Origin of the sequence: Rhizobium giardinii bv. giardinii H152, assembly GCF_000379605.1 — a bacterium.
Taxonomy (GTDB): Bacteria; Pseudomonadota; Alphaproteobacteria; order Rhizobiales; family Rhizobiaceae; genus Pararhizobium; species Pararhizobium giardinii.
The window spans coordinates 110,693-336,201 of the sequence record NZ_KB902578.1 but is presented as its reverse complement, the minus strand read 5'-3'; the positions used below and the strand labels follow the sequence as shown (position 1 = coordinate 336,201).

Genomic DNA, 225,509 nt, shown 5'->3' with positions numbered 1-225,509 from the left:
CGAGGCGGCCTGGACGCATGGCCCGTTCTCCGCCGATATTTCGGATGGCGAGATGTACGGCCGCGGCGCCGTCGACATGAAGGGCGGCATTGCCTGTTTCGCCGCCGCCGTCGCCCGCCACATCGAGAAGAATGGCAATCCGCAGGGATCGATCTCCTTCCTGATCACCGGCGACGAGGAAGGCCCGGCCATCAACGGCACCGTCAAGCTGCTCGAATGGGCGGCAGCAAGGGGCGAGCGCTGGGATGCCTGCCTCGTCGGCGAACCGACCAATCCCGACCGTCTCGGCGACATGATCAAGATCGGCCGGCGCGGTTCGCTGTCCGGCACCATCACCGTGCACGGCGTCCAGGGCCACGCCGCCTATCCGCATCTCGCCGACAGCCCGGTGCGCGGCATCCTTGCCTTGACGCAGGCGCTGATGGATCCGCCTTTCGATGCCGGCACCGACGATTTCCAGCCGTCTAATCTCGAGGTGACGACGATCGACGTCGCCAACAAGGCGGTCAACGTCATTCCGGCCAAGGCGTCGGCGCGCTTCAACATCCGCTTCAACGACACCTGGAGCGTCGATCGCCTGAAGGCCGAGATCATCGCCCGCCTTGACCGCGCCAGCGCCGAGAGCGTGCTTCGTCCCGGCCGGCCACCGGTCAGATACGATATCGTCTGGAGCGAGCGCCCGAGCCACGTATTCCTCACCCGCAACAACGCATTGATCGCTTCCCTGTCAGGCGCCGTCCAAGCCGTCACCGGCCGCGAGCCGACGCTGTCGACCACCGGCGGCACGTCGGATGCGCGCTTCATCAAGGACTACTGCCCGGTCGTCGAATTCGGCCTGGTCGGCCAGACCATGCACATGGTCGACGAACGTGTTGCCGTTGCCGACCTCGAAACGCTGACGCAGATCTACGAAACCTTCATCAGCCGCTGGTTTGGCCATGCCGCAGATTGAGGAGATCGGCAATTACATCAAGGGGGTGTGGCTGCTGATCCTCGGTGACAGGACCGGGTTCGACTGGCTCGACATCACCGCCCTCGGTGTCTGGCGCTCCTTTGCCGCCTTCCTCTGGTGCCTGCCGGCAATGGCCGTTGGCTGGGCCGCGTGGCGCCTCTATTATCTGGCGAACATGCCGCACGGCGCCGAGACGGGGCTGATCTTCATCCTTAAGCTGCTCTTCGTCGACATGGCCATGTGGATCGCGCCGCTGGTGCTCGTCGCTGCGCTCGCAAAGCCGCTCGGTTACGGCGAACTGCTGGCGCCGATCATCATCACCAGCAACTGGCTGGCCGTGCCCACGGTCTATGCGATGGCCGTTCCGCTGGCGATCAGCCTGATCGTCCCGAACAGCGAGGGCCTAACGAGCGTGCTGTCGCTGATCCTGCTCCTGGCGAATTTCGCCGCGATTTTCCGGCTGGTGAAAACCATCGCCAAGGGCCAGACGCTGCTCGCCTCCGCTTTGTCCGCCCTGCTGATACTGCCGTGGCTGATGCTCGGCCAAGGCCTTCCGCGAATGCTCGGCCTGATGCCGGCCTGACCCGCTGGCGCTCAGTAATCGACCTGCATGAAATAGAGCCCGTCCGGCGGCGCCACCGGCCCGCAGGCCTTGCGGTCCCTCGCCTCCAGTGCCGCGCGCACGTCGTCCGGCGTCCACTTGCCCTCGCCCACCAGCTTCAACGTGCCGGCGAAGGAGCGTATCTGGTTGTGCAGGAAGCTCTGCGCCGTGGCACGGATTTCGACAAGGTCGCCGTCCCGCGTCACGTCGAGCCGGTCGATCGTGCGCATCGGACTGTTGGCCTGGCAATGGGTCGAGCGGAAGGTGGTGAAGTCATGATGCCCGACCAGCATCTGCGCGGCGGCATGCATCGCCGCATGATCGAGCGTCTTCGGCACCCACCACGCCCGCTTCGCCTCCAGCGCCAGCGGCGCCGGACGCGAGATGATGCGGTAAAGATAATGCCTCCTCAACGCAGAAAACCGCGCGTCGAACGCGGGCGTCACTTCCGCGGCGTCAATGACCGCCACCTGTTCGCAAGCCTGGCCCAGATGGGCGTTCAGCGCATTGCGCAAGGTTGCAGGCTTCCAGGACCGGGTGAGATCGGCATGCGCCACCTGCCCCCTGGCATGCACGCCGGAATCGGTGCGCCCCGCGCCACGGATCGAAACGGTCTCGCCGGTGAGGCTGAGGATCGCCTTCTCCACGGCGCCCTGCACCGAGGGGCCGTTCTCCTGCCGCTGCCAGCCGACATAGGCCGAGCCGTCATATTCGATCGTCATGCGGAAACGCGGCATCACAACAGCCTTGTGCCGGCCGGAATGGGCGTGCCGCGGCGGAAATCGTCGGCATCGAGCACCTTGCCGCCTGCCCTCTGCAGGCGGGTCAGCCGCACCGAACCATTGTCGCAGGCAATCGTCAGGTCGTCGAACAGGGCGGTGCCTGTCTCGCCACCCACCTTTTCGACAACGGAGGAGAGAACCTTGACCCGCTCCATCTTGCCGCCGATTTCGACTTCGAACCAGGCGCCGGGGAAAGGCGAGAGGCCGCGAATATGATTGTGAACCTCGGCCGCCGTCCTGGAGAAATTGATCCGGGTTTCCGCCTTGCTGATCTTGGCCGCATAGATGACGCCGTGCTCCGCCTGCGGCGTAAGCGGCAGGTCGCCGCCGTCGAGCTTGTCCATGGCCTCCTTCATCAGGTCCGCTCCAACCAGCATCAGCTTGTCGTGCAGTTCGCCGGCCGTCATCTCGTTGCCGATCGCCACCACCTTGGTCAGCGCCACCGGCCCGGTGTCTAGCCCCTTGTCCATCTTCATCACCATCATGCCGGTCTCATGGTCGCCTGCCATGATCGCCCGCTGGATCGGCGCCGCCCCCCGCCAGCGCGGCAAGAGCGAGGCATGGCCGTTGTAGCAGCCAAGCCGGGTCCCGTTGAGGATGTCTTCCGGCAAAAGCAGGCCATAGGCGACGACGACCGCGACATCCGCATCAAAATCGCGAAAGGTCTGGCGGTCGGCGACATCTTTGAAATTGACGGGCGTCAACACGTCGATGCCGAGCAGTTCCGCCGCCTGGTGCACCGGCGATTTCTGCAGGTCGAGTCCCCGCCGGCCACCGGGGCGGGGCGGCTGGGTATAGACGGCAACGATCTTGTGACCGGCCTCGGCCAACGCCGCCAATGTCGGAACCGAAAATTCGGGCGTTCCCATGAAGATGATGCGAAGCGGCACGGCGCGCGGACTCCCGTTCTGATCAGGCCTCTTCAAACGGGTTTACGAGCTTCAAATCAAGCCCCTCGAAGTCTTTTGTGTTGCGGGTCGCAAGCGTCGCATCGTGAAAAAGACAGATCGCGGCGATCATGGCGTCCTGAACGGAAATCGGGCGCCCCACGCTTTCACGCTTGGCACGGATACGGCCTGAAAGGACCGGGGCTCCTTCTACAAACTCCAGGACGCGCCCTCGAAACTGGGTGGCCAACAGATTTTCCAGTGACCGAATATATCGGTCCGAACCTGTGCGCAGATAAAACCGCTCTGCGCCGAACGATTGCTCCATGACGACAACGGAATTCAAATACAAGTTGGACCGAGCCTCACGCCGAAACCACAGGACGGCATTTCGATCCGGGGACGATTTTATGAGCTCCGAAATGATGTTCGTATCGAGGACAATCATTCAAATTCCACCGGCGGCCGGCCAAAATCCTTCTTCCGCTCAGCTTCCACTTCATCCAGAATGGCGGCGAATTCGTCGCCCAATCCCTCGTCTGCACCAAAAGCCGCGCGCAGAACATCGTAAGCGGATTGTTCTTTCACCGGTTTGATACCCTTCTCGGCAATCAGGCCCTTTCGCAAGAGGTCCTTGGCTTCGTCGGAAAGACTGCGCCCCGCGCGATCGGCCGCGGCGGCGATGTCGCGCTTCAAAGCATCGGAAATATTTCGGATCAGCAGATCGCCCATGTGCAACCTCCACTATGATATCAGTGATATCATAGGCCCGAAGGTCATTTTTTTCAATGCAGGCGTCAGATCGCCTTGGCGCCGCGAACCTTGGCGGCCTTGGTGAATTTGCGGATCACCATTTCGCGCTTGAGCTTGGAGATATGATCGATGAACAGCACGCCGTTCAGGTGGTCGATCTCGTGCTGCAGGCAGGTTGCCAGCAGGCCATCCGCATCCACCGTCTGCTGCTTGCCGTCGCGATCGACATATTCGACGGTGATTGCAGCCGGGCGCTCGACCTCGGCATAGTAATCCGGGATCGACAGGCAGCCTTCCTCATAGACCGAGCGCTCGTCGGAAGACTTCAGGATTTGCGGGTTGATGAAGACCAGCGGCTGCTTTTCCTCGCCCTCCTTCGCAAGATCGATGACGAGGATGCGCTTGGCAATGCCGACCTGGATCGCCGCCAGGCCAATGCCGGGCGCGTCATACATGGTGTCCAGCATGTCGTCGGCAAGACGGCGGACGTCGGCATCGACTGTTTCTACCGGCTTGGAAAGCTGGCGCAGCACGGGATCGGGGAGAATGATGAGCGGCTTGATGGTCATGTGGCTCCCATAGCCGATCTTTCGCATCGATGGAATTCTCGTTTCACGATTTTTGCCGGGAATTTCGGCAGGTTGTGTCGATTGATTCACCAATGTTCCCGTTTTGATCTGGTCACTCGCGGCGAATCCGCTTAGGTTGCGGCCATGGAACCTGTGACACTCACCCTCGACCAGCCTGTTTTCATCCTCGGCGACCATCCCGTAACACTCGGCATGTGCCTGTTCGTTACCATTGCAGTGCTGCTTATCGCCGGTATTCCGACGGTGCTGCGGCGGCAGCGTGCCCGGCAGGCTGCGCTGGAGGCGGAAGAACGGATGACCGCGCTCATCGCCGCGCAGACGGAGATGCAAGGCCGCATCGCGGCGATGGCCGAGGTGTTCGGCGCCCGCCAATCCGAGCTCAACCAGTCGATCAGCCAGAGGATCGACGGCATGACGCACCGGCTCGGTGCCTCGATCAGCGAGCAGACCAAGGCGACGCACGAGAACCTGCGCCGGCTGCAGGAGCGCCTTGCGGTGATCGACACGGCGCAGACCAATATCCAGTCGCTGGCCAAGGACATGGCAGGGCTGCAGAGCATTCTTTCCAACAAGCAGACGCGCGGCGCCTTCGGCCAGTCGCGCATGGAAACGATCATCGCCGACGGCCTGCCGATGGGCTCCTATGCCTTCCAGGCGACGCTGTCGAACGGATCACGGCCGGACTGCACGGTCCGGATGCCGAACGGCCAGCCGGCGCTGGTGATCGACGCCAAGTTTCCGCTGGAGGGCTGGAATGCCATCCGCAACGCTGCTGATCCGGAAGCTTCCCGGCAGGCGGCGCAACAGTTCCGCCGCGACATGGAGGTGCATATCCGGGATATTTCGGGAAAATACCTGATCCCCGGCGAAACACAGGACACCGCGTTCCTGTTCGTGCCCTCCGAATCGATCTTTGCCGAAATCCACGAGAATTTCGAAGCGATCGTCCAGAAGGCGCACCGGGCGCGGATCATCATCGTTTCGCCATCGCTGCTGATGCTGTCGATCCAGGTCATCCAGGCAATCCTGCGCGATGCTCGGATGCGCGAACAGGCGCATCTGATCCAGGGCGAGGTGATCCGGCTGATGGAGGATCTGACCCGGCTCGATGACCGGGTGCGCAAGCTGCATGGACACTTCCTCACCACGCAGAAGGATGTCGATGACATCCTGACCTCGTCGGAGAAGCTCAAGCGGCGCGGCGCAAGTATCGAGGCGCTGGAGCTGGAAACCGCCGGCTCACCGCCCGACGCCAAACCGGAACCGAAATCCTTCGACAATCGCATGGGGCAATTGAAGCTGCGGGTGGTTGACGAGGACTGATCGTCTCGGGCACTGTCCGGCAAAATCGCCGGCGGGGGAGACGCATCAGATGATTACAGTTTTCGGTTCCATCAACATGGACCTGATCGCCACCACGGCGCGGCTGCCGAAGCCCGGCGAGACCGTTACCGGCACGGGCTTCTCGACGGCCGCCGGCGGCAAGGGGGCCAATCAGGCCTTGGCGGCGCGACGCGCCGGAGCCACCGTGCGCATGGCGGGGGCCGTCGGCTCGGACAGTTTTGCCGACGGCGCGCTGGCGCTGCTGAAACAGGCAGGAACCGACCTTTCCCTGACGAAGACGGTGAGCGAACCGACCGGCACGGCCCACATCCTCGTCGGCGGTGATGGCGAGAACGTCATCGTGGTGGTGGCAAGCGCCAACGGCACCGTCAGCACCGACGATGCAACGGCGACGCTTGAGAGGATGGCAGCCGGCGACACGCTGATGCTGCAACTGGAGATTCCGGCGGAATCGGTGGAACGGGCTCTGGTCATGGCGAAGGAAAAGGGCGTCACCTCGATCATCAACATCGCTCCGCTGACGAAGGATGCCGCGCGGCTCGGACGCATGGCCGATATCGTCATCGCCAACGAGACGGAATTCGAGCTGCTGGCCGGCCGTGAAGGATTGTCGTCCGAAGCGCGCATCGAGGCGATGCAAAGCCTTTCGCGCGAAACGGGGCAAACCGTAATCGTGACGCTCGGCGCCGAGGGTGTTGTCGCCGTGCGCAATGGCAATGTGCATCGCGCCAAGGGACTTAAGATCGAACCGGTCGACACCGTCGGCGCCGGCGACACCTTCTGCGGTTATCTCGCAGCCAGCCTCGATGCGGGTCTTGATTTCGACAAGGCGCTTCGGCGTGCCGCCGTCGCCGGCTCGCTCGCCTGTCTGAAAGCCGGTGCGCAGCCGGCCATCCCGGAAGCCGCCGAGGTCGATGCAAGAGCCTGATTGCATCGGCCCCGGTCGAACGTCTGCGCAATCAGGACACTGAACGTCGTCGCTGAGGCATAAGCGCTTGATTTATCCAAGAAACGCGCGATCCAGCCCGATTGCGTTGTGCCAATTTTAATAAATATCGCGCTATTCAAGCGACTATCAAGGCGCGTCTCCCGAGGATCAGGGGCGGCCTTCCGATGTCGGTCGGCATCTGGCGCTCCATGACGGGGCATCTCCCAAAATAGATCGCGTCACGCCGCGGCTCGAACCCGCGGACTTCACCATGCGGGGACATTCATGTTCAAGTTCCAAGCCAAATCGCTGGCGACCAAACTGATCGCGGTGACGGGCTGCATCATTGCGCTCGTTCTTCTTGCTTCCAACTACGTGCTGATTTCCCAGACCCAGGATCGTGTCGAAACGCTGGTGCTGGATCAGGCCCGCACCGAGGCGAAGGCGATCGCATCCGAAATCGCCAGCAACATTGCCGAGCTTGCGGGCGCCGCCCGCTCGACGGCAGGCGTGATCGGCCGCGGCCATGAAGGCGGTTATCTCGACCGCAAGGGCGTCGTCGACATGCTGAAGGCCAATGTCGAGAAGAATGCCTTCGCGTTCGGCAGCTGGTTTGCCGAGGAACCGAACGCCTTCGACGGCAAGGCCAAGGATTACGCCGGCAAGAAGGATTTTGGCGCCGCCAAGGATGGAATGCTCAATCCCTACTGGACGAAGGGCAAGACCGGCATCGACTTCTCGACCTTCGATTCCGACTACCTGGCCGAATGGTACGCGCTGGCGGCCAAGAGCCTGAAGGGCGCTATGACGTCGCCCTACACGGAGACGACGACGGGTGACAACAACTCGATGTCCTCGATCGCCTACCCGGTGATCTCGAACGGCAAGCTGCTCGGCGTCTCCGGCGTCGATGTGTCGCTGACGTCGCTTGCCAACAAGGTGAAGGACATCCACCCCTTCGGTTCGGGCCGCGTGACGTTGCTGTCGCAGAGCGGCAAGTGGCTTGTCGCCCCGATCCCGGACCTGCTGATGAAGGACTATGACGGCATCGGTGCCGATGTGGTGAAGAACGCGCTTTCCGCCTCCCAGCCCGGCATGATTCACGACCTGAGCTATGACGGCCATGAGACCTTCGACCGCGTCGTCTATCCTTTCGCGCTGCCCGACGTGAACACGACCTGGGTCGTCCTGGTCGACGTGCCGCAGACGGCGATCAATGCCCCCGTCGTCGACCAGACCTACATGATGATCGTGGGCGGTTTGATCGTGCTCGGCGCCGTGCTGCTCGGCCTCTATCTCGCCGTTCGCCGCTTCGTCCAGAAGCCGCTTGCCGGCCTGGTCAGCGACGTCGAAAACCTGAGCAAGGGCGTCTATACCGCGCCGGTATCCGGCCAGGATCGCGCCGACGAGACCGGTTCCGTTGCCAAGGCACTGGAAGGCTTCCGCCACCAGCTGGCCGACAGCAAGCGGCTGGAAGCGGAAGCACAGCACGAGCGCCTGCAATCGGAACAGCACCGCAGCCAGTCCGAGGCCGAACGCGCTGAGGCGAACGCCACCCAGCGCGACATCGTTGCCAAGCTGGCAAAGGGCCTCTCGCAGCTTTCCTCCGGCGATCTTGCCTACCGGATCACCGAGGATTTCCCCGGTGAATACGCCCAGCTGAAGAGTGACTTCAACTCCGCCATGGAAAGCCTCGAAGAGACGATCCAGACGGTCAACACCTCCGTCGTCAACATCGGCACCGGCACCAGCGAAATCAGCAACGCCGCCAACGACCTCTCGCATCGCACCGAACAGCAGGCCGCGAGCCTGGAGGAAACGGCAGCCGCGCTCGATCAGCTGACCTCGCAGGTCAATGCCAGCGCCGACAACGCCAAGGTCGCGGCGAAATCGGTCGAGACCGCCAGCAACGACGCCGAGCAGTCGGGTGAAGTCGTGCAGAAGGCGATCGCCGCGATGAAGGGCATCGAGCAGTCGTCCGGCGAAGTCAGCCGCATTATCGGCGTCATCGACGAAATCGCCTTCCAGACCAACCTGCTTGCGCTCAATGCCGGCGTCGAAGCCGCCCGCGCCGGCGACGCCGGCAAGGGCTTCGCGGTCGTCGCCCAGGAAGTGCGCGAGCTCGCCCAGCGCTCGGCCAACGCCGCCAAGGAGATCAAGACGCTGATCAACACCTCGGCCGGCCAGGTGCGCGAAGGCGTCGACCTTGTCGGCCGTGCCGGCGGCGCTCTCCAGAAGATCGCCGACCAGGTGGTGCAGATCAACGGCCTGATCCGCCAGATCTCCGGCTCGGCCTCCGAACAGGCCGTCGGCCTCAAGGAGATCAACACGGCTGTCAACCAGATGGACCAGGTGACGCAGCAGAACGCCGCGATGGTGGAGGAAACCACCGCCGCCAGCATGGCGCTGAACGAAGAGGCCCGCGCGCTCAGCACGCTCGTCGCCCGCTTCCACGTCGCGCGCCAGGGCCAGTCGTCTGCCGACATGCTGCGCAACACCGCCGACAGGATGCGGACGCCTGCCAAGACGAGCTACGGCGCGCCCGCCAAGCCGGCGCCGACACGCTATGTCGCCGCAGCGCCAAAGGCCGTGCCACAGGTGTCCGGCAACACGGCGCTTTCCCAGGATAACTGGGAAGAGTTCTGAGCCGCAGGGCTTGCCTGCAACGATCACCAATGCAAACGGCGCCCGGGTGGCGCCGTTTCTGTCTGGTCCGCGGGCATGTCATTGCCGGCAGTGGTCCATCGCCGGCAATTTGCTGCAAGGGAGACCACCGCCAACCTATGGGGGAACTTCCGCGCCACTTCTGCGTTCAAGCTGCACTAGCAACCCGGAGGAGCCGAGATGGCAGATCGTGAACCAACCGTTATCAACACAGGCGGTGGCGGAAATGCCGGATGGGCCGTGGCGGTCATTCTGGCGCTTGTCGTCATCGGCGCATTGCTGATATTTACCGGCATTATCGATATCGGCGGTAGCCAGACCGATGTGAATGTGAACGTGCCGGCTGTCGAAACCCCTTCGACGGAAAAGCCGGCAACCGACACACCGGCGACGGGCACCCCAGCGACGGGCACACCGGCAACCGGCACGACAACCCAGCAATAGGCTGAGCCCGCGACCGAGAGCCGAGCAAACGCAAGGATGGCGCCCCCGTGGCGCCTTCAGCGTATGCAGAAATAGGCGTCCGGGATTCAGAGCCGCGCCAAACGCTCCGTCAAAAGGTCGAAGAAGCCTTGATCATCGATCTCGCGCATGACCTTGGCATTGTGCTTGCGGCCGGTCACCTGCCACCAGTCGACCACCGTCATACCCACCGTCAGGTCCGATTTCGTCTCGATCTCGACATTGCAATCGCGCCCCTTGAACAGGTCCGGGCGCAGGAGATGGGCGATGACGGTCGGATCGTGCAGCGGGCCGCCGTCGGAGCCGTATTTCTCGACATCGAAGCGTTCGAAGAATTCCAGCATTTCCGCCATGGCGACCGCAGCCGGCGAGCCGATCGCCCTGATCCTTTCGACGCGGGCCTTGGTGGTCAGCACCCGGTGAGTGACATCGAGCGGCATCATGACGATCGGGATGCCGGACTTGAAGACGATCTCGGCGGCATCCGGATCGACGTAGATGTTGAATTCGGCTGCGGGCGTGATGTTGCCGCCCTCGAAGAAGCCGCCGCCCATCATCACCAGTTCGCGCACACGCGGCGCGATTTCGGGAGCCTTGTTCAGCGCCAGGGCGATGTTGGTGAGCGCCCCCAGGGTGCAGAGCGTGACGGTGCCAGGCTCCTCGGCAAGCAGCGTCTCGATGATGAAATCCACCGCATGCTGCGGCTGCAGCGGCATGGTCGGTTCGTCGACCACGGGTCCGTCGAGTCCGGTCTTGCCGTGTACGTGTTCGGCGGTGACGAGCTGGCGGACAAGCGGCCTGTCGGCGCCGGCGAACACCTTCACATCGCGACGGCCGCAGAGTTCGCAGACGACCCGGACGTTGCGGGACGTGAGCGCGACGGGAACATTGCCGGCCACGGCCGTTATGCCGAGCACGTCCAGTTCGTCCGGGCTGCCGAGCGCCAGCATGATCGCGGCGGCATCGTCCTGCCCCGGATCGGTATCGATGATGATCTTTCGCGGCGCGGTCATGCTCGTCTCCTTCAAATCAGCGAGCGGACTATGATTTGCCTGCTTGCCTCGCGCAAGCGTCTTGCGCTTGCTGCGCACAGCTACCATATTGAGCTTCGTGGATGCCGCCTCGCGGGTCCGCAAACGGTCGCTTGAGAGCCAAGGACTACTGTATGGCCCGGATTACGCCTTTTACGAGCCCGCTGCTGCTCGGGTTTGATGCCATGGAAAAGACCCTTGAGCGGATCGCCAAGGGCAATGACGGTTACCCTCCCTACAATATCGAGCGCATCCGCGGAGACGAATCGTCCGGCGAGCAGGAGCGTCTGCGGATCACGCTGGCGGTCGCCGGCTTCTCCGAGGACGATCTCGACGTGACGACCGAGGAAAACCAGCTGATCATCCGCGGCCGCCAGTCCGAAAGCGGCGAGCGCGACTACCTGCACCGCGGCATCGCGGCGCGCCAGTTCCAGCGGATGTTCGTGCTTGCCGACGGCATGCTGGTTTCCAAGGCGGAATTGACGAACGGCCTGCTGTCCGTCGACCTGATCCGGCCGGAACCGGTGCGCATGGTAAAGAAAATTAATATTTTAGTCCCAGAGTAGGATACCGGCATGCTTTGCCGGCTGCTTCGAGGCCTCCGGCAACCCAAGACTGCCGCGAACTTCGTGCAGAAAATCAATGAGTTGCGAGGCCCAACATGCCCTGTCGGGGCAGAAGGCGCCGCAAAGCCACGGAGTACGTCTCATGGGATTGAAACACGTCAGCACAGCCCTGTCGAAGAACGATCTGGCGCATCTCGGCGCCGGCGAAGTCGGCTATATCCGCAAGATGCGGTCGGATGAAGTGTCGCGCGTCTTCCCGGAAGCCCCCGACATGGACCCGGGTCTTGACCTGTGGGCCCTGTTCGGTGCCGACGGCACGCCGATCCTTTTGACCGACAACCGTTCCAGCACCTTCTTCAAAGCGGCCGAAGACGACCTGAAGACGGTCAGCCTTCACTGAGCCGCGAGTAGTTTCGGTTTCGGCGCCTCAAACCCGCCGGAACGTGAGATAGGCGGACTTGCGCCCTTCCCGACGCGCCTTGGCCTCGTAGCGCGTGCTCGGCCAACCGGGATAGGGCGTCAGCCAGTCGGCGGCATTCTCCGCCGTCCAGTCGAACGCCGCATGGTCGCGGCAGTGCAACAGCGTCCAGTTGACATAGGTATCGATATCCGAGGCGAAGCAGAACACGCCGCCGGGTTTCAGCACGCGGGCAAAGCGATCGAGATTGACCTTTGAGACGAAGCGGCGCTTCCAGTGCTTCCGCTTCGGCCAGGGATCCGGATAGAGCAGATCGATGTGGTCGATCGAATCCTCGGGCAGCCAATCCAGCACCTGCGTCGCGTCGTCGTCGTGAAGGCGGATGTTCTGAGCGCCCCGCTCCTCGATATGGCCGACCAGCTTTGCCATGGAATTGACGAAGGGCTCGACGCCGATGAAACCGGTGGACGGGCTTTCGACGGCCCGATGGATCAGATGTTCACCGCCGCCGAACCCGATCTCGAGCCTGACCGTGCCGACAGGATGGCTGAACAGCGACTTGAGGTTCGACGGCGCTGGCGCCGTCAGATCGAGCCGAAGAAGCGGCAGCACGGTTTCGAGGTGTGTTGCCTGCAGCGCGCGCAAGGGCTTGCCCTTGCGACGTCCGAAGAAGGCTTCGGTCGAGCGGCTGCGGTGCTGTTCGGTCATGGGTGCGGTCTTTCGGCGATAGAAAAGCGGGTGCTTCCCCGCAAGGAAACACCCGCTCTTTACTGTCTTCTTCCATCACTCGTCCAGAGGCCGGATCAGGCAGCCTTCAAAGTGTCCTCTTTCAAGGCGTCCCTGAGCGGCTTCACCAGATCGAGCTTCTCCCAGGAGAAGGAACCGTCGCGGCCTGCCTTGCGGCCGAAATGGCCGTAAGCCGAGGTTTTGGCGTAGATCGGCTTGTTGAGGTCGAGGTGGCGGCGGATGCCGGAAGGCGACAGGTCCATCGTCTTGCGGATGGCCTGTTCGACCTGATCCTCGGTCACCTTGCCGGTGCCGTGCAGATCGACATAGATCGACAGCGGCTGAGCAACGCCGATCGCGTAGGAAATCTGGATCGTGCAGCGATCGGAGAGGCCGGCGGCAACGACGTTCTTGGCCAGATAGCGGGCGGCGTAGGCGGCCGAACGGTCGACCTTGGTCGTGTCCTTGCCGGAGAAGGCGCCGCCGCCATGGGGAGCTGCGCCGCCATAGGTATCAACGATGATCTTGCGGCCGGTCAGGCCCGCATCGCCGTCAGGACCGCCAATGACGAATTTGCCCGTCGGGTTGATGTACCAGTTGCAATCCTTGGCGATCTCGATGTCGTGCAGTGCTTCGCGGATATAGGGCTCGACAACGGCGCGAACCTTGGCCGAGTCCCAGTTGCCGTCGAGATGCTGGGTCGACAGGACGATCGACGTCACTTCACGCGGCTTGCCGTCGACATAGCGGACGGTGACCTGGCTCTTTGCATCCGGACCAAGCAGGCCGGCGTCGCCCTGACCTGCCTTGCGGGCGGTTGCGAGCAGGGCGAGGATGCGGTGCGAGTAATAGATCGGCGCCGGCATGAGGTCGGCAGTTTCGCGGCAAGCATAGCCGAACATGATGCCCTGGTCGCCCGCACCTTCATCGCCCTGCTTGTCGGCAGCGTTGTCCACGCCTTGGGCGATGTCAGCGGACTGCGGATGCAGCAGCACATCGATCTTTGCGGTTTTCCAGTGGAAGCCAGCCTGTTCATAGCCGATTTCACGGATCGCCTTGCGGGCAGCAGCCTTGAACTTCGCAGGATTGATCAGCGGGTGTCCCGCCGCATCCTTTACGACGTTGCCGCCCTTGTCTTTCTTCAACAGGGTATCAGGCACCCGGACCTCGCCGGCGATAACCACCCGGTTGGTCGTTGCCAGCGTTTCGCAGGCGATGCGAACCGTCCAGGGGTCAACGCCCGTTTTTGCAGCTTCACGATACACAAGATCAACGATTTCATCCGAGATCCGGTCACAGACCTTGTCGGGATGGCCTTCTGCCACCGACTCACTCGTAAACAGGTAGTTTGCGCGCATGCGGGAAGTCCCCTCAAAGAAAAAAACGGCTCCGAACGTGTTAGTGATAATGCCACCAAAAAACAAGCACACAAGGACATAAATATATCTTTATATGTGCGTTAGGGAAACGTTTTTCCCGCTTTTTGGGGGGTTAAGCGGGATCTGAGGCAATCACCCCTCGGCCTAGCGCGCTGGTTGCCGGTCCTGCAAAGCACAAAAAAAAGCGGCGCTATCCGGCCGCTTTTTCAGTTTCGCCTCGCGGGTGCCTTATTCGGCTTCCGCTTCGACTGCCAGGGCCTTGACCAGGTCCACCAGTTTGCGCCGCACCTTGGGATCGCCGATCTTGACGAAGGCACGGTTGAGTTGAAGCCCTTCCGATGACGACAGGAAATCAACCACATAGTTCGAGCTGGAGGCTTCGGCCAGGCCTGACGAACCGGAGGACGAACTCTCGCCCGGTGCGTCTTCGAAAAAGAAGGATACCGGAACATTCAGAATGCTCGAAATGTTCTGAAGACGGCTTGCGCCGACCCGGTTGGTTCCTTTTTCGTACTTCTGAATCTGCTGGAAGGTGATCCCAAGGCTCTCACCGAGCTTTTCCTGGCTCATGCCCAGCATGGTGCGGCGAAGGCGAATCCGGCTGCCGACATGGATGTCGATCGGGTTCGGCTTCTTCTTGTTCTCTATCATAACGGTTTCCTAATAAGCGAGTTGCAGTTGCCCCATAACCTGGCCACTTACAGAGAGCTGACTACACACGCTACGTTGTGCTGCCGGGCGGAAACCCTCTGAAACATAGGTAAGGATCATTGGTAGAAGCTACTATGCAATTTTAGGGGTTTTTGGTCAATTCTCCCGGAAAATAAAACTAACGCGGGAAATAATCGCGAGGCCGAATATCAGGCCCGCGAGCAACAACCCGTTTCTGCCCTGTTCCTCGGGAGCCATCGGCAGGGCAATCTTTCCCGGCAAGATTGTGTCCACGAATCCGCGGGTGCCGAACGGAAAACCGGTGACGACCTCGCCGCGCGCATCGACGATCGCCGATACGCCGGAATTGGCATCGCGGATCAGCGGCAGGCCCGTCTCGACGCTGCGCAGCTGCGCCTGCTGGAAATGCTGGTAGGGGCCAGGCGTATTGCCGAACCAGGCATCATTGGTGATATTCAGCAGTGCATTCGCGGCCAGTGCATCACTGCCGATCTCCCGCGGGAAGATCGCCTCATAGCAAATCAGCGGGTAAAGCGTCTTGCCACCCGGCAAGGTGAGGAGCGAGCGCGTTGCTGCCGAAGAGAAGCCGCCGGGCATGTCGGCCGCAATGGCATTCAAGCCGGCCGAGACCAGCAGGCTTTCAAGCGGCAAGTACTCTCCGAAGGGCACGAGATGCATCTTGTCGGAAGCGCCGACGATCTGGCCGCGATCGTCGATCACATAGATCGAATTGTAATAACGCGGCGGCTGGCCGGCCCCTGCATCCTCGGCCCGGACCGCCCCCGCGATGAGGATCTGGCCCTCCTGCAGCACATCGGAAATCCGTATCAGCGCGTCTGGATTTTCGGTCAGGATGAAAGGCACGGCGGTTTCCGGCCAAATCACGACGTCCGGGCGCTTGCCGCCGTTTTCCGCCGGCGCTTCGGTAAGCTTGAGATGCTCCTCGAAGATCGCGCGCCGCTCGCTGTCATCGAACTTCTTGGACTGATCGATCAGCGGCTGTACGAGACGGATGGTGACGGCCGGATCCGCAGGCAAAGGCAGCGGCTGGTTCAGCCGGTAAAATCCGTAACCAAAATGGGCTGCAACGAGAAGTGCGCTAAGACAGAGGCCCGTCCGAAGCCCCTTGCGAGTACCGATCAGGGCCGGCGATGCGAAGACAAAAACGGCCAGCATGTTGACGCCGGCAAGACCGATCACCGCCGCCGACTGCATCATCAGCGGCACCGGCATGGCCGCATAGCCGATTGCGTTCCAGGGAAAGCCGGTAAGGATGAAGCTGCGCAGCCACTCGAACAGTCCGAAGGCAAAGGCGAGCGCGGCGATGCGACCCACGCCATCCGACCAGAGAAGGCGGGCGAGCGCCGCCGCGAAAGCATAGAAGATGGCAAGAAAGGCAGGCAGCCCGACGACGGCAAGCGGCACGGCCCAGGCGAATTCGTCGGCCTCGACGAGCAGCGCATTGCCCAGCCACCAGAGACCGCCGAGGAAGTAGCCGAAGCCAAAACACCAGCCGACGAAGAATGCGGGAAAGCTACGCCGCAACGCCCCATGATCCGGATTGCCTGAAGCGCCGTCGATGAGCCAGACGAGAACGGGGAAGGACAGAAACGGCGCGGCGAAGATACCGAAGGGCGGCAGGGCAAAGACGGCCACCAGCCCGGCGGTAAAGGCGACAAGCGCCCGGCGCGCGCCAGACAACAGCATGATCCTGCCCGCAAGCCACTCCATTCATTCCCCCAAACCGGCGTGAACCGCACATTGCCAAGCGAGGCGTGCGGTGGGCGCAAGCCGCCCATTCGAATCACGCCCGCAGTTTTCCAAAAAAGTGACTGCTTGTCGTGCCTCGATACGGCGCCGGGTTACGGAAAGCGAAGCTTTATCCCGTTTCGCGCAGGGATTTTTCGTCGCTGGTGAGCGAAGTTGCCTCGACCGGCGCATCCTCGTCGCCCTTGAAGGGCCGGCGGCGGGCCGGCGGACGTTTGCGGACGATCCGCACTCGTTTCACCCGGCGCGGATCGGCATCGAGCACCTGGAATTCGAAGCCCGGAATCGCCTGGACAACTTCACCGCGGGCCGGAATACGGCCGAGCGACGCAAAGACCAGACCACCCAGCGTATCGACATCCTCAAGCTGCTCGCGCACGTCGAAATCCGGCCCGATCGCTGCGGCGATCTCCTCCAGTTCGACGCGGGCGTCGGCGACGAACACGTCATCGGAGGTCTTGGCGAACATCACCTCTTCATCGTCATGCTCGTCCTCGATATCGCCGACGACCATCTCCACGATATCCTCGAGCGAGGCGAGACCATCGGTGCCGCCATATTCGTCGATGACCAGCGCCATCTGAATACGGGCGGCCTGCATGCGCTGCATCAGGTCGGATGCGTGCATCGACGGCGGCACGAACAGCACCTGGCGGATGATGCCGGCCTCTTCGACGGTCTTCGACAGATCGATGCGTCCCAAATCGAAGCTCGGCTTTGGCTGGCGCGCCGGCTTTTCTGTTTTTTCGGCGGAGTTTGCAACACTCGCGGGGGAGCGGCTGCCGTTGCGGCGCTTGTTGCGCGCCTGCTTGGTAACATAGGAAAGCAGATCGCGGATGTGCACCATGCCGCGCGGATCATCGAGGCTCTCGCTATAGACCGGCATGCGCGAACGGCCGGATTCCTCGAAGATGACCATCAGCTCACCGATGGTGATCGAGAGATCGACCGCTTCGATATCGGCACGCGGCACCATCACGTCCTCGACGCGCACCTCACGGAAGCGGAGAATATTGTTGAGCATGGCTCGCTCGGCAGGCGAGAAGGCGGTATCGGCGCCAGGATCGGTCATCAGCGCGTCAGCGAGATCTTCACGAATGCTGGAGCTGCTGCCGGCGCGCCAAATTCGGGCCGCACGGCTCCAGAAGGAGGAGCCGGATTTGCCGCTCTCAGGCTTCTGGACGGTGCTACTACTGCCCGCTTCGTCCTGACTGGAGGCTTCTGCCTCATCTCTTACAGCCGCGGCCGGCTGTGTTCTAAAATCGCTCATCGTTCCAAACTATCATACGGGATCACCGTCCCCATAGGGATCAGATAGCCCAAGACCGGCCAAAATGCGAGTCTCAAGGCTCTCCATTCTTTCGGCATCGTTCTCTTCCATGTGATCATAGCCGAAAAGATGCAGAAATCCATGCACAAGGAGATGGCTCAGATGCTCGTCAAACGGCTTGCCGAGCGCCTGAGCTTCCCGCACCAGCGTTTCCTGGGCAAGGATGATGTCGCCGAGCATCGGCCCCGGCATCTTGCCGGGCGTCAGCGGAAAAGCCGGGAATGAGAGGACATTGGTCGGCTTGTCCTGGTTGCGCCATTGCGCATTGATCTCGCGGATGGAAGCATCGTCGGTAAAAACCAGCGACACTTCCGGCGGCATTTTCGGAAACGGCTGTTTTTCCTCGCGACGGAGGAAATCGGCGGCCGCGCCGAGGACGCGCTCGCTGAGCGACTGGAGCGCAGCCTCGGAGGACCAGGGGCCCTCCTCGACGCTGATCTGGATATCAAGGCTAGTCATGACTGGCTGCGGCCGCCCTTAGCGGTCGCTCTGCTCGCTTTCGTCATGCACGGCGGTCGATGCCTCGTAGGCGCGGACAATACGGGCAACCATCGGATGGCGCACGACATCGGCATCCTTGAAGCGGACGACGGAGACACCTTCGACGCCGCGCAGGATCTGCAGCGCTTCGACAAGGCCGGACTTGACGCCGCGTGGCAGATCGACCTGGCTCGGATCCCCGGTGACGATCATGCGGCCGTTTTCACCGAGACGCGTCAGGAACATCTTCATCTGCATCGCAGTGGTGTTCTGCGCCTCGTCAAGAATGACGGCGGCATTGGCAAGTGTGCGGCCGCGCATGAAGGCGAGCGGGGCGATTTCGATGACGCCGGCGGTGATCGCCCGCTCGACCTTGTCGCCCGGCATCATGTCGTAGAGCGCGTCGTAGAGCGGCCGCAGATAGGGATCGACCTTGTCCTTCATGTCGCCCGGCAGGAAGCCGAGGCGTTCGCCTGCCTCCACGGCAGGACGCGACAGCACGATGCGATCGACGGCGCCGCGCTCCAGCAGCTGGGCCGCATGGGCCACCGCGAGATAGGTCTTGCCGGTGCCTGCCGGGCCGACGCCGAAAACCAGCTCGGACCGTTCCAGCGCGCGGATATAGGCATCCTGCGTCGGGGTGCGGGCGGCAATGGTCTTCTTGCGGGTGGAAATCTGGGCGAGGTTCAGCTTGGCCTTCTTTTCCAGCGTTGGAAGCTGCAGTTGATCATCGGCGGCAACGGCCATGCGGATCGCGCCTTCGACGTCGGAAACCTCGACCGTACTGCCGTTCTGCAGGCGCCCATAGAGATAGTCGAGCGCTCGGCGCGCCTGATTGGTGGCGACCATGTCGCCCGAGATCGCAACCGAATTGCCGCGCGGACGCGCATCGATGTGCAGGCGCTGCTCGATCAGCTTCAGGTTCTGATCGAACTGACCGAAAAGCTCACTGGCGAAGCGGTTGTTCTCAAATGTGAGCACGAAGTGATTGACGTCTGTCGCGGATGTTTTCGACTGGCGCGGCGATGATGAGACCAATTCGTGTCCGTTCAAGCGGTCAGGCTCCTTGAGTTAGCGGTCCCTCAGCTTACCACCTCGGCAAACAGACTGTTAGGGCCCGTACCTGTGATTCGTACAGAGATAATGTCACCGATTTGCGATGACTTTGCATCAACATTCACCGACTGCAGCCAGGGCGACCGGCCGATCAACTGGCCCGGCATGCGGCCGGGCTTCTCCAGAAGCAGGTCGATGGTCTTGCCAACACACTGCTCGGCAAAGGCATGCTGCTGCTTCAGCAGCAAAGCCTGCAATATTTCCAATCGGTTGGCCTTTACGTCCTCCGGCACCTGATCCTCAAGGTCGGCGCCAGGCGTGCCCGGGCGGGTGGAATATTTGAAGGAAAATGCCTGTGCATAACCAACCGTCTCGACAAGCCGGAGCGTATCGGCGAAGTCCTCGTCGGTCTCGCCGGGGAAGCCGACGATGAAATCGCCGGACAGTGCAAGATCGGGCCGCGCCGCCTTGATGCGGGCAATCAGCGCGATGTACTCGGCCGTCGTGTGGCGCCGGTTCATCGCTTTCAGGATACGGTTTGAGCCGGACTGGATCGGCAGGTGCAGATAGGGCATCAGCTGGGGCAGGTCGCGGTGCGCGGCAATCAGGCTGTCGTCCATGTCACGCGGGTGGCTGGTCGTATAGCGCAGGCGGGCAAGGCCGTCGATTTCGCTCAGGCGATGGAGAAGCTCGCCGAGCCCCCATTTTTCACCATTCGGGACACTGCCGTGCCAGGCATTGACGTTCTGGCCGAGCAACGTGATTTCGCGCACGCCGCCATCGACCAGTTTCTGCGCTTCGGAAACGATCTGGGCGACCGGGCGGGAGACTTCCGAGCCGCGCGTATAGGGCACGACGCAGAAGGTGCAGAACTTGTCGCAGCCTTCCTGGACGGTCAAAAAGGCGGTGACGCCACGCGCCCTGGTCTTTGCCTTGTCGGGCGCCGGAAGGTGCTCGAACTTGTCCTCGATGGCGTAGTCGGTTTCGAGCACCCGCTCGCCGCGCTTGACGCGCTTCAGGGCCTCCGGCAGGCGGTGATAGGTCTGCGGGCCGATGACCAGGTCGACGGCCGGCGCGCGGCGCAATATCTCGTCACCCTCGGCCTGGGCGACGCAGCCGGCGACGCCGATCATCATCTCGCGGCCCTCGCCGGCCTTTTTCTTCTTCAGCTCGCGCAGGCGGCCAAGCGCCGAATAGACCTTTTCGGCCGCCTTCTCGCGGATGTGACAGGTGTTCAGCAGCACCAGATCGGCATCTTCCATGACATCGGTCGCAACATAGCCGTCCTTGGCCAGCGCGTCGGTCATCCGGTCGGAATCATAGACGTTCATCTGGCAGCCGTAGGTCTTCACAAAAACCTTGCGGACTGCTGAGCTTTCGAGCGCCATTTCGGGCTTTGCGGACAAAACTGCTGTTTCCTGTGTCATGGGCGGTTCCATAGAGCAAAGAGGCGCAAAATTGAAGCCCTTTCGGCGTTCAGCGGCCGCGCAGCTTGAGCGCCAGCACGGAGCGGATGCTCTTCTCCACCTGCCGGCTGACGGCCTTGCGGTTGCTCTGCGGCGTATAGGTGATCTGCTCGCCAAAGATGACGTCGACGTCGACCGCGCCCTCGTAGAGGATGCCGAGCAGATGCGGCGCAAGCGCGATATCGCCGGGCCAGGCCGCGACCGACCGGTGGTAGCGCCCCATCGGCATGCCATGAATGCCGGTATAGGCGATGGCAACCGGCTGGACGTGCACGACACCCGTCGGCGACAACGGCACGGCAGCGGCAGCGGCGCCGAACAGCGACGTCTTGATTTCGAGCAGCCGGTTGCCGTCCGAGGTCGTGCCTTCGGGAAACAGAACGACGATCTCGCCGTCGGCCAGCCGCTTGCCGATCTCGTTGACCTGATTGCCGGTGGTGCGCTTCTGGTCGCGCTCGATGAAGATCGTCTTCTGCAGCCGGGCAAGCAGGCCGAAGACCGGCCAGGCCTTCACGTCTGACTTGGCAACGAACACCACATCGGCGATCGAGCCAAGCACGAGTATATCCTTCCAGCTCGCATGGTTTGACACCAGCATCAGCGGCCGCTGGCGATCCGGCATGCCATGCACACGCACTTGGATTCCGACCAGACGGCAGGCCATGCGATGCCAGAGACGCGGGACCCTGCGCCTTTGAGGCGCATCCAGCCAGAGAAAGACCAATTGCATCGGAAGCAAAACGAGCGTCGCGACAAACAACAGTGTCATGCAGAGCGTGACGCGCAGCCAATTGATCACGCGCACAAACTCCACGCCTGCAGCCGGACCGCAGCGCAGCGTCTAACTCGATCGGTGATCGTCTCGTCGGCGTGGCGGCGCAAGCGCGTCCCCCTTTCAGAGCCCGTAGGGCTAGCCAAGATCGAGGCGCATGACAAGGGCTGCGGTTCTGGTGCCGCCAGGACCCTGATAATAGGCCCGTCTTTTGCCGACATCGACAAAACCGAGCTTGCGATAGAGGCCAATGGCCGCACCATTGGTTTCATCGACTTCGAGGAAGACCGCTTCGGCCGCCTGATCGCGCGCCTCGCGCAGCGCTGCGCGCATCAGCCGCCAGCCGAGGCCCAGGCGCGCGAACCGTGGATCGACGCCGATCGTCAGGATTTCCGCCTCTCCGGCGGCGACGCGCGACAGCACGAAGCCGCCGGTCAAAGGCCGCCCATAGGCATTGCTCTGGCGCGCGACAAAACCGAAGACCGTGTCCTGAACCAGCAGGGAATGTAGTTCGCCATCGCTCCACGGCGATGCGAAGCGCAACTGGTGGATGGCAGCAGCCTGCGGCAGGTCGTCCGTTTCCAGCGGGACGATCTCGAACTCGGGCTTGCGGATGAAATAGTCCGTCAGCGACATCTTACGCTCTTACGCCCGCGCAACGGCAAAGCCGGCCTGCGGCCTCACATCCGGCCCGCGCAGATAAAGCGGGCTCGGCTTGCCCTGCGAGGGATCAGCGGCCGCGCCCAGCCGCGCCACGATGCCGATGTCGGCGGCGTCGACCTCAGCCACATCCGGCAAAGGAGCATCGGTCAGATGGCGGGTGGCGGAGCCGCAGACGACGCCGTCGAAACCGGTGAACATGCGCCGCGCATCGTCAAGCTGGACGATCTGCGCCTCGGTCCGCGGCGTGCCGCCCGCCTCGAATATCTGGCAATAGAGTTCGTCGCGTTTCGCATCCATTGCGGCCAGCACCGGCCGGCCCGGATGTTTTTCGGCCGCAGATTTGGCAAGCGCGGCGAGGATGGACACCCCGACCGACGGCACGCCGAGGGCGAGAGCGAAGCCGCGCGCTGCGGCAACACCGACCCGGATACCGGTAAACGAGCCGGGGCCGATGGTAACGGCAATGCGATCGATGGCGGACAAGACCTTGCCGCTTTCGGCAAGCGCCTGGTCGACGAAGGCCAAGAGCCGCTCGGCGTGACCGCGGCCGATATCGGCACCGGCAGATGCCAGTATTTTATCGGCGGTGCTGTCATAAACGGCGGCAAAACAACCTGTCCCAGCCGTATCGATGGCCAGGACGATCATAGGTGGAGAACTCTAACGCATAGTCGCGGCACTGGCTGTACGCTCGCTCAGACGGCTTCAACCGCCTGCACCTCGGGAATGAAATGGTGCAAAAGGTTCTGCACTCCGTGCTTCAGCGTCGCCGTCGAGGACGGGCAACCGGAGCAGGCACCCTTCATGTTGAGGAAGACGACCCCGTCGCGGAACCCCTTGAAGGTGATGTCGCCGCCATCCTGGGCAACGGCCGGGCGGACGCGGCTTTCCAGCAGTTCCTTGATCGTGGCGACGATCGTCTCGTCACCTTCGTCGAAGAACTCGCCGTCCAGATCGCTCTCTTCGGCGCGGGTCTGCACCGCCATGACCGGCTGGCCGGACATGAAGTGTTCCATGATCGAGCCGAGAATGGCGGGCTTCAGGTGCTGCCATTCCTGATCTTCCTTGGTCACGGTGATGAAATCGTAGCCGAAATAGACCCCGGTGACGCCAGGTATCATGAACAGCCGGGAGGCGAGCGCCGAACCGGCCGCCGCTTCTTCGGCATCACGGAATTCGGCCGTGCCGTTTTCCATGACCACCTTGCCGGGCAGGAATTTCAACGTCGCCGGGTTCGGCGTGGCTTCAGTCTGGATGAACATGTCTTTCTCCGCGTCGGCCGGGATGACGTTCAACCAGCCTGTTTAGAATTATTCAAAAATATAGGCCGTTTGAACAACGGCTTCAAGATGCGCCAGGGACCGATTCCGGCCGGGAAGGATGAAAACGACTGATGCTGCCTTCAGCTCAACGCGTCGATTTCCGCATCCGTCAGGGTGTCCGGTATGACCGTCACCGGGATCGGAAATGCCGCCGTCTTGCCGGCGATCGAGGATACCAGCGGCCCCGGGCCATCCTTGGCGGAACCGGCTGCGAGCACGAGGATCGCGATGTCCCGGTCTTCCTCGATCAGGCTGTAGATCTGCTCGGTGGCGCTGCCTTCGCGGATCACCATCTCCGGTTCGATGCCTATCGTCTCGCGCACCGTCTGGGCGATCTTGGCGAGCGTCGCCTCGGCCTCCTCGCGCGCTTCTGCCCGCATGATGCCTTCGACGCCAAGCCATTGCTGGAAATCGCCGTCGGCAATGACGTACAGAAGAACCAGGCCGCCGTTGGAATTCTTGGCCCTCATGCCGGCATAGTGAACGGCCCGGCCGCATTCCGGCGTATCGTCGATCACCGCCATAAATTTACGGCGGTGACCTTCCAGTCGTGAGAGTCGTGTTGAAACCATAGCGGGACTCTTACACCCGATATTTTTGGCTGCAAGGTTTCTTTTGCGTCGGTTTATTGCAGAAAGCCGACGATCTCCCGGACCTGGTTCATCGTCACTTCCGCCCTCGCCCGGGCCCGCTCGCCGCCATCGCGCAGGATGCCGTCGATGTGGGTCGTGTCATCCATCAGGCGGCGCATTTCGCCCGAAATCGGCGCAAGAACGTTGACCGCCAGATCCACCAGCGCCGGCTTGAAGACCGAGAACTGCTGGCCGCCGAACTCCTCCAGAACCTGGCCCTTAGTCTTGTCGGCAAGCGCCGCATAGATGCCAACGAGGTTGTCCGCTTCCGCGCGACCCTTGAGGCCATCGACCTCGCTCGGCAAGGCATCCGGGTCGGTCTTTGCCTTGCGGATCTTCTTGGAAATCGCATCGGCGTCGTCCGTCAGGTTGATGCGCGACAGATCGGACGCGTCCGACTTCGACATCTTCTTCGTCCCGTCCCGCAGGCTCATCACACGCGGCGCCGGGCCGTCGATCAACGGTTCGACCATCGGGAAAAAGGCGTGAACGGGCTCCTCGCCGACCTTGATATCGACGCCGTAACCGGTCTTGCGGATATGTTCCATGAAGTCGATGTTGAACTTCATGGCGATATCGCGGGCAAGCTCCAGATGCTGCTTCTGGTCATCGCCAACCGGCACATGCGTGCCGCGATAGACGAGAATGTCGGCGGCCATCAGGCTCGGATAGGCGAGCAGGCCAAGCGACATCTGCTCGGCGTTCTTGCCGCCGGACTTGTCCTTGAACTGCGTCATGCGTTCCATCCAGCCGATGCGGGCGACGCAATTGAAGATCCAGGCGAGCTCGGCATGCTGCGGCACAGCCGACTGGTTGAAAACGATGTGCCTCTTCGGGTCGATGCCGGCGGCGATGAAGGCGGCGGCGATCGAGCGGATCTGACTGCGCATGTCCGCATGCACGAGTTGCGCGGTGATCGCGTGCAGGTCGACGACGCAATAGATGCAATCGTTGTTTTCCTGCAGCGCCACGAACTTGCGGATCGCGCCGAGATAATTGCCGAGATGGAGATTGCCGGTGGGCTGGACGCCGGAAAAAACGAGCGGCTTGAAGTCTGACATCGTGTCCTCATTCGGGCTTGTGGAGGGCCCGGCCTCTGTTGCTGTTGGCGGGCTTATGCACACAGGCGCGGCAGCGATCAAGAGGCGTCCACGCAGTTTGCGGATCCTGATGTAGCGGCGAACGCGCACGGCCGATCGCCCTCGGCGCCGGTTCAAGCTGGCGCAACGGCCGCACCCCAAGTCAAACTAGAATTTTTTTCTCTAATTTAAATTTGTCTATAATACAAAACTCAATCAAACCATGATCTGCAATTTGCGTTGTAGACATTCGATTCCACAATTTTGCTTCATTTTGGATGAATTTACCATCTTGTCCGTAAGCCCCGTCGTTTAAGGGGGCCGTCCGACTGCCGTGCTCCAAAACGCGCGGCGGGTCGATGCCGTTTTGCATGCCGCATCCGAAACCAACGTGCCGTGAGGCATTTGCCTAGGGGGATTGCTATGCGTGACGTTTTCTCGATTGCTCTTTCCTGCCTGCTCGCCTTGTCCTTCTTCACCAGCAGCGAAGCCAGCGATGGCAAGCGGCGCAAGGTCAGCCTTCCCACCCGCAGCATAACCGTAGCCTATGCCGTCCAGACCGCCTCGGTCATGACCAACTGCTTCTCGCCCAGACTGCGAAGCATATTGGCGCATATTGCTGCCAGCACCGGGCAACGGCCGCTGGTAACATCAGGTCACCGCCCGCGCGCGCATCGCCGCGGCTCACTTCACCGACTGTGTCAGGCCGCGGATATCCGCGTGCCCGGCGTGTCGGAAAGCAGGATCATCGCCGCCGCAAGAACGGCACCCGGCATCGGCGGCATCGGCCGCTATTGCAACGGCATCATTCACGTCGATACGGGTCCCCGGCGCCAATGGGCCCATTGCGGCCGCAGGGGCGGCGGCCTCCTGGCCGCCAAGCGCCGGTCAGGCAGACGGACCTGACAGGCGCAACGCGCGATCATCTCTTTCACGGGCGCCGTGTCAGATATCGGCGGGCGGGGCCGGTTTGGCTCCGGCCTTGCGCTTCAAATTCCGCCGGATCATGCCGAGATCGGCACCGCCGATGAGGAAGGCGACGGCGAAATAGACGGTCATCGAGACGGCAATCAGCAGGCTGAGCGCCCCGATCTTTGTCAGGAGCGGCGAACCGGAGGCGAGCGATGCCGCAAAGACGCCACGGAGATAATAAAGCGCGCCGCCCATGACTGCCGCAGACACGATGAGAAGCGCTGTCCGCCGCATAAGCGCCCATTCCCACACGAGATGGCCGCGGCGCAGCAGCGTGACGAAGAGCAGGATGGTGCTGAGCCAACCAGCCGTCGCTTCGGCGATTGCGATGCCCGGCGCCCCGAGACGCGGGAACAGGGTCAGGGCTGCCGCGCAGTTGACGGCGACGGCGACGACGGAAAACCGCATCGGCGTCTTGGTGTCCTCGCGGGCGTAAAAGCCCGGCTGCAGCGCCTTGATCAGCACGAAGGCCGGCAGGCCGATGCCGTAAATGGCGAGGATCGACCCCACGATCTCGGTGTTCTGCGCGTGGAAGGCGCCGCGCTCGTAGAGCACGCGGATGATCTCGTCGGAGAGAATCCAGAGCGCGAAAGCCGCCGGGATCGTCAGGAACAGCACGAATTCGATCGAGCGGTTCTGCAGGTTTCCGGCTTCGCGCAGATTGCCGCCCTTGAGCGCGCGCGACAGTTCCGGAAGAAGCACCACGCCGACGGCAATCCCGACGACGCCGAGCGGCAGCTGATAGATGCGATCGGCATATTGCAGGGCGGAAATGGCGCCGTCCTGGGCAGACGCGATTGCCTGGCCGATCAGCTGGTTGATCTGGGTGATGCCGCCGGTGATCGCGGCAGGTACGGCAAGGATCAGCAGGCGCTTGACGTTGGGCGTGAAGCGGGGAAAGCGCAGGCCGATGCTCATGCCGGCATGGAGAACGCCGAGATAGACGACGGCAAGCTGCAGGATGCCGGCCGCCAGCACGCCCCAGGACAGATACCAGGCGGTCGCCAGCGGATCGGCGCCCGTATAGAGCGCATAGAACAGCGCGCCGATCATCACGACATTGAGGAAGATCGGCGCGACGGCGGCCGCGAAGAAATGATGCAGCGAATTCAGCATGCCGCTCATCATCGCGGTCAGCGACATACACATCAGGTAAGGAAACATCACCGCCGCCATGCTGACCGTGATGCCGAATTTCTGCGGATCGTCGGCAAAGCCCGGCGCGATGATGAAGCGCACCAGGAGCGGCATGGAAAGCTCCATCACGATGGTGAGGATGAGGAGCACCGAAAAGAGCACGCCGAAGACTTCTTCCGAAAAGCGCTTGGCGCCGTCCGTGCCGTTCGCCTCGATCTCCTTGGAAAACAGCGGCACGAAGGCGGCGTTGAAGGCACCCTCGGCAAACAGGCGTCGAAAGAGATTGGGGAAGCGGAAGGCGGCGTAGAAAACGTCGGCCATCGGCCCCGTGCCGAGGGCGGCCGCCATCAACGTTTCGCGGGCGAAGCCGAAGATGCGACTGCCGAGCGTGGCACCGCCGACCGTCATGAATTTCCCGACGAGGCTCATGAATCCGCCTTGGTTTTTCTGGGCGCCGCCGCCGGACGCTGGGTGTTCTGCGGCGCGATCATGCCCGACGGCATGCGGTCGCGCATCTCGTCGGCCTCATCCGACATGACCGCCTTCAGGCGCGCGACGATATTGCCGTGCCGGGCCTCATTGGTGATCTTCTGGCCGACGAGGTCGGTGACGTAGAAGGTATCGATGACCTTCTCGCCGAAGGTGGTGATGTGGGCGGAGGCGATATCGAGCGAAAGATCGGACAACACGGCCGTGATCTCCGACAGCAGGCCGGTGCGGTCGAGGCATTCCACCTCGATGACCGTGAACTTGTTGGAGAGGCCATTGCTGATGGTGACCGCCGGCGGCACCGTGAACGCCTTGTTGCGCTTGCGGTGCTTGGTCCGGCTGGCGATCACCTCCGGCAGCCGCTTCTTGCCCGACAGCACGTCCTCGATCATCTTGCCGATGCTGGCGGCACGGCGCGTCTCGTCGTCATCGTTCGGGAACTCGCGGTTGACGAGGATGGTGTCCAGTGCCCGCCCGTCCGAGGTCGTGAAGATCTGCGCGTCGACGATGTTGGCGCCGGCCGCGGCACAGGCGCCGGCGATCACAGCCAGCAGGCGCGGATGGTCGGGCGACAGCACGGTGATTTCGGTGATGGCGTGGAACTGGTGGGTCCTGACCATCGTTGCCAGCGCCCGGCCCGCCTTGTCGGCGTCGCGGATGAAGCGGGCGTGGCGCAGCTGGTCCTCCAGCGGCACGGAGAGCAGATAGGGCTGGTAGTGCAGCTTGGTATAGGTCTTGCGATCCTTCTGGCTCCAGTCTGACAGCGCGTTGTAGAGCACCTCGGCCGCATGTGCCGCACGCTCCTTGCGCGGCAGGTCGGAGAAGCCGCCGGAGAGAAGCAGTTCGGTCTCGTAGTAGAGCGTGCGCAGCAGCTGGCCCTTCCAGCCGTTCCACACACCCGGACCGACGGCGCGGATATCGGCGATCGTCAGCACGAGCAGCATCTTCAGGCGGTCGAGCGACTGCACCCGTTCGCTGAAATCGATGATCGTCTTGCGATCGTTGAGGTCGCGCGTCTGGGCGACCATCGACATGGTCAGATGTTCCTCGATCAGCCAGGCGACGGTCTCGGTCTGTTTCGGCGTCAGGCCGAAGCGCGGGCAAAGCTTGCGGGCAACCTTGGCACCGGCGATCGAATGGTCTTCGGGCCGCCCCTTGGCGACGTCATGCAGGAGCACGGCAACGAACAATGCGGTGCGATCCTCGATGCCCGGCATCAGCTTGGCGGCAAGCGGGTGCAGTTCCTCGTCGCGGCCCTGGTCGATCCGCGAAAGCACGTCGACGGCGCGCAGCAGATGTTCGTCCACCGTATAGTGGTGATACATGTTGAACTGCATCAACGAGACGATCTTGCCGAATTCCGGGATGAAGCGGCCGAGCACGCCGGCCTCGTTCATCCGCCGCAGGATCAGTTCCGGGTCGCGGCGCGAGGTCAGCATCGAGATGAAGAGCCGGTTGGCCTCCTCATTGTCGCGCACGGCCTGGGTGATCAGGCCGAGCGACCGGGTCACCTGCTTCAGGGCGGCCGGATGGAACTCCAGGCCATTGATATCGGCGACATGGAAGATGCGGATCAGGTTGATCGGATCGCGCTTGAAGATATCGGGGCTCGCAAGCGCGATGCGCCCGCCGTCATCGACGAATTCCAGCGTGCCGGCGATCTTGCGGACGCGGTGGGTGAAACGGCTGAGCGCCGCGGTAAATCCCGGAAGCTGCTTGGCTTGCTGGTCCTCGAGCGCGGCACAGAAGATGCGCGTGAGGTCGCCGACATTCTTCGCCACCAGGAAATAATGCTTCATGAAGCGTTCGACCGCGGTCAGGCCGGGGTGGTCATGGTAGCCGAGGGCTTCGGCGATCTCGCGCTGGATGTCGAAGGACAGCCGCTCCTCCGCCTTGCCGGTCAGGAAATGCATGTGGCAGCGCACGGCCCAGAGGAAATCGTCGGCCTTCTGGAACAGCTCGTATTCCTGGCGCGAGAGGACGCCGAGCTTGATCAGGTCGGCAGAATTTTTCACGCGGTAGAAGTATTTGGCGATCCAGAACAGCGTGTGGAGATCGCGCAGGCCACCCTTGCCTTCCTTGACGTTCGGCTCGACCAGATAGCGCGTGTCGCCGGCCTTGCGGTGGCGCTCGTCGCGCTCGGCGAGCTTGGCGGCGATGAAATCCGGGCCGGTGTTCTTGACGATCTCGCTGTCGAAGCGGGTTTCGAGCTCGTCTGCGAGATCGCGTGAGCCGCAGATATAGCGTGTTTCGAGGATCGCCGTGCGGATCGTCATGTCGCCGCGCGCCAGCCGGATGCACTCGTCGATCGTGCGCGTCGCGTGGCCGACCTTGAAGCCGAGATCCCAGAGGATATAGAGCATGAATTCGATTGCCGGCTCGGCCCAGACAGCCTTTTTCGCCGGCAGCAGGAAGAGAAGATCGATATCCGAGCCCGGCGCCAGCGTGCCGCGGCCATACCCCCCGACGGCGGTGACGGCGATGCGGGTCCAGGGCTGCGCATTGGCGGCGTCAAAGACCTCGTTAAGGACGAAGTCGTGCAGCACGGTGATCAGTTGGTCCTGCAGCCAGGAAATCCGCTCGGCGCATCTGAGGCCGCTGCCATCCTGCTTCAAAAGCTCGCGGGCGGCCTGGCGGCCGTCCAGATTGGCCTGCTTGAAGGCGGCAAGCAACGCCCGACGCATCATGTCGCGATGCTCCGCATGCGCCGAAGCAATGAAGCTGCACTTGGCTCTCAGCGCTGCGACATTCAGGATATCGGGAAATGAAGTGTCATGTATGGTCATCAAATGCCGACCGTCTTCCTGTCCGGCGGGTTCTGCGAGCCGCTGCTTTGGGAGCACATTTCGGACCTCTCTTTAGGCGGGCGCTGATACCACATCCGAATGCCCGGCGCCATGCGACACCGCGACCTATCTGGTATAGCGCGCAAGAATTGCCAAGATGTTTCCTGCGACAGCCAGCACGAATTAGCGATGCTCGCCAGCGCGATATCGGCGAATAACGGGTGCCGGTCAAGTCTTCGCTTTTGGGTCAGCCACCTGTTGCTTTCGCGCCTCTGCCCGATAGTGCGAAGGGCTGACCCCGGTCACGCGACGGAATTCCCGATTGAAATTGGACTTGGTGGAGAAGCCGGCCTCGAACATGATCTCGGTCAACGGCTTCCTTGTTTCCTCAAGCAGGCGGCAGACCTCGGCGACGCGACGGTTGTTGACGAACTGCGAGAGGTTGAAACCGGTCGCGCGGTTGATCACAGCCGAAGACCTCCCGTGGCGGAAGGCCCGCCCTGCGGGCGAGCCGCGACAGGCTGAGATTCTCGTCCTTGTAAAGAGAAGCCTCCTCAAGCGCGCTCTCGATGCTCGCCAACGTCGCCCTGTCGGATTCGCTCGGCGGGTCGCGCGGCTCGCCCAGCGGCCTGGTCCCGGTTTCGGGTAGCAGAAAGTAAGCGAGGACCGCGCCAATGGCGACGATGTTCATCAGCCCGACGGCGGCAGGCACGGAGGCATGGCCGTAGAAGGCCGTGTATACCGCGAGCGCCCCGTCGGAAAGTGCGAAGAACAGCATCAGACCGGCCGTCAACCGCGCGACGCGCAGCACCGGACGGGCACGCTGAAGGGCAGCTTCCGCGGCGGCCTCGTCGCCGGTCAGCGTCAGCCGATAGAGCGCCAGGCCATAACCGAAGAATATCGCGAGCAGCAGCGTGTCGACAAAACCGGGCAGGAAGACAAGAGAAAGGGCGACGGCGACCGGCGCAGCAGCATGCAGAATCGGCCTTTTCGGCAGCACCCCGGCCAATGACCGGAAGGCGAGAAAAGCGAGCGGCGGCATCATCGCGGCGGTGACCGGCTGGACAGGCGCCAGAGCATCGATGCCATAACCGAAGCGCAGCCCGACGATCATGCCCTGAAGCGCATAGAGGAGGATGAAAGCGAGGAATATGTGCCGCGGACCTACAGCCTCAACACCCTTCAGGCTTCGATGGGCGACCACCGCGAAGACGAAGCCGGAAAGGAAAGGTAGTGGAACTGAGAGCACGCGGATATCCCGGCGAGGTGGCCTCGATCATGTTTTCGTTGATCTCTATCATGTTCGAGGTCGAAAGCAATTGTGCGAGACGGCTTGCTGGCGGCGTCTTCAACGCTCGCAAGGACTGAGCTTATGCCACTTTCCGCTTCCCGTCATTTCACTGCCACGTCGCACCGCCGCTTCACCGCCCTGCTGGTGCTGCCGCTTCTGGCGCTGGCCGGCCCGACTTGCGCCTTTGAGGCGGGGACGCGCTGGATCACCATCACGCAGCCCGATAGCGGCAAATCTGAACGCGTGCTGATGACCTACCCCGCAAAAACCGATGGCGAGGTTTATAGGTTGGGAGCCAACGCACTATGGCAAGGCGTTCCGGCACGCCGGGAGGCAACACCGGCAAAAGGGAAATGGCCACTTGTGCTTTTGTCGCATGGCTCGGGCGGGAACGCTGCGGGTCTTGGGTGGGTTTCGACATTTCTTGCGAAGAACGGTTTCGTGGTCGCAAGCCCCAACCACGCCGGATGCACCTCGACGGATATGGCAATCTCGAACTGCATCAAGATATGGAACCGCCCCGAAGATTTGTCCGAACTTCTGGATGTCCTGCTGGCGGACGATCACTGGTCAAAGCAAATCGATGAAAAACGCATTGCGGCCATGGGTTTTTCGCTCGGCGGCAACAGCGTTCTTCTGATGGCGGGCGCACGCATGTCGCTTGAGGCCTACCAAGCGTATTGCCAGACTATGCTGTCACCACAATCCGATTGCACATGGCTGCGGCGCGGAGGCGTGGATCTGGCTACCGTCGACAAATCGAGGTTTGACAAGGAAAGCCGCGATCCGCGAATATCCGCCTTCGTCGCCATCGACCCGGGCTTTGCGCCTGGCTACAGAACCGACAGTTTGAGAACCATAATCATTCCCGGCTTGCTGCTCAATCTCGGCGTCGGCAGTGACGTACCTGTAACGCTCAAGGCGGATTCCCTTGCCGCCGCTATTCCTCAAGCCGAGTTCGCCAGCATAGCAGGTGCTGTCCATTTCAGCTTTCTGGGCCTCTGCAACCCAAACGGAGCCGAGCTGCTCAAGGCTGAGAATGACGACCCTGTCTGCGACGACGGCGGCAATCTTCCGCGTCAGGCGCTTCATCAGCAGATGCTGCAGAGAATAGGTCTCTTCCTGACAAAAACGCTACTTGAGCGATGATGACTGTGGCCTTCAGCCCGCAAGCTGCTTCTTCAGCGCATAGAGCGCATCCATCGCTTCGCGGGGAGTCATGTCATCCGGATTGAGGCTCTTCAAAGCTTCCTCCACCTTGGACGGACCGGGCTTGGCGTGCTCCTCGCGGCGGATGGCGACCTGGAACAGCGGCAGGTCGTCGATCAGCTGACTTGCCGGGTTCTTGCGGTCGGCATCCTCGAGCTTTGCCAGCACGTCCTTGGCGCGGGCGACGACGGACGCCGGCAGGCCCGCAAGGCGGGCGACCTGGATGCCGTAGGAGCGGTCGGCGGCGCCCGGTCCGACCTCGTGCAGGAAGATGACGTCGCCGTGCCATTCCTTGACCCGCATGGTGGCGTTGGAAAGCCGCGCCAGCTTTTCGGAAAGCACAGTCAACTCGTGGAAATGGGTGGCGAAGAGGCCGCGGCAGCGGTTGGCTTCATGCAGATGCTCGACGGCGGCCCAGGCGATCGACAGGCCGTCGAAGGTGGCGGTGCCGCGGCCGATCTCATCGAGGATGACCAGCGAGCGGTCGGTCGCCTGGTTGAGGATGGCGGCCGTCTCGACCATCTCGACCATGAAGGTGGAGCGGCCGCGCGCCAGGTCGTCGGACGCACCGACGCGGGAAAACAGGCGGTCGACAATGCCGATATGGGCGGAGGCGGCCGGCACGAAGCTGCCCATTTGCGCCATGATGGCGATCAGCGCGTTCTGGCGCAGGAAGGTCGATTTACCGCCCATATTGGGACCGGTGAGCAGCCAGATCGCCCCGTCGCCTTCGCCGTCATGCGGCGACAGATCGCAGGTGTTGGCGACGAACGCCATCCCCGACTGGCGGCGCAGCGCCTGCTCGACCACCGGATGGCGGCCGCCGTCGATCGAAAACATCTTCGACTGGTCGACGTGCGGACGGCAATAGGCCTGCTCTTCGGCAAGCGTCGCAAGAGCGGCGGAGACATCGACGACGGCAAGCGCCAACGCGGCCGCCTTGATTGCCTCTGCCTCCGCCACCACGGCGGCGGTCATCCTTTCGAAGGCTTCGAGCTCGATCGACAGCGCCCGGTCGGCGGCATTGGCGATTTTCGTTTCGAGATCGGACAGTTCAGTCGTGGTGAACCGCATGGCGTTGGCCATCGTCTGGCGATGGATGAAGCGGGCGCGGGCTTCTGTCCCCTCGGTCATCGGACCGGCATTGCCCTGCGTTACCTCGATGAAATAGCCAAGCACGTTGTTGTACTTGATCTTCAGCGACTTGATGCCGGTTTCCTCGGCATAATTGAGCTGCAGGCCGGCGATGACGCGGCGAGACTGGTCGCGCAACGCCCGCATCTCGTCAAGCTCGAGGCTGGCGCCGTCGCGCAGGAAGCCGCCATCGCGCTTCAGGAGCGGCAGCTCGTCGCCGAGAAGCGTTGCAAGTTTCTGCACGAGCTCGCCCGGCAGCGCGTTCAGCGCCCGCAGCGAGGCGGCCAGTTCCTCCGAAAGATTGCCGCTGCCGAGCAGCCCCGCGATTTCCGCCGCCGCCTGGCAGCCCGCAAGGATGGCGCCGAGATCGCGCGGGCCGCCACGGCCGAGCGAGAGGCGCGACAGAGCACGCGGCATGTCCGGCACGTGTTTCAGCGCGGAACGCAGATCGCTGCAGAAGGCGGGCTGGTCGGAGAGCGCGGTGATCGAATCGAGCCGGGCGTTGATCCGCTCCGGATCTGTCAGCGGCGACATCAGCCGCTCGGCGAGCAGCCGGGCGCCGCCGCCGGTCACCGTCCGGTCGAGCGCCTTCAGGAGCGTGCCGTTGCGGTCGCCGGACTGCGTCTTGACGAGTTCCAGATTGGCGCGGGTAGCCGGGTCGATGAACAGCGTCGAGGCCGCGCTTTCGCGCTCCGGCGTGCCGAGCGGCGGGCGCTCCGAGAACTGGGTCTTCTCCACGTAAGAAATCGCGGCCGAGGCGGCGGCAAGTTCGGCACGGGAAAAACTGCCGAAACCGTCGAGCGTCTTGACGCCGTAATAGCGGGTGACGCGGTTCTCCGCCGTGGCGCTGTCGAACAACACCGAAGGTTGCGGGACGGCGACGCGGCCGAGAATGTCGATGACGGGGCGCATCTGCGGATCATGGAAGACGGTATCGGCGAGAATGAGCTCACGCGGCTCGATACGGAGGATGTCGGCCAGCAGCCGCGTTTCGGTGGTTTCGGCGAGGCGGAAGACACCGGTGGAAATATCGATCCAGGCGAGCGCGATCGCCGGCTCCGAGCTGCCGCGAATGCGAGCGAGGGCCATCAGGTAGTTGGATTCGGACGGCGAGAGCAGCTTGTCTTCGGTGATGGTGCCGGGCGTGACGAGGCGCACGACGTCCCGCTTGACGACCGACTTGGAGCCGCGCTTCTTGGCTTCAGCCGGATCCTCGACCTGTTCGCAGACGGCGACGCGGAAACCGAGCCCGATCAGCTTCTGCAGATAGTCATCCGCCGCATGCACCGGCACGCCGCACATCGGGATTTCCTGGCCGAGATGCTGGCCGCGCTTGGTGAGCGTGATGCCGAGCGCGCGCGCGGCTTCGACGGCGTCCTGGAAGAACAATTCGTAGAAATCGCCCATCCGATAGAAAAGGAGCGAATCCGGATTGTTCGCCTTGATCTCGATGTACTGTTCCATCATCGGCGTGGCCGTGGCGCGGCTTTCCTCCGTCGCCAGTTGAACGGCGGTGAGAACCTCGGCGTTGCGGGTGATCGGCTCGGCTATAAAAGTCATGCTTGTCCCAAAAAAGTGGTGCCACACTATCCATGCGCGTTTATAGAAGACAACAACAAAGCGGCGCAGCAGTGCCGTCGCCCACAAAAGGTTGGAGGATCCATGTCGGCAAAGGACAAGAGTGGTCGCAGCGCCACCAGCGTAACGGACCAGGAAGCGCTCGATTTTCACTCGCAGGGCCGGCCCGGAAAGCTGGAAATTTCACCGACCAAGCCGATGGCGACGCAGCGCGACCTGTCGCTTGCCTATTCGCCCGGCGTCGCGGTGCCGGTGAAGGCGATCGCGGCCAATCCGGCAACCGCCTATGACTACACGACGCGCGGCAACATGGTGGCCGTCATTTCGAACGGCACCGCCATCCTCGGCCTTGGAAATCTCGGCGCACTGGCCTCCAAGCCGGTGATGGAAGGAAAGTCTGTCCTGTTCAAGCGCTTCGCCGACGTTGATTCGATCGACCTCGAGGTCGATACGGAAGACGCCGACGAATTCATCAATTGCGTGCGGTTCCTCGGCCCCTCCTTCGGGGGGATCAACCTGGAGGACATCAAGGCGCCGGAATGCTTCATCATCGAGCAGAAACTGCGCGAGATCATGGATATTCCCGTCTTCCATGACGACCAGCACGGCACGGCGATCATCGCAACCGCAGGCCTCATCAACGCGCTGCAGCTGACAGGCCGTGACCTGAAGACCACGCGGCTGGTGTGCAATGGCGCAGGCGCGGCGGCCATTGCCTGCGTCGAGCTCATCAAGTCGATGGGTTTTGCACCCGAAAACATCATCATGTGCGACACGAAGGGCGTCATCTACCAGGGCCGCACCGAAGGCATGAACCAATGGAAGTCGGCGCATGCGGTCAAGACCGACCGGCGTACCCTCGAAGACGCAATGGACGGCGCGGATGTGGTGCTCGGCCTGTCGCAAAAGGGTGCCTTCTCGGAGGCGATGATCCGTTCCATGGCGGAAAAGCCGATCATCTTCGCGATGGCCAATCCCGATCCGGAAATCACGCCGGAGGAGGTGTCCGCCATTCGCGACGACGCGATCATGGCCACCGGCCGATCCGACTATCCGAACCAAGTCAACAACGTGCTGTGCTTTCCCTACATGTTCCGCGGCGCGCTCGACGTCCATGCCTCGACCATCAACGAAGCCATGAAGATCGCCGCGGCCGAGGCCTTGGCAAACCTTGCCAAGGAAGACGTCCCGGATGACGTGGCGGCGGCCTATCAGGGCAACCGGCCGCGTTTCGGCCCGCAATACATCATTCCCGTGCCCTTCGATCCGCGCCTGATCTCGTCCATTCCGGTCGCGGTGGCGAAGGCGGCGATGGAGAGCGGGGTTGCCCGAAAGACTCTTCCGGATCTGGCCGCCTATGGCCGTCAGCTTTCGGCCCGGCGCGATCCGATCGCCTCGACGCTGCAGCGAATCTACGAGCGCGTCCGCCGCCAGCCGAAGCGGATCGTCTTTGCCGAAGGCGAAGAGGTTCAGATGATGCGCTCGGCACTTGCCTATGTGAACCAGGAACTCGGCACCGCCCTGCTTCTCGGCCGCGAGCAGCAGATGCGCGAGATGGCCGATCGGGAGGGTATCGACCTCGACCGGCCGGGCATCCAGATCGTCAATGCGCGCATTTCCAAACGCACCGGCGCCTATACGGACTATCTTTACGCCCGGCTGCAGCGGAAGGGCTATCTCTACCGCGATGCCCAGCGCCTGATCAATAACGACCGCAACCACTTCGCCGCCTGCATGGTGGCCTTGGGCGACGCCGACGGCATGGTGACGGGCATTACCCGCAACTATTCCACCGCGCTCGAGGACGTGCGCCGCTGTATCGATCCGAAACCGGGACACCGGGTGATCGGCGTGTCGCTGGCGCTGTGCCGCGGCCGCACCGTGTTGGTCGCCGACACGGCCGTGCACGACATGCCGTCGGCCGAGGAACTCGCCGACATCGCCGAGGAAGCGGCAGGCCTCGCCCGCCGGCTCGGCTATTTCCCGCGCGTGGCGATGCTTGCCTATTCGACGTTCGGCCACCCGTCCGGCGAGCGCTCGGAGCGGGTGCGCGAGGCCGTCAACATCCTCGACAGGCGCCGCGTCGATTTCGAATATGACGGCGAGATGGGTGCGGATGTGGCACTCAACGCCCGGGTGATGGAACAGTATCCCTTCTGCCGGCTTTCCGGCACCGCCAACGTGCTCGTCATGCCGGCATTCCACTCGGCCTCGATCTCGACGAAGATGCTGCAGGAACTGGGCGGATCGACCGTCATCGGCCCGCTGCTCGTCGGTCTCGACAAATCGGTCCAGATCGTTTCGATGGCGGCCAAGGATTCCGACATCGTCAATATGGCAGCCCTTGCGGCACACAATGCCGGCAGCTGATCAAGACAAGCAAGGCACGAAAAAAGCCCGCTCGGGGAACCGTTGCGGGCTTTTTCATGCGATATGCCGATCTTGATTTAAATATTCAGGCCAAGCCTGCTGAATACTTTTTATGCAGTAAGGGACGGGGCTTATGTTCACTCACAAGCCAACTGTATTCGACAATGCTGCGTAGCGTCAAGATGTTTTGCAACCTTGAATGGTTTTTCATCAGGTAGAGAATCTGCCGGCATCATTACCGTAGTAATTGAGATAGCGACCGGAAATATGCGTGATCGGCAGGACGATCAGCACATCCGTCGTGCGGAAGGCATGATCGACGACGGCGCCCTTGCCGACCATGGCGCCGAGGCGCATGTAGCCCTTGATCAGCGGCGGCAGCGCGGCGAGCGCCTTGCGCATGTTGATGGCTTCGGCGGGCATCAGATCCATCGTGCGGAACAGTTCCGGAAGGGCTGAGACGTCCCATTCCTCCCGCACCACCATGTTATGGTGGAGGAAGGAGAGTGCCAGTGCGTGTTCCTCCGGGATGACGCCGGGGAAGGAGCCGCAACCGAACATCGCATCGACGCCGTATTTGAGCGCATAGGCCCAGTTGCCCTGCCAGAGAAGCTCGACAGTGCGCTTGGTGCGATATTGCGGCAGGACGCAGGAGCGGCCAAGCTCCATGAACTTCTTCTCGGGATGGCGTTCCAGCAGGCAGCCAACGGAAAACTCGGAAGCCGAATAAAAGCCGCCGGTCCTGGCCGCAACGTCCTGGCGAAGCAGCCGGTAGGTGCCGACGATCTGGTCCTCCGGATCGCCCTCGATCGCCGTGTCCAGCACCAGCAGATGATCGCAGACAACATCCCAGGCATCCGCATCACGCTTGCGGCGTTCGGCATCCTGCGGGATCTGCGCCTTCATTTCTTCGACGAAGACCTTGTAGCGCACCGCCTGGGCGGCATCGATCTCCGATGCATTGCGGGCAAGACGGGTTTCCAGATTGCCAATACGGCCAAGCACATCCGACGCCGGGGCATTGACGCCCCGGACACGGGTCTGCGGCTGGTCAGCCACGATCACCAGATCCAAAGGTTCGACTGTCATTGCGCGTCATCCTGGTCACTATGATCCTGTCCGGCATAAACCACGTTTCTGCGACAGGATAGTGACATTGAGGCCGCCAGGCAAAGGCTGGCTGTCAGTGAGAAGGCAACAATCGGTCGATTTCCGTGGTCAACGCTTTCGGATCGGCAGGCTTGGAAAGGACCGCGCTCGCGCCGGCGGCCAGCAGTTTCTCACGGGTTTCGACCGCGGCATCGGAGGTGAGCACGATGACCGGAACAGCCTTTCTTTTCGACTGGCGCTCCTCCTCTCGAAGCCGTTTCAGCATCGAAAATCCGTCGCCGCCGGGCATGTTGAGGTCGGTGACGATCAGTTCCGGGTCGATGCGGACCGCCGCCGGTGCATCGAACAGGGCTACAGCAAGCGCCTCGAAATCCTCGACCACGCGGACCGGATGTCCGGCCCGCTCCAACACCGCGCGGACCATGAAGGCATTGACCGGATCGTCTTCCGCCAGCAGCAAGCCGCCCTCGACCGGCTTTTCGCGCAAGGCCGGGGCGTCCCGCAGCACCGGCCGGTTGTCGTTGATCGCGTCGCGCACTTCCATTCCCTTCATGCGGCCCCGCAGGACCTCGACCAGTGACTTTTCCCGCAACGGCCGAATGAGCCAGGCGTGATAGCCGTCCATCTGGTTGATCGGCCGGCCGTTGCGCTCCTCCGGATTGACGAGATAGGTCTTGCGCAGCTTCTGCTGATCAAGGCTCGGCATCTGAGCCAGGAGAGACTGGAACTGCGCGGAGTGCCGGTGATCGACGATGATGTCCGTCAGCGATGTTGCCGCCGCAAGCGCACGAACGGCGACGGCCGCTTCCAATACCGTTTCGGCGCATTCGCATAAGCCGCCAAGCGTCCTGATCGTCGACGACAACGCCTTGGAGGCCGGCCCCGCAGGCGCCATCACCAGCACACGCGAGCCATCGAGAACGCCCGTCCTGGCGAGCGCGGCGGCAGCGAGATCGCAGCCCAGAGCCGGAAAGCGGATTTCGAAGGTGCTGCCCTTGCCCGGAATGCTGGAAACCGCCAGCGAGCCGCCGAATTCCTCCATGATGCGCCGCGAGATCGCCAGGCCAAGACCGGAGCCGAGGGAGCGCTGGGCGTTGCCGCCCGCCTGCTCGAACTCGTCGAAGACCCGGGCCTGCTCCTGCGGCGTCATGCCCGGGCCGCTGTCGTCGATCCTGATGACGGCGGTCGCGCGCTCTATGCAGGCCCTGACGAGAACGCCGCCAGTATGCGTGAACTTGACGGCATTGCCGATGACGTTGAACAGAACCTGGCGCAGGCGGGCGGCGTCGAAATCCATCAGGCTTGGCACGTCGGCTGTGACGGTGGCGCCGATTTCGATGCCTTTGTCATGCGCGCGGTGTGACAGCATCTCGACGACGCTCTCGATCGTCTCGCGCAACGGCGCAGGTGCCGGGCGAAGCTGGAAACGACCGACCTCGATCGAGGAGAAATCGAGCAAATCATCGACCAGTTGCACCAGCGCATGACCGGACTGGCACATGCCGGAAAGATAGTTTTTCTGCTCGCTGGTGAGCCGCGTCTGGCCGATCAGATCGCTCATGCCGAGAATGCCGGACAGCGGCGTGCGGATTTCATGGCTGACCGTTGCCAGCAGCCGCGACTTCGCCTGGCTGGCGATTTCGGCCTTGCGGCGCGCTTCCTCGCGTTCGCGCGCGACCCGGCTTTCCTCGGTCACATCGCGGCCGATGCTGTGCAGCATGAAGATGCCACTCGCCGGTTCGCGGGCGATGACGTCGTGCCAATCGAACAGCTTCACCCCGGCATCGGTGACGATCCGCACGCTGTAGTGATTGAGGCCGCTCGCCGGCTCGAAGTCGATGCCGAGCGCCTCGCAGGTCATGCCCTCCGGCTTCGCCCACCCGGTCAGGCGGCGGAAGACGGTATTGGCCTGGACGATGCTGCCGCCCGGCTCGCGGATGATGGCGATGTCGCCGAGTGCGTCGTGGATAGTGGAGAGCAGTTGCGATGTTTCGCTGCGCTCCCAGCGTTTGTCGCTCGCCTTTTCTTCCTGGACGCGGCCGCGGACCGCGGCGGGTCGAGCCACGGAGCGATACCAATCCTTCAGCAGCAGAGCGGCCCCGGCGACACCGGCTATGGCAAGGCCTGCAGGCAGCAGATAAAAACCTGCGTCGATGCCGGCCGCGAGAACGGCGGCAGAGCAGAGCACAGCACCGCCCGCCAGCGCCGGTTTCAACGCCGGGTACTTTTCCCGAGAGGCATCAAATCCGTCGTGCGGCTGCAGGGAATGGAGATTGTCATCCGCCGCAGCTTGCGACGCGCTGTCCTGCCCCAGCGTGCGGCGGGGCACGCTGAACTCGGCTGCAATCCGCTTTTTCAGGTTTGGCAGGTCGCTCATGACGCTTGCCTAGCACGACAAGCGTTTGGAATGGCTTCAGCCGGTCTTTAAAATTTTAGGCGTCCTGCTTTTTCATGTGCAGTATCTCGTCGAGGATGATCGCACCGGCGCCAATCGTAATGAAACTGTCAGCGAGATTGAACACGGCAAACGACCAGGTTGCGGTGTGGAACAGCACGTAGTCGATCACATAGCCGAAGATCAATCGATCAACGAGATTGCCCAAGGCGCCCGCAATGATCATCGCATAACCAAGATGTGCGAAGAACCGGTCTTTTGACGTGCGCCGCCACAGCCAGAGGACGAAAGCGACGACGAGGAGGCGCATGGTGACGATGAACCAGCCTTCCATGCCGGACAGCATGGAAAACGCCACTCCGTAATTGTAGGTCCGGTACAGGGCAAGCATCGGGATGACCGGCACAGCCTGCTGAAATGGCAACCACATCTCGACCGCCGCCTTGATCGCCTGATCGAGCAGAACGGCGACGACGACAAGAATGAGGATTGGCAGGGGCCGCGAAAAAATAGCCGTCTTTTCCATTATGCCCTGGCATCCAAAGTCAACAAATGGCGGCGCGCTTCAAACAGCATGATGCCGGTGGCGATCGCCAGGTTGAGAGAATCGGCGCGGCCCTGCTGCGGAATACGCGCGAGCGCGGTCGCCTCCTTTGCCAACTCGTCCGGCAGGCCGGCCTGCTCGTTGCCCATCAGCAGGACGACCGGCTTCTTGCGGTAATCGATGGTGCGGTAGTCGACGGCCCCCGCAAGATGCGTGGCGACGACCTGAACGCCGGCGGCCTTCTGCCATTTGACGAAATCGGCGACGCTGGCGCGGATGACCGGCATGGCAAAGACCGAGCCCATGGTTGCGCGCACCGTTTCCAGCGAGAACGGATCCGTGGTTTCGCCGATCAGGATGACGCCGGAAGCGCCGGCCGCGTCGGCCGTGCGGATGATGGTACCGAGATTGCCGGGATCACGGACGCGGTCGAGGGCCACATAGGTCTGGCCGAGCTCGGGTCTGATGTCCTTCAGGTTCGCATAGCGCTGCTCGAAGACGCCGACGACCATCTGCGGGTTGTCGCGGCGGGTGATGGCCGACAGCACCTTTTCGCTGACTTCCAGCACCAGGCCGCCGGTCGATACCGTCTTCAGCGCCACCTGCTCGACCTGCGCCTTGCCCTTGGCCGCCTTGGCGTAGACTAGCGTCTTGATGGTCCAGCCGAGATCGAGCGCGTCGATGACAAGCTTCAGCCCCTCGGCGATGAAGGAATGGGTCTCGTCGCGCTCCTTCTTGTTGGCGAGCGCCTTGATGTCCTTGATGATCGGATTAGCAAGGCTGGTGACTTCCTTTACCTGGCCGACCCGGCGGGGGCCGTGATCCCTGTGGTCATAGTTCATTTCGGCACCCATCGGCTGAAAAGGGAGGTGGAAAGCGCCCGGCCCGGCTCGTTGCCGTCAAGGCCGCATTCCCTGAGGATAAGTTCGCCCGATTCCACCGCGCCACCCCTGCCGCGCATCGTCTCGCGCATCAGCTCGTGGATGGAGTAGAAGCTCGCGCGGATCGAATAGGCCGTCAGCACGAGGCCCCTCGCCTCCGGCGACAGGATCTCGCGGCAGATGTCGAGCATCAGGGCGAGATGGTCGAAAAGCTGCCAGACTTCGCCATTCGGGCCGCGGCCGAATTTCGGCGGGTCAGTGAGGATGATGTCGTAGCGGCTGCCCCGGCGCTCCTCGCGCTGGATGAACTTCATCGCATCTTCGCAGATCCAGCGGATCGGCAGATGCTCGGCACGGCCCAGCGCCTGGTTTTCCCGCGCCCAGCCGATCGCCTTCCTGGAGGCATCGACGTGCGTCACTTCGGCACCAGCTTTCGCCGCGATCAGCGAGGCAACACCGGTATAGCCGAAGAGATTGAGCACCTTCAGCGGCCGACCGGCCGTCTCTATCTCACCCTTCATCCAGCTCCAGTGCGCGAGTTGCTCGGGAAAGACGCCGACATGGCGGAATGCGGTGAAGCGACCGTAGAACTCGGCATCGAGGATCTGCATGGGCCAGGTCTCGCCCAGCACATCCTTGGGAAACCGCCACCGGCCCATGCCGTCTTCGTCGGTGTCGCCGGTGAAGATCGAATCCACATTGTCCCAGACATGCGCCGGCAGCGTTTTCGGCCACAGCGCCTGCGCTTCCGGCCGCACGATGCGGTAGGGGCCGTACTGCTCGAGCTTCAGGCCGTCGCCGCTGTCGATCAGGTGATAGTCCCGCGCGCCCTTCGTCTCGAGAATGACCGGCACGCGCTCCTGCGGCTTGGCTCCGCTGCGGATGCGAACTTCGGCGCGAGGTGGCTCGGCGGCAACCGTCTTCGTGGCGGCCTTTTGGTGAAGCGGTTTGTCTGCGCCCTTGCGAACGAAAGGCACGCTGTCGCTACGCACCGGATTGGCTTGCGCTGATTTCCTGGCCAACGGCTTTGCGCCACCAGCCGGCCTTGCACGCGCCGCCGTCTGCCCGGCTTTTCCCTTGGGCCGTCGATCTTTGTCTTTCACTTAGGGTCGTCCGTCATCTGCTACGGTTCAAGCGCTGCAAATAGCACCGCTCCTCCTGTTGGCAAAGCTGTTTCACGTCTTACATACGCAGTGCAACCGCAACGATGGAGAATCAGCATGGAAATGAAGGGGGAGGAGCGCATCGCCGCTCACCGGGACGCTGTCTGGGCAGCGCTCAACGACCCCGACATTCTTAAGCAGTGCATCCCCGGCTGTCACTCGATCACGCGAACGTCACCGACCGAGTTTTCGGCAGCGCTGAAGGTGAAGATCGGTCCTATCCCGGTGATGTTCACCGGTCAGATTACCTTGTCGAATGTCCAGGCGCCGAACAGCTATACGATTTCAGGTGAAAGTGTCGGCGGCATCGCCGGTCTTGCGAAAGGCCGCGCGGATGTGACGCTGACCGAATATGGCGACGAGACCATATTGGTCTATGACGCGAGCGCGGAAATCGGCGGAAGGCTTGCGCAGCTCGGATCGAGGCTGGTCGGCTCAAGCGCGAGCAGGCTGGCGGCAAAGTTCTTTTCCGATTTCAGTGCCGCCGCCAACGCCTTGTCGGAAGCCTGAGACCTTATTTCGACGAAGCCGGAAGCATCGTCTGCGATGCGATGGTTTCTGCGCGGGTGCGATGTTTTTCGGCTTCGGCATGCCACTTGACCGCCTGGCTGGCCTCGTTGCGCGCCCGCTTGCGATACTTGCCTTGGCTGAACCAGGTGGCGAGTGATCCGACGATCATGCCGAAGATCACCGCGAGAAACAGAAAGACGAAGAACGGCGCCGAGGCGGAGAGAACGCTGTCTGTCGGATCGAACGGATTGAGCGCCAAGGTGACCGTCTGCCTGTTGGCGACCGACAGCACGATCAGCACGATGGCGATCGGGACCAGCACTACGATATTCACCAGCTTCTTCATCATCATTCCGTCTCCGTCATTCCGGCAGCCCGATGCCGCGGCACTCCGACCTGCCGCATAATTTTGTCCATAAACTGGCAAGATCCAGGGAGTTCTGCAGGCGCATCAAGCGGATTGGCGCGGTTCATTCATCATCTTCATCGTCAGAACCGGGATTGAGCCGCTCACGCAGCTCCTTGCCGGTCTTGAAGAAGGGAACCCATTTTTCCTCGACGAACACGCTGTCGCCGGTGCGCGGGTTGCGTCCGGAGCGCGACGGCCGGTTCTTGACCGAAAACGCGCCAAAACCGCGCAGTTCTACCCGGTTTCCGCCAGCCAGAGCATCCGTGATTTCATCGAGAACTGCGTTGACGATATTTTCGACATCCCGGTGATAGAGGTGCGGATTGCGCGCCGCAACAATCTGCACCAGTTCTGACTTGATCACTGTCGCCCCCTCATTTTTTGAATTTGCGTTTGTTCTTAGAGTGTTATGCCCATCGGATGGCCATGTCCACCGGTTGCGCGGGATGCCAAGCCGTTTTCAAGCCTCCCAAAACGGCAGACAAGAGATCATCGGGTGTTTTTTCAATCGCTGCCAACCTGCCAAACGGAAACCAGACCGTCAAGAAACAACTTCTCCCGGCCTATTTTTTCGAGGTTCCCCAGGAGCGGAAAAGCTTCATATCCCAAGGATTTGAGCCATGCGGACGCGGTCGCCCCCAGCCCGAAGGGGAAGGACGAGCCGGGCGCCTTCCACTCGACGATGTCAAGTTCCTTGGCAACTTTGCGGCCGCTCAGAAAGGCACGAATTTCCACATCGCCACCGAGTTCGTCAACCAGCTTCAGCTTGAGCGCCTGACGGCCGGTGAAGATGCGCCCGTCGGCAAGCTGCCGGGCTTCGTCGCGCGGCATTTTCCGGCGGTCGGCGACAACGTCGACGAACCAGTTGAAGCTGTCATCAATCATTGCCTGGATCACCGCCTTGGCATCGTCGCTCGGCGGGTGGAAAGGCGAGGGCTCGGCCTTGAGCGGCGAGGATTTGATCTCCTCCAGCGAGACGCCGACCTTGTCCATCAGCGTCTTGATCTGCGGATATTGGAAGAGAACGCCGATCGAACCGGTAATCGAGGTCTCGCCGGCAATGATGCGATCACCGGCAAGCGCGATCATGTAGCCTGCCGATGCGGCCAGCGTGCGAATATCGGCGACCACCGGCTTCTTTTCCGCCACCTTGCGAATAGCCTTGAACAGCACTTCGCCGCCATAGGTCGTGCCGCCGGGCGAGGTAATGGTGACCACCAGCGCCTTGACGGCATTGTTTTCGGCGATGCGGTCGAGACGCTCCAGCAGTTCGCGGTCATCCTGGATGATCCCGGAAATATTGACCCGCGCAATATGCGGGCGGCTGAACGCGCCCGTCTCGCCGGCGCTCGCGTAGATGTAGGCGGCGATGCCCGCCAGGAGTATCAGAGCGATGGACACAAGCCGCCAGAACCCCAGTTTTCGCCGAAGCTGGCGCCGGTCGGCGATCGCAAGCTGATCCATGATCTTTCCTCCTTTTCAAGGGCGCCTGGATAAACCAGCCCTTTTCTGCCCAGCGATCCATAGCTGCAGCACCGCCACGTTGTAACCCGGTTTGAACAAAATTCGAGCCTCCATTGTAGCGGAACAAAAAAATCTCCATATTCGCCGTCACTCACATCGTCTGGCCAGCAGGTCCCCTGGGCATTTGCGCCGCGATGATTTCGAACGACGGGCTACTTCATGCTGAATGACGTGCAACTTTCCGGCGGCTTGCCGCATTCGGGGCCGATCCTCGCCGACGCCTATACGGTCGCGGCGCGCCATTCCCGGCTGGTCAGGCGGCTGAAGATCATCCTGCCGCTGGTGGCGGTCTTGATCGGCGCGATTTTCGTCGCCGTTTCAGTGGTGCGCGCCTTCCTGCCGGAAAACCTGCAGATCGAAAACGCGACGATCGAAAATGGCAAGATCGTCATGCAGAACCCGGCAATTTCCGGCCGCAACAAGCAAGACATCAGCTACTCGATGAAAGCGGTGCGCGCGCTGCAGGACATCGCCAATCCCGACATCATCACGCTCGAGACGATCCACGCGGAGATGCCCGTCAACGACAAGCTGATCGCCACCGTCGAAGCGACCAGCGGCATCTACGATCGCGGTGGCAACACCTTGAATATGAACGCACCTTTCAGCATCAGCATGAACAATGGCGTCGTTGCCGATTTCCAGAAGGCCTATCTCGACATCAATGCCGGCGAGATGAAAACCGAGAAGCCGATCGCCATCAGCATGAATGGCGGTTCCATTGTTGCACAGTCGTTGAGAATGACGGATAAGGGACGCATTGTTACATTTGAGGGCATGGTGAAGGTCGTCGTCGATCCTAAAACCATCCGCAAAACCGCCAACTAGAAAACCGGTGCACATATGTCGGCCATTTCCGCCTTTTCCTTTCGGCTTGCCGGAACTTTCATTCTCCTAAGCCTTTTTGCTAGCACTCCCCTTGCCGCCCAGGAAACGACGAGCAAGATGAAGGGTCTCCAGCTTTCCAACGATGAGCCGATCCAGATCGAAAGCGACAAGCTGGAAATCAAGGACCCCGAGAGCAAGGCCATATTCACCGGCAATGTGAAGGTCGTTCAGGGGACGACGACGCTGCAGGCCGGAAGCATGGTTGTCTATTACAAGAAAGGCGGCGGCGCGATTTCCAGCGGCAACGCCGATATCGATCGCATCGAGGTCGACAAGAAGGTGTTCCTGCAATCGGGCACGCAGCAGGCGACAGCCGACAGCGGCGAGTTCAACATGACGGCCCAGACGCTGGTGCTGAAGGGCAAGCAGGTGGTGCTGTCGGAAGGCAAGAACGTCTTTACCGGCTGCCAGTTGAACGTCCAGATGGACACCGGCGAAGCGCAGCTCGAAGCCTGTGGCGGCCGCGTCCAGATCCAGCTCGACCCGAAGTCCCAGAAAACGAACTGATGCAGACGCCCACGTGAACATCCCCTTCCTGAACAAACGCAAGCGGGCTGGCAAGCATGACGCGGCCGCCCCGGCCCGCGTCGTCGACAAGGCACGCTACGAGGGCACGCTGATTGCGCGCGGCCTGACGAAAGCCTATCGCGGACGCAGGGTCGTCAATGGCGTGTCGCTAGTCGTGCGTCGCGGCGAAGCCGTCGGCCTTCTTGGTCCCAACGGCGCCGGCAAGACGACCTGTTTCTACATGATTACCGGCCTGGTGCCGGTCGATGAGGGATCGATCGAGATCAACGGCAACGACGTGACGACGATGCCGATGTATCGCCGCGCCCGGCTCGGCGTCGGTTACCTGCCGCAGGAAGCCTCGATTTTTCGCGGCCTGACCGTCGAGGAGAATATCCGCGCCGTTCTCGAAGTGCACGACAAGAACCGCGACCGGCGCGAGAGCAAGCTCAATGAACTGCTCGGCGAGTTCAACATCTCCCACTTGCGCAAGTCTCCGGCCGTGGCGCTTTCGGGTGGAGAACGCCGCCGCCTGGAAATTGCCCGGGCACTGGCGACCGATCCGACCTTCATGCTGCTCGACGAACCCTTCGCAGGCGTCGATCCGATTTCGGTTGCCGATATCCAGGCGCTGGTGCGTCACCTCACCTCGCGCGGCATCGGCGTTTTGATCACCGATCACAATGTCCGCGAGACGCTGGGCCTGATCGATCGCGCCTACATCATCCATGCCGGCGAGGTGCTGACGCATGGACGGGCCAATGACATCGTCACCAATGCGGATGTCCGTCGCCTTTATCTCGGCGACAATTTCAGCCTTTGAGGCACATTCTTTTTGGTCGATGGTAACCAGGATTGCGGCGGCAGCGAAAATCTGCCGCTTCCGGGACATTTCTCTTGACCGACAGCCGGATTTTGAGCAAATTTCGCTCACCCGCTGATGCTGCAACGCAATATGGGCAGCAGGCATTTCGCACGTTCCGATGACATCACTCCGGAGCATCGCAGGCGGGGTTCTCGCCTTGCAGCTTTGCGCATTTTACATGCCTATTGCATAGAAAAATGCCCGACCGCCTGGATATTCATCTTATTTCCCGCGAACGCTTGACCAAACCCCGTTAATAAGCAATTTTTGGGCCAATTGAAGAATTGGCGAATTCACTCCCAAAAGTGAACGCCGGCTCGGAGAATTGAGGGGAGTTTCGCGTCCGCATGGCCCTGTCAGCCAGCCTCTTCCTGCGTCAAAGCCAGACCCTGGCGATGACCCCGCAACTGATGCAGTCCATCCAACTGCTGCAGATGACGCATTTCGAGCTGAACCAATTCATCGAACTGGAAGTCGAGAAGAACCCCCTGCTCGAATTCGCGACGAATGATGATGGCGCCGCCGGCGGCGATCGCTTCGGCAAGGACGAACTCCACATCACGCCGGATGAACGCACCGAGCGCGACAGCGGCGACACCGCAACCTTCGACCCGCTGGGAGACGTCTACGACAGCACGACGTCTGCGACCGGCGAGCGGATGAGCGAACAGCTCGATGCCAATTTCGAGAATGTCTTTCCCGACGACACGGCACCGCAGCGGGCCGATGCGCCGGAATTGCTCAGCCAGTGGAAATCGATGCCGGGTGGCGGCGAAGGCGAAAGCAGCGACGGCTACGACCTCGATGATTTCGTCGCCAACCGCGTAACGCTGCGCGATTTCCTCAACGAACAGGTTCCCTTCAGCGTCCATGGCGCGGCCGACCGGCTGATTGCCCAGCACCTGATCGACCAACTGGACGAGGCCGGCTACTTGCATGCCGATATCCGCGAGATCGGCGAGCGACTGGGCTGCGCGACGGCCGATGTGGCGCGGGTGCTCGACAGCCTGCAGCAGCTCGATCCGCCCGGTGTTTTCGCGCGAACGCTGAGCGAGTGCCTCGCCATCCAACTGCGCCTGCGCGACCGGCTCGACCCCGCCATGGCGGCGCTCCTCCAGAACCTGGAATTGCTTGCCCGGCGCGACTTTGCCAGCCTGAAACGCATTTGCGGCGTCGACGAAGAAGACCTCATCGACATGCTGGCGGAAATCCGCAAGCTCGATCCGAAGCCCGGCACGAGTTTCGAGACAAGCCCATCGGAGGCCATCGTCCCGGATATCGTCGTGCGCCCGGCGCAGGATGGCAGCTGGGCTGTGGAGCTCAATCCGGATACGCTTCCCCGGGTGCTGGTCAACCAAACCTACTACGCCACCGTTTCGCGCCACGCGCCGAAGAACAGCGCCGACCATGCTTTCCTGGCCGAATGCCTGCAGACGGCCAACTGGCTGACCCGCAGCCTCGACCAGCGCGCCAAGACGATCATGAAGGTGGCGACCGAGATCGTTCGGCAGCAGGACGCCTTCCTCGTCAACGGTGTCGACCACCTGCGGCCGCTCAACCTGAAGACCGTCGCCGACGCCATCAAGATGCATGAATCGACCGTCAGCCGCGTCACATCGAACAAATACATGCTGACGCCGCGCGGCCTGTTCGAGCTCAAATATTTCTTCACGGTGTCGATCGGATCAGCCGAGGGTGGAGACGGGCACTCGGCGGAATCGGTACGTCACCGCATCCGCAACATGATCCTCCTGGAAAGCCCGGACGCCGTGCTTTCGGACGACGATATCGTCGATATCCTGAAGAAGGGCGGCGTCGACATCGCCCGCCGGACGGTGGCGAAATACCGGGAGGCGATGAACATCCCCTCCTCTGTCCAGCGGCGCCGCGAAAAACGGGCAATGGCCAAGGTCTCGGCCTGAGACCAGGGGGTGCTTATCCCCGTTATCCCTGCGATCAACAGGTGTGAAACCCCGCGATCACGGTATTATTAACTCTTCGTTTGACTTTTAGAACAACCGGGAGTATTTGGCGGCCGCAATGGCATGAGGACCAAGCCTGCCTGAAGCATATCCCTCCAAATCCTGCCCCTTCTGACGCAAAATTCGTTTGCGTGCGTGAAATGCTTGGATGACGGATGCGGTTGGAATAGACTGGCTGCGCAAATCACGAAAAGAGAGGAAACTCCATGAGTGTGCGTGTATCCGGTAAACATATGGAAATCGGCGAAGCGTTCCGTCTGCGGATTGAAGACCAGATCGAACAGGCCGTAACCAAATATTTTGACGGAGGATATTCAAGCCAGGTCACCGTGGAAAAGTCTGGATCCCGTTTCAGCGCCGATTGCAAGATTCACCTGGATTCAGGTGCCGCCTTGCAGGCCAACGGCCAGGCGAACGACCCGCAAGCTGCGTTCGACGCGGCATCCGAGCGGATTGCCAAGCGCATCCGCCGGTACAAGCGCAAGCTCAAGGATCACCACAATGGCAATGGCCATACAGGATTTGCCGAAGTAGCCTACACCGTGATGGATTCAGTGCCCGACGAAGACGACGAGCTTCCGGACAACTATGCACCGACGATCGTCGCGGAGAGTTCAAAACAGCTGAAGACGATGTCTGTCGCAAACGCCGTGATGGCGCTCGACATGACAGACGAACCCGTCCTGATGTTCCGTAGCCCCGGCAATGAGCAGTTGAATATCGTCTATCGACGCAACGATGGAAACATTGGCTGGATCGATGCAGCCAATATCAAGGGCTGAGTGGACCCGATTGAGTGCCGGCTCGCCGGCGCTCAATCGACCGCTTTTTCCTGGTGGTGGACGCAGGCGGTACCGTTGACGATCCGTCAGAAACCACCGAGAAAGATGGATGGAGCCGCCGTCCGGCATTACTTGCCGAACGTCGTTTCCACCGGCGAACGAGGACAGAAAGAATGGCATTGGCAGGTTTGCTGCAGCAGAATGCGATACTTCCGGCCATGAAGGCCAATTCAAAGAAGCAATTGCTTCAGGAATTGGCGGCAAAAGCATCCAAAATCACTGGACTTCCCGAACGAGAAATTTTCGACGTCATTCTCCAGCGCGAGCGGCTCGGGTCCACCGGTGTCGGCAACGGCATCGCCATTCCGCACGGCAAGCTCGCCCACCTGTCGTCGATCGTCGGTATTTTCGCCCGGCTTGATTCTCCGGTCGATTTCGAAGCATTGGACGACCAGCCGGTCGATCTTGTCTTCCTGCTTCTGGCGCCCGAGGGTGCCGGCGCCGATCATCTGAAGGCGCTGTCGCGCATCGCCCGTGTTCTGCGCGATCCCGATATGGTCGCCAAGCTGCGGGCAACGGATTCCGCCTCCGGCATCTACGCTTTCTTAAGCGACGGCCACGCCTCCAACGCGGCCTGATCGCCCTCTGAAATCAGCTCCGGCCGGTTGACAGGGTCCATGAATAGGGTAAGGGCTCCGTCTGGCCGGGATGGCCCGCACGCCGGCAAATGCGCTTTCGGCGGCTGCGCTCCGTCTCTTCGAAAATAGTCGTCGTTTCCGGGGCGTTCGTTTCTATTTCTGAAGCCCTGATGGGCTATCGACAGCCGCCCTGCCGTCAACAATAATCCTCGCATCAACAAACGAGGAGAACGGGGCCATGGCGGGCAGACTTTGCGGAAAGACGGCGTTGATCAGCGGCGGCGCGGGGGGCTGCGGCCTTGCCGCATCCCAGCTTTTTGCCCGCGAGGGCGCCCGCGTCGGCATTGTCGACCTGCCGCGCAGCAAGGGCGAGGAGGTGGCAGCCGCAATCCGCGCCGAGGGCGGGCAGGCCGTTTTCGCGCCGGCGGACGTGTCCGTGTCCTCCGAGGTGAAGGCGGCGGTAAAAGCCGTCGAGGATGCTTTCGGCAATATTACCGTCCTCTTCAACCATGCGGGCATCCTCGCCGTCGGGCCGTTCCTCGAGACGGAGGAAGACGAGTGGGACCGGCTGATGGCCGTCAATGTGCGCTCGATGTTCCTTATGACCAAGGCCGTGCTGCCCGGCATGCTGGCCGCCGGCGGTGGCAGCATCGTCTCCACCTCTTCGATCTCGGCCGTCGCCGCGACGCCGATGGAGGTGCTCTACGACACGACCAAGGGCGCCTGCCATATGTTTGCCCGCGCCATCGCCGTCGAGTTCCGTGATCGCGGCATCCGCTCCAATGCCGTCTGCCCCGGCTTCATCGCCACCGACCACGGCAAGCGCGAGCTGGTGGGCCTGGCAAAATATGGCGTCGATGTTTCGGACGCTGCTATCGCCGCCCAGCAGGGCCGGATGTGCGACCCGATGGAAGTCGCGCAGGCAGCCCTGTTCCTGGCCAGCGACGAATCGAGCTTTGTCAACGGCACGCATCTGTTCGTCGACAACTGCTTCACGGCTGTCTGAACACCAATAGGGAGAACGGGACCATGATGGACGCAGGCGGACACTGGCGAAACTGGGTGGGAAATCAGTCGTGCATCGTCCGGCACAAGGGCGCGCCCGAGAGCGAGGCTGCCTTGTCGGAGATGGTGCGGGAGGCGACGTCGAACGGACTGAACGTGCGTTGCGCCGGCTCCGGCCATTCCTTCACCCCGGTGGCTCTGACCAGCGGCCTGCACCTGACGCTGTCGAAGCTGCAAGGCATCACCAATATCGACACGGCGCGCAAGCGGGTCTCGGTGCATGCCGGCACGACGATCAACACGCTCGGCAAGGCGCTCAAGGCAAACGGCCTGTCGATGATCAACCAGGGCGACATCGACAGCCAGGCTTTGGCCGGCGCACTGACGACCGGCACACACGGGACCGGGCTGAAGCTCGGCAACATGGCCTCGCAGATCGTCGGCATGCGGCTGGTGCAGCCGGACGGCCGCGTGCTTGTCATCGGCGACAACCAGCCGGACATGCTCGAAGCCGCCCGCGTCTCCATCGGCATGCTCGGCGTCATCTCGGAAATCACGCTGCAGGTGATGGACAGCTACAATCTGCATGAGAAGCTCTGGCGCTGCACGTTCGACGAATGCATGGAGCAACATGACGAGTTGGCAGCAACCCATCGGCATTTCGGCTTCTTCTGGTGCCCGGTGCCCGAAAGCCGCCATTGCTATTGCCTGCCGGATACGTCCTCCGTCTCGACCACGGCCAGCCTGTCCGACGTCTGCGAGATGAAGACGATCGACATCACCGATCGGCCGCCGATGGAAGGCCCCTTCGAGAAGATCGCCTATTCCTCGGAAATCTACCCGATCGAATATGTGCCGAACTTCCACGAGCTGGAATATGCGGTGCCGGTGAAATATGGCAAGCAGGCGTGCATGGAGGTGCGCAAGCTGATGCTGGAGAAGCATCCGACCTGCATCTATCCGATCGAATACCGCTTCACCGCCGGCGACGGCGGCTGGATCAGCCCGTTCTTCGAACAGGATTCGATCACGCTCTCCGTCTCCGGCCAGCCGGGTACCGATTACTGGAACTACCTGAAGGATGTCGACGACATCCTTCGCCAGTTCGGCTCACGCCCGCACTGGGGCAAGCTGCATTTCCTCGGCGCGGAGGACGTGGCAGCGCTCTATCCGCGTGCGCGTGACTTCAAGGCGCTGCGCAACAAGCTCGATCCGGAGGGGCGCTTCCTGAACGATCATCTGCGGCAGTTGTTCGGGTGATATTGTGCAGTTTGGTGGACAGAGGATGCCCTGCCACGCAAATTGTCGGGAGACGGTGCGCGTGGTAGAAACGGCTCGCGCTCAATGTTCTTGAGCGTTCACGCGGCAATGGGCGGAGGGGAGGCTGACCGTGAACGGTGCTGATGTTCTTTGCGATGTGCTTTTGGCCAATGACGTCAACATCTGCTTCGCCAACCCCGGCACCTCGGAGATGCATTTTGTCGCGGCTCTCGATCGCCGGCCTGAAATGCGCTGCGTGCTGGGGCTTTTCGAGGGCGTGGTGACCGGTGCTGCCGACGGCTATGCACGGATGACAAACCGGCCGGCTCTAACGCTGCTCCATACGGGACCGGGATTGGCAAACGGGCTCGCCAACCTGCACAATGCCCGGCGCGCGCGCGTTCCCATGATCAATGTCGTCGGCGATCATGCCTCGTATCATCTTCCTCTCGACGCGCCTCTGACAGCGGATATCGAGTGCCTGGCTGCGCCGATGTCCAACTGGGTAAGGCGGATAGAAGGGCCCGACGACGTTGCCCGGGCAACACAAGCCGCTATTCATGCCTCGCTGTCGCCTCCGGGCATCGCAACCCTGATCCTGCCTGCCGATGCGGCGTGGGGTGAGGCAAGGCCGCCCGCGTCGGCAGTCATCGATCGTCCCGCGCCTCCCGCCACCAAGGGTGAGGCAATACGCAGCGCAGCGGAAGCGATCCGCAAAGCCCGCGGCCGTGCCGCACTACTTGTCAGGGGAACAGCAGCATTGGCCGATTCCCTTAAGATCGCCGGGCAAATCTCGGCCGCGCTCAACGTACGCCTGTTCAGCGAAGTGCAGGTGGCGCATATGCAGCGCGGTGTCGGCCGTGTGGCGCCAACCCGCATCCCCTACCCGATCGACGCGGCATTGGAGGTGCTGGCCGATATTGACGTTCTCGTCCTCGTCGGCGCACCGGAGCCGGTTGCTTTCTTCGCATACCCGGGCAAGCCTGGACGGCTCGTTCACAAGGGCTGCCAGGTGCTGACTTTGGCAGCGCATGGCGAGGACCTGAAAAGGGCGCTGGAGGAGCTTCGGGATGAATTGGGGATAAAAGGCTCGCAGGCAGTGCCGCAGGCAAAGACCGTCCCGGATGAAGGGCGGCCCAGCGGCGCGCTCACGGAAGACGCAGTCGCCGTGATCGTGGCGCAAAAACTCCCGGACAACGCCATCGTTTGCGATGAAGGCATTACCTCGGCCCGAAGGTTCTTTTCATTGTCCGAACAGTCGGCTCCACACGACTTCATGATGAACACGGGCGGCGCCATCGGCATCGGTATACCCTTGTCCATCGGCGCTGCGATCGCCTGCCCCGACCGAAAGGTTTTGAACCTGCAAGCCGATGGGAGCGGGATGTATACCGTTCAGGGACTATGGACCCAGGCCCGGGAAAATCTCGACATCATCACGATCGTCTTTGCCAACCGCACCTATGCGGTATTGCATGGAGAGATGCGCAACGTCGGAGTTCAGACGATCGGGGAAAACGCCCGGCGAATGTTGGATCTCGACAATCCGTTGCTGGACTGGGTGTCGATGGCAAAGGGATTGGGGGTCGAAGCGGCCCGCGCCCACACGTGCGAGGAATTCACCGGACTTCTCGATCATGCCTTGTCGCGCCACGGCCCCTTTTTGATAGAAGCCGTTATCTGACGGCCAATCGCCTGCCATTCGGGAGATTGGCCGTCAGGTAAGCAGATTATTCGTTAGGCAGCCGGCGTCTCTTCCGCTGCAACCGCCTTCGGGCCGCCCTTGGCGACGCCGACCATGGCGGGGCGCAGCACGCGTTCGCCGATGGTGTAACCGGCCTGAACCACCTGCACGACGGTGTTGTTCGGCACTTCGGGGTTCGGCACCTCGAACATCGCCTGATGGAAATTCGGGTCGAACTTCTGGCCGACCGGCTCCAGCTTCTGGACGCCGTGGCGCTCAAGCGCCGAGAGCATGGCGCGTTCGGTCATCTCGACGCCTTCGACCAGCGCGGTGAAGCCGGCATCGCCGGCCGCACGTGCGTCAGCCGGGATGGCATCGAGCGCGCGGCGCAGATTGTCGGATACGGCGAGCATGTCGCGGGCAAAGCCGGCGACGGAATAGGATTTCGCATCCTTGACATCGCGCGCGGTGCGGCGGCGCAGATTGTCCATCTCGGCGGCAAGGCGCAGGTAACGGTCGCGATAATCGGCGGCCTCGGCCCTGGCGAGTTCCAGGGGATCGGGTTCGACAGCGGCGGCTTCGACCTTCTCAGCGGCAGCTCCAGCGTTCACCGCGGCTTCCTCGGCTGCGTTGGCATCTGCTGCATGTTTGCTCGTGTCGTCGGTCATGACGGTCTCCGGTATGTCGCTATGTTAGGATTTGTAGCCGATATCGAGCTTTGAGGGCGAAAAATCAAGGGTTCAATCGCCGACCTGCCGGAAAAACCAAGCTCTGCTGTGGGATCATCGAGACAACCGCGACATCAATTGTGCAGTGTAATCCACCATCGGTACGATGCGCGAATAGTTGAGCCGCGTCGGGCCGATGACGCCGACCGCACCGACGATCTTGTCGTCGCCATCCCTGTAGGGGGCGACGATCAGCGACGAGCCGGACAGCGAAAACAGCTTGTTTTCCGAGCCGATGAAGATGCGAACCCCCGGTCCGCTTTCGGCGAGATTGAGAATTTCGATCAGGCTGTCCTTCTTTTCCAGATCGTCGAACAGCATGCGCAGTCGGTCGATGTCCTCGGCACCGGCGAGCCCCTCGAGCAGATTGGCGCGGCCGCGCACGATCAGCTTCGTCGGATTCCCCTCCGTCTCGCTACCCGACCAGATTGCAAGACCCCGCTCGACCAAATCCTGGCTCAGCGTATCGAGTTCGCGCCGGACGGTTTCCTTGACCTTTTCGAGCTGGCCGCGCACTTCCGGCAGCGTCTGGCCGGCGAGATGCGCATTGAGGAAGTTGGCAGCCTCCGTCAGTTGTGAACTGGTGACGCCGGCCGGAAGCTCGATGATGCGGTTTTCGACCTGATCATGATCGCCGACCAGGACGGCCAACGCCTTCGTCGGCGCCAGGCGCATGAATTCGACATGCTTCAGCACCGGATCACTCTTGGCGGTGATGACAAGCCCTGCGCCGCGCGACATGCCGGAGAGCATCTGACTTGCTTCGGTCAGCAGAGTTTCCACGGACTGGTCGCGATCATTGCGGCGTACGTGCCGGTCGATCGAGGCTCGATCCTCGGCCGACAGGTCTCCCACCTGCATGAAGGCATCGACGAAGAAACGCAGGCCCACCTGCGTCGGCAGGCGACCGGCACTGATATGCGGGGAGTAAATGAGGCCGAGGTCCTCGAGATCACTCATGACATTGCGCACGGAAGCCGGCGACAGCGACATCGGCAACAGTCGCGACAGGCTGCGGGATCCCAGCGGCTCCCCGCTTTCCAGATAGCTCTCCACGATCCGGCGGAAAATTTCCCCCGAACGCTCGTCGAGCGCCGAAAGCCTCTCCCGCATCGCAGATTTCTCCACCATCATTCGAACGCAAAAACCCATTCTGTTTCGACCAACTGAAATATAGTGATCCCGGCCCCTGATAGCAAAAGGGAAATTGGCCCGGAAGCCTTCGCCCACAGCGCTTGCCCGGTCGCTGTTCTTTTCCGCGCAAATGATTTCCCTTCCTCCCAACATAGGCTAGAAGGCTGACAAAACATCACAGGAGTTCACAATGCGGCCTTCCGGCAGAAAAACCGACCAGATGCGCAAAGTCTCGTTCGAGCGCGGCGTTTCCAAACATGCCGAGGGGTCCTGTCTCGTCAAGTTCGGCGATACGCATGTGCTGTGCACCGCCAGCCTCGAGGACAAGACGCCGCCGTGGCTGCGCAACAGCGGCAAGGGCTGGGTGACCGCCGAATACGGCATGCTGCCGCGCGCCACCGGCGAACGGATGAAGCGCGAGGCCGCCAGCGGCAAGCAGAGCGGCCGCACCCAGGAAATCCAGCGGCTGATCGGCCGCTCGCTCAGGGCCGTGGTCGACCTGCAGGCGCTCGGCGAACGCCAGATCTCGATCGACTGCGACGTCATCCAGGCCGATGGCGGCACCCGCACGGCCTCCATCACCGGCGCCTGGATCGCCTTGCGCGACTGCCTTGCCTGGATGGAAGCGCGCAACATGATCAAGGTCGAAAAGGTGCTGAAGGACCATATCGCCGCGATCTCCTGCGGCATCTTCGCCAACCAGGCGGTGATCGACCTCGACTACCTGGAAGACTCGGCGGCCGAGACCGACGCCAACTTCGTGATCACCGGCTCCGGCGGCATTGTCGAAATCCAGGGCACGGCGGAAGGCAAGCCGTTCTCGGAAGAGGAATTCGGCACGCTGATGGGCCTCGCCAAGAACGGCATTGCCGAGCTGGTCAGCCTGCAGAAGCGGGCGATCGAGGGCTGAGCCATGACTGCGGCGTTCGAAGGCATACTGGAGACGGCGCTCTATGTGGATGATCTCGACCGGGCGGAGGCGTTTTACGGCTCCGTTCTCGGGCTCGACAAGATCAGCCGCGCCGGCAACCGGCATGTCTTCTTTCGCTGCGGTCCCGGCGTCCTTCTGATCTTCAATCCGGCGGAAACCGTGAAGCCGCCGCCGGAAGGAGGCTTGCAAGTGCCGCCGCACGGCACGCACGGGCCGGGCCACATGTGCCTGCGGGTGCCGGCCCAGGGCCTCGACGCCTGGGAGGACAAGCTGAAGGCCGCCGGTGTCGCGATCGAATCCCGCGTGCAGTGGCCATCGGGCGCGCGCTCGTTCTACTTTCGCGATCCGGCCGGAAACAGCCTCGAATGCGCCGAAGCCAGTCTTTGGAATATCGACTGACACGAATGAACGACATGGGGGCGGACGGCCCGAATGAGAAAGACGCAGATGCGCAAACTTGAAGACAAGACCCTGATCGTCGCCAGCCACAATTCAGGCAAGATCCGCGAAATCCGCGACCTGATCGGCCCGCTTGGTTTCGAGGCGAAATCCGCCGCCGACCTCAATTTCGCCGAGCCGGACGAGACCGGCACGACCTTCGAGGAAAACGCCACGATCAAGGCGCTCGCCTCGGCGAAGGCCTCCGGCCTGCCGGCGCTTTCGGATGATTCCGGGCTCGTCGTCGATGCACTGAACGGTGATCCCGGCGTCTACACCGCCAACTGGGCGGAGACTGCCGACGGCACGCGCGATTTCGCCATGGCGATGGAAAAGGTCGAGACCGCCCTTCGGGACGCGGGTGCGACGGCCTTCGATCGGCGCACCGGCCGCTTCGTCTCGGTGCTCTGCCTTGCCTGGCCGGATGGGCATGTCGAGCTGTTTCGTGGCGAAGTCGAAGGCCACATCGTCTGGCCGCCGCGCGGGACGCAAGGGTTCGGCTACGACCCGGTCTTTCAACCGATCGGTTACGACACCACATTCGGTGAAATGAGCGCCGACGCGAAGCACGGCTGGAAGCCCGGCGATGCGCAAGCCTTGTCCCACCGCGCCCGCGCCTTCAAGCTTTTTGCCGAGACCTGCCTCGGCGCCTGAAAGAACCAAACGGAATGGCCAGTTTCTCCTCCATTGGTGACAGCACCGACCCCGGCTTCGGGGTCTACGTGCATTGGCCTTTCTGTGCCGCCAAATGCCCTTATTGTGATTTCAACAGCCATGTGCGGCACCAGCCGGTCGACCAGCCGCGTTTCGTCTCGGCATTCCTGACCGAGATGGCGGAAGCCCGCCGCCTTTCCGGCCCGCGCACCGTCACCAGCATCTTCATGGGCGGCGGCACGCCCTCGCTGATGGACCCTGCGACGGTCGAGGCCGTGCTCTCCGGTATCGCGAAATTCTGGCATGTGCCCGACGGTATCGAGATCACCATGGAGGCCAATCCCTCCAGCGTCGAGGCAACGCGTTTTCGTGGTTACAGGGCTGCCGGCGTCAACCGTGTCTCGCTCGGCGTTCAGGCGCTCAATGACCGCGACCTCAAATTCCTTGGCCGGCTGCACAACGTGGAAGACGCGCTGAAGGCGATCGGGCTGGCACGCGACATCTTCCCGCGCATGTCCTTCGACCTGATCTACGCCCGCCCGAACCAGACGGTCGAGGACTGGGAGCAGGAACTGAAGCAGGCCGTCTCCTACGCCGTCGATCACCTGTCGCTCTACCAGCTGACGATCGAGGAAGGCACGCCCTTCTATGGGCTGCACAAGGCGGGCAAGCTGATCGTCCCGGATGGCGAGCAGTCGGCCGTGCTCTACGAGGCGACGCAGGAGATCACCGAGGGTTTCGGCATGCCGGCCTACGAGGTGTCCAACCACGCCGCGCCCGGCGCCGAAAGCCGCCACAATCTCACCTATTGGCGCTACGGCGACTATGCCGGCATCGGCCCCGGCGCGCACGGGCGGCTCGGCATGGGCCGCAACAAGATCGCCACCGCCACCGAGCGCAAGCCGGAAGAATGGCTGAAACTGGTGGAAGAACAGGGCCATGGCATGATCGATCAGGAGGTTCTCGGCCTCGACGAGCAGGCCGACGAACTGCTGCTGATGGGCCTGCGGCTGAAGGAAGGCATCGACCTCGTGCGCTGGCAAAGCCTCTCCGGCCGCGAGCCCGATCCGGATCGCGAGCAGTTCCTGATCGAGCACGGCTTCATCGAACGGCTCGGGAATTCCCGCCTGCGCTGCACGCCGGCCGGCATGCTGATCCTTGACGCCGTGGTCGCCGACCTCGCCTGCTGATACTATTCGAGCGCCAGGAGATATTTCCTGAGGATCGCATCGAACGCGACGCGCTCGTCCGGCTCCAGAAAAGCCGTCAGACGATGCTGGTTGGCGACATGCGCCGTGACGGCGCGCTCGACCAGGTCGAGTCCCTCAGGCTTCAGGGCAATCAGCACGCTGCGCCGATCCTCTGGATTGGTCAGGCGCTCGACGAGGCCGGCTTTTTCCAGCTGGTCAATGCGGTTGGTCATCGTGCCGGAGGTGATCATCATCGTTGCCAGGAGATCGCCGGGCGAGAGCTGATAGGGCGCGCCGGACCGCCGCAGCGCCGCCAGCACATCGAAACTGGCGGACGTCAGCCCAAGCTCGAGGAACGTCTTTTCGACCTCCCGCCCGAGATAGGTCGCGAGCCGCGCCAACCGGCCGAGCAGACCCATGGGCTCGACGTCGAGATCGGGCCGTTCGGTCCGCCACTGCCCAAGAATTCTGTCGACGTGATCCTCTTTCATAGCCGTGGCGCCTGGTCCTTGATCCATCCCATCTAGAAAGAATTCATCTTGACGTCAAGATAAATGGCGATATGATATTATCTTGAAATCGAGATACTTCAAATGAAGACAAATGCATCCTCCCTGCCCGATATCGGACTGACCGCCATTGCACCCGCCATCTGGGGCAGCACCTATCTGGTCACCACCGAATTCCTGCCGCATGGTTATCCGCTGACGGTTGCCTTGCTGCGCGCCCTGCCGGCCGGCCTGGTACTGCTGCTCGTCGTCCGGCAGTTGCCGCAAGGCATCTGGTGGATGCGCTCGATCGTTCTCGGCGCACTCAATTTCTCATTCTTCTGGGCAATGCTGTTCGTCTCCGCCTACCGCCTGCCGGGCGGCGTCGCCGCAACGGTCGGCGCCATCCAGCCGCTGATCGTCGTGGCGCTGGCACGCCTGCTGATTGGCACAGCAATCAGGCCGCTGGCGATCGTGGCGGGCGCCGTCGGAATGGCCGGCGTCGGTCTTCTGGTCCTGACGCCCGGCGCAGCACTCGACCCGATCGGCATCATCGCCGGGCTTGCCGGCGCCGTCTCCATGGCCTTCGGAACGGTTCTGACCCGCCGCTGGACGCCGCCGGTTTCAAGCCTGACCTTTACCGCCTGGCAACTGACCGCCGGCGGCGTGCTGCTTTTGCCCATCGCCGTGCTGCTTGAACCCGCCCTGCCGACGCCGACACTGGCAAATGTGCTGGGCATTGCCTGGCTCGGCCTGATCGGTGCTGCCTTCACCTATCTGTTGTGGTTTCGCGGCCTGTCTAAACTCGAGCCCGCGGCCGTCGCATCACTCGGTTTCCTCAGCCCGCTGGTGGCGACGCTGCTCGGCTGGGGCGTGCTTGGGCAGAACCTGACGATGGTGCAGATCATCGGCATGGCTGCCGTGCTGGTCAGCGTCTGGATGGCACAACGGACGCAGATGGCGCGGCGAACGACCGCTCCCATCGCAGCCCTGCCCGTCAGGTCCTAACCGCTGTTTTCTTTGCCGCCGCAGCTTGAAGATCGAAGTAGAGCCGTTCGGTCAGCCAGCTCTGCCGATGATCCCGGCGGTGGTCAGGCCCACTCGCCCTGGCGCATCACCGGGACCTTGGCGCCATCCGGCCGGACACCATCGATGTCGACCTCGCCGGAACCGATCATCCAGTCGATGTGGATCAGGCTGGAATTGCCGCCCTGCGCCTTGATCTGCTCCTGGCTCAGCGACGCGCCGTCAAGGAAGCATTTGGAATAGCACTGGCCAAGCGCGATATGGCAGGAGGCATTCTCGTCGAAGAGGGTGTTGTAGAACAAGACGCCGCTTGCCGAAATCGGCGAGGAATGCGGCACCAGCGCCACTTCGCCCAGGCGCCGCGCACCCTCGTCGGTATCCAGCACCTTCTTCAGCACTTCCTCGCCCTTGGTGGCCTTGGCCTCGACGATCCGGCCGCCTTCGAAACGAACCTGGATGTTGTCGATCAGCGTGCCCTGATGCGACAGGGGCTTGGTGCTCGACACATGGCCTTCGACACGCAGAGCATGCGGCGTGGTGAAGACTTCCTCGGTCGGGATGTTCGGATTGCAGGTGATGCCGTTCTTGGCGGTCGAGGCGCCGCCGTGCCATTCATGGCCGTCAGCCAGGCCGACCGTCAGGTCCGTGCCGGGGCCGGTGAAATGCAGGGCTGAGAAACGCTCGCCGTTCAGCCAGGACGAACGCCGGGCGAGATTGGCATTGTGCTCTGCCCACGCCGCAATCGGATCGTCGACATCGACGCGCGAGGCGGTAAAGATCGCATTGGCGAGCTTTTCGACGGCAACGTGTTCAGGATCGCCCGGAAACATCTGCCTAGCCCAGGCCGGGTTCGGATAGGAGATGATGTTCCAGTTGATGTCGAAATTGGAGATCTTCTCCAGTGCCGGCTTGTAGGCGATCGAATTGGCCTTGTTGGCGCGCGCCACCTTGGCCGGGTCCTGCGCCGCCAGCATCATCGGGTTGTCGCCCGAAATCGCGAGACGGGCGGCATTCTTGCCGTAAGCCTTGGCCATGCCGTCATAGAGCCAGTCCGTCGCGCGGTCGAAGCTCTCGTCGGGCGCATGCCGATAGCGCGCAAGCGTCGTTTCCTCGTCGGAATAGAAGGTCGAGACCAGTGCAGCGCCGGCAATGTAGGCGTGCCTGGTGATCAGGCGCACCAGCGGCAAGGCGGCGATCGGCGACGTGATCACCAGTTCCTGTCCGCGCTCGAGCCGCAAACCCACCTTGACGGCGACTTCAGCGAGCTTGTCGAGCTTGACGGGATCGACGGCTTGATGGGCGGGAGAATGGAAGGTCATCGCATATCCTGACTTGTTAGAGCATGATGCCGAAAAGTGTAAGCGGTTTTCGGACGACATCATGCTCTACTTATTTGATTCTAGAGCGGATTCAGATTTTAGGTCAATTCGACCTAAAATCATCCGGCTCTAGTCCGAACCCCTGTTTAATGCGCTTCGGACCAAAACAGAAGGCTTTTGCGAGTGCCGCCCATCACATCATCGATCAGGCCGCGAGCTTGCTGCGCGCCAGAAGATAGGCGTCATGCCGGTGCAGGAAGGCCATGAGGCGCTCCCGATAATCGGCTGTGACCGCCTCCACGACGCTCGGCCGGGCGGCAAGCGCCTTGCGCCAGGCGTTGACGCGTGGCTTCCCGTCGAAGATGCCGCTGTCGAACAGACTTTCGAACAGCTCGAAATAGCGGAACACCGGCGCGAAGACGGCATCGACCATGCGGAAGTGCTCGCCCGCGAAATAGGGTCCGTCCCCCAACTCCTGTTCAAGTGTAACGAATTTTGCCGCGAGCACTTGGCGCTTGGCTTCGAACTGTTCGGCATCCTTGGTCGTCTCGTAAACCCAGAGATCGGCAAGCATCGACGAGCCGAATTCCATCCAGCCGCGATGGCGCGCACGGGTCAGCGGATCGGCCGGGTGCAGCGGCGCACCTGCCTGGGTTTCCTCCAGATATTCGCAGATCACGGTGCTTTCGAACAGGATCGCGTCGTCGCGGCCGGCCTGCGGGATTGCCAGCAGCGGCACCTTGCCGAGCGGCGAAACGCGCAGAAACCAATCCGGCTTGGCAGCGAGATCGATATATCGCCGCTCGAAGGCCACCCCCTTTTCCGCCAGCACGATCGAGGCGCGCTGCACGTAGGGGCAGAGATAATGGCTGATGAGGGTGAGTTTTTCGGATTGCATGGGATTACTCCGACTATTTAGATGCAACTGCATGTATTAGCATTTGCCAGCGCCGTCAAGTTAGATGTAGATGCATGTATGTCCGATAAAGAAGACGCACCCGCTCCCGCACCGAGCCCCGATGTCACGCAGGCCTGGGTCAACCTGATGCGGGCACAGCAAAGGCTGCTTGCCCTGATCGAGCATGACCTAAAGGCCGCCGGCCTGCCGGGGCTTGGCTGGTACGATGTGCTCTGGGAGCTCTCCCGCGCCCATGGCGGACGCTTGCGGCCGTTCGAGATCGAAGAGCGCACGCTTCTGGCGCAATACAATCTCTCGCGCCTGATCGACCGGCTGGAGCGGGAAGGCCTGGTCGAACGACAGGTCTTCGACGACGATGGCCGCGGCCGCTGGGTGGTGATTACGGAAAAAGGCCGCGCCCTGCGTTCGACGATGTGGGACGTCTATGCCAGGGCCATCGCCAAGCATGTCGGGGCAAGGCTGCCGGACGCCGGGGCCGCGCAACTTGCGGACCTGTTGTCGCGATTGCTCTGAGCTTCAGGCAACCAGCGGCGCGGCAACGGCGTTCAAGGCCTGGCGCGCAACCTCGGGAGCAAGCCGCACCTGCAGGCCGCGCTGACCGCCGTTGATATAGACGAGCGGCTCGACGAGCGCTTCCGCCTCGATCGCCGTCGGGACCTGCTTCTTCTGCCCGAACGGACTGATGCCGCCCACATGGTAGCCGGTCAATCGCTCCGCCTCTGCCGGCTTCATCATGTTCGCCGACTTGCCACGAAAGGCGGCTGCCAGCTTCTTCATGCTGACCTCGCGATCGGACGGCACGACGACGCAGACCGGCTTGCCATCCACCTCCGCCATCAGCGTCTTCAGGACACGGCGCGGCTCCTCGCCCAGTGCTTCCGCCGCCGCCATGCCGATCCGGTCGGCGGAGGGATCATAATCGTAGGTGTGAACCGTAAAGGCGGCTCCGGCCTTTGTCAGCGCAAGCGTTGCACGGGTGCTTTTCGACATGGGTTCCGTCAATTTCGCGAGGAGGATGGTTCAGCCCCTGTGGGCGCGATCGAGGTGATCGAGAACGTCGAGGCGCCGCCGCTCGCTCCCTCGATCCGGCCGAACACGCGTTTTCGCATCGAACTCTGCAAGCGCCGTTTCGGAAAGCTCTTCGAAGAGCGTGTTGAGGCTGAACCCGCGGGCCGACGCAAGCGCCTTCAAGCGCTCGTGCTGATCGTTCGGAAGACGGATCGTCGGTGTGCTCATTTCAATACCTCCTTTCCGCCATCGACAGCAGAAAAGATACGCTCGTAAACCTCCGGCTTGAAGCCTGCCGTGAATGCTCCATCACGATCCAGCAAAGGTCGCTTGATCATCGACGGCTGGGCGAGCATCAGCGCAATCGCCCTGCCCTCGTCCAACCCCGCCTTGTCGGCATCGGGCAGAGCGCGAAACGTGGTGCCGGCGCGGTTGAGCACGGTTTCCCAGCCGAGCGCCGCGCACCAGCGCCGGAGCGTCTCCTGCGAAATGCCGGCTGCCTTGTAGTCGTGGAAATCATAGGCAATGCCTTGGCCGTCCAGCCAGGTGCGCGCTTTCTTCATCGTGTCGCAGTTCTTGATGCCGTAAATCGTCACGCTCATGCGTCATGCCATCCCTTTGCTTGCCGGCAAGCGGGATAGCATGACGCTGACAAACATCAAGCAGCGATTAATGGCCGCCTCAGTCCAGCAGCGGCCAGCGGTCGATAAAGTCGTAGTCGCTCTTGCCGGTGACACTGCGGATGAGAACGAACTCGCGCGCAATCCAGCTGACCGGCTCGACGAGCCTGTGCTCCGCAACAGGCGCCGCATCATCGAGAAGCGTCATGTGCGGCATGAAGCGAGGATTGTAGCTGAAGGTCAGCCCGACAGCCCACATTTCCTTGGCCAGTTGCACATGCAGATCCATGATCTCCTCGCTGCGCACGGCATTGCCAAGCACGACGGCATTGGCGCTGGCGACATGCATGACCCGGTCGAACGTCACCTCGAAGGGCGCCGCCTTGACCGTCGCCATCGCAGCCGACACGGCAAAAGCGATATCATCGGGAAAATCGGCATATTTGCCAACGGCATTCAGCGAGACATGCATGAGATCATGCGGGCGGGAGCCTGTCGACAATCCATGCCGTTGCGATACCGCGCGGCCGATCTCGGCGGCCTTCAACGCCACGTCGCGCTCCGGCACGATCGCCAGAAGCAGATTGCTCTTTCCGGCATCATCGAATTTTCGCGCCTTGCCTCCATTGGCATAGGCAAACGACTTCTGATCACGACGCAAAGCTTCATTCCCGGCTTTTCCAAGCATGGCAGACCTCATCTCTTTTTGAATGACCCGATTATAGCCGAGTCCCGCATGAGATCAAGAACAAAACGGGAACATTGTGAATCTATTCCCATGGAGGCAGGGAATGTCCGATTTTGAGAACCCGTTGAATTCCGAAGGCGGTGGCAGCGGACGATTCCCGGCTCGATGCCCCGCCTTAAGCAAGAAACGGGTGGCATCGAGGGCCAAACTGGGGGAGAATCGGGTTATTCTAAAAGATCATCGCCTCGCTCGTCGGCGCCGGTTTCTCGGATACCCCCACACCCCGGCTCGGCGGGAACGAACTGAAGGAGCTTTGGCATGGCCGCGTCCCAATATCATGTCTTCGAAACCGCTGGCGGCTACTGCGGCATCGCCTGGAACAGCGTCGGCGTCGTGCGCTTCCAGTTGCCGACGCGCAGCGCCGAGGCAACCGAGCGAAATCTCCTGCGCCGCATGCCTGATGCCGAGCGCGCCGCCCCGCCGACGGCGGTAAACGAAGCCATCACCGCTGCGAAACGCTATTTCAACGGCGAAGAGATCGATTTTTCGGACATCCGGCTCGATCTTGAGGGGCAGGACGAATTCTTCAAGCGGGTCTATGCCGCCCTGCGCCGCGTCGGTTGGGGCCATACGACCACCTACGGCACACTGGCCAAGGAGCTCGGGGCCGGTCCGCAAGCCGCCCGCGATGTCGGGCAGGCCATGGCAAGGAACCCGGTGCCGCTCATCATCCCGTGCCATCGGGTGCTCGCCGCCGGCGGCAGGGTCGGCGGTTTTTCCGCCCCCGGCGGCGCAACCGCCAAGGTGCACATGCTGGAACTGGAAGGCGTCCATCTGGCCCCGCCGGAGCCGGCACAACAGTCGCTGGCGCTATGAGTCAAGGTGAGTGCCGGCAACCGGGATGAGGAAACCGCGGCACGGGCCGCGGTTTCCTTGCACGCTATGTGAGGGCCAGGCCGACGGATTCGCCGGCATATTTTGTGCGGACCTCCTCTTCGAACTCCTCCAGGGTCTTGCCCCGCGTTTCCGGCACCATGGTCGCGATGAAGATCAAGGCGAATACCCCCAGAACGGCGAAGATGAAAAACGACGGCGCTATGCCGAGCGCTTGGACGACCGGTGGGAATGCGAACGCTACGACGGCGTTGGCAATCCAGAGCATGAACACGCAGACTCCCATGGCAAAGCTGCGAATCTTCAACGGGAATATCTCCGCCAGCAGCAACCAGACCAGTGGGCCGATCGTGCCTTGCATCGAAAACACGAACCCGACCACGAAGAGCAGGATGGAGTAGGGCTTGAGGGCCACGTCCGGCATCATGAGGGCGGTGAGGCCGATCAGCAGGTGGCAGGTGGTCGTCAAGGCAAAGCCTCCGAGCAACATGACGCGCCTGTCGATCTTGTTCATGACGAGGAGGCCAGTCAAAATTCCCAAAACGCTGAAGAGCCCGTTGAAGGTATTGGCGATGATCGCCCCGCCGCTGGAGAAGCCCGCATCCTGCAGCAGTTGCGTCCCGTAATACATGATCGAGTTGATGCCGGTCAGCTGCTGGAAAATGCCGAGCCCCATGCCGATGAAAAGCAGGCGACGAATCCAGGGTGTGCGAAGATCGGCCCAGCCGCCCAGCCGCTCCTCCTTTTCCTCTTCTGCCAGCCTGCGTACCTCGGCCATCTCCGCCTCGGCCCGCGCCGGGGTGCGGATCTGCTTGAGAACGGCAAGTGCTTCCTTGTCACGGTTCTGCGACGACAGCCAGCGTGGGCTTTCCGGCATGCGCAGCATACCAATCAGCAGCGCAATTGCGGGCAGGACCGCGATGACCAGCATGTAGCGCCACACACTGTCGTGCTCACCCCATATATTGAAGATGATTGCGTTGAAGACGAAAGCCGCAAACTGCCCGGACACGATCATCACTTCGTTTCGGCTGACCAGGCTGCCGCGCCGCTCGTAGGGTGAGACCTCGGCAAGGTAGATCGGCACTGTTGCCGAGGCCCCGCCCACGGCAAGCCCCAGCACGAAGCGGAAGACGCCCAGAACCTGCCAATTGGGCGACAGCGCGCAGCCAAGCGTACCAAGGATGAAGATGACTGACAGCATCAGGATGTTCTGACGCCGCCCGTACTTGTCGGCAAGCTGGCCACCCACAAGGGCGCCGATCGCCGCGCCGAAGATCAGAATGCTGACCACGAAACCTTCCCTGGCGGGAGAAAGTCCCAGATCCGCCTTCATCGGTTCGAGTGCGCCGTTGATCACGCCCGTATCGTAGCCGAACAACAAGCCGCCAAAGGTCGCTATGACGCAAATCAGGGCAAGGCGCGCGGTATGCGGCCCGGGCGTATCCGCCGGCAAGGGCGTGTTAAGTCTCGCAATATGAGTCAATTGAGTTCTCCTCCTGTTGTCAGTCCTCGCCCGCATGATTGGGAGAGGGATGGAAGGTGACACCACTCCTCTGGTGGCGGCTCAACGAAATAAGCATTCCAACCATATAGACATCTGGAACAGATGTTCGTAAAATGTTGATCGTTTTCAATCACTTAAGAGAAATTCTTGCCATTTCCGGCATAAACGTTCTACGGGTATGCATCTCACAGGACAAAATCACCGCGGGAATCACCCGAATTTCAGGATGGACTGCGACATGGGAAAGGACCGAAAGCATCGGCGCGCCAGGCTCGACGACGTGGCGAGGCTTGCAGGTGTGGGCGTTGCAACCGTGGACCGGGTTCTCAACGAACGAGGAAATGTCAGCGTCAAGACGGCCCAGAAGGTCCTAGAAGCGGCCCGAACACTGGAGATCAACCGAATCCTGCCCAGCGCTCATCAAAAGACCGTCCGGATAGAACTGTTGCTGGCGCGCCCGGAAATCCCGCTTATTGCCCGCATGAGCAACGAGTTTCGCAAGCTGCCGGCGCGCATGGATCGTTCAGTCATCATCCAGCAGACCATCCTGACGGACGAAGGGCCCGAAACCATGGCTCAAGCGCTGCGACGGACCCGGTGCGACGCGGTCATCGTCTATACCCAGGAGCACGACGCGATCCATCGCGCGATCGGCTCGATCGCAGCCAAGGGCATACCGACCGTCACCATCATTTCTGATCTGCCGCGGTCGCTACGGCTCGCCTATGCAGGGATCGACCACTACAAAGCCGGGAGGACAGCCGGTTATTTCATCGACGGCATGGTCCGCAGACAGGGCTCTGTCCTCATCCTTTGCAATCATCTCGGCTTCCAGGCCCATGCTGCACGATTGCGCGGTTTCAAGGAGTTTCTCGCCGGCTCTGCGCGCCGCCTTCACATTTCCGAAATTGTGAAGGGCCGCGACGACGACGTCCTCTCAGAACTACTCCTTCGTCCTGCTTTGGCTCGCCACCCGGACACCGTGGCCATCTACAACGTTGGAGGGGGAAACAGAGGCGTAGCGGCGGCCATCAGAAACCTGGCACGCAATGATCGCCCCTTGTTTGTCGGCCATGAACTCACCGACGTAAACCGCGAGTTGCTGAACGCGCGCCTCATGGCGCTGGCGATCGACCAGAACTCGGAAAGACAGGCGCATCTTGCGCTGGAGATGGCACTCGAGCGGGTAGGATTTACCGGAGAGCCGCCAGTCAAGCCGGCCCACCACCCGAGCTTACCCTTCACCGTCTACAGCCCGGAGAACGTTTTGGAATGAGAGTGATCTGGTGCGTGAGGTCAGGCGGCCGGCAAGCCTGGATCGATGCCGGTCATGGCAATGGAGACGTCCCAGAGCCGCTTCGCGAGCGCCGGATCGTCGGCATGCGGCGCGCGCTTTGCTTCTCCGGCTACACCGCGGATTCCGCCGAAGCCGGTGGGACCGTAATAGCCTCCGGGCTTCACATTGCCGGTCGCAGCCAGAAGTGCCGGCCACGCGCCCTTCTCGGCGCTGTTGAGCAGTAGGCCGACAATTGGGCCTACGATCTGGACAAGCCCCATGTGACGGCCAAGACTTGTGGCGGCGACTCCAGGATGGACGCCAATTGCTGTGACGGGCGACTTCGCCGCGCGCAGGCGACGATCCAGTTCGAAGAAGAACAGCGCGTTCGCCAGTTTGCTGCCGCCGTAGCGATCGGTCTTGATATAGCTCTTGTCGGCGTTGAGGTCGTCCCAGTCGATCTTGGCCTTCAAATGCGCGACGCTCGAGGTCACGACCACCCGCGCTCCCGGAGTCTCCGCAAGTTTAGGCAGGAGCAGCGAGGTCAGCGCGAACACGCCGAGATGATTGACCCCGAACTGCGATTCGAACCCCTGCTTCGTGCGCGTCAGCGGCGGGTTCATAATCCCGGCATTGTTGATGAGCGCATCGATCCGTGGCTCCTTCGCGGCGATCTCGGCTGCGGTGCGAACACTGTCGAGGTCACCAAGATCCAGCGGCAACCAGACGAGATCGGCATTCGGCGTGATCCGCTTGATCCGCGCGATGGCATCCTGCGCCCTGGGCTGCTCGCGGCAGCCAAGCAGGACGCGCGCGCCCCTGGCGGCAAGCACCCGCGCGATTTCGAAACCGACGCCGGTATTTGCGCCTGTGACGATGAAGCTTTTTCCTGTCTGTTGTGGGACGTTGGCTTCGGTGAAACCCCTGCGATTAGACATTTTCAATCCTTATCTGTGAGTGCGTACATGCTCATTTATGGGTGAAAACTCAGGCGGCAGACCCCTTCCAGAACAGGTCGAACCCGGCCTGCCGGATGGCGTCACTTTCCTGAGGCTTGGCCGTGACCGCGTTGATGCTGATGTCGGCCAAGTCGAAGAGAATGGTATCGATGTAGAAGGCGATCCTGTGAGGCGCGGCATGGCCGGCGAGACACTCCTCCACCATCGTCCGCGCATCCCGCTGCATGGCGTGACAGCGGTTGCGGCTTTCCGCCGTCACACGATCCGACACCTTCAACTGGCGAAGGGCCTTGCGCGCCGTGGCGTGAGCCAGTCCCCAGTCAATCAGACGGTTCCAAACCGCGAATAGCCGGTCTTTGGCGGAGTCGTCCTCGGGATATGGCGCCAGCATCGTCTCTGTGAGGTCGGTCTCGATCTCCAGAAAGAGCTGGTTGAGCAGATCGTCCTTGGTTGGAAAGTAAGTGAACAGCGTCCCCTCGGAAACGCCAGCAGCCTTTGCGATCTTGGCCGTGGACGCGCCTGTGCCCAGGCTGGCGACGAACTCGGCCGCTGCCCCGAGCAGTGCCTGTCGCTTTTCTTCACTGAGGGGACGCGCCATTTTTCCGCCTATCGATATTGAGCGAGTAGATACTCAATTATCTAGGGGATGGCATAAGATTGGTCAAGCCCCTTAGCGGCGCGAAGGTGCGCCTATGACGCTGCCCCAATGCGACACAGCAAAGAGCCCCACCCGGCGGGCAGTCAGGCTGGCCTCGGCGAAGGCGGCGCTATCGTCGAGCGCTGCGGTTCCTGCCACGCGCCGACATCGACCAGCAGGTTGCGCATTCGCATCAAAGGCGAACAGCCGCCCCGCCAGCTCGGGAAACACCTACGGAGCAAAGCAGGACGTATTCCCGGATAAGCTCGGATGGGCAAAAATCATTCCCATGATCCAGCGCTTCATGGCGACAGATCGGGGCTTTTCCCGGGCGCGGCGTTCAAGTTGATGTACGCGCAAACTAGGTAGCTCACATTGCGGGCAGAATGCGCGACAAGGTGTCAGCGCACGTGGTCTGGCGGCGACGCAACGATCAGTAAATTGCGAGGTTCTCGATCGACTGTCTAAGCCGACGCATGTCGCGAACGGGCGGTGCTCCAAACTGGCGGAGATATTCGCGGCTGAACTGCGAGGCACTTTCATAGCCAACGGCAAATGCTACGTCGGAGGCGCTGTTGTCACCGGCAAGCAGCAACTGCCGCGCCTCCTGCAGACGGATCTGTTTCTGATATTGGATCGGGCTGAGTCCGGTCAGTGCGACAAAGTGGCGGTGCAAGCTGGCGCGGCTCATGCCACTTGCATTGCACAGGTCTTCGATCCGCAACCGAGTGTTATGGTGGTCTCGGATCCACTCAACCGCACGCCGGATCCGGCCAAGCGCTCCTTCGGGCTGAGCAATATGACGCAGCAGGCGTCCCTGCGGTCCCTGCAAGAGACGATAGAGCAATTCACGTTCGGCCATTGGAGCCAAGACGGGGATGTCGCTCGGCGTGTCGAGCAGCGCAAGCAGTCGTAGCAATGTTTCGCGAATTTGGGGCGTCATTGGGTTGATCGCGATACCGCTGCCCGGTGCGTCGGTGTCGCGTATTGGCGGCATGGTGGAAGCAATTTGCGCAAGCAATGCAGGATCGAGAACGAGCGAAACTGCGACATGCGGTCGGCCATGGCCAGCGTCGTAGATTTGGCCGCTCAGTGGCAAGTCCAAAGCGCTGACCAGATACTGCTCAGCACCGTAGCGAAGCAGGTTGTCATGGATAGTTACGTCCTTTGAACCTTGCAAGATGAAGCAAATCATCGAGCGGTATAGGCAGGGCGATGTGCCGGACGTCGTCTGACCTACTCCGATCTCGAGACGGGGGATCGGCGTCACAGTCAACCCCGATCGCGCGTGGCGCAGGGCAAGGTTGAGATGGGGCTGAAGATGATCGGTCATGGTTTTATTATGACACCATTCACCGTCCGAGCAAAGCCCCTTGAGACAATTGGGCAATAGATTGAGAGTATCGGGCGAGCGGGCGGAGCATTCGGGAACTATTTGTCTGATATCGGACCGGCACTGCGGCAGTGGCGCCTGGATTGATCATTTCGACAAAGGGCCAGCCCATGACCGACACAAACCTAACCCTCATAAGCCACCCGCTCTGCCCGTTCGTCCAGCGCGCCGCGATAACGCTGTTGGAAAAGGGAGTGCCGTTCGAGCGTATAAACGTCGACCTGTCAGCCAAGCCTGACTGGTTTCTGGCGCTATCGCCGACCGGCAAGGTCCCGGTGTTGAAGGTGCGACAGCCCAACGGAGAGGATGCGGTTCTCTTCGAGAGCATGGTGCTCTGCGAATATCTGAACGAAACGCAAGACGGTGCCTCGATGTACCCTGAGGATCCTCTCGTCCGCGCTCGGCACCGCGCTTGGATCGAGTTCGCAACCCAGACCATGGCCGACGGTTGGCAGTTCCTCCACGCCGTGGACGCTCCAACCGCTGACGCTCGGCGCACCGCGTTCCGCGACAAGCTGCGCAAACTGGAGGCGGAACTGGGCGAAGGGCCGTATTTTGCTGGCCTCAATTTCGGCATGGTCGATGCTGTCTATGCCCCGCTCTTCCGCTATTTCGGGATCATCGACCCAGCGGCAGCGACCGCGATCTTCGACGGCCTGCCGCGCGTGAACGCGTGGCGTGCGGCGCTTGCCGATCGGTCGAGCGTCAGGAACGCCGTCGTCGATACCTATCCCGAGCTGTTCCGCGACCACCTTCGGCAGCATGGCGCGCTAGTCGCCGCCTGACCCTCAATCAAAGATACTAAGGAATAATATCATGACCGACGCATCCAAGAGCGCACTCATCCTGATTGAATATGTCAACGACTGGCTCTCGCCGACCGGCGGCATTTACCCCTCGTTCCAGGACCGGGAGCAGGCCGACACCGCGATCGCCAATTCGAAGATCATCCTCGCTGAGGCCCGCCGACGCGGTATGCATGTCCTCCACGCCTCGCTGAAGTTCGAGCCGGAATACAAGGTACTGGGCGATGGTAAGTACGGGCTGCGCAGCATGATGCGCACCTATCGCTCGTTTCTGGGCGAGCAGGCCGATTTCTTCCCCGGCTTCGAACCGGCCGCGGGCGAACATGTCGTGCGCGAGCGCGCCGGTGGCAGCAGCGTCTTTGTCGGCACCACGATCGACGGCTATCTGCGCAACAACGGCATCTTCGATATCTATCTTGCCGGCTTCTCGCTGCGCCAGTGCGTCGAATCCTCGATGCGCAGCGCGCACGACCTCGGCTATCACACCAACGTCGTCTGGGATGCCTCGGCGGGCTACACGAAGAAGCAGCAGGAAGATTTCCTCGCCGAAATCGCCCCCTTCTATGCCAACGCCATCACCACGCAGGAGTTCGTCAAGCAGGTGTAGGCGGCTAGCGGCATCCCCGGCACCTCGACAGGGTGCCAAGTATGCCATACCCTTCCAGGTGGGGGCAAATGATGATCGGAATAATGATCGAACTCACTGTTAAGGCGGGCAGCGGCCCAGAGTTCGAGCGCGCCTTCGCCATCCAGGCGGAGGCGGTGCGTGCCAACGAACCGGGTAACAGCCTTTACGCGCTTTTTCGGTCGCGGGAAGCGCCGGACGGCTACACTCTCGTCGAAATCTACGAGGACGAGGATGCCCTCGCCGCGCACCGCAATTCGCCGCACATGGCGGCCAATCGGCCGTTGACCCTGCCGTTCCTAGCCGGGCGGTCCGAGACGCGCGCTTTCGACGTCGTCTCGCACGTCGCCTGACGACCCGAACCGACCGGTCCATCGGACGTGCCCGTCATCGCCCAGGCGGTGGCCATGAGCCATCATTGCAACAGTCGCACCGGGCTGAGCTATGGCATCGCCGCCAACATCCGGTGGCACGCCCTGCCGCGCAGCCTTAGCCTGTTAAGGCCCCCAACCGGTCTGCGGAATGGCACCGAGGCGCTATCCGATCGAAAGCCCTGTCCATTGCGCTGAATGCCATACGCCGGGCCACATGGAAACCGTCCGCCCGACGAGCTATCCCACAGAGGTGAAAGGTGTGCAACATCACCTCCGACCGTGAGATTGGGATCGGAAGTTGGCCAACCGACGAGTTCATGCGCCACCTCCAGACCTGGCACGCCCGCCCTTGCCGCCTCGACGTTCTACGACCTTTGGCCGACAGAGGCGCGCTATGGCACCGCCGAACTGAGGCTCGACAAGGCGCGCGATCCAGCTTCCACGGCTGGAACGGCTTGGGGCTGCAGACTGCCTATGTCTCGCTAGCTAGGCCGCGAACGGTCAATGACCCGGCAGCAATCAACTCATCCAGATGATTCTGCGCTGCTCGATGATCCACTTCATCAACGAGCAGTGCCTGTGTGGTGTGGTTGCCGGGAGCACATTGAGATAATTGGGCAAGATATTGAGCGGATCCGGCGTGCTCGAAGCCTGCGGGGCGCCTATTTACCAGATACCCAACAGGACTTGGCGCGACCATGGCCGACACTTTGGGTCATAGCAATGAATTCAAATATAAGGGCGATACACATGACGCGACTTAATGGAAAGCGCACCCTCATCACCGGCGGCACAACGGGGATCGGCCTCGAAGCCGCCAAACAGTTCCTGAACGAGGGCGCGCGCGTCATCGTAACGGGCAACAACCCTGAGACAATCGCACAGGCCAAGTCGATCCTGGGCTCCGAAGTTCCCGTCATTAAGGCCGACAGCGCGAGCGTCGAAGAGCAGCAGGCGCTCGCCGCTGCGGTGAAGGAGCATTACGGCCAGTTGGACGTCGCCTTCCTCAACGCCGGCATCTCGATCTGGCAGCCAATCGAAGCGTGGACCCCGGAAGTTTTCGACCGGATCTTCGCGATCAACGTGAAGGGGCCGTACTTCCTGATTCAGGCACTGCTGCCCATCTTCGCCAATCCGGCGTCGGTTGTACTCAACACCTCGATCAGCGCGCATGTCGGCGCCGCCACCTCGTCGGTTTACGGAGCGACCAAGGCGGCCTTCCTCAACCTGTCGAAGACGCTGTCCGCGGAACTCCTGCAGCGTGGCATCCGATTCAACGCGGTCAGCCCCGGTCCGATCGACACACCGCTCTACGACAAGCTTGGCGTTCCCGATGCTTATCGCGAGCAGATCAACAAAGACATCATCGCAGGGATCCCGGCCGGCCGCTTCGGCAGCGCGGCGGAAGTCGCCAAGGCGGTGGTTTATCTCGCGTCTGACGATTCGGCTTGGACGGTCGGCAGCGAGATCGTCGTGGACGGCGGCCGTATGCTGAACATGTAAACAAGCCGGCTGCTTTTGCAGTGGCTACGTCCGGCACCGACGGGAGGGCAGTGACCCTGCACACCGCGGTGCCGGCACCTTCCCAAAAAATTCGGTCTCAATTTCAGAACATACGGAGTGGCCGTCATGGCGACGAAACAGCATAAACAGACATCAGTTGACGCGGCAACGATGGTGGCGACGCGCGAATATATGGCCACCCTGCCGAAACTCGCAGTCGTGCCGGAAGCCCGAGGCTGGTACGACGAATTCCTGGCTTTGACCCCGGCGGCGGACAACGTCCGCTTCGAGCCGGGCATGATCGCCGGCGTTTCGGGATGGTGGTGCATTCCTGCCGACGCCCCCGCCGACGCGGCACTGCTCCATCTCCATGGTGGAGGCTACGTCCTTGGCTCAGCTCAGGCATATCGGAACTTCGTCAGCCACCTGGCGCAGAAGGCCCGCGTATCGGCATTCATCCCCGACTACGCGCTTGCTCCCGAAGCACCGTTTCCCGCCGGTCTCGATCAAGCCATCGCCGTCATCGAGGCTCTTCAGAATGAAGGGCGAAAGCATCTCGCAATCTCCGGCGACTCCGCCGGTGGCGGACTCGCACTCGCGGCGGCGCAAGCCACGGGTTCAGCGCTGCGGGGCATCCTCCTTATCTCGCCTTGGACCGACCTGACGCTGACGTCGTCCAGTTTATCGGAGAAGGCCGATGTGGACCCTATCCTGACGCCAGATTCGCTAGCCGGGGCGGTCGCACTCTATGCGGGCACCATCAATGCCGGCAACCCACGCATCTCGCCTCGCTTCGGGATTTTCGCTGGCCTGCCTCCGATCATGGTCCATGTTGGCACCGACGAGATCCTGTTCGATGACGCCAAAGCCATCGACGATGCAGCGGAGCAGGCCGGGGTTCCGATCGCTGTTCACATCTGGGAAGGTATGACGCACTGCTTCCCGTTCAGTCTTGCCAGCCTTGAGGCCGCGCGAGATGCGATTGAACTCTCGGCGGCTTTCGTCCGAAACCAGCTTGGCGGGGGAGCACCCCACCAATAGACGGATCGAAACTCTTAGTGGAGCGGGTTGGTGGGGCCAAAGGCATCCATATTGGGGTCGGGACTGAGCATGTTCTGCTGACTCTCCCCTGATGCGCGGTGATGATTGGCCTCACCCCGACATGAAAATCAAATCGGAACCGTCATGAATTCAGAAGGTGCACCATAAACCTGCGGCTCACTGAGCGCGAGTAGTACAAGGATTCGCGAACATGCCCGATATGTCTCTCGATCTCCGTTACCTGCGGTATGCAATGATCGCGGCTGAATACGGTAGCTTTCGGCGTGTCGCCCAAGTTATTGGCGTTTCACAGTCTACTGTTAGTAGAGCAGCTCCCTTTCGAAGATCGAGCGTCGCATTGCCCGGGTGCTGTCAGCCATCGGCGCGTTGACAAGCCACTTCTCACCGAATTCCCCAAAGCTCTTGGCTTCCTTCAGCCGTCGCTTCTCACGCTGCTTCTCGATCGCGGGTGAGCGTCCCTCGCTGACGGCCCTTCTTGCGTCGATGCAGAGTTCGCGGGCGCGCGCCAGCGAGATGCCATCACGTCCATACTTTCCGAGGTAGACGGTCTCGCGACGCCCGTACAGCCGATAGTCCAGACGAATCGATATCGCGCCGGACGGCATGACGCGCACATACATGCCGTCCCGATCCGCAACTTTATACATTTTACTCTGAGGCTTTAGAGCCTTGATCGCAGCATCTGTCAGCATCTCCGCGCCACCTCCAAAAAGTACCGTCAGGCAGTTTTGGGCGAGTCTTGTCGGAAAATTATCTGCTTTTTCAGCGCCTTATAGCTAAAAAAGTACCGTCAAGAGCCTGTTCTCTCCTGACGGTACTTCTGTTTTCGCTGCTGTTCAATATGAGCAAGGCCCGTCACGCGGGCCGTCGGGGCAGATCTCTATACACCGATAGCACGCGATAGATGCTGACATGATTTTTATTATTTATCAGTGCCTTACGGCGTACTGTGGCGTATTCCCGGATACCCTCGGGTGGGCAAAAATCATTCCCACTCGATCGTGCCCGGCGGCTTGCTGGTCACGTCGTAGACGACGCGGTTGATGCCGCGCACTTCGTTGATGATGCGGGTGGCGGCGCGGCCGAGGAATTCCATGTCGTAGTGATAGAAATCCGCCGTCATGCCATCGACGGAGGTGACGGCGCGCAGCGCGCAGACGAATTCATAGGTGCGTCCGTCGCCCATGACACCGACGGTCTGGACCGGCAGCAGCACCGCGAAGGCCTGCCAGATCGCGTCGTAGAGGCCGGCCTTGCGGATCTCGTCGAGATAGATGGCATCGGCCTCGCGCAGGATTTCAAGCTTTTCGCGGGTGATGCCGCCGGGGCAGCGGATGGCGAGGCCCGGACCTGGGAAGGGATGACGGCCGATGAACGAGTCCGGCAGGCCGAGCTCCTTGCCAAGCACGCGCACTTCGTCCTTGAACAGCTCGCGCAGCGGCTCGACGAGTTGCATGTTCATCCGCGCTGGCAAGCCGCCGACATTGTGATGCGACTTGATGGTGACCGATGGGCCTCCGGTGAAGGAAACGCTTTCGATCACATCCGGATAGAGCGTGCCCTGCGCCAGGAACTCGGCGCCGCCTATCTTCTTGGCCTCTGCCTCGAACACATCGATGAAGAGGCGGCCGATGGTCTTGCGCTTGACCTCCGGATCGCTCTCGCCTTCGAGCGCATTGATGAACAGGTCCGATGCGTCGACGTGCACCAGATGCAGGTTGTAGTGCGCCTTGAACATGGCAACGACGTCGGCTGCCTCGTTCTTGCGCATCAGCCCGTGGTCGACGAGGATGCAGGTCAGCTGGTCGCCGACCGCCTCATGGATCAGGAGTGCGGCGACCGACGAGTCGACGCCGCCGGAAAGGCCGCAGATGACGCGCTTGTCGCCGACCTGCTTGCGGATTTCGGCAATGGCCTTGTCGCGATAGGCGGCCATCGACCAGTCGCCCTTGAGGCCCGCGACCTTGTGAACGAAGTTGGCGAGCAGCTTTGCGCCGTCGGGCGTGTGCACCACTTCCGGATGGAATTGCACGGCGTAGAATTTCTTCGCCTCGTTGGCGATGAAGGCAAACGGCGCGTTCGGCGAGGTCGCGACGACTTCGAAGCCCTCCGGAATGGCGGTGACGCGGTCGCCGTGGCTCATCCAGACCTGGTGACGGGAGCCGACGGTCCAAAGACCATCATAGAGCGCGCAGTCCTTGCCGATTTCGATGAAGGCACGGCCGAATTCGCGGTGATGGCCGGCCTCGACCTTGCCGCCGAGCTGCTCGCACATGGTCTGCTGGCCATAGCAGATGCCGAGAACCGGAAGACCGCTGTCGAACACCACCTGCGGCGCGCGCGGCGAGCCGATATCCAGCGTCGAGGCCGGGCTGCCCGAGAGGATGATCGCCTTGGGGTTCAGCCGCTTGAAGCCCTCGTCGGCGGACTGGAAGGGCACGATCTCGCAATAGACGCCGGTCTCGCGAACGCGCCGCGCGATCAGCTGCGTGACCTGGCTGCCGAAATCGATGATGAGAACGGTATCGGGATGGACTGTCGCTGTCATGACGCGCTTCCGCTGGCTGGGGTCATCTGATGGGGAACTATGGCGAGCCTTTAAATAAAGGCGGCCATAAGCGCAACGATTACATTGCACCCCGACAATTTTGCGCCGTCAGACGGCGATTTCGCCCGTTTCGACGGCTCTTTCCAACGCATCGACGGCGGCCGCGAGCTTCTCGTCGATCACGTGCAGATATTCCGTCCAGTCATCGACATGCTTCAGGTCGGCCTTGCCATCGGAAATGCCCCGCAGCCCGACGAGTGGGATGCCGAAGGACTGGCAGGCTCGCAGGATGGCATAGGTCTCCATCTCGACCATGTCGGCAGCAATCGTCTCATAGGTCGCGCCGGAAACGATATTTGCGCCGGTCGAGAGACTTGCCCGTTTTACGCCGGGAATGCGCAGCGGCAGATCGACGGTGACGGGCAGGTCGAGAAACGGTGTGGCGCCCTTCGTGAAGCCGAGCGGCGACGCGTCCATGTCTCGATAGGCAACCGAGGTCGCCTGATAGACTTCGGTCTGTTCGAGCCGCGCCGAGCCGGCGGAGCCGAGCGAGACGACGAGATCGGGCAGGCTGTCACGCCGATGCAGGTCCGACAGCGTGCGGGTCAGCGTTACCGCCGCCTCGACCGGGCCGACGCCGGTCATCAGCGGTGAAATGCGCTCGCGCAGGTGCACGCCGTATTCCGCATCGACGGCCATGACGTAGAGCAGCGTCTTGCCTGCCACATGCTTCAGTTCGAATGTCATCCTTCAATTCCCTCGCGTCCGCGGATCACCATCATCGTCGCGGTCATCGAGGCGATCAGCTTGGCCGGTCCATCAGCGGAAAGCGCATAACCGCGACCGTCGGAGACGATGATCGTCGTGCCCGGTTTCGTCACCTCGCCGCGGAACAGGAACCGCTCGCCCCTGCCCGGTGACATCAGATTGACCTTGAATTCGATGGTGAGAATGGAGGCGTCGGGATCGATGAGCGAATAGGCGGCATAGGTGCCAGCGGCATCGAGCGCCGCCGAAATGATGCCGGCATGCAGGAAGCCATGCTGCTGCGTCAGTTTCTCGTCGAAGGGAAGCTCGATCTCGACTGTGCCCTGCTCAACCCGCGTCAGCTCGGCGCCGATCGTCGCCATGGCGGCCTGCCTGCCGAAACTGTTGCGGATGCGGTCGCGAAATTCCACCGTGTTCTCTCAATCGTAGCGTTCTCGAGCCGAGAAATCCCGGCGGGCAGACAGTCGCATGGCGCAAAAACAAGGACAAGCTCAATCAAGAAGGAAAATCGATGTGTTGGGCAACCGGGCGAAGGCGATCCGGGCGAGGTGGAGCACGAACAGCAACTCAAGAAAGCGCCGCCATGAAATTCCCTTCCGCGATGTCCATGGTACACGACGCAACGGCAAAGACGCCGTTTCTTGCCCCTCACCCTCTCCCCGCTAGCGGCGAGAGGGGACGTGCCTTGCTCGGCTGAGGAGATCGGCGGAAAACGGGCGCCGCATGTCTCCTTCTCCCTGTCAAAACGGCCCGGCAGGGCGAATGAGGGGCACATAGCCACGACGTCAAACGGCACTGTCATGTCCCATGCGCAATCCCCATATCGACTGCATGGATGAACACAAGCCCTTCCAGATACGCCCTGCCACCGGCGACGACGTCTTCGCGATCGCCGGTGTCCTGGTCGACACCTGGCGCTCGACGTTTCGCGGGCTGCTGGCCGATGCCTTTCTCGATGGCATGTCGCGCGAAGATGAAGCCATACGCCTTGCGCGGCGGATGGGCGTGCCGGGTATCCATTATCTCGTCGCCGTCGAGCCGGTCGGAAGCAACATCATCGGCTTTGCCAATTTCGGCCCGCCGCGCGGCCGTGTTCCAGCGCATATTCATGAACTTTACGCGCTCTATATCCGCAGCGAGCATCAGCGGGCCGGCATCGGCGCTGCCCTGGTGCGGTCGGTGGCGGCCCAATGCGCCGGGCAAGGCGCTAGGTCCCTGTTTGCCTGGGTTCTCGCCGGCAACCCCAACCGGCAGTTTTATGAACGGCTTGGCGCGAAAGTGATTGGAACGAGCGGGGTCGGGGTCGGAGACCGCAGCTACGAGCAGGTCGCCTATCTCTGGGACAATATCGAAGCCTTGCTCCGACGAGCCGATGGTCAATCCTGAACCCGCCGCTTTCAGAGTTTCCGGACCCTGACGATGTGCTGATCCCAGGCGACCTTGCTGTGTGCTTCGCCGAACTGGCCGCTGTAGGATGATGCGACGAAGCCATGCGGGGCGGGGGCGATGCCGGCCGCGTCGGCAAGGCTGTCCTGCCTGACGACCTTGCCCGTCTTCGCGTCCACCGTCACCGCGGTGCCGCCCTTCGGCGAGGTCAGACCCACCAGCCCGTCGCGCCGATTCACCGCAATGGCGCCGACATAGTTGGCCAGCGCCACCGTCGTCTCCTCCGGCAGTTCCAGGAAGCGGATATCCTCCCCGCGTGAGAAGGAGCCGGCAAGCGGCGGCAGGTCGTTGCGCGCGCCTTCATACTGGCAGGCGAACCAGATCCTGCCATCGGCATCGATATCCACATGCCGCGTGGAAAGCTGGCGCAGGTGGTCCGGCATGGCGTGGCGCTCGATCAGCGCGCCCGTTCGCGTGTCCACCAGCGCCAAAGACGGCTCCATGTGATCGAGGTTGAGTTTGGTGCGGCCGAAATCCGGATGTGTTTCGATGCCGCCATTGGCGACGACCAGCATCCGGCCATCCGCTGACAGCGTCATGTCGTGCGGGCCGATGCCAAAGGAGGGAAATTCGCCGATCCGGGCAAAATCGTTCGTGCCGTCATAGATGCCGATCATGCCGCGATTGCCGGAAAAATCGTTCTCCGTCGCGTAGAGCCGCCGCCCATCGGCCGAAAAGCAGCCGTGGCCATAGAAATGCCGGCCCTCGACCGAGGTGACGACGATCGGCCCCTGACTGTTGTCCGGCGCAAAGATCAGCGCGTAGGTGCCGGGCCTGCGGGCAAAGGCGACGGCACGGTTGCTGACCGGTGAATAGGTCATGCCATGGGCGCGCGCCGGCAGGGGCACCCGCTCGAGGATGTCGCCTTCCTCGGTCAGAGTTGCGATCCCATAGGAGCCATCATGCGCCATGAAGGCGGAGGCATAGACGGCCTCAGCTCGTGACAGCGCGAAGGCGGCGCTCGGCGCAAGCGTCACCGCCCAACTCGCGCCCGCCATCGTCAGGAAGGTGCGGCGGCCGATCAAATTCCTGGATTGGCGTTGGATGAAGTTCATGAGAATACGCCGGTTCGAGACGGTGCCGCGCGTTGCGCGACACCCTTATCGCCTATCGGGTTGCCGTTTTAAAGCCAGCCCCGCCGCTTGAAATAGAGGAAGGGCAGATAGGCCGACAGTACCATCATGAACAGCGCCATCGGATAGCCGAACTCGAACTTCAACTCCGGAATGACGTCGAAATTCATGCCGTAGATCGAGGCGACCAGCGTCGGCGGCAGGAAGACGACGGCGGCGACCGAGAAGATCTTGATGATCTGGTTCTGCTCCAGGTTGATCAGCCCGAGCGTCGCATCGAGCAGGAAGTTGATCTTGTTCGACAGAAACAGCGCATGGTCACCGAGCGAGGCCGCATCGCGCTGGATCAGCTTGACCCGCTGGCGGCTTTCCTTGATTGCCCTGCGGATGCCGATCCCGTCGAGCGCCGTGTGATAGGCGACGAGCCGGCCGACACTGACGAGGCTTTCGCGGATGACGCTCAGGAAATCGCCTTTTTGACCGATCTGCTCGATCAGCGACTGGAGGTCGCGGGTCTTCTTCGTGACGCTGGATGTGTTCTTGCGGAACACTTCCCGCGAGATGCCGTCGACTTCGTTGCCGATACGCTCCAGCGCATCGGCCGTACGGTCGATCATGGCTTCCAGAAGCCCCAGCATGGCCAGTTCGCCGCTTTCGCAGGAGACCCCGTTCGGGCGCTGCATGCGCGTGGCATAGAGATGGAACGGCTTCGGATCGGCATGGCGAACGGTTACCAACGTCGCCCCCTTCAGGATGAAGGTGACCGGCACCTTGACCGGATTGTCGCCGTCGAGCTCGGTCGCCGCAGTCATGGTCATGAACTCGGCGCCGTCCTCCTGATAAAGGCGGTCGGAAAGCTCGATCTCCTGCATTTCGTCCCGCGTCGGGATTTCGATGCCGAGATGCTGTTCGACGATGCGGGTCTCGGTCTGGGTGGGATTGAACAGATCGAACCACACGACCGGTGTGGTTTCAGCCAGTTCCGCGGCGTCGAGCAGGGCAAAGTGATTGTTCTGGCTTTTGTAGATGCGCAGCATATCGGGGTTCCATTCTGGCAAGTCTGTCGACCGCCAGCGACCCCCTGCTTTCAGGGCCTGACGGTCGGCAAAATCGAAGCGGTACTTCGACTGTCGGGGTTCATGATCCGTTGATCCTTGTATGGCCGTGTTCGCGGTGGAACACGATTGACGCTTTGCGCCTCTGGACGGTTTTTGTCAACCGCTTTCAAAGGCTTGGCGGGCGATCGAAGCGCTGGTTCGAGGCTCAGTCGCCATCGGCGAAAGAGAAGCCCGCACCAAGCCCGATGGCACCGCCGAAATCGAGATTGAGCCGCTGCAGAACGTCATTTGTGTTCTGCAGGATCCGGTTCAGCCTGACGCGCTGCTCCTCGTCCTCGATCGCCTCATCGATCGGCAGATCGATCTGATCGGCATCGTCGACGATAGCCTGCAGGACATGGTTGATGGCGCGCACCATCGATCGCCTGTCGTCGGGCAGCAGCGCCTGCATGTCGGCCGCGTTGAACAGCGTCTGGAGCGCCGTGAAATTCGCCGAGAGCGCCGGCATGGTATTTCCCGAGCGCCAGTAGATCGCCAGCTTCGGATGTCCCTTGTCCGGCTCGCCCTTGACGATGCCGGCATAGAACGGCCGCAGGCGCTGGTCCCGGATACTTTCGACGCCATGGACGAGGATGCCGAGCAGTTCGGTCGCCGCTTCGTTGCCGTCGCGATAGAGCGGATTGTCGGGACCGGGCGCATTCCAGGCGGACTGGATGCCATCCGGCTTTTCCCATTCGCCATGAAGTTCGGCGGCAATGGACTTCAGGTTGTCGGCGATCGCCGCACCGTAGCGGCAGCGGAACCCGTTCCTCTCCGACGACAGGACCTCCGCGCCGGTTCCGTAAAGCACATATTCCAGCGCGCCGAGACCCTGCGCGGCAACGCTCTTGCCCTTCAGCGTTTCCGCCTTGGTTGCCGTCTCGTCACGTGTCGCCACGATGCGCTGGACCTGCTTCAGGCCGGTGCTCTTGCGATCCGGGAAAAACAGGAAGCGCTCGAAACGGTTGCCCTCGATGACCGGCCCGACGCGGACGATCTCGATCGTCGACCATTGCTGGACGACCTCGTCGAAGGTCATCTGCACGTCGCCGAGCGTTTCTTCGGACGGCTTGTCGCACAGCACATGGGCCGCTTCGGCAAGCGATTGCGTGCCCTCCATCAGGTCGAGGTAACCGGGGCGGATGAAATCGTCGACGGCCTTCTGCATGACGCCCGGCACCGCCTCAAGCTTGAGCCCCGCGCGCGGCGGCATGGCCTCGTCGACATCCTCGGCCATGGCGGGCAGCGACAGGATGGCAAGGCCGAGGCCGAGAAGCAGGGGAAGCCGGTGGCGCATCACAGAGACTCCAGGAATGTCATCAGGGCTTGTCTATCGGCTTTTTCCAGCGCCGCAAACCGGTCGCGGGCTTCTGCCGCTTCGCCGCCGTGCCAGAGGATCGCTTCGGTCAGATTGCGGGCCCGCCCGTCGTGCAGGAAAAACGTGTGGCCGCTCACCGTCCTGGTCAATCCGATACCCCAGAGCGGCGGCGTGCGCCATTCGCTGCCCGACGCTTCGCCCACTTGCTGGCCGTCGGCGAGCCCCTCGCCCATGTCATGCAGCAGGAAATCGGAATAGGGCCAGATCAACTGGAAGGCATGCGCCTTGTTGGCAGCGTCGCGGCGGGTGACGAATTTCGGGACGTGGCAGAAGATGCAGCCGGTCTCATAGAAGACTTTCTTGCCCGCCAGCGTTTCCTTGAAACTCGCCTGGCGCCGCGCCGGAACCGCCAGGTTTTCCGCGTAGAAGGTGATGAGGTCGAGGATAGGATCCGGCGCTTCGGTATCGCCCAGCCTCGACTGCACGCCGTCGGCCATCGCCAGACAGTCGGCCTGCGCCGGGGTGCAATCTCCATGGCTGCGTCTGACGTCCGGCGACGAGATGCCAATGTCCCCCGCAAGAGCATCCGCGCTCTGCTGACGCACGGTGGCGCTTTGCGCCTTCCAGCCGAAGCGGCCGAGGGTCAGCTTGCCGGAGGCGGGATCACGCACCAGCGCCGGTTTGCCGCTGATGCCGTCGCCGTTCTGGTCGTCCGGATCCGCATTGAGGAGGATGTCGGCCGGATGGATCGCCTCGACCAGTCCAAGCCCGCTCATCGCCTGGGTCACGCGCGGCGAAAGCGTGGTCGTTTCATCGAGCGCACCATAAGCAGGCGTGTCGATCGAATAGTGCGGCTTGCGCAGGAAAACCGTTTCGCCGCCCGAGAGCGTGACCGGAGCTTCGGTATAGGCGATCTTCATCTGACCTTCGGCGGGAAGGCCGGGCACCGCACTGTCCTGCAACTGGGCGCCATAGACGGGATCCGGAAAATTCAACACCGCATGCGCCGAAATCGCCGCCCGCTCCGCGTCGGTCTTCGGCGCGCGGGCAAGCCGCAGGAACATCGAGGTCGTGTCCGTCGATCCTTCCGGCGGGTGGCCGCGGCCGTCCTTCAGGTGGCAGGTCTGGCAGGCGCGGGCATTGTAGAGCGGCCCAAGGCCGTCCGAGGCCTGCGTCGAGGAGGGCGACGAGACCCAGAGCTTGCGAAACAGCGCATTGCCGAGCTTGAACGTCCCTTCCTCGGCAAAGGTGATGTTGGCCGAAAATTGCGAAAAACTGTCCTGGTTGACGGATGCGATGGACGTGCCCGCACCACCCGACATGGCTTCGAATTTTTCCGCCCTGGCAAAATCGGTGGCAGGGCGGGTTACGGTTCGGACGCGGAGACGATCGGCCTCGGAGAGATCGCTGCGCGCTTGGGCCGAGAGATAGTGTATCGCAGCGCTTTTCGTTGCCGGGGCCTTACCCCCCTCTGCCCTGCCGGGCATCTCCCCCTCAAGGGGGGAGATCGATGTGGAAACCTCGCGCTCCTGCTCTAATATCCTGGTTTTGTCCCTGGCAGTCTTTGAAATATCGCCTGGCGCAGAGCCAATCTCCCCCCTTGAGGGGGAGATGTCACGCAGTGACAGAGGGGGGTACCCCACCTCAAACGCCGCACTCTCGCCAAAAACGGAAAAGCCGCCCGCCGCCAGCAGAAGCGCAGCGGCAGACGGCAAAATCACACGTCGGACGAGCCAAACAGGCATTCAAAAAAACCGGGCCGCGCGACACAAGCGGCGGCCCGCCTTTGCTTATTGGAAGACAGCGTTAGGATTATCCAGGCTGTCGGAACCTTCAAGCTCGATCGTGCCGAGATCCAGCGACGCAATGACGCGCTCGACCGTCTTTGCCTGGGCAACCAGACCATCGATGGCCGCCTGGACGACGGCGTTGCCCTCGGCGTTGCCTTCGGCGATCATCTGGTCATAGGCTTCGACCGTCTGGCCGCGCTTGGCCATGGCTTCCATCGCCGTGACGGTCGCTGCCAGCTTCTCCTTCATTTCCTTGTCGAGCGCCGGATCCTTGGCAGCGACGAGTTCGGAAAGCGACGGACCGGTCAGCTTCGTGCCGTCGGCCCTGGTGTATTCGCCGGTATAGGCGGACTGAATGCCGATCGCGTCGTGCAGATGCGAGTTGTAGGTGTTGTCGGAGAAGCAGTCGTGTTCCTCTTCCGGATCGTGCAGCAAAAGGCCGAGCTTCATCCGCTCGCCAGCCAGTTCGCCGTAGGAGAGCGAGCCCATGCCGGTGAGGATCGTGGCAACGCCGGCCTTGGCGTCACCTTCGACATTCTTGGTGGCAGCGCCATCCGGCGCCCAGTTGGCGACCATCTCCTTGAGGTCGGACACGAGCAGGTCGCTCGCAGCCTTCAGATAGGCGGCGCGGCGGTCGCAATTGCCGTTGGTGCAGGCCTTCGTGTCATAGTCGGTGTAGGCCCGGTTGCCCGCGCCTTTGCCGGTGCCGTTCAGGTCCTGGCCCCAGAGCAGGAATTCGATCGCATGATAGCCGGTCGCGACGTTCGCCTCGATGCCGCCTGCCTCCTGCAAGGTGCCGGAGAGCAATTCCGGCGTGATGTTGGTCGCATCCACGTCCTTGCCGTCGATCTTGATCGTCTTGTTGGCAATGACGTTGGCGGTGAACAGCGCGTTCTCGTCGCTTTCCGTGCCATAGCTCGGATCGACATAGTCGATCAGGCCTTCGTCGAGCGGCCAGGCGTTGACCTTGCCTTCCCACTCATCGACGATCGGGTTGCCGAAACGATAGACTTCGGTTTCCTGATAGGGATTGCGGGCAGCAAGCCAGGCCTCGCGGGCCGCCTTCAGCGTCGCCTCGCTCGGCGTCGCGATCAGCGCGTCGACCGCCTTGTCGAGCGCCTCGGCGGTCGAGAGCGCATCGGAATATTTGGCGTGCGCCACCTCGGCATAGTGCTTGACGACGGCGGCGGCGTCGGTCGCAGCCAGCGCCGGCTGCAGTGCAAGCATCGACGTTGCAGTTGCGAGCGCCAGCGCGGCGCCGCGAAGGAATGATGTGGTCATGATCTCTCCTGGCATTTTTCCGAATGAATTCGGTGTTCCCCGCCGCCCGCTGCCTCGGGTCGCGCAATCGGCGCGCAAGCGAGATAAGGACGTGGCTGTTCAACCCGGATTTCATGGACCAAAAGTAAACTTGTGTCAAAGCGTATAGTTTATAATGGTTTCAATCCGCCGCCGCCGCAAATCTGGCTGCATTGCGCTGCCGAAGAGCGCAATATTTAGGCATTTACTGATGAATTTTTCATCTGTATGGTCGCGCCGTCATCATTCGGTCCCCCTGCATGCGCCATCACATCAAGCACTTCGTCCGCCGGCACGAGCCTCGCGGCCACGCCCATCACCACGCCAAATCCGCGGCCGGTGCCATTACCGCCATGGTCGCGGTCGGCCTTCTGTCCGTCTATACCGGATTGCCGCTGCTGATTGCCCCCTTCGGGGCCAGCGCCGTGCTTCTGTTCGGCCAGCCGAAGAGCCCGCTGTCCCAGCCGGCAAACGTCATCGGCGGCTATCTGCTGGCCGCGGCGACCGGCAGCGTTGCGAGCTTTTTCTTTCCGGGCCTCTGGCTTGCGGGCGCGATTGCCGTCGGCGTCACGATCGGCCTGATGCTGGTGCTGCGCGTCACGCACCCGCCGGCCGGCGCCGTGCCGATTGTCGCGATCGCCTCGCATTTCGACCCGCCGGTGCTCTTCGAAGTAGTTTCGCTGGGAAGCGTGCTGCTCGTCACCATCGCCGTGCTGCATCACCTGATCCCGCCGCGCCAGCAATATCCGTTGCGGGTGGACTAGTCGCCGCCAGACCGAGCCTTGGTAGCGCGCTAAGCAGACTTTCGTTGGCAGGCCAACGTTTCGTCTGCTTAGGTGTTTGTTTTACAGCAGATTCTGGCCGGAAAACCGTTGGACACTTTTCCGGAACCTGCTTAGACCTTCCGGCCCATCAGGCAGAAGAAGAAACCGTCGGTATCGGTGGAGGCCGGCGTCAGCGTGACCGTCTTCATGTCGGCAGACCAGGGTTGCGGCTTGTCGGCGCCGAAGAGACCGGCCCAGGCATCGGCCCCGGAGAGGATCTCGAACTCCGGATTATCCTCGCAGAAATTGTAGACCTGGGCCTCGTTTTCCTCCGGCAGGACCGAGCAGGTGACATAGACGAGATGGCCGCCCGGGCGCACGAAGCGTGCGGCACCGGCAAGCGCCTCCTGCTGCTGCGACAGGCGCTCTTCGAGGTTCTTCTGCGTCAGCCGCCATTTCGTATCCGGGCGGCGGCGCCATGTGCCCGTGCCGGTGCAGGGCGCATCGACGAGCACCCGGTCGAACCTGCCGACAAGCGGCGCAAGGCCCTCTAATCGGTCGTGAACCTGGACGTTGCGCGTGCCGGCCCGTTTCAGGCGCTCGATGATCGGCGCCAGGCGCTTGCGGTCGGTATCATAGGCGTGCACCTGGCCCTTGTTGTTCATGGCCGCTGCCATGGCCAGCGTCTTGCCGCCGCCACCGGCGCAATAGTCGAGGATCTGATCGCCTTCCTGCGGCATCACGAGATCGGCGACGATCTGCGACCCCTCGTCCTGCACCTCGAACCAGCCCTTCTGGAAGGACAGCTCTGCCGTGACGTTGGGCAGGCGCGACGGCCCCTCGCCGGCTTGCACGCGGATGCCGTTGCGGGCGATCCCCGTCGGCTCGACGCCACAGCGCTCCAGCGCCTTCAAGACTTTTTCGCGCGAGGCCTTCAGGGTGTTGGCGCGCAGATCCAGAGCCGGACGCCCGGCCAGCGCCTTCGCCTCGGCAAGCCAGTCTTCGGAAAAATTCTCCTCGAAGGACGGCTGCACCCATTCCGGAATATCACCCTGCACATGGAGCGGCGCGTCTTCCAGCTTGCGGCTGGCGAAAGCCGTCTTCATCTCTTGCGTGAGTGGTTCGGGGGCAAACTTGTCGCCCTCCAGTTCCGAGGCCAGATGCTCCGGCGACACGCCCCACTGGCGAAACATGACCGCGTGACCGAGCGCCGTGGCGCTGTCGCTATCCATCAGCCAGGCGTGCGACAGTTTCATGCGCAAAGCGTCGTAGACGATGTTGCCGATCGCGGCGCGGTCGCCCGACCCGGCAAAACGATGCGCCAGCCCCCAGTCCTTGAGGGCATCGGCTACAGGGCGCTTGCGCGCCTCAATATCGGCGAGAACCTCTATGGCTCCGGCGAGCCTGCCACCCAGTCGCATCTTTCACACTCCATTTTCCGCCGTGGTAGCGGTGATGGCCGTCAAGAGCAAGCCGGGATGCGGCGGCAGGCGACGATTGCTGACCAGATGCGAGGTCGGTGGCCGATGCGGCAGGCAGAAGCGCCTTCGCCGATCATGCCGGATCAAACCCGACCGGAACAAGACCCGGACAGGCACGTTTTCGCCGTCAGCTGACGACGCGGTAACAGATGCTGGCGGTTCCCGAGCGGATCATGCCGATATGGGAGGCAGCGGCCTTGGAAAGGTCGAGCACGCGGCCGCGAATAAAGGGACCGCGATCGTTGATGCGGACGACAACTGTCTTGCCGTTGCGCTTGTTGGTGACGGCGACCTTGGTACCGAACTTGAGGTTTCGATGAGCGGCCGTCAGATATTTGGCGTTCATCCGTTCGCCGGACGCGGTGCGCGAGGAGAGCGCGTACCAGGATGCACCGCCGCAGCCAGTTCCTGCAGCGTGGCTTGGTGTTACCGATGTGAGAGTTGCCCCCAAGGCAAAAGTAGCTGCCAGTAAAGCAGACGCGCATTTCGTCTTCATCAAACAGACGACCCCTTCGTTTGAAATTTAGTTAAGTCTCACGAAAGATCCGCTTGTCGGGGGAAAAAATGGCGAAAAAGTGCTTCAACCTTTAACGTTGCATTAGGAAATATTGACAATCTACGAAAAATTAAAATTACAAAATTTTGAATTCTGTCACATCGCCCCGGAAATGCTTTGGAATCAGGCGTTAATCTGAAGATGCCGTTGCGGCGGCCTCCCAGCACCCGGCCGCATATAAAAAATGATTCAATTTTTTGAAAAGCGCCTTATTCGGCCAATCCGGAAGCTAGAAAACCGCAATATCCCTCTTAGGTTGCATATCGAATGAAGAGCAAATGCCGGCTTTCTTGCCGTTGCGACAGATTAAACCGGCAAAAAAACAGGAATATTTTCAGCATTCTATTCTTGGACTATCGAAGAAAAATCGTAGTCTTTCGAAATCATTTATACTTGGAAGATCATCCGCGCCATTGTCCGCCGGCCCATAATTCGGCTAGCGAAATCCGATAGTCGGGGAAGCGAAAGACGAAGCCGAGATCGCGCAGGCGTGCATTCGAAACCCGCTTGTTCTCGCCATAGAACGACCGCGCCATGGGAGACAATTCGGCCGTCTCGAAGGGGATTTCGGGCGGCGGGCTGACGCCCATCAGCCGCGCGGCCTCGGCCACGACATCCTGCGGCGGGGCGGGCTCGTCGTCGGTGACATTGAAGATGCCGCCGATCGATTTCTCAGCCAGGAAAAGGGCCGCGCCCGCGATATCCTCGACCCGGATGCGATTGAAAACCTGGTTGGGCTTGATGAGGCGGCGGGCCGTTCCGGCCTCGAGATTGCAGAACGCATTGCGGCCCGGGCCATAGATGCCCGACAAACGCAGCACCGCGACCGGGATATTGCTGTCCTGGCCGAAGGCAAGCCACGCTTTTTCCGCCGCGACACGCTCCACCGATCGGGCAGACACCGGCTCCAGCGACGTCTCCTCCGTTACCCAGGCGCCGCCGTGATCGCCATAGACGCCAACCGTCGAGAGATAGGCCGCCCATTGCAGGCTTGGCATCAGTCCGGCAAGCGAAGGGGTCTCAGGGCGCATCATCGGATCACCCTCACGGCCCGGCGCAATGGACTGGATCAGATGTGTCGTCCGCTTCATCGCGGCGGCGAGTTCCGGCGAGATCGTTGCACCGTCATAAACCAGCGCATCGACGCCAAGCGCACGAAGGCCCTCGAGCTTGTCCTGCGATCGCGTGGTTCCGGTAACCGATTGCGCCAAAGGCAAAAACGCCTTGGCAATGGCCGAGCCGGAGAAGCCGGCGCCCAGGATCAGAACATGCATCAGACAACTCCTGCCAGTTTCCATTCGACGAGAACCTCGACATCGGTCTCGTTCTGCCGTCTTGCCGCAAAATCGCTGAAATCGCCAGCCTTCATCAGTCGCGACAACGCCCAGACCGCCATGCCGCGCACCGGTGGCGACGCATCCTTCGACAGGGCCGTGCAGATATCGATGAGCGCGGCATCGCCGGAATTGCCGGCGGCGATCAGGCAGTTGCGCACGAAGCGGTCGCGACCGATGCGCTTGACCGGCGAGCCGGAAAAAAATGCGCGGAAGGAAGCATCGTCGAGCGTCAGCAGGAAGGACAAGGACGGCGCCCGCAGATCCTCCCGTGCCTTCAGCTTCATTTCGCAAGCACTGGCGGCGAACTTGTTCCAGGGGCAGGCGGCAAGACAGTCGTCGCAGCCATAGATGCGATTGCCGATCAAAGGCCGCAGGGCCGGATCGATCGTCCCCTTGTGCTCGATCGTCAGATAGGAAATGCAGCGGCGCGCGTCGATCTTATAGGGAGCAGGAAAGGCGTTGGTCGGGCAGGCATCGAGGCAGGCGCGGCAGGAGCCGCAATGATCCCGCTCCGGTTCGTCGATCATGAGGTCCGCCGTGGTGAAAAGGCTGCCGAGGAACAGCCAGGAGCCGAATTCGCGGCTGACGAGATTGGTGTGCTTGCCCTGCCAGCCGAGACCGGCCTGCTCGGCCAGCGGCTTCTCCATCACCGGGGCGGTATCGACGAACACCTTGACGTCCTCGCCAGCCCTTGCGGCAAAGCGCGTCGCCACTTCCTTGAGCTTGCCCTTGATGACGTCGTGATAGTCGCGGTTGCGCGCATAGACCGAAATGGCCCCGCATTCGGGCCGTTCAAGAAGCGAACGCGGATCCTCGTCCGGTCCGTAGTTCATGCCGAAGAGCACGACGGAGCGAACCTCGCCCCACAAGACGCGCGGATCGGCGCGCCGATCCGCCGTCTGCGCCATCCAGTCCATCGTGCCGTGATATCCGTGGTCAAGAAAATCGGCGAGGCGTTGCGGCGCCTGCGGAATAGCGTCCGGGCGCGTTACGCGGCAAACGTCGAAACCCTTGTCACGGGCCTCGTCCTTGAGGAAGCTGGTGAGCGTCCCGCGCCGCTTGTCGATTTTTTCTGCCGGGAGCGCATCGCCGGGCACGGGGCTCTCCTGTCGCTGGCGCATGATGTGACCGAAAACCGTTTCAAAGCTCCCGGCATCATGCCCTAAAAATCGAGATCGGCGTAGTGCGATACCGGGGTCACGCCGCGCACGCGCTCGGCAAGCAGCGGCCGGAAGGACGGCCGGGACTTCAGCCGCTGGTACCAGTCCTTCACGGGCGGCGCTTCCGACCAGTCGATCTCGCCGAGATAATCGAGCACGGAGATGGCAGCGGCGGCGGCAAGATCGGCATAGGACAGCCGGTCGCCGGCCAGATAGGTGCGCGACCCGGCAAGCCAGCCCAGATATTTCAGATGCTGGCGGATGTTCGAGCGCGAGGTGCGAAGCACCTTCGAATCCGGGGCGCCGCCGCCCTGGTCCGGCGTCATCTGCAGTTTGAAGATGCGTTCGCGCACCAGCGGGCGCGTCACATCGGCTTCCATCTTGTGCAGGAACCATTCCGCCAGCCGGCGGATTTCCGCGCGCTGGAATGGGTCTTCGGCCAGGAGCCGGCGGTCGCGCTTAAGGACGCCGTTGGTCTCGTCGAGATATTCTGAGATCACGGTCGCGCCACAGAGCGCCCGCATGCTGTCATCGACATAGACGGGCAGCGTTCCGGCAGGGTTGAGCGTCAGGAAATCACGCCGCCTCTCCCAGGGCTGCTCTTCGGCCAGTTCCGTCTGATAGCCGTATTCCGAGAGGATCAGCCGGACGAACCGGGAGGCGGTCGACATGGGATGGTGATAGAGAGTTGGCATTCGATACGGTTTCGTCGGTTCGATTGGGAGGATGTTTGCCGCGGCCGTTTGGTCTGGCCACGGCGCATTCTAAAAAGCTATAGGAACTTGCTGGCGCAAACACAAGCGAATCAGCCAGTACCCTTCGATGGTCCCAGACCTTAACCCCCAATGCTTCAGGGATACTTAATTCATGGCCGATCAGTCGATCATCAGCGCGCTTGTCCTCGGTTTTATCGAGGGCCTGACCGAATTCATTCCGGTATCTTCGACGGCCCACGTGCTGCTTGCCGGGCATTTCCTCGGCTTCAAATCGCCCGGAAACACCTTTGCCGTGCTCATCCAGCTCGGCGCCATCCTCGCAATCCTGCTCGTCTATTTCCAGCGGCTGCTGTCGATCGCGACAGCCCTGCCCTCGAGCTTCAAGGCGCGGCGGTTCGTCCTGTCGATCCTCCTCGCCTTCCTGCCCGCGGCTGTCATCGGCGCCATGGCGCATGGTTTCATCAAGAGCGTGCTTTTCGAAACACCGATGCTGATCTGCATCGTGCTGATCCTCGGCGGCATCGTTCTTTATGCGATCGACCGTTTGCCGCTGAAGCCGAAATATCGCGACGTCATGGACTATCCGCCGTCGCTCGCCCTGAAGATCGGGCTTTTCCAATGCCTGGCGATGATTCCCGGCACCTCCCGCTCGGGCGCGACCATTGCCGGCGCATTGCTGATGGGAACCGACAAGCGCTCCGCCGCCGAGTTCTCGTTCTTCCTCGCCATGCCCACCATGCTCGGCGCCTTCACGCTCGATCTCTACAAGAATCGCAACGCGCTGAACTTCGACGACGTATCGCTGATCGCCGTCGGCTTCATCGCCGCGTTCGTGGCGGCGCTGGTCGTCGTGCGCTCGCTGTTGAACTTCGTCTCCAGCCGCGGCTTCGCACCATTCGCCATCTGGCGGATCGTCATCGGCACGGCCGGCCTGATCGGCCTCTGGCTGGTCGGCTGAACGGCAATAAAAAACCGCATGCGCTCCCTTGCGGAAGTGCATGCGGTCCCCTGGCCCCCGCCATGAAACTGTGCCGCCTCGAAACGAGGCGGAAATTTTTATTCGGCGAGCTTGCCGATCGAGGCCGTGGTGCACGGGTCGACGCCATAGGCCGGCGCACAGCTGTGATTGCTGGCAACCGTCTTCGGCGCCGCGAAGGATCCAGCCAGAACGATAAGTGCCGCGCACGCAAAGAAAATTGCGATCGACTTGCCCATGAAAAATGTGCCTCTCAAGATGATATGTCGGCGCCGGTCGCTTCGGAAATGAAGGACCCGGCGCGGCTGTTGTCTATGCGCTGGAACAGCCCTTATCAATATCGATAGATGCTGAATCGACGGTAAAGACCAATCGCTTTTTCTAGTGCGGCAGAACTGCAACGCTTTGCTTTGAGGCGGTCAAAAAGAAGCCGCCGGAGGGGACCGGCGGCGCGATTGAAACCTGTTCATGGCAGGTCAGGGCGTGGTCAGGCGGCGCCGCCCGACCCCGTATACTGCCCCTGCGGACGGTAACGCACCATGTAGGATGGCAGGATCGCTTCGACCGACGTCGGCTCGATGCCGAAAGTCTGCAGCGTGCGGCCTTCGGCCTGCGCACTCTCGGAAACGACGTTGTCGCGCTTCAGCAGGATGACCTGATCGGGTGTGATCGGCGGCGCCACGAAGGGCACCAGCGAGGCAACGGACCCCATCAGCGACGCAAGGCCGAACGGAAGCGGCAGCAGCGTGCGCGTGCGTCCGATGGTCTTCAGCATGATCTCGAGACAGTTCTTGAAGGTCAAGACTTCCGGCCCGCCGAGTTCATAGATCCTGCCCTTGGCTACCTTGCCCTCGACGGCCCTGGCAACCGCTTCGGCGACATCCGCGACGTAGACCGGCTGGAATGCCGTCTTGCCGCCGCCGACCAGCGGCAGCACCGGCGAGAAGCGCGCCATTTCGGCGAACTTGTTGAAGAAACCGTCCTCGGGTCCGAAGATGATAGACGGGCGCAGAATGACCGCTTCGGGAACCGTCTCCAGGATCGCCTTTTCGGCCCGGCCCTTGGATTTCGCGTAGAGCGATTCGCCATTGGCATCGGCGCCGATGGCGGAAATATGGGTCAGGGTCGCACCGACACCGCGCGCCGCTTCGGCCACGGCGCGGGCGCCGAAATCCTGGACCGCGTCGAAGGTGTTGCGGCCGCTTTCAAACAGGATGCCAACGCAATTGACGACATGATCGGCGCCGTGAACCGCCGCATCGACCGAATTGCGGTAGCGCAGGTTGGCCTGAACCAGGGAAATCTGGCCGACATTGCCGAGCGGCTGCAGGAAACCGGCGAGATCCGGACGGCGGACCGCAACGCGGATGCGGAAACCGCGTTTTGCAAGCGCACGCACGACATGACGGCCGACAAATCCGGACCCGCCGAAAACGGTAACGAGCGGGGGGAGATTGGACAAAGTCATGACGGCGGCACTCCTGATCTTCAGCGTGGTCTGTGTGTGCTACATAACCCAATCATTGGGCGACGGGAAGGCGTATCACCAAGGCTTTTCTGCCGTTTTCCGCCGTGCTGCGCGCCGCCGCTCAGACGCCCTCGACGACCACCATTTCGGCACTCGCAACCTCCTGCCGGATTGCTGCCGCGATCTGGTATTCGGGCGAATTGTAGCAATCGATCGCCGCCTGCAGCGACGGGAACTCGATCACCACGTTGCGCGACCGGACATCGCCCTCCAGGCGCTGGAAAGCACCGCCGCGGGCGAGAAAAGTGGCGCCGTATTTTTCAAACGCCGGCTTTGCGGCCGCGACATAATCCTTGTAGCGCTCGGCATCGCGGACATCGACGCGTGCAATCCAGTATCCCTTGGCCATGACCGTCTCCCTATTTTCACCGCAACTCGTCCCTATTGCTTCCGTTTCTTTCCGCCAATTCACTTGACCGGTCAAGGCGGGCCGCTCGCTTTGTGGAACGGCACCTTCGAAGGCCGGACCCCGGGATGTCAGACATGATTTCATTCGGTAGAACCGCGGCCATGCTGGGTGTCACGACCGGCCTGTGCCTCTGGCTGGGAAACGCGCATCCCGCGCTGGCAAAGCCCGGCCAATGCGCACCAGACGTCTATGCCGCCGCAACGGCACCGGCAACGAAACAGGACCCGCAGGTCGATATCCATTGCGACTTGACGCTCGAGCCCACCGACATCGTCACCAAGCGCATCATCATCTCCGGTGCGTCGGCATCCGGCATGACACTCGATTGCCAGGGCGCGACGCTTGACGGTTCGCGCGGCACGGTCAACTTCGGCCGGCCGACGGTGCTTATCCGCTCCACGAATCGCAAGGGGGGCGACTGGAGCGTGCCCTCCGGCGTCACCGTGCGCAACTGCACTATCAAGGGTGCGTTGCGCCTCCAGGGACTGGGCACCAACGGTCAGGCAAAGGAGATGCGCCTGTCGTCCCTGAACGCCGATCATACGGCCCGCGCCCAGGCAGCGGCGCCATCCCGTATCGCGTTATCCGGGTTGACGATCGTGGCGGATGGCAGGGTTCCGCTCTATATCGGCCCCGGGGTGACCGGGGTGCGGCTGGAAAAATCCACCTTGGCCGGCAAGAGCGACGGACCGGCTCTCTATCTCGACGCGGAATCGGCACGAAACACGATCAGCGGCAACAGGTTTGCCGTCGCAAGCAAGCGTGAGCAGATCGCCATCGACGGCTCCGCCGAAAACGTGATTACCGCAAACCGTTTCGACGATCCGGCTGGCGGCGGCATTTTTCTCTATCGCAACTGCGGCGAGGGCGGAACGATCCGACACCAGAAGCCGCAGCACAACACGATTTCGGACAATACCTTCGCCTATCGGGCGGCTTTCCGGGCCAAGCCGGCCGTCTGGCTCAACTCGCGCAATGGCAGCCGCAGCTACTGCTTCCACGACCCCGCCCATCCCTTTGGCAGCAGCCTCAGTTCGCTGGATTTTGCGCAGTTCAACACGGTGACGGGCAACCGCCTGGTCGATGGTGCAGCGTCCCTCATTCGCAATTCCGACCCGAGCAACGTGGTTGCCGGCAACAGCCAATAAACCGGAGCATGTCACGCAAAGTGTGCAGCGGTTTTGCGCGAACGACGCAAAGACTTGAAGCACGACAAGCGAAGAGGGCGCATTTGCCCCTCACCCTAACCCTCTCCCCCCAGGCGGTCCCCAGGCGGGGAGAGGGGACGTGCCCGGCTTCATGACTGGTGATTGGCAATGCGGGTGCGGCAGGTCGCTCTCGCCGCTGTGGCGGGGAGAAGGTGCCCGGCAGGGCGGATGAGGGGCCACCCCGTCGATCAACGATTGTCGCGCAGGGTGGAATCCGGGCGATGGCGACGCGCCTTTTACAGCGCGCCACGCATTTCATCGAGAATGGCACGCGCCGCCGCGCGCGGATCGGCGGCCTTGACGATGGGGCGGGCGACGACGAGGTGGCTCGATCCGGCGGCAAGCGCATCGGCCGGGGTCATCACCCGCTTCTGGTCGCCCGGGTCGCTGCCGGCCGGACGAATGCCGGGCGTGACGATCGCCATGTCCGGCCCGACGATGTTGCGGACCGCAGACGCTTCCTCGGCCGAGCAGACGATGCCGCCCATGCCGGCTGCCCGCGCCTGCTCGGCGCGGCGAAGCACCAGGGCCTGAGGGTCGAGCTGATAGCCGGCCTCGATGACGTCCTGGGCATCCATCGAGGTCAGCACGGTGACGCCGAGCAGGCAGAGGTCGGAGCCGCGCGCCGCCTCGACGGCGGCCCTCATCGCCTTCGGATAGGCGTGCAGCGTCAGCATCGACATGCCCATCCTGACAATGTTCTCGACGCCCTTGGCGACCGTATTGTCGATATCGAGCAGCTTCATGTCGAGAAAGACCTTCTTGCCGTCAGCGGCAAGATCGCGGGCAAATTCGAGCCCGCCGGCAAAGGCCAGTTGATAGCCGATCTTGTAAAACAGCACGTCGTCGCCAAGCGCTTTGACGATTGTCTCGGCTTCGCCGATGGTGGGAAGATCAAGGCCGACGATCAGCCGGTCACGCGCGGTCACAGTCATTGTTGCCATCCTTGCCAGAGCTCAAACGGTTCCCAATCGCATGCGGGGCACGGCTCCGCAAGTGCAAATTGCCGCCGCCGGTTCGGACAATCACCAGTGCGGATCCGGCACCGGCAATCTCAGTGCGTCTTGCGATAGACCCACAATTGTGCGGGCGGAATGTTGCGCACGACAAAATCATAGTGGGAGATCTGATAGCGATCCGGCATGGCGACAACCGGAGACAGCGGACCGTAGGAGATCTGGACGACGGGCCGGCCGACCGGAATGCGCGACAGCAGATCCTCGATCAACGACACCCTCATATGCATTGGAAAGTTCAGAAGCGGCACGGCGGAAATGACGCTGTCGAAGGTCTGCTCACTGCGCGCGCCCAAGGTCTTGTCCAGATTGAAGGCATCGCCATTGATGAAATCGACGCCGGGATAGGTCTTGACGAGATGCTGAAAGAAATCGGTGGAGAATTCGACCGAGACCAGGTTCTGCGGCTGCACGCCCTTCTGCAAGATCGCCTTGGTGATGACGCCGGTGCCAGGACCAAGTTCGAGAACGGGGAGGCCCGAATGCGGATTGACGACGCTTGCCATTCGCCGGGCGGTTATTCCGGATGTCGGCACGATCGAGCCGACTGCCTTCATATTGTTGCGCCATCCCTTGAAGAAACGAATTTCCTCGTCGAATTTCTTGCCAAGACGCTCTTTCAGCCGAAAATTCATGCGCATCTCCACCCATACGCCGGCGCCAAACAGCACATCATGTTCTGTTCTTACGCGCGGCGTCTTCAATTGCGACGTGATTATGTGTCGCTGACTGCGACAAAAACAAGTCTTTTCGCGCCATTATATCACCCTGCCAACAGCTCACTTGCCGCCACCGCGAAAATGAGCTGCGATGGTCTTGCTACCAACAAGTGCCCGTCGATCAGAAGTGACAACGGCCGGAGACTGGCCCGGCCGTCGCTTCAGACATTAAATGGCTCGTTCGTTGGCCTAAGCAGGTTCCGGAAAAGTGTCCAACGGTTTTCCGGCCAGAACCTGCGTTAAAACAAACACCTAAGCAGACGAAACGTTGGCCTGCCAACGAAAGTCTGCTTAGACGCGCATCGGCATCAGGACATAGAGCGCGTCGTCGCCTGCCAGATCGCGCACCAGCGTCGGCGAGCCGGGATCGGCAAGCATGAAGACGGCGTCAGTGCCGGAAAGCTGAGCGGTGATATCGAGCAGATATTTGGCGTTGAAGCCGATCTCCAGCGGATCGCTGTCGTAACCGACCGGCAGCTCTTCGGTTGCACTTCCCGAGTCAGGGTTGTTGACGGTCAGCGTCAATTGCCCGTCGGAAAGGGCCAGCTTAACGGCGCGACCGCGCTCGGAGGAAATCGTCGAGACGCGGTCGACGGCCTGGGCGAAGGACTGGCAATCGATTTTCAGTTCCTTGTCGTTGTTGGCCGGAATGACGCGCTGGTAGTCGGGGAAGGTACCGTCGATCAGTTTCGAGGTCATGATGATCGAGCCGATGGTGAGCCGGATCTTGGCATCGGAAACCTCGACCGTGACCACCACATCCGGATTGTCGACCAGCTTCTGCAATTCGCTGACGGTCTTGCGCGGGATGATGATGCCCGGCATGCCTTCCGAACCGCTTGGCGCTTCCAGATCGGCGCGGGCAAGACGGTGGCCGTCGGTGGCAACAGCGCGCAGCTTGAGCTGGCCCTTGCTTTCGATGGTGTGGATATAGATGCCGTTCAGATAATAGCGCGTTTCTTCCGTCGAGATCGCGAACTGGGTGCGATCGATCAGCATCTTCAGGTCGGTGGCCTTGATGCGGAAGCTGTGCGTGAACGTTCCGGCGGTGAGGTCCGGGAAATCGGACTGCGGCAGGCACTGCAGCGAGAATTTCGAGCGGCCCGAGGCGACCGTCATCGCGGTGCCTTCGGCGTTGGTCGCCAGCAGCACTTCGGAACCGTCCGGCAGCTTGCGCACGATGTCATAGAGCAGATGCGCCGGCACCGTCGTTGCCCCCGCCTGCTCGACCTGCGCCGGCGTCGCCTCGGTGATTTCGAGGTCGAGGTCGGTCGCCTTCATTTCGAGGCTCGCACCATCGGAGCGCAAGAGCACGTTCGAGAGGATCGGAATGGTATTGCGCCGCTCGACCACGCGGTGAACGTGGTTCAGCGACTTCAGGAGATTGGACCGCTCGAGAGTAATGCGCATGAGATGCTACCGCTTTCAACCATCGCCGGGCGGGCCGCGCCTCCCGGCTTGAATTTTTGAGGTACCCGCTTGCGGGCAGGAAAAGATGTGGACGGGCAAAATGGCAGAAAAAAGCCGTGGAGCGCAAGGGTTATTGCCATCGACGGGCCATGAATATCCGTATTGCCCGAGGGTCGATCCGTTTTTCCCCAACCCTTGCCGAAGCACGGCCGCTCACCCATAAAGGTGAGGCATCGGTTTGACGGTGCAGAATGGTAAAGGGTACGCAGTTTTGGAAAAGCAGACATCGGGCGCGACACAGGCAAATGAGAAGCACGCGAGCTACCGGCTGCATAATGTCCTGGTGCCCGCCCGCCCGCTGGAACCGGCGCTTTATCTCGTTGCCACCCCGATCGGCAATCTCTCGGACATTACCCTGCGCGCGCTTGAAACACTGGCCGGCGCCGACGTGCTTGCCTGCGAGGACACCCGCGTCACCCGCGTGCTGCTCGACCGCTACGGCATCGTCAACCGGCCCTATGCCTATCATGAGCACAATGCCAACGAGGTCGGGCCGAAACTGCTCGCTGCGCTTGACGAGGGCAAATCCGTCGCTCTCGTCTCCGATGCCGGCACGCCGCTGGTCTCCGACCCCGGCTACCGCCTCGGCCAGATCGCCATCGAGGCCGGCCACCGCGTCGTTCCGATCCCGGGCGCGTCCGCCCCGCTTGCCGCCCTGGTCGGCTCCGGACTTCCCAACGATGCCTTCCTCTTCGCCGGCTTCCTGCCCTCCAAGGACAAGGCGCGCCGTGACCGGCTTGCGGAACTCGCAACCGTTCCCGCCACGCTGATCTTCTTCGAATCCCCGCACCGGATCGCCGCCACGATCGTTGCCGCCCATGATGTGCTCGGCGGCGAACGCCGTGCATCCGTCTGCCGCGAGCTGACCAAGACCTTCGAGGAATTCCGCCGCGGCACGCTGGCCGAGCTCAAGGCGTTCTACGACGAGGGCGCCACCGTCAAGGGCGAGATCGTGCTTGTCATCGGCCCGCCGGATGCGCCCGCGGCACCGGAAGCAGCCGATGTCGATGCCATTCTGCTGAAACTGGTCAAGGACATGTCGACCGGCAAGGCGGCGACCGAGGCAGCCAGGCAGACCGGCCTCAACCGCAAGGGTCTCTACGACCGCCTGCTGGAGCTGAAAGACCGGGATGAACCATGAGCCGCCCGACAGGAACCGCCTGAAGGCGCTCCGGCGCGGCTCGCTCGCCGAGTACCGCGCCGCACTGTCGCTGCTCATCAAGGGCTACCGCATCGTCGCCTTCCGCTACCGCACCAAGCTGGGCGAGATCGACATCATTGCACGCAAGGGCGATCTGATCGCCTGCGTCGAAGTCAAGGCCCGCCGGTCACTGGACGATTCCGTCTTTGCGGTGTCCAATTTATCGCAACAGCGCATCCGCGCAGCCAGCGATCTGTGGTTGGCAAAACAGCCGGATTTTGCGCGTCTCTCGATCCGTTACGACATCGTTTCCGTCATGCCCTGGCGCTGGCCGGTCCATCTTCCCGATGCCTTCTGAGCGGCTGTGCCGCCGTTGTAATCGAATCGACACGAAAGCGTTATCCGCGCGTCATGAAAGGCCGATAGCCGGTTCCTCACCTTAACCCTGGTGAAAGGAACCGCCATGATCAGGAAATTCACGATGACCGGCCTCGCGCTGGCCTTCTCCGCCACCTCCTCGCTCGCCGCAACGAACATCACCTGGTGGCACGGCATGGCCGGCCGCAACGGCGAAGTCATCAACGAAGTCGCCCAGAAGTTCAACGCATCGCAGACGGCCTGCGCGCTCACCCCGGTTTCCAAGGGCACCTACGAGGAAGCGCTCGCTTCCGGCATCGCCGCCTTCCGTTCGGGCGAACAGCCGAACATCCTGCAGGTGTTCGACGCCGGTGCGGCGACGATCATCAACGCCAAGGGCGCCGTCATCCCGGCCGAAGACCTGATCACCAAGGCGGGCTACACGTTCGACCGCAACGCCTTCATCGACGGTGTCCGCTATTTCTACGCCGACAGCGATGGCAAGTTCGTCGGCATGCCGTTCAATTCCTCGGCCCCGATCATGTACATCAACGACGAAGCCCTGAAGAAGGCCGGCGTCGAGGCGCCGAAGACCTGGGAAGAATTCGAAGCCATTGCCCCGAAGCTGAAGGAAGCCGGCTTCATCCCGCTCGTCCAGTCGCAGCTCACCTGGCAGTTCACCGAGAATTTCTTCTCGCGCAACAACATCCAGTTCGCCACCAACAACAATGGCTATGACAGCGTCGTCGACACCCAGCTGAAGGTCACCGACCCGAACCTCGTCATGATGTTCGACAAGCTAAAGGCCTGGAAGGACGAGGGCTATTTCGGCTTCTACGGCGCCGGCTGGAACGATAACCAGAAGATGTTCGAGGAAAACAAGGCCGCTCTCTGGATCGGCTCGTCGGGCTCGTTCGGCGGCCTGCAGAAGACGGCGCAGATGCCGTTCTCGGCAACCTTCCTGCCCTATTGGGGCTCGATCAAGGGTGCCGGCACCTCGTCCTTCATCGGCGGCGCTGCCCTGTTTGCCATGTCCGGCAAGTCGGACGAGGAAAACAAGTGCGTGGCCGACTTCTTCCAGTTCCTGACCTCGCCGGAAGTGCAGAAGTTCTACCACCAGGCAACCGGTTACGTCGCCATCACCAAGGCAGCCTACGAGCTTGCCAAGGCGGAAGGCTACTACAACGAGAAGCCGGTCGCCGAAGTCGGCATCAAGCAGCTGATGCTGCCCGCCGGCGAATGGTCGAAGGGCTACCGTCTCGGCTTCTACCCGCAAATCCGCGAAATCATGGAACGCGAATACGGCCGCATCTTCTCGGGCGAAGTCTCCGTCAAGGACGCCTTCGACACGATCGAGAAGGAAGGCAACGAACTTCTCGCCCGCTTCGCCAAGACGGCTGGCTGATAGGCATCCGGTCCTCTTCTCCCCAGCGGGGAGAAGGTGGCCGAAGGCCGGATGAGGGGGGCCGAAGGCCACCGCGCGGATTTGTCGCCTGGCTCCGGCTTCGCCGAAGCCCCCCTCATCGCCTCGTTCTACTCGGCACTTCTCCCCGCCGGGGAGAAGAGAAACCGGCCGCACCTTCCGTCATCCCAGGATGACAAGAGACGGCGCCACACACGCGATCATCCCCTCTCCCCGCGCGCGGGGAGGGCTAGGGTGAGGGGCATTTCCCTCCTCCACCACACATCTTCGAAAGTCAGCCATGACGCACGCGCCTTTATCGTCACCGACGCCGGCAGCCCCGTTCCCCAGTGGGGCAGGCGGCCTTTTTCGTCGTTTCAAAGCAAGACCGTCCGAAGACACATCGGCAAAGCGCGTGCAATTCAATTCGCCGCTCCTGCCCTATCTCTTCCTCGCCCCGCAGATGGCGATCATCTTCATCTTCTTCTATTGGCCCTCGGTGCAGGCGATCCAGTCGTCCTTCTACCTCGAGGACCCCTTCGGCTTCGGCTCCTCCTTCGTCGGGCTTGCCAATTATACCGACGTGCTGAAATCGAACGAGTATCTCGGCATCGCCCGCTTCACCGCCGTCTTCACCGCGCTCGTCACCTTCTTCTCGCTTTCGATCGGCCTGCTGCTTGCCGTCAAGGCTGATGGCGTGATCCGCGGCAATGCCGCCTACAAGACCCTGCTGATCTGGGTCTATGCGATCGCCCCGCCGGTCGCCGGCCTGATGGGGATGATGATGTTCGACCAGCATATCGGCCCGCTGGTGAAATTTGCGGGCCTGTTCGGCTGGGAGATGAAGGTCGGGCTGAACTACAACGATACCGCCTTCGCCATGATCGTCGTCTCCGTCTGGAAGCAGATCCCCTACAATTTCATCTTCTTCCTGTCGGGCCTGCAGGGCATTCCGGTCTCCGTGCGCGAGGCAGCCATCATGGACTGCCGCTCGGGCTTGCGCCGTTTCTGGACCGTCATCCTGCCGCTGCTCGCCCCGACCGCCTTCTTCCTTTTGATCATCAACACCACCTACGCGCTGTTCGACACCTTCGGCGTCATCGACGTGATTGTGAAGGACAAGGCCGCCAACAACCCGATCACGCTGGTCTACAAGGTCTATATGGACGGCTTCCGCGGCAATGACCTCGGCGGTTCCTCGGCCCAGTCCGTCATCCTGATGATCATCGTCTTCGTGCTCACCATCTTCCAGTTCCGCTTCATCGAGCGGCGCGTGCACTACAATTGAGCGGAGGCGGACCGATGTATCGCACCAAATTCTTCGACCACGTCATCCTCCTCTCCGGCGTCTTCCTCATGGTCGGGCCGCTGCTGGTGGCGCTGATGACCTCCAGCCACGAGGCGGCCGACATCCACCGCAACGGCCTGTCGATCCTGCCGGGCGGCCATTTCATCGAGACCTACGAGACGGTGCTGACCAAGGAGGGCGGCTTCACCGGCAAGATCACGGGCCTGCGGATGATGATGAACTCGCTGATCCTCGGGCTCGGCTTTGCGGCCGGCAAGGTCCTGCTGTCCATGCTGGCCGCCTATGCGCTGGTCTATTTCCGCTTCCGCTTTGCGACCATCACCTTCTGGATGATCTTCACCACCCTGCTCCTGCCGCTCGAAGTGCGCATCCTGCCTTCTTACGAGGTGATGAACACGCTGCACCTCACCAACACCTATACCGGCCTGATCGTGCCGCTTCTGGCGTCCGCCACCGGCACCTTCTATTTCCGCCAGTTCTTCAAGTCGATCCCCGACGAACTCCTGGAGGCCGCCCGCATCGACGGCGCCGGGCCCTTCAAGTTCTTCATCGACGTGATCGTGCCGCTCTCGAAAACCATGATGGCGGCGATCTTCATCATCATGTTCGTCTATGGCTGGAACCAGTATCTCTGGCCGACGCTGATGACCACCGAGGAAGGCTTCTTCACCCTGGTGCGCGGCATCAAGCAGATCCTGCTCGTCTGGGTCGGCTCCAACATTCCCGATTACAATCAGGCCTTTGCCCTGGCGATCCTCGCCATGCTGCCGCCGGTGATGATCGTCATGATCTTCCAGCGCTGGTTCATCAAGGGCCTGACCGAAAGCGACAAGTAAAGGATTGGCCACCATGGCTCAAATCAACATCACCAATGTTTCGAAGATCTACGCCGGCGGCGTCGAGGCGGTGAAATCCGTCTCGCTCGACATTGCCGACGGCGAGTTCATCGTGCTCGTCGGCCCGTCGGGCTGCGGCAAGTCGACGCTTTTGCGCATGGTCGCCGGGCTCGAGGCGATCTCAAAGGGCACGGTGGAAATCGGCGATCGGGTGATCAACGATATCGAGCCGGCCGAGCGCGACATCGCCATGGTGTTCCAGAACTATGCGCTCTATCCGCACATGACCGTCTACAACAATCTCGCCTATGGCCTGAAGAACCGCGGCACGCCGAAGGCCGAGATCGATGCGCGCGTGGCGGAAGCTGCCCGCATGCTGGAGATCGAGCCATACCTCACACGCAAGCCGCGCGCCCTTTCCGGCGGCCAGCGCCAGCGCGTCGCCATGGGCCGAGCCATCGTCCGCAAGCCCGCCGCCTTCCTGTTCGACGAGCCCTTGTCCAATCTCGACGCCAAGCTGCGCGTCACGATGCGCGGCGAGATCAAGCAGTTGCAGAAGCGCCTCGGCACGACGTCGCTCTACGTCACCCACGACCAGCTGGAAGCGATGACGCTGGCCGATCGTCTCGTGGTCCTCAATGGCGGCCAGATCGAACAGATCGGCCGCCCGCTCGACGTCTATCACACGCCCGCCTCGACCTTCGTCGCAAGCTTCATCGGCTCGCCGGCCATGAACCTTCTACGCGCCACGCGCGAGGGCAGCCGCCTGCATTTCGGCAGCCAGGTGCTGGAAAGCGACCGCCTGTCCGCCCTGCCGACCGAACTCACCATCGGCATCCGCGCCGAAGACCTGCGCGTCGCCCGGGCGGGCGAACAGTCCCTGACCATGAAGGTCGATTACATCGAGGAACTGGGCGCCCAGCGGCTGGTGCACGGCATGCTGGACGGCAAGAAACTGACGGCGGCGCTATCCCCGGAAATCGAACTTTCCGACACGATCGCCCTGACGATCGCCCCGTCACGCCTGCATTTCTTCGACGTAACGACCGGCAAGCGGCTGGCGCAGATTGTCGATGGTGCCGTGGGCAAACGGGAGGATACGGGGGCGTTGGAGATGGCGGGCGGTTGAGTATGGGAATGCTGTAAGGGGCCCCTTTTGCCCCAAAGCCGATGTTCGGCGATCTCGGCATCTATGACCGCTTTGCGCCCACATTTCGGCCCGCCGTTCTCGCGCAGTGCGTATCCGTTGATCAAGTCCTCGAACGCGTCGGGATTGTCCCCACCCGCTGTCACATCTCCGGCAGGCCAGCCTTTCGGAAGCCTTCGACAAAGTGGTCTCGTACAGATGCATCGCGCAGCGGCTGGGAGCTGAGCCAATGGCCGATCGTGAAATGAGGGTGGGCGATCAGGAACAATTCTGCTTCTCGCCGCGCCTCCTCAAGGTGGCCCAACTGCGCAAGCGAAGCAGCCAGGAATTTGCGTGAGTTGGTACGATACGTATCTTTCCTGCGGAGTGTAGCGGTTGCCGCCTCATAGTCACGCGCGGCGTATTGCGCCTGCCCAAGATGACAAAGATACCAGCAGGTTGGATGGGGATTGAGCCGCAGAGCTTTTTCGATCTGCGCTAGTCCGTCGGCAACCCTGCCGTCCAGCACGGACATGTCCGACATGGCGGCCCAGGTGTCGGCGTGGTTGGGGTCCAGCTCCAGGGCCTTGGCGAAAGCGGCCTCCGATTCATCCCATCGCCGCTCATAAGCCAAAATGGTCCCCAGAACGTAACGGCAGCCGGCATCGTTGGGATCCAGGTCGACCGCCTTCTGGGCGAACGTCGCCGCCATCCGACGGTTAGGATCTTCGGGCTCGCCGAAATGAGTCCAGGCAAGCCAACGGTTATAGGCGAGCAGACCGAGCGCCTCGGCATATGATGGCTCGAGCTTAACCGCGCGTTGGAGCAGCATATAGGCCTCACGCTCAGTTTGCGGCGACTCTTCCGTCAGGAGGCGGGCGCGCACACACAGATCGTACGCCTCAAAGTTCTTCGGCCGATTGCGCTGCTTCGGGATGGTCAGCCGGCCGACGAGGGCTTCAACAATCTTGGCGTTAACTTCATCCTGTAATTCGAAAACATCTTCCACCGTCCTGTCAAACCGGTCGGCCCACAAGTGCTGGCCGCCAAGCGCGTCGATCAATTGGGCATTGATGCGGACACGGCCCATTGCGCGTCTGGCGCTCCCCTCGAGGACGTAACGGACGCCGAGCTCCTGGGCGACCAGCCGTACGTCGACCGGCTTGCCCTTGTAGCCGTACACGGAATTGCGCGCGATGACGAACAGGCCAGCCGTACGGGAAAGGTCGGTGATCAGGTCTTCCGTCAAGCCGTCGACGAAAGGCGCGTCCGCTTCATCCCCACTCATATTCGTGAACGGCAACACAGCGATCGAGGGACATTCAGGCAGCGGCAATATGCTCTGCAGCGCATCCGGCCAATGCCACACGTGGACCGGGCGAGTCAGGTTCTTTAGGTAGCGTTCGCCTGCATCAAAGAACTGCTCGCCGATCTTGCCGACGATCTCGCCGTGAACTTTGGCTGAAATGCAGATACCTCCCGGTGCGGCCTGCGTCTCGAGGCGCGCCGCGACATTGACCCCGTCGCCGAGGACATCTGAACCGTCGTCAATGACATCTCCCAGATTGACGCCTACACGCAAAAGCAGGCGCCGGTCTCCGGAAGCCTCAACAGCAGTGGTGGCCCGTTGCATTTCCAACGCAGCTGTGACCGCGTCCACCGCGCTAACGAATTCGATTAAGAATCCGTCTCCCATGAGCTTGAAGATGCGACCGTTGTGACGCATCACAGCCGGCTCGATAACGCCAGAACGGAGTTCCCTGAGGTTCGCCAGCGTTGCGACTTCATCAGCCTCCATCAGGCGTGAATATCCCACCACATCGGCAACGACGATGGCGGCAAGGCGACGCTGAAGAGACTGATCCGTCATGTGAGGACAAGCCTAACGACCGAGTTCGCAAGTTATTGTTCAGCCGCGGGTGAGTCAACAGTTGGTCAGAGGTAATGTCCAGGCGATCTCCACCTCCATCGAGCCGTCATCCTTCTTTGTGACCGACGGCGTCGAAGTGGACGACGGGGAAATGAGTATCCACGGAAAGCGGATGGTTCTTGAACGCCTGGTGATGGGCGGCGAGCGGGGGCTTTCGGCGGAAGTGCCCAGTTCTGTTCGCGAATTGCGTTCCGGGGGAGACCCGAGCTGCGCTAAGTCTGCATTTCTGGCCAACGCTCCAGATGCGGCCAGTCTCCTTCCGGCCACAAAGCGGCTACTTCTCAAGCAGAGCTCAGGTCCGCTTCTGGCGCAATTGAGACCTTCAAACCGAAGTGAAACAGCCACCTTGCTTTGCGGTGCGCAGCTTTCCATCGTGGTTTCGGCCTGGCCAGCCCGTTGCAAATGGCCCTCACGCGACTATTTTTATATGCTTCGCCACCCGCAGTGGCAGAGAAAAGCGCCCGGGAGCAAGCCATGTGCCGAAACATTAAGCCCCTGTTCAATTTCGATCCGCCGGCGACGAACGAGGAGATTCATGATGCCGCGCTTCAGTTCGTCCGCAAGGTGAGCGGAACAACCAAACCATCGAAGCGCAACGAGGCTGCATTCGAGCGTGCGGTCGACGCGATCGCCGCTTGCGCGCGCGAGTTGCTCGATTCGCTGGAGACGTCTCAACCCCCTCGCGATCGCGAGGAAGCAGCCGCAAAGGCGCGGGCGAGAGCAGCGGTCCGGTTCGCGTAAGTCAGGGTCCTGTCACGGCCGCCGGCTCCGCATTCCAGCCACCGAACATTGAGCGCGGGTATTTCCTCGGCAGCGTATTTGTGCCACTCTTGATGCCTATGGCTTTGTTTTTACTTAATTTTAACTAGGTTCTAGGAGGGACCTCATGACAGTTCAAATCAACGCATTTGATCCCGACAACAATGGTATCGGCATCAGCTTTAGCCGGTATCTCAGCCAAAAATTCGCGTCGTTCGACAACGTTTCTGCAACGCTCTCCACGGACACGGATGTGACCGATTATGCGTTTATTGGTGCAGATGGCGGCGGCGTCATTTTTCATTCTTCCACCGGCTGGACTCTTGATCCCGACACCGGCAACGTTGTCGGCACCCTCGATAGCATCTCGTTCGGTCAGCAGACTGCGGTGGCGGTTGATGGAACATTCAGCCAATCTGTAGAGATGACCATGTCCGGCCTCGAAATTTTCGGCCCAGATCTGCAGACGATCTTCGATCAGGCATCCGACGGCAATTTCATGCAGCTCAATGGCACGATATATAATGATGCCTTCAATGTGGTCGGATCATCAAGCAAAGACAGCTTCAGGGGCGGTGGAGAAAGCGACGTCATTCATGGTGGTGCTGGGGATGATCGCATCCAAGGCAGCAGCGGACGAGATGAAGGGGATCGTCTATTCGGGGACAGCGGAAATGACCGAATCATCGGCAGTTTTGGTGACGATGTCATCTACGGCGGAAGTGGTGACGACGTCATCGATGCGAAGCTCGGCGACGACATTGTCAAAGGTGGCACCGGCAACGACGAACTGTACGGCGGTAGGGGCGACGACAAACTGTACGGTGATAGCGGCGACGACTTTATCTCAGGCGGTAGAGGCGAAGACCGCATCTACGGCGGGGCCGGCACCGATAAACTTTACGGCTTTAGTGGCCCCGACGTATTCGTGTTCGAAAAAGATGCCGGTGACGATATCATCATGGATTTCAAAGCTGGCAAAGCCGGTAAGGATGCAATCCTTTTCCATGACGTTGGCCTGCACTCGTTTGCCGACGTACTCGACCATGCAGCTGACACGACTGGCGGCTTGCTTATCACCTACGACGAGGGGTCGCTTCTCCTTGAAACGGTCAAGTTAGCGCAACTCGACAAGCACGACTTCTTGTTCAGCTAACGTCCGCTTATGTCAAACCGGTGGCTTCCATAAGGCCGCCGCTCGGAGCTTTTATCCCTCTAGGGATTTTGCAAAGGGGGACTGTTCACGAGGCGGCCCCCCAATAATCATTCGGTTTTGCGCTGCGCTCCCAACGCATGAATTCGGCGGCAAGCACTTCATGCTTGGCTTGTTTTTCCGCTTGTAGCTGCGCCCGCTTAGCTCCTTCTTCTGGTTTTCGACTGAGTTACCTCTTACTCATCAAAACGCCACACTTTATCAGCCGATGGGCGTCCGAAGTCCGCTATTGGTGCAAAGCCGCCGCCTGCACCTCGAAGCGGCTGATAGCCTTCGCTTCAAAATCCCCGTTCATCCCTGCCTTTTGCGCCTGTGCCATACTCCGCTTGTCCCGCCATCGGATACACCGGATAGCGTTGCCGGCGAGGCGGGGCCGGTGCCTTCGGTCTGTGTTTGAAACGCAGGCGCGGCCGCGGGGGCCTGCAGAAAATGGTTTCCCTCTCGCCTGAAACAGGGCGGGGCGTGCCTGTGAGGCACACATGAGGAGCGGCGACTGGCGTGTCGGAAGACAGGCCTTTCGTGGTGCCGTCGATGCTGGAGCAATCNGGTAAAAGTCGAGCGCCACCCTGTGCCGAAAAAAGGTGCCGCCATCCCCGCAGAGAAACCGNAGTTGCAGGTAAAAACCACCGAGACGGGGCACGTCGCGTGTCACCTACTATTACTTAACTGAGGCACCCGACGTGCCCCGGCCGATCCCGCCTGGCCCCGTGAGGCCGGCGAACCGAAATGACTTGAAGCACGGGCGAAAAAGCCGCCGCGTGAACGAGAAGGCGTGTCCGGATAGAAGAGCAAACAAGAACGGAAGAGCGTCTGGGTGCGCTGCGCACTGTCGCCTTTTCTCTGTTCCCTCGGTTGACGATCCGGCTTGCCGCGCCATTTCGCTTGGCATGGTTCACAGTGGAGGAAACCTCAAATGCATTATGTCGATGGATTTGTTCTCGCCGTGCCGAAAGACAATATCGAAGCCTACAAGCACATGGCCCGTACCGCCGGCGAGGTCTGGAAGGAATATGGCGCCTTGTCCTATGTCGAGTGCATCGGTGACGACGTGCCCTATGGCGAACTTACCTCCTTCCCGCGCGCGGTGCAGGCGAAGGAGGACGAGGTCGTCGTCTTTTCCTGGATCACCTATCCCTCGCGCCAGGCGCGTGACGAGATCAACGCCAAGGTCATGGCCGACCCGCGGCTTGCAAGCGACAAATGGACCATGCCCTTCGACGGCAAGCGGATGATCTATGGTGGCTTCGAGAGCTTCATGGAACTATGACTATTCCGTTTTTGAACGCGCACCGACAAGCCTGCCCGCCATTGCCGCGGGCGGGCCGGAAGACAGACAATGCCACAGACCATCATCACGCTCGCCACCCGCGGCTCCGGCCTCTACGAATTCACCCGGGAGGCGCAGGCCTTTGTCCGCGAGAGCGGGCGGGAGGAGGGGCTGCTCACCGTCTTCGTCCGCCACACCTCCTGTTCGCTCCTCGTCCAGGAAAATGCCGATCCGGACGTGAAGCACGATCTCGACCGGTTCTTCAAACGCCTGGTGCCGCCGTCGACCGATCCGTCGATGCGCTGGATCGTCCACACGGCGGAAGGACCCGACGACATGCCGGCCCATATCAAGGCGGCGCTGACGCAGGTCTCCATCGGCATTCCGGTGGCCGGTGGCCGGCTGCTGCTCGGCACCTGGCAGGGCCTCTATCTGTTCGAACACCGCGACCGGCCGCACCGGCGCGAGGTCGTCCTGCATCTTTCCGGGTGATGTCGCCTTGGCGCTGGACAGCGGCTGTCGGCCGGTGCAGTCTCACCCTGTCGTCCGCTTCCATTGCGGAACAAAATCAGGGCGTTGGCGTTACTTTCGAGTGGTGGCCGCAGGGCTTGGGCACGACAATAGGGCTGGGGCTCGACAATCAGGGGGAAGTTCATTGACTGACGCGCAGACGATCGCCAGCCGCTTCATGGAGGCCCTGAACGAGCGGGATTTCGACACGCTCGCCACCTTTCTCGACGAGGACGTGGCGCTTGATTCGCTGACGGGACAGCGGACCATCGGCGCCGGCCCGCTGCGCATGAGTGTCATGAGCTATTTCCGCCATTTCGACGAGACCTTCGGCGACATGGTGCTGATGCACGATGGCTTCGGCCAGCGCATCGCCATCGATGCCACCGCCCGCGGCACCTACCGCGAAACCATGCCCGGCTTCCCCGCCGCCAGCGGCCAATCCTATTCGATCCCGAGCGTCTTCGTCTTCGAAATCGAAAACGGCGCCGTCACCCGGCTCAGCCACTACCGCAACATCCGGGTCTTCGAAAAAGAGCTCGCCCGCTAACCTCCGCGCTTGCCTTCCCGCGATTCGCTCCCCGCATCGGCCGCCTGAACCGCCGATGAACGGCGGATTCTGCTTCCGTTCAGCCGCCCCGGCTTATCTTTCGTTCCATGCCCCGAAGCAAAAACAACGGGCGGACGTTTGAATTTTGACCCAACACGGAGAAACACTCATGAGACGGATCCTTACAAAACTGGCACTTGCCGGCTTCATCGGTCTGACGGGTCTCGGCGCAACGGTCGTCCCGGCTGCCGCCGAAACGCTGACATTCGGCATCCATTCCGGCGGCGTCGTCGATGTTCAGTATCGCGATGGCTATGGCGACGAACGCGACTGGGGCCGGGATCGCCGCCATCGCCCGGACTGGGGTGACGGCTGGGGTCGTGAGCGCCGCGGTCGTTGCGCTCCGTGGCTTGCCGTCGACAAGGCGCGTGACTACGGCCTGCGCCGGGCCTACGTCGCTGACGTCTCGTGGCGCCGCGTCGTCGTCGAGGGCCGCCGCCATGGCGATTATCGCCGGATCGTCTTCGCCAATGCACGCGGTTGCCCGGTGATCGGCCGCTAGCGGCAAGCTTGCCGTCCTGAGGCTGGCATCAGCGGCCGGTCGGCAGACCCCAATTCCTTCCGTCTCGTCTCCCCCGGCCGGCGGAAAGTCTCGCCCCTCGCGGTTCATCCGCGGGGGGCGTCTTTGTTTTATCGCCACGGCTTGGGGCATCCTGCGTGGCAGGCGCACGACAGCCACCCGATCTCCGCCGCATGAAGCGCCCGTCACAAGGCCGGGAAGGGGGGATGATTTGAGCGGCTGCTTTGCCTCACCAAAGCGAAACCCCGCCGAAGCGGGGTCTACTTTTCCACGGTCGTCGGCGATCCGATATTATTGGGTGATCGCGAAGGTGACGTTGACGGTGACGTTGTAGCTGTTTTCTCCCGTCGCGATCGGCACCGCATCGGCAGCATATTCCTTTGCCATGGTGCGCATCATCGGCAAGGGTTCGGGCCGGGATGAGTTCTCTGAAATTTCGACGATGCGGCCAAGAGCCACGCCGGCTGCCTCCGCAAGCACCCTGGCCTTGGCAACGGCATCGGCCACCGCCTCCTTGCGGGCTTCGATGATCGTCGCTTCCGGCTTGTCGTTGGTGAACTGGATCGAGCCGCCCTGGTTGACGCCGAGCGTCACCGCCTGGTCGATGATCTCGCCGAGCTTGGCCAGGTCGCGCACCTTGATGGTCAGCGAATTGGCGACCTGGTAGCCGGTCAGGACCGCCGGACGGTTACCGCCGTCGTTGTTGTCCGGATATTGGTATTGCGGATTGACCGCAAAGCCCGAGGTCTGCAGGTCGCGCTCGGCAATGCCGCCGGCCTTCAGCGCGTTGAGTACGGCCGCCACCGCCTTGTTGTTGGCGTCGAGCGCCTCGCGGGCGGTTTTTGCATCCTTGACGACGCTGAAGGAGAGGATCGCCATGTCGGGTGCCACCTGCGCGTGGCCCTCGCCGAAAACGGTGACAACCGCCTCGCGCGGCTCCTTCTCCTGCGCAAGGGCAGCCGTGCCCGCGAAGCCCGCAAAGACGGCCGCCAGGACGGTGGTCGTCAGCGCGCGGCGAAAATAGGTAGGGGTCATGGATGGGTTCTCTCCGGTTGTGTCTCGTCCCTGCCACCCTTCTTGAGGATTGATTGTGTAGGGATTGCGGCAACGTCTTGTGGGAAAACCCGTTTTCCGCTAGAGCCAGTCCACCGCCGTCTGCCATTGGTCGGCGGTGCCGGACGGATCCGGGGCAGGGCCTGTAGCTCAATGGTTAGAGCCGGCGGCTCATAACCGCTTGGTTGGGGGTTCGAGTCCCTCCGGGCCCACCAAATCCTTTAAATTCAAATACTTAGATATTGTTTTCTAAAGTATTTCGTTAACTGAAAAATTTCTAACCTATTGATTTTTATTAAAGGGGCGGACTCGAACCCCCTCAAAAAAAGCTAACTTGATCTCATATACAACTAATGCGAGTGTACTGAGCGATTGGTTTTGAATTTGGAAAAAACAATGAGTCGCAAAAAGTTGGAACTAACGCATCCCCAATTTCCCGGCGCGTTCGGGAAACTTGACCGGCGTGGCGGGGTATCGTGGCAATATGGGAGAGGTGGTGGTGCCTATCACATTCCAGGAGAGCCCGGTGATGCCGAATTTCTCAAGCGGTATCAACAACTCGCGGAAATTCAGGCGGAGCAGGAAAACTATATCGCGGAGCTTTCCAATGCCTATCTAAGACCAGTCGCGATATCGGACGTAATAACTTATCCGCCGCGAGGTCTCAGCCGCTACGAAGCTGCGCGCTACGTCGGAGTGGCACCGAAAGTATTTGACGAGATGGTGGTTGATGGAACCATGCCAAGGTGCAAACGCTTGCGAGCACAGGCGATTTGGGACCGCGTTCAGTTAGACATCGCGTTCAACGCATTGGATAGCGGTGATGGGATGGATAAGCTGAGGGAATCGCTTCGAGAGAGCCGTAGCGGTAGCACGCTATGACGTCCGCGATTCCACATGTTCGCTTTGGCTGTCTGCCAACCACCGTTGAGCCTCCGCCGTCGCGGCGAAGGGGCACATTGATGATGGCAAGGATACAACCGCAAAGGTGCTCGGCGCGAACGTCGGGAAGAGGTGTGCCGAGAATATGACGCCGGAACGTTGGGCCGAGAAGGCTGCCGAAAAGCGGTGGGGTAACAGCTAAAGTCCCTCGCTACCAAAATCCATCGGGATTGTTTCACCGTAGCGAGGATGGATTTTGTCCAGATTGCTTTTGAAATCCTGGTATGTCGCGCTCAACCGCATGATAGTCGTGACTGATGCGAGATGCTCTCGAAGTTTGGGATGCCCCATGTCAGGGGTTAACTTCCGGTGCATATGATGTTTACGGCGGCCAGACGGCAATTTTGGGGTTGTCTTTCGCAGTTCCTCACGCAACCCCGGTGCCAGCCGATCATAAATAATATCGTTAGTCAGGTGCCCAAAATATTGTGGGCGTTTCACCGTTTCGCGCGGGAAATCCAGTTTCCGAAGACGGAAGAGCTGCTCATAGAAGACGTCAGGGAAAGTCTGAACCCATGGCTGCAATTCCTTGGCGATGAATTTTTCCAGAATGCGAGCCAGAGCATCCGCCGCTCTGTCGCGCTGATAACCGGTGGCCTCATCGACCAACGCTACTATGCCTACGGTAGCAAGGCCCCGTATTAGAATGTCTGCTTGTTTTGCAATGTGTTCCTGATTTTTGGTGAGTCCACCCCCATCGCGTGCCTTGAGATAAACCTCGCACACCTGGGGCAGCATTTCGGCACGATACCCGAATGCTTTCTGACCGGATGGAAGCCTAAATTCGATCTGGCTCGACGTCACGTATAACTCATTGGGAATAAATGGCTTTAGGTTCTTAGCCGTCAAAAATGCAGGTAAGTTGACGTCGGCATCATAGAAGCCTCGCCCTTTCGCCTGTCTCGACCGTCCCAACGCCCTCATCATATCGCTTTGAGTGAGAACTCGAATGCCATTCTCAAGTACGGCGCATGACAGTTGAGCATCGCCCACCTCAATCTCGCCCGTATAGATTGCTTCCGGTAAGTCTTTGTTCCATCGGGTGTCAGCCGCACGCTTCGCGATTTCACTCCTTTCCGCAGGCGTTAGCGCATTAGCGCGCGCCCTTGCGGCATCTACCTTCTTGGGGTCTTTATCCATCATGGTCCTGCCCTATGCTTGCATTTCGATTCCGCAAGCATAATGCTTGCGGATATGATTCCGCAAGCATGATTTGAAAACCAAGCGCTCTACACCGTGTTTTACAACTCTCGCAAAATTCATAAGTCGCTTCGCGTGACCCCGGCTAGGGAATCTGGTCTTTAGGAGGCGGTTCGCGATTTCGAACGGATTGGCGAACTTATCGATGCTCGCGTTCCGAAGTTCGGCCCGCGCAGCCCTTATAAAAAGCGCAATGAGATCGCATAAGGCGCGTTCTAGCCGATTCAAAACCGCAAAAATCATGTATAACGATCCCATGGAACTTCGGCTGGGGGGAAGATTCTATGCTCAAAAAAGGTGCGTATGTTTCGCCGCTGGCGCTGGCGACGTGGTTTATCAACCACGCGGATAGGGACGCTGGTGAAGCTGTGACGCATCTCAAGCTCCAAAAGTTAATTTACTACGCGGAAGCATGGTTCCTTGCGAATTTCGATCAATCGCTGACGAATGAGAAATTCCAGGCGTGGGCTCATGGACCCGTGTCACCTACCGTTTATGCGAAATATCGTGATAGCGGATGGGACGCTCTCTCCCCGGAGAAGCCGAAGCCGATCCCGGAAAACCTCGTTGGCTTTCTGTCCGAGGTATACGAACAATATGGCCAGTTGGGAGCCAAGAAGCTAGAGGCGTTGACTCACAAAGAAGACCCGTGGAAAGTTACCCGAGGCGGGCTCCCGCCAGAGGCAAAATGCACAGAACCTATTGATAGGCTCTTGATGCGTAATTTCTACGCGGAACGAATTGGGAAAAAACGGATCAAAACACTTCAAGATTAAGACCGGCGATGTCACGTCGCCGCAAGTAATAGATGCGACCGCAGGGAAAGCGACCGGCGATAATTTTTGCGGGATCAACTTCCGATATTTTCAGCAAAAGCATGAATGCCTCTCTGCGTGGCAGAAAGATGAACTCAAGAACTTGTCCGTTTGGATGTCGAAGCAGGCAAAGCGCACCGTCGCTCAGATTCAGTCAACCACACAGACTTGTCACGCGCATAAAGGCAAGAGGTGCTCACTGCCATCCGATGTCAGCCCAGATGTGAGACTTTACGGGCTTGATGTAACGGCTGGCGCGAGAGTGCATGGCTTCTTTCAGGCAAATACCTTCTTCCTTGTCTGGCTCGATCGCACCCATTCATTTCACGATTAGAAAATTCAAACCGAGGCACTACCAGACTGGTGTCAGCTTATCCGGGTGCCAGTGGGCGTCACCCTAGATGATTCTTTCATCCCAAGGGGGCGTCCGGGGCGAGGTTGTCAGGATCGCTGGCCCAAGCATGTCGTGCCGTATTGGGAAGATTGGCTGCGCCCACCAAATCCTCTGATTCGCCAGATACCCCGTTATTTTTGCCAATGATTGTGTCCTCGTCCTCGCCTGTTGTGATGGACCTCTGGAACGGGTGGCAATCGGTAACTGGTTTCGTCTTAGCCTGTGCAATGGACGCTGGTAGTCAGGACGCGTTGCCACCTTGATCTCCGAGTCGTTCGGCAATCCAGATCTTGATTAGGGCCTGTCGGGTAATGCCTAAGCGCTGTGCCTCCCTATCCAGCCCGTCAACAACCCAGGCCGGGAAATCGACGTTAACGCGCTTGATTGCCAGATTGGGGCGATAGCCCTTTTCCCAATCCGCGTCGCCGCTGATGTCCTCGCCGGTGTCGAAACGCCGGTCAAACTCACCCGCTTTCATGATGCTATATCTCCTGCTTTCTGGCGCGGCGAACCGGACGTTGCGACAGAAAATAGTGGTTTCGACGCCTCTTCGTCCTTCGGGCCCATCAAAGTATTCGATTTCATTAGATTTTATGGCATGTTTTCTAACGAAAAATAGAAAACTATTTAGAAAGTGCGGGGGGTTCTAACGAAAATGGAAAACAGAACGCTATAGAAAACTATGGAACGAACGGGGAAGGTTTTCTAAAAAAAACGCTTATTTTTCAATTGGATATTCGGGCCCTCCGGGCCCACCATTTCTGTTCTGTCCGACCCGGAGACATAGGTACCGGATTGTTCCTAAAGACATGGCATGCTTACGGCGGCAACAACGACCTGTATCGTGCCGACCGCAGCCCCGCGCCGTGATGATCCGGTCACCCCTTGGATGTGGCCGTTAAAATAAGTGGTGAGGAAAGCGCGCCACAGACTTGGTGCCGGCGCTCAAATTCACATCGTTGTCCTGCGCCTGATCAATATAGAGCGATACTGTCTCTTTTCTCCACGCTTGTTGTTTATAATTATTGCGAATGATTTGTCTATAATATTTGGATGTACCATTTTTGAGCGGTAAAGTCATTGTATTATTTTCGTCAGTGCATCTTTTATTGCTAACGTTACCATAGAATTCGAATTATGTTTGAATTTTATTTTGGTTAACTATCGCGATTTACTGCCGTTTAGAATTTCACGGCTATTGTCTCCGCCCATGAGTGTAAAAAGCGTGGGCAGTCGGCCACGCAGCGGGGCGGGGTGACCACAGTGCGTATCGTGAAAAGACTATTTGTGGATCGGGCAGGCAACTTTGGCATGATGGGCGCTATCGCCATCGTCCCTCTTCTTGGTTGTGCCGGCATGGCCATCGACTTCGCCCGTGCCATGGAGCTCAAGGCGCAGCTTCAGAACGCCGCCGATGCCGCCGTGGTCGGCGCGATCGCTGAAAAATCCGCGGGCGTCGCCCAGGCGATCAACATGCCGCAGGATGGCCCCGTTCCGCTCAGCGAAGCGGAAGCCGAGGCGCTGTTCGAGGCGCAAATGGATGCGGGAAACGCCCTGTATGATCCGGAGGCGGCGGACGATCTGAAGATCGACACCGTGAACGCCTCGATCAGAAAGAGCGGCAAAGACATCAATGCCGAACTGACCTATCAGGCAACCCTGAAGACGTCCTTCCTGCGCATCATCGGCAAGGAGAGCATCTCCGTCTCCGGCAAGGCCACCGCGACGTACCAGTCGCAGTCCTTCATGGACTTCTACATGCTGCTCGACAACACGCCCTCCATGGGGGTCGCTGCGACGCCGACCGACGTCGACAACATGATCAAGGCGACGGCGAAAGTGTCCGACAGCGGTTCGAGAAACTGCGCCTTTGCCTGCCACATCGTCTCGGAAAAGGGCGTGATCAACACCAACAGCAACTATTTCGTCGCCCGCAACAACGGCATCACCATCCGCATCGACGTGGTGGCAAAGGCTGTCGCGGCGCTGACGCTGGAGGCGGAGCGGACGCAAAGCTATTCCAACCAGTTCCGCATGGCCGCCTATACATTCGGCGAGACGGCGGTGGACGTGAAGCTCCTCAAGGTCGCGGCACTGACCGCCGACCTGACGAAGGTTAAGGCCGGTACCGACAAAATCAAGCTGATGAGCATACCCTACCAGGGCTACAACAACGACCAGCAGACGAGCTTCGACAACGCGTTGACCAAGATCGATGCCGAGATCGGAACCCCCGGCAATGGCACGAGTTCAGCCAGCCCAGAGAAGATCGTCTTCTTCGTTTCTGACGGCGTCGGCGACAGCTACAAGCCGAAGGGCTGCACGAAGAAGCTGACGGGCACACGCTGCCAGGAGCCGATCGACATCACCTACTGCCAGACGCTGAAGGATCGCGGCATCAAGATTGCCGTTCTCTACACCACCTATCTGCCGCTGCCGAACAACAGCTGGTACAACAGCTGGATCAAGCCCTTCCAGTCGGAAATCGGAACCCGCATGCAGGCCTGCGCTTCGCCCGGCTTCTACTTCGAAGTGAGCCCCACGGAAGGCATCGAGGCGGCGATGAAGACCCTGTTCAACAAGGTGGTGCGTTCACCGCGCCTGACGAGCTGAGTTTCCTACTGCGAGAGCGGCGATAATCACACGCGGCCATGCATCCGGACGATGCGTGGCCGCTCCTGCATTCGGCCCTGGCCGAGCCTTGTCTTGGCGCGTTTTCCCCGGCCGCGGCGTTCGGCTCTGTACAATTCGCGCAGGGCACAGTAAGAGGGCGCGCATGTATTGGCCCGCGACGTGCTGGCCGCGGTGACTGCGCTCTTCCTTATCGACCGACGCGCACGGCAGCCGAATTCCGAAAGACAAACATATGACAGAGTTCGACAGCATCGCTCCGGCGATCGCTCAGGCGTTGACGAAGCGCGGCTATTCCGAGTTGACCCCGGTGCAGAAGGCGGTTCTCGGTGCAGAACTTGAGGGCCGCGATGCGCTGGTGTCGGCGCAGACGGGGTCCGGCAAGACGGTAGCCTTCGGCCTCGCACTCGCCTCGACGCTGCTTGATGGCCGGGAGCGTTTCGCGCAAGCCGGCGCTCCGCTGGCGCTGGCCGTGGCTCCGACCCGGGAACTCGCCCTGCAGGTCAAGCGCGAACTGGAATGGCTTTACGAATTGACCGGCGCGACGGTCGCCTCCTGCGTCGGCGGCATGGACATGCGCAGCGAAAGACGGGCGCTCGAGCGCGGCGCGCATATCGTCGTCGGGACGCCGGGGCGTCTTTGCGACCATATCCGCCGCAATGCCCTCGACATGTCGGCGCTGAAGGCCGTCGTTCTCGACGAGGCCGACGAGATGCTCGACCTCGGCTTTCGCGAGGACCTGGAGTTCATCCTCCAGGAAGCGCCGGCCGAGCGCCGCACCCTGATGTTTTCCGCGACCGTGCCGCGCTCGATCGCCAATCTTGCCAAGAGCTACCAGCGCGACGCCGTCCGCATCTCGACCCAAGCCGAGCAGAAGCAGCATCTCGACATCGAATACCGTGCGCTGACCGTGGCGCCGTCGGATCGGGAGAATGCGATCATCAACGTCCTGCGCTTCTACGAGGCGCGCAACGCATTGGTGTTCTGTTCGACCCGTGCGGCCGTCAATCACCTGACGGCGCGCTTCAACAATCGCGGTTTCTCGGTCGTCGCCATGTCGGGCGAGCTTAGCCAGAACGAGCGAACCCATGCGCTGCAGGCGATGCGCGACGGGCGTGCGCGGGTCTGCATCGCGACCGACGTTGCAGCGCGCGGCATCGATCTGCCGGGCCTCGAACTCGTCATCCACGCCGACCTGCCGACCAACCCCGAAACGCTGCTGCACCGCAGCGGCCGCACGGGCCGCGCCGGCCGCAAGGGGGTCAGTGCCCTGATCGTGCCGAACAGCGCCCGCCGCAAGGCCGAGCGGCTGCTGCGTGACGCCAATATCACGCCCAGCTGGGCAAAACCGCCGTCGGCCGACGAGGTGACCCGCCGCGACGACGAGCGCATCCTGGCCGACCCGGCCTTCGACGAAGCGATCCGCGAGGAAGAGCAGGAGTTCGTCCGCGAGCTCCTCGAAAAGCATGGAGCCGAGCAGGTTGCAGCCGCTTTCGTACGGCTGTCACGGGCCGGGCGCTCGGCGCCGGAGGATCTGATGGACACGCCATCCTTCACGCCGTCGGCGGATCGGGGCGATCGGGGCGATCGGCCGGAGCGTGGCGAGCCGAGGGCGCCGCGCGGCGATTTCGGCGACAGTGTGTGGTTCTCGCTGTCGGCCGGCCGCAAGCAGAATGTCGAGCCGCGCTGGCTGATCCCGATGCTCTGCCGCATCGGCCGCATCACCAAGCAGGAAATCGGCGCCATCAAGATGCAGGCCGAGGAGACCTATGTCGAGATCGCCCGCGACTGGGTGGATCGCTTCGTCGAAGCGATCGGGCCGAAACTGGCGCTCGAAAAGGGCATCCAGGTGAGGCAACTCGACGGCATGCCGGACCTTTCCGGCGGATCGCGCGGTGCGCCGTTTGCGGGCAAGAAGGCCGGGAAGCCCGATTGGAAGGGCGAAGCCAAGCCGAAGCGCAAGTTCGATGCAAAGCCGGATTTTTCCGGTGCCGACCATCGCGCTCCGGAAAAGACGGATACCAAGCCGTGGAGCAAGAAGCCTGGCAAGCCGAAGTTCGACAAGCCGGGCGCCGAGAGTGCCAAGCGCAAGCCGTTCAAGAACAAAGCGAGCTGAGTTGTTTTCCGTGCTCCGGGTGCCAAGGGAATTGCGGCTTGCTCCTTCTTCTCCCCGGCGGGGAGAAGGCGGCTCGCGGAAATCGCCGAGGTAGCCCCCTCATCGCCTCGCATAGCGCTCCGCTCTTCTCCCCGCTGGGGAGACGAGCGGAGCGTGTCGTGAGCGCCGTCGATCCATATGGGACAGCTTTCCGCGAAGCGACAGAGGGGCAGACTGGCGTCAGTCGCTATCAACCGCCCTCAGCGCCAAGCCGCTTGATCTGACCCACGAGCACTGATGCGAGCCGCAGGCTGGCGCCGCAGGCGATGGCCATTTGCGGCAGGATCATCCATTCGAGCGTCCAGGCGGCACCGGAGCGTTCCTGCTCGTGAACCATCGACTGGTGAATGCCGGAAAGCTGTACGGCGTTGAAGCGGGCGAGCGCGACGAGCGCTTCGGCAGCCACCGGATTCTGCTTGTGCGGCATTGCCGACGAGCCGCCGCCGCCCGACAATTCGATCTCGTCGCCGGCCTGCGCCAACAGCGCGATGTCCTGGCCGAATTTGCCAAGGCTGCCTGAGATCAGGGACAGGATATGGGCGAGGTCGGCGATCGTCGTCCGCTGGCTTTGCCACTGCGGATGATCGGCGAGGCCGAGATGTTCGGCAAGGGCAGCGCGCACGACGCCAGCCTTGTCGCCAAGCTTTTCGAGAGTGCCGGCGGCGCCACCGAACTGCAGCGGGAAGGACACGACGGCCATTCGCTCCAGCCGGTCCTCGTAGCTGGCAAGCGGTGCATTCCACGCGTTGACGCGATCCGAAACCTTGATGGCAATCGCCGCCTGCATGCGCGTCCGGGCCATCAGCGGGTTTGCGCCCCACTGCCGGTCGATCTCTCCGAAAGCCCCGCGAAGCTTGTCGAGGCGGCCGCACAGCAGCCGGCAAACCGATGTCAGGCGCAGCATCAGGCTGGTGTCGATCACATCCTGGCTGGTGGCGCCGAAATGCAGCTTGTCGGCGGCGTCTCCGCCGATCGCCTTGCGCAGCTGGCGGACGAGTTCAGGGATCACCACGCCGTCTGTCGCGGTGGCGCGCCGCAGGGCCAGAACATCGGGCAGAAAGTTGCCGCAGACCTCGGCGATGCGTGCCGCCGCCTCGGCGGTTACGATCCCTTGTTCGGCCTGTGCTTTTGCCAGCGCCGCCTCGAACGAGAGCATGGCGCGGATGTCTGCGTCCACCGAGAAGAAGTCGGCAATTTCCTCGTCGCCCAATAGGCCCGAGAGAAACGGATGATCGAAGACGGAGGCGGTCATATCTTTCCCCCAGGCGCATGGAGCGTTGAATGGCGAAACGCTCTATCCCATATTTTAAAGCATTTCCGGACGGAAAACCGTTTCACATTTTTTCTGGAAAATGCCTAGATGTCGAGAAAGACGGTTTCCTTCTCGCCCTGCAGATGAATGTCGAACGTATAGATAGAGCCCTTGCGCGGGGCGACCAGTGTCGCGACGCGGTGGCGGTGTTCGATGCGCGCAAGCAGCGGATCTTCGGCATTGGCCTCGGCTTCGTCGGCAAAATACATGCGGGTGTGCAGTCCGATATTGATCCCGCGCGCGACGATCCAGAAGGTGATATGCGGCGCCATCCTGCGCCCGTCCTTGTAGGGCACGCGTCCGGGCTTGACGGTTTCGAAGGTGAAGACGCCTTCGTCGGCGCTGGTCGGGCAGCGGCCCCAGCCGGTGAAATTGGGATCGGCGGCACCCCTAAGTTCGGACGGGCTGTTGTAGAGGCCGCTCGCATCGGCCTGCCAGATTTCCACAAGCGCATCCTTCAGCGGCGTGCCGCCGCCGTCGATCACCCGGCCGCGCACGGTGATGCGCTCACCCAGCGTCTTGTCGTTGACCATCGACGAGCCGAGATCCGTCTCATAGACGGCGATGCCGGCGAAATTGGGCGTGCAGCCGATATGGACGTAAGGGCCGGCGGTCTGCGACGGCGATTCCTTGCGGTAGCCGAGTTCCTGCACCATCAGTTGCCCTCCAGCCGGTTTTCAAACAGCGTCGAGCGGCGGCCGCGCAGCACGATGTCGAACTTGTAGGCACGCGCATCCATCGGGATGGTGTTGGCCCAGTCGAGCGGCGCGATCAGTTGCTCGATGGCGCGGCGGTCCGGGATGGTCGTGACGATAGGACATTTCCAGATCATCGGGTCGCCCTCGAAATACATCTGCGTGATCAGCCGCTGGGCGAAACCATGGCCGAAGATGGAGAAGTGGATATGGGCCGGGCGCCAGTCGTTGACGCCGTTCGGCCACGGGTAGGGGCCGGGCTTGATGGTGCGGAAACGATAGGTGCCATCCGCATCGGTGATGGCGCGGCCGCAGCCGCCGAAATTCGGGTCGAGCGGCGCGAGATAGGTTTCTTTTCTGTGGCGGTAGCGCCCGCCCGCATTGGCCTGCCAGAATTCGAGCAGCGCGCCGGGGAGCGGCTTGCCGCGTTCGTCGAGCACGCGGCCGTGCACGATGATGCGCTCACCGATGGCGCTCTCGCCGGGCCTGGCGAAGTTGTGGATGAGGTCGTTGTCGAGTTCGCCGAGGATGGAATGGCCGAAGACCGGGCCGGTGATCTCGGAAATCGTGCCGTCGAGCGAGAGCAGCGCCTTTTGCGGCGAGCGCAGCACGGAGGTCTTGTAGCCCGGCGTCAGCGCCGGTGCATGCCAGGCGCGGTCACGCTGGAAGAACGCGCCGGTCTCGGGCTTCTTGTTGGAAAGGTCGGACATTTCGCTTTTCCTCAGGCTCCCTGTTCGGCGTCCATCTGTTCGAAAACCTGCTTGGCGATCTTGATCGCGCGATTGGCGGCGGGCACGCCGGCATAGATCGCCACGTGAAGAAGCGCTTCGGCGATGTCGGCGCGGCTGGCGCCGGTATTGGCCGTTGCCCGCACATGCATGGCGACTTCCTCGTCATGGCCGAGGGCAGCAAGCAGGGCGATCGTCACCATCGAGCGCTCGCGCTTCGACCAGGTCGGCCGCGACCAGAGGTTGCCCCAGGCCGCTTCGGTGATCAGTTCCTGGAAGGGCCGGTCGAAATCGGTTGTCGAGGATTCGGCCCGGTCGACATGGCGGTCGCCAAGCACCGCGCGACGGGTGGTCATCCCCTGGCGGTAGCGTTCGGTCTGCGCGGCGGCGTCATTCATGGCTTTACTCTTCTGACAGGACAATATCGATGAAGGCGCGCAGCACGGCAGTCAGCGCCTCCGGCTGTTCGACACAGGGGATATGACCCGCATCGCGGATGACTTCGTAGCGTGCGCCCGGGATAAGCTTTGCGGTCGAGAGAACCAGGTCAGGCGGTGTCGAGCCGTCTTGATCGCCAACGATGCAGAGGGTCGGCACGGCGATGCGCTTGGCGGCCTCGGTAAAATCGGCATCGCGGATCGCGGCACAGGTACCGGTGTAACCGGTGACTGGCTGGCGTGCGAGCATGTTGCGGTAGCCACGATAGGCGCTGTTTTCCGGCCGGCGGAAAGCCGGGGTGAACCACTTCTCGAGGATTCCGTCGGCGATACTCCCGATACCGTCCTGCTCGACGGTGGCGATGCGCGAGTCCCAGGATTCCACGGTGCCGATCTTGTGGGCGGTATCGCACAGAATGAGCGCGCGCACGAGATCCGGTCGCGTCGCATAGAGACCTTGCGCGATCAAGCCACCAACCGACAGGCCGCAGATGATGGCCTGCTTCACCGACAAGAGATCGAGCAGGCCGGCCAGATCGGAAACGTGCAGATCCATCGAATAGGGGACATCGCCGATATCGGAAAGGCCGTGGCCGCGCTTGTCGTAGAGAACGATGGCGAAGTCGCCAGCGAAGCGCACGATCACGTCCCGCCAGATGCGGAAGTCGGTGCCGAGCGAATTGGCAAAGACAAGCACCGGCTTGTCATTGGCAGCGCCGATGATCTGGTAGTGAAGCGTGACGTCGTTGATATGAGCAAATTGCACTGGAATTTCCCTCCACCGCCAGATTGGGACTTTTATCCGGTTAAGTAAAATGACATTTTATCGTCTATCATTAACTTCAGGGTTATCAGTTCATGATCGACGCCCGTGTGAAATTCCGTCATTTACAGACCTTTGTCGAGGTTGCGCGCCAGAAGAGCGTGATGAAGGCGGCGGGCCTTCTGCATGTCAGCCAGCCGGCCGTGACCAAGACGATCCGCGAACTGGAAGAGGTGCTGGGTGTTGCCGTATTCGAGCGCGACGGCCGGGGCATCAGGATCACCCGCTACGGCGAGGCCTTCCTGCGGCACGCGGGCGCGGCTCTGACGGCCATTCGGCAGGGGCTGGATTCGGTGTCGCAGGAGCGCGCCGGCGAGGGGCCTCCGGTGCGCGTGGGCGCACTTCCGACCGTGTCGACCCGCATCATGCCGCGGGCGATGACGCATTTCTTGAACGAGGAGACCGGCAGCCGCATCAAGATCGTCACCGGCGAGAATGCGGTGTTGCTGGAGCAGTTGCGAATCGGCGATCTCGACCTCGTCGTCGGGCGGTTGGCGGCACCCGAGCAGATGACGGGATTTTCCTTCGAGCACCTCTATTCCGAGCAGGTCGTCTTCGTGGTGCGCAAGGGGCATCCGCTGCTTTCGGCGAAGCGCTCGATGTTCGACGATCTTGGCACCTATCCGGTGCTGATGCCGACACGCGCATCGATCATCCGGCCATTCGTCGAGCGGTTCCTGATCGCCAACGGCATTGCCAGCCTGCCGAACCAGATCGAGACCGTCTCCGATTCCTTCGGCCGCGCCTTCGTGCGGGCAAGCGACGCCATCTGGATCATTTCGGCGGGCGTCGTTGCAGGCGATATCGAGGACGGCATGCTGGTGGCGCTGCCGATCGATACCAGCGAGACGAGGGGGCCGGTCGGGTTGACGATGCGGGCCAACGCCATTCCCTCCATGCCGCTCGCCATCCTGATGCAGACGATCCGCGAGGCGGCTGCCGAAGTCTCGGGCAAGCCAATGGAGGCGGCCGGGCCGCAATAGGCGAAGGCGCGGTCGTCTCTCGCTGTACGAGTTTATCAGCCCCTGCTATTGTTCCTTCGGCTGCAAGTGTTGATTGTATCAGTACATTTTGGATTTGAGGCATGTCGGAACAATCGGTTGGCCCTGTCGCCAAGAGCAATGCGGCCGGGTGGACCAGACCGCTGCGGTCGTTGCTGGGCCTTGCAATGGCGGCCCTGCTGATCGTCGTATCGAGCACGCTTGTGGGTTTCGGCTACTGGCGGGCTCGGGATTCCGCCCTCGTCAATGCCGAGGCCGATATGCGCGCCTTTTCCGATCGGCTGGTCGACCGGATGGGGATACTGTCCGGGCGCACGACAGCGCTCGTCGGGTTCACCGCGTCGATTGCCAATTCCTTCCTCGTGCCGCCGCCGGAACGCTTGGACGACAAGATCACGCTACTGCGTGAAGTCATCGCCCAGTCGCCGGATCTCGATGGAATCTATGCCGGCTATCCGGATGGCGCCTTTATCCAGGCCGTCGATCTGAAGACCGAGGCATGGCGCAAGGCACTTGTCGCGCCGGCAGGCACCGACGTCGCCATCCGCGTCATGGAGCCGATGGCGGCGGAAGTGCGCAGCAGCCGCCTTGTTTTCCTCGACAAGGACGGCCGTCAGACGCTGGAGCGGCGGCTCCCCGCCACCGACTTCGACCCGAGAGGGCGGCCCTGGTATCAGGCAGCGGTCAACGGCACGAAGCCGACGGCGATCGGCCCCTATATGATGGCGACGACGGGGACGCTCGGCATGAGCATCTCGCAGGCGCATCGCAGCAATCGCGGCATCGTCATCGGTGCGGATATCGATCTCGGCACCATCACCGAGTTCATGGCGCACGAGCGCCTGACCCCTGGGACCGTCGCCGTGGTGATGGACGCCGCCGGCCGGCCGATCATGCATTCCGATCGCGGACTGATGGCCCGCATGACGGCGCCCAAAGAGAGGGGCGAACCGAGTGTTTCGAGGGCCGCAGATCCTTTGCTCAAAGGGATCAGGGCCAACCTGCCGAAGGACGGCGGGGTGAGCGTCGCCGACATCGGCGGCCGCACCTACATTATCATGGCGACTTCCGTGAAGTCTGTTCTGTTGCTTGCCGGACACCGCACGGTGGTGGCGGCACCGCTGGACGAGTTGACGGCGGCCGCCAGCCGCAGCCTCTACCAGGGGCTCGCCATCGCAGCCGCTATTGTCATGCTGGGGCTGGTGACCGCCCTGTTCGTGGCCCGGCTGATCACCCAGTCGCTCGGCCACCTGACGGCCAATGCAAACCGGCTGCAGGACCTGGATTTCACCGCACCGAGCGAAGTCTCGTCGCACATTGCCGAAATATCGACGCTCGGGCGGGCGATGAGCCGGGCGCGCGACGCGATCTTCACCTTTGCCCTCTACGTGCCGAAGGAACTGGTGCGCAAGGGCATCGAATCCGGCGAGTTCGCGGGCAGGGGCGCGCGCCGGCAGGAAGTGACCGCGTGGTTTACCGATATCTACGATTTTACGACGTTGAGCGAGCAGCGTACGCCGGAAGAGGTCCTAGCCCTTCTGTCGGATTATTTCGATCTCTTCAACGAGACCGTCAGCGCCCATGGCGGCGAGATCATCCAGTTTCTCGGGGATTCCGTCTTTGCCATGTGGAATGCGCCGGTCGCCAACGAGCGTCATGCGGAGAATGCCTGCCGCTGCGCGCTGGCGGTCGAGAGGAAGCTCAGGGTGTTCAATGCCGATCTGAAGGCGCGGGGCCTGCCGGAGTTGCGGACCCGCTTCGGCGTTCATACCGGCACGGCGGTCGTCGGCAGCGTCGGAGCCAGGCAACGGCTGCAATATACCGCCATGGGCGATACGGTGAATGTCGCCTCGCGCCTTGAGGGCATGAACAAGCTCTATGGCACGACGATCCTCGCAAGCAGTGCCGTGGTGGCGCAATGCGGCGACGCGATTGCCTTCCGACCGCTCGGCGAGGCGCAGGTCAAGGGCAGGATGACCGCGTTGGATATCTACGAAGTTGTTGGCGAGAAGACGGATGGGGATTGCCAGCCTGACGGCCCGGAACCACGGGTAGCACGGCAGGCGTAGCGATCAATCGTGCGTATAGCGCTGCTCACGCCACGGGTCGCCGAGCATGTGATAGCCGTTCCTTTCCCAGAAACCAGCCTGGTCGCCAGGCAGGAAATCGATGCGGCGCAGCCATTTGGCGCTCTTCCAGAAATAGAGGTGCGGGATGACAAGGCGCATCGGGCCGCCGTGATCGCGCGTCAGCGGCTCGCCTTCCCAGTGCGTTGCAAGGATGCCGTCCTCGGAGGCGAAATCGCCGAGCGGCAGATTGGTGGTATAGCCGTCATAGCTTGTCAGCATCACGAACTTCGCTTCCGGTTTCGGCATCACCAGATCAAGCAGGTCGTGGGTGGAGACGCCCTGCCAGCGATTGTCGTAGCGTGACCAGGTCGTCACGCAATGAATGTCGGAGAGCTTGCTGCTTTGCGGCAGGCGAAGGAAAGCGTCCCAATCGAGCTTCACCGGATTTTCGACGGCGCCGATAATCTGCAGCGCCCATTCCGCCGGCTGGATCCGCGGCTGCTGGCCTAGATCGAGAACCGGCCAGTTCTTGACCAGATGCTGCCCTGGCGGCAGGCGGTCGGTTTCCGAGCGAGTGATCTTCCCCGTCAGGAACTTGCCTTCCTCGGCCCAGCGCCGTTTGGATACGGTGAGTTTCGTTTCCGGGACATTGTCGCTCATGAGGGGTAACTCGTTGCATAAGCCGGGCCGGCGGAGAAGGCCGCGAAATTACAGTGTGGATCGCCCGCGATGTCAAGCGCGGGCGGTCGCTGTCTCTGCCGACTGACGCTGTCCGCCGCGGTCAGACGTCGCGCGGCCTGCGGGCCGAGACGCTTGGTCGAGTCCGGGAGCCGGTTTGCGGAATCAGGCGAGCATGCCTTCTTCCCGCAACGCGGCGACGAAGGAAGTCCAGGCCTTCTTCGGGCTGCGGATGCCGTCGAGTGCATCGAGGCAGTGCTGCAGGGCGCGACGATAGGTCAGGCCACGCCTTGCCGGCCAGCGGCGAAGAAATTCGACGGCGTCCCAGGCGCTGGTGATGATGTTTTCCTGATGGTTCTTGACGATCACTCTGACGGGGGTGGGGAAGGGTTTGTCGCTCAAGGTCGTCCTCATGCTGCTTACAAATTGACGGCACGGTAACGCACGGCCCCGGCGAAGGTTCCGACCGGGTGTTTATTTCGTCATATGCTTATGCGGTTGAGGATTGAGCGGCGAAATCAGAGGCCGAAGGCTTCGCGAAGGTCGCTGCCCTTGTTTTCGCGCATATCAAGGTCGGCCTCGATATGGTCGATGTGGTGGATCATCAGATGGCAGGCGCGGTCGAGATCGCCATTCTCGATCGCGGTGACGATGTCGTGATGTTCCTGATGGCCGCAGCTTGAAATGGCCGACTGGCCGTAGAGGGCGATGACCAGCGAGGAGCGGGCGACAAGCTCATCCATGAAACGCTGCATGACGGCATTGCCGGTCATCGAGGCGAGCATCAGGTGGAAATCGCCGGAGGCCTTGATCTCGGCGCGGCGGGCCGTCTGGCCGCGCTCTGCCATAAGCCGGCCTTCTTCCATCAGCAGCTGCCGCAGGTGCTGGAGATGCGAGGGCCCCATGTGTTTTGCGGCTTCGCGCAGAATGCCCGGCTCGATTAGACGCCGCGTGGCAAAGATCTGCCTGGCCTCTTCGGGCGAGGGGTAGGCCACGAAGGCGCCGCGATTTTTCTCGACATTGACGAGGCCCTCATAGGCGAGCGCCTGCAGGGCGGCGCGTACGAGGGTGCGGCTGACGTTGAACAGCGCGCCGACATCGGCCTCCGACAGCTTGGTACCCGGCGCCAGACGGCGATCGACGATCGCATCCCGGATGGAATCGCGGATAGATTGCGTGCTGATATCGATCTGATCGTCGGCGGGAACTGCTGCGGTTTTCATCAAGGCTCATTTCCGGGTTATGCACCGCATACTATCGTGGTTTTTGTACAAAGTGAATCGAGATTTTGTCGCCACACAAATGGTCAAATTGTATACGATTTTTTGCGCATATTGCAGACAAACGCATATATTTTAAGCAAATCCTAACGTGCAAAAAAACGCGGCATTTCTGCATGCCTCTAGATAGTTGATATATTTCAATAGTTTATAACTTACTGTCCGGTTTGGCACGCAAGATGCATTGCCTACGCCGTCACAGGAGAGACTGGATGTCCAAAGCGGCTGAAATCGATATCGTATCCGTTTCCAAGATTTATGGCAGCACGACTGCCGTGCATTCCATCAGCCTGAAAATACCCTCCGGCAGCTACTGCTGTTTCCTCGGGCCCTCCGGTTGCGGCAAGACATCGACACTCAGGATGATTGCCGGGCACGAAAGCATCTCCGCGGGCGATATCCGTCTCGGCAATACAGTCGTCACCGATCTGCCGCCGGCGAAGCGTGGCACGGCGATGATGTTCCAGTCCTATGCGCTGTTTCCGCATCTCGATCTCGTCGACAATGTTGCCTTCAGCCTGAAGATGAAGGGTGTCGACAAAGAGGAACGCCGCGCCAAGGCGCTGGAAATGCTCAAGCTGATGCAGATGGAGCCCTATGCCCACCGGCGTCCGGCGCAGCTATCGGGCGGCCAGCAGCAGCGCGTGGCGCTTGCCCGCGCGCTGATCACCGACCCGGAGGCGCTGCTTCTCGACGAGCCGCTGTCGGCGCTCGATCCCTTCCTGAAGATCCGCATGCGGGCGGAACTGAAGAAGCTGCAGAAAAGCCTCGGCATCACCTTCGTCCACGTCACCCATAGCCAGGAAGAGGCGATGGCGCTGGCCGATGTCATCGTCATCATGAATGATGGGCGCATCGAGCAGGCGGCATCACCGCGGGACGTATTTGAGCGCCCGGCAACCGCCTTCGTCGCCCGCTTCATGGGTGATCACAACGTTCTGACCGGCCGGGTCGTCGAAAGCGGCGATGGCAAGGTGACGCTGGAGGTCGCCGAGGGGCAGAAATTCACCGTCGCGGGTCCAGCCCAGGTAGCCGGCTCGCCCATCGATATCGGCGTTCGCACGGACCGGGTCCGGCTCGCTGCGCCATCCGAAAAGACGCTCGGTTTCCACGGGGTGGTGTCGAATGTCGAATATCGCGGGGCGTCCGTGAAGATCACCGTTCTCGGCGCCGGCAGCGACGATTTCACCGTCATTGCCACTGATGCCGACTATTTCAAGACACCGGTGGCGGTCGGCGATGCCGTGCCGCTGAGCTGGGGCCTCGAGGATGCGGTGCTTCTTGGCCGCGTGGCTGCCTAATCCTTTATCAACATCAAAAAGAGGGAACTGAAATGACGACTGAAAACAAGACACCTAAGGGAATTTCAAGACGCGGCCTGTTGAAGACCGGTGCCGCGGCAACCGGTGCCGTGATCGGCTCCGGTCTGATCACCGGCTTCCCGACGATCTGGGCGCAGAACCCGATCACGCTGCGCCAGTTCGGCACCGGAGTCTCGAACATCAACGCGATCGCCGAGAAGTGCAAGGCCGACCTCGGCATCACCCTGGAGATGACGGCGACCGATTCCGACGCCGCCGCCCAGCGCGCCGTGACGCAGCCGGACAGCTACGACATCGCCGACATCGAATACTGGATCCTCAAGAAGGTGTTTCCGGCCGGCGTCATCCAGCCGATGGATATCAAGAAGCTGAAATATTACGACAAGATCGTGCCGCTGTTCAAAACCGGCAAGCTCACGCCCGACAGCGTCATCGCGCAAGGCACCGCACCGCACACTGTCGGTTTCGTCGAAGCGCCGGGCGAAAAGACCTTTGCCAAGGGTGAGACGCAGTGGTTCACCATGGTTCCGACCATCTACAACGCCGATACGCTCGGCATTCGTCCGGATCTCGTCGGTCGCGAAATCACCACGTGGGCCGACATCATGGATCCGGCCTTCAAGGGCAAGACGTCGATCCTCAACATCCCGTCGATCGGCATCATGGACGCCGCGATGATCATGGAAGCCATGGGCAACATCAAATATGCCGACAAGGGCAACATGACCAAGGAAGAGATCGACGCGACGATCGACTTCCTGATCAAGGCCAAGCAGGACGGCCAGTTCCGCGCTTTCTGGAAGTCGTTCGACGAGTCGGTCAACCTGATGGCTTCGGGCGAAGTCGTGATCCAGTCGATGTGGTCGCCGGCCGTCGCTGCCGTCCGCTCGAAGGGCATCGCCTGCAAGTATCAGCCGCTCAAGGAAGGCTACCGTTCGTGGGGCGGCGGTCTCGGACTTGCTGCGCACCTCAGCGGTGCACAGCTCGACGCTGCCTATGAATATATCAACTGGTACACGTCCGGCTGGGTCGGCGGCTACCTCAACCGGCAGGGCTACTATTCCGCCGCCATGGACACCGCCAAGGAATTCATGTCGGCCGACGAGTGGGGCTACTGGATCGAGGGCAAGCCGGCTCAGGGCGATATCCTGTCGCCCGAAGGCAAGGTCATGGAGAAGGCAGGCGCAGTGCGCGACGGCGGCTCGTTCGTGGAGCGCATGGGCAAGGTCGCGTGCTGGAATTCGGTGATGGACGAGGACCGCTATATGGTCAAGCGCTGGAACGAGTTCATCGCTGCTTAAGGGAACTGCCCCTCACGCTGGCCCTCTCCGCGGTAAACGGGGAGAGGGGACGATGGAGGCTGCCGCAACTCCCTTCTCCCCGCTCGCGGGGAGAAGGTGCCCGACAGGGCGGGAGAGGGGCATCCTCCGCATCAATGACCGTTCGGACATGAACCGGAGACCGACACGTGACAGCAACCATCACGGAAGAGCACCCGCAGATCGAAGCGCCCGCCAGGCTGGCGCTCATTGCAAGCATCGGCAGGATCGCAGCCTGTGTCGCCTCCTATCTGCAGGCCGCTCCGCTGGCGCTGATCCTCGGTTTCTTCTTCCTGCTGCCGATCCTGATGATCGCCGTCGTCAGTTTCTGGGATTACGACTTCGCCGGGCTCTATCCCGATTTCCTGACGATGAACTACACCGATACGCTCGGTTCCTGGGTCACCTGGAAAACCTACCTGAACACGCTGAAATATACGGCGCTGGTCTGGGGACTGACCCTGGTGATCGGTTTCTGGGTCGCCTATTTCCTCGCCTTCCACATCCGCACGACGACGATGCAGATGGTGCTGTTCCTCGTCTGCACCGTGCCGTTCCTCACCTCCAACATCATCCGGATGATCTCCTGGATCCCGGTGCTCGGTCGCAACGGTCTCGTCAATTCGACGCTGATCGAGATGGGCCTCATTCCAGCGCCGATCGAATGGCTGCTCTATTCCGATTTCGCCGTGGTGCTCGCCATGGTGCATCTCAACACGCTGTTCATGGTGACGCCGATCTTCAACACCCTGATGCGCATCGACAAGTCGCTGATCGAGGCGGCGCGGGACGCCGGAGCGAACGGCCGGCAGATTCTCTGGAACGTCATCCTGCCTCTGGCAAAACCCGGCATCGCGATCGGCTCGATCTTTGTCGTGACGCTGGTCATGGCGGATTTCTCGACGGTGCAGGTGATGTCCGGCGGGCAGAGCGCGTCCGTGGCGCTGATGATGAAGAACCAGATGTCGCTCTTGCAATATCCGGCCGCCGCCGCCAACGCCGTCGTTCTGCTGATCGTCGTGCTTCTGATGGTCGCCGCCATCTTGCGCGTCGTCGACATCCGCAAGGAGCTTTGAGCCATGTCCCATGAAAAGCGCACGCTGGAATTCTACGTGCTGGCGGTCTTTTTCGCCGTGTTCGTGCTTTTCCTCTATGGACCGCTTTCAGCTGTTCTGATCCTGTCCTTCCAGGGGCCGGACGGGGGGCTCACCTTTCCGCTCAACGGCGTTTCGGTGCACTGGTTCTACAACCTTTTCGAACAGCAAGCGGTCGGCGATTTCGGGGCATCCTTCAAGCGGTCCTTCTCGCTCGGGCTGATGGTCATGGTGGTCAACGTGCTCGTTTCGCTGCTCGCCGGTCTGGCCTTCCGCCGCAAGTTCAAAGGCTCGACGGTGCTGTTCTACCTGGCGGTCGCAAGCCTTGTCGTGCCGTCGATCATCATCTCGCTCGGGATCGGCGTCGTCTTCCAGCAACTCGGCCTCAAGCCGGCCTGGTATTCGTCGGCCTTCGGTGCGCACCTCACCTGGACGCTGCCCTTCGGCGTGCTGATCATGTTTGCCGTGTTCAACCGTTTCTCGCCGTCCTACGAGGAAGCCGCCCGCGATCTCGGGGCGACGTCCTGGCAGACGTTCCGGCATGTGCTTTTGCCGATGATCGCGCCGAGCCTGATCGGCGTCGGCCTGTTCGGCTTCACGCTCTCCTACGATGAATTCGCCCGCACGCTGATGACATCCGGCACCTACAATACGCTGCCGCTTGAAATCTACGGCATGACGACCAACGTGACGACGCCGGTGCTCTATGCGCTCGGCACGGTCACGACGCTGTTTTCCTTCACAATCATCCTCCTGGCGCTCGCGATCATCTTGGTGATGCGCCGCAGGCAAGCGAAACTGGTCTGATCCCGCATGCGCATTCTTGTCGTCAACCCGAACACCACCCGCTCCATGACGGAAAAGGCGGCGGAAGCCGCCCGCGCCGTCGCCGGACCCGGGACCGAAATCATCGCGGCCACGTCGCAGATGGGCCCGGCCTCTATCGAAGGCCACTACGATGGCGCGCTCGCCCTGCCCGGTTTGCTGGCGGAGATCAAAAAAGCCGATGCCACCGGTGCGCAGGCGGCGGTGATTGCCTGCTTCGACGATACCGGACTTGATGCCGCCCGCTCCCTGGCCGGCTTCCCCGTGCTGGGGCTCTGCGAATCGGCGCTGGTGACAGCGGGGTTTCTCGCCCAGCGCTTTACCGTCGTGACGACGCTGGAGCGCTCGCGGGTGCTGCTCGAGAATCTCTCACGCCACTATGGCTTCGGCGGTCGGGCGAAGGTCCGTGCGGCGGACATCCCGGTGCTGGAACTGGAGGATCCGGCGTCCGGTGCGCTCGGCAAGCTGCGTCGCCAGATCGAAATGGCGCTTGTCGAAGACGGCGCCGAAGCCATCGTGCTCGGCTGTGCCGGCATGGCCGATCTCGCCTACAGCCTGCAGGAGGAATACGGGGTGCCCGTCATCGACGGGGTTTCGGCGGCAGTCAAGCAGGCCGAGGCGCTGATTGCGCAGCGGCTGACGACGAGCAAGCGCGGGTCCTATGCGACGCCGCTCGCCAAGGTGTATGCGGGGGCGATGGGGGCGTTTGCCCCAGCCGCGGTTTGATCTTCCCTTTGAGCGAGACGTCAGGAAGTGATAGAGCGGGTAAACGTCCCCGTTTGAGGCGCCGCGGCTGCGTCTGAGGCAGCGGAAGGCGACAAGTCCAGATCCTGAACGCGACCGGCGAGCCCATTGGTGAGTGAATTCGATACAGATGTAATCGTCGTCGGGGCCGGCTTTACCGGCCTTTCGGCGGCGGATGCGCTCGTTGCCACGGGGCTCGATGTCATCGTCCTCGAAGCGAGGGATCGTGTCGGGGGACGCGTGGAGTCGGCGGCTTTTTCGGATGGTGTGCGGGTCGACACGGGCGGTCAGTTCATCTGCGACGAGATGCCGGAAATCATGGCCCTGACGCGCCGGTTCGGCAAAGTGCTTGCCGAAACGCCCATGGAGGGCGCCTTCCTGATACAATGGGATTCCCAATCCACGGAAACCGGTTTCACTTTTGCGGAATCGAGCCGTATCCGGGCGCGGGCAAACAGGATCGACCCGCACGATCCGATTATCGCCGGCCTGACGGCGGAGGCGTGGCTTGCCCGGCAGAGCGATCCGCCGGATGTCAAGGCGGGCTATCAGGCGATGGTCGAGGGGCTCTGGTGCCGCCCGATCGGCGAAATTCCGCTCTGGTACCTCATCGACAATGATCGGCGCACCACCAGCAATGGCAACGAGCTGCAATATTTCGTCGAAGGGACGATACATGCCGTGGCCGAGGCCCTGGCGGCGACGCTTGGTCCCCGCTTGCAGCTCGACACGGACGTCACGCATATTGCGAGAAGGGATCTATCGGTAACGGTCGCCACCGGCAATCGTGGCGTGCTCAAGGCCCGGCAGATCATCGTTGCCGCCCCGCCGGTGATGGCTTCGCGGATCGCCCACGAGCCAGCTCTGCCGCAGCCGCTGATAGATGCGCTCGGTGCCTGGAAAAGCGGCACCGTCATCAAGATGTTCGTGCGATACGAACGGCCTTTCTGGCGCGATCGTGGATTGAGCGGCATGGTGATGTGGCGCGATGTCCTTGGTCTTTTCGCCTGCGACGTCAGCAGTGATCGCGCGGCGGCGCTCGTCGTGTTCGTCGGAGGGCCACTGGCTGCGCAATGGAGCGGCAAGGGGGCTGGGTTCATCCGGTCCGAAATCATCCGCCGGCTGGTCGTGGCGCTGGGCAGCGAGGGCGGAGACTATACGGATTTTCGGATGCGCGACTGGGTCGATGATCGCTGGAGCGGGGGCGGTTATAGCGATGTCATCACCGATGTGTCAGCCTACGCCGCCGAAGCGATTATCCGGGCCGGTGCGCCGCCCGTCCATTTTGCCGCCTCGGAACTGGCCTCGTCCTTTCCGGCCTACATCGAAGGTGCGATTGTTGCCGGTCGCGAGGCCGCCTTGCAGGTGATGGCGGCATTGAAATCACAAGTCCAAATGGCAGAAGCCACCGGTCCATTGGGGGGATGACCTCCGGACAGGCGACGATCGGACTTTAAACTGCCTACCGGTCCAGTTCGGGATAGACACGATCAAGGAGGCGGGGGCGCAGTTTCTCGCCGATCAGACAATCGGTGGCAGGGCCGACCTGGACCGGAACCACCTGTTCCACCGGTTGCCGGTGGCTCACCTCCATCACCAGTTTTTGCCGGATCGCCACGGCGAAATCCTCCGATCGGCGAACGGGCAGCACGAAGGAACCTGGGCCGCCGATGACGCAGTCCGCATAATACCGGTCCAGCGAGCCGGCGCTGCCGGACGGGCGGATGATGATGGCAAGGCCATTGATGACTGTGCCGCTCGCGACCGCTGCATCGCGGGCCGGGTCGACCGGCGGGCCGAGATTGTTCGGGCCGTCGCCGGACACGTCGATCACCCGACGCGTGGCATCATAGGGGATGGTGGCGATGAGTTTCGAGGCAAACGCGATGGCGTTGGAAATCGATGTGCCGCGTCGCGTGTAAACCGGCCGGGCGGCGATCCGATCGGCGAACGCTGCGGCGTCCTCCGCGTCATCGATCAACTGCCATTCGACCAGCGACGTTTCGTTGACGCTGCCGGCCCACTCGAAATAGCTCATGGCGATGCGGCCATTGAGGCCCGCGGTTACAGCATTGATGAATTCCGCATGGCGCAGCGCTTCCACATATCCCATGCGCTGCACGCGCGCTTCCTCGATATCCATGGAACCGGACATGTCGACGGCGAGGACGAGCGCGACATCGACCTGGTTGTTGCTGGCGGCCGGAGTGAGGGCGGCCGCGCCCGTGAGACTGAGAAGCATCGCGAGTGTTGTGAACATCATGTCATCCAATCACTGCTGCCGGTCGCAAGAGCAAAAAGTGTAGCACAGGTCGTTCGTTAGGCGATTCTTTCGCACATTGGCGAATTCAACAATCGGTGATTTGCCCAAGCGGCAGCCTTGTGGTGAAACTTGCGGTTGATTGGAGTGCTTGATGAAATGCTTTTGAAAAATGACACGGACGCGGTCCTTCTCGACCGGTTGCAGCAAGCGGCGTTCGGTTACTTCCTTGAATATGCGAATCCGGACAATGGGCTTATCGCCGACACGTCTCTCCCCGGCGTCCCGTCCAGCATCGCGGCGACGGGCTTTGGCCTTTCGGCCTTTCCGGTCGGCGTGGAGAGAGGCTGGATAGGCCGGGCGGATGCCGCGGCCAGGACGCTGGTGACGCTGCGTTTCTTCGCCGAAAGCCGGCAGGGCCGCGACAAGAACGCGACGGGGTACAAGGGCCTCTACTACCACTTTCTCGACATGAGGACCGGCCAGCGGACATGGCGCAGCGAGCTGTCACTGATCGACAGCGCGCTTCTTATTGCCGGCGTGTTGACGGCGGCCGCCTATTTCAACCAGGAAAACGAAGTCGAGGCAGAGATCCGGTCGTGCGCGGCCATGCTCTATGCCCGCGCCAACTGGGCCTGGGCTCTCGACGGCAAAGGGGCGTTCTGGCTCGGCTGGAAGCCGCGCAGCGGCTTTCTGTCCTATCGCTGGGAATCCTACAGCGAAGCGATCGTCCTCTATGTTCTGGCGCTTGCTTCTCCGTCTTACCCGATCGGCAGGGAGAGTTACGATGCCTTCGCCGGGAAATTCGACTGGATGACGGTGGAGGAGAAGCCGTTCCTCTATGCCGGGCCATTGTTCATCCATCTTTTTTCGCATGCCTTTATCGATTTCCGTGGCATTCGCGACGCGGCCGTTGCGGCGAAGGACACAGACTATTTCGAGAACACCCGCCGAGCGATTGCCGTGCAGCGCGACTATGCGATCAGCAATCCCGGCGGTTTTGCCGGCTATGGTGCCGATATGTGGGGGTTGACGTCCTGCGACGGACCCTTGAGGCCGCGCCGGCTGCTGGATGGCCGCCATCAACGGTTTTCCGGTTACGCAGCGCGCGGCGCGCCGCTCGGTCCGGACGACGGCACGATTGCGCCATGGGCACCGCTCGCCTGTCTGCCGTTTGAGCCGAAGGCCGCGATGTCGGCGACGCGCCACATCGTCTCGACCTATCCCGGGGTGATCCGCGATGGACGGTTTCTGGGCAGTTTCAATCCAAGCGTTCCCGGCAAGACCGCCGAAGGCTGGCTCAACAGCCGCAGCGTCGCCCTTGACCAGGGTCTGCTGTTGATGATGATTGAAAATCATCGCACCGGTCTCCTCTGGAACCTGATGCGGGGGTCGCCGGTCATCCGGCGCGGCTTGAAAAGAGCTGGCTTTTCCGGCGGTTGGCTTTAAGATACTCGGGTGGCCGGCATAGAAACGGGCGGCACGCTTTGGACGAGAACGCGAATACCGGCGATTGGCCTGCCTCTCCCCTGATGGAGGATGCGCAAGCGGCCTTGGCCTGGCTTGCGCAGCAGTTTCCGCAGGTGGGAGCCTCTGTTGACGGCGACGAAACGGATTTTTCGCCCGTGGCCGACGCGTGTCGCGAGATCGACGAACTTCTGGACTATCAGGGCCGGTTTGCCGCCGGAATGGATGACCGCACAAAGGGCGCTCATCTGATCGCCTTCTACGGTCATCATCTCAGTCTTGCAGCAGGCGGCATTTTTTTGAGAAGTGGTCTCGTCCCGGATCTCGATCCGAGCAGCCTTGCCATTCGCTTTGAACCATATTCCCGCAAAAACGGGGCGGAAGTCTTCCCGTCCGATTTGCGCCGCCTTCATTTTCGCTTCCGCGATTTTCGCAAAGGCCCCGACAATGCGGCCCTGTTCCATGACGGCTTCATCGCCAACCTTGCGCCGGTCATCGAAACGGTGAGGGCCCACACCGGTCTGTCATCGGTTGCGCAATGGCGGCTGGCTGCCGACGGCATTGCCGGTGCGTTTCTCGAAATAGGGGCAGCGTCGGCGCAGGAGGAGCAGGCGATGGCCTGGGCACTTGCGATCGTTAACACGGAAGGTTCGCCGCTGAAGTCGGGCGCCCTGCGTTATCAAAACATCGCCGCAATCGTGGATGGCGTGCCGGTGGAGCGCGTTTTTCGCCTGCGAAGCGGTTGCTGCCTGTATTACCGGACGGATGGCGGAACATTCTGCGATGTCTGCGTCCTTCTCGACGAGGAGACGCAAAAAAGCCGCCTGCGCGCTCATCTCGAAGGCGCAGGCGGCTGAGATCCGCAAGCCGGCTCGTTATGCCGATTTCAGGAAGCGGTCGTTGATATAACCCGAGACAAGGCCGAGCACGATCCACGAGGCGAGCGCGGTTGCCAGCGCGGCGACCGCGAACTCGGCGCCGAGAACGGCCGGAACGGGGCTCGAAATATCCGCAGGCTGCGGCGCGCCATAGATATGCGGCGCGGCCAGCGCGGCAAGGCCGGCGATTTTCGCAAGGATTTCGGGGCGCAGCACAAGCAGATACAGGCCGGCTCCGGAGAGCAGGACTGTCGCCACCCACCATATCTGCCGGTCATGCAGGTCGGCGGCCGGAAATCCGGGCAATTCCGGCGGCAGGCCGACGGCGGGCAGCATGTGGATGGCCAGCCAACCGCAGGCGCCCCAGAGCACGCCGTTGCGTAGCGTGATGGGATAACCGATCAGCAAACTGATGCCGGTCAGCAGCAGGCTGAACCCTGTGCCGGTTACTAGGTTGGCAAGCAGGGTGCCTGAAAACCGGCTCATGCCGAACATGATGCCGCCTTCGTCTTCATGCTCACCCTCATGGGCGTAGGCCGGAGTGATCGGCGAAAATGCCGCAAGTATATCGCCAATCGTTGCTGGCTGCTCGAGCGACGAGTGCTGCTGCCCCTCGGTGGCGGCGGGCTGTTCCGTCGCGGGCTCCTTGGCCTCATATTCTTCGGCATGAAGGATGATCGGTACGACCCGCGCAGACTGCGCCACGGTCGTGAAGACACCCGCAATCAGTCCGGCCACCAAGGCGGCCAGAAGCGTTTTGACAATCATTTTGATACCCCCAGGTTCAAGCGGAGCGGATGCTCGTCAACGCTCTCCGGCTTGCTGTGTTTGAAATCCCCACGGCAAATGCCGCCCGGTGCCGCAGCACGGGCGCATTTACCGTCAATGCATGGTTTCCACGGAAACCAGCGATCCGTTGTCAGAGTGAATGCGAAAAGCGCAGGGCTTCTCACACCTGCCGATCAATGGCAGGGGAAACCGTAGGAGTGGCGAACGTCGTGCGCGGTATCATGCAGCACGGCGGAATTCGCGAGACCCGCGCCGAAAACCAGGAAACTGCCGATCAGAAGGGCAAGGATGCCGGCAGTGATGCGGTCGTTGAGGGAGAGCGAAACGCTCGAAACTGTAGTCGTAGCCATGACAACCTCCGTGATGGCGTGTGGGAAATGTCCCACCAATTGGGCACCATGCCCTTCATCAACCGGCAGGTTTCCTGGCTCGCGGCGTCAGGTGCTCGGCACCAGTGAGACTGTCTCGCCTTCCCAAGGTGCGGGCCTAAGACCCGCCGCCGCAGTGGCTTTTGCCGGATCGACCGGCATGACAAACTCTGACCGCTCTACAGTCGCGGGGTCGGCCGTGATTGAAATGCCCAGTTTGGGTCCATCCGTCACGTTCCCATTTACTCCCCGGAAGCGTTCGCTTCCAAGGGAACCAATTGACAGACGATGATTATGACGTCGCTCGGTCGATGTCAATTCGACGATGCGACCTGCGATGCCGCTTTGCCGTCACGGTTGCAGAAGTTCGCTTGCACATGTATCTTTGCAGGTTAAGCAAAAATTGCACGGGGTACGACTATCTGTCATCAAATAACACTGAATGGTTGATTGTATTGCGGATTACATTTCGCATTATTGTGTGACAATATTTCTTTAGGAACCTTGCGGCAGAATGCCGCGCACGTCTTATGCAAAGAATCATTCACAGAGAAACCAATGAAGGCGGCGAGGTCCGAACAGGAATTTCAGAATATTCTTCGGAGGCTGGAGCTCGCGCTTGACGCCTCCCGGATCGGCGTATGGGAACACGATACGCAGAAGGACGAAGTCGTCTGGGACAGGCAGATGCACCGGCTCTATGGAACCGGCAAGACGAGCAAGCGCGTCAAGGCGGCGTTGTGGGCCAAGGCGGTCCATCCGGATGACCGGGAGCAGGCCGAGGCGGATTTCAACTTCGCCATCAAGGGCAAAGGTGGCTACGCGTCCGAGTATCGCATTGTTCTGCCGGACGGCAAAATTCGCTATCTCCGCTCCCGGGCGCATTGCTTCGAGCAAGACGGAAATATTACCTTCATCGGCGTGGAATGGGACGTGACCGCGGATGTCATGCTCAATCGGGAGCTGCAGCGGCAAAAGGCCATTGCCGAGAAACGCGCCGTTGCTCTCGAGGCGAGCGCCCGGCGGATCGAATACACGGCCGAACACGACTACCTGACCGGGCTGCCGAACCGCAGCTTCTTCGATCGCCGTTTGGCGGAACTTGCGGAGGATGCAGGGCTGGAAAAGCTCGCCATCCTTCACATCGGCCTCGACCGGTTCAAGCAGATCAACGACACGGCGGGGCATTCGGTGGGCGATGATGTGCTGAAATCGGCCGCCAGCCGGATTGTCGCCGCATTACCGACCAACGCCTTCGTCGCGCGCATCGGCGGCGACGAATTTGCGGCGCTGATCGCCAATTTCAACTCCATCGAGGATTTGAAGACCGTTGCCGAGCGGCTCGCCCAGCAACTGAAGCAATCGATATGGCACAATGACGAAGTGCTGCGCGCAGGCGCATCCATCGGACTGGCTTCCGCCAGCGGCAAGCATGTCGCCAGCCTGCTCACCGAGGCCGATATTGCCTTGCACCGCGCCAAGAAACTAGGTCGGGGCAGGGTGGAGCTTTTCTCGGCACAGCTCAAGGCGCAGCTCAACAACGAGCGTCGCGTCGCCAAGCAATTTGCGCGCGGACTGGAGAAGGGAGAGTTTGTTCCCTTTTACCAGGCGCAGGTCGATGCGCGCACCCGCCGCATCGTCGGCCTGGAGGCCTTGGCGCGGTGGCGCCATCCGAAACGCGGGCTGCTGTTGCCGGGAGAATTCATCTCCGTCGCGGGAGGCCTTGGCATGCTGGACGACCTCGACGCCGCTATTCTCAAGGCGGCATTGAAGGACCGGCGAGCCTGGATGCGTCAGGGCGTGCGCGTTCCGCGGATAGCGGTGAATGTTTCGGCGGCGCGGTTGTCCGATCCGCTGTTGATCGACGAGCTTCAGCAGATGGATGTCGAGCCGGAGACATTGTCTTTCGAATTGCTGGAGACGATCTTCCTTGACGATAGCGAGGAGGGGGTGCTTTCGAATGTTGCTGCGCTCAAGCAGATGGGCATAGACATCGAGATCGATGACTTCGGTTCTGGACACGCCTCGATCATCGGGCTGACGAAGGTGAGGCCGCGGCGGCTGAAAATCGACCGGCGGCTGGTCTTTCCGATTACCACCTCGCGCGAACAGAAGCGGCTGTTGCGCTCAATCGTCGATATCGCAAAGGCGCTCGACATCGAAGTGGTCGCCGAAGGGGTGGAGACGCAGGAGCACGCCAAGCTTTCGACGCGGCTGGGCTGCGATGTCCTGCAGGGTTACGCGATCGCCTATCCGGTCTCCGGCCCCGATATGCTGGCCCAGTTGTTAAAAACGCAGAACACCGAACTTGCCGTCCAGCTTTGATGGATTTCTGCAGGCAGCGCTTCCTGCAGTTTCAGCTAAAGCGTCGTTGCGCGTCATGTCTGACGCGCGGCGCTGCAGGAAGCCAGCAGATCCTGCATGACGCCGATGATGCGTCTGTGCTGATGCGCGTGTCGTGTGCGGATGCTCGTTGCCGCATAGACGGCCTGCGGAATGGGCGGCGCATCCTCTATCGGAAAGGCTGCGCCTTCCCTGGCAAGCTCAGCCGCGGTGCTGCTCATGACGTAGGCGGCGCCGCCCAGCGTCTTTAGCAGATCCATGATAGCGATGTTCTGTCCCGAAGCCAGCGGCGCCGCTGACAGATGCGGCAAAGCCAGCCTGTGCGCCCGGTCGAAGGCGGGTGAATAGACCGCCTGGATATAGGTCTCGGACTGCAGTTCACCGACTGTCCGCGCCGTGGTGCTGACCAGTCTGTAAATCATTTCGCCGATGCGTTCATAGTGCAGGTCGGGCAGGTAGTGTGGGGTATAGAGGATGGCGAGATCGAGATCGCCGGCCGCCAGGTCGCGGTTCATCTGGTTGGAATAATCCGCTTCCATGTAGATCGATGTTGCCGGCAGGTCGGCGCGGACCGCGTAAAGCCAGCGGCCGGCAAAGACCTCGGCGAGATCGTGTTGTATGCCGAGGCGCATGGAGCGCTCATAGGCGCCGGCATTTTCCACTGCCCGCGTCGCCTCGTGCCATTGATGCTGCAGGGCTTTTGCGTGGTCGAGGAAACGCAGGCCGGATGACGTTGGCGTTGTACCGCCCTTGTTGCGGGTGAAGAGCTTGCGGTTGAACTGCGCCTCCAGCGCCTTGACGCGGTGGGAGACGGTGGATTGCGTGATGTTCAGCCGCTCCGCCGTGCGATTGAAGCTGCGCGTCTCCATCAGGTCGAGGAAGGTTTCGATGAGGTCGATCTGCATGCGGCGGTTTCCGGTGTTTGGGTGAAAACCCCTCCCCAACCCTCCCCACAAGGGGAGGGAGCGACCCTGCTCCGTCTCGCCCTCTGTGACTTCATGCAAAGGGCGGACGGCATTCTCGGTAAACTCCCTCCCCCTTGTGGGGAGGGTTGGGGAGGGGGTGCTTCATCCGCAATCTAATCGAATTCTTCGATCAATAAAGCGAATTCCGGCTGCTTGATGATGAGCGGGTTCCTCGCCAAAACTCTTGTGAAACAAGGGAGCTGCCATGTCGAATCTGCCGTCTCACGCGCGTGTCGTGATTATTGGGGGAGGTGTCGTCGGCGCTTCCGCGCTCTACCATTTGGCCAAGACGGGCTGGACGGACTGCGTGCTTCTGGAAAAGAACGAATTGACGGCAGGCTCGACCTGGCATGCCGCCGGCAATGTGCCGACGTTTTCGTCCTCCTGGTCGATCATGAACATGCAGCGCTATTCAGCCTCGCTCTATCGCGCATTGGGTGCTCAGGTCGGCTACCCGATGAACTACCATGTGACCGGCTCCATCCGGCTCGGTCATTCGAAGCAGCGGCTGCAGGAGTTCAAGCGTGTCGTCGGCATGGGGCGCTACCAGGGCATGGACCTCGACATCCTGTCGCCCGATGAGATCAACGCAAAATACCCTTTTGTCGAGACGCATGACCTCACCGGTGCGCTCTACGATCCCTATGACGGCGACATCGATCCGGCGCAGCTGACGCAGGCCCTGGCAAAGGGCGCGCGCGACATGGGCGCGAAGATTTTTCGGTTCTGTCCCGCCACCGGCGCTCGCCGGGAAAACGATGAATGGATCATTTCCACGCCGCAAGGCGAGATCCGCTGCGAATATGTCGTCAATGCCACCGGCTACTATGCCCGCGAGGTCGGCAAATGGTTCGGCCGCGACGTGCCGATGATGGTGATGAGCCATCAGTACATGCTGTTTGAGGAAATTCCGGAGCTGGCGGCTTGGTCGAAGGAGGTGGGCCACAAGCTGCCGCTTTTGCGCGACGTCGACAGCTCCTATTACCTGCGCCAGGAAAAGACCGGGATGAATCTCGGGCCCTACGAGAAGAACTGCAAGGCGCATTGGGTGACGCCGGACGATCCGATGCCGGAGGATTTCTCGTTCCAGCTTTTCCCCGACGATCTTGAGCGGCTGGAATGGTATCTGAACGACGCCGTCGAGCGCGTGCCGATCCTCGGTACAGCCGGCCTGTCGCGCATGATCAACGGGCCGATCCCCTACGCGCCGGATGGAAACCCGCTGATCGGGCCGATGCCGGGCGTGCCGAACGCGTTTGAGGCCTGCGTCTTCACCTTCGGTATCTGCCAGGCGGGCGGTGCCGGCAAGGTGCTCGCCGAATGGGTGACCGAAGGGCAAACGGAGTGGGATATGTGGTCCTGTGACCCGCGCCGCTATACGCGCTTTGCCTCGGACCGGGACTACTGCATTGCCAAGGGCATGGAGGTCTATGGCCACGAATATGCGATGCATTTCCCGAAACATGCCTGGCCTGCCGGTCGCAACAGGAAACTCTCGCCGATCCACGACCGGATCGCGGCGCTTGGTGCGCAGTTCAAGCCCTATAACGGCTGGGAGCGCGCCAACTGGTACGCCAAGCCGGGTGACGATACGTCGGAAGAATCAACGCAGACCTGGAACCGGGCGGGGCCTTGGCAGAAGCGAATCGAGGAGGAATGCCTGGCCGTGCGGGACGCTGCAGGCATTCTCGATCTGCCGGGCTTTTCCCGCTACCGGTTAAAGGGCGAGGGCGCGCGCCACTGGTTGCTGGGGCTCATCACCGGCAAGGTGCCGAGACCCGGTCGCATCGGCCTTGCCTATTTTGCCGACGACAAGGGCCGCATCGTCACGGAAATGTCGGTGATGGCGTTGGAGGACGATTTCTTCTTCCTGATCACGGCGGCGACGGCGCAGTGGCACGATTTTGAGTGGTTGCAGAAGCATCTGCCGAAGGACGCGGCGTTTGCGCTGGACGATGTGACGGAAAACTTCGCCTGCCAGATCCTGTCCGGACCGAAATCGCGCGCCATCCTCGCCGAAGTCACGGACGCCGATCTCTCCAAGCCGTGGCTGACGCACCAGTCATGCCAGATCGCCGGCCGCTGGCTGCAGCTGGTGCGCGTTTCCTTCGCCGGAGAGCTTGGCTGGGAACTTCACACGAAGGTGGACGATACGGTCGCCGTCTTCGACGCGGTCTGGGCGGCCGGCCAGAAGCATGGCCTTAAGCCATTCGGCATGGAGGCGCTGGACAGCCTGCGCATCGAGAAGGGCTACCGTGCCTGGAAGGGCGACCTTTCCACCGACTACACCATCCTGCAGGGCGGTCTGGAGCGTTTCGTCGACTGGACAAAGCCCGCGTTCAAGGGCAAGGCGGCGCTGGAGCGGGAGAAGCAGCTGGGTGTCGGCAAGCGCTTTGTGACGCTGGTCGTCGATGCCGGCGAATGCGACGCGCCCTCCATGTCGACGCTCTGGCATGACGGCAAGGTGGTCGGCGAGACGACATCGGGCAACTGGGGCTACCGCGTCGGCAAGTCCGTGGCGCTCGGCATGCTGCGGGCGGATCTGACGCACCCCGGAACCGAGGTCGAGGTCGAAATCTACGGCGACCGCTTCAAGGCAATCGTGCAGCCCGATCAGCCGCTGTTCGACCCCAACAATGAAAGACTGCGCGCATGACGAAGGCCATTCCCTCCAAGGCCCGTGTGGTCATCATCGGCGGCGGCGTCTCCGGCTGTTCGGTCGCCTATCATCTGGCGAAGCTCGGCTGGACCGATGTCGTCCTCCTGGAGCGCAAGCAATTGACCTGCGGCACGACCTGGCATGCGGCCGGCCTGATCGGCCAGCTGCGCGCCTCGCAGAACATGACGCGGCTCGCCAAATATTCGCGCGACCTCTACGTCAAGCTGGAGGCCGAGACCGGTATTGGTACCGGCATGAAGCAGAACGGCTCGATCACCGTGGCGCTGACAGAGGAGCGCCGCGAAGAGATCTACCGTCAGGCCTCGCTTGCCCGCGCCTTCAATGTCGACGTGCGCGAGATCACGCCCGGTGAAGTCAAGGAGATGTATCCGCACCTCAATGTCTCGGACGTCATCGCCGCCGTGCACCTGCCGCTCGACGGGCAATGCGATCCGGCCAATATCGCCATGGCCTTGGCAAAGGGCGCGCGGCGGAACGGCGCCACGGTGATTGAAGGCGTGAAGGTCACGGCTGTCGAGAAGAGGGATGGCAGGGTATCCGGCGTCACCTGCGTGCAGAACGGCGAGACGTTTACGATCGCGACCGAGAACGTCGTCAACGCCGCCGGCATGTGGGGGCGCGAGCTTGCCAATATGTCGGGCGTGACCGTGCCGCTGCATGCCTGCGAGCATTTCTATATCGTCACCGAGCCGGTCGTGGGGCTGAAGTCGCTACCGGTGCTGCGCGTGCCCGATGAATGCGCCTATTACAAGGAAGATGCCGGCAAGATGCTGCTCGGTGCCTTCGAACCGGTGGCCAAGCCCTGGGGCATGGACGGCATCCGCGAGGATTTCTGCTTCGACCAGTTGCCTGAGGATGTCGACCATTTCGCGCCGATCCTCGAAAAGGCGGTCAACCGCATGCCGATGCTGGAAACAGCCGGGATACACACCTTCTTCAACGGCCCGGAGAGCTTTACCCCGGACGATCGCTACTATCTCGGCGAAGCACCCGAACTGAAGGGTTACTGGGTGGCCGCCGGCTACAATTCGATCGGCATCGTCTCCTCCGGCGGCGCCGGCATGGCGCTGGCGCAGTGGATGAACGACGGCGAGCCGCCCTTCGACCTCTGGGAGGTCGATATCCGCCGGGCGCAGCCGTTTCAGAAGAACCGCACTTATCTCAGGGAGCGCGTAACGGAGACGCTCGGCCTGCTCTATGCCGACCACTTCCCCTATCGCCAGATGGCGACGGCGCGCGGTGTGCGCCGCTCGCCGATCCACGAACACCTCAAGGCCCGTGGCGCTGTGTTCGGCGAAGTNTGTGAGGCACACATGAGGAGCGGCGACTGGCGTGTCGGAAGACAGGCCTTTCGTGGTGCCGTCGATGCTGGAGCAATCGGGTAAAAGTCGAGCGCCACCCTGTGCCGAAAAAAGGTGCCGCCATCCCCGCAGAGAAACCGCAGTTGCAGGTAAAAACCACCGAGACGGGGCACGTCGCGTGTCACCTACTATTACTTAACTGAGGCACCCGACGTGCCCCGGCCGATCCCGCCTGGCCCGTGAAGCCGGCGAACCGAAATGATCTGAAGCACGGGCGAAAAAGCCGCCGCGTGAAGGCTTCGCCGCGCCAAGTGGGGAAGTCGGATGAAATCTGTAGGTTTCCGCAGACGCGATTTGATATAGAGGCTTTGCAACGACGTCCACGACCAACAGGAAACGCCCCATGGCAAAGATCACAAATGTCGCAGTCCAGATGGACCACGTCTCCAGCATCAACATCGCGGGCGACAGCACCTTCGCCATGAGCCTCGAAGCGCAGGCGCGCGGCTACAAGCTGTTCCATTATACGCCCAACCAGCTGTCGCTGCGCGACGGCAAGATCTTCGCCACCGTGCAGCCGATGCTGCTGCGCGACGTCAAGGGCGATCACTATTCGCTGGGCGACGCCGAGCGCGTCGACCTGTCCACCATGGACGTCGTGCTCTTGCGCCAGGACCCGCCCTTCGACATGGCCTATATCACCTCGACGCACCTGCTCGAGCGCATCCACCCGAAAACCCTGGTCGTCAATGATCCCGCCTGGGTGCGCAATTCGCCGGAAAAGATCTTCGTCACCGAATTTCCCGACCTGATGCCGAAGACGCTGATCACCCGCGATCCCACTGAAATCGCCAGCTTCCGCGCCGAGATGGGCGACATCATCCTGAAGCCCCTTTACGGCAACGGCGGTGCGGGCGTCTTCCATTCGACCCGCGACGACCGCAACCTGTCGTCGCTGCTTGAAATGTTCGGCCAGATGTTTCGCGAACCGTTCATCGCCCAGGAATACCTGCCGGCCGTGCGCAAGGGCGACAAGCGCATCATCCTGGTCGACGGCGAGCCGGTCGGCGCGATCAACCGCGTTCCGGCCGAACACGACGCGCGTTCCAACATGCATGCCGGCGGCAAGCCGGAGGCGACCGAACTCACCACGCGGGAGAAGGAAATCTGCGCCCGCATCGGCCCTGCGCTGCGCGAGCGCGGTTTCCTGCTGGTCGGCATCGATGTGATCGGCGACGTCATGACCGAGATCAACGTCACCTCGCCCACCGGCATCCGCGAAGTGAAGAAGTTCGGCGGCGCCGATATCGCCGCGCTTCTCTGGGACGCCATCGAACGAAAGCGTGCCTGACGAAAGAGCCGGCCGGATCGCGCTCGTGACCGGCTGGCGCAACCGATTGCAGCTTAAGGATGTTCACGGTTGTTCCGCTTCGTTCGCGAAATACAACCTTGATTCAACCTATGCGATTATCGTTGCCAAATCCGTTCGATAATTGTTCTTGTTTTATTCCGTTATTCGTGCAAGATTTCCCCACACAACCGGTGGAGGTTGTGGTGGCAGGGATGTGAGCCTGCCTCGCGGCAAGAGGGGCAGTCATGGTCGCGCGTGTCAGTACGGTTGCATTCCAGGGCATAGAAGGCGTGCCGGTCGACGTCCAGGTGATGGTGGCGCCCGGAAAAGTGGGCATGCAGATCGTCGGCCTTCCGGACAAGGCGGTGGCCGAGAGCCGGGAGCGCGTCCAGGCAGCGCTGCATGCCTCGGGCCTGTCGCTGCCTGCCAAGAAAGTCACCGTCAACCTCGCGCCGGCGGACCTGCCGAAGGAAGGCAGCCACTTCGACCTTCCCATCGCGCTCGGCCTGATGGCAGCGCTCGGCGCCATTCCCGCGGATGCGCTCGGCGGCTATGTGGTCATCGGCGAACTTAATCTCGACGGGACGATCGCTGCCGTGGCCGGTGCGCTGCCTGCGGCGATCGGCGCCAACGGGCTTGGCAAGGGGCTGATCTGCCCTTCGGAAAGCGGCGCCGAGGCAGCCTGGGCCGGTGCCGAGATCGATATTCTTGCGCCGCGCAGCCTGATTGCGCTTGCCAATCATTTTCGCGGAACCCAGGTCTTGTCGCGGCCGGAGCCGGCGGTCCGCGCCAGTGCCGCCAACATGCCCGATCTCGCCGATATCAAGGGGCAGGAAAGTGCCAAGCGGGCGCTGGAGGTGGCCGCGGCGGGAAACCACAATCTGCTGATGGTCGGCCCGCCCGGCTCCGGCAAGTCGATGCTTGCCGCCCGCCTGCCCTCCATCCTGCCGCCGCTCTCGCCCGCCGAGCTGCTTGAAGTCTCGATGATCCATTCGATCGCCGGACAGTTGCCGGGCGGCAAGCTGTCGGACCGGCGGCCCTTCCGCACACCGCACCATTCGGCGACGATGGCCGCGATGATCGGCGGCGGCCTGCGCGCCAAGCCGGGCGAGGCCTCGCTTGCCCATAACGGCGTGTTGTTCCTCGACGAGTTTCCGGAGTTCACGCCGCAGGTGCTCGATGCGCTGCGCCAGCCGCTCGAAACATCCGAATGCATCATCGCCCGCGCCAATCACCGCGTCACCTATCCGGCGGCCATCCAGTTGGTCGCCGCTATGAACCCCTGCCGCTGCGGCATGGCGGGCGAACCGGGGCATAGCTGCGCCCGCGGCCCCCGTTGCGTCGCCGACTACCAGGGCCGCATTTCCGGGCCGTTGATGGACCGCATCGACATCCGCATCGATGTCCCCTCCGTCACCGCCGCCGACCTGATCCGCCCGGCACCGGCCGAACCGAGTGCCGTGGTCGCAAGACGCGTCGCCCGCGCCCGCGAAATCCAGGCGGATCGCTTCATCGCCTTCGGCATGCCGGAAATCCTGTCCAACGCGCGCTGCTCGACATCCATGATCGAAAAGATGGCCGAGCCGGATGCCGGCGGCCTGCAGTTGCTGCGCGACGCAGCCGAGAAGATGAAATTTTCGGCGCGCGGCTACCACCGCGTCCTGAAGGTCGCCCGCACGCTCGCCGATCTCGACGAGAAGGCAACGGTCGGGCGCATCCATCTGGCCGAAGCGATCTCCTACCGGATCGCCGGCGAACGGCTGACGGCGGCGGCATGAGAAAGGTCTGCAAAAGACCACCCTCACGCAGAGATGAGGGCGGTCTTGATCTTCAACGCGCCGATCGTGAACGATCAGCCGACGAGATGTTCGAACAGCACCGTCGAGAGGTAGCGTTCGGCGAAGGAGGGAATGATGACGACGATGTTCTTGCCTTCGTTCTCCGGGCGCTGGCCGACCCGGATCGCAGCCGCCAGCGCGGCACCGGAGGAGATACCGACCGGCACGCCTTCGAGCTTGGCGACGCGGCGCGCTGTTTCCACGGCCTGGGCGCTGTTGACCGTGACGATCTCGTCATAGATTTTCGTATCGAGGATGGCAGGCGCGAAGCCCGCGCCGATGCCCTGGATCTTGTGCGGCCCGGGAGCGCCACCGGACAGGATCGGCGATTCCTCCGGCTCGACGGCGATAACCTTGATCGACGGCTTGCGGCTCTTGAGCACCTGGCCGGCGCCGGTTATCGTCCCGCCGGTGCCGATGCCGGAAACCAGGATATCGACGCTGCCGTCGGTATCGTTCCAGATTTCCTCGGCCGTCGTCTTGCGGTGGATTTCCGGATTGGCCGGGTTTTCGAACTGCTGCGGGATGATCGCATCCGGCAGGGTCGCTGCCAGCTCTTCCGCCTTGGCGATGGCGCCCTTCATGCCCTTCGGGCCTTCCGTCAGCACCAGTTCGGCGCCGAGCAGCGCCAGCATCTTGCGGCGTTCGACCGACATGGTTTCCGGCATGGTGAGGATCAGCTTGTATCCCTTGGCTGCGGCGGCAAAGGCGAGCGCGATGCCGGTATTGCCCGACGTCGGCTCGACCAGCGTCGTCCTGCCGGGCGTGATCTTGCCCTGCGCTTCCAGCGATTCAATCATCGCAACGCCGATACGATCCTTGACCGAGGCGATCGGATTGAAGAACTCCAGCTTCGCCAGAAGATTGGCCTTCACCCCGTTTTCCTTCGCCAGCTTGTCGAGGCGAACGATCGGCGTATCGCCGATCGTCTCGGTGATCGAGGAATAGATGCGGCCGCGGCCGGGCTTGCGCTGCTCTGACATGGTGTTCTCCCTTTTGCCAAGTTGTGAGGGACAATAGGATCAAACCACACCGCTTGCCAGAGGGCTATTCTCCAACCGCTTGATGCCCATTGGAAAAAACTGTTGCGGAAGCGTGCCTTGCGGAACGAATTTTTCAGGCAGCGCGGGTCGCGATATAGGCGGCGGTGGTTCCGAGAATACCCGCAGCGATCCGGTTCAGCGACTTCAGCGCACGCGGCTGTTTCAGAAGCAGGCGGGCACGGGATGCAAGCAGGATATAGGGGATCAGAACCGCCATCAGGACGATGAAGGTCGAGCCGACGAGAACGGCATATTCATTAAGACCGATCGCGCGCAGATCGATCAGCGTCGGCACCAGGGCCACGTAGAACAGCATGGTCTTCGGGTTGCCGAGCGTCACCAGCAATCCGGACAGGAAGGACAGGCCCACGCTGGCGCTTTTCTTCGCCTGGATATCCTGCGGCAAAAGGCCGGCGGTCCAGAGCTTATAGGCGATATAGACGAGATAGAGCGCGCCGAGGATCTTGATGACCATGAAGGCGGTGGTGAAGGTCTGGGCAACAAAGGCAAGACCAAGGATGACCGCGGTCAGATAGAAGAGGTCGCCGAGAACAAGGCCGAGCCCCATGAAGAAGGTCTCGCGGAAACCGGAGCCGAGTGCCCGCGCGACGATCGCCGTCATGCCCGGCCCGGGAATCGCGGCGGCAATGAAAAGCGCGCTGCAATAGGCAAGAAGGCTGGCAAGACTCATCGTCGGCTCCGCGGATTGGCGAGCGGGCTAGTTAGCCGTTTTTCTTGGCCCAGGCAATTTGGCTGCATTGATCGAAATCGCCGTTCCGGCTAAGGCATTGCCGAAGCATGACGAAAATTTCGTCCTTTCGCCGCCCCGAAACTGGAGGCCGTCCATGCCTGGAACCGCAAGTCTTGCCGCCTTTGCTCTCGTGGCACTTGGCATGGTGCTGACGCCCGGGCCAAACATGATCTATCTGATCTCCCGCGCCCTTTGCCAGGGGCGTGTGGCGGGACTGGTTTCGCTCGCCGGCGTCGGCCTCGGTTTCCTGGTCTACATGCTCTCGGCCGCCTTCGGCATCACGGCGCTGCTTTTGGCCGTACCCTATGCCTACGATGCGCTGCGGTTCGCCGGCGCGCTCTATCTCCTCTATCTCGCCTGGCAGGCGCTGCGTCCCGGCGGACGCGCAGCCTTCGAGGTGCGCAACCTGCCGGCCGACAGTCCGCGGCGTCTTTTCCTGATGGGCTTTGCAACAAGCCTCTTGAACCCGAAGATAGCGGTTCTCTATCTGTCTCTGCTGCCGCAGTTCATCGATCCCGCAAAGGGCGAGGTGTTTTCCCAATCCGTCGTGCTTGGCACGGTCCAGATCTTCACCAGCCTTTCCGTGAATGCGCTGATCGTGTTGACGGCCGGCTCCATCGCAACCTTCCTCTCCGGTCGCCCAACCTGGCAATCCGTGCAGCGCTGGCTGATGGGCGGCGTGCTCGGCGCGCTTGCCGTTCGCATGGCGATCGAAAGCCGCCGCTGAAGCGGTCTTCTTCCTCCCAACCAAGACTCGAGCATAGCATGACAACAGCACTTCTCATCATCGACGTCCAGAACGCCATTCTCGAAGGCGAAGGCACGCCCGAACGTCAGCCGGTCATCGACGCGGCGCTGAACGAGACCGTCGGCCGCCTGCAGTCGATCCAGGCACGCGCCCGCGCCGCCCATATCCCGGTCATTCTCGTGCAGCATGACGGCGGCCCGGGCGACCCGCTCGCCCGTTCATCGAAGGGCTGGGCCTTGCGCCATGAGATTGCGCCGGTTCTCGGCGAGACGGTGGTTCACAAGACCAGTTGCGACAGCTTCTTCCAGACCGACCTGCAGGAACAACTGGCAAAGCGGTCCATTACCCATCTGGTCATCGGCGGCTGTCAGACGCAGTTCTGTGTCGATACGACCGCGCGCCGCGCCGTATCGCTCGGCTATGATGTGACGCTGCTGTCCGATGGACATTCGACGGGCGACATGGGGGAGCTGACCTTCTCGCAGATCATCGCCCACCACAACGCCCTGCTCCGCGGCTTCAATGCCGGCGGTCACGCGATTGAATTGCGCCGGTCCGACGAGATCACCTTCTGACGATCAGCCAGGAAAAGTGCGAAGCGGTTTTCCGTCCGGATTTGCGTCGAAACAAGCAGCCTTCGCGCGTCACGTTTGACGCGCGGCGCTGCAGGCAGCCGCTATTCGAAGACCGGCCGCATGAAGCTGCGTTCGTAGCTCACGATGCAACGGGTTTTTTCGGCAAGGGCAAAGGCGGCCTGGCATTCGGCGTCCTTTGCCATGCGCTCGCGATAGTCCTCGTATGCGGCAAGACTCGGGAAGCTGAAGAGGGCGAGTGCGATGTTGTTCGCACCTTCATGCGGCATGAAATAGCCGTGATGCTTGCCGCCCAGCCGATGGACCAGAGGGATCCAGAGCTTCGCATATTCCTCGAATTCGGCGAGTTTGTACGGGTCGATCGTGTAGCGCAAAGTGCAGGTGATCACGCATTTCTCCTTTGAACGGCTTCGTCTGTTTGATGCCCTGCAGGACGGGGCAATGTCCAGCCGAATGTCATGCCGGCGGCCGCGATAAGGATCGCCGCGGAGCCGAGGAGCTGGGCCGGCTGCAGCTGATGGCCGAAGGCGATGCGGTCTACCGCAAGGGCAGCGACCGGATAGATGAACGACAGCGCACCGGTGAGATGCGTCGGCAATTTCTGGATGGCGCCGTAGAGCAGCACATACATCAGCCCCGTATGCACCGCGCCCATGGTGACCAGCAACGCCCATTGAGAGGCTTGCGTGGGCAGGCCGGAGGCACCGGCGAAAGGTGCGAGCATCAGCAGGCCGGTGATGACCTGGATCAGCGCGATCAGATGCGGCGGCGTTCCCTTCAGCCTTTTCGCGACAAGCGCGGCCAGTGCGTAGAAAAACGCCGCACCCAGGGCGAGAGCTATCCCCATCAGATAGTCGCCGCCGGTGAAGCCGCCTGCGGGCTTGGCTTCGACGATCGCGATCATGCCGGCAAAGGCGATGCCCAGCCAGAAAAGCTTCGTCATCGTGATCTTTTCCTTGAAGAACAGCGCGCCAATGGCCAGCAGCATGAAAGGCTGGGTGTTGTAGACCATCGTGGCAATCGAGATCGAGGCGCGCGAATAGGCAGCAAACAGCAGCAGCCAGTTGACGACGATCGCGACCCCGCCGAGGACCGCGAGCGCAAACAGCCGCCAGGTCAGGATGCCGGCGCGGAAATGGCCGAGGGAGGCACAGATGGCGATCAGCGTCAGCGCGCCGAACAGGCAACGCCACAGCACCACGTCGATCACCGGCTGACCGGACGCCAGGACGAACCAGCCGATCGTGCCCGAAATCAGCATGGCAGCGGTCATTTCGATACTGCCGGTCTTGATATCCTTTTCCATCACGCCGCTCCTTTGAACATGCCGACAGGATAAGCGGAGAAAAGTCGCCGATATATGGATTTCAGAAGGCAGACGTGGGATAATACCTAATCATGAAAGCCAAATGTCGAATTTTGCCTTACGGAGATTTCCATGCTCGATGACCTCGACCGCCGCCTTCTCGACATTCTGTCGGTCAATGCGCGCATCTCCTTGAAGGAGCTGGCGCAGGAGGCGGGCCTGTCCTCCCCGAGCACGGCCGACCGGCTGCGGCGGCTGGAGGATCGCGGCGTGATCACCGGCTTCACCGTCGGCGTCAATCCCGCGGCACTCGGCTATGCCCTGCAGGCTGTCGTGCGGGTGCGGCCGATGCCGGGCATGCTGCATATCGTCGAGAAAATGATCCAGGAGACGCCGGAATTCGTCGAATGCGACAAGGTGACGGGCGATGACTGCTTCATCGCCAAGCTGCTGGTGCGGGACATGGAGCAGCTCGACGCCATCCTCGACAAGGTCGCCGAACGCGCCCAGACCAATACGTCGATCGTCAAGTCGACGCCAGTGAAACGCCGGCTGCCGCCGCTCCACAGCGAGAAATAGGTGTCAGAATTCGGCCATCGGCGAAAGCATGACCGGCTGCCGCAGACGATCCGCAGCGTCGCCCCGGACCATCAGGCTGGTATGAGAACGAAATGGTTCCGGCATCCCCTGCCAATCGAGCCGATCGGGCGGCAGACAGACTTCAACCCGGCTCGGGCGCTGATCGAGGGCGGCAAGAATGACGGAGAGCGGCGGGATCGTCTTGCCGACAACGTCGAGAAGCCGAAAGCAATCCGCCTCGCCGGATTTCCACGCAACGACACTCTCCGGCTGGTCCAGATAGCTAAGCCGGATGCTGGGATCGAAGCAGCCGTTCAGCAGAAACATTTCCGCATGTACCCCTACGGCGAAAATCGAGGAAACCGGCGTTCTTTCGCGCAACAGCCGCTTGACCAGCGCCACGTCGCCGGCGTTGTCGAGCAAAACCGAGCGCGACGCGCCGATCGGCTTCGCAGCCACTGGTGCCGGGCCAGAAAACTGATGCTGCGGCAAGATCTTGAACCCATAGGGCTGATAGATTGCCGGCTTGTCGGTCAGCAGAAGACCGAGCTCGAAACCCTGCGCGTCGCACCAACTGAACGCACGCCTCATCAGGTCGCGGTAAAGTCCCCAGCCCCGCCACTGAGGCCGCACCGCACCGGACTGGAAACCGGCCGCCTTCACCAGACCGCCATCGACCATCATCGGCATGGAAAAAACGCTGAGATTGGCGGCGCAGATGCCGTTCTCGTCAAAATAGGCGAACGGCATGCTGGTCGGATCGGGGCCGCCGAACCGATCCTGAACGCTGACATCGATGCCGAACGTCTCGTGCAGCAACGCCACCAGCGCGGCGAAGGCGGCGGGATCTCCGAAATAATCCTGCCGGAAGGTCAGTTGGCTGATGCCGGTCGTGAGGGGCACCTAGACGCCCGTCGAACCAAATCCGCCGGCTCCGCGCGCAGTGTCGCTGGCATCCGATGCCTCGCGAACGGAAACCTGCGTCACCGGCGCAATCACCATCTGGGCAATGCGCATGCCGCGCTCGATGACGAAATCCTCATCGCCGAGATTGACCAGCAGCACCTTCACCTCGCCGCGATAATCGCTGTCGATCGTACCGGGCGTATTGAGGCAGGTGATGCCGTGCTTGAAGGCGAGGCCGGAGCGCGGACGGATCTGCGCCTCGTAGCCGGCCGGGACTTCGAAGATGAATCCGGTCGGCACCAGCGCCCGCTTGCCAGGCGACAACACCAGCGGCTGATCGGCGCTGACGGCGGCGCGGAGGTCCATGCCGGCAGCCCCGGCAGTCTCGTAGGACGGCAGATCGATGCCTGCGCCATTCGGCAGGCGAACAAGATTCAAGGTCGGGCGGGTGCGTGCGTGTAGGGTCATGGTCGCATTAGTTTGCCGTCTGCGTCGGCGGGTCAATTGCAAAGTCGGGCCGAAATCGGTAGATAGCCCGCAACTCACAGGAATCTAGACATATGGCCGAAAGTCTCGCCGAGGCGGTTTCCCGCCGCCGCACCTTTGCTATTATCGCGCACCCGGACGCGGGCAAGACCACGCTCACCGAAAAGCTGCTGCTGTTCGGCGGCGCGATCCAGCTTGCCGGCGAGGTCAAGGCGAAGAAGGACCGCATCCAGACGCGGTCCGACTGGATGAAGATCGAGCGCGAACGCGGCATCTCGGTCGTCACCTCGGTGATGACCTTCGAGTATGGCGGCAATGTCTTCAACATTCTCGATACGCCCGGCCACGAGGACTTCGCCGACGACACCTATCGCACGCTGACGGCCGTCGACGCCGCCGTGATGGTCATCGACGCCGCAAAGGGTATCGAGCCGCGGACGCTGAAGCTGTTCGAAGTCTGCCGCATGCGCGACATCCCGATCATCACCTTCATCAACAAGATGGACCGCGAAAGCCGCGACCCGTTCGAAATCCTGGATGAGGTCGAGGAAAAGCTGGCGCTCGACTGCGCCCCCGTCACCTGGCCGATCGGCCGTTCGAAGACCTTCTGCGGATCCTACCATCTCGCCGACAACACCGTGCGAGGCGCCGATACGCAGGAAATCCTCACCAAGGTCAACGGTCCGGAAATGGCCGCCCATCGCCTGCCGGAAAATGAGCGCGACGCCTTCATCGACGAAACCTCGCTCGCGATCGAGGCCTGCAAACCGTTCAACAAGAAGGCTTTCCTCGAAGGCCATCTGACGCCGGTGTTCTTCGGCTCGGCGCTCAGGAACTTTGGCGTGCGCGACCTCATCAACGCGCTCGGAGACTTCGCCCCACCGCCACGCGATCAGGTGGCCGACGTCCGGACGGTGCAGGCGACCGACGACAAGATGACCGCCTTCGTCTTCAAGATCCAGGCGAACATGGACCCGAACCATCGCGACCGCATCGCCTTTGCCCGTATCTGCTCCGGCAAGCTGGAACGCGGCATGAAGGCGCGTCTGTCGCGCACCGGCAAGCAGCTCGGCCTGACGGCGCCGCAGTTCTTCTTCGCCTCGCAGCGTCAGCTTGCCGATACCGCCTATGCGGGCGATGTGGTGGGCATTCCGAACCACGGCACTCTGCGCATCGGCGACACGCTGACCGAAGGCGAACAGCTCGTGTTCCAGGGCGTGCCGAACTTCTCGCCGGAAATCCTGCGCCGCGTGCGGCTCGAAGATGCGATGAAGGCCAAGAAGCTCAAGGAAGCACTGCAGCAGATGGCCGAGGAAGGCGTCGTGCAGCTGTTTTCCCCGGAGGACGGCTCTCCGGCCATCGTCGGCGTTGTCGGCGCTCTGCAGCTCGACGTCCTCAAGGAGCGTCTGCAGTCGGAATACGGCCTGCCGGTTTCCTTCGACGTGGCGCGCTTCTCCGTCTGCCGCTGGATTTCGGCCGATCAGCCGGCGGACCTGGATAAATTCATCACTGCCCGTCGCGGCGACATCGCCCGCGATCTCGACGGCGATCCGGTGTTCCTGGCACAGGATTCGTTTTCGCTGCGGTACGAAGCCGAACGTTTTCCGGCAATCAAGATGGTCGCCATCAAGGAATATCACGTCGCCAAGGCGGCGTGATATCGACTGCCCACCGAGCCTTGCGTCATGAGAGGCCGCGGATCATCAGCCATGCGCCGGCAGCCACGAGGATGGCGCCGGCCACTTGCGACAGCCGCTTTCCGCCAGGCATGACTTTTTCGGCCAGCACGAAGATCGCAAGCCCGGCGATCCAGAGAATGTTCATCACCCCGCCGACGAACAGAAGCGCCATCAGCGGCCAGCAGCAGCCGACGCAATAAAGGCCGTGGCGCAGCCCCATCCTGAAGGCACCCCAGGGCTCGCGGCGAAAGCCGCCCTCGCTCTGGATGAAGGCGACGGGCGCGCGGCATTTGCTGAGGCAGGCATGCTTCAGCGGCGTCCACTGATAGAGGCCGGCGAACAGCAGCAGCATGCCGCTGAACAGGCCGCTGGCGCTTTCCATCATCGGCGTCAGCAGCAGGGCGCGTTCAAGCAGCCACTGCCCGAAGGTTGCCACGAGCGCAAACAGGAGCCAGGCTGCGACATAGCCGCCGCCGAAGATGCCGGTGGCGGCAAAGGGCGCGCCCTGGCTGGCGGCGTGCCGCCCGACCCGCGCATAGAGCAGGATCATCGGCGCGGCCGACGGGAGCATCATGCCGACCATCATCACCGACCACATGGCAAAGACGAGGAATGCCTCGCCCGGGCGCCATGCGCGCGGCGTCAGCATTGCCTCGGCCATGCCGGGCATATCCGCCATGCCGTCCATCGGTTCCATCGGCTTTTCGCTCGTGGCCATGTCGGCGAGCGAAAGCAGATAGAGCCAGGCAAGCAGCGTGATGGCCGCCAGGCTGAGCGCTATGATGATCCGGTCCCGCTTGAGCACGGCGTCGAGCGTGATGCCGGGCATGGATTGGCTCCTAGTGGACGACGCCGCTCTCGGTCATGTGCAGGCGGGTGAAATGGGCGTGCGAATCCTTGGTGGACAGCGCAATCGGCCCTTTCGTCTCCGCCCACCCCCGTCCGGCTTCGCATGTGTCGTATTCGAAGCCGTTCGGCAGGTTGATGCGGGCCCGGTGTTCCTCGCCGGTGACGGGATTGCGGATCGGCTCGCCGCGCGCTTCGATCCAGCCGGGAATGTCGACCTTGGCGGTCCGCCCGTCCATGTCCATGTCGAAGTCGATGCTTGAGAAGACCGGATCATGCACCGTGTCGAACGTCGTGGCGAAGACCGCGAAGAACGTCGCGCCGGGCTCGGTGTCGAGCCCGCTCATGATCCGCAGCAAGGCATCGCGCTGCGCGGGCGTTGCCCGTTCGTCGACGATCGGAACACATTGACCGTGACCTTCGTGAATGGCCCCCGGCCATGACACGATCATGCCGATACGCAACCCGTCGAGCCGGGTCTCCCCGTGAAAACCGTCCTCGATCTCGATGATGCCGATCGCGTGGCATTTGCCCTGGGTGGGGAGCGCGTTGAATTGGCAGGGACAACCATAGGCGCAGTTGCAGTGTAGGAATTCACGCCCCTGAAGCTTCCATTTGACGCTGGTCATTCCATCCTCCATCGAACGGGAATGCGTCTGCTTTAGGAATTACATGCACCGCTAATTAAATACCCGCACACCGGGGTTGTCCAGTGAGCCGCACGGTCGCCGAAGCGAGAAAGGCGAGGCAGCTTCTGGCTGCCCCCCGCTCGATAGCCCGGACTGGTATTATGCCTCGCCTTACCGGCGGTCCGTGAGCGTGAGATCGCCGTTTTCATCGACCGAAACCTCGATGCCGATATAGCCGGGGATTTTCGGATGCGAGGTCTCGAAGGGATGCGTATGCGTGGCGGTGATGACCATCACGTCCGCACCCGCCGATTCGCCCGCGATGACACCGGCCGCGACATCCTCGAAGACCAGGCAATCCTTGGCATCGAAGCCGACACGTTCTGCGCCAAGCAGGTAGCATTCCGGGCTTGGCTTGCCGCGCGAGACGTCCTCGGCGATGACGATGAAGCGCGGTTCCGGCAGGCCGGCGGCGGCGATGCGAACCTTGGCAAGTTCGCGCGGCGAGGAGGTAACGATCGCCCAGCGCTCCGGCGGCAGGCTCTTCAGGAACTCGATCGCGCCCGGAAGCGGTCTGACACCCTCGACGTCCTCGATCTCGCCCTGGCAGATGATCGCCGATTCCGCCTCCGGATCGACCCCGGGCAGGCCCAGTTGGCGGATGGTGTCGACGCCGCGCTTGCCGTGCATGGTTGGCAGGAAGGTCGCGACATCGAGGCCGTGGCCTTCGGCCCACCTGCCCCAGACGCGCTCCGCCGCTTCGATGGAACTCAAGAGCGTTCCATCCATGTCGAACAGGAAGGCGGAATATTTCTTGCCGAACACCGGCGACGACGCGGAAGACAAGGGGCGGACTCCTTATGTGATCTGGCTGCCCGCCTCTTTGCGAGCGATGGCATACCCGTTCGATACGTGGATTCCCGCAGCAGATCAAACCGATATCGGCGTCGCAACACCACCTTGCAACTTTCCTTGCGCCGTCATTGCGCGGAGAAGGCGAGCCGCAGTCCCATCAGCCCGAAGGCGCCGGCAAAACCGCGCCGAAGCCACGTGGTCGCGCCGGGCCTGGCGATCACGTGGTGCCGCGCCGCCGAGGCGAAGACGCCATAGACCCCGAAGACGATGAAGGTCAGCGCCATGAAGACGGCGGCAAGCCAGAGCATGAACAGCGTCGGCGAAGGCGTGCCGTTGGGCACGAATTGCGGCAGGAAGGCGAGGAAGAACAGCGACAGTTTCGGATTGAGGATGTTGAGGAGAAAGCCGGTGGTGATCACCCGCAGTGCAGGGACCTGGCTGTCGCGCTCGGCGATGCGCAGTGTCTCGCTGTCCCTCAAGACGCTCCAAGCCGTGTAGAGCAGATAGGCGACGCCGAGATATTTTATGACCTGGAAGGCAAGCGCGCTGGCGTGCAGGAGGGCCGCCAGCCCGGCGATGCTCGCGGCGATATGCGGCAGGATGCCAAGCGTGCAGCCGAAGGCGGCAAGGATGCTGGCGCGGATGCCGGCGTTCAGCCCCATGGCCAGCGTATAAAGCACGCCGGTGCCGGGCAGGAGGATGACGATGATGGAAGTCAGCAGATATTCGAGGGTCACGGCGCGCTCCGTTCAATGAGGAAAGCCGCAGCGAAGCAGATCGTCGTTCCATGGTCTTGAACGGAATTGCAGGCTATCCGCTGAACGCCAGCGCGTAGGCGCCGGGCGTCAAGCCGTAGGCGCGCACGAAGGTTCGCGTCATGTGGCTCTGGTCCGCGAACCCGCCTGCAAATGCGGCATCGGCCAGAGGCGTCCCTTTCGCGATCATCCAGCGAACGATGCCGATACGCCGCTGGACGAGATAGGCATGCGGCGTCATCCCTGTTGCCTGCGAGAAGGCGCGAACCACCTGAAACCGGCTGAGCCCGCTTGCCGCAGCAAGATCTGCCAGAGTTACGACCGCCGTCGGGTCTTCATCGATCAGCGCCTTCGCGCGGCTGACCGACGGGGGCGCAAAGCGGATTTGCGGCCGGCGCTCCATCAACGACGCGATCAACAGGAAAAGCCCGCTTTCGCTGGCCAGCGTTTCCCGCATCTGCGTCATCGCCGCATGGACGCGCACAAACCCCTCGACAGCGCTGCGGTCGCTCATCACAGGCCGGGAAAACACGAAATCCTCCGCCCGTCCCTCGCTGATCTCGAAAACCGTATCGGCAACCAGGCCGGGATCGAAGTAAAGCATGCGCCAGGCGCGTCCCGCATCGCCGATCGGATGGCCGTCATGCACTTCGCCCGGATTGACGGTGATCATGTCGCCCGGGCCTGCCTCGACCGGCCCGCGCCCGCTGGCTGATCTCTGTGCGCCGCGGGTGATGACGCCGATGCCGAACTGGTCATGCGTATGCCGGCCGAAACTGTGGGCCGTGTCGGCTTCGACCGCTTCCACGCCTTCGATCGCGCACCGACGCATCCGGAACTGATTGGTCTTCATGGCCTGCGCCCTCAATCCCGCTCCCGGCCAGGCAGAGCATCGCGCTCGCCGAACCAGTTTGCCGCCGAAGAACACCAGATCTGATGCCTGGGTGCAAGTTCGCGCCGTTGACGGATATTGCCCCAACGAATGCCAATCTCCTTAGCGTCCTCGTCCGTGCCCGTCGTATAGATCGGCGAGCCGCAATTGCCGCAGAACATCTGGAAACGCGTCCGGCCGTTGTCGGCAATCTTGACGTAGGTCTTCGGCTCGCCCGCCGTGATGCGGAAATTCTCTTTCGGCACGGAGACCGTGACGCGGTAGACGGAGCCGGTCAGATGTTGGCAGTCCGTGCAGTGGCAGATGCCGACCTCGTCGGGATCGATCTCGGCCTCAAACCTGATCGCGCCGCAATGGCAGTTTCCGTCGATATGCATGTCCGGTCCTCCGCGTTCAGCAGGAACCTAGAGCATTGCCGTTTTTCTTCGAGTGACGGTACTGCTCCATCTCCTTGTTTGTCGAAATTGCGGACGGAAAACCGCTTCGCACTTTTCCTGGATCTACGCGCGCATCAGACGCCGGTGAACAGCCAGGCATGCTCCTTGGCGTTGTTGAATTTCCAGATGCGCGACGGGCCGGCCATGACGTTGAGGTAATAGAGATCATAGCCGTGGATCGCCGCGACCGGATGGTAGCCCTTCGGCACCAGCGTCACGTCGCCATCCTCGACGGCCATCGTTTCGTCCAGCGAGCGATCGTCGGTATAGACGCGCTGCATGGCGAAACCCTGAGCCGGATTCAGGCGGTGATAGTAGGTTTCCTCGAGGAAGCTTTCGGCAGGCAGGTTGTCCTCGTCATGCTTGTGCGGCGGATAGGACGACGTATGGCCGCCGGGCGTGATGACCTCGACGACGAGCAGCGAATGGGCCGCATTGTCGTCTTCCGGCATGATGTTGGTGACATAGCGCGTATTGGTCGCCTTGCCGCGCGTCATCTGCGGATGCGTGCCCGGACGGATCACCTTCGTCTTGTAGTCGCCGCCACCCGGCGCCGAGCAGACAGCCAGATCGAGCGCCGTCGTCGCCGTCGCCTGCCAGTGGCTGCCCTTCGGTACGTAGACCGCATAGGGCTGCCCCTCGAACGGCGTCATGCGCTCGCCGAGTTCGCCGAAATCCTCGCCATCGACGGAGATTCTCGCCTTGCCGGCGACGAGCACGAGGCAGGTTTCCCTGTCGGCGCTTTCGCCCGTTGCCACCTCGCCCGCCTTTAGCCGGTTGAGCCCGAAGCCGACATAGGTCCAGCCGGCGGATTCGGGCGTGATGTCGTGGACGAGGCCGGAGGTGCCGTTCGGCTTGACGAGAAGATTTGGCATGAGCTTGGTCCTTTTATCGAACATCCATGTGTTTGCGGGCCTCGCCTCAGACGCCCGCCGGCATCAACCCTTGGGGAAGCCTTCCGTTTCCACTGTATAGCCTGCAGCGGTCATGACGCGCATCAGTTCGGCATAGCCGATCTCCGCCATTTTCTGTGGCGGCGACTTGCGCGGATCCTGCTCGGCCTCGACCACGAACCAGCCTTCATAGCTATAGTCGGCGAAACGCTTGACGATGGCGCCGAAATCGAGCGAGCCGTCGCCCGGTACGGTAAACGCCCCGAGCGCCACAGCGTCAAGGAAGGATTGCTTGCTGCGATCCAGGCCGTCGATGACCGCCTGACGGATGTCCTTCACATGCACATGGTTGATGCGCGCGTGGTGATTGTCGATGGCACGCAGCACGTCACCGCCGGCGAAAGCCAAATGGCCGGCGTCCAGCAGCAGCGGAATGCCTTCGCCCGAATTCTTCATGAAAGCGTCGAGTTCCGCCTCGGTTTCGACGACGGCTGCCATGTGGTGATGGTAGGAAAGGGGCATGCCCTGTTCGGCGCACCACTCGCCGAATTCGGTAACGCGGCGGGCGTAGGCCTTCATCTCGTCATCGCCAAGCCGCGGCTTGGTGGCGAGCGGCCTGGAGCGGTCGCCCTGGATCGAACGGCCGACTTCGCCATAGACGATGCAGGGGGCATTGACGGCCTTGAACAGTTCGATCATCGGCGCGATGCGGTCCTTGTTGACCGAGAGATCCTCATCGACCAGCGTGCCGGAGAACCAGCCGCCGCAGAGCGTCACGTCGGCCGCGCGCAGGATCGGCAGCATTTCGTCGGGATTGTTCGGAAAGCGGCGACCTTGTTCCATGCCGGTGAAACCCGCGCTGCGCGACTGGCGCAGGCATTCCTCGAGCGACACGTCGTCGCTGAGTTCGGGAAGGTCGTCGTTCCACCAGGCGATGGGCGACATGCCGAGTTTGGCTTTCATGAAAATTCTCCTTGGAGGAAGGCGATCGGCCTTCCTTCTGATCCAGTATTTCCGTCACCCTCGAGCTTGACTCGAGGATCCATATTCGTCGGCGGCGCCTCACGGTTGGATCCTCGGGTCAAGCCAGAGGAGGACGGAGTTTGTGATTGCCTATCTTAACCTATACGCTGGGCGGCGAGCGCCTTTTCGTAGCCCCGGCGGGCTTCGTTGACGCTGGAGCGTTCGGAGACTTCAGGGACCGCCACATCCCACCAATGGCCACCTTCGTCCGTGGTGATCAACGGATCGGTGTCGATGACGATGACCGTGGTGCGGTCTTCGCCGGCAGTTTCCTTCAGCGCGATTTCCAGCTCGGCGATGGAGGCCACCTTGCGGGTCACAGCGCCCATGGCCGAGGCGTGGGCTGCGAAATCGATAGCCGGCAGCGTCACATGGTGGGTGTCCCGCAGCAGATTGTTGAAGTTCGCGCCACCGGTCGCCATCTGCAGCCGGTTGATGCAGCCGTAGCCCGCATTGTCGAGCAGCACGATGGTAATCTTGGCGCCGAGCATGATCGATGAGGCGATCTCCGAATTCAGCATCATGTAGCTGCCGTCGCCGACCATGACGATCACGTCGCTACCGGGCTTTGCAAGCTTGACGCCGACGCCCCCGGCGACTTCATAGCCCATGGTCGAGAAGCCGTATTCCATATGATAGCTGCCCGGTTGATCCGCCTGCCAAAGCTTGTGCAGTTCGCCCGGCAGACCCCCGGCGGCGCAGACCAGCGTGGTATTCTCCGTACGGGCGCGCTGGACGGCGCCGATCACCTGCGCGTCAGACGGCAGCGCGACGTTGGTGGTCGCGGTTGCCTTCTGTGCCGCCTTTAGCCATTCGGCCTTGCCGGAGGTTGCCTTCTTCGTCCAGGCCTCATCGGCCTTGCGCGAACCAAGGCCGGCGCTCAGCGCCTCCAACCCGACTCTGGCGTCACACACCAGCGGCAGGCCCTGGTGCTTGGCGGCGTCGAATGCCTGCACGTTCAGGCCGATGATCTTCAGATCGTCATTTTTGAACAGCGCCCAGGATCCGGTGGTGAAATCCTGGAGACGCGAACCGACCGCGACAACGACATCGGCCTCTTCGACGAGTTGATTGGAGGCTGACGTACCGGTGACGCCAACCGAGCCCATATTCAGCGGATGGCTGTGCGGCAGCGACGACTTGCCGGCCTGGGTTTCAACAACCGGAATGCCGTGCCGCTCGGCAAAGGCAGCAAGCGTCTTGCTGGCCTCAGAGTAGAGCACACCACCGCCGGCGATGATTACCGGCTTCTGGGCACCCTTGAGCGTTGTGATGGCATGGGCAAGTTCATCCGCGTCGGGGTGGAGGCGGCGGGTCGCCCAGATTTTCTCGTCGAAGAAATTCTCCGGATAGTCATAGGCTTCCGCCTGGACGTCCTGGCAGAGCGACAGGGTCACCGGGCCGCAATCGGCAGGGTCGGTCAGCACTTGCATGGCGCGGCGCAACGCCGGAATGATCTGCTCCGGACGGGTGATGCGGTCGAAATAGCGCGAGACAGGACGGAAGCAGTCATTGGCGGTCATCGCGCCGTCGCCGAAATCCTCGATCTGCTGCAGCACCGGATCCGGGCGGCGATTGGCAAAGACATCGCCCGGCAGGAAGAGAACCGGCAGGCGGTTGACATGCGCAAGCGCCGCCGACGTCACCATGTTCAGCGCGCCGGGGCCGATCGACGTCGTGCAGGCCATGAACCGGCGGCGGAAGCTTGCCTTGGCAAAGGCGATCGCGGCATTCGCCATGCCCTGTTCGTTCTGGGCGCGATACGTTGGCAGCGTATCCTTGATGCCGTACAGCGCCTCGCCGACGCCGGCGACGTTGCCGTGACCGAAAATGGCGAAGACGCCGCCGAAGATCGGCAGTTTCTCGCCATCGATCACCGTCATCTGCCGCGTCAGGAACCGCGCCACGGCTTGCGCCATGGTCAGGCGGACGGTCTTCTGGCTCATCGTTTCCTCCTCGAACGAGGACATTGCCTCGCTATTGATATCTTCCGGACTTCCGCCCGTTTGCGGGGCTCAGGCCGCCTTGGGTTCAGCAAGACCGAGCCAGAGATCGACCAGGGCCCCGAACTTGCCCGCCATGTCGGCGATCGCCTGCTCGTCGGTCATTTCGCCGGCGAGCCAGGCCTTGCTGGCATCGGCGAAAATCGTGCGACCGACGGCGAAGCCCCTGACGGTCTTGGACGTGCGGGCGGCGGCAAATCCTTCCTTGAGCACGTCATACGGTGCCTCCAGTCCAAGCAGGACGACACCGCGGCAGAGCGGATCGCGCTGTTCGATGACGGCATCAATGGCGGCCCAGGCCGTGCGGCTTGCCTGCGGCTCCAGCTTCCACCAGTCGGGCTTCAGGCCGGCATCATAAAGCTCATCGAGGGCGCGCGGAATGGTCTGGTCGTTGAGCGCACCGTGCTTGCCGGCGATGATCTCGATCAGGATTTCGCGACCGACTTTCCGTGCTGCCTCGAAGGCGGAGCGCAGCTTGGCGATCTGGGCGGCCTTCATCTCTGCCGGATCGTCCGGGTGATAGAAGCTCAAGACCTTGATACAGTGATCGACCGGCCAATCGATGAGCCGGCTACCGAGATCCTGGCTGAACTCGAACTGCAGCGGCCGTGAACCCGGAAGCTCGATCGGCTTGGCGATCCAGAAATCCTTGTTCCTGGCGGCAGCAAACAGGGCCTCGCGGCCATATTTGTCGTCGATGAGCATGCCGAAGCCGGGGCGGCCATTGGCGATGCGTTCGGCAGCCTTGACGGCCAGCACCTTGAAGGCCGGGATGCGGGCCAAGAGTTCCGGGTTGCCACCGGCCAGATCTTCCAGCTGGCTGCGATGATCGATGGCGAGCGCCATCAGCTGCGGGATGTCGCGGCGACGGGTCGTTGCCCAATGGACGTGGTTGATCGCCTCGTCCTTGCGCAGCGCCTTTTCCTTGCTGCCGTTTTCGAGGAAGAACTGCAGCTCGGTCCAGGTCGGGATTTCAGGTGCGCAAAGCAGCCGCGAGACGGCAAAAGCGCCGCAGGCATTGGCCCAGGTGGCGGATGTGGCATGCGGCTCGCCGGTCAGCCAGCCGCGCAGGAAGCCGGACATGAAGGCGTCGCCGGCACCGAGAACGTTGTAGACCTCGATCGGGAAGCCCTTGCCGACGATGCCGTCTTCGAGATTGTCGGAAATCGGGCCGTCATAAACGATGCAGCCCATCGGCCCGCGCTTCAGCACGATCGTCGCCTTGGAATTGGCCCGGATGGTCTTCAGCGCCGCAAGCAAATCGCTGTCACCCGAGGCAATCAGCACTTCCTCCTCGGTGCCGACGATCAGGTCGCAATCGGCCAGAACCGTCTTCAGATGCGCCGAGACCTTCTCGGACGCAATATAGCGGTTGTCGCCCGCATCATGGCCTGCAAGGCCCCACAGGTTCGGGCGATAATCGATATCGAAGACGACCTTGGCGCCGCTTTCCTTGGCGATGCGGATCGCCTTGCGCTGCGCGGCATCGGTGTGCGGCTTGGAGAAATGCGTGCCGGTAACTAGGATGGCACGGGAGGAGCGGATGAAATCTTCCGAAATATCATCCTCGCACAAGGCATTGTCGGCGCAATTGTCGCGGTAGAACAAGAGCGGGAAGGAATGGTCGCTTTCGACGGAGAGAATGGCAAGCGCAGTCAGCCGTTCGGGATCGGTCACGATACCCTTGGTTTCGACGCCTTCGCGCTGCAGCTGCTCGCGGATGAAGCGGCCCATCTGCTCCTTGCCGACGCGCGTCAGCAATGCCGATTTGAGGCCGAGACGCGCCGTTCCGACGGAGATGTTGGTGGGGCAGCCGCCGACGGATTTGGCGAAGCTGGCAACGTCCTCGAGCCGCGTGCCAATCTGCTGGCCGTATAGATCGACCGAGGCCCGGCCGATGGTGATGAGGTCAAGCGGCTTGTCTGCCTGCGTCCTGTTGGTCTGGCTCACTGCTTCCTCCCGGCGGGGCGCTGGCGTCGCGCCGACATTCCTATTGTCAGTTGGATGGTGGCTTTATGAAACATAAATTCTGTCACTTAGTCAATATGGAATTTTCATTCTATTCATACTCCCGGGCATTCCGCCGCCGCTTCTCGGCGACAGCCACCGTCAGCGCCATGGCAAAGGCCATGCTGGCCGAAAGCGAACGGAACCCGGCATGATCGGCCTCCACCAGTTCGAACCAGACCCTGGAGGATTCCGCCAACGGCGAAAACGCAGAGTCGGTCAGCGAGACGACCGGAACCTTGCGGCTGGCGAGCAATTTTGCCTGGTTGACGCTTTCCGACGCATAAGGCGAGAAACTGACGGCAAAGGCAGCATCCTTCGGCCCGGCCATCGCCAGAATATCGTCATCGATGCCGGCCGCCGTGCCGACCATCTGATACCTGACCCTCAGCTTGCCGAACGCATAGGCCATGTAGCCGGAGATCGGATAGGAGCGCCGCTTGGCGACCAGATAGATCGTCTCGGCACCGGCGAGGATATTGACGGCGCGCTCGAACGCCTCCGGCTCGACGGAACTGGCGATATTGTCGAGCGAGCGATGCGCAGCGGCGACGAAACCGTTGAAGATCGAGCCGCTTTCGAGCTTGCTGTGATCGTTGCCGCTCAATGCCCGCAACCGCTCGTCATAACCCGGCGTCCGTTCACGCAGCCTCGCCCGGAAAATCAGCTGCAGGCTGGAGAAACCCTCGAAGCCGAAATGTTGGGCGAAGCGGACGAGCGTCGAGGGCTGGACATCGGCCGCTGTGGCGATACTCGCCGCCGTGCCGAAAGCGATTTCGTCCGGATGGTCCAGCGCATAGGCAGCGACCTGGCGCAGCCGTTTGGGCAGCTGCGCCTTGCGTTCCAGGATCGTCGCCTTCAGGCTGTCGAAATCCTGCGGAATGTCGATGCTGTTATCCGTTTCGGCCATATGGTCGAGGTCTCTTTCCTGCGCACGCGTTGTTTTGACACCTTACGCAAAGAATGAAATAGAGAATAGAATATTTATTCCGTCCCCTCGATTTTTCCTGCAGCCATCAACCGTTTCCGATCTGCACCCAGGTGTTTGTCTTTGCCGACTGATACGTCGCGGAGACGACCTTCTGGACCTCGAAACCTTCGCGGAAATCGGTTCCCGGCCGGCTGCCGGTTGCAATGGCCTGCAGGAACTCGTTGGCCTCGATGGCCTTCAGGTCGTTGAAGCCGATCTGGTGGCCGGGGGCGACGCAGAAGGCGCCGTAGGGCGGATGCTCGGGGCCGGCCCAGATGGTGCGGTAGCCGCGACTGCGGATGTCGTCACCGGCGAACCAGACCTTGAGTTCGTTCAGACGCTCCTGCGTGAAGACGATGCTGCCCTTCGTTCCGTAGATTTCGAAATCATGCTGCATCTTGCGGCCCGTGGCGCTCCAATTGGCCTCGAAACTGCCGGTCGCACCGCTTTCGAAGCGCACGAAGGCGCGGGTGATGTCGTCCACCTCGACGGCGCGCATTTCGCTCGAACCGCGGCTGATGGGACGTGCGGGCACCTGAATGATCGTTTCGGCCAGGACCGAGGAAATAGGGCCGACGAGATGGCGAAGCGCCGCGATAATGTGGCTGCCGATGTCCGCAAGCGCGCCGCCGCCGCTTCTCGGATCAAGCCGCCAGCTCCAGGGTGCGGACGCGTCCATCATGAAGTCCTCGGCATGGATGCCGCGCACCGAGCGGATTTCGCCGATTTCGCCGCTTTCGATCAGCTCCTTGGCAAGGAAGACCATCGGATTCTTCAGATAGTTGAATCCGACCTGCGTGACGACGCCGGCCTTTTCCGCCGCGGCGACCATTTCTGCGCATTCGGCAACGGTCGGCGCCAGCGGCTTTTCGCAGTAGACATGCTTGCCGTGGGCGATGGCGGCGAGCGCCATCTCCCTGTGCAGCAGATTGGGCGTGGTGATGTCGATGATGTCGATGTCGGGATCCGTCAGCAGTTCGCGCCAGTCCGCGGTCGCCTTGCGAAAGCCGAGGCTGCGGCGGGCCTTTTCCGCGCCATCGAGCGAGATGTCGGCGACCGAAACCAGGTCAAGCTCAAACGGCAGGTCGAACACCCTCGCCGCGATCGTGAAGCCCAGCGCATGCGCCTTGCCCATGAAACCCGTGCCAATCAGGCCGACGCCGATTCTGCGTTTGCCACCCATATGTCAATTCCTCCTACTCGGCGTTGCGCGTCGCCGTCAGATGAGATGATTTTTGCATTGCATGTCAATATGGAATGTTTGTTCGAATACGGTCAGAGCCGTTCCGGCGGGAACAGAAACAACGGGGGAAAAAGCGGTAGATTGTCCAGGAAGATGTGGAAATCACCCCGTTTGTTAACGCATTTTTACCATGTTCGACCGGATGATCGACGGCATCATGGTTAACGAGCCATCAAAGCGGGCCATCCCCGCGATCTGGAGTATCCTGCATGTGCCGCTGGGCAGCCTATCGCGGAGAGCCGCTTTATCTTGAAGAACTCGTATCGTCCCCGGCCCACTCGCTGATCGAGCAATCGCACTGCGCGACCCGCGCCAAGACGGCGACCAACGGCGACGGCTTCGGCATCGCCTGGTATGGAGATCATCCGGAACCTGGCCGCTACCGCGACATCCTGCCCGCCTGGTCCGACTGCAACCTGAAAAGCATCGCCCGGCAGATTCGCTCGCCGCTGTTCCTCGCCCATGTGCGGGCCGCGACCGGCGGCGGCACGCGGCGCGACAATTGCCATCCTTTCGTGCATGGCCGCTGGTCCTTCATGCACAATGGCCAGATCGGCGATTTCGAGCACCTGCGCCGGCCGATGGAGGCCATGCTCGACAACGATCTCTACTCCGCCCGCACCGGCTCCACAGACAGCGAGCTTCTCTTCCTGCTGGCGTTGCAGTTCGGTCTCGACAGCGATCCGCTCAGTGCCATCGCCGAGACGCTGGCCTTCGTCGAGCGCCTGGCCGAGCATCTCGAGCGCAAGGTTCTCGTCCGCTTCACCGCAGCCCTTTCCGATGGCCATGACCTCTACGCCGTGCGCTACGCCTCCGACTGGAAGGCGCCGACACTTTACGCCGCCCCGATGGGCCCGAGCGGCGGCTACTGCCTCGTGTCCGAACCGCTCAATGACGATGACAACGCCTGGGTGGAAATTCCCGACGGCACGGCGGTCATCGTCGGCGAAAACGGTGTCGACGTACGCCTGTTCGGCACGCAGGATGCCGCGCCGAGCGCGGAACGGATCGGCCGGGTAGCGTCAGGAAAAATGTGAGGCGATCAGCCGGCCGAGCCTTTCGGCGACCGCCTGCTTGTCCATGTCCGGCCAGTCCTCGTCGCCGGTCTTGCCGATGACCTTCACGGTGTTGCGGTCACCGCCCATGATACCGGTGTGAGGCGAAACGTCATTGGCGACGATGTAGTCGGCGCCCTTTTGTTCGAGCTTGGAGCGGCCGTTCTCGGCAACATTCTGTGTTTCGGCGGCAAAGCCGACGACCAGTTTCGGACGTTTGGCGTGGTGGCCGACAGTCTTCAGGATGTCCGGGTTTTCGGTGAGTTGCAGCGGCGGCGGCGCTTCGCCGGGCTTTTTCTTGATCTTGTTGCCGGCCGCACTCGCGACGCGCCAGTCAGCAACGGCGGCGACCATAACCGCAATGTCGGCGGGCAGCGCTGTGATGACGGCGTCGCGCATTTCTTCCGCCCGCTCGACATGGATGACCGACACGCCCTTCGGATCGGCGATCGTCACCGGGCCGGAGACCAGCGTCACATCGGCACCGAGCCGGGCAAGTTCCGTGGCAATCGCATGCCCCTGCTTTCCCGAGGAGCGGTTGGCGATGTAGCGCACCGGGTCGATCGGCTCATGTGTCGGGCCGGAGGTGACGATGGCCTTGCGGCCCGCCAGCGGCTTCGGGCCGTCGGCGAGCAACGCTTCAGCGGCGGCCACGATCTCCAGCGGTTCGGCCATGCGGCCCTCGCCCTTTTCGCCGCTTTCGGCCATTTCGCCGGAAGACGGGCCAATGAAGCGAATGCCATCGGCAACAAGTGTCGCATGGTTGCGGCGGGTGGCCGGATGCGACCACATCTTCGGGTTCATGGCGGGGGCAACGAGCACCGGCCGATCCGTTGCCAGGAGAATGGTGGAGGCGAGATCGTCGGCAAGGCCGTGCGCCATCTTGGCCATCAGATCGGCGGTGGCGGGCGCGATCACGATGAGATCACAATCGCGGGCAAGCCGGATATGGCCGACATCCTGCTCGTCCTCGCGCGAAAACAGATCGACAAACACCTTGTCGGCGGCAAGCGCGCCCACCGCCAGCGGCGTCACGAAGGCCTGCGCACCGGCCGTCATCACCGGGCGAACCGCAGCGCCGCGCTCGCGCAGGCGGCGGATGAGATCGAGGCTCTTATAGGCCGCGATGCCGCCGGAGATGATGAGGAGGATGCGTTTTCCCTGAAGCGTCATGACGATCCGTCTTTTTCTGCCTTGTCATGAAGGACCGTAGCCGAGAGGCATGACCTGCGCAATCGGCCGTGACCGGCCCCGCCTGATCAGTGACCGTGGTGCGCACACTGGCCGTGGTCGGCAAGCACCTCGATCACCCGGCACTGATCGACACGCCCATGGACGCAACCTTCCACCATCATTTCCAGTTCCGCCTTCAACGCCGTCAGGCTGCGGATGCGCTGTTCGACCTCGACAAGGCGCGCCTTGGCGATGGCATCGGCGGAGGCGCATGGCTGCAAGGGATTGTCCTGCAGGCTCAGGAGCGTGCGGATCGCCTCGACCTCGAAGCCGAGTTCTCGCGCATGGCGGATGAAGATGAGGCGCTTGAGATCGGATGGCTCATAGGAACGCTGATTGCCGTCGCTGCGGCTGGGCGCCCGAAGCAGGCCAATGCCTTCGTAGTAGCGGATCGTCGGCACCTTGACGCCGCTCTGGCGGGCCGCCTCGCCGATGGTGATCTTTTTCATGATTTTCCTCTTGCACCTCTAGTCGCTAGAGGATGTAGGAAAGATGCCACGGTTTGACAAGCAAGCGAGCAGGAAGCGGATCATGGCAGAGGCGACACAGACACGGTACCGGGTTGAGGGCATGGACTGCGCCAGTTGCGCGGCCAAGATCGACACTGCCGTCAGGCGCATGCCGGGCGTCGAGGACGTATCCGTGTCGGTGACCGCAGGCACGATGACCGTGCGGCATAACGGGGAGATCGACCTGTCGGCCATTGCGAGGAAGGTGACGGGTCTCGGCTATTCGGCCTCGCAACTCGCGGGAAAGCCGGCGGCGCCGGCCTTGGAGCCGGAGGCTGCGTGCTGCGGACATGATCATCACACGCACGCCCATCGCTTAGGTCATCATCGCCATGCCGACCCGGCGGACCACACCCATTCTGCCCACAGCCACAGAGGCCATCAGCATATGGCGTCGGGCGAAGGCGGCGCTTCGCAGCGAGCGCTTCACCATGATGGCTCGGCGACCAGTGCCTGGTGGTCGAGCAGGAAGGGCAAGCTGACGATCATTTCGGGCGCGGCGCTGGTTGTCGCCTATGTGCTCGGCCATCTCGTTCCGTCGATCGCACCCTATGCATTTATCGTTGCCCTGCTGGTCGGGCTGGTGCCGATCGCCCGCCGCGCCATCATGGCGGCAATTGCCGGCACTCCTTTCTCGATCGAGATGCTGATGACGATTGCCGCCGTCGGCGCAGTCATCATCGATGCCGGTGAAGAGGCGGCGGCGGTGGTGTTCCTGTTCCTGGTCGGCGAGTTGCTGGAAGGGGTGGCGGCCGGCAAGGCGCGCCAGAGTATCCAGTCTTTGGCGGCGCTGGTGCCCAAGGAAGCATTGCTCGAAGAGAACGGGCAGACGTATGCGGTCGCGGCCGAAAGCCTTGCGGTTGGCGCGACCATCCTCGTTCGTCCGGGCGACCGCATCTCCGCCGACGGGGTCATCCTTTCGGGCGACAGCGCCATCGACGAGGCGCCGGTGACTGGCGAAAGCACGCCGGTGCGCAAGGGCGTCGGCGACAATGTTTTCGCGGGCACGATCAACGGCGATGCCGCCTTGCGCGTCCGGGTCACGGCGGCGGCTGCCGACAACACCATTGCCCGTGTCGTCAAGCTGGTCGAGGAGGCGCAGGAATCCAAGGCGCCGACGGAGCGCTTCATCGACCGGTTCTCCCGCTACTATACGCCAAGCGTCGTGGTGGTCGGCGCCCTCGTCGCAATCATCCCGCCGCTGTTGCTTGGCGGTGCCTGGGGCGAATGGGTCTACAAGGGACTTGCAATCCTGCTGATCGGCTGCCCCTGCGCGCTGGTCATCTCGACGCCGGCGGCGATCGCCGCATCGCTTTCGGCCGGTGCACGGCGCGGCCTGCTGATGAAGGGCGGCGCGGTGCTGGAGGCACTGGGCACGGTCAATGCGGTAGCGCTCGACAAGACCGGGACGCTGACGGAAGGTAAGCCGAAGGTGACCGATATCATCGGCTTTGGCCATTCGCAAACCGATGTCCTCACCTATGCGGCGGCGCTGGAGACCGGCTCGAACCATCCGCTCGCCAGGGCGATCCTTAGCGGGTCGGCCGCGGACAAGCTGCCGATTCCCGCGGCATCAGACGCCAGGGCGATGGGCGGCAAGGGCGTGACGGCGACTGTTGGTGGCAAAGCTGCGTTTCTCGGCTCGCCCCAGGCGGCGGGAGAACGCTTGACGCTTTCAGCCGAGCAGACCGCTCGTATCACCGCGCTCAATGACGAGGGCAAGACGGTCTCCGTGCTGATCATCGGCGAGACGCTGGCAGGCGCGATTGCCATGCGCGACGAGCCGCGGGCGGACGCGAAATCGGGGCTGACGGCACTGACGAACGCAGGCGTCCGGATCATCATGCTGACCGGAGACAACAGGCGCACGGCAACGGCGATCGGAAGTGAGCTCGGCATCGAGGTCCGCGCCGAACTGATGCCGCAGGACAAGCAGCGGATCGTCGGTGATCTCAAGAACGCCGGCCTCATCGTGGCCAAGGTGGGCGACGGTATCAATGACGCGCCAGCGCTGGCGGCGGCCGACATCGGCATTGCCATGGGCGGTGGCACCGATGTGGCGCTTGAAACCGCCGATGCCGCCGTGCTTCACGGCAGGGTCGGCGATGTCGCGGAGATGATCAAGCTGTCGAAACGGACCATGGGCAATATCCGCCAGAACATCGCCATTGCACTGGGCTTGAAGGCCGTGTTCCTGGTGACGACGATTGCCGGCATTACCGGGCTCTGGCCGGCGATCCTTGCCGATACGGGTGCGACGGTGCTGGTGACGCTCAACGCGCTCAGGCTGCTTGCGCCTGCACGGGCGGCCTGACGGGGCGCGGCTGCATCCGCCTTTGCAGCATGCCTCCCCTTTCATCAACATCCTCGTCGCCCTCCCGTCATATGGCCACTACCCGTGAGGACCGCGAACGAGGGGTGCCGGCCGGTCACACCGACGCCAGCGCCACGGCCGGCTGCAGGCGGGAGGCGTTGTAGGCGGGCAGGTAGCCGAAGACGAGGCCTGTCAGGAAGGCGCTGGCGAAGGCGAGAATGACCGGGCCAGGCGCGAAGCTGACGGCGATGCCGAAAGCCTGCGCGACGGCGCCGATGGAGAGCCCGAGAGCGACGCCGATCAATCCGCCGAGCGCGGAGACCACCAGCGCCTCGACGATGAACTGGGTGAGGATATCGCGAGCCCGCGCCCCGGTTGCCATGCGGATGCCGATCTCGCGGGTGCGCTCGGTGACGGAGACGAGCATGATGTTCATGACGCCAATGCCGCCGACGAGCAGCGAGATTGCGGCGATCGAGCCGAGGAAGACCTTGAGGATGTTCGAGGTCTCGGTGAAGGTCTCGCGGATCGCCGCCATGTTGATAATCTGCGTATCCTGCCGCTTGTGGCGCTCGTCGAGCAGCGCCTGGATCTGATCCTGGGTGACGTTGATGGCACTGTCGTCCTTCACCTCAACGGTAATCGAGCGGACGTTCCTTGCGCCGAACAGACGCAGGTTGCCGGTGGAAAGCGGTACCAGAACGGTGTCGTCCTGGTCGTTGCCGCCGGCGCTGGCGCCCTTCTTCGACATGACGCCGATCACCTGGAACGGAATGTTCTTGATGAGGATATACTGGCCGAGCGGATCAGTACCGTCCGGAAACAGGGTATCGGCGACCGTGCGGCCGAGAACGGCAACGGTCGCATAGGCATCCATGTCGGATTGTTCGAGGAAGGCGCCGTCCTCGACCGTCCAGGATTTTGCCTGCGGGAACTGCGGCACCGTGCCGTTGACGGTCGTCTGGGTATCGAGATTGCCGGCGCGCACCGTCAGCGTGCTCGACATTTCCGGCACGGCGAAGCTGATATTCGGCAATTCCAGAATGGCATAGGCGTCGGACGGGACGAGCGAGACGATGCTGCCCCCTTCCCCGCCGCGGAAATTGGCCATATTGGGCCTGACCACCAGGAGATTGGACCCCATGGCCGCGATGCGGCTCAGCACCGAATCCTGCGCCCCGGTGCCGATGGCGAGCATGGCGACAACCGAACTGACACCGATGACGATACCGAGCAAGGTGAGGATGGTGCGGAACAGATTGGCCCTGAGCGCGCGGAACGACATGCGCACGGCCTCGGCCACATCGGTTACGATGGCGGCCTTGCCCACGGTTTTTGCGGCCAATACCGGCTTGGTGCGGCCGATCCGGCGGACATTGCCGGGAATGCGATCGGCAACGATCAGCCCGTCGCTGATCTCGATGATGCGGTTGGCGGATTCGGCAAGCTCCGGCGCATGGGTGATGATGATGACGGTATGTCCCTCATCGTTCATCTGCCGGAGCGTCGCCATCACTTCCTTGCCGCTCTGGCTGTCGAGGGCGCCGGTCGGCTCGTCGGCAAGGATGATCTGGCCGCCATTCATCAGCGCGCGAGCAATCGAGACGCGCTGCTGCTGGCCGCCGGAAAGCTGGTTGGGCAGATGGTCGAGACGATCGCCAAGCCGGAGCGACGTCAGCAGCATCTCGGCCCGATCGCGCCGGTCGCGTGACGGCATGCCGGCATAGATCGCCGGAATCTCGACATTCTCCTGGGCGGTCGCCGTCGGCACCAGATTGTAACTCTGGAAGACGAAGCCGAACATCTGGCGGCGGCGCGCGGCCAGCTGGTCGGCGTTGAAATCCGAGACATCCTCGCCTTCCAGCAGATATTGGCCGCCCGTCGGTGTGTCGAGACAGCCGAGGATGTTCATCAGCGTCGACTTGCCCGAGCCCGAGGCGCCGACGATGGCGACGAACTCGCCCGGCTGGATATCGAGAGTGATGCCGCGAAGCACCTCGACGGCAACGTCGCCGTTGACGAAGGTCTTGCGAATATCCTTGAGCGAAATGAGCGCGGTCATGACGGCGCCTCAGAACATCGGCGGCATGCCGCCCATGCCGCGCCGGGAACTGGAGCGACCGGACGCTGCCGGCTTGTCGGCCGACCCCGTGCCGACCACGACGGCGTCGTTCTCGGAAAGACCCTGCTTGATCTCGACGCGCACCCGGTTGCGGATGCCGGTCTCGACCTTGCGGGTCTCGCGGGCGCCGGAGGCGGTGACGACGGTGACTTCGCCGGACTTGCCATCGGCACCGGAGCGGACCGCCGCGGCAGGGACCGTCAGTACGTTGCTGGCCGATGACTGCACGAAGAAAACCTGCGCCGTCATGTTCATCATCAGCGCACCCTCGGGGTTCGGCACGTCGAACAGGGCGTAATAGAGCACGACGTTGTTTTCCGTCGACGGCGTCGGCTTGATCTGCCGCAGCTTGCCGGGGTAGCGCTTGCCGGGCTGGCCAAGCAGCGTGAAATAGGCATCCATGCCGGTCTTCAGCTTGCCGACGTCTGCCTCCGACACCTCCGCCTCGACCGTCATCGTCGAGAGATCGCCAACCGTGACGATCGTCGGCGCCGTCTGGTTGGCGTTCAGCGTCTGGCCTTCCGTGGCCGAGGTATTGACCACCGTGCCGCTCATCGGCGCATAGATCTTGGTGTAGCCGAGGCTGATGCGCGCGTCCTTCAGCGTCGCCTGCTGCTTACGGATCTGAGCCTTCAGTGCATCGACATTGGCCTCGGCCGTCGCCAGAGCGGCAATCGCCTCGTCAAGCGCCGACTGGGCGGCACTGTTGCCTGCGACGAGCGCGCGCTGGCGCTTCAGATTGGCGGCGGACAGGACGACCTGCGCCTCCTTGTCGATCATCTGGGCCTGCAGGTTGGCAAGTTCAGCCTCGGCGATCTCGATCTGCGTTTCGATCGAGGCACTGTCGATCTCGGCGATCAGCTGCCCTTGTTTGACGCTGTCGCCGATCTCGACTTTAAGGCTTTTCAGCTGGCCGGAGACCTGGGCACCGACATCGACGTCCTTGATCGGGCTCAACAGCCCCGTCGCCGTGACGCTGTTCTCGATATCGCCGCGCAACGGCGTCTCGGTAACGACGGTGTCGGCGGCACTCTGTTTGCCGTAGCTCGACCAGCCGTACCAGCCGGCGCCGGCGGCAGCGATCAGGACCGGCAGGATCAGCCACCACCGCCGCGATCGGGCGCGTTTCTTCCGCACCGGCGCCGGCCGAGCAACGGGTTCCTCATCCTCGACGACCGCGGGGGCAATTTTCCGGGTGGCATCCGCCATTCAAGCAACTTTCAGACTATTTTGACATCGGGCCAAACAATTCCCGAAATAACTAGGCAGCAACTACGCCTTATTGAAGTCGGATGGGATGAAATCTTTGTAATGTTTTCCGTTTTTCGTTTCACAATGTTTCTGCGGACCTCACCGCTTGTCTTCGAAGCCAGCCATGCACCGAAAAACCGGCGGTTGGAACCGCCGTTTTTTCAAAGTGCCGTTCTGCCGGGGAGGCCGGATCAGTTGCAGACCCTGATGCGCTTGACGACCAGGTTGCCGTAGTAGTCGTACTCGCGGACCTTCTTTGTCCAGCAACGGGGCTCGTAATAGCTCTTGTAGTAGTGGCGCTTGTGACCGTAGTGGTGGCCGCCGTGATAGCCATCATAATAACCGCCGCCATAGTAACCGCCGGCCTGGGACGGGGCGGCGAAAGAAAGAGCCGCGCCAGCGGCAACGATGGAAGCGATGATCAGGTTACGCATGATTGTCTCTCCTGGATTGGCTGGATGAGCCCGCCTCATCCTTGAGAAAGACAATCTCACGCCTGCGCCCACCGCACAGTTCCCAATGGAACAGGGCTGCTGCGCTTACGATTTTCTGATCCGGGCCATGGCTACGACATCCGCAAACCTCCCGTCACGGAAGGCATAGGCCTTGTGAACGCCCTCCGTCTCGAAGCCGAACGCCTCATACAGCGCGATGGCCGGCTTATTGTCGGTAAAGACGGTCAGTTCGATGCGCATGATGTTCAGCCATTTGTCCGCAGCATCGATAAGTTCCAGCATAAGCGCCTTGCCGATACCCTGCCTCCGATGATCGTCGTGAACGCTCATGCCGAGCACGGCTGCGTGGTGCCGGCGATCCCTTTGCCGGTGGAGCCCGGCAGCCCCCAGGATGATCCCGCCTCGTTCGGCAACAAGCCGCAATCCGCCGTCCGACGGCGCCTCGAGCCACGTGCGGGTCTGCTCGGGCCTGGTATGCGGCAAGCGCAGCGTGCCATGCCGCACCCCGGGGAGGTTCATGATGGCAGCGATCTGCTCATAGTCGCCGGGACGCGAAGCCCGGATATGCAGAGCGTCAGTCGACGGCGCAGCGGGTGTTTCAGTGTGCTTCATGACGATCCTCGTCTTTGATGCGAGGAAGGAGGAAGCTACGACCCTACCTGCCTCGGCAGGGTCCACAGGATGATAGCGCTTTCAGGCCAGCACTGATCCTGCGCACCCTTGAGGGTACGTGCAGTCATAAGAATGTGCGTAGTCGCGCGTTTCATGATCCGGACTTTAGCGGCTCCCGCCACAAAGACAAGTACCGCCTCTCAGAAGCCCCGCCAGGCGATATATAGCAGCGTCAGCGCGATGACCCAGAGCGCCAGGCGGCCGGAGCGGCTGTGGCGCGCTTCCGAACGGCCGATCGCCTCGGCGGTCGCCTCGTCGAAGCGCAGGCCGTTTTCGGCCATGCCCGTCAAATCGCGGGAGAACTTTTCGGTTTTCGCCGCTATCTCCGGTGCCGCCTCGGCAAGCCTGAGGGCCGCATGAAGCCCATCCCTGACGTCGGAGACGATCCGTTTCGGACCAAGATTGTCACGGATCCAGGCGCCGACCACGGGCTCGGAGGCCTTCCACATGTTGAAGCGCGGATTGAGCGTGCGGGCGACGCCTTCGACAACGACCATGGTCTTCTGCAGCATGACCAGTTCCGGGCGCGTCTGCATGTCGAAGAGTTCGGTCACCTCGAACAGCAGCGTCAAGAGCTTGGCCATGGAGATGGTTTCGGCCGGCTGGCCGTGGATCGGCTCGCCGATGGCGCGGATCGCCTGGGCAAAGCTTGCGACGTTGTGATGGCCGGGCACATAGCCGGCCTCGAAGTGCACATCGGCGACGCGGCGATAGTCGCGGGTGATGAAACCATAGAGGATCTCGGCGAGGAACCGGCGCTCCTTCTTGCCGAGACGGCCGACGATGCCGAAATCGACGGCGACGACCATGCCCTTCTGATCGACGAAGAGATTGCCCTGGTGCATGTCGGCATGAAAGAAGCCGTCGCGCAGCGTGTGACGCAGGAAGGACTGGATCAGCGTATCGGCAAGTCCGTTGAGGTCATGCCCGGCGCGGCGCAGGCCCTCGACATCCGAGAGCTTGATGCCGTCGATCCATTCCATCGTCACGACGTCGCGGCCGGTGCGCTCCCAGTCGACTTTCGGCACGCGGAAACCGGGATCGTCGGCGGCGTTCTCGCCCAGCTCCGACAGTGCCGCAGCCTCAAGCCGCAGGTCCATCTCGACCTTGGTGGTCTGCTCCAGCGTTTTCGTCACCTCGACCGGACGAAGCCGGCGCGTGTTCGGCAGGAAGCGCTCCTGCAGGTGCGACACAAGGAACATCGCCTCCAAGTCATGGGCAAAACGCTGGCGCACGCCGGGGCGGATCACCTTGACGGCGACTTTCTGCTCGACGCCATGGCGCAGCACCGTGGCAGGGTGAACCTGGGCAATCGAGGCGGCAGCGATCGGATCGCCGAAGTGCGCGTAAAGCTCGGCGACCGGCCGGCCGAGCGAACCTTCGACGGCGGCGCGCGCCTCCTCCACCGGGAAGGTCGCCATGCGATCCTGCAGGAAGGAAAGATCTTCGGCGAAATCGGCACCGACGACGTCCGGGCGGGTGGCCAGGAACTGGCCGATCTTCACATAGGATGGTCCCAGTCGCTCGATGGCGCGCGCCAGCCTGTCGCTGCGGACCTCATGTTTGGCACGACGGCGGGCAAAGAGACCGGCAAAGGATTGCGCCACGCCGATCAGCGGCGGCAGGTTTTCCGACGGCAGGGCGGAGATAACCCCCTCGCGCACCAGCACCCAGCCGATCCGGACCAGGCGTACATAGGCTCCGGGCGTACTCATGATGCCTTGCCGCCGCGCAGGACGAGGCATTCAGCGCGCTTCACGAAAATGGACATCATGCGTCAGATCTTCCAGGCGGAATGCAGCGCGGCGATACCGCCGGTGTAATTGGTGAAATTGACGCGGGAGAACCCCGCCTTGGTGATCATCGCGGCGAAATCGCGCTGGTTTGGAAACTTGCGGATCGATTCGACCAGATACTGGTAGGGCTCGGCGTCGCCGGTGACCATCCTGCCGAATTTCGGGATCGCGTTGAACGACCAGCTGTCATAGACCTTGTCGAGCAGCGGCATGTCGACCTCGGAGAATTCCAGGACAAGAAGCCGGCCGCCACGCTTCAGCACGCGATAGGCTTCCGAGAGGGCGACATCGATGCGCGGCACATTGCGGATGCCGAAGGCGATCGTATAGGCATCGAAGCAATTGGCATCGAAGGGCAGTTCCTCGGCATTGGCCTCGACGAAGGTGAGGTTCGGCGCCAAACCCTTCTTTTCAGCGCGCTCGGCGCCGACCGCGAGCATCGAGCCGTTGATGTCGAGCACCGTTGCATGCGCCTTGCGGTCGGAGGCCTCGACGATGCGGAAGGCGATATCGCCGGTGCCGCCGGCCACGTCGAGAACCTTGTAGTCCTCGGAGCGGCGCGGATTGAGCGCCGCGATCATCGCATCCTTCCACGCGCGGTGAAGGCCCATGGACATGACGTCGTTCATGATGTCGTAGCGCTTGGCCACCTTGTGAAAGACATCGTTGACGAGCGCCTGCTTCTCGCCCTGGCCAACCTGGCGAAAACCGTAGGAGGTCTCCATGCCGCCATCGGCAGACGTGCGCTCACCTGTCATTCCGAAATACTCCGTTCCATCGCCGTTTAAGCCGACCATAGCGAATTCGCTTGATCCACGCTATCTCTCCAAGAGGCGCCTGCCTGCGGCATTCCAGCCCTTGTTGGCCTGCTATAGGATATGTGCGCGGCGATTGGAATTGCCAAATAAGTTCATTCATTTGGCGTGAGGAGATGTTGATGCCGGAACTTCCCGAGGTGGAAACCGTAAGGCGGGGCCTGACGCCGGCCATGGAAGGCGCGCTGCTGGTGCAAGCGGAACTGCGCCGGCCGGACCTGCGCTTTCCCTTCCCTGCCGATTTTTCCAGGCTCGTTTCCGGCCGGCGCATCCTGTCGCTCGGGCGGCGGGCGAAGTATCTCCTGATCGACCTCGAAGGCGGCGACGTGATCATCGCCCATCTCGGCATGTCCGGCTCCTTTCGCGTCGAGGAAGGCGCGGCATCCGGGACCGCGGGCGATTTTCATCATCCGCGCGGCAAGGACGAGAAACACGATCATGTCGTCTTCCATCTTGAGGGGGCCAAGGGGCTGGCGCGCGTCATCTATAACGACCCGCGCCGCTTCGGCTTCATGGACATTGCCAGGCGCGACACGCTCGCGAGCCACGCCTTCTTCCGCAATCTGGGCGAGGAGCCGACCGGCAATATCCTCGACGCGGCCTATCTCGCCGCGCGCTTTGCCGGCAAGGCGCAGCCGCTCAAATCCGCACTGCTCGACCAGAGGAATATTGCCGGGCTCGGCAATATCTATGTCTGCGAGGCGCTCTGGCGCGCCGGCCTGTCGCCGCAAAGGGCCGCCGGTTCGCTGGTCGATGCCAAGGCCAAGCCGAAGAAGACGCTGACGCTGCTGACCGAGGCGATCCGGGCCGTGATTACCGATGCAATCGCGGCCGGCGGCTCGTCGTTGCGCGATCATATACAGACCGATGGTACGCTCGGTTACTTCCAGCACTCGTTCTCCGTTTACGACCGCGAGGGGCAGCCTTGCCGGGCACCAGGTTGCAGCGGCACCATCGCGCGCGTCGTCCAGGCGGGACGCTCGACATTCCATTGCCCGAAATGCCAGAAGTAGCGGTGCCGGCACGCACGCCCCCTGCGGGCCTGTTTTCAAAAATAGCGCGTTGACTGAGGCGGGGTTTAGGGTTATATGCCGCCCTCAGTTTGGAAAGCCGCTCCAAGGTTTTCCGATATTGCTCCCGAATTGCTTGGACGACAGGTCGCAGTGACCCGGCACGGCGAATTGGGAGTTTTTGTCAGATTTCGAAGAGAGACACCAAATGGCCAATACAACTTCGGCGAAAAAAGCGACCCGCAAGATCGCCCGCCGCACGGAAGTCAACAAGTCCCGTCGTTCGCGCGTTCGCGGTTTCATTCGCAAGGTTGAAGAAGCCATCGCTTCCGGCGACCAGGCTCTTGCCCAGGCAGCCCTGAAGGCAGCGCAGCCGGAACTGATGCGCGCCGCCACGAAGGGCGTGCTGCATGCCAACACGGCATCGCGCAAGGTCTCCCGTCTGGCCAGCCGCGTAAAGTCGCTTTCGGCCTAAGCCGGCTTACGAAAATTGCATCAATGATTTAGCCCGGTCCTGCGACCGGGCTTTTCCGATTCGTTCTTCTCACCTGTCGATGCCTAATCCTTGAGCAGGACGACATGTCAGCTCGATGACATATTTTTTTCAATCAAATCAATTGGTTGCGCGAGGATGCCGTCCCATGCGCTCGTCTGGTCGGGGGCCATTGGGGTGCGCGACGAGTCAAGAAATTTTTTATTTTTTTTGTTTTTCGCCAGCTAACTTCCGGGCCAAAAATCAAAGCCCTTGATTCAAAAGCGATTCTCTTTCGCAGGCATGGAGCCCATGCAGGACACGCTATGAGAGTCAACGCCCAGCTCTTACCGAAGCGTAAAAAACACGATTGATCTTGCATCACGATCCTGCCTAAATGCCTCCACGGAAGGCGCGGGGGATACCTCTAGACAAGATGAAAAGGCGGCTCTTTCAGGGGGCCGTGCAGTTTCACTTGAACCTTCTGTAACGGGGTGGTTCCACAACGTTCCATCAATCAGTAACAGGTGTTTTCAACCGCGCAACATGCTTGCTCGGAACGACGGATTGCGATCTTTAGTTGCATTCCGTGGAAACATTCTCGGGATACTCGATGCTGTGCCGGCGTTTGCCGTGCGAAACAGAGCGGGTGGCCGCGATGCAAATGCGCAACTGGCCTGCCCCGTTGTAACGAGGGTCGGGAAGGGCCGGTGTAGAAATGGCAGGCTGGGCGGAGCCGGGTTCACGAGGGCCGGCTCCGGACAGGGATTAAAAACCGTGCAAGCGGGACATGCGTTTTGCCTTTAGGTGGAACGGATTTGCACGGAAACCGGGTCACGAGAGGAAATGAGGATTCCTCTTGTGGCACGGCGAGCGTCTGAATTGGGCGGCATGCCTTTGAACGAGGGCCGCGCATGACAGACATAAAGGCGGATGCCGTCAGCAATGACGGCGTCGCGGAATAATATTGGAAGGCGGCAATATGCTAAGCAATTCGGTTACGGCGGCGATTGTATTCGAAAATGGGGAGAATGTACGTCAGATCGGGACAACCCCGGCAGACGGCGCGGCGGGGGACAAAGGCGAAATCGCGCATAATGCGCTCTTCGAACGCGTCAGTGCGCGTTTGAAAGCTCAGGTCGGCGCCGATGTTTTTGCCAGCTGGTTCGGCCGGCTGAAGCTGCACTCCGTTTCAAAGAGTGTGGTGCGGCTCTCGGTGCCGACGACCTTTCTGAAATCCTGGATCAACAATCGCTATCTCGAGCTGATCACCGGCCTCTTCCAGCAGGAGGACGCCGAGATCCTGAAGGTGGAAATCCTGGTTCGCAGTGCCACGCGCGGCGCGCGGCCCGGCCTTCACGAGGATGCCCCGCAGGCACACCAGACCGACGCAACGGCGCCGGCCACCACGCGCCGGACATCGCCGCAGTCGCTCGCCCATCATGCAACCGCCACGGTCAGCACGCTTCAAAAGTCGCAGCCGGTCGCAGGACCGCTGTTCGGTTCGCCGCTCGATCCGCGCTATACTTTCGAGAGCTTCGTCGAGGGCTCCTCGAACCGGGTCGCCCTTGCGGCGGCAAAGACGATTGCCGAGGCCGGCGCCGGTGCGGTGCGCTTCAACCCGCTGTTCATCCATTCGACGGTCGGTCTTGGCAAGACGCATCTGCTGCAGGCGATCGCCACCGCGGCGATCCAGAGCCCGCGCGTGCCGCGCGTCGTCTATCTGACCGCCGAATATTTCATGTGGCGCTTTGCAACCGCGATCCGAGACAATGATGCGCTTTCGCTCAAGGAAACGCTGCGCAACATCGATCTTCTGGTGATCGACGACATGCAGTTCCTGCAGGGCAAGTCGATCCAGCATGAATTCTGCCATCTTCTCAACATGCTGCTCGACAGCGCCAAGCAGGTCGTCGTTGCCGCCGACCGGGCGCCGTGGGAGCTGGAATCGCTCGATCCGCGCGTTCGCTCGCGTCTGCAGGGCGGCGTCGCCATCGAGATGGAGGGGCCGGATTACGAAATGCGCCTCGAAATCCTCAAGCGCCGCCTCGAGGTCGCCCGTCAGGACGATGCCTCGCTGGATATCCCGGCCGAGATCCTCAGCCATGTCGCCCGCAACATCACCGCGAGCGGCCGCGAGCTGGAAGGCGCCTTCAACCAGCTTCTCTTCCGCCGCAGTTTCGAGCCGCAACTGTCGATCGAGCGCGTCGATGAACTGCTTGGCCATCTGGTCAATGCCGGCGAGCCGCGCCGGGTTCGTATCGAGGATATCCAGCGCGTCGTCGCCAAGCACTACAACGTGTCGCGGCAGGAACTGGTTTCCAACCGCCGCACCCGGGTCATCGTCAAGCCGCGCCAGATCGCCATGTATCTGGCCAAGACGCTTACCCCTCGCTCCTTCCCGGAAATCGGCCGCCGGTTCGGCGGACGCGACCACACGACGGTGCTGCATGCGGTGCGCAAGATCGAAGACCTGATTTCCGGCGACACCAAGCTCAGCCACGAGATCGAACTGTTGAAGCGGCTGATCAACGAGTAGCACTGGTTCCCTCTTCTCCCCGCCGGGGAGAAGGTGGCGCAAAGCGCCGGATGAGGGGGGCCGCCGAAGGCACCCTTCTTCTGTGCGCTGGCTCCGGCTTCGCCGGCCCCCTCATCGCCTCGCATCCGCTCGGCACTTCTCCCCGCTGGGGAGAAGAGGGAGATATCGGCGCCCCCGTCCCGCAAATCGACGGATGGGAATATCCCCACTGCCGCCCTACTTCTTCCCCTTCGCAATCAAATGATACAACGCGCGGATCGCCTGCGCCTCGCCGCCGAGCGGCGAGTGCGGACGTTCGGCCGGTGCCCAGCCGAAGATGTCGAAATGGGCCCAGCTCCTGGCGTTGGTGACGAAGCGCTTGAGGAAGAGCGCCGCCGTTATCGACCCGGCCATGCCGCCCGATGGCGCATTGGTGAGGTCGGCGATGCGGGCGGAGATGTCCTTCTCGTAACCCTTGTAGAGCGGCATGCGCCAGAGCGGATCGTCGACCGTGAGGCTTGCTTCGGTCAGGTCATGGGCCAGATCCTCGTCGTCGGTGTAGAACGGCGGCAGGTCGGGGCCAAGGGCGACGCGGGCCGCGCCGGTCAGCGTCGCCATGTCGATGAGGAGATCGGTTTCCTCCTCGTCCGCATAGGCAAGCGCATCGGCAAGGATCAGCCGGCCTTCGGCATCGGTGTTGTCGATCTGCACCGTCAGCCCCTTGCGGCTGCGATAGATGTCGCCCGGGCGGAAGGCATTGGCGGAGATCGAGTTTTCGACGACGGGCACCAGCACCCGGAGATCGACCTTGAGCTTTGCATCCATGATCATCAGCGCGAGACCCATGACATTGGCCGCGCCGCCCATATCCTTCTTCATCAGAAGCATCGAGGCGGCCGGCTTGATGTCGAGGCCACCGGTGTCAAAGCAGACGCCCTTGCCGACCAGCGTCACCCTGCGGTGGCCCTTCTTGCCCCAACGCATTTCCAGCAGGCGCGGCGCCTCGGCGCTGGCGCGCCCGACGGTATGGATCAGAGGGAAATTGTTCTTCAGGAGATCGTCGCCGGACACGACGGAAACCTTGGCCTTGTAGTGTTCGCCGAGCGCCCGGAAGGCCTCCTCCAGCGCGTTCGGCCCCATGTCGTTGGTCGGCATGTTGATGAGATCGCGGGCCAGAAAGACGCCGGCAAGCTGGCGCTTGATGTCGGCGGCATCGGCATCGGTCGGGATCATCAGGGTCGGCGCTTCGCTCGCCGCGAGCTTGTAGCGGTCAAAGCGGTACGAGCCGAGGCCGTAGCCGAGCGCCAGGCGATTGGCCGTCAGCGGCGCGGTTTCGATATGCCATTTTCCGGCCGGCAGTGCGCGCGCCAGCTTGCCGGTCAGGAACGGCGCTTCCGACGGATTGGCGCCCAGCCCGAACAGCGCACCGCCGAGTTGGCCGTCCTGCGAGGGGATCAGCAGGACCGCGCCGGATTCGGCCTTGAAGCCCGCCTTGCGCGCCCAGTCGAGCGCGATCGGATCGATGGCGCCAAGCTCGATATGGGCCGGCGTCACCGCGAAGATCGGCAGGGTCTTGCCGGCGCTGGTGTTGAACGGCGATGGACGGTCGATGAATTGATAGGAGGCCATGGAAATCCTTAAGGAGGGCGCGATGCAGAATCACCCGATTAACGCTCCGTTAGGGTTAACAGACTATTGCTGGAGTGAAGATTGCGCCGATTTGTTGGGGATTGCGTCCGGTGCTCTAACGAACTGCTTCAGGGGCATTGGTAATGACGTCACGCGGACACTCGTCTCTTTCCCATCACCGATTTCTGAAAGCCGCCTCACTGGCGGCCTTGGTCGCCTTGGCGCTGTCCGGCTGTGCGTCGCAGAAGAAGGAACTGACGACCGGCTCCATTCCGGAGACCAGCTTCTCCAAGCCGGTTCAATCGATGAACGCGACCGAACTGGCGGCAGCGGCCGAAAGCATCGGCAAGGCCTATGAACGCAACCCGAAGGACCGCAATGCGGGCCTCAACTATGCGAACATGCTCAGAATGACCGGCCGCAACGAACAGGCGCTCGCGGTGATGCAGCAGGTAGCCATCGCCTACCCGACAGACCGTGAAGTGCTCGCCGCCTATGGCAAATCGCAAGCGGCTGCGGGCCAGCTGGAACAGGCGTTGAACACGATCTCCCGCGCCCAGACGCCCGACCGTCCGGACTGGAAGCTGAAATCGGCAGAAGGCGCGATCCTCGACCAGCTCGGCCGTGCATCGGAAGCCCGCCTGCGCTATCGTGAGGCTCTCGACATCCAGCCGAACGAGCCGACGGTCCTTTCCAATCTCGGCATGTCCTATCTTTTGAACAAGGACCTGAAAACCGCGGAAACCTATCTGAAATCGGCGGTCAGCCAGCCCGGCGCCGACAGCAGCGTAAGACAGAACCTGGCGCTTGCCGTCGGACTGCAGGGGCGCTTTGCCGAAGCCGAGCAGATTGCCCGGCAGGAACTTTCGCCCGATCAGGCGGAAGCCAATGTTGCCTACCTTCGTGGTATGCTTACCCAGCAGAACGCCTGGAAGAAGCTCTCCAATGACGACAGCACACACACGAATTAAGCCGGCCGTCCACTTCACACTGGCACTGACAAGCCTCGCGCTCGCCGGTTTTTTTTCGTTCGCCTGGTACGAGCGCTACTGGAAGTGGCGGGAGTGCTTCAATTCCGAGGGCCGCTGCTATGACCCGGTCGACGGCATCATGGTGGCGCAGGCTGGCCCTGTCTGGGGCAGCTTGGCCCTGGGCTTCCTTGTCCTAGCGGTAGTGTTCGTCGTGCGCCACCAGCGAAGCCGGCGTACGGTTCACCGTCGCCACTAGAACTTGTCCGAAACCTGTATGCCTGCCGGGCCGAGAATGACCGCGATCAGGACGGGCAGGAAGAACAGGATCATCGGCACCGTCAGCTTCGGCGGCAGGGCTGCGGCCTTCTTCTCGGCCTCGTTCATGCGCTGGTCGCGGCTTTCCTGGGCAAGCACCCGCAGCGCCTGGGCGATCGGTGTGCCGTAGCGGTCAGCCTGGATCAGCGCCTGCATGACGGCCTTCACCTCCTCAAGCCCGGTTCTGGTGCCGAGATTTTCGAGCGCCATGCGCCGGTCTGGCAGGAAGGAGAGCTCCGCAACGGTCAGGACCAGTTCCTCGGCAAGAGGCGCCGACTGCGCGGCGATTTCGTCGGCCACGCGCCGCATGGCCAGTTCCATGGAGATGCCCGATTCCACGCAGATCAGCAAAAGGTCGAGCGCATCCGGCCAGGCCCGGCGGATGGAGTGCTGACGCTTCGAAACGGCGTTCGAAATGAAGATGTTGGGCGCATAGAAGCCGAGATAGCCGGTGCCGATAACGGCAAGGATCCGCATCGGCAACGGTTTTTCACCGAGATAGCCAAGACCAAAGATATAGAAGGCGCCAACGGCCAGAAAGAGGAAAGGGAGACTGACGCGGGCGACGAGAAACACGTTCAGCGCGTTTTGCGAGCGATAGCCGGCCGATTTCAGCCGGTTGACGGTCTTGTCGTCGACCAGTGCCTTGCGCAGGTTGAGCCGCTCGACGATCTGGCGCACCGAAGTGTTGTTCTGGGCGCGCAGCGACGTCTTGCCGCCGGATATCTCGGCATTCAGGCGCGCACGTTCGCGCGCCCGGATCAGTTCGCGTTCGGTGGCAACCGATTTCATCCGCTTGTCGAGGTTGCCTTTCTCGAAGAAGGGAACGGCCAGGGAATAGAACGTCGCCAGCACTGCCACCGCCACCAGGAAGGCGACGATGACGTTCGGATCGGTCAGGGTGTTGATCATGCCCTCGCTCATGCCGGGTCTTCCTAGATGTCGAAGTTGATCATGTTGCGCATCACCCAGATGCCGATGCTCATCCACACCGCCGAGCAGCCCATGATGATATGGCCGCGCGGGTCGGTGAAGAGGATCATCATGTATTGCGGCGATGTCATGTAGACCAGTAAGGCGACGATGAACGGCAGGGCGCCGATGATGCAGGCCGATGCCTTGGCTTCCATCGACAGCGCCTGGACCTTGGATTTCATCTTCTTGCGCTCGCGCAGCACCTTGCCGAGATTGCCGAGCGCCTCGGAAAGATTGCCGCCGGCCTGCGCCTGGATGGCGATGACGATCGCGAAAAAATTGACCTCCGGCAGGGGGATGCTGTTGATCATGCGGGCGCAGGCTTCAGGGATGTTGAGGCCGACCTGTTGCGCCTCGATTATGCGCCTGAATTCGGTTTTGACCGGCTCCTGCCCGTCGCTGGCGATCAGCCGGACGGCATCGTTGAGCGGCAGGCCGGACTTGATCGACCGGACCATGACGTCAAGCGCATTCGGAAATTCGTCCAGGAATGCCTTGCACCGGCGCTTGATCAGGAAATTGACGAACCAGCGTGGAACGCCGGCCGAACCGATGAGCAGAATGCCGCCAACAATCGGCAGCATTGCCCCGGCGATCAACGCCATCAAGGCCGCGACAAATCCGAAGACGACGCTGCCTATATAGAATTGCGTAACCGAGATCTTGAGGCCTGCCTGCACCAGCCTGATCTTCATCGAAGGCTTGGCCTTCGCTGACTTTTCCTGCTGCTTCTTTTCGAGATCCTTCAGGGAATCCTGCACCGACTTTCGCCGCTTCGACATCTCGGCCATGCGGTCTCGCGCCGCCTTGACCTTTACCCGGTCGGTCTCGGCGGCCTTGACCTTGCGGACGCGACTTTCCGCCTTCTTCTCGGTTTCGATGCGCGTGAACAGAATGCCGTAGGCAAGGCCGGCCGTTGCAAGGGCGACGAGACCGACGATAGCCAGAATGGTGATGTCTATTCCGAACATGAAAGCGGTCAGTCCTTTTCCATCGCGTCGAGGGTCGCGGCCAGCCGCTTGTCTTCGTTGAAATAGCGGGCGCGGTCCCAGAAATGCGGGCGGCCGATGCCGGTCGACTTGTGGCGGCCGATGATCCTGCCGTTGGCGTCTTCGCCCTCGATCTCGTAGCGCATCAGGTCCTGGGTGATGATGACGTCACCTTCCATGCCGATGACTTCGGAGATGTGGGTGATGCGGCGCGAACCGTCGCGAAGACGCGCTGCCTGGATGATGACATCGATCGAACCGGCGATGATTTCGCGCACGGTCTTCGCCGGCAACGTATAGCCACCCATGGCGATCATCGATTCCATACGGGCAAGGCACTCCCGCGGCGTGTTGGCGTGGATGGTGCCCATGGAGCCGTCGTGACCGGTGTTCATCGCCTGAAGCAAGTCGAAGACTTCCGGTCCGCGCACTTCGCCGACGATGATCCGCTCGGGCCGCATACGCAGGCAGTTCTTGATGAGATCACGCATGGTGATCTCGCCTTCGCCTTCAATGTTCGGCGGACGGGTTTCAAGGCGCACGACGTGCGGCTGCTGCAGCTGCAGTTCGGCCGTATCCTCGCAGGTGATGACCCGCTCATCCAGGTCGATATAGCCGGTCAGGCAGTTGAGCAGCGTCGTCTTGCCGGAGCCGGTACCGCCGGAGATGACGACGTTGCAGCGAACGCGGCCAATGATCTGCAGCAGCACTGCGCCTTCCGGCGTGATGGCGCCGAACTTGACGAGCTGGTCGAGCTTCAGCTTGTCCTTCTTGAACTTACGAATGGTCAGCGCCGTGCCGTCGATGGCAAGCGGCGGGGCGATGACGTTGACACGCGAGCCATCGGGAAGACGGGCATCGCAGATCGGCGAGGATTCGTCGACGCGACGGCCGACCTGCGAGACGATACGCTGGCAGATGGACAGCAGCTGTGCGTTGTCGCGGAAACGCACCTCGGACTCGATCGTCTTGCCGCCCACTTCGATGAAGGTCTGACCGGCGCCGTTGACCATGATGTCGGCGATGTCGTCGCGCGCGAGCAGCGGCTCCAGCGGACCGTAGCCGAGAACGTCGTTGCAGATGTCCTCGAGCAGTTCCTCCTGCTCGGAGATCGACATCGCAAAATTCTTGATCGTGATGATGTCGTTGACGATATCGCGGATTTCTTCGCGTGCGCTCTCGTTGTCGAGCTTGGCCAGCTGCGAAAGGTCAATCGTGTCGATCAGTGCCGAGAACACCTGCGACTTGGTGTCGTAATAATCCTCGGTGCGAGCCGGCTTTTTCCGGACGGGCGGCGGGGATGGCGGGACGCGGGTCACCGGGGTTGTTTCGCGGGCCGGCTCCGCCAGCACGGGTGCAGCCGGCCGCTCGGATACGGCGACGGGAGCAACGGCGGGCACGGGCGTTTGCTTAAGGGGGCTGACTGCGCCACCCTTTCCGAAGCCTTCGTTTCCTCGTTTACCAAACATGCTCTCAGATCCGATTTTCGTTCAACTATCAGTTATTTGCGCCCAAGCATTCCGAGCATCTTGCCAAGGCCGCCCTTCTTGGGCTTCTTGGCTGTGGTCCTGCCCGTCACCAGATGCGCGAGTTGCGAGAAGATTTCCGCGGTCGGTGATTTCCTGTCGGTCTCGGCGATCATCCGGCCGCTGTTGGCGGCATTGCCGAACAGCACGGCATCGAACGGTATGATCGCGACCGGCTCGATTTCCAATGAATCGCAGAAGTCGCCCGGTGATATTTCCGGCCGCTTCGGCATGCCGACCTGGTTCAGCACCAGATGCGGCGTCTTGTCATTGGGCCGGATTTTCTTGAAGGAATCGAACATGTTCTTGGCATTGCGCAGGTTGGCGAGGTCGGGCACGGCGACGACCACGACCTCGTCGGCCTCCGCCAGCACGGTGCGTGTCCAGTCCGCCCACAAATGCGGCACGTCGAGCACGGAGACCGGCGCGTTGCGCAGCAGGATTTCCATCAGCGGCTGGAACGCCGTTGCGTCGAAATCATAGGGGCGGTCGAGCATGGACGGTGCCGCAAGCAGCGACAGGTGCTGCGAGCACTTGGTCAGGAGGCGATCGAGGAACACCTCGTCCAGGCGCTCCGGTGAGAAGACCGCTTCGGAGATGCCCTGCGGCGGATCCTGGTCGAAGTTAATGTTGGCGGTACCGTAGGGCAGGTCAAGATCGGCCAGCACCACCTCGGTCGAGAACAGGTTCGAAATGCCCCAGGCGCAATTGTGGGCGAGCGTCGAGGATCCGACGCCGCCCTTGGCGCCGATGAAGGCAATGCTGCGGCCGAGCGGCTCGGCTTCGGGATCGACGAAGATGGCAGCGATGGCACCAAGAATGTCGGGCATGGCGACGGGAGCAACGATATATTCGGAAATGCCGTTGCGGATCAGTTCGCGATAGAGCGGGATATCGTTGTAGCGACCGATGAGGATGACCTTGGTCGAGGGATCGCAGACGGCGGCGAGCGGTGCCAGTTCCGCCATCAGCAGGCGCGGTTCCGTCGATGTTTCAAGAATGATCAGGTTTGGCGTCGGTGCCGTCGAAAACATGTTGGCGGCGGCGGCAATCGAACCGCTGTTGATCCTGAGGCTGACCTTGCTCATCCGCCGGTCCTGGCCGCAGCGCTCCATCATCCGCTGCACAGCTTCGGTTTCGCAGAAGGCATGCACGGAGATGCGGGGAAGTGGCCGCAGCTGATCGACATCGCTCGGGCGGACCGCATCGGCATAGCCATCCGGCTCGCCGGATGCAGTCTCTATCTTGTAGTCAATCGTGCTCATGATGCTGTCCCGTCAAACCGCCCGGAGTATCAATTGTTGTTGATGTTGATGGTCGTTTCTGTCCCGGTTGGGACACCACGGTAGTCACTGATCACTTGGCCGCGCTGGACCGCATCGATCGGCGACATGGCGCGCGGGCCGAGCAGATCCATCGGGTTGGCAATCTGGGCCGCGAGATTGGCCTGACTGGCGCACCCAAAATTCTCGTAGTTCTTGTTCTCGATCGTATTGACGACCAGGTCCTTCGGCCAGTTGCCACAGGGTGCGGTCTTTGCCGTAATCGCCGTATAGCTGAGCCGGATCGGCGCTGCGTCCCCCTCACCACTTGCCTGATAACGCGCCTCGGCAAGCCGCCCTGCCGGTATGCCGGCGCCGACCAGCACGCCACGGACTTCCTTGCGCAGCGCCGATGCGGCATGGGCGTTAACCGAGCCGGTGGGTACCAGGATCTGCACCGTGCCGGTGGCAGAATCCCTATAGTTCGAAGCAAAACCGCGGATGACGTCGCGCGCGCCCATGGTCAGGTGCCTGTCGCTGGAGGCGACAGGTACATCGATCGCATGCTCCGCCTCGGCAATCACGATCGGATGGCGGGTGCGGTAGTCGTCGGGCAAGGCACCGGTCGACATGCCGTCTCGGCTGGCGCAGCCGGCAAGGGTCGTGCCCGCCAGCAGCAAAGCACCGATCGCCAGCATGCGCGCGAACCGAACCGCACCGGTGGAGATGTTTGGCCGCATGGTCGATTGCCCCTTGATATTGCGGTTCAGGATGATCTTGGTCGTCATGTCCAGTCCCGCCTATTTGTAGATGAAGCCGACATTGCCGTGGTACTGCCCGACCGGGGCTGCCTGACGGTTGCCGTAGATGCGATTGACTTCACCGAGGAATGCGCTGGACAGGTCATCGGTCGGATTGAAATTATCGTCAGGCCGCGACAGGTCACCGCGCGCCACCGGCTTAACCAGATAGGGCGTCGCGATGATCACCAGCTCCGTCTCGTTGCGAATGAAGTCCTTCGAGCGGAACAGCGTCCCGAAAATCGGAATTTTGGAAACGCCCGGAAGACCGGACATGGCCTGGCGGATATTGTCCTGCACCAGACCGCCGATGACGATGGAGCCGCCGGACGGAAGTTCGACGCTGGTCGACGCCTTGCGGCGGCGGATCGACATGTAGGTCTGACCGGGGATATTGACCGCATTGGCGTTCACGACGGACCCTTCCCAAGTGGGTTCGGAGACCTCGGTGGCGATTTCCAGGCTGATGCGGCCGGGCCCGAGCACGACCGGCGTGAAGTCCAGGCCGATGCCGTATTCCACCGTCTCGTTGGTTCGCAATATGGCGCCGTCCTCATCAATCTCCTGCTCGGAGGGCAGGCGATATTCGCCGCCGACGGAAAAGCTCGCCTTCTTGCCGGAGATTGCGGTCAGGCTCGGCTCGGCGAGCGTGCGCATGACGCCGGCCTGCTCCATGGCATTGATATAGCTGGCAAAGCCCATCGTGCCGGAACCGATCGTGCCCGTGACCGAAGACGCGATGGCATTGACCGCATTGCCGAGGTTGGCCGGGTTGCGGAACGTGATGCCATCGCCGCTCGTCGAACTGCGGATAGAGCCGCTGAAGCCGAGCTGCTTCAACACCTGGCGCGAGACTTCGGCCACGGTGACCTTCAGCATGACCTGGTCTTCGCCATCGATTCTGAGAAGATTGACGATCTGCGAAGCCTGACGGTCTTCGGCGAAGATGTCCGCGTCGCCGTTGGTACCCTGGGCGGTGATGTTGCGCGTGGTCGCTTCACCGCCCTTGATGAACGCCTTGGCGAGTTCTTCGACGCGGGTCGAATCCAGTGGCGTGCGGACGGTCCCGGTCAGCACGATGTTGTCCGAGATGATTTCCACCTTGATATCGGAATCGGGCAGAAACCGCCGCAGATTGGCCTCGAGATTGGAAATGTCGCGCTCGATCTCCAGATCGAGGCTGACGATCTCTTCCCCATTTGGACCGAATACGAAGATGTTGGTCTGGCCGACCATTTTTCCGAACAGATAGATCCGCCGCGAGGTTCGCGTCACGGCGTCCGCCAGCGTCGGATCGGCGACCAGAATATCATGTGCATCGGTCGGGAGATCGATGACCACGGCCTTGTTTAGCCCCAGCCTGATAGTTTTCTTGACGCCTGGCCCGCTTTCGGCGATGCGCACCAGCGACTGCGACGCAGCCTCAGCAGTGAACGTCTGGGCAGGCATGCCGGAAAAGGCCAGGCAAAAGGCCAGTCCGCCAGCGATCGAGCTACGAAGTTTTTTTCCGATCCGACTCACGTTCCGCTCCCGCTCACACATTATTTCGCTTCGTTCATGGATGAGCCGTCATCGCTCTTGACGATGGAACCCGACTTGATGACCTGGATGGCGGGGCGGCCGTCGCCGCTCAACAGATAGTCCGCCGCGATGGTATCCGGTTCCTGCGCGTCCGCGACGCTGCGCAGCGCCAGCGACAGACGCTCGGCCATCTGCTGGGCGACGGTCATGACCTTGGACTGGTCCGGCGTCAGCTCCAGCGTCGCGGTCGTGCCGACGACCGACTTCGACCCATCGTCCTTTTCCTCGATCTGCTGGTCGATGGCGAGCACGCGAACGTTGCTGAGAACCGTTTCGGTGAGGAAGGAACCGCCTTCCGATTTGCGCACCATGATCACGTCGACGCGGTCGTTCGGCAGAATGAAGCCGCCAGCGCCGGTCGCGACGGTAATCTCGGTGGCAACGGCGCGCTTTCCGGCCGGCAGCAGCGCGGACATGATCCGGCTCGATGAATCGGCAATCTTTTCCTGCCGCACCGGTTCGCCGTTGAAGATCGGCAGGCGCACGACAACACCTTCAAGATCGGTGACGGCGTTCGGGCGAAGCTCTTCGGTGATCAGGCCATCGACAACGCCGTCCTTCGGCCAGGAGATCCAGTGAATGGCGTCCGGACCGAGCCTTGAACCGACAGGCAGGCTTTTGCTCGCAACGAGAACGTTGACGGTCGGTTCGCGCTCGATGACCGGCTCGGCCGAGCTCACGACGGTCCTGCCGCTGGTCAGCTTGAGAGCCAGAAATCCGGCAAGGCCGGCCGATACGACGGCCACCGCCAGAATAATAACGCGCACCGGTTTCATGATCTGTCCCTGCAGCCCGAGAATATGCTCGCCGCAGAATGATCCGGAATTGGTGTAATTATGGTTAACGAGCTGCTTATATTCGTGGTTAATGAATGATTTGCGCCGCAACGAGACGTCAGGGCGGGTGCGCCGGCGCCAACGCTTCGGGTCGGGTCGGGAGGATACCAGGAAGTTAAAGCGTCGAAGCGCTAATGCAGTTGTGCAAGCGCTGCCTGCATCAGCGGCGACGAGGGGTAAGCGAGAAAACCGCCGAGACCGATGGCAATGCCGTAGGGAATTTTCTTGGCCGTGAACAAAAGGGGCGGAACCGGAAGACCCGAGGCGAGGATGGCGTTTTCCTGCTTGCGCATCATCAGGATCAGAAGGGTAAGCAGACCACCTACGATCGAGACATAGAGGACGAAGGTCATCAACGAACTGTTGAAGCCGAACCAGACGGCGCTCGCGGTGAGCAGCTTGGCATCGCCCCCGCCCATAACACCGAGCGCAAACAGCGTGAAGCACACCGCAAAGACGACGACGCCGGCGAGTAAGTGCATACCGGTGATCGCAAGGCTGAGGCCGGCCAGCGGCGCGACCACAATGAAGGCACCGAGCAGAATGGCCGATACCCGGTTCGGAATGGTCATGGTGAAAAGGTCGGAGAAGGCTGCTATGGCCAGGCACAAGGGGAAGATGACGAATATGGCCGCGTCTGTCATTGTATCCCCTAACCCAGGACGTAAAATATATTGCCCGCAGAATTTACGAGGATCGAATTAAAGATTCATTGCGACCAAGCTGTCGACTCCATACAAAAAAGACCGTCTCCTTTTGGAGACGGTCCCAAACCTCATCAAACATTCCGGCTTGACGTTAGTCAGACACCAATTAGCGGGCGTCGTTTGCTGCGTCCAGCTCGGTTGCGAGCTCGCCGAATGTGGTGTCGAGCTGGTCGCCCAGCGTCGTCGCGCCAGTGATCAGGGCTACCGAGATGAGGGCAGCGATCAGGCCGTATTCGATCGCGGTCGCGCCGGACTCATCCTTCATGAAACGTGCGAAAAGCTTGGTCATGTTATTTCTCCTACTTCACTTGTTGTTCAGCACCGCCGTCAACTGTTTTCCGTTGATCGGATGAAGCGAACCTACACGGCGTGAATTTCAATCAGCTTAAGGAAAAGCGTTACCAAGGACTTAACGGCCGATGGCAGGTTTCTTGGTAAAGGCAACGTCAATCCGGACCATCGCTTTTTACCGCTTACCGATCCCTGCAAAGCTTGGCCGAACGCCTCGGATTTAACGCTTCATTCACCAAAACCGAGCATGCTAGAGCATCCGCATCATCAGGAAGCAGCCATGAATTTGCACAACACAGCCATCGGCGCCCGGTTGCTGACAACGACCCTCGCAAGCCTGGCCCTGATCACCTCCTTATGGGCGAGCCCTGCCGACGCCGCCGAGGCGATGCTGAACGTCTATATGAACCACGCGCGCGTGCTGAAGCTCGACCGGCCGGTCAGCAAGGTCATTATCGGCAATTCGGAAGTGGCCGATGCGACCGTCGCCGATGCGAAGACCATCGTTTTGACCGGACGCTCTTTCGGCACCACCAATCTTGTTATCCTCGACATCGACGGCAACGCCATGGTCGACGAGCGCATCCTGGTGTCGATCGACGAGGGAAATACCGTGCGCGTCTTCAAGCAGACGATCCGCTCCGTGCTATCCTGCACGCCCAATTGCGAAGAGCACGCCACGCAGAAGTTGAGTATCGCGAACTGACAAAACCGTGCCTGCGCGGGAAATCGCCGACCGAGGACATACAAGCTGTGACAGAGGTCGAATGGTGCGCTGCTTGCCAAATCGTTACCATCTGGTGAGTCTTTCCATTCAAATTTCGTCATTGCTTGAATACGAAATATCAACGGTCGTTTCCTAATGTACGCCATCGCATAGCGCTTGATGGAACGACGAGATGTCGAACAACATGGATCATCCCACAGCGGCCGGCAGTTCGGCGCCGAAGCGCGGCGGTTTGCTGCGCCGCTTCTTCAAGGAAAAATCAGGGACGTCGTCGATCGAGTTCGCGCTTCTCGCCCTGCCCTTTATGGTCGTCGTATTCGCATCGCTCGAGACATTCGTCGCGTTCACAGCCGAACAGCTCCTCAACAATGCAACCGAGACGATGGCCCGCAAGGTGCGCACCGGCGAAATCACCTTCGGCCTCAACGTGGCAACGGACATGTCGCAGGAGCAGTTCCGCACGGCCTTTTGCGACGAGATTTCGATCATGATGACCTGCTCGGAGACCGAGGCCAAAAACCCTTCGAAGCTGTTCATCGATGTTCGCAGCTTCGCCGATTTCTCGCAGATTCCCGCGGCAGTCCCCCGCGTCGGCGGCGGCGATAGTTCGGACCTCGATACCAGCGGCTTCAAATTCGCGCCCGGCGGACCGACGACGATCAACATCGTGCGCGCCTACTACCGCTGGGAAGTGATCACCGATCTCGTGCGCCCCTATGTTACCAATCTGCGACCGGCGGGCACCAGCATGCCGAATGACTACCTGATGGTGTCGACGGCAGCCTTCCGCAACGAGGCCTACTGAGGAGCCGCCATGAAAGCCGCGATCCGTTATCACATGGCCCTGCTCTCGATGAAGGCAGAGGCGCTCCGGCACGTCTGGCGTGACCGCAAGGGCACGGGCGCAATCGAATTTGCGATTATCGCCCCACTCTTGATCATGGCCTATATCGGCTCGTTCGAGGTTTCGCTCGGCTTCAGCATCGCCCGCAAGGTTTCCCGCGCCTCCAGCACCGTCGCCGACATCCTCACCCAGCAGACCACCGTCGATACCAAGACGCTAGACGGCATGAAGGATGTTGCCAAAGGCGTCATGTCGCCCTTCGAGATGACCGACTACTCGCTGAAAATGACCGGCATCAAGGTAACCGGCACCGGCACCGGCATCGTGGCCTGGTCGCGCGACGAGAATGGCGGCACGCCATATCAGGCCGGCTCTCCCGTAACGCTGCCGAGCGACATCTCATCGGTCAATGCCTTCATCGTCCGCTCGGAGCTCGTGGTTCCCCACGAGTTGCTGCTGTTTGCCCCCGGGCTTGCGGCCAATGAGCTGAAGACGATCGACCTTTCCAAGACCTATTATTTCCGCCAGCGCGTCGGCGACGAAATCACGTGCACCGATTGCACCTGATTTGCAATTCGACCGGTCGCGGAGTATTTCTCGCGCTTTCGTCGCCGATGCGTTGACCGCACCGGGCGGCGACAACAACTGTCCTGCCGCAAGCTGCCTCACACAATCTGATGAGGACCTGCGGCAGCCTTGCGGGTGATCCATGGCGCGTGCCTTTCTGTTCGTTCTTGATTCCTTCGGCATCGGCGGGGCGCCCGACGCTACCGATTTCGGCGATGACGGAGCCGATACGCTTGGCCATATCGCCGAATTCTGCGCCGCCGGCGCCGGCGACAGGGCAGGCCTGCGTGAAGGTCCGCTTGCGCTTCCCAATATGGCGGCGCTCGGCCTTTTGCATGCGGCAAAGCTCGCCAATGGTCGCTTGCCGGCGGGCATGGAGCTGCCCGAGCGGGTTTTTGGCGTCTACGGTGCAGCCAGCGAAATCTCCCGCGGCAAGGACACGCCGTCCGGCCACTGGGAAATCGCCGGCACGCCGGTGACCTTCGACTGGGGCTATTTTCCCACCGAAAGCGATGCATTTCCGCCCGAACTGGTGGACGCAATCTGCCGCGAAGGCGACGTGCCGGGCATTCTCGGCAATTGCCACGCCTCAGGCACTGATATCATCGCCCGCCATGGCGAGGAGCATATGCTGACCGGCAAGCCGATCTGCTACACCTCGTCCGATTCCGTTTTCCAGATCGCCGCGCACGAACACTCCTTCGGCCTCGAGAGACTGCTTGCCTTCTGTGAGACGGTGCGACGGCTGCTCGACGACTACAATATCGGCCGTGTCATTGCCCGGCCTTTCGTCGGCACCACATGCAAGGATTTCGTCCGCACCGGCAATCGCCGCGACTATTCGGTCCTGCCGCCGGAGCCGACGCTGCTCGACCGGCTGACGGGCGCAGGCCGCACGGTTCACGCCGTCGGCAAGATCGCCGACATTTTCGCGCATCAGGGCATCGGGCGGCTGATCAAGGCCAATGGCAATACGGCACTGTTCGACGCGACGCTACGGGCCATGGACGAGGCCGAGGATGGCGATCTCGTGTTCACCAATTTCGTCGATTTCGACATGCTCTACGGCCATCGCCGCGACGTGCCGGGCTATGCCGCAGCCCTCGAGGCCTTCGACCAGCGGCTGCCTGACCTCGACCGCACGCTGAAACCCGGCGACATCGTCATCCTGACCGCCGACCATGGCTGCGATCCGACCTGGCGCGGCACCGACCACACGCGCGAACGGGTGCCCGTCCTCGTTTTCGGGCCAGGTGTGCGGACACGCTCCATCGGCGTGCTGCGCAGTTTTGCCGATATCGGCGAAACCGTCGCCAAACATCTGGGCCTCGAACCGGGCCTCCATGGGAGAAGTTTTCTGTGACTGCACATCTCAAGAAGGCGGAGTTGCACTGCCATATCGAGGGTGCGGCGCCGCCGGCGCTCGCTCTCGTCCAGGCGCGAAAATACAATGTCGATGTCAGCGGCATCATCGAGGATGGTGCCTATGTCTGGGCGGATTTCAGCCATTTCCTGAAATGCTACGACGCCGTTGCCGAACTCTTTCGAAGCGAGGAAGACTACGCGCTGCTGGCGGAGGCCTATCTGACGGAGCTTGCGCTGGCAGGTACCGTCTACAGCGAGATCATCGTCTCGCCCGATCACGGCAACACGATCGGCATCGGCAGCGACGCCTATCTTCGCGGGCTTTCGGCCGGCATCGAGGCGGCCAAGGCAAAGACCGGTATCGAAGGCCGGATGATCATCACCCTCATCCGCCACATGGGACCGGAAGCCGCGGAACGCACGGCACTTTATGCGGCAAAACGCCAACATGGGCTGGTAACGGGCCTCAACCTCGCCGGCGAGGAGCGCATGCATAACGTTGCGGACTTTGCCCGCGCCTTCGACATCGCCCGCGATGCGGGCCTCGGCCTCACCATCCATGCCGGTGAAATGGCCGGCGCCTTCAGCGTCCGCGATGCGCTCGACCACGTCCGCCCGTCACGCATCAGCCATGGCGTGCGCGCCATCGAGGATGCCGATCTCGTCAAGCGGATCGCCGACGAAGGCGTGGTGCTGGAGACCTGCCCCGGCTCCAACGTTTCGCTGCAGGTGTTCCCGGATTTCGCCTCGCATCCGCTGCGCGCTCTTCATCAGGCAGGATGCCGGGTAACGCTCAATTCCGACGATCCGCCGTTCTTCCACACCTCGCTGCAGCAGGAATACGAGATCGCCTCTCAGGTGATGGGTTTTTCCGACGACGAGATCAATGGCATGACCCGCACCGCAATCGAGGCGGCCTTCGTCGACGAGGCGACCAGACGGCGCCTGCTGGCGGCATTGTAAGCCTTTCCGGCTGGGGATGATGCCGCAAAGCGCCGGTCGCCCCTTGCAGGGGTTCGCCCTTCTGTGAAAAAAGGAACTTGAATTTCTGGTTTCCGAAGGAGGGCTTGGCCATGGACGGCGTTACAGTCATCAATCATCCGCTCGTTCAGCACAAGCTGACCATCATGCGCAAGAAGGAGACCTCGACGGCAGGTTTCCGCCGCCTCCTGCGCGAAATCTCCACCCTGCTCTGCTACGAGGTCACCCGCGACCTCGAACTGACGCTGGAAACCATCGAGACGCCGATGCAGGTCATCCAGGCGCCGGTTCTCGAAGGCAAGAAGCTGGTGTTCGCCTCGATCCTGCGCGCCGGCAACGGCCTGCTCGAAGGCATGCTGGAACTCGTCCCCTCCGCCCGCGTCTCGCATGTCGGCGTCTATCGCGACCATGAAACGCTGGAAGCCGTCGAGTATTACTTCAAGGCGCCCGAAAGCCTGTCGGAGCGCCTCGTCATCGTCGTCGACCCGATGCTCGCGACCGGCAATTCCTCGATCGCCGCGATCGACAAGCTGAAGGAACGCGGCGCCACCAAGCTGCGCTTCCTCTGCCTGCTCGCAGCACCTGAAGGCATCCGCAATTTCCAGACAGCGCATCCGGACGTGCCGATCTACACCGCGGCCATCGACAGCCACCTCAACGAGCACGGCTATATCGTGCCGGGTCTCGGCGACGCCGGCGACCGGATGTACGGGACGAAGTGATTTCGGGTTCCTTAACCAGATTTTCACAATCAACGGAAAGCCGCCGAAAATTCCGGCGGCTTTTTGCATTCCGTTAGCGCGCATGTGGTTTAGCTGAAAGCTCAGTTTCGACGTTCGGGGTGTGACACGGATGCTGGTGCGTTTATCCATCTTTGCCGGAGGCATGGTCGCCGCAGCCATGCTGCTGCCGGGGCTTGCCACCTCCTATCTCGACCGCCCGAAAACGGAAAGCACCGAAGCCAGGCCGCAGCAGGCGAGCACGGCAAAATATGCCGGGGGCAAGGGCGTACTGCTTAAGCCGAGCGCCGGCGGACACTTCTTCGGTACCTTCACGATCAATGGCCGCAAGCAGGATGGTCTCGTCGATACCGGCGCCAGCGTGATCGCCATCAACATATCGACGGCGCGGCGACTTGGCGTTTCGACGGGATCGCTATCCTTCAATGCGCCGGTGAGCACGGCAAACGGAACGGTCAAGGCAGCGCGTGTCAGCCTGGACCGGGTCGAGATCGGCACCATCTCGGTCCGGGATGTCGAGGCCATGGTGCTTCCCGACAAATCCCTGTCGGGCATGCTCGTCGGCATGAGCTTCCTCAACAAGCTCTCGTCCTATCGCGTCGAAAACGGCGCGCTTTACCTTACCCGCTGATTTTCGAGATGACGACGGGACGCCCTGCGGGCGCTTCCTCGCTGATCGCGTAGATCTCCAGAAGCCGTGAACGCGATTTCTGCGCAGCGTCTTCACTCGCGGCATGGACGAAGGCGAAGGGCTCGCCCTTGGCGACCTTCGTGCCGAGCGGTTTCAGCCCGCTGAAGCCGACCCGGTGATCGATCGGCTCGTCCGGGCGCGTCCGCCCGCCACCAAGCGCGATGACCTCCATGCCGACATCGCGCGCGTTGCAACTGTGAAGAAAGCCTTCAATCGGCGCCTCGACGGGCAGGACGACCGGCGCCACCGGCAGATAGGCATGCGCCCGCTCGACAAAGTCGGTGGGGCCGCCGAGCAGATGCACCATGCGGGCGAACCGTTCCAGCGCAGCGCCGCTCTTGAGGGCGCGGCGAGCAAGATCGGTGCCTTCGGCCGGGCTGACAGTGAAACCCGAGGTTGACAGCATTTCAGCGGCAAGGGACATGACCACCGCTTCAAGGCGTGTACCGGCCTTCTCGCCACGCAGGAAGGCGAGGCAATTTTCAATTTCGACGGCGTTGCCGGCGGCATCCGCCAGCGGTTCGTTCATGTCGGTGATCAGGGCGGTGGTCTTCACGCCCGCGCCATTGGCGACGCCGACCAGCGAGCGGGCCAGCGTCTCGGCCTCCTGCAGCCCGACCATGAAGGCGCCATTGCCGATCTTGACATCGAGCACCAGCGACTGCAGCCCTGCCGCCAGCTTCTTCGACAGGATCGAGGCGGTGATCAGCGGCACGGAATCGACCGTCGCCGTCACGTCGCGGATGGCGTAAAGCCGCCGGTCGGCGGGGGCGAGGTCGGCAGTCTGGCCAATGACGGCGCAGCCGGCGTCCTTCACCACCTGCCGGAGCAGCGCCGCGGACGGCTTGATGTCGTAGCCCGGGATCGATTCCAGCTTGTCGAGCGTGCCGCCGGTATGACCAAGGCCGCGGCCGGAGATCATCGGCACGGCGAGGCCGCAGGCCGCCACGATCGGCGCCAGCATCAGCGAGACATTGTCGCCGACACCGCCCGTGGAGTGCTTGTCGGCAACGGGCTTGTCGATGGCCGCCCAGGACAGCACGTCGCCGCTGTCGCGCATGGCGAGCGTGAGCGACACGGTCTCATCGAGGCTCATGCCGGAGAACCAGACGGCCATGGCGAAGGCCGCCACCTGCCCTTCGGAAATCGAGCCATCGGCAAGACCACGGACGAAGGCGGTAATATCCGCCTTGTCCAGTGCCTCTCCGTCTCGCTTGCGGCGGATGACCTCCTGCGGGATCATCGTCAATACGCCGTTGCGCCGGCGACAGGCTCTCGGTCCTCGAGCACCGAGAGGATGTCGAGCAGACCCGATGCACCGAAGCGGAATGTCGAAGGCATCGGCCAGTCCGGGCTATGGATCGTCGCGGCGAGATTGAGATACATGCGGGCATCACCGATCGTGCGCACGCCGCCAGCCGCCTTGAAGCCAACTTTCCGGCCGCTTTCGCGGATGCAGGTGAGCATGATGTCGGCTGCCTCCAGCGTCGCGTTGACGGCGACCTTGCCGGTCGAGGTCTTGAGGAAGTCGGCACCCTCCTGGATGGCGATGTGCGAAGCACTGCGGATCAGGTCGCGGTCCCGCAGCTCGCCGGTCTCAAGGATCGCCTTCAGCAGCACCGGTGCCGGGCAAACCCGGCGAACGGCCGAAATCATCCTGCGCACGGCCTGTTCATCGCCGGCCATGAAGGCGCGATACGGAATGACCAGGTCGATTTCGTCGGCACCGTCGCCGATGGCTCGCCGTGTCTCCTCCACGACAGTGTCGACCGCCAGATCGCCGGACGGGAAATTGGCGACCGTCGCGATCTTAACCGGGCTGTTGGGACCGAGAATGGCGCGGGCCTGGGCGACGAAAGGCGGCCAGATGCAGATGGCGGCCGTGTGACCATGGCGGGTGCGGGCGCAAGCGCAGAGCCTCTCGATCGCTTCCGGCGTACAATCGTCCGTCAGATCGGTGAGATCCATCAAGGACAGTGCAAACGCAGCTATCTGGCGATTGGTGGCTTCGAGCATCATGGGTCCGTCCATTTTTACGCCGCGATGGTTCGTGGCCCAGCCGGGGGATCGCGAATGCTTGTTCTATACGCTTAAAGTCGGCACGCAAACCGTTTCCGCCCATGCCGCACGCAGGCCGCCCGTCAGGCCTTGGCCGAGATCATTTCCGTCAGGATGGCGGCAAGGCGGCGCCCGCCGATCGGCGCCATGTCCTTGGTTTCATGATGGCTGAGTTCACCACCCGTCATGCCCGCCCCGAAATTGGTGATCACCGAGGCCGCCGCGACCCTCAACCCGAAGAACCGCGCCAGAATGACCTCCGGCACCGTCGACATGCCGACCGCATCGGCGCCGAGAATGCGTGCCATGCGGATTTCGGCCGGTGTTTCGAAATTCGGGCCGGAGAACCACATGTAGACGCCCGAGCCGAGCGGAATATCGAGCTTGACTGCCGCAGCGCGCATGCGCTCGGCCAGTTCGCCATCGTAGGCGGAGGTCAGGCCGACGAAACGGTCGTCGCTCTCGACGCCGATCAGCGGGCTGGCGCCGGAAAAGTTGATGTGGTCGGTGATCTGCATCACCGAGCCCGGTGGCAGGTCCTCGCGCAGGGAACCGGCCGAATTGGTGAGGATCAGTGTCTCGACGCCAAGGGCCTTCAGCGCCTCGATCGGGCCGCGCATGGCATTGGCATCGCCACGCTCGTAGAAATGCACGCGGCCTGAAAGCACGATGACTGCAACGCCGCCGATCGTGCCGGCGACCAGTTCGCCCGCATGGCCGGAGACGGCGCTGACCGGGAAGCCCGGAATATCGGCATAGGGAATCCGCTCCGGATCGACGACGGCCTCGACGAGCGAGCCGAGGCCCGAACCGAGCACGATGCCGTAGCGTGGCGAAAGCCCGGAAAGCCGGGTCCTGAGCATATCGGCCGCGGCGGTCATCCGAGGATCTCGGTCTCGAAAGAATGCGGCAGCAGTTCGGACATCGAAAGCGTCTTCTTCACGCCGGTCTCGTCGCACAGAAAGATGCGGGTCGAGGCGCCGGAGAACTCGGCAAGCCGCTGGCGGCAGCCGCCGCAGGGCGGGCAGAGCGCCAGTTTCTCGGCAATGACGGCAACCTCGAGGATCTTGCACTGGCCAGCCATGACCATATGGCTGATCGCCGTCGTCTCGGCGCACCAGCCCTCCGGAAAGGACAGGTTCTCGATGTTGGCGCCGCTATAGATCTTGCCGTCCTCGGCGCGGATGGCGGCCCCGACGGGAAATTTGGAATAGGGGGCATGGGCCTTCGCCATCGCCGCGCGGGCGGCTTCGAAAAGCTCGCTTTCCATGATCAACGCTCCTTCACATAGGGTACGCCGCCGGCCTTCGGCGGGACCGCCTTGCCGATGAAGCCGGCGAGCAGGATGACGGTCAGGATATAGGGCAGCGCCTGCATCAGTTGCACGGGTACCTGGCCGATGAAGGGCAGCGGATTGCCCTGCAGCCGGATCGCCAGTGCATCGAGAAAGCCGAACAGCAGGCAGGCCATCATGATGTTGACCGGCCGCCACTTGGCGAAGATCAGGGCGGCGAGCGCGATATAGCCCTTGCCCGCCGTCATGCCCTTGACGAAACCGGCGCTCATGGCAAGCGACAGATAGGCGCCGGCGAAACCGCAGAGGATGCCGCAGCAGATGACCGCACGATAACGCAGCCAGATCACCGAAATGCCCGCCGTATCGACCGCACCCGGATTTTCCCCGACGGCACGCAGACGCAGGCCGAAGCGGGTACGGTAGAGCACCCACCAGCTGAAGGGCACGAGCAGGAAGGCAACATAGGTGAGAATGAAATGTCCGGAGAGCAGGTTGGAATAGATCGGCCCGAAGATCGGCACGTCCTTCACCGCATCGGCGAAGGGGAACGTCACCGTCTGGAAGCGGGCGTCGGCGTCCAGTGCCGGCGTGCGGCCGCCCTGCCTGAACCAGGCTTCACCGAGAATGACCGTCGAGCCGGCGACGATGAAGTTGATGGCGACGCCCGAGACGATCTGGCTGCCGCGCTGGGTGATCGAGGCATAGCCATGCACCAGCGAGAGCAGCACCGAGATCAGGATCGCCGCCAGCAGCCCCATCAGCACGGAGCCGGTGACGGCAGCCACCGCGCCGGCGGCAAAGGCTGCACCCAGCATCTTGCCCTCCAGCCCGATGTCGAACACTCCTGCCCGCTCGGTGAACAGGCCGGCAAGTGCCGCGAAAATCAGCGGGACGGAGACGCGGATGGTGGATTCGAGGATCGCGACGATCGTGTCGAAAAACTCCATGGCTTACGCTCCCCTCTCTGCGGCGACCGGGAAGCGCCGGCCGAACGTGGCAAAACCGCGACCGATTGCCGGGCGGAACATGTTTTCGAGTGCGCCGGCAAACAGGATGACGAGGCCCTGAATGATGACGATCATGTCGCGCGAGATGGAGGGCATTTCGAAGGCTATTTCAGCGCCGCCCTGGTAGAGCATGCCGAACAGGATCGCCGCCGGAATGATGCCTGCCGGATGCGATCGGCCCATCAGCGCAACCGCGATGCCGACGAAGCCGGCGCCCTGGACGAAGTCCAGTTGCATGCGGAACTGCTCGCCCATGATCGGGTTCAAAGCCATCAGGCCGGCGAGGCCGCCGGAAATCATCATGACGATGACGGTGATGCGGGCTTCCTTCATCCCGGCGTATCGGGCGGCCGAGGGGCTGAAGCCCATGGTGCGCATCTCGTAGCCGAGCTTGGTGCGCCAGATCAGCACCCAGACGCCAAATGCGGCGAGAAGGGCAAGCAGGAAGGAGACGTTGAACGGCGCGTTGCCGACCTCGAGCCCGAACACCGATAACAGCCAGTCGAGCTTCGGCAACTGGCCGCCCGCCTCGAAAGTCCGGGTCTGCGGCGCCATGGAGCCGAGCGGCTTCAGAACGCGGGTCAACAGATAGACCATCAGGCTCGAGGCAATGAAGTTGAACATGATGGTGGTGATGACCACATGGCTGCCGCGCTTGGCCTGCAGCCAGCCGGGCAGGAACGCCCAGAGCGCGCCGAAGGCGGCCGAACCGACGATCGCCAGCGGGAAAACGACGAACCAGGGCATGGTCTTGTCGAGCCAGAGACAGGCGAGCGCCACGCCGATGCCGCCGATATAGGCCTGGCCTTCACTGCCGATATTGAACAGGCCGGCGTGGAAGGCCACGGCGACCGACAGGCCGGTGAAGATGAAGGTCGTCGCGTAGTAGAGCGTGAAGCCGATATATTCGCCGCGGCCGAAGGCACCGTTGATCATGTGATAGGCGGCATTCAGGGGGTTTTCGCCGACCAGGAGCACGACGAGCCCCGCCACCAGGAAGGCGACGACGAGGTTGACCAGCGGGATCAGGCCATATTCGGCCCAGGCCGGCAGCTTTGCGTATGGATTGCTCATTCGGCGGCCTCCTTGCGGCCTTCGACACCGGCCATCAAGAGGCCCAGTTCCCCTTCGGTCGCATCCGGCTCCCGCTCGCCGACGACGCGGCCCGCGAACATGACGATGATGCGGTCGGACAGGGCGCGGATCTCGTCGAGCTCGACGGAAACGAGCAGGACTGCCTTGCCCTGGTCGCGCATCTCGATGATCCGCTTGTGGATGAATTCGATGGCGCCGACATCGACGCCGCGCGTCGGCTGGCCGATGATCAGCACGTCCGGCCCGCGCTCCATTTCCCGCGCCAGCACGATCTTCTGCTGGTTGCCGCCGGAGAAATTCGCCGTCTTCAGCCGCGGATTGGGCGGCCTGATGTCGTATTTCCTGATCTTTTCCTCGGCGTCGGCCTGGATCGCCTTGGTGTCGAGGAAGACGCCGTTCAGGTAGCGCTTGTCATTGTGGTAGCCGAGAATGCCGTTCTCGGCCTCATCGAACTTCAGCACGAGGCCGACATGGTGGCGGTCTTCCGGCACATGGGCGAGACCGCGGTTGCGCAGGTCGCCAGGATCGGCATGGCCGGTCACGTCGATCGGCTTGCCGTTGAGCAGCACCGTGCCGCTGACAGCCCTGCGAATGCCCGAAATCGCCTCGAGCAATTCCGACTGGCCGTTGCCCGCCACGCCGGCGATGCCGACGATTTCGCCGGCGCGCAACGTGAAGGAGACGTTGTCGACCATGGTGACGCCGCGGCTGTCGCGAACCGTCAGGTTTTCGACCGCCAGCTTGACCGCACCCGGATTGGCCTCGCCCTTGTCGACGCGCAGCAACACCCGGCGGCCGACCATCAGCTCGGCCAGTTCCTCGACAGACGTGTCCTTCGTCTTGCGGGTCGCCACCATCTCGCCGCGGCGCATGACAGAGACCTCGTCGGTGATCGCCATGATCTCGCGCAGCTTGTGGGTGATGAAGATGATCGTCTTTCCCTGATCCTTCAGCTGGCCGAGAATGCGGAACAGGTGATCGGCCTCCGGCGGGGTCAAAACGCCGGTCGGCTCGTCGAGAATGAGAATATCGGCCTTCCGGTAGAGCGCCTTCAGGATCTCGACGCGCTGCTGCAGGCCAACCGGCAATTCCTCGATCAGCGCGTCGGGATTGACCTCCAGCGCATATTCCTTTTCCAGCCGCTTCAGCTCGACGCGGGCCTTGGAAATGCTGGTATTGAGGATCTGGCTGTCTTCGGCACCGAGCATGACGTTTTCGAGCACGGTAAAGTTCTCGACCAGCATGAAATGCTGGTGGACCATGCCGATGCCGCTCGAGATCGCGGCGTTCGGATCCTTGATCGTGACCCTGTTGCCACCGACCAGAATGTCGCCGCTGTCGGCCTGGTAAAAGCCGTAGAGGATCGACATCAGCGTCGACTTGCCGGCGCCGTTTTCGCCGATGATGCCGTGGATGGTGCCCTTGCGGACGGTCAGATTGATGTTCTTGTTGGCGTGGACAAGGCCGAAGCTCTTGTCGATGCCACGCAACTCAATGGCAATATCGCTCATATTGACCCACGTTCCCCAAGTCGGCCCGGTTTTCCGCTCCGATGGCAGCGGCCCAGGCATCGATTTTTTTACCAATTGGTATAAGTTTAGCATCGAATTTTGGACACGGAAGCCCAAAAATCACTGGTTTGTCTACTCTTCCCAGTTCATTGGGGAGAGTCCAGCGCGATTTGCGCGTCTGTGACCGAAACGCAATATAGCGGCGGCGCAGCCTGTATCCTACATGTGGATATGATAGGGAAAGCGCCTGCACAGGAACGGATTGCCGAGGAAACCCATGAGCGAATACAACGAACGCATCACTCGGCTCGAGGAAACGATCGCGCATCAGGCAAAGACCATCGAAGAACTGTCGGACCAGCTGGCCGAACAATGGGCGGTCGTCGAGCAGGTTCGCACCAAACTCGACCGGCTGACCGAGCGGTTCCTCAGCCTTGAGGAACAGAGCCTGGACGCGCCGGCGATTACCCGCCCGCCCCATTACTGAGCCGGCTATTAGACCTTTGTCATGCCGAAACAGAGAGCCGCCGGCCCAGAGGGGACCGGCGGCTCACCTTCATTCGATCCCGAGAGATCAATAGGGGCAGGATTCGTCCGACATGTAGTCATGAACCTGAACCGTGCCGGCAATGATGTCGGCCTTGGCCTTGTCGACGGCAGCCTGCATTTCGGGCGTGATCAGGGCCTTGTTGTTTTCGTCGAGCGCAAAGCCGACGCCGTCTTCCTTCAGGCCGAGGTTGGAAACGCCGAATTCGAACTTGTCGTCCTTGGCAGCCTTGAAGGCTTCGTAGACGGCAACGTCGACGCGCTTCAGCATCGAGGTCAGCACCTTGCCCGGCTGCAGGCCGTTCTGGTTCGAATCGACGCCGATGCCGAGCTTGCCGGCATCTGCCGCAGCCTGGAGCACGCCGACACCGGTGCCGCCGGCAGCGTGATAGACGACGTCCGAGCCCTGGTCGATCTGGGACTTGGCGATTTCGCCGCCCTTGACCGGGTCGTTCCAGGCATCCGGGGTCGTGCCGGTATAGGCTTCGAGAACCTTGACGTCAGCGCCGGTCGACTTGGCGCCGCCGACATAACCGCAGGCGAACTTGTGGATCAGCGGGATGTCCATGCCGCCGACGAAGCTGACGGTCTTCGTCTTCGAGGCAAGACCGGCGAGAACGCCGACGAGATAGGAACCTTCCTGCTCCTTGAAGACGATCGACTTCACGTTCGGCTTGTCGACGACCATGTCGATGATGGCGAATTTCGTGTCCGGATATTCGGCCGAGAGCTTTTCGAGCGGCGGCGCCCAGTTGAAGCCGACGACCACGATCGGGTTGTTGCCGTCGCCGGCGAAGCGACGCAGCGCCTGTTCGCGCTGCGCGTCGTTGCTGATTTCGAACTCGCGATATTCAACACCGGTTTCGGTCTTGAACTTTTCCGCGCCGTTGAAGGCCGCTTCATTGAAGGATTTGTCGAACTTGCCACCGAGATCGAAGATGAGCGCCGGCTTGACGTCGGCGGCGAGCGCCGTGGCGGACATCATCGAGAAGGCAAAGAGACCGAGAAGGGTTTTTTTCATTGTGCAGCCCTGTTGTTGCTATTGATCTTGTTGGGTCCTCCCGCAAGCTCCTCTTCGGGAGCATGTCTGCGGAACCACCACTCCCTGTTCAAGGGGATGTCTGGCTGGCGCGCATCCTTGCACGCCTCAAATCAAAATTCACCCGAAATTTTTCAATTGGTAAAAAAAGGTAAATCGCTCAAAACGCGGCAAAATCATCGGCTTTGCGGCAGAGATTCAGCTAACAAAAGGCCGCGCCACGTCGGCGTGCCGCGGCCTTCCGGTGATCGAGACGACTTACCAGGACTTGCTGAGCTTCAACGTGATCGTCCGCTGGTCGCCGTAGCCGCAGGTGAAGAGGCCCTGGCAGCCCTTGACGTAGTCCTTGTCGAACAGGTTCGTCACGTTGAGCGCAGCACCCCAGCCGTTGTTTTCATAGCGGATCGCCGCATCGGCAACGACGGCGTCGGGAACCTTGGCCGTGTTGGCGTTGTCGGCGAAGGATTCGCCCTGGTAGCGCAGGCCGCCGCCGAAGCTCACGCCTTCCAGCGCACCCTCCGTCACCAGATATTCAAGCCACAGGGCGGCCTGGTGCTCCGGGATCAGGTAGGGCCGGTTGCCGATCAGCTCGGCATTCAGGTCCTCGGTGATCTCCAGGTCGTTATAGGTGTAGGAGCCGAGCAGCTTCCAGTTCTGGGTGAGGTTGACCTTGCCTTCCAGTTCCAGGCCGCTCGAGGTGACTTCCCCGAGCTGCTCCTGCAGGAAGTCGGGCCGGGTCAGCGCGACGTTCTGCTTGACGATATGATAGACCGAGGCGGTGAACAGGCCGTCGATGAAGGTCGGTTGATATTTGATGCCGCCCTCGAACTGATGCCCCATTTCCGGCTTCAGCGGGCTGCCGTCGAAGGCCGTGCCGATCAGCGGATTGAAGAAGGTCGCGGCCGACACATAAGGCGTCAGGCCGTTGTCGAATTCATAGGCGAGGCCGGCCCGGCCGCTGAGCGCATCGTCGGACGCTTGGTAGCTCGTGCCGATTGCCGCATCGGACTCCGTGTCGACATGGTCGTAGCGGCCGTTCAGGGTGACGAACCAGCCATCACCGAAGCGGATCTGATCCTGCGCATAGACGCCCACCTGCTTCAGCCGCATCACCTGATCGAGATAGGTCGAGTAGGCAGGCAGGTCGCCGCCATAGACCGGATCCCCGGGATCGAGATCGGGCGCCGGAAACGCCGAAGCCTGCGTCTGGTCGATCTTGAAATTCTTGTAGTCGAGGCCGAGCAGCAGCGCGTGGTCGAGGAAGCCTGTGGCAAATTCCTTTTCCGCCCGGTTGTCGACCGCAAAACTGTCCACCGAGGTGTCGTGCTTGAAGCCGAGGCGCGCCAGATCATAGGTTGCCGTGTAGGCATAGGGGTAGACAAGCTCCTCGGCCTTGTCGAGGTGGCTGTAGCGCAGGTTCTGCGTGACCTTCCAGCCATTGTCGAATTCGTGCGAAAACTCGTAGCCGATCATCTGCTCGTCATAGCGACCGAAATCGTGATCCGGTTCGCCGAAGAAGAAGTCGCGGTCGATCTTGCCGAAGGGGGCGCTCGTCACCGTGCCCTCATAGGGTAGGAAGCCGTTGCCGACATGGGTCTGGTCGAGCGCGGAGACGATGGCGTAGACCGTCAGGCTCGTGGCATCGTCCGGCGCATAGGTCACCTGCGGCATCAGGAAGCCGCTCAGGTCCTCTGAATAATCGCTGTAATTGTCGCCGCCCGCGACCTTGCCGGTGATGCGGTAGGTCAGCGTGCCGTCGGCGTTCAGCCTGTCGTTTGCATCGAAGCCGAAGAAGGCATTGCCGAAATTGTTGATGCCGATTTCCGTCGAATAGGCCGGCTCGTCCTGGGGCCGCTTGCGAATGAGATCGACGATGCCGCCCGGGCTGGAGCCGCCATAGAGGACCGAGGCCGGGCCCTTCAGCACCTCGACGCGTTCGAGCAGGTAGGCGTCCATCTGGAAGCCGCCGAAACCGTAGGAATAGAGGTTGAGTCCGTCGAGAAAGACACCGGTCTGCGTCGCGTCGAAACCGCGGATGTAGAACCAGTCCGTATCAGGATCGCTGCCGAAGGGCTCTGTCGAGACGCCGGCGGTGTAGCGCAGCGCCTCGTCGATCTTGGTGACGACGCCGCGGTCTTCCAGTTCCTGGCGCCCGACCACGGAAACGGATTGCGGAATGTCGGAGATCGGCGTGGCGGTCTTGGAGCCGGTGCCGGTCGCCTCTGCCACATAGCCGTCGACGGGGCCAGTCGCTTGCCTGTCGCCGGCTTGGCCGCCCTCGACCGTCAGGCGCTCCAGCTGCGTCGCACTGGTCGCGGCCGCATCCTGCGCCGAAACCGCGTGCGGGATGGCGATTGCCGCCACCGCCGCGCTCGCCATCAATATCCGGTAGAGACCGGTCTCCTTGGTCTGCATCTGTTCGTCACCCCAGCCTGGCTCCGGACGCCCTCGCCCCCGTCGGCAACGTGCTATCCGGCGATTCCCCGAAAATAAGCTGAGTATCTAGCTCAACTATAAAGGCCGGGATTGTCTCTCAATGCGGAAATTGAACGTTTCTGGCCTATATTCCGCATCGCACGGGCGCACCGTCACAGTCGCTGGCTCTTCGCCCAGGTGGCCGGCGTCGCCCCGACCGTCTTGCGGAAGACGCGGGTGAAATGCGCCTGGTCGGCAAACCCGGTTTCGGCGGCCACGACGCTCATCGGCAGATCGCCCGCAAGCATCAGCGTCTTGGCGCGCTCGATGCGGGCCTTCATCTGCCACTGATGCGGCGGCAGGCCGGTAGAGGCCTTGAAGGCGTGGCTGAAATAGGACTGCGACAGGCCGGTCAGCGCCGCCAGTTCCTCCAGCCGGATGCCGCGCAGGCAGTTTTCCTCGATATAGTCGATCGAGCGGCGCAACTGCCAGGCGGCGAGTTCGCTGCGCTTGCGCGACCGCACGGGGCCGAGCCGCATGACGTCGATGAACAGCGCCACCGACAGGCCGTCGCCATAGAGATCGTGCAGCGGCTGCGGATTGGCGCATTCGGCAGCAATCAGTTCCGCCAGCGCCAGGAACCGCGGCTCGGAAAACATCAGGCGCGGCATGGCCAGCTTGCGCGGATCGAGGTCTTCCATCAACCGGCGGCTGAGCGTTTCGGCGTTGAAATGCAGATCGAGGTGGCGGACATAGTTGACGTCGACCATCTCGGCCCAGAGTTCCATGCCGGCGGGAATGTAGGAGATCATCTGGCGCCGGCTGTCTTCCGCAACCGCCTGCGTCTGGCGCAGCCGGATATTGCGCCGGCCGCCGCCCTTGGCATCGAGCACGATGAACAGCCGCGGATCATCGGCCACGTAGAAGCCGCCCGCGACCGGCGCGCATTCGACGTCCCACAGGTCCGCGACGATCCCGTTCCACTCCCGCCGGTTCAGGCCGCCGATGACGGAGAACCCCGAAATCCTGTTGTTCATGCGCGGCTGAAAGGTCATGCCTCGGTCTCAGGGGCAGCGTCGGGCCACCGGTAAAACTTGCCAATAATAGTCAAGTTTTACTAGCCGACTTTTCCCATCGTTTCAATCGCTGAAATGTCCGCAAGGCCGGGCTTTCCGGCAGTTGTGACCTTTTCGCCATGCCCGGCGCGCCGATCACAACAGTGCTCGGTTGACGTCGGCCCCTCATCCGCCCTACCGGGCACCTTCTCCCCGCCAAAAGCGGGGAGAAGGAGGCTCTCGGCACCGCATGGCGATTCAGCTAACAGTCGGCCGGGGATGTCCCCTCTCCCCGCCTGCGGGGAGAGGGTTAGGGTGAGGGGCAAAAGTCTCTCGGCGGGTTATGGCGTGTACGGAAAAGCTGCATTCTTGCAGACGTCCACAAGCCGACTTCCCGGCAGCGCAACGGTCAGATGGCGCAGCTGACGCCGGTGCCGCGCAGGCCGCAGTAGCCGTTCGGGTTTTTCGCAAGATACTGCTGATGATCGGCATCGGCGAAATAGAAAGCGCCGGCCCTGGCGATTTCCGTGGTGATCCTGCCCTTGTGCCCGGCCTTTGCCAGCGCCGCCTGGAAGGCGTCGCGCGCGGCGATCGCTTCGGCCAATTGCGCGTCGTCCTCGACATAGATGGCCGAGCGATAGGTGGTGCCGACGTCGTTGCCCTGGCGCATGCCCTGCGTCGGATCATGCTCCTCGAAGAACACCCTGAGCAGTTCGGCAAACGACACCTTGGCGGGGTCGTAGACGACCAGCACCACTTCCGTGTGGCCGGTCAGGCCCGTCGTGGTTTCCTGATAGGTCGGGTTCCTGGTGAAGCCGCCGGAATAGCCGGCCGCAGTCACATAAACGCCGGGGATCTGCCAAAGCAGCCGCTCGGCGCCCCAGAAGCAACCCATGCCGAACAGGACCTGCTTGCAGCCTGCGGGGTATGGCCCCTTCAGCGGATGCCCGTTGACGAAGTGGCGCGCGGCGGTGGGGATCTCGGTTTCGCGGCCCGGCAGAGCGTTTTGCGGGTCCGGCATCGTCGTCTTCTTGTTGAACATTTCGGTCAGGAACATGCCTGTCTCCTTCGGCTGTTTTCAATCGGCGGAAATCTCGTCGCCGATCGTCCGCGCCGGTCTCGGGGCCGGCACCGCATTCTTCAGATCTGCAGGGCGGCGCTCAGGCGGAAAAGCGGCCGGCCACCGGCGGTCGCTTGTAGCCCATCATCCAGAGCAGCAGCGCGATCAACAGGAAAAGGGCGAAGGCCGGCTGCTGCAGCGACCAGCGGATCACCGGATCCCAGAAGGCGCCGCCGGCATGCGGCCTTTCCAATGCCTCGACCAGCGACTGGGTCGACGAGCCGCCGGCCGCAAGCGCCGTTGACAGCGGCGTCAACACCGGCTGGGACGCCGAGACCGACTGGATGGCGTCCACCGAGGCCACCAGGACACCGGCAACGAGCGCCAGAAAACTTGCAAACCGCAGCAAAAACCGCATACCGCCCCTCCGCCGATCGGCCGGCAACCCATGTCCACCCGAACGGATTTCTCCCGCTCAGCAAGAAATAGGCAGAGGTCTTGCGAAGTGCAATGCCGCACTTTTGCCGCCGCGCATCACAAGAAGTCAAAAAACTGTCAGAAACCAGTTGATCCCTCAGGCTTCCTCGGTATATATCGCGCCGGTCCGCTGGTTTTGCACTTGCCGGACACCCCGATCTGGCCCTGCCGAACGGGATTTGAGGAGAAAGCAAGCGCTTGTCTCTGATCCACCGGACCCAACCGCCGGCGCGATTGACAAAACGGACAGGTGGCCGAGTGGTTGAAGGCGCACGCCTGGAAAGTGTGTATACGTGAGAGCGTATCGCGGGTTCGAATCCCGCTCTGTCCGCCATTTTTCCAGCTCCTCCCGACACGCATTACAGTTCATTGATACGGCGGGAAGCTGTGCGATAGACGCCAGACCCCTCAAGCTTCCCGCCAGGCACCCTTGACGGGGCCTGCCGATTGTGTGCGGAGTCGAGCCCGCAATCCGGGGGCGGTTTGCAGTGTTTGCGCGGATGGAAGCATGGTCATGGGAAAAATGTCGAGCGGCGTCTCGGCGACGGCAGCAGCGGCGAGGCGCGTTCGGCGGGTTGCCGTCGCATTGTCGCTCTCGATCGCGCTTGCGGGCTGTGGCGGCCATGTAAAGGGCGTCATGGAGCCGCTCAATCTTGCCGAGGCACCCAAGGGCAATGCCGTCGTCGACATGCTGGTGGCGACCAGCCGGCGGCCGTCCGACAATCCCGCCACCCTGTTTTCCGGCGAGCGCAGCACAAATCCCTCTGTCACCGATGTCGCCGTCTCGATCCCCTCGGGCAAGGAGCGCGCAGCCGGCACCGTGCAGTGGCCGAAGAAGCTGCCGCCCAATCCGGAAACGGACTTTGCCGTGGTGCGCGTCCAGCCGATCGAGACGGTTGCGCAAGCCCATGAGTGGGTGCGCCGGCATTCGAAGGGCGGCCATGCCATGGTGTTCATCCACGGCTTCAACAACACCTATGAGGATTCGGTCTTCCGTTTTGCCCAGATCGTCCACGATTCCGGCGCCGACGTAACGCCGATCCTGTTTACCTGGCCATCGCGGGCCAAGGTGCTGGATTATAACTACGACAAGGAAAGCACCAACTATTCGCGCACCTCGCTGGAAAGGGTGCTGAAGGCACTGGTCGACGACAAGAACGTCAAGAACATCACCATCCTCGCCCATTCGATGGGCACGTGGCTGGCGATGGAATCGATCCGCCAGATGGCGATCCGCGACGGGTCGCTGCCGAAAA

221 protein-coding genes, 2 tRNA genes, 2 pseudogenes and 1 riboswitch (2 of these 226 running past the window's edge) are annotated in these 225,509 nt (G+C 62.0%); of the genes and pseudogenes, 94 read left to right on the top strand and 131 right to left on the bottom strand.

Annotation, left to right across the window (positions count from 1 at the left end):
* Both dapE and A3AY_RS0101685 read left to right on the top strand, forming a co-directional pair.
* A protein-coding gene (gene dapE, locus A3AY_RS0101690; RefSeq protein WP_018323941.1) for a succinyl-diaminopimelate desuccinylase crosses the window boundary here: on the top strand, positions 1–952 show its 3' portion. 242 nt of this gene lie to the left of the window's left edge; the window shows 952 of its 1,194 coding nt (coding positions 243–1,194); its start codon lies off the left edge, out of view; it ends in the stop codon at positions 950–952.
* Positions 939–1,535: a hypothetical protein gene (locus A3AY_RS0101685; RefSeq protein ID WP_018323940.1), complete on the top strand. Its 597-nt coding sequence runs from the start codon at positions 939–941 to the stop codon at positions 1,533–1,535. The genes dapE and A3AY_RS0101685 overlap by 14 nt, the downstream gene beginning before the upstream one ends.
* An 11-nt stretch (positions 1,536–1,546) precedes the next feature.
* Here A3AY_RS0101685 and truA read toward each other — a convergent pair whose 3' ends face one another.
* From truA to def, 5 genes are all read right to left on the bottom strand, one after another.
* Positions 1,547–2,290, bottom strand: coding sequence for a tRNA pseudouridine(38-40) synthase TruA (truA, locus tag A3AY_RS0101680; RefSeq protein ID WP_018323939.1), 744 nt, complete (start codon positions 2,288–2,290; stop codon positions 1,547–1,549).
* Positions 2,290–3,225, bottom strand: a complete 936-nt coding sequence (gene fmt / locus A3AY_RS0101675; RefSeq protein ID WP_018323938.1) for a methionyl-tRNA formyltransferase — start codon at positions 3,223–3,225, stop codon at positions 2,290–2,292. Before fmt ends, truA begins: the two co-directional genes overlap by 1 nt.
* Before the next feature lie 22 nt (positions 3,226–3,247).
* Positions 3,248–3,670 (bottom strand): type II toxin-antitoxin system VapC family toxin, encoded by a 423-nt coding sequence (locus A3AY_RS0101670; protein WP_018323937.1) that lies wholly within the window; start codon positions 3,668–3,670, stop codon positions 3,248–3,250.
* Complete coding sequence (locus A3AY_RS0101665; RefSeq protein WP_018323936.1) at positions 3,667–3,954, bottom strand: FitA-like ribbon-helix-helix domain-containing protein; 288 nt, start codon at positions 3,952–3,954, stop codon at positions 3,667–3,669. The genes A3AY_RS0101670 and A3AY_RS0101665 overlap by 4 nt, the downstream gene beginning before the upstream one ends.
* Positions 3,955–4,019: 65 nt before the next feature.
* Positions 4,020–4,544, bottom strand: a complete 525-nt coding sequence (def, locus tag A3AY_RS0101660) for a peptide deformylase (RefSeq protein WP_040668046.1) — start codon at positions 4,542–4,544, stop codon at positions 4,020–4,022.
* Positions 4,545–4,688: 144 nt separating this feature from the next.
* Between def and A3AY_RS0101655 the strand changes: the two genes are divergently transcribed.
* The 4 genes from A3AY_RS0101655 (at position 4,689) to A3AY_RS34345 (ending at position 9,945) form a co-directional block, all read left to right on the top strand.
* Entirely contained in the window at positions 4,689–5,888 is a 1,200-nt protein-coding gene (locus tag A3AY_RS0101655; protein ID WP_018323934.1) for a DNA recombination protein RmuC, read from the top strand.
* 49 nt (positions 5,889–5,937) lie between these two features.
* Positions 5,938–6,837 carry a ribokinase gene (locus A3AY_RS0101650; protein ID WP_018323933.1) on the top strand — a complete coding sequence of 300 codons (900 nt, stop codon included), beginning with the start codon at positions 5,938–5,940 and terminating at the stop codon, positions 6,835–6,837.
* Positions 6,838–7,122: 285 nt separating this feature from the next.
* Entirely contained in the window at positions 7,123–9,483 is a 2,361-nt protein-coding gene (locus tag A3AY_RS0101645) for a methyl-accepting chemotaxis protein (protein ID WP_018323932.1), read from the top strand.
* 198 nt (positions 9,484–9,681) lie between these two features.
* On the top strand, positions 9,682–9,945 hold the full coding sequence (locus A3AY_RS34345) for a hypothetical protein (RefSeq protein WP_018323931.1): 264 nt from the start codon (positions 9,682–9,684) through the stop codon (positions 9,943–9,945).
* Between the two features lie 86 nt (positions 9,946–10,031).
* Here the strand turns inward: A3AY_RS34345 and A3AY_RS0101635 are convergent, their stop codons facing one another.
* Positions 10,032–10,976: a nucleoside hydrolase gene (locus A3AY_RS0101635; protein ID WP_026203012.1), complete on the bottom strand. Its 945-nt coding sequence runs from the start codon at positions 10,974–10,976 to the stop codon at positions 10,032–10,034.
* A gap of 152 nt (positions 10,977–11,128) precedes the next feature.
* Between A3AY_RS0101635 and A3AY_RS0101630 the strand changes: the two genes are divergently transcribed.
* A complete protein-coding gene (locus A3AY_RS0101630; protein ID WP_018323929.1) occupies positions 11,129–11,560 on the top strand; it encodes an Hsp20 family protein in 432 nt (143 codons plus the stop codon).
* Between the two features lie 142 nt (positions 11,561–11,702).
* The gene (locus A3AY_RS0101625; protein ID WP_018323928.1) at positions 11,703–11,960 is read left to right on the top strand and encodes a BQ00720 family protein; all 258 of its coding nucleotides are present in this window, start codon (positions 11,703–11,705) and stop codon (positions 11,958–11,960) included.
* 27 nt (positions 11,961–11,987) lie between these two features.
* Here A3AY_RS0101625 and trmB read toward each other — a convergent pair whose 3' ends face one another.
* The 15 genes from trmB to A3AY_RS38845 all read right to left on the bottom strand — a co-directional run bounded on the left by trmB (position 11,988) and on the right by A3AY_RS38845 (position 25,695).
* Entirely contained in the window at positions 11,988–12,686 is a 699-nt protein-coding gene (trmB, locus tag A3AY_RS0101620) for a tRNA (guanine(46)-N(7))-methyltransferase TrmB (RefSeq protein WP_018323927.1), read from the bottom strand.
* 95 nt (positions 12,687–12,781) lie between these two features.
* A complete protein-coding gene (gene metK / locus A3AY_RS0101615; protein ID WP_018323926.1) occupies positions 12,782–14,062 on the bottom strand; it encodes a methionine adenosyltransferase in 1,281 nt (426 codons plus the stop codon).
* Positions 14,063–14,311: 249 nt separating this feature from the next.
* Positions 14,312–14,734: a helix-turn-helix domain-containing protein gene (locus A3AY_RS0101610; protein ID WP_018323925.1), complete on the bottom strand. Its 423-nt coding sequence runs from the start codon at positions 14,732–14,734 to the stop codon at positions 14,312–14,314.
* Between the two features lie 156 nt (positions 14,735–14,890).
* Entirely contained in the window at positions 14,891–16,486 is a 1,596-nt protein-coding gene (gene lnt / locus A3AY_RS0101605; RefSeq protein WP_018323924.1) for an apolipoprotein N-acyltransferase, read from the bottom strand.
* Positions 16,487–16,634: 148 nt separating this feature from the next.
* Positions 16,635–17,792: a transporter associated domain-containing protein gene (locus A3AY_RS0101600; protein ID WP_026203011.1), complete on the bottom strand. Its 1,158-nt coding sequence runs from the start codon at positions 17,790–17,792 to the stop codon at positions 16,635–16,637.
* A gap of 12 nt (positions 17,793–17,804) precedes the next feature.
* Positions 17,805–18,311 carry an rRNA maturation RNase YbeY gene (gene ybeY / locus A3AY_RS0101595; protein WP_018323921.1) on the bottom strand — a complete coding sequence of 169 codons (507 nt, stop codon included), beginning with the start codon at positions 18,309–18,311 and terminating at the stop codon, positions 17,805–17,807.
* Positions 18,312–18,329: 18 nt separating this feature from the next.
* Complete coding sequence (locus A3AY_RS0101590) at positions 18,330–19,385, bottom strand: PhoH family protein (protein ID WP_018323920.1); 1,056 nt, start codon at positions 19,383–19,385, stop codon at positions 18,330–18,332.
* Positions 19,386–19,414: 29 nt separating this feature from the next.
* Positions 19,415–20,815, bottom strand: a complete 1,401-nt coding sequence (gene miaB / locus A3AY_RS0101585; RefSeq protein WP_018323919.1) for a tRNA (N6-isopentenyl adenosine(37)-C2)-methylthiotransferase MiaB — start codon at positions 20,813–20,815, stop codon at positions 19,415–19,417.
* A 49-nt stretch (positions 20,816–20,864) separates the two neighbouring features.
* On the bottom strand, positions 20,865–21,653 hold the full coding sequence (olsA, locus tag A3AY_RS0101580) for a lyso-ornithine lipid O-acyltransferase (RefSeq protein WP_018323918.1): 789 nt from the start codon (positions 21,651–21,653) through the stop codon (positions 20,865–20,867).
* Between the two features lie 111 nt (positions 21,654–21,764).
* Positions 21,765–22,262: a GNAT family N-acetyltransferase gene (locus A3AY_RS0101575; RefSeq protein WP_018323917.1), complete on the bottom strand. Its 498-nt coding sequence runs from the start codon at positions 22,260–22,262 to the stop codon at positions 21,765–21,767.
* Between the two features lie 9 nt (positions 22,263–22,271).
* Positions 22,272–22,937: a tRNA (adenosine(37)-N6)-threonylcarbamoyltransferase complex dimerization subunit type 1 TsaB gene (tsaB, locus tag A3AY_RS0101570; RefSeq protein WP_018323916.1), complete on the bottom strand. Its 666-nt coding sequence runs from the start codon at positions 22,935–22,937 to the stop codon at positions 22,272–22,274.
* A 47-nt stretch (positions 22,938–22,984) separates the two neighbouring features.
* Positions 22,985–23,551, bottom strand: a complete 567-nt coding sequence (locus A3AY_RS0101565) for a NifU family protein (RefSeq protein ID WP_018323915.1) — start codon at positions 23,549–23,551, stop codon at positions 22,985–22,987.
* Positions 23,552–23,691: 140 nt separating this feature from the next.
* A complete protein-coding gene (locus tag A3AY_RS0101560; protein ID WP_026203010.1) occupies positions 23,692–24,183 on the bottom strand; it encodes a universal stress protein in 492 nt (163 codons plus the stop codon).
* 53 nt (positions 24,184–24,236) lie between these two features.
* Positions 24,237–25,304 carry a tryptophan--tRNA ligase gene (gene trpS, locus A3AY_RS0101555; protein WP_018323913.1) on the bottom strand — a complete coding sequence of 356 codons (1,068 nt, stop codon included), beginning with the start codon at positions 25,302–25,304 and terminating at the stop codon, positions 24,237–24,239.
* Positions 25,305–25,485: 181 nt separating this feature from the next.
* The gene (locus A3AY_RS38845) at positions 25,486–25,695 is read right to left on the bottom strand and encodes a hypothetical protein (protein ID WP_154663235.1); all 210 of its coding nucleotides are present in this window, start codon (positions 25,693–25,695) and stop codon (positions 25,486–25,488) included.
* A gap of 50 nt (positions 25,696–25,745) precedes the next feature.
* Here A3AY_RS38845 and A3AY_RS0101550 point away from each other — a divergent pair, with 50 nt between their 5' ends.
* Positions 25,746–26,228 (top strand): YcbK family protein, encoded by a 483-nt coding sequence (locus tag A3AY_RS0101550; RefSeq protein ID WP_018323912.1) that lies wholly within the window; start codon positions 25,746–25,748, stop codon positions 26,226–26,228.
* A gap of 39 nt (positions 26,229–26,267) precedes the next feature.
* Here A3AY_RS0101550 and murJ read toward each other — a convergent pair whose 3' ends face one another.
* From murJ to A3AY_RS39575, 4 genes are all read right to left on the bottom strand, one after another.
* Positions 26,268–27,860 carry a murein biosynthesis integral membrane protein MurJ gene (gene murJ, locus A3AY_RS0101545; protein WP_018323911.1) on the bottom strand — a complete coding sequence of 531 codons (1,593 nt, stop codon included), beginning with the start codon at positions 27,858–27,860 and terminating at the stop codon, positions 26,268–26,270.
* Entirely contained in the window at positions 27,857–30,706 is a 2,850-nt protein-coding gene (locus A3AY_RS0101540; protein ID WP_018323910.1) for a [protein-PII] uridylyltransferase, read from the bottom strand. The genes murJ and A3AY_RS0101540 overlap by 4 nt, the downstream gene beginning before the upstream one ends.
* A 228-nt stretch (positions 30,707–30,934) precedes the next feature.
* Positions 30,935–31,174, bottom strand: a complete 240-nt coding sequence (locus A3AY_RS39580; protein ID WP_162709227.1) for a helix-turn-helix domain-containing protein — start codon at positions 31,172–31,174, stop codon at positions 30,935–30,937.
* On the bottom strand, positions 31,095–31,955 hold the full coding sequence (locus A3AY_RS39575) for a hypothetical protein (RefSeq protein WP_051108249.1): 861 nt from the start codon (positions 31,953–31,955) through the stop codon (positions 31,095–31,097). The genes A3AY_RS39580 and A3AY_RS39575 overlap by 80 nt, the downstream gene beginning before the upstream one ends.
* A 186-nt stretch (positions 31,956–32,141) precedes the next feature.
* On the opposite strand from A3AY_RS39575, the gene A3AY_RS0101525 reads away from it, so the two are divergent.
* Positions 32,142–33,146, top strand: coding sequence for an alpha/beta hydrolase family protein (locus A3AY_RS0101525; protein WP_162803920.1), 1,005 nt, complete (start codon positions 32,142–32,144; stop codon positions 33,144–33,146).
* A gap of 12 nt (positions 33,147–33,158) precedes the next feature.
* Here the strand turns inward: A3AY_RS0101525 and mutS are convergent, their stop codons facing one another.
* The gene (mutS, locus tag A3AY_RS0101520) at positions 33,159–35,900 is read right to left on the bottom strand and encodes a DNA mismatch repair protein MutS (RefSeq protein WP_018323906.1); all 2,742 of its coding nucleotides are present in this window, start codon (positions 35,898–35,900) and stop codon (positions 33,159–33,161) included.
* A 102-nt stretch (positions 35,901–36,002) separates the two neighbouring features.
* On the opposite strand from mutS, the gene A3AY_RS0101515 reads away from it, so the two are divergent.
* Positions 36,003–38,288 (top strand): NADP-dependent malic enzyme, encoded by a 2,286-nt coding sequence (locus tag A3AY_RS0101515; RefSeq protein ID WP_018323905.1) that lies wholly within the window; start codon positions 36,003–36,005, stop codon positions 38,286–38,288.
* Positions 38,289–38,498: 210 nt separating this feature from the next.
* Here the strand turns inward: A3AY_RS0101515 and olsB are convergent, their stop codons facing one another.
* From olsB to A3AY_RS0101490, 5 genes are all read right to left on the bottom strand, one after another.
* Positions 38,499–39,377: a l-ornithine N(alpha)-acyltransferase gene (gene olsB, locus A3AY_RS0101510; RefSeq protein ID WP_018323904.1), complete on the bottom strand. Its 879-nt coding sequence runs from the start codon at positions 39,375–39,377 to the stop codon at positions 38,499–38,501.
* A 94-nt stretch (positions 39,378–39,471) separates the two neighbouring features.
* Complete coding sequence (locus A3AY_RS0101505; RefSeq protein ID WP_018323903.1) at positions 39,472–41,775, bottom strand: PAS domain-containing hybrid sensor histidine kinase/response regulator; 2,304 nt, start codon at positions 41,773–41,775, stop codon at positions 39,472–39,474.
* A 55-nt stretch (positions 41,776–41,830) separates the two neighbouring features.
* The gene (lspA, locus tag A3AY_RS0101500) at positions 41,831–42,319 is read right to left on the bottom strand and encodes a signal peptidase II (RefSeq protein ID WP_018323902.1); all 489 of its coding nucleotides are present in this window, start codon (positions 42,317–42,319) and stop codon (positions 41,831–41,833) included.
* A complete protein-coding gene (locus A3AY_RS0101495) occupies positions 42,319–43,179 on the bottom strand; it encodes a TrmH family RNA methyltransferase (RefSeq protein WP_026203007.1) in 861 nt (286 codons plus the stop codon). The genes lspA and A3AY_RS0101495 overlap by 1 nt, the downstream gene beginning before the upstream one ends.
* Positions 43,176–44,321, bottom strand: coding sequence for a class I SAM-dependent rRNA methyltransferase (locus A3AY_RS0101490; RefSeq protein ID WP_026203006.1), 1,146 nt, complete (start codon positions 44,319–44,321; stop codon positions 43,176–43,178). The genes A3AY_RS0101495 and A3AY_RS0101490 overlap by 4 nt, the downstream gene beginning before the upstream one ends.
* A gap of 117 nt (positions 44,322–44,438) precedes the next feature.
* On the opposite strand from A3AY_RS0101490, the gene A3AY_RS0101485 reads away from it, so the two are divergent.
* On the top strand, positions 44,439–44,891 hold the full coding sequence (locus A3AY_RS0101485; RefSeq protein ID WP_018323899.1) for an SRPBCC family protein: 453 nt from the start codon (positions 44,439–44,441) through the stop codon (positions 44,889–44,891).
* Positions 44,892–44,895: 4 nt separating this feature from the next.
* On the opposite strand, the gene A3AY_RS0101480 is transcribed toward A3AY_RS0101485, so the two are convergent.
* The 3 genes from A3AY_RS0101480 to sppA all read right to left on the bottom strand — a co-directional run bounded on the left by A3AY_RS0101480 (position 44,896) and on the right by sppA (position 46,764).
* Positions 44,896–45,240 (bottom strand): lipopolysaccharide assembly protein LapA domain-containing protein, encoded by a 345-nt coding sequence (locus A3AY_RS0101480; protein WP_026203005.1) that lies wholly within the window; start codon positions 45,238–45,240, stop codon positions 44,896–44,898.
* Between the two features lie 121 nt (positions 45,241–45,361).
* Complete coding sequence (locus A3AY_RS0101475; RefSeq protein ID WP_018323897.1) at positions 45,362–45,664, bottom strand: integration host factor subunit beta; 303 nt, start codon at positions 45,662–45,664, stop codon at positions 45,362–45,364.
* A 140-nt stretch (positions 45,665–45,804) separates the two neighbouring features.
* Positions 45,805–46,764 (bottom strand): signal peptide peptidase SppA, encoded by a 960-nt coding sequence (gene sppA, locus A3AY_RS0101470; RefSeq protein ID WP_018323896.1) that lies wholly within the window; start codon positions 46,762–46,764, stop codon positions 45,805–45,807.
* 219 nt (positions 46,765–46,983) lie between these two features.
* On the opposite strand from sppA, the gene lptC reads away from it, so the two are divergent.
* From lptC to A3AY_RS0101425, 9 genes are all read left to right on the top strand, one after another.
* Positions 46,984–47,652 (top strand): LPS export ABC transporter periplasmic protein LptC, encoded by a 669-nt coding sequence (gene lptC / locus A3AY_RS0101465; RefSeq protein WP_018323895.1) that lies wholly within the window; start codon positions 46,984–46,986, stop codon positions 47,650–47,652.
* 15 nt (positions 47,653–47,667) lie between these two features.
* On the top strand, positions 47,668–48,219 hold the full coding sequence (locus A3AY_RS0101460) for an LptA/OstA family protein (RefSeq protein WP_018323894.1): 552 nt from the start codon (positions 47,668–47,670) through the stop codon (positions 48,217–48,219).
* A 28-nt stretch (positions 48,220–48,247) separates the two neighbouring features.
* Complete coding sequence (gene lptB / locus A3AY_RS0101455) at positions 48,248–49,042, top strand: LPS export ABC transporter ATP-binding protein (protein WP_040668035.1); 795 nt, start codon at positions 48,248–48,250, stop codon at positions 49,040–49,042.
* Positions 49,043–49,431: 389 nt separating this feature from the next.
* A complete protein-coding gene (gene rpoN / locus A3AY_RS0101450; protein ID WP_018323892.1) occupies positions 49,432–51,006 on the top strand; it encodes an RNA polymerase factor sigma-54 in 1,575 nt (524 codons plus the stop codon).
* 266 nt (positions 51,007–51,272) lie between these two features.
* Complete coding sequence (gene hpf, locus A3AY_RS0101445; protein ID WP_026203004.1) at positions 51,273–51,848, top strand: ribosome hibernation-promoting factor, HPF/YfiA family; 576 nt, start codon at positions 51,273–51,275, stop codon at positions 51,846–51,848.
* A 173-nt stretch (positions 51,849–52,021) separates the two neighbouring features.
* Positions 52,022–52,486, top strand: a complete 465-nt coding sequence (gene ptsN, locus A3AY_RS0101440) for a PTS IIA-like nitrogen regulatory protein PtsN (protein ID WP_018323890.1) — start codon at positions 52,022–52,024, stop codon at positions 52,484–52,486.
* Between the two features lie 238 nt (positions 52,487–52,724).
* The gene (locus tag A3AY_RS0101435) at positions 52,725–53,492 is read left to right on the top strand and encodes an SDR family NAD(P)-dependent oxidoreductase (RefSeq protein ID WP_018323889.1); all 768 of its coding nucleotides are present in this window, start codon (positions 52,725–52,727) and stop codon (positions 53,490–53,492) included.
* A 23-nt stretch (positions 53,493–53,515) separates the two neighbouring features.
* Positions 53,516–54,751, top strand: a complete 1,236-nt coding sequence (locus A3AY_RS0101430; RefSeq protein WP_018323888.1) for a D-arabinono-1,4-lactone oxidase — start codon at positions 53,516–53,518, stop codon at positions 54,749–54,751.
* A 130-nt stretch (positions 54,752–54,881) separates the two neighbouring features.
* On the top strand, positions 54,882–56,435 hold the full coding sequence (locus A3AY_RS0101425; protein WP_018323887.1) for an acetolactate synthase large subunit: 1,554 nt from the start codon (positions 54,882–54,884) through the stop codon (positions 56,433–56,435).
* A 53-nt stretch (positions 56,436–56,488) separates the two neighbouring features.
* Here the strand turns inward: A3AY_RS0101425 and grpE are convergent, their stop codons facing one another.
* Both grpE and hrcA read right to left on the bottom strand, forming a co-directional pair.
* Positions 56,489–57,103: a nucleotide exchange factor GrpE gene (gene grpE, locus A3AY_RS0101420; RefSeq protein ID WP_018323886.1), complete on the bottom strand. Its 615-nt coding sequence runs from the start codon at positions 57,101–57,103 to the stop codon at positions 56,489–56,491.
* 114 nt (positions 57,104–57,217) lie between these two features.
* Entirely contained in the window at positions 57,218–58,297 is a 1,080-nt protein-coding gene (gene hrcA, locus A3AY_RS0101415) for a heat-inducible transcriptional repressor HrcA (RefSeq protein WP_026203003.1), read from the bottom strand.
* 190 nt (positions 58,298–58,487) lie between these two features.
* Between hrcA and rph the strand changes: the two genes are divergently transcribed.
* From rph to hemW, 4 genes are read left to right on the top strand one after another with little or no spacing between them, the layout of a single operon-like run.
* On the top strand, positions 58,488–59,207 hold the full coding sequence (gene rph, locus A3AY_RS0101410; protein WP_018323884.1) for a ribonuclease PH: 720 nt from the start codon (positions 58,488–58,490) through the stop codon (positions 59,205–59,207).
* Between the two features lie 3 nt (positions 59,208–59,210).
* Positions 59,211–59,627, top strand: a complete 417-nt coding sequence (locus tag A3AY_RS0101405; protein WP_018323883.1) for a VOC family protein — start codon at positions 59,211–59,213, stop codon at positions 59,625–59,627.
* Between the two features lie 48 nt (positions 59,628–59,675).
* The gene (gene rdgB, locus A3AY_RS0101400; RefSeq protein ID WP_026203002.1) at positions 59,676–60,320 is read left to right on the top strand and encodes an RdgB/HAM1 family non-canonical purine NTP pyrophosphatase; all 645 of its coding nucleotides are present in this window, start codon (positions 59,676–59,678) and stop codon (positions 60,318–60,320) included.
* 14 nt (positions 60,321–60,334) lie between these two features.
* Positions 60,335–61,510 (top strand): radical SAM family heme chaperone HemW, encoded by a 1,176-nt coding sequence (gene hemW / locus A3AY_RS0101395; RefSeq protein ID WP_018323881.1) that lies wholly within the window; start codon positions 60,335–60,337, stop codon positions 61,508–61,510.
* Positions 61,511–61,512: 2 nt separating this feature from the next.
* Here the strand turns inward: hemW and A3AY_RS0101390 are convergent, their stop codons facing one another.
* On the bottom strand, positions 61,513–62,001 hold the full coding sequence (locus A3AY_RS0101390) for a MarR family winged helix-turn-helix transcriptional regulator (protein WP_018323880.1): 489 nt from the start codon (positions 61,999–62,001) through the stop codon (positions 61,513–61,515).
* A gap of 102 nt (positions 62,002–62,103) precedes the next feature.
* Here A3AY_RS0101390 and A3AY_RS0101385 point away from each other — a divergent pair, with 102 nt between their 5' ends.
* Positions 62,104–63,006, top strand: a complete 903-nt coding sequence (locus A3AY_RS0101385; protein WP_018323879.1) for an EamA family transporter — start codon at positions 62,104–62,106, stop codon at positions 63,004–63,006.
* Between the two features lie 83 nt (positions 63,007–63,089).
* Here A3AY_RS0101385 and A3AY_RS0101380 read toward each other — a convergent pair whose 3' ends face one another.
* Together A3AY_RS0101380 and A3AY_RS0101375 are read right to left on the bottom strand one after the other, a co-directional pair.
* A complete protein-coding gene (locus tag A3AY_RS0101380; RefSeq protein ID WP_018323878.1) occupies positions 63,090–64,343 on the bottom strand; it encodes an aminopeptidase in 1,254 nt (417 codons plus the stop codon).
* A 205-nt stretch (positions 64,344–64,548) separates the two neighbouring features.
* Positions 64,549–65,241, bottom strand: a complete 693-nt coding sequence (locus A3AY_RS0101375) for a glutathione S-transferase family protein (RefSeq protein ID WP_018323877.1) — start codon at positions 65,239–65,241, stop codon at positions 64,549–64,551.
* Between the two features lie 21 nt (positions 65,242–65,262).
* Between A3AY_RS0101375 and A3AY_RS0101370 the strand changes: the two genes are divergently transcribed.
* The gene (locus tag A3AY_RS0101370; RefSeq protein WP_083925874.1) at positions 65,263–65,775 is read left to right on the top strand and encodes a MarR family winged helix-turn-helix transcriptional regulator; all 513 of its coding nucleotides are present in this window, start codon (positions 65,263–65,265) and stop codon (positions 65,773–65,775) included.
* Positions 65,776–65,778: 3 nt separating this feature from the next.
* Here A3AY_RS0101370 and ybaK read toward each other — a convergent pair whose 3' ends face one another.
* From ybaK to A3AY_RS34335, 4 genes are all read right to left on the bottom strand, one after another.
* On the bottom strand, positions 65,779–66,252 hold the full coding sequence (ybaK, locus tag A3AY_RS0101365; protein WP_018323875.1) for a Cys-tRNA(Pro) deacylase: 474 nt from the start codon (positions 66,250–66,252) through the stop codon (positions 65,779–65,781).
* 30 nt (positions 66,253–66,282) lie between these two features.
* Positions 66,283–66,498, bottom strand: a complete 216-nt coding sequence (locus A3AY_RS0101360) for a hypothetical protein (protein ID WP_018323874.1) — start codon at positions 66,496–66,498, stop codon at positions 66,283–66,285.
* Entirely contained in the window at positions 66,495–66,872 is a 378-nt protein-coding gene (locus A3AY_RS0101355; protein ID WP_018323873.1) for an ArsC family reductase, read from the bottom strand. The genes A3AY_RS0101360 and A3AY_RS0101355 overlap by 4 nt, the downstream gene beginning before the upstream one ends.
* 79 nt (positions 66,873–66,951) lie before the next feature.
* Positions 66,952–67,551, bottom strand: coding sequence for a 2'-5' RNA ligase family protein (locus A3AY_RS34335; protein ID WP_162709228.1), 600 nt, complete (start codon positions 67,549–67,551; stop codon positions 66,952–66,954).
* Between the two features lie 345 nt (positions 67,552–67,896).
* Between A3AY_RS34335 and A3AY_RS0101345 the strand changes: the two genes are divergently transcribed.
* Positions 67,897–68,454, top strand: coding sequence for a methylated-DNA--[protein]-cysteine S-methyltransferase (locus A3AY_RS0101345; RefSeq protein ID WP_018323871.1), 558 nt, complete (start codon positions 67,897–67,899; stop codon positions 68,452–68,454).
* 64 nt (positions 68,455–68,518) lie between these two features.
* On the opposite strand, the gene A3AY_RS0101340 is transcribed toward A3AY_RS0101345, so the two are convergent.
* Positions 68,519–69,958: a sugar porter family MFS transporter gene (locus tag A3AY_RS0101340; protein WP_234913013.1), complete on the bottom strand. Its 1,440-nt coding sequence runs from the start codon at positions 69,956–69,958 to the stop codon at positions 68,519–68,521.
* 259 nt (positions 69,959–70,217) lie between these two features.
* Between A3AY_RS0101340 and A3AY_RS0101335 the strand changes: the two genes are divergently transcribed.
* Entirely contained in the window at positions 70,218–71,255 is a 1,038-nt protein-coding gene (locus A3AY_RS0101335) for a LacI family DNA-binding transcriptional regulator (RefSeq protein WP_026203000.1), read from the top strand.
* Positions 71,256–71,275: 20 nt separating this feature from the next.
* On the opposite strand, the gene A3AY_RS0101330 is transcribed toward A3AY_RS0101335, so the two are convergent.
* Both A3AY_RS0101330 and A3AY_RS0101325 read right to left on the bottom strand, forming a co-directional pair.
* Positions 71,276–72,193, bottom strand: a complete 918-nt coding sequence (locus tag A3AY_RS0101330; protein WP_018323868.1) for an oxidoreductase — start codon at positions 72,191–72,193, stop codon at positions 71,276–71,278.
* A 49-nt stretch (positions 72,194–72,242) separates the two neighbouring features.
* Positions 72,243–72,812: a TetR/AcrR family transcriptional regulator gene (locus A3AY_RS0101325; RefSeq protein ID WP_018323867.1), complete on the bottom strand. Its 570-nt coding sequence runs from the start codon at positions 72,810–72,812 to the stop codon at positions 72,243–72,245.
* A gap of 94 nt (positions 72,813–72,906) precedes the next feature.
* Here A3AY_RS0101325 and A3AY_RS41330 point away from each other — a divergent pair, with 94 nt between their 5' ends.
* The gene (locus A3AY_RS41330; RefSeq protein ID WP_112864727.1) at positions 72,907–73,200 is read left to right on the top strand and encodes a DUF2274 domain-containing protein; all 294 of its coding nucleotides are present in this window, start codon (positions 72,907–72,909) and stop codon (positions 73,198–73,200) included.
* 84 nt (positions 73,201–73,284) lie between these two features.
* Here the strand turns inward: A3AY_RS41330 and A3AY_RS0101320 are convergent, their stop codons facing one another.
* A complete protein-coding gene (locus A3AY_RS0101320) occupies positions 73,285–74,184 on the bottom strand; it encodes an AraC family transcriptional regulator (RefSeq protein WP_026202999.1) in 900 nt (299 codons plus the stop codon).
* 170 nt (positions 74,185–74,354) lie between these two features.
* On the opposite strand from A3AY_RS0101320, the gene A3AY_RS0101315 reads away from it, so the two are divergent.
* From A3AY_RS0101315 to A3AY_RS41325, 6 genes are all read left to right on the top strand, one after another.
* Positions 74,355–75,029, top strand: coding sequence for a glutathione S-transferase family protein (locus tag A3AY_RS0101315; RefSeq protein ID WP_026202998.1), 675 nt, complete (start codon positions 74,355–74,357; stop codon positions 75,027–75,029).
* Between the two features lie 31 nt (positions 75,030–75,060).
* Positions 75,061–75,657, top strand: a complete 597-nt coding sequence (locus tag A3AY_RS0101310) for a cysteine hydrolase family protein (protein ID WP_018323864.1) — start codon at positions 75,061–75,063, stop codon at positions 75,655–75,657.
* A 68-nt stretch (positions 75,658–75,725) separates the two neighbouring features.
* Positions 75,726–76,028 carry a putative quinol monooxygenase gene (locus A3AY_RS0101305; RefSeq protein ID WP_234913012.1) on the top strand — a complete coding sequence of 101 codons (303 nt, stop codon included), beginning with the start codon at positions 75,726–75,728 and terminating at the stop codon, positions 76,026–76,028.
* A 771-nt stretch (positions 76,029–76,799) separates the two neighbouring features.
* Positions 76,800–77,552 (top strand): SDR family oxidoreductase, encoded by a 753-nt coding sequence (locus A3AY_RS0101300; protein WP_018323862.1) that lies wholly within the window; start codon positions 76,800–76,802, stop codon positions 77,550–77,552.
* A gap of 126 nt (positions 77,553–77,678) precedes the next feature.
* Entirely contained in the window at positions 77,679–78,593 is a 915-nt protein-coding gene (locus A3AY_RS0101295) for an alpha/beta hydrolase fold domain-containing protein (protein WP_018323861.1), read from the top strand.
* A 211-nt stretch (positions 78,594–78,804) separates the two neighbouring features.
* Complete coding sequence (locus A3AY_RS41325) at positions 78,805–78,984, top strand: helix-turn-helix domain-containing protein (protein ID WP_083925871.1); 180 nt, start codon at positions 78,805–78,807, stop codon at positions 78,982–78,984.
* Here A3AY_RS41325 and A3AY_RS0101290 read toward each other — a convergent pair.
* The 4 genes and pseudogenes from A3AY_RS0101290 to A3AY_RS0101275 all read right to left on the bottom strand — a co-directional run.
* Positions 78,923–79,306, bottom strand: a pseudogene (locus tag A3AY_RS0101290) (Arm DNA-binding domain-containing protein); the annotation flags it as partial. The gene A3AY_RS41325 and the pseudogene A3AY_RS0101290 sit on opposite strands and share 62 nt — an antisense overlap.
* 293 nt (positions 79,307–79,599) lie before the next feature.
* On the bottom strand, positions 79,600–81,162 hold the full coding sequence (gene guaA / locus A3AY_RS0101285; RefSeq protein ID WP_018323859.1) for a glutamine-hydrolyzing GMP synthase: 1,563 nt from the start codon (positions 81,160–81,162) through the stop codon (positions 79,600–79,602).
* A gap of 108 nt (positions 81,163–81,270) precedes the next feature.
* On the bottom strand, positions 81,271–81,909 hold the full coding sequence (locus A3AY_RS0101280; RefSeq protein WP_018323858.1) for a 5'-methylthioadenosine/S-adenosylhomocysteine nucleosidase: 639 nt from the start codon (positions 81,907–81,909) through the stop codon (positions 81,271–81,273).
* Positions 81,906–82,292, bottom strand: coding sequence for a PaaI family thioesterase (locus tag A3AY_RS0101275; protein WP_083925883.1), 387 nt, complete (start codon positions 82,290–82,292; stop codon positions 81,906–81,908). The genes A3AY_RS0101280 and A3AY_RS0101275 overlap by 4 nt, the downstream gene beginning before the upstream one ends.
* Positions 82,293–82,737: 445 nt before the next feature.
* Here A3AY_RS0101275 and A3AY_RS0101270 point away from each other — a divergent pair, with 445 nt between their 5' ends.
* On the top strand, positions 82,738–83,316 hold the full coding sequence (locus A3AY_RS0101270; protein WP_018323856.1) for a GNAT family N-acetyltransferase: 579 nt from the start codon (positions 82,738–82,740) through the stop codon (positions 83,314–83,316).
* Between the two features lie 11 nt (positions 83,317–83,327).
* On the opposite strand, the gene A3AY_RS0101265 is transcribed toward A3AY_RS0101270, so the two are convergent.
* The 5 genes from A3AY_RS0101265 to A3AY_RS0101245 all read right to left on the bottom strand — a co-directional run bounded on the left by A3AY_RS0101265 (position 83,328) and on the right by A3AY_RS0101245 (position 89,935).
* Positions 83,328–84,431: a DUF1513 domain-containing protein gene (locus A3AY_RS0101265; protein ID WP_018323855.1), complete on the bottom strand. Its 1,104-nt coding sequence runs from the start codon at positions 84,429–84,431 to the stop codon at positions 83,328–83,330.
* 68 nt (positions 84,432–84,499) lie between these two features.
* Positions 84,500–85,486, bottom strand: coding sequence for a magnesium transporter CorA family protein (locus A3AY_RS0101260; RefSeq protein ID WP_018323854.1), 987 nt, complete (start codon positions 85,484–85,486; stop codon positions 84,500–84,502).
* 226 nt (positions 85,487–85,712) lie between these two features.
* Positions 85,713–86,843, bottom strand: coding sequence for an imelysin family protein (locus A3AY_RS0101255; protein WP_018323853.1), 1,131 nt, complete (start codon positions 86,841–86,843; stop codon positions 85,713–85,715).
* A complete protein-coding gene (locus tag A3AY_RS0101250) occupies positions 86,843–88,351 on the bottom strand; it encodes a di-heme oxidoreductase family protein (protein ID WP_018323852.1) in 1,509 nt (502 codons plus the stop codon). The genes A3AY_RS0101255 and A3AY_RS0101250 overlap by 1 nt, the downstream gene beginning before the upstream one ends.
* A gap of 303 nt (positions 88,352–88,654) precedes the next feature.
* The gene (locus tag A3AY_RS0101245; protein ID WP_018323851.1) at positions 88,655–89,935 is read right to left on the bottom strand and encodes an imelysin family protein; all 1,281 of its coding nucleotides are present in this window, start codon (positions 89,933–89,935) and stop codon (positions 88,655–88,657) included.
* 278 nt (positions 89,936–90,213) lie between these two features.
* Between A3AY_RS0101245 and A3AY_RS0101240 the strand changes: the two genes are divergently transcribed.
* Entirely contained in the window at positions 90,214–90,717 is a 504-nt protein-coding gene (locus tag A3AY_RS0101240; protein ID WP_018323850.1) for an HPP family protein, read from the top strand.
* Between the two features lie 131 nt (positions 90,718–90,848).
* Here the strand turns inward: A3AY_RS0101240 and A3AY_RS0101235 are convergent, their stop codons facing one another.
* The 5 genes from A3AY_RS0101235 to A3AY_RS0101215 all read right to left on the bottom strand — a co-directional run bounded on the left by A3AY_RS0101235 (position 90,849) and on the right by A3AY_RS0101215 (position 95,946).
* Positions 90,849–92,138 carry an RsmB/NOP family class I SAM-dependent RNA methyltransferase gene (locus A3AY_RS0101235; RefSeq protein WP_018323849.1) on the bottom strand — a complete coding sequence of 430 codons (1,290 nt, stop codon included), beginning with the start codon at positions 92,136–92,138 and terminating at the stop codon, positions 90,849–90,851.
* A 187-nt stretch (positions 92,139–92,325) separates the two neighbouring features.
* Entirely contained in the window at positions 92,326–92,694 is a 369-nt protein-coding gene (locus A3AY_RS0101230; protein ID WP_026202995.1) for a septal ring lytic transglycosylase RlpA family protein, read from the bottom strand.
* Between the two features lie 461 nt (positions 92,695–93,155).
* Positions 93,156–94,028 carry an SDR family oxidoreductase gene (locus A3AY_RS0101225; RefSeq protein ID WP_018323847.1) on the bottom strand — a complete coding sequence of 291 codons (873 nt, stop codon included), beginning with the start codon at positions 94,026–94,028 and terminating at the stop codon, positions 93,156–93,158.
* On the bottom strand, positions 94,028–95,188 hold the full coding sequence (queG, locus tag A3AY_RS0101220; RefSeq protein ID WP_018323846.1) for a tRNA epoxyqueuosine(34) reductase QueG: 1,161 nt from the start codon (positions 95,186–95,188) through the stop codon (positions 94,028–94,030). The genes A3AY_RS0101225 and queG overlap by 1 nt, the downstream gene beginning before the upstream one ends.
* Positions 95,189–95,253: 65 nt before the next feature.
* Positions 95,254–95,946, bottom strand: a complete 693-nt coding sequence (locus A3AY_RS0101215) for a glutathione S-transferase family protein (RefSeq protein WP_026202994.1) — start codon at positions 95,944–95,946, stop codon at positions 95,254–95,256.
* Between the two features lie 172 nt (positions 95,947–96,118).
* On the opposite strand from A3AY_RS0101215, the gene A3AY_RS0101210 reads away from it, so the two are divergent.
* Positions 96,119–96,925 carry an undecaprenyl-diphosphate phosphatase gene (locus A3AY_RS0101210; RefSeq protein ID WP_018323844.1) on the top strand — a complete coding sequence of 269 codons (807 nt, stop codon included), beginning with the start codon at positions 96,119–96,121 and terminating at the stop codon, positions 96,923–96,925.
* Positions 96,926–97,023: 98 nt separating this feature from the next.
* On the opposite strand, the gene A3AY_RS38540 is transcribed toward A3AY_RS0101210, so the two are convergent.
* The 3 genes from A3AY_RS38540 to A3AY_RS0101195 form a co-directional block, all read right to left on the bottom strand.
* On the bottom strand, positions 97,024–97,182 hold the full coding sequence (locus A3AY_RS38540; protein ID WP_018323843.1) for a hypothetical protein: 159 nt from the start codon (positions 97,180–97,182) through the stop codon (positions 97,024–97,026).
* A 248-nt stretch (positions 97,183–97,430) separates the two neighbouring features.
* Positions 97,431–98,411: a complex I NDUFA9 subunit family protein gene (locus tag A3AY_RS0101200; protein ID WP_018323842.1), complete on the bottom strand. Its 981-nt coding sequence runs from the start codon at positions 98,409–98,411 to the stop codon at positions 97,431–97,433.
* Between the two features lie 121 nt (positions 98,412–98,532).
* Positions 98,533–98,820, bottom strand: a complete 288-nt coding sequence (locus tag A3AY_RS0101195) for a DUF1330 domain-containing protein (protein ID WP_018323841.1) — start codon at positions 98,818–98,820, stop codon at positions 98,533–98,535.
* Between the two features lie 134 nt (positions 98,821–98,954).
* On the opposite strand from A3AY_RS0101195, the gene A3AY_RS34330 reads away from it, so the two are divergent.
* The gene (locus A3AY_RS34330) at positions 98,955–100,028 is read left to right on the top strand and encodes a NosD domain-containing protein (RefSeq protein ID WP_018323840.1); all 1,074 of its coding nucleotides are present in this window, start codon (positions 98,955–98,957) and stop codon (positions 100,026–100,028) included.
* Between the two features lie 296 nt (positions 100,029–100,324).
* Here the strand turns inward: A3AY_RS34330 and pyrF are convergent, their stop codons facing one another.
* The 3 genes from pyrF to dnaN form a co-directional block, all read right to left on the bottom strand.
* Entirely contained in the window at positions 100,325–101,017 is a 693-nt protein-coding gene (pyrF, locus tag A3AY_RS0101185; protein ID WP_162709229.1) for an orotidine-5'-phosphate decarboxylase, read from the bottom strand.
* A 125-nt stretch (positions 101,018–101,142) separates the two neighbouring features.
* Positions 101,143–101,739: a phospholipid N-methyltransferase PmtA gene (pmtA, locus tag A3AY_RS0101180; protein ID WP_018323838.1), complete on the bottom strand. Its 597-nt coding sequence runs from the start codon at positions 101,737–101,739 to the stop codon at positions 101,143–101,145.
* 375 nt (positions 101,740–102,114) lie between these two features.
* Positions 102,115–103,233 carry a DNA polymerase III subunit beta gene (dnaN, locus tag A3AY_RS0101175; protein ID WP_018323837.1) on the bottom strand — a complete coding sequence of 373 codons (1,119 nt, stop codon included), beginning with the start codon at positions 103,231–103,233 and terminating at the stop codon, positions 102,115–102,117.
* Positions 103,234–103,504: 271 nt separating this feature from the next.
* Here dnaN and rsmI point away from each other — a divergent pair, with 271 nt between their 5' ends.
* The 6 genes from rsmI to A3AY_RS0101145 all read left to right on the top strand — a co-directional run bounded on the left by rsmI (position 103,505) and on the right by A3AY_RS0101145 (position 109,467).
* Entirely contained in the window at positions 103,505–104,434 is a 930-nt protein-coding gene (rsmI, locus tag A3AY_RS0101170) for a 16S rRNA (cytidine(1402)-2'-O)-methyltransferase (protein ID WP_018323836.1), read from the top strand.
* Positions 104,424–104,792, top strand: coding sequence for a YraN family protein (locus A3AY_RS0101165; protein WP_018323835.1), 369 nt, complete (start codon positions 104,424–104,426; stop codon positions 104,790–104,792). Before rsmI ends, A3AY_RS0101165 begins: the two co-directional genes overlap by 11 nt.
* Before the next feature lie 105 nt (positions 104,793–104,897).
* Complete coding sequence (locus A3AY_RS0101160) at positions 104,898–106,196, top strand: extracellular solute-binding protein (protein WP_018323834.1); 1,299 nt, start codon at positions 104,898–104,900, stop codon at positions 106,194–106,196.
* A 460-nt stretch (positions 106,197–106,656) separates the two neighbouring features.
* Positions 106,657–107,481, top strand: coding sequence for an ABC transporter permease subunit (locus tag A3AY_RS0101155; protein ID WP_051108272.1), 825 nt, complete (start codon positions 106,657–106,659; stop codon positions 107,479–107,481).
* A 14-nt stretch (positions 107,482–107,495) separates the two neighbouring features.
* The gene (ugpE, locus tag A3AY_RS0101150; protein WP_018323832.1) at positions 107,496–108,338 is read left to right on the top strand and encodes a sn-glycerol-3-phosphate ABC transporter permease UgpE; all 843 of its coding nucleotides are present in this window, start codon (positions 107,496–107,498) and stop codon (positions 108,336–108,338) included.
* Between the two features lie 13 nt (positions 108,339–108,351).
* On the top strand, positions 108,352–109,467 hold the full coding sequence (locus tag A3AY_RS0101145; RefSeq protein WP_018323831.1) for a sn-glycerol-3-phosphate import ATP-binding protein UgpC: 1,116 nt from the start codon (positions 108,352–108,354) through the stop codon (positions 109,465–109,467).
* A gap of 160 nt (positions 109,468–109,627) precedes the next feature.
* On the opposite strand, the gene A3AY_RS0101140 is transcribed toward A3AY_RS0101145, so the two are convergent.
* Complete coding sequence (locus A3AY_RS0101140) at positions 109,628–111,334, bottom strand: adenylate/guanylate cyclase domain-containing protein (RefSeq protein ID WP_018323830.1); 1,707 nt, start codon at positions 111,332–111,334, stop codon at positions 109,628–109,630.
* A 534-nt stretch (positions 111,335–111,868) separates the two neighbouring features.
* On the opposite strand from A3AY_RS0101140, the gene A3AY_RS0101135 reads away from it, so the two are divergent.
* The 6 genes from A3AY_RS0101135 to A3AY_RS0101105 all read left to right on the top strand — a co-directional run bounded on the left by A3AY_RS0101135 (position 111,869) and on the right by A3AY_RS0101105 (position 116,255).
* On the top strand, positions 111,869–112,135 hold the full coding sequence (locus A3AY_RS0101135; protein WP_018323829.1) for a DUF2277 domain-containing protein: 267 nt from the start codon (positions 111,869–111,871) through the stop codon (positions 112,133–112,135).
* A gap of 145 nt (positions 112,136–112,280) precedes the next feature.
* The gene (locus tag A3AY_RS36940; protein WP_018323828.1) at positions 112,281–113,309 is read left to right on the top strand and encodes a calcium-binding protein; all 1,029 of its coding nucleotides are present in this window, start codon (positions 112,281–112,283) and stop codon (positions 113,307–113,309) included.
* Between the two features lie 970 nt (positions 113,310–114,279).
* A complete protein-coding gene (locus tag A3AY_RS0101120) occupies positions 114,280–114,633 on the top strand; it encodes a DUF1428 domain-containing protein (protein WP_018323826.1) in 354 nt (117 codons plus the stop codon).
* 69 nt (positions 114,634–114,702) lie between these two features.
* Positions 114,703–115,125 carry a secondary thiamine-phosphate synthase enzyme YjbQ gene (locus A3AY_RS0101115; protein ID WP_018323825.1) on the top strand — a complete coding sequence of 141 codons (423 nt, stop codon included), beginning with the start codon at positions 114,703–114,705 and terminating at the stop codon, positions 115,123–115,125.
* Between the two features lie 163 nt (positions 115,126–115,288).
* Entirely contained in the window at positions 115,289–115,693 is a 405-nt protein-coding gene (locus tag A3AY_RS0101110; RefSeq protein ID WP_018323824.1) for a ketosteroid isomerase-related protein, read from the top strand.
* A 169-nt stretch (positions 115,694–115,862) separates the two neighbouring features.
* Entirely contained in the window at positions 115,863–116,255 is a 393-nt protein-coding gene (locus A3AY_RS0101105) for a hypothetical protein (RefSeq protein ID WP_018323823.1), read from the top strand.
* Between the two features lie 309 nt (positions 116,256–116,564).
* On the opposite strand, the gene A3AY_RS0101100 is transcribed toward A3AY_RS0101105, so the two are convergent.
* Positions 116,565–117,308, bottom strand: a complete 744-nt coding sequence (locus A3AY_RS0101100; protein ID WP_018323822.1) for an SIMPL domain-containing protein — start codon at positions 117,306–117,308, stop codon at positions 116,565–116,567.
* A gap of 157 nt (positions 117,309–117,465) precedes the next feature.
* Between A3AY_RS0101100 and A3AY_RS0101095 the strand changes: the two genes are divergently transcribed.
* Both A3AY_RS0101095 and A3AY_RS40255 read left to right on the top strand, forming a co-directional pair.
* Positions 117,466–117,541 (top strand) — tRNA-Ile (locus A3AY_RS0101095).
* Positions 117,542–117,722: 181 nt separating this feature from the next.
* Positions 117,723–118,208, top strand: a complete 486-nt coding sequence (locus A3AY_RS40255; protein WP_018323821.1) for a hypothetical protein — start codon at positions 117,723–117,725, stop codon at positions 118,206–118,208.
* A 198-nt stretch (positions 118,209–118,406) separates the two neighbouring features.
* On the opposite strand, the gene A3AY_RS0101085 is transcribed toward A3AY_RS40255, so the two are convergent.
* Positions 118,407–119,411: a P63C domain-containing protein gene (locus tag A3AY_RS0101085; protein ID WP_018323820.1), complete on the bottom strand. Its 1,005-nt coding sequence runs from the start codon at positions 119,409–119,411 to the stop codon at positions 118,407–118,409.
* A 341-nt stretch (positions 119,412–119,752) separates the two neighbouring features.
* Between A3AY_RS0101085 and A3AY_RS0101075 the strand changes: the two genes are divergently transcribed.
* Complete coding sequence (locus tag A3AY_RS0101075) at positions 119,753–120,244, top strand: Panacea domain-containing protein (protein WP_018323818.1); 492 nt, start codon at positions 119,753–119,755, stop codon at positions 120,242–120,244.
* On the top strand, positions 120,210–120,617 hold the full coding sequence (locus A3AY_RS41320; RefSeq protein ID WP_420830239.1) for an MAG6450 family protein: 408 nt from the start codon (positions 120,210–120,212) through the stop codon (positions 120,615–120,617). The genes A3AY_RS0101075 and A3AY_RS41320 overlap by 35 nt, the downstream gene beginning before the upstream one ends.
* A 301-nt stretch (positions 120,618–120,918) precedes the next feature.
* Here the strand turns inward: A3AY_RS41320 and brnA are convergent, their stop codons facing one another.
* Entirely contained in the window at positions 120,919–121,155 is a 237-nt protein-coding gene (gene brnA, locus A3AY_RS0101065; protein WP_018323816.1) for a type II toxin-antitoxin system BrnA family antitoxin, read from the bottom strand.
* Between the two features lie 833 nt (positions 121,156–121,988).
* On the opposite strand from brnA, the gene A3AY_RS0101060 reads away from it, so the two are divergent.
* Positions 121,989–123,290, top strand: a complete 1,302-nt coding sequence (locus A3AY_RS0101060; protein WP_085995000.1) for a Tad domain-containing protein — start codon at positions 121,989–121,991, stop codon at positions 123,288–123,290.
* A 253-nt stretch (positions 123,291–123,543) separates the two neighbouring features.
* On the top strand, positions 123,544–125,424 hold the full coding sequence (locus tag A3AY_RS0101055) for a DEAD/DEAH box helicase (protein ID WP_018323814.1): 1,881 nt from the start codon (positions 123,544–123,546) through the stop codon (positions 125,422–125,424).
* A 229-nt stretch (positions 125,425–125,653) separates the two neighbouring features.
* On the opposite strand, the gene A3AY_RS0101050 is transcribed toward A3AY_RS0101055, so the two are convergent.
* From A3AY_RS0101050 to pcaD, 5 genes are all read right to left on the bottom strand, one after another.
* Positions 125,654–126,715 (bottom strand): 3-carboxy-cis,cis-muconate cycloisomerase, encoded by a 1,062-nt coding sequence (locus A3AY_RS0101050; protein WP_018323813.1) that lies wholly within the window; start codon positions 126,713–126,715, stop codon positions 125,654–125,656.
* Positions 126,716–126,819: 104 nt separating this feature from the next.
* The gene (gene pcaG, locus A3AY_RS0101045) at positions 126,820–127,431 is read right to left on the bottom strand and encodes a protocatechuate 3,4-dioxygenase subunit alpha (RefSeq protein ID WP_018323812.1); all 612 of its coding nucleotides are present in this window, start codon (positions 127,429–127,431) and stop codon (positions 126,820–126,822) included.
* A complete protein-coding gene (pcaH, locus tag A3AY_RS0101040) occupies positions 127,431–128,180 on the bottom strand; it encodes a protocatechuate 3,4-dioxygenase subunit beta (RefSeq protein WP_018323811.1) in 750 nt (249 codons plus the stop codon). The genes pcaG and pcaH overlap by 1 nt, the downstream gene beginning before the upstream one ends.
* 11 nt (positions 128,181–128,191) lie before the next feature.
* Positions 128,192–128,596: a 4-carboxymuconolactone decarboxylase gene (pcaC, locus tag A3AY_RS0101035; RefSeq protein ID WP_018323810.1), complete on the bottom strand. Its 405-nt coding sequence runs from the start codon at positions 128,594–128,596 to the stop codon at positions 128,192–128,194.
* 4 nt (positions 128,597–128,600) lie between these two features.
* Positions 128,601–129,401, bottom strand: a complete 801-nt coding sequence (gene pcaD, locus A3AY_RS0101030) for a 3-oxoadipate enol-lactonase (RefSeq protein WP_018323809.1) — start codon at positions 129,399–129,401, stop codon at positions 128,601–128,603.
* A 92-nt stretch (positions 129,402–129,493) separates the two neighbouring features.
* Between pcaD and pcaQ the strand changes: the two genes are divergently transcribed.
* Positions 129,494–130,441, top strand: coding sequence for a pca operon transcription factor PcaQ (gene pcaQ, locus A3AY_RS0101025; protein ID WP_018323808.1), 948 nt, complete (start codon positions 129,494–129,496; stop codon positions 130,439–130,441).
* 101 nt (positions 130,442–130,542) lie between these two features.
* Positions 130,543–132,528: an adenylate/guanylate cyclase domain-containing protein gene (locus A3AY_RS0101020; protein ID WP_018323807.1), complete on the top strand. Its 1,986-nt coding sequence runs from the start codon at positions 130,543–130,545 to the stop codon at positions 132,526–132,528.
* A 3-nt stretch (positions 132,529–132,531) separates the two neighbouring features.
* Here A3AY_RS0101020 and A3AY_RS0101015 read toward each other — a convergent pair whose 3' ends face one another.
* The 3 genes from A3AY_RS0101015 to A3AY_RS0101005 all read right to left on the bottom strand — a co-directional run bounded on the left by A3AY_RS0101015 (position 132,532) and on the right by A3AY_RS0101005 (position 134,429).
* The gene (locus A3AY_RS0101015) at positions 132,532–133,188 is read right to left on the bottom strand and encodes a sulfite oxidase-like oxidoreductase (protein WP_018323806.1); all 657 of its coding nucleotides are present in this window, start codon (positions 133,186–133,188) and stop codon (positions 132,532–132,534) included.
* Positions 133,189–133,371: 183 nt separating this feature from the next.
* Positions 133,372–133,608: a DUF982 domain-containing protein gene (locus A3AY_RS0101010; protein ID WP_018323805.1), complete on the bottom strand. Its 237-nt coding sequence runs from the start codon at positions 133,606–133,608 to the stop codon at positions 133,372–133,374.
* A 116-nt stretch (positions 133,609–133,724) separates the two neighbouring features.
* Positions 133,725–134,429 (bottom strand): GntR family transcriptional regulator, encoded by a 705-nt coding sequence (locus A3AY_RS0101005; RefSeq protein ID WP_018323804.1) that lies wholly within the window; start codon positions 134,427–134,429, stop codon positions 133,725–133,727.
* A gap of 269 nt (positions 134,430–134,698) precedes the next feature.
* On the opposite strand from A3AY_RS0101005, the gene A3AY_RS0101000 reads away from it, so the two are divergent.
* From A3AY_RS0101000 to A3AY_RS0100975, 6 genes are all read left to right on the top strand, one after another.
* On the top strand, positions 134,699–135,787 hold the full coding sequence (locus tag A3AY_RS0101000) for an ABC transporter ATP-binding protein (protein WP_018323803.1): 1,089 nt from the start codon (positions 134,699–134,701) through the stop codon (positions 135,785–135,787).
* A 32-nt stretch (positions 135,788–135,819) separates the two neighbouring features.
* Positions 135,820–137,109: an ABC transporter substrate-binding protein gene (locus tag A3AY_RS0100995; RefSeq protein ID WP_026202989.1), complete on the top strand. Its 1,290-nt coding sequence runs from the start codon at positions 135,820–135,822 to the stop codon at positions 137,107–137,109.
* A 218-nt stretch (positions 137,110–137,327) separates the two neighbouring features.
* Positions 137,328–138,203: an ABC transporter permease gene (locus A3AY_RS0100990; protein WP_051108270.1), complete on the top strand. Its 876-nt coding sequence runs from the start codon at positions 137,328–137,330 to the stop codon at positions 138,201–138,203.
* A gap of 3 nt (positions 138,204–138,206) precedes the next feature.
* A complete protein-coding gene (locus A3AY_RS0100985) occupies positions 138,207–139,028 on the top strand; it encodes an ABC transporter permease (RefSeq protein WP_018323800.1) in 822 nt (273 codons plus the stop codon).
* A gap of 6 nt (positions 139,029–139,034) precedes the next feature.
* A complete protein-coding gene (locus tag A3AY_RS0100980; protein ID WP_018323799.1) occupies positions 139,035–139,772 on the top strand; it encodes an aspartate/glutamate racemase family protein in 738 nt (245 codons plus the stop codon).
* Between the two features lie 129 nt (positions 139,773–139,901).
* Entirely contained in the window at positions 139,902–141,218 is a 1,317-nt protein-coding gene (locus tag A3AY_RS0100975; RefSeq protein WP_338053377.1) for a flavin monoamine oxidase family protein, read from the top strand.
* Positions 141,219–141,252: 34 nt separating this feature from the next.
* Here the strand turns inward: A3AY_RS0100975 and A3AY_RS0100970 are convergent, their stop codons facing one another.
* Positions 141,253–142,050 carry a DUF1194 domain-containing protein gene (locus A3AY_RS0100970; RefSeq protein ID WP_018323797.1) on the bottom strand — a complete coding sequence of 266 codons (798 nt, stop codon included), beginning with the start codon at positions 142,048–142,050 and terminating at the stop codon, positions 141,253–141,255.
* 159 nt (positions 142,051–142,209) lie between these two features.
* Here A3AY_RS0100970 and A3AY_RS0100965 point away from each other — a divergent pair, with 159 nt between their 5' ends.
* The gene (locus tag A3AY_RS0100965) at positions 142,210–143,499 is read left to right on the top strand and encodes a glucoamylase family protein (protein WP_018323796.1); all 1,290 of its coding nucleotides are present in this window, start codon (positions 142,210–142,212) and stop codon (positions 143,497–143,499) included.
* 38 nt (positions 143,500–143,537) lie between these two features.
* Entirely contained in the window at positions 143,538–144,374 is an 837-nt protein-coding gene (locus A3AY_RS0100960; RefSeq protein WP_234913021.1) for a ferric iron reductase, read from the top strand.
* An 18-nt stretch (positions 144,375–144,392) separates the two neighbouring features.
* Here the strand turns inward: A3AY_RS0100960 and A3AY_RS0100955 are convergent, their stop codons facing one another.
* Positions 144,393–145,163, bottom strand: coding sequence for a CbtA family protein (locus tag A3AY_RS0100955; RefSeq protein WP_018323794.1), 771 nt, complete (start codon positions 145,161–145,163; stop codon positions 144,393–144,395).
* 194 nt (positions 145,164–145,357) lie between these two features.
* Positions 145,358–145,534: a CbtB domain-containing protein gene (locus A3AY_RS0100950; protein WP_018323793.1), complete on the bottom strand. Its 177-nt coding sequence runs from the start codon at positions 145,532–145,534 to the stop codon at positions 145,358–145,360.
* A gap of 47 nt (positions 145,535–145,581) precedes the next feature.
* Positions 145,582–145,846: riboswitch (cobalamin riboswitch) on the bottom strand.
* A 264-nt stretch (positions 145,847–146,110) separates the two neighbouring features.
* Here A3AY_RS0100950 and A3AY_RS0100945 point away from each other — a divergent pair.
* On the top strand, positions 146,111–147,877 hold the full coding sequence (locus A3AY_RS0100945; RefSeq protein WP_018323792.1) for a bifunctional diguanylate cyclase/phosphodiesterase: 1,767 nt from the start codon (positions 146,111–146,113) through the stop codon (positions 147,875–147,877).
* 53 nt (positions 147,878–147,930) lie between these two features.
* On the opposite strand, the gene A3AY_RS0100940 is transcribed toward A3AY_RS0100945, so the two are convergent.
* Positions 147,931–148,800: a LysR family transcriptional regulator gene (locus A3AY_RS0100940; RefSeq protein ID WP_018323791.1), complete on the bottom strand. Its 870-nt coding sequence runs from the start codon at positions 148,798–148,800 to the stop codon at positions 147,931–147,933.
* A gap of 265 nt (positions 148,801–149,065) precedes the next feature.
* Here A3AY_RS0100940 and A3AY_RS0100935 point away from each other — a divergent pair, with 265 nt between their 5' ends.
* The 4 genes and pseudogenes from A3AY_RS0100935 to A3AY_RS0100915 all read left to right on the top strand — a co-directional run bounded on the left by A3AY_RS0100935 (position 149,066) and on the right by A3AY_RS0100915 (position 155,970).
* Complete coding sequence (locus A3AY_RS0100935) at positions 149,066–151,516, top strand: GcvT family protein (protein WP_018323790.1); 2,451 nt, start codon at positions 149,066–149,068, stop codon at positions 151,514–151,516.
* Positions 151,513–152,838: pseudogene (locus tag A3AY_RS34325) on the top strand (FAD-dependent oxidoreductase); the annotation flags it as partial. The gene A3AY_RS0100935 and the pseudogene A3AY_RS34325, both read left to right, overlap by 4 nt.
* 406 nt (positions 152,839–153,244) lie before the next feature.
* Positions 153,245–154,192, top strand: coding sequence for a glutathione synthase (gshB, locus tag A3AY_RS0100925; protein WP_018323789.1), 948 nt, complete (start codon positions 153,245–153,247; stop codon positions 154,190–154,192).
* A gap of 245 nt (positions 154,193–154,437) precedes the next feature.
* Positions 154,438–155,970, top strand: a complete 1,533-nt coding sequence (locus A3AY_RS0100915; protein ID WP_018323787.1) for a YifB family Mg chelatase-like AAA ATPase — start codon at positions 154,438–154,440, stop codon at positions 155,968–155,970.
* 74 nt (positions 155,971–156,044) lie between these two features.
* Here the strand turns inward: A3AY_RS0100915 and cysK are convergent, their stop codons facing one another.
* Both cysK and A3AY_RS0100905 read right to left on the bottom strand, forming a co-directional pair.
* Positions 156,045–157,013 (bottom strand): cysteine synthase A, encoded by a 969-nt coding sequence (cysK, locus tag A3AY_RS0100910; RefSeq protein ID WP_018323786.1) that lies wholly within the window; start codon positions 157,011–157,013, stop codon positions 156,045–156,047.
* 133 nt (positions 157,014–157,146) lie between these two features.
* Positions 157,147–157,764 carry a LysE family translocator gene (locus A3AY_RS0100905; protein WP_018323785.1) on the bottom strand — a complete coding sequence of 206 codons (618 nt, stop codon included), beginning with the start codon at positions 157,762–157,764 and terminating at the stop codon, positions 157,147–157,149.
* A 154-nt stretch (positions 157,765–157,918) separates the two neighbouring features.
* On the opposite strand from A3AY_RS0100905, the gene A3AY_RS0100900 reads away from it, so the two are divergent.
* Complete coding sequence (locus tag A3AY_RS0100900; RefSeq protein WP_026202986.1) at positions 157,919–158,551, top strand: LysE family translocator; 633 nt, start codon at positions 157,919–157,921, stop codon at positions 158,549–158,551.
* Positions 158,552–158,589: 38 nt separating this feature from the next.
* Positions 158,590–159,147, top strand: coding sequence for a cysteine hydrolase family protein (locus tag A3AY_RS0100895; RefSeq protein ID WP_018323783.1), 558 nt, complete (start codon positions 158,590–158,592; stop codon positions 159,145–159,147).
* A gap of 101 nt (positions 159,148–159,248) precedes the next feature.
* On the opposite strand, the gene A3AY_RS0100890 is transcribed toward A3AY_RS0100895, so the two are convergent.
* Entirely contained in the window at positions 159,249–159,554 is a 306-nt protein-coding gene (locus tag A3AY_RS0100890; RefSeq protein WP_018323782.1) for an NIPSNAP family protein, read from the bottom strand.
* Positions 159,551–160,471 (bottom strand): DMT family transporter, encoded by a 921-nt coding sequence (locus A3AY_RS0100885; protein WP_018323781.1) that lies wholly within the window; start codon positions 160,469–160,471, stop codon positions 159,551–159,553. The genes A3AY_RS0100890 and A3AY_RS0100885 overlap by 4 nt, the downstream gene beginning before the upstream one ends.
* A 132-nt stretch (positions 160,472–160,603) precedes the next feature.
* On the opposite strand from A3AY_RS0100885, the gene A3AY_RS0100880 reads away from it, so the two are divergent.
* Positions 160,604–161,050 carry an Lrp/AsnC family transcriptional regulator gene (locus tag A3AY_RS0100880; protein ID WP_018323780.1) on the top strand — a complete coding sequence of 149 codons (447 nt, stop codon included), beginning with the start codon at positions 160,604–160,606 and terminating at the stop codon, positions 161,048–161,050.
* A gap of 3 nt (positions 161,051–161,053) precedes the next feature.
* Here the strand turns inward: A3AY_RS0100880 and A3AY_RS0100875 are convergent, their stop codons facing one another.
* Both A3AY_RS0100875 and dut read right to left on the bottom strand, forming a co-directional pair.
* On the bottom strand, positions 161,054–161,953 hold the full coding sequence (locus A3AY_RS0100875; protein WP_018323779.1) for a GNAT family N-acetyltransferase: 900 nt from the start codon (positions 161,951–161,953) through the stop codon (positions 161,054–161,056).
* Positions 161,954–162,424 carry a dUTP diphosphatase gene (gene dut, locus A3AY_RS0100870; RefSeq protein WP_018323778.1) on the bottom strand — a complete coding sequence of 157 codons (471 nt, stop codon included), beginning with the start codon at positions 162,422–162,424 and terminating at the stop codon, positions 161,954–161,956.
* A gap of 92 nt (positions 162,425–162,516) precedes the next feature.
* Between dut and A3AY_RS0100865 the strand changes: the two genes are divergently transcribed.
* Positions 162,517–164,100, top strand: coding sequence for a peptide chain release factor 3 (locus A3AY_RS0100865; protein WP_018323777.1), 1,584 nt, complete (start codon positions 162,517–162,519; stop codon positions 164,098–164,100).
* 25 nt (positions 164,101–164,125) lie between these two features.
* Here A3AY_RS0100865 and A3AY_RS0100860 read toward each other — a convergent pair whose 3' ends face one another.
* From A3AY_RS0100860 to A3AY_RS0100805, 12 genes are all read right to left on the bottom strand, one after another.
* The gene (locus A3AY_RS0100860; RefSeq protein ID WP_018323776.1) at positions 164,126–164,950 is read right to left on the bottom strand and encodes a DUF2182 domain-containing protein; all 825 of its coding nucleotides are present in this window, start codon (positions 164,948–164,950) and stop codon (positions 164,126–164,128) included.
* A gap of 10 nt (positions 164,951–164,960) precedes the next feature.
* The gene (locus tag A3AY_RS0100855) at positions 164,961–165,596 is read right to left on the bottom strand and encodes a DUF1326 domain-containing protein (RefSeq protein WP_018323775.1); all 636 of its coding nucleotides are present in this window, start codon (positions 165,594–165,596) and stop codon (positions 164,961–164,963) included.
* A gap of 171 nt (positions 165,597–165,767) precedes the next feature.
* Positions 165,768–166,442, bottom strand: coding sequence for an HAD family hydrolase (locus A3AY_RS0100850; RefSeq protein ID WP_018323774.1), 675 nt, complete (start codon positions 166,440–166,442; stop codon positions 165,768–165,770).
* 134 nt (positions 166,443–166,576) lie between these two features.
* The gene (locus A3AY_RS0100845) at positions 166,577–167,188 is read right to left on the bottom strand and encodes a LysE family translocator (protein ID WP_018323773.1); all 612 of its coding nucleotides are present in this window, start codon (positions 167,186–167,188) and stop codon (positions 166,577–166,579) included.
* Positions 167,189–167,261: 73 nt separating this feature from the next.
* A complete protein-coding gene (locus A3AY_RS0100840; protein ID WP_018323772.1) occupies positions 167,262–168,059 on the bottom strand; it encodes an AraC family transcriptional regulator in 798 nt (265 codons plus the stop codon).
* A gap of 11 nt (positions 168,060–168,070) precedes the next feature.
* Positions 168,071–168,475, bottom strand: a complete 405-nt coding sequence (locus A3AY_RS0100835) for a GFA family protein (RefSeq protein WP_018323771.1) — start codon at positions 168,473–168,475, stop codon at positions 168,071–168,073.
* Positions 168,476–168,609: 134 nt separating this feature from the next.
* Entirely contained in the window at positions 168,610–169,410 is an 801-nt protein-coding gene (gene iolB, locus A3AY_RS0100830) for a 5-deoxy-glucuronate isomerase (RefSeq protein WP_026202985.1), read from the bottom strand.
* Between the two features lie 63 nt (positions 169,411–169,473).
* A complete protein-coding gene (gene iolE, locus A3AY_RS0100825) occupies positions 169,474–170,391 on the bottom strand; it encodes a myo-inosose-2 dehydratase (RefSeq protein WP_018323769.1) in 918 nt (305 codons plus the stop codon).
* A 155-nt stretch (positions 170,392–170,546) separates the two neighbouring features.
* Complete coding sequence (gene iolD / locus A3AY_RS0100820) at positions 170,547–172,397, bottom strand: 3D-(3,5/4)-trihydroxycyclohexane-1,2-dione acylhydrolase (decyclizing) (RefSeq protein WP_026202984.1); 1,851 nt, start codon at positions 172,395–172,397, stop codon at positions 170,547–170,549.
* A 69-nt stretch (positions 172,398–172,466) separates the two neighbouring features.
* Positions 172,467–174,404, bottom strand: a complete 1,938-nt coding sequence (locus tag A3AY_RS0100815) for a bifunctional 5-dehydro-2-deoxygluconokinase/5-dehydro-2-deoxyphosphogluconate aldolase (protein ID WP_018323767.1) — start codon at positions 174,402–174,404, stop codon at positions 172,467–172,469.
* Positions 174,405–174,513: 109 nt separating this feature from the next.
* Positions 174,514–175,371: a MurR/RpiR family transcriptional regulator gene (locus A3AY_RS0100810; protein WP_018323766.1), complete on the bottom strand. Its 858-nt coding sequence runs from the start codon at positions 175,369–175,371 to the stop codon at positions 174,514–174,516.
* A gap of 106 nt (positions 175,372–175,477) precedes the next feature.
* On the bottom strand, positions 175,478–176,614 hold the full coding sequence (locus A3AY_RS0100805; RefSeq protein WP_018323765.1) for a Gfo/Idh/MocA family protein: 1,137 nt from the start codon (positions 176,612–176,614) through the stop codon (positions 175,478–175,480).
* 269 nt (positions 176,615–176,883) lie between these two features.
* On the opposite strand from A3AY_RS0100805, the gene A3AY_RS0100800 reads away from it, so the two are divergent.
* Positions 176,884–177,711: a class II glutamine amidotransferase gene (locus A3AY_RS0100800; RefSeq protein WP_018323764.1), complete on the top strand. Its 828-nt coding sequence runs from the start codon at positions 176,884–176,886 to the stop codon at positions 177,709–177,711.
* On the opposite strand, the gene coaBC is transcribed toward A3AY_RS0100800, so the two are convergent.
* On the bottom strand, positions 177,697–178,902 hold the full coding sequence (gene coaBC, locus A3AY_RS0100795) for a bifunctional phosphopantothenoylcysteine decarboxylase/phosphopantothenate--cysteine ligase CoaBC (protein ID WP_018323763.1): 1,206 nt from the start codon (positions 178,900–178,902) through the stop codon (positions 177,697–177,699). The two genes, A3AY_RS0100800 and coaBC, sit on opposite strands and share 15 nt — an antisense overlap.
* Positions 178,903–178,988: 86 nt before the next feature.
* Entirely contained in the window at positions 178,989–179,411 is a 423-nt protein-coding gene (locus tag A3AY_RS0100790) for a MerR family transcriptional regulator (RefSeq protein ID WP_018323762.1), read from the bottom strand.
* Positions 179,412–179,493: 82 nt separating this feature from the next.
* Between A3AY_RS0100790 and A3AY_RS0100785 the strand changes: the two genes are divergently transcribed.
* Positions 179,494–181,785 (top strand): heavy metal translocating P-type ATPase, encoded by a 2,292-nt coding sequence (locus A3AY_RS0100785; protein WP_026202983.1) that lies wholly within the window; start codon positions 179,494–179,496, stop codon positions 181,783–181,785.
* A gap of 115 nt (positions 181,786–181,900) precedes the next feature.
* Here the strand turns inward: A3AY_RS0100785 and A3AY_RS0100780 are convergent, their stop codons facing one another.
* The 6 genes from A3AY_RS0100780 to ubiE all read right to left on the bottom strand — a co-directional run bounded on the left by A3AY_RS0100780 (position 181,901) and on the right by ubiE (position 188,839).
* Positions 181,901–183,847 (bottom strand): MacB family efflux pump subunit, encoded by a 1,947-nt coding sequence (locus A3AY_RS0100780; protein ID WP_018323760.1) that lies wholly within the window; start codon positions 183,845–183,847, stop codon positions 181,901–181,903.
* Between the two features lie 9 nt (positions 183,848–183,856).
* Positions 183,857–185,116, bottom strand: a complete 1,260-nt coding sequence (gene macA, locus A3AY_RS0100775) for a macrolide transporter subunit MacA (protein WP_018323759.1) — start codon at positions 185,114–185,116, stop codon at positions 183,857–183,859.
* A 233-nt stretch (positions 185,117–185,349) separates the two neighbouring features.
* On the bottom strand, positions 185,350–185,592 hold the full coding sequence (locus A3AY_RS0100770) for a hypothetical protein (protein WP_018323758.1): 243 nt from the start codon (positions 185,590–185,592) through the stop codon (positions 185,350–185,352).
* 105 nt (positions 185,593–185,697) lie between these two features.
* Complete coding sequence (locus tag A3AY_RS0100765) at positions 185,698–186,225, bottom strand: GNAT family N-acetyltransferase (RefSeq protein ID WP_018323757.1); 528 nt, start codon at positions 186,223–186,225, stop codon at positions 185,698–185,700.
* Between the two features lie 200 nt (positions 186,226–186,425).
* Positions 186,426–188,000 (bottom strand): 2-polyprenylphenol 6-hydroxylase, encoded by a 1,575-nt coding sequence (gene ubiB, locus A3AY_RS0100760; RefSeq protein ID WP_018323756.1) that lies wholly within the window; start codon positions 187,998–188,000, stop codon positions 186,426–186,428.
* A 62-nt stretch (positions 188,001–188,062) separates the two neighbouring features.
* Positions 188,063–188,839 carry a bifunctional demethylmenaquinone methyltransferase/2-methoxy-6-polyprenyl-1,4-benzoquinol methylase UbiE gene (gene ubiE / locus A3AY_RS0100755; RefSeq protein WP_026202982.1) on the bottom strand — a complete coding sequence of 259 codons (777 nt, stop codon included), beginning with the start codon at positions 188,837–188,839 and terminating at the stop codon, positions 188,063–188,065.
* 179 nt (positions 188,840–189,018) lie between these two features.
* On the opposite strand from ubiE, the gene mutM reads away from it, so the two are divergent.
* The 3 genes from mutM to dnaA all read left to right on the top strand — a co-directional run bounded on the left by mutM (position 189,019) and on the right by dnaA (position 192,917).
* Entirely contained in the window at positions 189,019–189,909 is an 891-nt protein-coding gene (gene mutM, locus A3AY_RS0100750) for a bifunctional DNA-formamidopyrimidine glycosylase/DNA-(apurinic or apyrimidinic site) lyase (RefSeq protein ID WP_018323754.1), read from the top strand.
* A gap of 205 nt (positions 189,910–190,114) precedes the next feature.
* Entirely contained in the window at positions 190,115–190,381 is a 267-nt protein-coding gene (gene rpsT, locus A3AY_RS0100745) for a 30S ribosomal protein S20 (RefSeq protein ID WP_018323753.1), read from the top strand.
* 1,084 nt (positions 190,382–191,465) lie between these two features.
* Positions 191,466–192,917 carry a chromosomal replication initiator protein DnaA gene (gene dnaA / locus A3AY_RS0100740; protein WP_026202981.1) on the top strand — a complete coding sequence of 484 codons (1,452 nt, stop codon included), beginning with the start codon at positions 191,466–191,468 and terminating at the stop codon, positions 192,915–192,917.
* Between the two features lie 216 nt (positions 192,918–193,133).
* Here the strand turns inward: dnaA and A3AY_RS0100735 are convergent, their stop codons facing one another.
* On the bottom strand, positions 193,134–194,525 hold the full coding sequence (locus tag A3AY_RS0100735; protein WP_018323751.1) for a leucyl aminopeptidase: 1,392 nt from the start codon (positions 194,523–194,525) through the stop codon (positions 193,134–193,136).
* 143 nt (positions 194,526–194,668) lie between these two features.
* Here A3AY_RS0100735 and A3AY_RS0100730 point away from each other — a divergent pair, with 143 nt between their 5' ends.
* Together A3AY_RS0100730 and A3AY_RS0100725 are read left to right on the top strand one after the other, a co-directional pair.
* Complete coding sequence (locus tag A3AY_RS0100730) at positions 194,669–195,496, top strand: tetratricopeptide repeat protein (RefSeq protein WP_026202980.1); 828 nt, start codon at positions 194,669–194,671, stop codon at positions 195,494–195,496.
* The gene (locus A3AY_RS0100725) at positions 195,471–195,752 is read left to right on the top strand and encodes a hypothetical protein (protein ID WP_018323749.1); all 282 of its coding nucleotides are present in this window, start codon (positions 195,471–195,473) and stop codon (positions 195,750–195,752) included. The genes A3AY_RS0100730 and A3AY_RS0100725 overlap by 26 nt, the downstream gene beginning before the upstream one ends.
* On the opposite strand, the gene A3AY_RS0100720 is transcribed toward A3AY_RS0100725, so the two are convergent.
* The 9 genes from A3AY_RS0100720 to A3AY_RS0100680 all read right to left on the bottom strand — a co-directional run bounded on the left by A3AY_RS0100720 (position 195,749) and on the right by A3AY_RS0100680 (position 204,776).
* Positions 195,749–196,735: a type II secretion system F family protein gene (locus A3AY_RS0100720; protein ID WP_018323748.1), complete on the bottom strand. Its 987-nt coding sequence runs from the start codon at positions 196,733–196,735 to the stop codon at positions 195,749–195,751. The genes A3AY_RS0100725 and A3AY_RS0100720 overlap by 4 nt on opposite strands.
* Positions 196,736–196,746: 11 nt before the next feature.
* Complete coding sequence (locus tag A3AY_RS0100715; RefSeq protein ID WP_018323747.1) at positions 196,747–197,757, bottom strand: type II secretion system F family protein; 1,011 nt, start codon at positions 197,755–197,757, stop codon at positions 196,747–196,749.
* An 8-nt stretch (positions 197,758–197,765) separates the two neighbouring features.
* On the bottom strand, positions 197,766–199,244 hold the full coding sequence (locus A3AY_RS0100710) for a TadA family conjugal transfer-associated ATPase (RefSeq protein ID WP_026202978.1): 1,479 nt from the start codon (positions 199,242–199,244) through the stop codon (positions 197,766–197,768).
* Between the two features lie 32 nt (positions 199,245–199,276).
* On the bottom strand, positions 199,277–200,566 hold the full coding sequence (locus A3AY_RS0100705) for a CpaE/TadZ family protein (protein WP_018323745.1): 1,290 nt from the start codon (positions 200,564–200,566) through the stop codon (positions 199,277–199,279).
* A 29-nt stretch (positions 200,567–200,595) separates the two neighbouring features.
* Positions 200,596–201,261: a CpaD family pilus assembly protein gene (locus A3AY_RS0100700; RefSeq protein WP_040668022.1), complete on the bottom strand. Its 666-nt coding sequence runs from the start codon at positions 201,259–201,261 to the stop codon at positions 200,596–200,598.
* Between the two features lie 102 nt (positions 201,262–201,363).
* Positions 201,364–202,884 (bottom strand): type II and III secretion system protein family protein, encoded by a 1,521-nt coding sequence (locus A3AY_RS0100695; RefSeq protein WP_018323743.1) that lies wholly within the window; start codon positions 202,882–202,884, stop codon positions 201,364–201,366.
* A 20-nt stretch (positions 202,885–202,904) separates the two neighbouring features.
* A complete protein-coding gene (gene cpaB / locus A3AY_RS0100690; RefSeq protein ID WP_026202976.1) occupies positions 202,905–203,720 on the bottom strand; it encodes a Flp pilus assembly protein CpaB in 816 nt (271 codons plus the stop codon).
* Positions 203,721–203,911: 191 nt separating this feature from the next.
* Positions 203,912–204,424, bottom strand: a complete 513-nt coding sequence (locus A3AY_RS0100685) for an A24 family peptidase (protein ID WP_018323741.1) — start codon at positions 204,422–204,424, stop codon at positions 203,912–203,914.
* A 169-nt stretch (positions 204,425–204,593) separates the two neighbouring features.
* A complete protein-coding gene (locus A3AY_RS0100680; protein WP_018323740.1) occupies positions 204,594–204,776 on the bottom strand; it encodes a Flp family type IVb pilin in 183 nt (60 codons plus the stop codon).
* A 282-nt stretch (positions 204,777–205,058) separates the two neighbouring features.
* Here A3AY_RS0100680 and A3AY_RS0100675 point away from each other — a divergent pair, with 282 nt between their 5' ends.
* The 7 genes from A3AY_RS0100675 (at position 205,059) to A3AY_RS0100645 (ending at position 210,633) form a co-directional block, all read left to right on the top strand.
* A complete protein-coding gene (locus A3AY_RS0100675; protein WP_018323739.1) occupies positions 205,059–205,484 on the top strand; it encodes a pilus assembly protein N-terminal domain-containing protein in 426 nt (141 codons plus the stop codon).
* 193 nt (positions 205,485–205,677) lie between these two features.
* On the top strand, positions 205,678–206,310 hold the full coding sequence (locus A3AY_RS0100670; protein ID WP_018323738.1) for a TadE/TadG family type IV pilus assembly protein: 633 nt from the start codon (positions 205,678–205,680) through the stop codon (positions 206,308–206,310).
* Positions 206,311–206,319: 9 nt separating this feature from the next.
* Positions 206,320–206,916: a TadE/TadG family type IV pilus assembly protein gene (locus tag A3AY_RS0100665; protein ID WP_018323737.1), complete on the top strand. Its 597-nt coding sequence runs from the start codon at positions 206,320–206,322 to the stop codon at positions 206,914–206,916.
* Between the two features lie 142 nt (positions 206,917–207,058).
* Positions 207,059–208,279 (top strand): phosphopentomutase, encoded by a 1,221-nt coding sequence (locus tag A3AY_RS0100660; RefSeq protein ID WP_018323736.1) that lies wholly within the window; start codon positions 207,059–207,061, stop codon positions 208,277–208,279.
* The gene (locus tag A3AY_RS0100655; RefSeq protein WP_018323735.1) at positions 208,276–209,244 is read left to right on the top strand and encodes an adenosine deaminase; all 969 of its coding nucleotides are present in this window, start codon (positions 208,276–208,278) and stop codon (positions 209,242–209,244) included. The genes A3AY_RS0100660 and A3AY_RS0100655 overlap by 4 nt, the downstream gene beginning before the upstream one ends.
* Before the next feature lie 110 nt (positions 209,245–209,354).
* Positions 209,355–209,984: a uracil phosphoribosyltransferase gene (gene upp / locus A3AY_RS0100650; RefSeq protein ID WP_026202974.1), complete on the top strand. Its 630-nt coding sequence runs from the start codon at positions 209,355–209,357 to the stop codon at positions 209,982–209,984.
* A gap of 130 nt (positions 209,985–210,114) precedes the next feature.
* Positions 210,115–210,633 carry a TIGR02281 family clan AA aspartic protease gene (locus tag A3AY_RS0100645; RefSeq protein ID WP_018323733.1) on the top strand — a complete coding sequence of 173 codons (519 nt, stop codon included), beginning with the start codon at positions 210,115–210,117 and terminating at the stop codon, positions 210,631–210,633.
* Here A3AY_RS0100645 and deoA read toward each other — a convergent pair.
* From deoA to A3AY_RS0100610, 7 genes are all read right to left on the bottom strand, one after another.
* The gene (deoA, locus tag A3AY_RS0100640) at positions 210,623–211,942 is read right to left on the bottom strand and encodes a thymidine phosphorylase (protein ID WP_026202973.1); all 1,320 of its coding nucleotides are present in this window, start codon (positions 211,940–211,942) and stop codon (positions 210,623–210,625) included. The genes A3AY_RS0100645 and deoA overlap by 11 nt on opposite strands.
* Positions 211,939–212,709 carry a deoxyribose-phosphate aldolase gene (gene deoC / locus A3AY_RS0100635; RefSeq protein ID WP_026202972.1) on the bottom strand — a complete coding sequence of 257 codons (771 nt, stop codon included), beginning with the start codon at positions 212,707–212,709 and terminating at the stop codon, positions 211,939–211,941. The genes deoA and deoC overlap by 4 nt, the downstream gene beginning before the upstream one ends.
* A gap of 125 nt (positions 212,710–212,834) precedes the next feature.
* The gene (locus A3AY_RS0100630; protein WP_018323730.1) at positions 212,835–213,632 is read right to left on the bottom strand and encodes a purine-nucleoside phosphorylase; all 798 of its coding nucleotides are present in this window, start codon (positions 213,630–213,632) and stop codon (positions 212,835–212,837) included.
* Complete coding sequence (locus A3AY_RS0100625; protein WP_018323729.1) at positions 213,629–214,021, bottom strand: cytidine deaminase; 393 nt, start codon at positions 214,019–214,021, stop codon at positions 213,629–213,631. Before A3AY_RS0100625 ends, A3AY_RS0100630 begins: the two co-directional genes overlap by 4 nt.
* A gap of 2 nt (positions 214,022–214,023) precedes the next feature.
* Entirely contained in the window at positions 214,024–214,995 is a 972-nt protein-coding gene (locus A3AY_RS0100620; RefSeq protein ID WP_018323728.1) for an ABC transporter permease, read from the bottom strand.
* A gap of 3 nt (positions 214,996–214,998) precedes the next feature.
* On the bottom strand, positions 214,999–216,129 hold the full coding sequence (locus A3AY_RS0100615) for an ABC transporter permease (protein WP_018323727.1): 1,131 nt from the start codon (positions 216,127–216,129) through the stop codon (positions 214,999–215,001).
* Complete coding sequence (locus tag A3AY_RS0100610; protein WP_018323726.1) at positions 216,126–217,661, bottom strand: ABC transporter ATP-binding protein; 1,536 nt, start codon at positions 217,659–217,661, stop codon at positions 216,126–216,128. The genes A3AY_RS0100615 and A3AY_RS0100610 overlap by 4 nt, the downstream gene beginning before the upstream one ends.
* Before the next feature lie 277 nt (positions 217,662–217,938).
* On the opposite strand from A3AY_RS0100610, the gene A3AY_RS0100605 reads away from it, so the two are divergent.
* Complete coding sequence (locus A3AY_RS0100605; protein WP_018323725.1) at positions 217,939–218,148, top strand: SlyX family protein; 210 nt, start codon at positions 217,939–217,941, stop codon at positions 218,146–218,148.
* Positions 218,149–218,235: 87 nt separating this feature from the next.
* On the opposite strand, the gene A3AY_RS0100600 is transcribed toward A3AY_RS0100605, so the two are convergent.
* From A3AY_RS0100600 to A3AY_RS0100580, 5 genes are all read right to left on the bottom strand, one after another.
* Positions 218,236–219,228, bottom strand: a complete 993-nt coding sequence (locus tag A3AY_RS0100600; RefSeq protein WP_018323724.1) for a BMP family lipoprotein — start codon at positions 219,226–219,228, stop codon at positions 218,236–218,238.
* Positions 219,229–219,504: 276 nt separating this feature from the next.
* Positions 219,505–221,661, bottom strand: a complete 2,157-nt coding sequence (locus A3AY_RS0100595) for a TonB-dependent siderophore receptor (RefSeq protein ID WP_018323723.1) — start codon at positions 221,659–221,661, stop codon at positions 219,505–219,507.
* 173 nt (positions 221,662–221,834) lie between these two features.
* On the bottom strand, positions 221,835–222,716 hold the full coding sequence (locus A3AY_RS0100590) for a helix-turn-helix domain-containing protein (protein ID WP_018323722.1): 882 nt from the start codon (positions 222,714–222,716) through the stop codon (positions 221,835–221,837).
* Positions 222,717–223,125: 409 nt separating this feature from the next.
* A complete protein-coding gene (gene msrA, locus A3AY_RS0100585; RefSeq protein ID WP_018323721.1) occupies positions 223,126–223,773 on the bottom strand; it encodes a peptide-methionine (S)-S-oxide reductase MsrA in 648 nt (215 codons plus the stop codon).
* Positions 223,774–223,876: 103 nt separating this feature from the next.
* Positions 223,877–224,194, bottom strand: coding sequence for a hypothetical protein (locus A3AY_RS0100580; RefSeq protein ID WP_018323720.1), 318 nt, complete (start codon positions 224,192–224,194; stop codon positions 223,877–223,879).
* A gap of 303 nt (positions 224,195–224,497) precedes the next feature.
* Here A3AY_RS0100580 and A3AY_RS0100575 point away from each other — a divergent pair.
* Together A3AY_RS0100575 and A3AY_RS0100570 are read left to right on the top strand one after the other, a co-directional pair.
* Positions 224,498–224,587: transfer RNA gene (locus A3AY_RS0100575), tRNA-Ser, on the top strand.
* Positions 224,588–224,767: 180 nt separating this feature from the next.
* Positions 224,768–225,509: the 5' portion of an alpha/beta hydrolase gene (locus A3AY_RS0100570; protein WP_420830234.1), read on the top strand. Its footprint extends 533 nt past the window's final position; only the first 742 of its 1,275 coding nucleotides appear in the window; the start codon lies at positions 224,768–224,770; the stop codon falls past the right edge of the window.

Excerpts from the sequence above, each read along its gene's own strand:
- A3AY_RS0101685 (WP_018323940.1), top strand. The coding sequence starts at position 939 with ATGCCGCAGATTGAGGAGATCGGCAATTACATCAAGGGGGTGTGGCTG.
- truA (WP_018323939.1), bottom strand. The coding sequence starts at position 2,290 with ATGCCGCGTTTCCGCATGACGATCGAATATGACGGCTCGGCCTATGTC.
- A3AY_RS0101670 (WP_018323937.1), bottom strand. The coding sequence starts at position 3,670 with ATGATTGTCCTCGATACGAACATCATTTCGGAGCTCATAAAATCGTCC.
- A3AY_RS0101665 (WP_018323936.1), bottom strand. The coding sequence starts at position 3,954 with ATGGGCGATCTGCTGATCCGAAATATTTCCGATGCTTTGAAGCGCGAC.
- def (WP_040668046.1), bottom strand. The coding sequence starts at position 4,544 with ATGACCATCAAGCCGCTCATCATTCTCCCCGATCCCGTGCTGCGCCAG.
- A3AY_RS0101655 (WP_018323934.1), top strand. The coding sequence starts at position 4,689 with ATGGAACCTGTGACACTCACCCTCGACCAGCCTGTTTTCATCCTCGGC.
- A3AY_RS0101650 (WP_018323933.1), top strand. The coding sequence starts at position 5,938 with ATGATTACAGTTTTCGGTTCCATCAACATGGACCTGATCGCCACCACG.
- A3AY_RS0101645 (WP_018323932.1), top strand. The coding sequence starts at position 7,123 with ATGTTCAAGTTCCAAGCCAAATCGCTGGCGACCAAACTGATCGCGGTG.
- A3AY_RS34345 (WP_018323931.1), top strand. The coding sequence starts at position 9,682 with ATGGCAGATCGTGAACCAACCGTTATCAACACAGGCGGTGGCGGAAAT.
- A3AY_RS0101635 (WP_026203012.1), bottom strand. The coding sequence starts at position 10,976 with ATGACCGCGCCGCGAAAGATCATCATCGATACCGATCCGGGGCAGGAC.
- A3AY_RS0101630 (WP_018323929.1), top strand. The coding sequence starts at position 11,129 with ATGGCCCGGATTACGCCTTTTACGAGCCCGCTGCTGCTCGGGTTTGAT.
- A3AY_RS0101625 (WP_018323928.1), top strand. The coding sequence starts at position 11,703 with ATGGGATTGAAACACGTCAGCACAGCCCTGTCGAAGAACGATCTGGCG.
- trmB (WP_018323927.1), bottom strand. The coding sequence starts at position 12,686 with ATGACCGAACAGCACCGCAGCCGCTCGACCGAAGCCTTCTTCGGACGT.
- metK (WP_018323926.1), bottom strand. The coding sequence starts at position 14,062 with ATGCGCGCAAACTACCTGTTTACGAGTGAGTCGGTGGCAGAAGGCCAT.
- A3AY_RS0101610 (WP_018323925.1), bottom strand. The coding sequence starts at position 14,734 with ATGATAGAGAACAAGAAGAAGCCGAACCCGATCGACATCCATGTCGGC.
- lnt (WP_018323924.1), bottom strand. The coding sequence starts at position 16,486 with ATGGAGTGGCTTGCGGGCAGGATCATGCTGTTGTCTGGCGCGCGCCGG.
- A3AY_RS0101600 (WP_026203011.1), bottom strand. The coding sequence starts at position 17,792 with ATGAGCGATTTTAGAACACAGCCGGCCGCGGCTGTAAGAGATGAGGCA.
- ybeY (WP_018323921.1), bottom strand. The coding sequence starts at position 18,311 with ATGACTAGCCTTGATATCCAGATCAGCGTCGAGGAGGGCCCCTGGTCC.
- miaB (WP_018323919.1), bottom strand. The coding sequence starts at position 20,815 with ATGACACAGGAAACAGCAGTTTTGTCCGCAAAGCCCGAAATGGCGCTC.
- A3AY_RS0101575 (WP_018323917.1), bottom strand. The coding sequence starts at position 22,262 with ATGTCGCTGACGGACTATTTCATCCGCAAGCCCGAGTTCGAGATCGTC.
- tsaB (WP_018323916.1), bottom strand. The coding sequence starts at position 22,937 with ATGATCGTCCTGGCCATCGATACGGCTGGGACAGGTTGTTTTGCCGCC.
- A3AY_RS0101565 (WP_018323915.1), bottom strand. The coding sequence starts at position 23,551 with ATGTTCATCCAGACTGAAGCCACGCCGAACCCGGCGACGTTGAAATTC.
- A3AY_RS0101560 (WP_026203010.1), bottom strand. The coding sequence starts at position 24,183 with ATGGTTTCAACACGACTCTCACGACTGGAAGGTCACCGCCGTAAATTT.
- trpS (WP_018323913.1), bottom strand. The coding sequence starts at position 25,304 with ATGTCAGACTTCAAGCCGCTCGTTTTTTCCGGCGTCCAGCCCACCGGC.
- A3AY_RS38845 (WP_154663235.1), bottom strand. The coding sequence starts at position 25,695 with ATGCAAAACGGCATCGACCCGCCGCGCGTTTTGGAGCACGGCAGTCGG.
- A3AY_RS0101550 (WP_018323912.1), top strand. The coding sequence starts at position 25,746 with ATGCGTGACGTTTTCTCGATTGCTCTTTCCTGCCTGCTCGCCTTGTCC.
- murJ (WP_018323911.1), bottom strand. The coding sequence starts at position 27,860 with ATGAGCCTCGTCGGGAAATTCATGACGGTCGGCGGTGCCACGCTCGGC.
- A3AY_RS0101540 (WP_018323910.1), bottom strand. The coding sequence starts at position 30,706 with ATGACCATACATGACACTTCATTTCCCGATATCCTGAATGTCGCAGCG.
- mutS (WP_018323906.1), bottom strand. The coding sequence starts at position 35,900 with ATGACTTTTATAGCCGAGCCGATCACCCGCAACGCCGAGGTTCTCACC.
- A3AY_RS0101515 (WP_018323905.1), top strand. The coding sequence starts at position 36,003 with ATGTCGGCAAAGGACAAGAGTGGTCGCAGCGCCACCAGCGTAACGGAC.
- olsB (WP_018323904.1), bottom strand. The coding sequence starts at position 39,377 with ATGACAGTCGAACCTTTGGATCTGGTGATCGTGGCTGACCAGCCGCAG.
- A3AY_RS0101505 (WP_018323903.1), bottom strand. The coding sequence starts at position 41,775 with ATGAGCGACCTGCCAAACCTGAAAAAGCGGATTGCAGCCGAGTTCAGC.
- lspA (WP_018323902.1), bottom strand. The coding sequence starts at position 42,319 with ATGGAAAAGACGGCTATTTTTTCGCGGCCCCTGCCAATCCTCATTCTT.
- A3AY_RS0101495 (WP_026203007.1), bottom strand. The coding sequence starts at position 43,179 with ATGAACTATGACCACAGGGATCACGGCCCCCGCCGGGTCGGCCAGGTA.
- A3AY_RS0101485 (WP_018323899.1), top strand. The coding sequence starts at position 44,439 with ATGGAAATGAAGGGGGAGGAGCGCATCGCCGCTCACCGGGACGCTGTC.
- A3AY_RS0101480 (WP_026203005.1), bottom strand. The coding sequence starts at position 45,240 with ATGATGAAGAAGCTGGTGAATATCGTAGTGCTGGTCCCGATCGCCATC.
- sppA (WP_018323896.1), bottom strand. The coding sequence starts at position 46,764 with ATGGATCAGCTTGCGATCGCCGACCGGCGCCAGCTTCGGCGAAAACTG.
- lptC (WP_018323895.1), top strand. The coding sequence starts at position 46,984 with ATGCTGAATGACGTGCAACTTTCCGGCGGCTTGCCGCATTCGGGGCCG.
- A3AY_RS0101460 (WP_018323894.1), top strand. The coding sequence starts at position 47,668 with ATGTCGGCCATTTCCGCCTTTTCCTTTCGGCTTGCCGGAACTTTCATT.
- rpoN (WP_018323892.1), top strand. The coding sequence starts at position 49,432 with ATGGCCCTGTCAGCCAGCCTCTTCCTGCGTCAAAGCCAGACCCTGGCG.
- hpf (WP_026203004.1), top strand. The coding sequence starts at position 51,273 with ATGAGTGTGCGTGTATCCGGTAAACATATGGAAATCGGCGAAGCGTTC.
- ptsN (WP_018323890.1), top strand. The coding sequence starts at position 52,022 with ATGGCATTGGCAGGTTTGCTGCAGCAGAATGCGATACTTCCGGCCATG.
- A3AY_RS0101435 (WP_018323889.1), top strand. The coding sequence starts at position 52,725 with ATGGCGGGCAGACTTTGCGGAAAGACGGCGTTGATCAGCGGCGGCGCG.
- A3AY_RS0101430 (WP_018323888.1), top strand. The coding sequence starts at position 53,516 with ATGATGGACGCAGGCGGACACTGGCGAAACTGGGTGGGAAATCAGTCG.
- grpE (WP_018323886.1), bottom strand. The coding sequence starts at position 57,103 with ATGACCGACGACACGAGCAAACATGCAGCAGATGCCAACGCAGCCGAG.
- hrcA (WP_026203003.1), bottom strand. The coding sequence starts at position 58,297 with ATGATGGTGGAGAAATCTGCGATGCGGGAGAGGCTTTCGGCGCTCGAC.
- rph (WP_018323884.1), top strand. The coding sequence starts at position 58,488 with ATGCGGCCTTCCGGCAGAAAAACCGACCAGATGCGCAAAGTCTCGTTC.
- A3AY_RS0101405 (WP_018323883.1), top strand. The coding sequence starts at position 59,211 with ATGACTGCGGCGTTCGAAGGCATACTGGAGACGGCGCTCTATGTGGAT.
- rdgB (WP_026203002.1), top strand. The coding sequence starts at position 59,676 with ATGCGCAAACTTGAAGACAAGACCCTGATCGTCGCCAGCCACAATTCA.
- hemW (WP_018323881.1), top strand. The coding sequence starts at position 60,335 with ATGGCCAGTTTCTCCTCCATTGGTGACAGCACCGACCCCGGCTTCGGG.
- A3AY_RS0101390 (WP_018323880.1), bottom strand. The coding sequence starts at position 62,001 with ATGAAAGAGGATCACGTCGACAGAATTCTTGGGCAGTGGCGGACCGAA.
- A3AY_RS0101385 (WP_018323879.1), top strand. The coding sequence starts at position 62,104 with ATGAAGACAAATGCATCCTCCCTGCCCGATATCGGACTGACCGCCATT.
- A3AY_RS0101380 (WP_018323878.1), bottom strand. The coding sequence starts at position 64,343 with ATGACCTTCCATTCTCCCGCCCATCAAGCCGTCGATCCCGTCAAGCTC.
- A3AY_RS0101375 (WP_018323877.1), bottom strand. The coding sequence starts at position 65,241 with ATGCAATCCGAAAAACTCACCCTCATCAGCCATTATCTCTGCCCCTAC.
- A3AY_RS0101370 (WP_083925874.1), top strand. The coding sequence starts at position 65,263 with ATGCAACTGCATGTATTAGCATTTGCCAGCGCCGTCAAGTTAGATGTA.
- ybaK (WP_018323875.1), bottom strand. The coding sequence starts at position 66,252 with ATGTCGAAAAGCACCCGTGCAACGCTTGCGCTGACAAAGGCCGGAGCC.
- A3AY_RS0101360 (WP_018323874.1), bottom strand. The coding sequence starts at position 66,498 with ATGAGCACACCGACGATCCGTCTTCCGAACGATCAGCACGAGCGCTTG.
- A3AY_RS0101355 (WP_018323873.1), bottom strand. The coding sequence starts at position 66,872 with ATGAGCGTGACGATTTACGGCATCAAGAACTGCGACACGATGAAGAAA.
- A3AY_RS0101345 (WP_018323871.1), top strand. The coding sequence starts at position 67,897 with ATGGCCGCGTCCCAATATCATGTCTTCGAAACCGCTGGCGGCTACTGC.
- A3AY_RS0101335 (WP_026203000.1), top strand. The coding sequence starts at position 70,218 with ATGGGAAAGGACCGAAAGCATCGGCGCGCCAGGCTCGACGACGTGGCG.
- A3AY_RS0101330 (WP_018323868.1), bottom strand. The coding sequence starts at position 72,193 with ATGTCTAATCGCAGGGGTTTCACCGAAGCCAACGTCCCACAACAGACA.
- A3AY_RS0101325 (WP_018323867.1), bottom strand. The coding sequence starts at position 72,812 with ATGGCGCGTCCCCTCAGTGAAGAAAAGCGACAGGCACTGCTCGGGGCA.
- A3AY_RS41330 (WP_112864727.1), top strand. The coding sequence starts at position 72,907 with ATGACGCTGCCCCAATGCGACACAGCAAAGAGCCCCACCCGGCGGGCA.
- A3AY_RS0101320 (WP_026202999.1), bottom strand. The coding sequence starts at position 74,184 with ATGACCGATCATCTTCAGCCCCATCTCAACCTTGCCCTGCGCCACGCG.
- A3AY_RS0101315 (WP_026202998.1), top strand. The coding sequence starts at position 74,355 with ATGACCGACACAAACCTAACCCTCATAAGCCACCCGCTCTGCCCGTTC.
- A3AY_RS0101310 (WP_018323864.1), top strand. The coding sequence starts at position 75,061 with ATGACCGACGCATCCAAGAGCGCACTCATCCTGATTGAATATGTCAAC.
- A3AY_RS0101305 (WP_234913012.1), top strand. The coding sequence starts at position 75,726 with ATGATGATCGGAATAATGATCGAACTCACTGTTAAGGCGGGCAGCGGC.
- A3AY_RS0101300 (WP_018323862.1), top strand. The coding sequence starts at position 76,800 with ATGACGCGACTTAATGGAAAGCGCACCCTCATCACCGGCGGCACAACG.
- A3AY_RS0101295 (WP_018323861.1), top strand. The coding sequence starts at position 77,679 with ATGGCGACGAAACAGCATAAACAGACATCAGTTGACGCGGCAACGATG.
- A3AY_RS41325 (WP_083925871.1), top strand. The coding sequence starts at position 78,805 with ATGCCCGATATGTCTCTCGATCTCCGTTACCTGCGGTATGCAATGATC.
- guaA (WP_018323859.1), bottom strand. The coding sequence starts at position 81,162 with ATGACAGCGACAGTCCATCCCGATACCGTTCTCATCATCGATTTCGGC.
- A3AY_RS0101280 (WP_018323858.1), bottom strand. The coding sequence starts at position 81,909 with ATGACATTCGAACTGAAGCATGTGGCAGGCAAGACGCTGCTCTACGTC.
- A3AY_RS0101275 (WP_083925883.1), bottom strand. The coding sequence starts at position 82,292 with ATGGCGACGATCGGCGCCGAGCTGACGCGGGTTGAGCAGGGCACAGTC.
- A3AY_RS0101270 (WP_018323856.1), top strand. The coding sequence starts at position 82,738 with ATGCGCAATCCCCATATCGACTGCATGGATGAACACAAGCCCTTCCAG.
- A3AY_RS0101265 (WP_018323855.1), bottom strand. The coding sequence starts at position 84,431 with ATGAACTTCATCCAACGCCAATCCAGGAATTTGATCGGCCGCCGCACC.
- A3AY_RS0101260 (WP_018323854.1), bottom strand. The coding sequence starts at position 85,486 with ATGCTGCGCATCTACAAAAGCCAGAACAATCACTTTGCCCTGCTCGAC.
- A3AY_RS0101255 (WP_018323853.1), bottom strand. The coding sequence starts at position 86,843 with ATGCGCCACCGGCTTCCCCTGCTTCTCGGCCTCGGCCTTGCCATCCTG.
- A3AY_RS0101250 (WP_018323852.1), bottom strand. The coding sequence starts at position 88,351 with ATGCCCGGCAGGGCAGAGGGGGGTAAGGCCCCGGCAACGAAAAGCGCT.
- A3AY_RS0101245 (WP_018323851.1), bottom strand. The coding sequence starts at position 89,935 with ATGACCACATCATTCCTTCGCGGCGCCGCGCTGGCGCTCGCAACTGCA.
- A3AY_RS0101240 (WP_018323850.1), top strand. The coding sequence starts at position 90,214 with ATGCGCCATCACATCAAGCACTTCGTCCGCCGGCACGAGCCTCGCGGC.
- A3AY_RS0101235 (WP_018323849.1), bottom strand. The coding sequence starts at position 92,138 with ATGCGACTGGGTGGCAGGCTCGCCGGAGCCATAGAGGTTCTCGCCGAT.
- A3AY_RS0101230 (WP_026202995.1), bottom strand. The coding sequence starts at position 92,694 with ATGAAGACGAAATGCGCGTCTGCTTTACTGGCAGCTACTTTTGCCTTG.
- A3AY_RS0101225 (WP_018323847.1), bottom strand. The coding sequence starts at position 94,028 with ATGCATGTTCTGATCCTGGGCGCCGGCTTCTCCGGCTCGGCCATTGCC.
- A3AY_RS0101215 (WP_026202994.1), bottom strand. The coding sequence starts at position 95,946 with ATGCCAACTCTCTATCACCATCCCATGTCGACCGCCTCCCGGTTCGTC.
- A3AY_RS0101210 (WP_018323844.1), top strand. The coding sequence starts at position 96,119 with ATGGCCGATCAGTCGATCATCAGCGCGCTTGTCCTCGGTTTTATCGAG.
- A3AY_RS38540 (WP_018323843.1), bottom strand. The coding sequence starts at position 97,182 with ATGGGCAAGTCGATCGCAATTTTCTTTGCGTGCGCGGCACTTATCGTT.
- A3AY_RS0101200 (WP_018323842.1), bottom strand. The coding sequence starts at position 98,411 with ATGACTTTGTCCAATCTCCCCCCGCTCGTTACCGTTTTCGGCGGGTCC.
- A3AY_RS0101195 (WP_018323841.1), bottom strand. The coding sequence starts at position 98,820 with ATGGCCAAGGGATACTGGATTGCACGCGTCGATGTCCGCGATGCCGAG.
- A3AY_RS34330 (WP_018323840.1), top strand. The coding sequence starts at position 98,955 with ATGATTTCATTCGGTAGAACCGCGGCCATGCTGGGTGTCACGACCGGC.
- pmtA (WP_018323838.1), bottom strand. The coding sequence starts at position 101,739 with ATGAATTTTCGGCTGAAAGAGCGTCTTGGCAAGAAATTCGACGAGGAA.
- dnaN (WP_018323837.1), bottom strand. The coding sequence starts at position 103,233 with ATGCGCATTACTCTCGAGCGGTCCAATCTCCTGAAGTCGCTGAACCAC.
- A3AY_RS0101165 (WP_018323835.1), top strand. The coding sequence starts at position 104,424 with ATGAACCATGAGCCGCCCGACAGGAACCGCCTGAAGGCGCTCCGGCGC.
- A3AY_RS0101160 (WP_018323834.1), top strand. The coding sequence starts at position 104,898 with ATGATCAGGAAATTCACGATGACCGGCCTCGCGCTGGCCTTCTCCGCC.
- A3AY_RS0101155 (WP_051108272.1), top strand. The coding sequence starts at position 106,657 with ATGGCGATCATCTTCATCTTCTTCTATTGGCCCTCGGTGCAGGCGATC.
- ugpE (WP_018323832.1), top strand. The coding sequence starts at position 107,496 with ATGTATCGCACCAAATTCTTCGACCACGTCATCCTCCTCTCCGGCGTC.
- A3AY_RS0101145 (WP_018323831.1), top strand. The coding sequence starts at position 108,352 with ATGGCTCAAATCAACATCACCAATGTTTCGAAGATCTACGCCGGCGGC.
- A3AY_RS0101140 (WP_018323830.1), bottom strand. The coding sequence starts at position 111,334 with ATGACGGATCAGTCTCTTCAGCGTCGCCTTGCCGCCATCGTCGTTGCC.
- A3AY_RS0101135 (WP_018323829.1), top strand. The coding sequence starts at position 111,869 with ATGTGCCGAAACATTAAGCCCCTGTTCAATTTCGATCCGCCGGCGACG.
- A3AY_RS36940 (WP_018323828.1), top strand. The coding sequence starts at position 112,281 with ATGACAGTTCAAATCAACGCATTTGATCCCGACAACAATGGTATCGGC.
- A3AY_RS0101120 (WP_018323826.1), top strand. The coding sequence starts at position 114,280 with ATGCATTATGTCGATGGATTTGTTCTCGCCGTGCCGAAAGACAATATC.
- A3AY_RS0101115 (WP_018323825.1), top strand. The coding sequence starts at position 114,703 with ATGCCACAGACCATCATCACGCTCGCCACCCGCGGCTCCGGCCTCTAC.
- A3AY_RS0101105 (WP_018323823.1), top strand. The coding sequence starts at position 115,863 with ATGAGACGGATCCTTACAAAACTGGCACTTGCCGGCTTCATCGGTCTG.
- A3AY_RS0101100 (WP_018323822.1), bottom strand. The coding sequence starts at position 117,308 with ATGACCCCTACCTATTTTCGCCGCGCGCTGACGACCACCGTCCTGGCG.
- A3AY_RS40255 (WP_018323821.1), top strand. The coding sequence starts at position 117,723 with ATGAGTCGCAAAAAGTTGGAACTAACGCATCCCCAATTTCCCGGCGCG.
- A3AY_RS0101085 (WP_018323820.1), bottom strand. The coding sequence starts at position 119,411 with ATGATGGATAAAGACCCCAAGAAGGTAGATGCCGCAAGGGCGCGCGCT.
- A3AY_RS0101075 (WP_018323818.1), top strand. The coding sequence starts at position 119,753 with ATGCTCAAAAAAGGTGCGTATGTTTCGCCGCTGGCGCTGGCGACGTGG.
- brnA (WP_018323816.1), bottom strand. The coding sequence starts at position 121,155 with ATGAAAGCGGGTGAGTTTGACCGGCGTTTCGACACCGGCGAGGACATC.
- A3AY_RS0101060 (WP_085995000.1), top strand. The coding sequence starts at position 121,989 with ATGATGGGCGCTATCGCCATCGTCCCTCTTCTTGGTTGTGCCGGCATG.
- A3AY_RS0101055 (WP_018323814.1), top strand. The coding sequence starts at position 123,544 with ATGACAGAGTTCGACAGCATCGCTCCGGCGATCGCTCAGGCGTTGACG.
- A3AY_RS0101050 (WP_018323813.1), bottom strand. The coding sequence starts at position 126,715 with ATGACCGCCTCCGTCTTCGATCATCCGTTTCTCTCGGGCCTATTGGGC.
- pcaG (WP_018323812.1), bottom strand. The coding sequence starts at position 127,431 with ATGGTGCAGGAACTCGGCTACCGCAAGGAATCGCCGTCGCAGACCGCC.
- pcaH (WP_018323811.1), bottom strand. The coding sequence starts at position 128,180 with ATGTCCGACCTTTCCAACAAGAAGCCCGAGACCGGCGCGTTCTTCCAG.
- pcaC (WP_018323810.1), bottom strand. The coding sequence starts at position 128,596 with ATGAATGACGCCGCCGCGCAGACCGAACGCTACCGCCAGGGGATGACC.
- pcaQ (WP_018323808.1), top strand. The coding sequence starts at position 129,494 with ATGATCGACGCCCGTGTGAAATTCCGTCATTTACAGACCTTTGTCGAG.
- A3AY_RS0101020 (WP_018323807.1), top strand. The coding sequence starts at position 130,543 with ATGTCGGAACAATCGGTTGGCCCTGTCGCCAAGAGCAATGCGGCCGGG.
- A3AY_RS0101015 (WP_018323806.1), bottom strand. The coding sequence starts at position 133,188 with ATGAGCGACAATGTCCCGGAAACGAAACTCACCGTATCCAAACGGCGC.
- A3AY_RS0101005 (WP_018323804.1), bottom strand. The coding sequence starts at position 134,429 with ATGAAAACCGCAGCAGTTCCCGCCGACGATCAGATCGATATCAGCACG.
- A3AY_RS0101000 (WP_018323803.1), top strand. The coding sequence starts at position 134,699 with ATGTCCAAAGCGGCTGAAATCGATATCGTATCCGTTTCCAAGATTTAT.
- A3AY_RS0100995 (WP_026202989.1), top strand. The coding sequence starts at position 135,820 with ATGACGACTGAAAACAAGACACCTAAGGGAATTTCAAGACGCGGCCTG.
- A3AY_RS0100985 (WP_018323800.1), top strand. The coding sequence starts at position 138,207 with ATGTCCCATGAAAAGCGCACGCTGGAATTCTACGTGCTGGCGGTCTTT.
- A3AY_RS0100980 (WP_018323799.1), top strand. The coding sequence starts at position 139,035 with ATGCGCATTCTTGTCGTCAACCCGAACACCACCCGCTCCATGACGGAA.
- A3AY_RS0100970 (WP_018323797.1), bottom strand. The coding sequence starts at position 142,050 with ATGTTCACAACACTCGCGATGCTTCTCAGTCTCACGGGCGCGGCCGCC.
- A3AY_RS0100965 (WP_018323796.1), top strand. The coding sequence starts at position 142,210 with ATGCTTTTGAAAAATGACACGGACGCGGTCCTTCTCGACCGGTTGCAG.
- A3AY_RS0100955 (WP_018323794.1), bottom strand. The coding sequence starts at position 145,163 with ATGATTGTCAAAACGCTTCTGGCCGCCTTGGTGGCCGGACTGATTGCG.
- A3AY_RS0100950 (WP_018323793.1), bottom strand. The coding sequence starts at position 145,534 with ATGGCTACGACTACAGTTTCGAGCGTTTCGCTCTCCCTCAACGACCGC.
- A3AY_RS0100945 (WP_018323792.1), top strand. The coding sequence starts at position 146,111 with ATGAAGGCGGCGAGGTCCGAACAGGAATTTCAGAATATTCTTCGGAGG.
- A3AY_RS0100940 (WP_018323791.1), bottom strand. The coding sequence starts at position 148,800 with ATGCAGATCGACCTCATCGAAACCTTCCTCGACCTGATGGAGACGCGC.
- A3AY_RS0100935 (WP_018323790.1), top strand. The coding sequence starts at position 149,066 with ATGTCGAATCTGCCGTCTCACGCGCGTGTCGTGATTATTGGGGGAGGT.
- gshB (WP_018323789.1), top strand. The coding sequence starts at position 153,245 with ATGGCAAAGATCACAAATGTCGCAGTCCAGATGGACCACGTCTCCAGC.
- A3AY_RS0100915 (WP_018323787.1), top strand. The coding sequence starts at position 154,438 with ATGGTCGCGCGTGTCAGTACGGTTGCATTCCAGGGCATAGAAGGCGTG.
- cysK (WP_018323786.1), bottom strand. The coding sequence starts at position 157,013 with ATGTCAGAGCAGCGCAAGCCCGGCCGCGGCCGCATCTATTCCTCGATC.
- A3AY_RS0100905 (WP_018323785.1), bottom strand. The coding sequence starts at position 157,764 with ATGAGTCTTGCCAGCCTTCTTGCCTATTGCAGCGCGCTTTTCATTGCC.
- A3AY_RS0100900 (WP_026202986.1), top strand. The coding sequence starts at position 157,919 with ATGCCTGGAACCGCAAGTCTTGCCGCCTTTGCTCTCGTGGCACTTGGC.
- A3AY_RS0100895 (WP_018323783.1), top strand. The coding sequence starts at position 158,590 with ATGACAACAGCACTTCTCATCATCGACGTCCAGAACGCCATTCTCGAA.
- A3AY_RS0100885 (WP_018323781.1), bottom strand. The coding sequence starts at position 160,471 with ATGGAAAAGGATATCAAGACCGGCAGTATCGAAATGACCGCTGCCATG.
- A3AY_RS0100880 (WP_018323780.1), top strand. The coding sequence starts at position 160,604 with ATGCTCGATGACCTCGACCGCCGCCTTCTCGACATTCTGTCGGTCAAT.
- dut (WP_018323778.1), bottom strand. The coding sequence starts at position 162,424 with ATGACCCTACACGCACGCACCCGCCCGACCTTGAATCTTGTTCGCCTG.
- A3AY_RS0100865 (WP_018323777.1), top strand. The coding sequence starts at position 162,517 with ATGGCCGAAAGTCTCGCCGAGGCGGTTTCCCGCCGCCGCACCTTTGCT.
- A3AY_RS0100860 (WP_018323776.1), bottom strand. The coding sequence starts at position 164,950 with ATGCCCGGCATCACGCTCGACGCCGTGCTCAAGCGGGACCGGATCATC.
- A3AY_RS0100855 (WP_018323775.1), bottom strand. The coding sequence starts at position 165,596 with ATGACCAGCGTCAAATGGAAGCTTCAGGGGCGTGAATTCCTACACTGC.
- A3AY_RS0100840 (WP_018323772.1), bottom strand. The coding sequence starts at position 168,059 with ATGAAGACCAATCAGTTCCGGATGCGTCGGTGCGCGATCGAAGGCGTG.
- A3AY_RS0100835 (WP_018323771.1), bottom strand. The coding sequence starts at position 168,475 with ATGCATATCGACGGAAACTGCCATTGCGGCGCGATCAGGTTTGAGGCC.
- iolB (WP_026202985.1), bottom strand. The coding sequence starts at position 169,410 with ATGCCAAATCTTCTCGTCAAGCCGAACGGCACCTCCGGCCTCGTCCAC.
- iolE (WP_018323769.1), bottom strand. The coding sequence starts at position 170,391 with ATGAAAGCCAAACTCGGCATGTCGCCCATCGCCTGGTGGAACGACGAC.
- iolD (WP_026202984.1), bottom strand. The coding sequence starts at position 172,397 with ATGAGCCAGAAGACCGTCCGCCTGACCATGGCGCAAGCCGTGGCGCGG.
- A3AY_RS0100810 (WP_018323766.1), bottom strand. The coding sequence starts at position 175,371 with ATGGCCGAAACGGATAACAGCATCGACATTCCGCAGGATTTCGACAGC.
- A3AY_RS0100805 (WP_018323765.1), bottom strand. The coding sequence starts at position 176,614 with ATGGGTGGCAAACGCAGAATCGGCGTCGGCCTGATTGGCACGGGTTTC.
- A3AY_RS0100800 (WP_018323764.1), top strand. The coding sequence starts at position 176,884 with ATGTGCCGCTGGGCAGCCTATCGCGGAGAGCCGCTTTATCTTGAAGAA.
- coaBC (WP_018323763.1), bottom strand. The coding sequence starts at position 178,902 with ATGACGCTTCAGGGAAAACGCATCCTCCTCATCATCTCCGGCGGCATC.
- A3AY_RS0100790 (WP_018323762.1), bottom strand. The coding sequence starts at position 179,411 with ATGAAAAAGATCACCATCGGCGAGGCGGCCCGCCAGAGCGGCGTCAAG.
- A3AY_RS0100785 (WP_026202983.1), top strand. The coding sequence starts at position 179,494 with ATGGCAGAGGCGACACAGACACGGTACCGGGTTGAGGGCATGGACTGC.
- A3AY_RS0100780 (WP_018323760.1), bottom strand. The coding sequence starts at position 183,847 with ATGACCGCGCTCATTTCGCTCAAGGATATTCGCAAGACCTTCGTCAAC.
- macA (WP_018323759.1), bottom strand. The coding sequence starts at position 185,116 with ATGGCGGATGCCACCCGGAAAATTGCCCCCGCGGTCGTCGAGGATGAG.
- A3AY_RS0100770 (WP_018323758.1), bottom strand. The coding sequence starts at position 185,592 with ATGCGTAACCTGATCATCGCTTCCATCGTTGCCGCTGGCGCGGCTCTT.
- A3AY_RS0100765 (WP_018323757.1), bottom strand. The coding sequence starts at position 186,225 with ATGAAGCACACTGAAACACCCGCTGCGCCGTCGACTGACGCTCTGCAT.
- ubiB (WP_018323756.1), bottom strand. The coding sequence starts at position 188,000 with ATGAGTACGCCCGGAGCCTATGTACGCCTGGTCCGGATCGGCTGGGTG.
- ubiE (WP_026202982.1), bottom strand. The coding sequence starts at position 188,839 with ATGACAGGTGAGCGCACGTCTGCCGATGGCGGCATGGAGACCTCCTAC.
- mutM (WP_018323754.1), top strand. The coding sequence starts at position 189,019 with ATGCCGGAACTTCCCGAGGTGGAAACCGTAAGGCGGGGCCTGACGCCG.
- rpsT (WP_018323753.1), top strand. The coding sequence starts at position 190,115 with ATGGCCAATACAACTTCGGCGAAAAAAGCGACCCGCAAGATCGCCCGC.
- A3AY_RS0100735 (WP_018323751.1), bottom strand. The coding sequence starts at position 194,525 with ATGGCCTCCTATCAATTCATCGACCGTCCATCGCCGTTCAACACCAGC.
- A3AY_RS0100730 (WP_026202980.1), top strand. The coding sequence starts at position 194,669 with ATGACGTCACGCGGACACTCGTCTCTTTCCCATCACCGATTTCTGAAA.
- A3AY_RS0100725 (WP_018323749.1), top strand. The coding sequence starts at position 195,471 with ATGACGACAGCACACACACGAATTAAGCCGGCCGTCCACTTCACACTG.
- A3AY_RS0100720 (WP_018323748.1), bottom strand. The coding sequence starts at position 196,735 with ATGAGCGAGGGCATGATCAACACCCTGACCGATCCGAACGTCATCGTC.
- A3AY_RS0100715 (WP_018323747.1), bottom strand. The coding sequence starts at position 197,757 with ATGTTCGGAATAGACATCACCATTCTGGCTATCGTCGGTCTCGTCGCC.
- A3AY_RS0100710 (WP_026202978.1), bottom strand. The coding sequence starts at position 199,244 with ATGTTTGGTAAACGAGGAAACGAAGGCTTCGGAAAGGGTGGCGCAGTC.
- A3AY_RS0100705 (WP_018323745.1), bottom strand. The coding sequence starts at position 200,566 with ATGAGCACGATTGACTACAAGATAGAGACTGCATCCGGCGAGCCGGAT.
- A3AY_RS0100700 (WP_040668022.1), bottom strand. The coding sequence starts at position 201,261 with ATGCTGGCGATCGGTGCTTTGCTGCTGGCGGGCACGACCCTTGCCGGC.
- cpaB (WP_026202976.1), bottom strand. The coding sequence starts at position 203,720 with ATGAAACCGGTGCGCGTTATTATTCTGGCGGTGGCCGTCGTATCGGCC.
- A3AY_RS0100685 (WP_018323741.1), bottom strand. The coding sequence starts at position 204,424 with ATGACAGACGCGGCCATATTCGTCATCTTCCCCTTGTGCCTGGCCATA.
- A3AY_RS0100680 (WP_018323740.1), bottom strand. The coding sequence starts at position 204,776 with ATGACCAAGCTTTTCGCACGTTTCATGAAGGATGAGTCCGGCGCGACC.
- A3AY_RS0100675 (WP_018323739.1), top strand. The coding sequence starts at position 205,059 with ATGAATTTGCACAACACAGCCATCGGCGCCCGGTTGCTGACAACGACC.
- A3AY_RS0100670 (WP_018323738.1), top strand. The coding sequence starts at position 205,678 with ATGTCGAACAACATGGATCATCCCACAGCGGCCGGCAGTTCGGCGCCG.
- A3AY_RS0100665 (WP_018323737.1), top strand. The coding sequence starts at position 206,320 with ATGAAAGCCGCGATCCGTTATCACATGGCCCTGCTCTCGATGAAGGCA.
- A3AY_RS0100660 (WP_018323736.1), top strand. The coding sequence starts at position 207,059 with ATGGCGCGTGCCTTTCTGTTCGTTCTTGATTCCTTCGGCATCGGCGGG.
- upp (WP_026202974.1), top strand. The coding sequence starts at position 209,355 with ATGGACGGCGTTACAGTCATCAATCATCCGCTCGTTCAGCACAAGCTG.
- A3AY_RS0100645 (WP_018323733.1), top strand. The coding sequence starts at position 210,115 with ATGCTGGTGCGTTTATCCATCTTTGCCGGAGGCATGGTCGCCGCAGCC.
- deoC (WP_026202972.1), bottom strand. The coding sequence starts at position 212,709 with ATGCTCGAAGCCACCAATCGCCAGATAGCTGCGTTTGCACTGTCCTTG.
- A3AY_RS0100630 (WP_018323730.1), bottom strand. The coding sequence starts at position 213,632 with ATGACCGCCGCGGCCGATATGCTCAGGACCCGGCTTTCCGGGCTTTCG.
- A3AY_RS0100625 (WP_018323729.1), bottom strand. The coding sequence starts at position 214,021 with ATGGAAAGCGAGCTTTTCGAAGCCGCCCGCGCGGCGATGGCGAAGGCC.
- A3AY_RS0100620 (WP_018323728.1), bottom strand. The coding sequence starts at position 214,995 with ATGGAGTTTTTCGACACGATCGTCGCGATCCTCGAATCCACCATCCGC.
- A3AY_RS0100615 (WP_018323727.1), bottom strand. The coding sequence starts at position 216,129 with ATGAGCAATCCATACGCAAAGCTGCCGGCCTGGGCCGAATATGGCCTG.
- A3AY_RS0100610 (WP_018323726.1), bottom strand. The coding sequence starts at position 217,661 with ATGAGCGATATTGCCATTGAGTTGCGTGGCATCGACAAGAGCTTCGGC.
- A3AY_RS0100605 (WP_018323725.1), top strand. The coding sequence starts at position 217,939 with ATGAGCGAATACAACGAACGCATCACTCGGCTCGAGGAAACGATCGCG.
- A3AY_RS0100600 (WP_018323724.1), bottom strand. The coding sequence starts at position 219,228 with ATGAAAAAAACCCTTCTCGGTCTCTTTGCCTTCTCGATGATGTCCGCC.
- A3AY_RS0100595 (WP_018323723.1), bottom strand. The coding sequence starts at position 221,661 with ATGCAGACCAAGGAGACCGGTCTCTACCGGATATTGATGGCGAGCGCG.
- A3AY_RS0100590 (WP_018323722.1), bottom strand. The coding sequence starts at position 222,716 with ATGACCTTTCAGCCGCGCATGAACAACAGGATTTCGGGGTTCTCCGTC.
- msrA (WP_018323721.1), bottom strand. The coding sequence starts at position 223,773 with ATGTTCCTGACCGAAATGTTCAACAAGAAGACGACGATGCCGGACCCG.
- A3AY_RS0100580 (WP_018323720.1), bottom strand. The coding sequence starts at position 224,194 with ATGCGGTTTTTGCTGCGGTTTGCAAGTTTTCTGGCGCTCGTTGCCGGT.